Here is a 227,132-nt window from a genome sequence, read left to right on the forward strand (position 1 = left end):
GCCTCCTCGGCCGGCGGTTCCGGCACGGGCGCGACCGCCTGCTCCACCGGCGGGGGTGTCGGCGTCGCCGAAGGGGTGAGCGTGGGCGACGGTGTGCTGGTCTGCATGATCGGGGCGATCGTGGGCGCCTCCTCCGCGGGGCGCTGCACGGCGCTGGTGGCCGCGTACACGCCGCCGACGATCGCAGCGACAACGACGACCGAGCCCGCAACGGCGGCGACTCTCTTGATATTCATCTCTCTCCTCCAGGTCTGGCCGTGCGGTGTGCTACCACTGAAGTATGGATAGCTCTTTCGACATCGTCTCCAAGATCGACCGCCAGGAAGCGGACAACGCGCTCAACCAGGCCCGCAAGGAGGTCGAGCAGCGCTACGACTTCAAGGGGACGGACGCGTCGATCGACTGGAGCGGCGAGGCGATCCTCATCAAGGCCAACAGCGAAGAGCGGGCGAAGGCGGTGCTCGACGTGTTCCAGTCGAAGCTGATCAAGCGCGGCATCTCGCTGAAGTCGCTCGAGTCGGGTGAGCCGCAGCCCTCGGGCAAGGAGTACCGCATCACGTCGACGCTCAAAGAGGGGATCTCCTCCGAGAACGCGAAGAAGATCACCAAGCTCATCCGCGACGAAGGCCCCAAGTCGGTCAAGGCGCAGATCCAGGGGGACGAGCTGCGCGTGCAGTCGAAGTCGCGCGACGACCTGCAGGAGGTTCAGCGCATGCTCAAGGCCGCCGACCTCGACGTCGACCTCCAGTTCGTCAACTACCGGTAAGGCACGCGAGCGGGCGGCACTCACCGGATTCATCACCGCTTCGCATAGATTCCGGGGATGATCGCGCCCCATCGTCGGCCGCCCCTCGTCGCCGCTGCGACGGCCGCCGCCGCAGCCGCCTTGTTGTGCCTTGCGGGCTGCAGCACACCCGCAGCATCCGCGGCGCCCGCGGCATCCACCCCGACCGCGGCAGCCACCCCGACCGCGACGCCCTCGTCGACACCGACACCGACACCCACTCCGGCGCCGACGCCCACGCCAGCCGTGTGGACGTTCCATACGACGCCCTCACCGGATGCGAACTGCACGGGGCCCGGCCGCGAGGCAGCGCGTGACGGCGTGCTGCACGTGTACGTCAGCATCGCGGCGCAGCACCTCTGGGAGTGCTCGGGCGAGAATCTGCTGATGGACTCGGCGGTGACCACCGGCGCCTCCGGTTTCGACCCGGACTACGCGACGCCGACCGGAACGTTCGCGATCAGTCGCATGACCCGCGACACCGAGCTGGTCGGCCACGACCGCCACGGCTCGTGGGACGACCACGTCGCGTACTGGATGCCCTTCGACGACGGCGACGTCGGCTTCCACGACGCCTCGTGGCAGACCTTCCCCTTCGGCACCGACGGCTACCTGCAGAACGGCTCGCACGGCTGCGTCCACATGCCCACCGACGCGATCGCGCACCTCTACAAGGATGTCGAGGTCGGCACGCGCGTCACGGTGCGCTGACCCGCGGCGCCAGCCGCTCAGCCGCGACCGAGACCGGGCACCAGCACCGGGGTGCGCTTCTTGTACTCCTGGTACGCCGGCTCGTCACCCCAGCGCGCGTCGGCGCGCTTCTCCAGCATCGGGATGCCGCTCACCCGCGTCAGCAGAAGGATCACGAACAGCGGCGAGATCACGGTGACCCACTGCCAGCCCACGGCCGCCGGCAGCGCGACGATCGCGACGCCGACCCAGACGAGGATCTCGCCGAAGTAGTTCGGATGCCGCGACCACGCCCAGACGCCCGAATCGATGAAGCGCCCTTTGTTGGCGGCATCCTTGCGGAACGCCGCCTTCTGCCCGTCGGCGACGACCTCGATGACCAGGCCCACGAGCCACACCACGGCACCGATGACGATCCATACGTCGAGCCCACCCGCGGTGGTAGCGGTGATGCCGACCCACGCGGCCGACGACGTGACGGCGACCCACAGACCCTGGATGATCCAGACCCGCAGGAACGCCAATGGGTTGATCTTGATGTCATCGAAGCGGCCGTCCGCGCCCTGCGCGTGCACCCGCACGTACAGGAACACGGACAGCCGCACTCCCCACACGACGATCATGACGGCCAGCACCCACGCCCGCACCGAGGCCGGCGCGACGGCCGCGAGCAAGACGATCGCGACCAGTGCGAACGTCAGGCCTCCCGTGAGATCGAAGAACTTCTCGGTACGCAGCAGCGCCGCCGGAATGTAGGCGACGACCTGGATCGCGAATGCCACGACGACCGCGAGCGCGAACAGCGGGATGCTGCCCCACGATGCGCCGGCGCTTCCGCCGGCGACCGCGAGTGCTGCGCCGATGCCGAGCGCGACGAGGATGGTGACGAGGATGGCGCCCGGGCGCTGTGACATGGGAGTTCTCCGGTTGAGGGGCGTAGTAGGGCGGGTCAGAGGTAGAGGGCGTCGATGGTGCCCGACTCGCGATCGAGCAGCTGACGACGCCGGATCTTCAGCGTCGGCGTCACGACCTCGCGATCCTCGGCATCCGCGAAGACGAGCGCGAACCGTCGCACCTGCTCGCTGCGCGAGACCAGCGCGTTGGCTTCGTCGACGGCCCGCTGCACCTCTGCGCGGAGGTCGGGGTCATCCAGCGCCACGGCGCTGCCGCGTGCGGCGGTGACCGCATCCTGGTCGAGCACGATGAGTGCGGTCAGATACGGCCGCCCCTCCCCCACGGTCACCGCCGAGGAGATGACGGGGTGCTCTTCGATCGCCGCTTCCCACCGCGCGGGGGCGACGGTCTTGCCACCCGACGTCGTGACGACGTCCTTGACGCGCCCCTCCAGCACGAGACGGCCGCGCTCGTCGAGCCGGCCGAGGTCGCCCGTGCGGAAGAAGCCGTCGACGAAGGCGTCACGGTCGTCGTCCGCGTTGCGATAGCCGGCGAACACACCGACGCCCTTCGCGAGCACCTCGCCGTCGTCGGCGATGCGCACGGTCGAGCCGGGAAGCGGCACCCCGACGGTGCCCGAGCGGATGCGACCGGGAAGGTTGCCGGTCAGCGGCGCGGTCGTCTCGGTCAGCCCGTACCCCTCGATCACCGGAACACCCATGCCGCGGAACAGCAACGACAGCCGCGACGGCAGCGTCGCGCCGCCCGAGAGCACGTAGCCGATGCGCCCGCCCATGAGGCCGCGGATGCGACGGTAGAAGAGGGCGTCGAACACGCGGCGACGCACCCCCAGACTCCACGACGACGCGGGCCGCTCGCCGTCGTCGATCTGCTCCTCACGCCGCGCGAGCTCCGTGGCGGTGCGAACCGCGGCATCCCAGACCCGCCCGAGGTGCTTGTCGGCGGCCTTCGCCCCGGCCGCCGCGGCGATCTTCTCGAGGATGCGGGGCACGACCACGAGGAAGGTCGGGCGCAGCTCCGCGAGCGAGGCGACGACTTCCGACGGTTCTGAGAGGTGAGCGATGCGCATGCCGCTGGCGAGACAGATCAGCTGCAGCCCCCGGGCCAGCACGTGCGCCAGGGGAAGGAAGATCACCGTGCTGCCGTCCGCCCGCACGATGTCGGAGTACGCGGCGGCGATGTTGAGCACCTGCCCGAGGAAGTTCTCGTGGCTGAGGACGACGCCCTTGGGCGTGCCGCTCGTGCCCGAGGTGTAGACGATCGTCGCGGGCGAGGTGGGGCCGGCATCCGTGCGGGCACGCTCGAGCGCGGCGTCGTCGACGAGGCCGCCGCGAGCGGCGAGGTCGGCCAGGCCACGCGTCAGGGACAGGACGGTCGGTACCCCGGCCGCCGCCAACGCGGACCGGGAGCGCTCGTCACCGAAGAAAGCGACGCGCACTCCGGCGTCGGCGACGATCGCCGCGACCTGGCTCGGCGCGGAGGAGTCGTACACGGGCACGACGACGCCTCCCGCGAACCAGACGGCCAGGTCGGCGACGGCCCACTCGTAGCGCGTCGGGGCCATGATCGCCACGGCGTCGCCGGGTTGCAGGCCGTCGGCCAGCAGCCCCTTGGCGACCGCGCGCACCTCGGCGGCAAAGGCCGCTGTGGTCACCGGCCGCCACCGTTCTCCTTCGCGCACGTCGAAGGCGACATGGTCGGGAGCCTCGTCGACCCGACGCCTCAGCAGGTCGGTGACATTGCGGTACGCCGACAGGTCGGCAAGCGGCGCAGTCGAGACTTCTCTCACGGACGGAGCTCTCCTTCGGGATGGGCGTAGCTGCCTCTTGTTCGGAGCCGTGGCCCGATCGGATCGGGTGTCCGCTCCGAAATCCTGCCATGCTCGCGCCCGACGCCCGGATGGGTTGCCGAAGCGCCCGCCGACACGGTATGGAGGCTCTCGCCGCGTGCGCGACCGGATACGCTCGCAGAGTGAGCTCCTCCGCTGTCATGCCGCGGCTCCCGGCGTGCGCCGTCACCGCACGGGGAGGCCGATGACCATGCCGCACGACGACGGGCTCGACGACTTCGCCGACCTGATGGGCTCGGCCCCCAGCGGTGCGTCGCACGTGTCGTTGTCCGCCGAGGATGCCGAGCGCCTGCGCCGACGTCGGCGCCGCCGCCGCCGCGGCTGGCTGATCGCCGCAGGTGTCGTGCTCGCGATCGTCGCCGGCGCCGGCGGCTACACGGCGTGGGCTCTGTCGGCGCCGTTGCCGGCGCTCGAGACGACGACACGCGTTCCGACCGTGACGCCGGGCGCCCCAGCAGCGCTGGCGATGCCCTCCGGACGGGCCGCCGCGATCTCGGTGGTCGGCGCCGCGGGCGATCTGGGGGCGGCGGGACTGCACGCGGTGAGCGGTGACGACCAGCCCCGACCGATCGCGAGCATCAGCAAGCTGATCACCGCGCTCGTCGTGCTCGACGCTCATCCGCTGCAGAGCGCCGACGACCCCGGTCCGACGATCACGTTCGACAAGGCCGACCACGACCTGTACGACCAGTACTACGTGCTCGGCGCGACCGTGGCCGCCATGCCGACCGGCAGCTCCATGTCGCTGCGCGACGCCCTGACCACCATGCTGTTGCCGTCGGCGAGCAACTATGCCGACGCGGTGGCGATGTGGGCCTTCGGCTCCCGTTCGGGCTACGTCTCCGCGACGCGCACGTGGCTCCAGGCTCACCAGCTGAACGGAACGACGATCGTCGAGCCCACCGGCATCGATGAGCGCAACACGAGCACACCGAGTGATCTGCTCGCCATCGGACAGCTCGCCGCGGCCAACCCCGCTCTCGCCCGGATCACGTCGATGTCGTCGGCCACCGTCCCGACGGTCGGAGAGGTGGACAACACCAACGATCTGCTCGGCAGCGACGGTGTGACCGGCCTGAAGACGGGCAACCTCGGCGCCGGGACGTTCGCACTGCTCTACACCGCGACGAGCAACCCCGGACTGGGCGAACCGCTGAAGATCGTCGGCGTCTCGCTCGATGGGCAGTCGCGGGAGCAGGTGGATGCCGATGTCACCACCGCGCTGCGCAGCGTCGCCGCCGGCGTGCACCTGGTGCCGGTCGCGAAAGCGGGAACACCGGTCGGCACGGTGACGAGCCCCTGGGGCGGGGAGGCGCAGTTGGTGCTGTCGCGCGACGAGAGCCTGCTCACGTGGTCCGATACGCCGATCACCGCATCGATCACGCTGACGATTGCGCCGACCGGCCAGGACGGCCAGCAGATCGGCATCGCGACGTGGACCTCCGGCGGCCGCAGTGCCAGCGTCGCGGTGGCCGTGCGCGGAACGATCGCCCCTCCCGACGACTGGTGGAAGCTGACCCATCCCTCGCTGCTCGGCGGCCCGGCGCCGTCGCCGTCGCCGTCGCCGAGCCTGAGCGTGAGCCCGTCTCCGACTCCCACCGCCGGCGGCTGAGCGGCGCGGATCAGCCCAGCGCGCCCGAGACGAGCCAGCGGCGCAGTACGCCGTACGCGGCATCCCTCGGCTCCGGCGCCGACAGGAACACGTCGTGGATCGCGCCGTCGATGTGCGCGACCGTCACGAGAGAGCCGATCCGCGTCGCCGCACGGGCGATGTCGGCGACCACCAGCACGCTGTCGGTGGAGGTCATCTCCGGCGCCCACTGCAGCGGCGTCGTCGATGCGGCGGAGAGCAGGGTGAGCACCGGGGCGTCGATCGTCAGGCCGCCGGCGACCGTGGCGTGACCCCGCATCACGGCGGCGAGCCAGCCCGGATGGGTGGGAAAGCCCCGCTCGGGACGCCAGCCTTCGGGACTGTCGGGCAGGGTCCCCAGTTCGCGCTGCGCGCGCGTGTAGAAGCCGAGATCGACGACCGGGTGCGCGCCGAGAGGGTCGAAGCGTGCCCGCATCGCGATGATCGGGGCGATGGCCTGACGCCCGATCGCACCCGTCTGCAGCTCCAGCCACGGACTGTTGAGCACGACGGCGGAGGCCGCGCCGCGATGCCGTGCCGCCCAGAGGCTCAGGGTGAGTCCTCCCGTCGAGTGCCCCAGCAGCACGAGCCGCCGGCCGCGATCGTGCGTGCCCATCGCGGCGAGGGCGGCGGCGATGTCGGGATCGTAGTCGTCGAGCGTCGTGACGTATCCCGGGATCTGCCCCGGGCGCAGGCTCCGGCCGTATCCGTGCAGGTCCAGGGCGTAGAACCGGGCACCGAGGCCCGTCCAGAAGCGCGCCAGCTCCGTCTGGAAGAAGTAGTCCGACCACCCGTGCACGTACAGCACGTCCACACCGTTCAACGGTCGCAGCCACGGCATCCGCGGGAGGGAGCGCACGAGGGTGGCGGGATCGGCGTCCGCGCCGAGCTCGAGCGTGAGCTGTTCGAAGCCCGGCCCGAGGATGTCTGCGACCCACTCGCCCACCATCTCGCCAGCCTATCCGCGGCCCCTCTGTGCGGGGCGACGGGGATAGCGGAGGAGATTTCCGTTCGGGAGGACGGATGCCGCGGCAGCGACCTCCCGACGCGACATCTCCTCCCGGGCGGTTCAGCGCGCGAGGTGGAGTCCCTGGGCGACCGCACGCATGAGCACGTCCTGCACGTGCTCCCACTGATGGATCACCTGTCGATAGCCGACGCGGATCACGTGATACCCGAGCAGCATAAGGGCGGCATCGTGCGCGTTGTCGGCATCGCGCTGCGCTCCGACATGGTGGCCGCCGTCGATCTGCAGGACGAGCCGCTCGCCGATGAGCAGGTCGACGCGGTGGCCGGCGATCCAGATCTGGCGCCGCAGCGGCAGACGCATCCACCGCAACCGGGGCACGACGATCGTCTCCAATCCCGAGTCGGACCAGACCTCCGCCGCCGCGAGCACACGGCGCGCACAGGCCGGAAGGCGAAGCCGTGCCAGCGCCGGGGCGCTGACCTCTTCCTTCCGCAGAGCCGACTCCCACACCGCCAACGCGACCTCGAACGGTTGGCACGCGGCGACCGCAGCGAGCACGTTCTCGGGAGCATCGACCAGTGCATCCGGATGCCGCGGCACCACCGGCCGCGCCCAGTGCACGACCGCGGTGGCCGTCGGCGCCCTCCCGGCGTGAGCGTGAGCGGCGACGTGAACGCGCGCGTCGTCGTCGTGCACCCACCAGCCGCGCCGGCGCGCCTGCGTCACGCACGAGATCACCACGCCCGACCGTGCCGCCGCGATCAGGTGCGGGTCGGCATCCGGTACGGCCAGCCAGCCGCGAGCCACGCGCACCAGCTCCCGCCGCGCCACCGCGCGGTCGAGCGCACCGCGGCCGTATCCGGCTCGATCGATCCGATCGCTGCGGACCACGCCTCCGCATGCACGGGCCCACGTCGCGGCATCCATATGCGACATCGTGACCCGAGCCACAGCCGGCGACCCCGCGCGCCGCGGCATCCGTGCACAACCTGTCGCCTCTCCCCGCTGGGGAGGAGTCGAAGCAGGCCCACCCGTGCGCGCCAGCAGAGGAGATTTCCGTTCGGGAGGACGGATGCCGCGACAGCGACCTCCCGACGCGACATCTCCTCCCGAACCGACGGCTTACTCGCCGCGCGAGACCCGGACCATCTCGTCGCGGTCGACGACCTTGATGCGCGCACGCTCGTGCGGGGCGCCGAGAGCGACCTCGTGCTCGTCGAGACGATGCCACCCGTCGAGGTCCGTCCAGGCGACGCCGCGCTCGGCCAGCAGGGCGGGGATCGCCTCCGGCGACGGGTCGGCGGGCTGCCACCACGACGCCTGGTCGTTGATGAGGTGGCTGATCGTCTCCATCGCGTCCGACTTCGTGTGCCCGATGAGTCCGACCGGGCCGCGCTTGATCCAGCCGGTCGCGTAGACGCCGGGCACGCGCTCGTTGGAGTCCTTGTGCAGCACCTGACCCTCGTGATTGGGGATCACGCCGTGCTTCTTGTCGAACGGCACGCCCGGCAGCGGCGATCCGAAATAGCCGACGGCGCGGTACAGCTGCTGGATCGGCACCTCGCGCAGCTCGCCGGTGCCGATGACGCCGCCCTGACCGTCCGGACGGGTGCGCTCGTACACGAGAGCGGCGACGCGGCCGCTGTCGTCGGTCTTCACCTCGACGGGCTTGGCCCAGAAGTGCAGGTGCAGCCGGCGCGACGCCTCGCCTCCGGCGTTGTTGACGCCCGGCCGCTGACGCCACGACTGCAGCACCCGATCGATGACCATCACCTGCTTGTTGCTGGCGACCGCGGCGCGCGACGCCTCGTCGTAGTCGAAGTCCTCGTCGTAGACGACCATGTCGACGTCGCGCAGCTCGCCGAGCTCTCGCAGCTCCAGCGGCGTGAACTTGACCTGGGCGGGACCGCGGCGACCGAACACGTGCACGTCGGTCACCTGCGAAGCCTCCAGCCCGGCCTGCACATTCGCGGGGATCTCGGTGACGAGGAGGTCTTCGGCGTGCTTGGCGAGCACACGCGCGACGTCGAGCGCGACGTTGCCGTTTCCGATCACGGCGACGGATGCCGCATCCAGCGGCCACTCGCGCGGGAAGTCCGGGTGGCCGTCGTACCAGCTGACGAAGTCGGCCGCGCCGAACGAGCCGGCCGCATCGATGCCGGGGATGTCGAGGTCGGCATCCTTGATCGCACCGGTGGCGAAGATGACGGCGTTGTAGTGCTGCTTCAGGTCGTCGAGGGTGAGGTCCTGACCGAAGCGGACGTTGCCGAAGATGCGGATGTCACCGCGATCGAGCACGTCGCGAAGGGCGGTGATGATCCCCTTGATGCGGGGGTGGTCGGGGGCGACGCCGTAGCGCACGAGTCCGTAGGGGGCGGGAAGGTGATCGAACAGATCGATCGAGACGTCGAACTTGCGCTCGGCCTTCAACAGGATGTCCGCCGCGTAGATGCCGGCGGGGCCCGCGCCGACGATGGCCAGCCTCAGCTTGGTCATGGGTGTGTCCTTCGTGTTCATCCGGTCGTGGGGCGAGGGCCGGCAGGCCCGGGTCGAGACGCGATCAGCTCGAGCGGTCGACGATGACGTGGGCGAGTTTGACCAGCGCATCGCGCACGGGACCGGCCGGAAGCGGATCGATCGCCGCGATCGCGGCATCCGCCCACTCGTACGCCTTGGCGCGGGTCTCGGCGGTCACGGCGTGTGCACGCAGCTGCTGCATCGCCTCGTCGAGGATCGCAGGATCGGCTCCGTCGGCGATGCGCGCCACGCCGTCGTCGATCGTGGCCTTCAGCGCGCGCGAGGCCGGGTCGGCGGCCCGGGCGAGAAGCAGATAGGGCATGGTCGGCACGCCGGCGCGCAGGTCGGTGCCGGGGACCTTGCCGGTCTCGGTGGGGTCGTCGGAGAGGTCGATGACGTCATCGAGCAGCTGGAAGGCCACGCCGACCTTCTCGCCGTACTCCAGCGCGGGCTGACGGTACTCGGAGGGCGCGTCCGAGAAGAGGATGCCGGCCTGAGCGGATGCCGCGATCAGCGATCCGGTCTTGTCGGCCAGCACCTGCAGGTAGAAGTCGACGGGGTCCTCGCCGGCCTGAGCGCCCACCGTCTCGTGCATCTGCCCGAGGACGAGACGCTCGAACGTGTCGGCCTGCAGACGGATCGCGCGTTCGCCGATCTGGGCCATCAGCTGGCTGGCGCGCGAGAACATGAGGTCGCCGGTGAGGATGGCGACGTTGTTGCCCCACACGGCGTGGGCGCTGGGGACCCCGCGACGCACGTCCGCGCCGTCCATGACGTCGTCGTGATAGAGCGAACCCAGGTGCGTCATCTCCAGGGCCGTGGCACCGGTGATGACGTGCTCGGTGGTGCCTTCGCCCAGCTGCGCGGTCAGGAGCGTGAGCATGGGACGCACCCGCTTGCCGCCGGCCTCGTAGAGATAGCGCGTCGTGGCGTCGGCAAGCGCGTCACTGACCCGCAGCTCGCGGGCGAGGGTGTCCTCGACGCGGTCGAGGCCGTCCTCGACGACGGCGAGCAGCTTGCGCATCCGGGGACCAGCGAGCACACGCTCGGTCAGGCCGAGGTTGGCCGTCAATCGCGCACCGGCAGCGGAGGAGCTCGCAGTCACCCTCCCAGCCTACCCGCGGCCGTCGCACCCGCGGTCGCGGAGGCCGTTTCGACTCGGGCGCTGCGCGCCCTCGCTCAACGACCGGGAGTCGCTGTCTCGCCCGCTCGGTGAGCGAGGGCAGCGAGTCGAAACGGGGCTCAGACGAGCGGCTTGACCGCGCGGTGCAGCGCGACGATGCCGAAGGTGAGGTCGCGGTGGGCGACGCGGGTCCAGCCGGCGTCGCGGATCCACGACGAGAGCGTCACCTGGTCGGGCCAGTCCTTGATCGACTCGTTGAGGTAGTCGTACGCGTCGGCGTTCGAGCTCACGCTGCGCGCCACCGTCGGCAGGATCCGGTCGTTGTAGAACCGGTAGAGGCTCGCGAACGCGGGGTTCTGCGGGTGCGAGAACTCGCACACCAGCAGCATGCCGCCGGGCGCGGTGACCCGCAGCATCTCGGTGAGCGCCTTCTTCGGATCGTTGACGTTGCGCAGGCCGAACGAGATGGTGACCACGTCGAACTCGCCGTCGGCGAACGGCAGCGCCATCGCATCGGCCTCGACGAAGGTGACGTTGGGCACATGTCCGTGACGACGGCGGCCCTCGGCGATCATGCCCGGCGAGAAGTCGCCGGCCACCACCTCTGCGCCACTGCGCGCCAGGGCGACCGAGCTCGCGCCTGTTCCGGCGGCGAGGTCGAGGATGCGCTGACCGGGCCGCGGAGCGATGGCACGCGTCGTGGCGATGCGCCACAGCCGATCGTTGCCGAGGCTCAACACGGTGTTCGTGCGGTCGTAACCGGCGGCGACCTCGTCGAACATGCCGCTCACGCGGGACGGATCCTTGCCCAGGTCGGCGCGGTGTTCACTCACCCTTCGATCCTAGGCGCGCTCGCGGCGGCGCGGCAGCGCGGCAGCGCGGCGGCGCGGCAGCGCGGCGGCGCGGCAGCGCTCAGCGATGAGGCAGCGCCGCGAGCACGGCGAGCCAGTGCGCCGCCGTCGCCTGGTCGTAGGGCGCCCGCTCGGCACGGACCTCGGCTTCGAGCTCGACCGCCACGGTCTCGAGGCGCTCGACGATCTCCCTCGGGTAGCCGTACCGCACGCGATGCTCGTCCCACTCGTCGCGGTCGTCGATCCAGATGCCACGGCCGTCGCGGGCACGCACGACGTCGAGGTCCATGTCGATGCCCGTGGGGCTCGGGATGCCGGCGGGGTCCGCCGCGGCATCCCATCGCAGATCCCACGCCACATCGATGTAGATCGCGATGCGCGGGTGGGTCGCGTTGAGGGTGGCGGCGTATTCGCCGCTCGGCGGGATCAGGGTGACGTTGTCGCCGTCGCTGACCGTGTCGACGCCCGGTCGGGCACTGCGCCAGCCGTCGCGCTGACCGACCCAGTCGCCGTGGACGTCGCTGCCGAGATACACGCACTCGTGCTCCCAGTGCGGTCCGCCGTCCCACTTGCGCCAGCGGAAGACGAGCGGGGTGCCGGGCGCGGGTCGATCGGTCATGGCGGGAGCCTAACCCGCCCTGACCTCCGGCGCCCGGCTGCGGCGTGCGCCCGGCGGATTAGGCTGATCGGGTGAGTTCCGCGCCGCTCCTGCCACCCCGCCTGCGCATCGTGAGCCGGGAGATCGCCGCGATCGACGACCTGCTCGAATACGCCGATCCGGCCGACCCCCTGGTGTGGGCGCGACGGGGATCGTGGCTCGTGGGCGTCGGCTCGGCGCTGCGCATGGAGGTGCCGGCGGCGGATGCCGCGACCCTCGCCGACCGCTGGCGCGCGGTTGCGGCGGCGGCGACGGTGGACGACCACGTCGGCGTTTCCGGCAGCGGCCTGATCGCCTTCGGCGCGTTGCCGTTCGACGTGCAGTCGGCCGCGACCGCAGTGCTGACGGTGCCGCGGATGACGATCGGCACGCGCGAGGGCCGCACCTGGGTGAGCTGGGTGCTGCCCGACGACGGCGCCCCCGAGCCCGACGAGCCCCGCGCGATCGGCTACGGCCCGCACTGGTCGGCCGCGGTGGGACCTGGCGCGCTGACTCCGGAGGGCTATCAGGATGCGGTCCGTGCGGGACTTGCCGCGATCGCCGCCGGAGAGGTCAGCAAAGTCGTGCTCGCTCGGGAGCTGGCCGGCACGGTTCCGGCCGGCGCCGACCTCCGGCGACTCGCGCGCTCGCTCGCCTCGTCGTACCCCGACACGTGGGTCTACGCCGTGCACGGGCTCATCGGCGCGAGCCCCGAGACGCTCGTCACCGTCTCGGGGGGCCAGGTGACCGCGCGGGTGCTCGCCGGCACGGTCGCTCGGGGCGCCGGCCCGGACGCCGATCGCGAGGCGGCGCTGCGCCTGGCGACGAGCGCCAAGGACCTCGCCGAGCACCAGTACGCCGTGCGCAGTCTCGTCGACGCCCTCTCGCCGCACGCGAGCGCGCTGGCGGCCGCGGAGCAGCCGTTCACTCTCGCGCTGCCGAACGTGTGGCACCTCGCGACCGATGTGGAGGCCACGACCGCCCCCGAGACCTCCGCCCTCGACCTGCTGGGGGTGCTGCACCCGACGGCGGCCGTCGCGGGAACGCCGACGGCGGCCGCTCTGGCCGCGATCCGTCGCATCGAACCGTTCGACCGCGGCCGCTACGCCGGACCCGTCGGGTGGGTCGACGCGAACGGCGATGGCGAGTGGGCGATCGCGCTGCGCGGGGCTCAGTTCGATCTCGCGGCGGCGGATGCCGACGGCATCCCGTTCCGCGCGCACGCCGGCGCCGGGATCGTCGCCGGCAGCGACCCCGAGGCCGAGATGCTCGAGACCCGCGTGAAGTTCCGCCCGATCGTCGACGCCCTGGCGTAGGGCGCGCCCGGGGTCAGCTGTCGGCGAGGCGCTTCTTCTCGGCCGCGACGTCGAAGTCGGCGGCGGGCCAGTGCGGATCGATGTCTTCGAGCGCATCCAGCAGGAGCGCCTGGACGGCCAGACGTGCGTACCACTTGCGGTTGGCGGGCACGACGAACCACGGCGCCTCGGGAGTCGAGGTGCGCGCGAACACCGTCTGGTAGGCCGTCATGTAGTCGTCCCACAGGCGGCGCTCATCGATGTCGCCGGGGTTGTACTTCCAGTGCTTGTCGGGTCGGTCCAGCCGCTCCCCCAGCCGGCTCTTCTGCTCGTCGGCGGAGATGTGCAGCATCACTTTGACGATGCGGATGCCGCGATCGACGAGCCCCTTCTCGAAGGCGACGATGGCGTCGTAGCGGCGCTCGATCTCGTCGGCAGGCGCGAGCGCCCGCACCCGGCCGATGAGGACGTCCTCGTAGTGCGACCGGTCGAACACCCCGATGAAGCCGGGTGCGGGCACACGCTTCTCGATGCGCCACAGGAAGTCGTGCGCGAGCTCCTCGGGCGTCGGCTTCTTGAACGCGGCGAGCGCGACGCCCTGCGGATCGACCGATCCGACCACGTGGCGGACGATGCCGCCCTTGCCCGCGGAGTCCATCGCCTGCAGCACCAGCAGCACCGCCGGAGCGCCCTCTTCGACACGGCTCTGCGCGTAGAGGCGCTCCTGCAGCTCATCGAGCTCGTCCGCACCCGCCTCGAGGTCGCTCTGCCCCTGGTCTTTGTCGCCGTCGTAGCCCGGAGTGGATGCCGGATCGAGATCGGCGAGTCGGAACCCCGGGCCGACGCGCAGGAGGTCGGCGGGATCGGCGTTCCAGTTCTTCTGGCTTCTCGCGGTCATCTCCACATCATGGCGCGGGCAGCCGGATACGGCCAGGACGTTCAGCGCGCGAGGGCGACCTCGATGATCTGCCGCCCGAGGACGCGGGCGGTGAGCGCCTGGTCGAGCTCGGCGCGCGTGGCGACGCGGACGTACTCCCAGCCGTACGCGGCGGCCAGCGGGGCCAGATCCACGTCCTGCGGCGTGTAGAGCACCCGCTGCATGGCGTGGGGGCCGGCGATCTCGGCGACCTCGAGCCCGTCGAAGATCGTTCCCCCGCCGTCGTTGCCGACGACGACCTGCAGCCGCGGCGCCGTCTCACCGACCGGCAGCAGAAGCGCCCCCACGTCGTAGAGGAAGGCGAGATCGCCGGTCAGCACACGGGTCACGCCGACGTCGGCGCCGGTCTGGCTCGCGATCGCGATGCCCATGCCCGTCGCGATGGTGCCGTCGATGCCGGCGAGTCCGCGGTTGGCGTGGACCGGCACCTTCTTGCCGCCGAGCACGCCGTCCGCGACACGCACGAGGCGCGACGAGGCGAAGAACAGCCGGTCGTGGGGCCAGGTCGCCCGCCACACGGCATCGACGAGTCCCACCCGGTCGATCGGGGCGCGCGCGACGGCGAGCTCTGACGCGATGGCGCCGAGGCGTTCGGCGGGTACCGCAGACGACAGCGCGGCGGCATCCGGCGCCGGCGGCGCGAGATCGACGGATGCCGCGCGGGACGCCCGCATCCAGGCGCCGAACCACTCACGGTCCATCTCGCCCACGGCGGCCACGACGGCGTCGACGGACACCGAGGTGCCGTTGAGGTTGAGCGGCTCTCCCGGCCCGCGCACGGCGAGCACCTCGACGTCGTCACGCGACAGCAGCGCGGTGACCTCGCGGGTGAGCGTCGGATGACCGAAGACGACGGCGCGCTCGATGCGGCCGCCCAGCTCCGCATCGCGCAGCAGTCCGCGGTAGCCGTGGACGAGGTTGCGGCCGAAGCGGGCGCCGCTGACGATCTCGGCGATCAGCGGCCAGCCGCCCGCGTGCGCGAGCGCCTCGGCAGCGGGGCCGGCATCGGCCCCGGCGATCACCACGGTGCGGGGGCCACGCACCAGCACGTGCGGATCGACCTCCGGGTCGGCGGGATGGTTCGCCTCGCCGATGCCGCCGCCGCCCTGGTAGAGCGCTCCCGACGGCTCGGTCGCGCTCAGCTCGTCGCCGGCGACGTCGGGGCCGAGCGCGGGCGCGGGAAGGTCGAGCTCGGTCGTGCCCAGCCACGACGGCAGCACACCAGCCAGGGGCTCACGCAGCGGCAGGTTGAGGTGCACCGGTCCGGCCTGCCTCGTGCCCGTGCCGAGGGCGGCCGCGACCGCGTCCTCCGCGACCCGGCGGAGCATCATCGACTGCTCGCCGGTGCCGTCCGCATCGAGCGCGTCGGGCACGGGCAGGTCTTCTTCCAGACGCATGTTCGGCGCGAACATTCCGGGCTGGCGCGTCGTCTGGTTGGCGCCGACGCCGCGCAGCTCGGGAGGACGGTCGGCCGTGAGCAGCAGCAGGGGCACGCCGGCGTGATGCGCTTCGAGAGCCGCGGGCAGCAGATTCGCGACCGCGGTGCCGGAGGTGCACACGACGGCGGCGGGCATGCCGGACTCGCGGCCGATGCCGAGCGCGGTGAAACCGGCGACGCGTTCGTCGATGCGCACGTGCACGCGTACGTCGCCGCGACTCTCCAGCTCGGCGGCGACCAGGGCAAGCGCCTGAGAGCGCGAGCCGGGGCTGACGACGATGTGGGCGACCCCGAGTTCCGCCAGGCGTCCGAGCAGGGCGGCCGCGGCATCCGTCGCCGGTGCACGACCGGCGAGAGCGCTGTCATCCATGTCAGGCGACGCTGCCGCGACGGTGCTCGTCCGGATCGTCGTCGCCGCTCACCGGCGGATGCGACTGCGGGCCGCGGTCGGGATCGGGCCCCTCGGCATCGAGGGCGGCGAGCTCCTCTTCGAGGCGACGGATGCGCTCGTCCTGATCGGCGATCGAGACGCTGCGCAGGCCCCCGAGGAAGTCGGGGTTGTCGTCGGGTGCGCGGAAAGCGTTCTGAGGCCGCGTTCGGCCGCGACCGACCACGAACCACATCACACCGCCGATGACCGGAAGCAGCACGACGATGACGATCCACAGCGGCTTGCTGACACCGCGGTGACGAGTGGGCGGCTGCAGGGCGCAGTCGACGATGCTGTACACCCAGAAGGCGATCAGCAACAGCGCCAGAGGCAGCAGGATGCGCACCACCCCTCCATCCTAGGCGGCGCGCGCCGTGCGAGATCCGAGGACGGCGCACCGACGCCACGCGCGTAGGCTGGACACATGCATGTCCGTTCGGCCCTCGTCTACACCGTCCTTCGTCTGCTGGTGTTCGTGGTGCCGTTCGCGATCATGATGCTCTTCCAGATCATGCGCGAGTACTACTGGCTGTCGGCGATCTTCGCCGCGCTCATCGGGCTCAGCCTCTCGGTGCTCTTCCTGCGCCGCCCGCTCGACGATCTGACCGCCGGTCTCGCCGCGCGCCGGCGTGCCCGTCGCGACACCGACGAAGACGCCGAGGATGCCGCGGCCGACCAGGTCGCCTCGACGCCGTCGGAGTGAGCCCGTCGGCGGCTCCTCGAGCGGGCGCGCTCAGCCGGTGAAAGCCCAGTAGAGCAGCAGCGACAGGGCCAGCGAGGTCAGCGAGGTCAGCCCCAGCGCGACGACCAGCTCGCGCGGTGCGCGGTACGTCCAGACGACCAGCACGGCGCACGCCGCGGGGATGAGCGCGAGCATCGCCAGCCATGCCAGCGGGTAGAACACCGCGAGGAAGGCGACGAGGGCGAAGGCGATGACGACGAGCGCGGTGAACAGCACCTGCGTGGCGCGCCGACCGATGCGCACGGTGAGGGTGCGCTTGCCGGCGAGGCGGTCCTGATCGATGTCGCGGAGGTTGTTCGCCAACAGCACGGCGCAGGCCAGCAGGCCGGCGATGACGCCGCCGAACCAGCTCTCCTGCGGCACCGTGCCGATCTGCACGAACGTGGTGCCCACCGTGGCGACGAGACCGAAGAACACGAAGACGAACAGCTCGCCCAGTCCCGCGTAGCCGTAGGGACGCTTGCCGCCGGTGTAGAACCACGCCGCGACGAGGCAGGCGGCGCCGATGAGCGCCATCCACCAGTAGCCGGTGCGGACGATGATGGCCAAGCCCGCTGCCGCGGCGATCGCGAAGAAGACGAGGGCGACCGTGAGCACGGTGCGCGGCTTCGCCCGGCGCGAGGCGGTGAGGCGGGCGGGACCGACCCGATGGTCGTCCGTGCCGCGGATGCCGTCGCTGTAGTCGTTCGCGTAGTTGACGCCGATCTGAATCGCCACCGCCACGACCAGGCAGCACAGGGCCAGCACCCAGCGCAGCGACGTCCCGTCGAGACGAGCCGCCCCCGTGCCGATGACCACGGGCGCGACGGCGAGCGGGAGAGTCCGCAGGCGCGCGGCGCCGATCCAGTCGCGCGCGGTGGCCCGTGTCACGTACGCGGGATCGCCCGACACACGCGCGCGCTGCGGATTGCCGCGCGGCTTCTGCTTCGCGTGATGCGCCGCGCGCGACTTCTTCTTCCGGGTGCTGCCTGCCACGCCAGAATCCTATGCCCGGATGGGCATGGATCCGCTGTGACGGCGTCGCGGACCTCAGCGCTCGGGAGCGATCCGCTCGGCCCACGCGCGCGCGAGCGCCGCCAGGGCCGGCCGGTCGGGCTTGCCACTGGCGAGCATCGGCAGTCGCGGCACCCGCAGGACGGCACGGGGCCGAGCCGGCGCACCGAGCTCATCACCGACGAGCCCGCGGAGGGTCGGGAGGTCGGGATCGGCCTCTGCATCCGCGGCATCCGACGTCATCCCCGCAGCCACGACGATCGACGCCTCACCCCAGCGCTCGTCGGCGACCGGCACGACGACCGCATCGACGAATCCGGGGACGGTGCGGACGATGCGCTCGACGCGATCGAGCGAGATATTGATCCCGCCCGAGACGATGACGTTGTCACGGCGACCCGTGACGGTCAACCCACCGTCGAACCGCCCGGCGTCGCCGGTGCGGTACCAGCGCACACCCGCGTCGTCGCGCACGAACGCGGCGGCGGTGCGCTCCGGCTCGCCGAGGTAGCCGTCCGCGAGTGTCGGTCCCGACACGTGCACCTCCCCGTCGACGATGCGCACGCCCACGCCGTCGAGCGGGATGCCGTCGTACACGCAGCCGCCGGCCGTCTCACTCGATCCGTACGTGCGCACGACACGGATGCCGGCCTCGTCCGCGCGCGCGGCGAGCGCCGGCGGCAGCGCCTGGCCGCCCACGAGGACCGCGGCGAAGCCGGCGAGGGCGCGGCATCCGGCAGGGTCGTCGAGAAGCGTCTGCAACTGAGCAGGAACGAGGGACGTGTAGGTCGGCACCCGCTCGCCCCCGCGACTGGACGCCATCGACGATGCCGCGGCGACGAACGAGGCGGCGCGGAACGGACCCGCCAGGACGGCGGGCTCGTTGCCGGCGACCAGCGCGCGCACCAGCACCTGCACACCCGCGATGTAGCCCGGAGCCAGAGCGAGCAGCCATGAGCCGCTGCCGAGACGAGCGGCCGTCGCCATGGCCGATGACGTCAGGGCTGCCCGACTGAGTGCGACGGCCTTCGGGTAGCCGCTGGAGCCGGATGTCGTGACGACCACCGCTGTTCCGGCCGGCACGTCCCGGGGCAGCTCGTCTCCCCCGCCGAGCGCGATCGCCGGCCCCGCCCCGAGCACCGCCGAACGCAGACCCCGCAGCACCGCGCGGGCGTCCGATGCGTCGACCCTCTCCAGTCGCACGTTCGTCTCCGGGAAGGTCAGTAGTGGTACGGGTACGGAGACCAGTCCGGGTCGCGCTTCTGCAAGAACGCGTCGCGGCCTTCGACGGCTTCGTCGGTGCCGTACGCGAGACGGGTCGCCTCGCCCGCGAACACCTGCTGACCGACCATTCCGTCATCGATCGCGTTGAACGCGAACTTCAGCATGCGGATCGCCGTCGGCGACTTGCCGAGGATCGTCCGCGCCATCGCGATCGCTTCGCGCTCGAGCTCGGCGTGCGCCACGACGCGATTGACCGCGCCCATCTCATAGGCACGGGCGGCCGAGTACTCCTCGGCGAGGAAGAAGACCTCGCGGGCGATCTTCTGGCCGACCTGGCGAGCCATGTACGCCGAGCCGTAGCCCGCGTCGAAGGATCCCACATCGGCATCCGTCTGCTTGAAACGGCCGTGATCGGCGCTCGCGATCGACAGGTCGCACACGATGTGCAGCGAGTGCCCTCCGCCTGCCGCCCACCCGGGGATCACCGCGATGACGACCTTCGGCATGAAGCGGATGAGGCGCTGCACCTCGAGGATGTGCAGACGACCCGCACGGGCAGGATCGGGCGCCGTCGCGTCATCGGCGGCGTAGGTGTAGCCGTCGCGTCCGCGAATGCGCTGGTCACCGCCCGAGCAGAACGCCCAGCCGCCGTCCTTCGGGCTCGGCCCGTTGCCCGTGAGCAGCACGACGCCGATGCGCGGGTCCTGACGGGCGATGTCGAGAGCGCGGTAGAGCTCGTCGACCGTGTGCGGACGGAAAGCGTTTCGCACCTCGGGCCGGTCGAACGCGATGCGCGCGATGCGACCGTCGCGCGAGACGTGCGCGGTGACATCGGTGTAGGCATCCGCACCCGGGGCGGGCAGCCATTCCGCGGGATCGAACAGCTCGGAGACGAAGGACTCGGTCACCCGCCCAGCCTACGCGCGGGCGCCGCGATCCGGCCCGGCCGTACCTGCCGCTCCCCCTACGCTGGAGCGGTGACGTCGCCCCACCGCATCCTGACCCTGCTCGCCGCCGGCACCCTCGCGCTCGGCCTGTCCGCCTGTGCGTCGACCGGCGATGCGAGCGCATCGCCGACGCCGACCGACGACACCGTCGCGTCGCTGATCATGGCGGGCGACTGCGCGGCGGGAGCGGGCGTCACGCTCGCCGTCGACTCCTCCGCGCTGAAGGGCGGGTCCTCGCAGGCCTGGTGCTACGTCACCACCAAGAAGGTCGCCGTCGCCGACATCGCAGCCGCTGCGGGGCTGACCATCGACGGAACGAAGCAGTACGGCGATCAGGTCGTCTGCCGCGTCAACGGGCTGCCCTCGGCATCCGCTCCGGTCGGCTCGGCGCAGGACCCCGCGTACATCGAGAAGTGCGACGCCATGCCCGCGGCGTTCGCGTATTGGGCGCTGTGGATCAAGCCGTCCGACGGAGCCTGGGACTATGCGCAGGAGGGCCTGTCGACGCTGACGGCACAGCCGGGTGAGAGCGTCGAGTTGCTGTTCACCCTCGACGGCGCCCCCGCTGCACCGGCGGCGTGAGCACCACCGCCGCTGATCGCTGCCGACGCGCGTACTCTCGGCGCGTGAGCTTCCGCCCCGGACCCCTGCGAGCCGCCATCGCCCTGGCGGTCGGCTTCGTGGTGGTCCGGGTCGTGTACCGGGTGCTCTTCCACGGCGTGGACGGCACCGGCGCGGTGCTGCTGCCGCTGCCGGTGTGGCCCCTGGCACCGCCGCTCGCCCACGTTCGGATGTTCGGCCCGGTGACGGCCGACGGGCTGACGGCGGCCGTCGTCGGCGCACTCCCGATCGCGCTCACGATCGTCGCGTTCGGCCTGCTCAGCGCACTGCTGGACCTGCCTCGGCTGCTCGCGCGCGCGGCGCGACGCGGTCCGTTCCAGGGGCTCGCCCGGGCGCTGTCGATCGGGTGGGCCGCGCTCCCGTCGCTCGCCGACGCCGTGCGGGCCGCCCGCCGGGCGCAGCGTCTGCGCGGAGAGCGCGGGCTCGGCTCGGGGGTGCGCATCCTCGCGCCGGTGCTGGAGGCGACCATCGAGCGTGCCACCGCCGTCGGCGCGTCTCTGGAGCTCCGCGGCTACGCCGGTCGCGGGATCGAGGGCGACTGCCGCTCTCCGATCGCGCACGGACCTCTCGCGCTCGGGTTCGGTGACGACACCGTCGTCACGATCGACGGGTCGAGTGTCGGGGCGGATGCGGTGCGCGACGGCATCCGCACCGGCTCGCTGACGGTGCTCACCGGCGCCACCGGCTCGGGCAAGACCACCCTGCTGCGCGCCCTGAGCGGGCTGCACACCCATCTCGACGGCGGGTGGCTCGACGGCGGCCTGTCGATCGCGGGGCACGATCGCGCCGAGACGCCGCCGCGCGACCTGTCGCGGCTCGTCGGCGTGGTGCTGCAGAACCCCCGCGCCGGGTTCGTGACGACGAACGTGCGCGATGAGATCGGGCTGGCGCTGGAGCTGCGCGGGCTCGCCCGCGTGCTCGTCGACGAGCGTGTTCGCGACGTCGCCGACCGCCTCGGCATCGCGGCGCTGCTCGATCGGCGGCTGCGGGAGCTCTCCGCCGGCCAGGCGACCCTCGTCGCCATCGCCGCCGCCATCGTCGAGCAGCCGGTGCTGCTGCTCGTGGACGAGCCGCTCGCCGACCTGGACCGCTCCGCGCGTGCCCGGATCGTGACGCTGTTGGGCGCGCTGGCGCACGAGGCCGGCATGTGCGTCATCGTCGCCGAGCACCGCGGCGCCGAGCTCACCGGCGTCGCGGACGTGTGGCTGCATCTCACCGCGGCATCCGCAGCGACGCCCGCGACCGTCACCACCCGGCCCTCGCCGTTCACAACTCCGGAGTTTCCGCCTCCCCTCCCCACCGAAGGGCCGTCGCGGGCAGCGACCGCAGCGGATCTCCGGAGTTGCGAACCGGCGCTCTCGACGCGGGTGACCGTCCGCTACGGGCAGCGCCTGGCCGTCGACGATGTCGCCGTGACGCTGCACCCGGGCGAGGTGATGGCGTTGGTCGGGCCCAACGGAGCCGGCAAGTCGAGCCTTCTGCTCGCCCTCGCGACCGGCGAGCACGCCCGTGACGTGCGGCTGGTGCCCGACGACGCCGACGCGCTCTTCGTGCGCGACACGGTCGCCGCGGAATGTCGCCGCGCCGACCGGCGGGCGCACCTGCCGGTCGGGACCACCGTTGCCCGCGTCGCCGCGCTGCTCGGACGCGACGAGCAGGCCCGACTGCTGGGGCCTCGGCATCCGCGTGACCTGTCCGCGGGTCAGCGGCGGTGCCTGGCGCTCGCGATCCAGACGGCGACGCGCCCCCGGGTGCTGCTGGTCGACGAACCGACGCGCGGACTCGACCCCGACGCCCGGCGGATGGTCGATGCTGCCGTCACGCGCATCGCGGCGGCCGGGACCGCCGTGCTCGTCGCGACCCATGACGCCGCGGTGATCTCCCGCGCCGACGTGGCGCTCGGCATGGACGCCGGTCGCCTATCCGCCGCGGGCACCACCACCACCGCCGCGGCCCCCACCACCGCCGCCGCGGCCCCCGCCACCGCGCCGGGTGAAGACCGCGGCGCGACGCATCAGCCGCGCGCCGAACTCCTCCGCTCCGCGCGCACGCAGCCCACGGAGGCGGCGACAGCCGCCGAACCGGACGAGATCGGAGGAGTTCGGAACACACGAGCGCAGACCACCGCCCGGGGACGGCGGCCACGCCCCGCGCTGACCGTCGCGCTGGTCGCGGCGAACGTTCTCGCCGCCGCCGCGTTCCTGTGGCCGCTCGCCGCGACCGCCCTCCCCGCACAGGCGCAGGCTGCCGTCGGGCCGATCGCGCTGGCTCTCGCGCCCCTGGCCGCGCTCGCCACCCTCGCGGCGCTCGACACGACGGTCCGCTCCGCCCAGACGCTGGCACTGCTGGCAGTGCTCGCCGCCATCGGGGCAGCCGTGCGCATCGCGAGCACCGGTGTCGGCGGCGTGGAGGCGCTGTTCGTGCTTCTCATCCTCGCCGGACGCGCGTACGGCGCCCGTTTCGGGCTGCTGCTGGGTGCGGCATCCGTGGGGCTGTCGGCGTTGCTGTGGGGAGGCGTCGGACCATGGCTGCCGTTCCAGATGTTCGCGTGCGCGTGGGTTGCGGCCGGCGCGGGCCTCCTGCCGCGACGGGTGCGCGGCGGGGCGGAGATCGCGATGCTCGTGGGATACGGCGTCGCCGCCGCGTACGCGTTCGGACTCATCATGAACATGTGGTTCTGGCCGTTCGCCGTCGGTGGTGGAACATCGATCTCGTATGTTCCCGGGGCGCCGCTGCCGCAGAACATGGGCGCCTTCCTCGTCTACTCGCTCGTGACCTCGACTCTCAGTTGGGACACGGTGCGCGCGCTCACCACCATCATCGGCATCTGTCTCGTCGGTCGCGCCGTGCTGCGATCGCTGCGCCGAGCCAAGCCGGTGGCCGCCGCACCATCGCCGCCCCGCACGGGGGCGAGCCCTCGGAGTGCGCTCGCTAGAGTCGAATCATGACCGCAACGGTGCGCCCTTTGACGGCCGACGAGATCGCCGCCGACGCATTCCTCGCCCTGCTCTGGGAGGCCGCAGGAGTCGACACCGACGCCCTCATCCGCATTCGCGACGTCGAACTACCCACGATGACCGTGGTCGGGACGGTCGAGGACGGCCGGGTGCTCGGCTTCGCCGCGTTCGGCGCCGACGCGCACGGCGCAGATCGCGCGGAGCTGCACTACATCGCCGTCGCACACGAGGCACGCGGAACGGGGCTCGGCTCTCGTCTCGTGGATGCCGCGCGCCGCGCCGACCCGACGCGACCCCTCTATGCGAGCACCGATGACGACGCCGTCGACTTCTACCGTCGCCTCGGCTTCGTCGTCTCCGACGCGCCCGGCGACCCGCGCTGGCCGACGCGGCAGCGCTACGACTGCCTCCTGGAACCCCTGGGCGACCCGGCCGAGGCTTTGACGACCACGGCGCGCAACGGAGGCCGCGACTGATGCTCACCGTCGGGTCGGTGGTGATCCGCGTCGATGATCTGGCGCGAGAGATCGCCTTCTGGACGGCGGCACTCGACTACGCGGCGCGCGAGCCCGTCGGCGACGACTTCGCACTGCTGCATCCGCGCGACGGCGCCGGCGTCAACGTGTCGCTCGACGCCGTCGCGGCTCCGCGCGTGCTGCCGCCGCGCATTCATCTCGATCTCTACGCGGATGATCAGGATGCCGAGGTGCGCCGACTCGAAGCGCTCGGGGCCCGTCGGGTGCACTGGGACAAGCAACCGCCGGATGCTGACTACGTCATCATGGAGGACCCCGAAGGCAACCGCTTCTGCGTCGTCGCGGCCGGTTAGGCGGGGACGGGCATCCACGCGGCGTGGGAGAATGGGGCACGGCGTGATCCACCCGAGGATGCCGCCGGAAGGACGAATCGTGCAGATCAGGAACTCCTCGGACTGGCGCGATGCCCTCCCCTTCGAGCTGCCGGTTTCCGCAGCGGAGGCCGTGCCTGGCGATGCCACGCGATGCTCCGGCTGCGGTCCCACGAGCGAGCCGTGGCCGCGCGAGGCGCTGTGGGTGGTGAAGCACCGGCATCCGACCAACCCCGCCGGTTTCGTGCGCTTCTACTGCGCCGATCACAAGCCGGCCGCGAAAATGGCTCCGGCCGCCGCGGCGGCGCCCGAACGCGCTCGCCGCACGCGGGCTGCCGCCGGTTCTGCTGCGCCGCGCAAGGCACCCGCCCCGATCATCCCCGAGCGCGAGGCCGTCCTCTGCCCCGACTGCTTCGTACAGGTTCCCGCCACGGGAGTTTGTGGCATGTGCGGCGCTCGCGTCGGCTGACGCCTGGCCACCATCCCCGGCTTCGGCGCCGGCAACGCGTCGCCATCGATACGTGATCTCCGGCAGGATGACGCCATGGATGCGAATCGACGGAACAAACTGGCTCTCGCCACCGCTGGAACGGCGGTCGTGGCGGTCTACGCGGCCTGGGCGGCGATCCACATCCTGATCGTGAACCCGCTCGCCGCGATGCCCGGGCATACGGTCGGTGAGATACACGACACGATGACGGCGGCCAAGCAGTGGTCGGGGCCGCTCCGCGTCTACATCACCCTCGCTATCGGCCCCGTCCTCGCGATCGCCGCGCTCATCATCACCGTCCGCCGCAGCGATCTCTCCGTCGCCTCGATCGTGAGCGTCTACCTCGCGCTCATCGTGCTCGGCGCCCCTGGCTATTTCTGGGCATCGTTCGATATCGGCATGGGGATGGCCGACACATTCCAGATCAACGGCGGCGACTACTCGCCGTGGGCCGCACCACTGTACGCCCTGAGCTTCGCGACGCTCGTCGCACTGATCGCCGTCGGCGCGTCGGACCTGCTTCGCCGTCGGCGCCGGCAACGCGTCGCCGGCGCCAGCCGCTAGCATCGCGGCATGGTCGTCCTGCACCGCCTCACCCCGGCCATGGATGGGGCGCGGAGAGCGGTCCTGCTGCCCGGGCGCGGATACACGGCGCAGGCGCCCCTGCTCTCATGGAGCGGATTGCTGCTCGCCGAGGAGGGGTGGGACGTCTACGCCGTCGAGTGGACGGATGCCGCGGCCGAAGATCCGGCGGTGTTCCTCCACAGAGCCTGGGCAGAGGTGACGGCAATGCTCGACGGCGTCCCCGATCTCGTCGTCGCCAAGTCGCTCGGCACTTTCGCCGCGCCCCTGGCGATCGCCGCCGGCATCCCGGGCATCTGGCTGACACCGCTGGTGCGTCACGACGTCGTCGCGGATGCGCTGGGTGCGGCATCCGAGGATCATCTCGTCGTGGCGGGAACCGCGGATACCGCGTGGCGCCGAGACCTCATCGCCGGCACACGAGCTGCCGTCACCGAGGTCGCCGACGCCGACCACGGCCTGCTGATCGCGGGCGATTGGCGTGCCTCGTACGCCGCTCATCAGGCGGTTTTCGGCCGCGTTTCGGCCCACGTCGCCGCCCTACCGCCGATCTGAGCACCGACGGATGCCGCGGCCGCCTCAGACCGAGAAGTACTTCGCTTCGGGGTGGTGGAAGACGAACGCGTCGGTGGACTGCTCGGGGTGCAGCTGCAGCTCGTCGCTGAGTTCGACGCCCATGCGCTCCGGACGCAGCAGTTCCACGACCTTGCGGCGATCCTCCATGTCGGGGCACGCCGGGTAGCCGAGCGAGAACCGCGCGCCGCGGTAGTCGAGCGCGAAGAGGCCGGCGGTGTCGGTAGGGTCCTCCGCGGCGAAGCCGAGCTCGGCGCGGATGCGCGCGTGCCAGATCTCGGCGAGCGCCTCGGTCAGCTGCATGACCAAGCCGTTGAGCTCGTAGTAGTCGCGATAGCGGTCTTCGGCGAACAGCTTCGCGGTCACGGCGTCGATCGCCCCGCCGGCGGTCACGAGCTGCACGGGCAGGACGTCGACCTGGCCCGACTCGCGCGCGCGCACGAAGTCGGCGAGGTTCAGGTGGCGGTCGCGCCGCTGCCGCGGGAAGTGGAAGCGCAGGCGGTCGGCTCCGAGCGGGCCGCCCGAGCCGCCATCGGGTGCGAGCAGCCCCGCTCTCCCCAGCACACCCGACGGGTCGTCGCCGTGGTGGAGCACCACGATGTCATCACCCTCCGACACGACGGGGAAATACCCGTAGGCGACCGAGGCGTCGAGCATGCGCTCGGCGAGGATCCGGTCGAGCCAGTACCGCAGCCGCGGGCGCCCCTCGGTCTCGACGAGCTGCTCGTACGACAGTGCGCCCTCGCCGCGTCCGGGCCTGAGCCCCCACTGCCCCATGAAGGTCGCCCGCTCGTCGAGGAACGCGGCGTAGTCGGCGAGCGCGATACCGCGGACGATGCGCGTGCCCCAGAAGGGCGGTGCGGGCACCGGGTTGTCAGATGCCACGTCCGACCGCGCCGGCATCGCCTCGGGCTCGGTGAGGGTCAAGCGTGACCCCGCAGCGTGGATGCGCTTCTTCAGCGGCGGCAGGCCGACGGCATCCGGAGCCTCGCCGCGCGCGACGCGCACGAGCGGCTTCATGAGGGCGAGCCCCTCGAACGCATCCTTCGCGTAGCGCACTTCACCCTCGAACAGTTCGGCGAGGTCCTGCTCGACGTATGCGCGGGTGAGAGCCGCGCCGCCGAGGATCACCGGCCACCTCGTGCCGAGGCCTCGGGCCATGAGCTCCTCGAGGTTCTCCTTCATCACGACGGTGGACTTCACGAGCAGGCCGCTCATGCCGATGACGTCGGCATCGTGCTCCTCGGCGGCGGCGATGATGTCGGCGATCGGCTGCTTGATGCCGAGGTTGATGACGGTGTAGCCGTTGTTGGTGAGGATGATGTCGACGAGGTTCTTGCCGATGTCGTGCACGTCGCCGCGCACGGTCGCCAGCACGATCGTGCCCTTGCCGGCCTCGTCGGTCTTCTCCATGTGCGGCTCGAGCAGGGCGACCGCGGTCTTCATGACCTCGGCGGACTGCAGCACGAACGGCAGCTGCATCTGCCCCGACCCGAACCGTTCGCCGACGACCTTCATGCCCTCCAGCAGGTGGTCGTTGATGATCTGCAGCGGCGTGAGGGCGGGCGCCTCCGGACCGCCCGCGCGCGCCAGATCGAGGTCGGCCTCGAGCCCTTTCAACTCGCCGTCGATGATCCGACGCTCCAGCCGCTCGCCGACAGGAAGCGCGGCCAGCTCGGCGGCGCGCTGGTCGCGCAGGGCCGCGGTGTCGACCCCGGCGAACAGGTCGAGCATCGTCGCGAGCGGATCGTAGGTGAGGGTGCCGTCGGCATCCCATTCGCGCCGATCCCAGACGAGGTCCAGCGCGACCGTGCGCTGCTCGTCGGGGAGCGAGGCCAGCGGCACGATCTTCGCAGCGTCGATGATGCCGCTGGTCAGCCCCGCCTGCGTCGCTTCGTGCAGGAACACCGAGTTCAGCACAGAGCGGGCGGCGGGGTTGAGACCGAACGAGACGTTCGAGACGCCGAGCGTCGTGTTGATGCCCGGGTATTTCGCGACGAGGGCCCGGATCGCCTCGATCGTCTCGATGGCATCGCGGCGGGTCTCCTCCTGGCCCGTCGCGATCGGGAACGTGAGGCAGTCGACGATGATGTCCTCGACCCGCATGCCCCACACGCCGACGAGCTCGTCGACGAGGCGCGACGCGATGCGCAGCTTGTCTTCGGCCGTGCGCGCCTGACCCTGCTCGTCGATGGTCAGCGCGATCACGGCGGTGCCGTGCTCCTTGACGAGCGGCATGATGCGCCCGAAGCGGGATGCCGGGCCGTCGCCGTCCTCGTAGTTCACGGAATTGACGACGGGCCGGCCGCCGATCAGCTCGAGGCCCGCCTGGATGACGGCCGGCTCGGTCGAGTCGATCACGAGAGGAAGAGTGGATGCCGAGGCGAACCGCGACACGACCTCGCGGATGTCCGCAACGCCGTCGCGGCCGACGTAGTCGACGCACACGTCGAGCAGGTGCGCACCGACGCGGATCTGCCCGCGTGCGATCTCGACGCAGTCGTCCCACCGAGCCTCGAGCATCGCTTCGCGGAAAGCCTTCGACCCGTTCGCGTTGGTCCGCTCCCCGATCGCGAGGTAGCTGGCATCCTGCCGGAACGGCACGTGCTGATACAGCGACGCGACGCCGGGCTCCGTCTCGATCGCCGGTGTCAGCGAGACACCGTTCTCGCGCCGAGACACCGGTGCCCGGGCGGTGTCTCGGTGCCCGGGCGGTGTCTCGCGGTCAGGGGGAGGGGACGCGACGGCGAGATGGCCGACCCGCTCCACGACGGCGGCCAGGTGCTCCGGCGTCGTGCCGCAGCATCCACCGATGAGGCCGATGCCGAACTCGCGGACGAACTGCTCGTGCGCGCTCGCGAGTTCCGCGGGCGTCAGGGGATAGTGGGCGCCGTCGGCGGTGAGCACCGGGAGCCCCGCGTTGGGCATGCACGCGATCGTCACCGACGAGTGCTTCGACAGGTGGCGCAGGTGCTCGCTCATCTCGGCGGGGCCCGTCGCACAGTTCAGGCCGATCGCATCGACGCCGAGCGGCTCCAGTGCGGTGAGCGCCGCACCGATCTCCGAACCCATGAGCATGGTGCCGGTGGTCTCGACCGTCACCTCGACGAAGATCGGCAGACGGATGCCGCGGGCCACGATCGCCTGCTTGCAGCCGTTGATCGCCGCCTTCGTCTGCAGGAGGTCCTGGCTGGTCTCGACGAGGAAGGCATCGGCTCCCCCGTCGATGAGGCCCTCCGCCTGCAGCGCAAAGGTCTCCTTGAGGTGCGCGTAGGTCGTGTGACCGAGGCTCGGCAGCTTCGTGCCCGGGCCCATCGACCCGAGCACCCAGCGCATGCGACCGTCGGCGCTCTCGGCAGCCTCGGCGCGTTCCCGCGCGATCCGCGCGCCGGCGCCAGCGAGCTCCGCGATGCGGTCGTCGATGCCATAGTCGGACAGGTTCGACCAGTTCGCACCGAACGTGTTCGTCTCCACGGCGTCCACGCCGACGGCGAAGTAGGCGTCGTGGATCTCGCCGACCACGTCGGGCCGCGTGAGGTTGAGGATCTCGTTGCAGCCCTCGAGTCCCTGGAAGTCGGTGTCGACCTGCAACTCGTGGCGCTGCAGCATGGTTCCCATCGCACCGTCGGCGATGACCACCCGCTCCGACAGGGCGCCCAGCAGCGCCTGCGCGCGAGCGGTGCGGGGCACTCCGTCGATGTCGAGCGCGAAGCGGCCGGTGGGCGCGAGGGAAGCGGTCACCGCCCGATTGTCCCACGGCTGTCCGGCACCGGCGCGGCGCGGCAGGATAGGGGCATGAGTCTGCCCCGCGTCGCCGATCTCCTCGCCACGGCGCACGTCGTCTCGCTGCCCCTCGTCACGCGCTTCCGCGGCGTCGAGCACCGCGAGGCGGTGCTGTTCGAAGGTCCCGAAGGCTGGACGGAGTTCTCACCGTTCCTCGAGTACGACGACGCGGAGGCCGCCGTCTGGCTGGCGGCCGCGATCGACTACGGCTGGCATCGTCAGCCCGCGCCGGTGCGCGATCGCGTGCCGGTGAACGCGACCGTGCCTGCCGTGGCCGCCGATGACGTGCCGAGTGTTCTCGCCCGCTTCGACGGGTGCCGCACGGCGAAGGTCAAGGTCGCAGAGACCGGGCAGACGCTCGCAGACGACGTCGCGCGAGTCCGCGCGGTGCGCGCGACCATGGGGCCCGAGGGCCGGGTGAGGGTCGACGCCAACGGGGGCTGGAACGTCGATGAAGCCGAACACGCGGCCCATGCCCTGGCCGCGTTCGATCTGGAGTACCTCGAGCAGCCCTGCGCGTCGATCGACGAGCTCTCCGAGCTGCGCGAACGCCTCGCCGACTGGGACCTGCCCATCGCCGCCGACGAATCCGTACGCAAGGCCGTCGATCCGCTGGCCGTCGCGCGCGCCGGGGCAGCCGACCTCCTCGTCGTCAAGGCGCAGCCGCTCGGCGGCGTCGCCCGCGCCCTGTCGATCGTCGACGAGGCGGGGCTTGCCGCCGTGGTCTCCAGCGCCCTCGATACGAGCGTCGGACTCGCGATGGGGGCAGCCCTCGCCGCCGCCCTGCCGGATCTCCCCTACGACTGCGGCCTCGGCACCGCGTCGCTGCTCGCCGCCGACGTCACGCGCGCACCTCTCCGGCCCGTCGACGGCAGCCTGCCGGTCGGCCGGGTGACACCGGATGCCGCGCTCCTGGCCCGCCACGCGGCATCCGCCGACCGTCGCGCCTGGTGGCTCGAGCGGCTCGAGCGCTGCGCCGCACAGCTCTAGGAGGTCGAGGAGCCGCTAGGAGCGGAACGCGGCCGCGCCGCCGTCGGAGACGAGCGCCGGCACTAGGGCTTCGATCCGGCGACGCAGGTCGTCCGTGATGCTGTCGGAGGACTTGCCCTCCAGCGTCGCCGTCGTGCAGGTCTCGTTCGAGACATCGAGGAGCACGCGCGCCGCGTCGCGCACCGGCATCCGCAGGGTGAGACCGTAGGTCGCGACGATGTGCTGCAGAAAGCCCTCGATGCGTTCGAGCACGCGGCGCTGCAGGGTGAGGAAGGCCTCGGCCAGACGCTGGTCACGCAGAGCCTGCGCGCGGATCTCGGTCAGCAGGTGCGGATCCATTTCCTCGCCGAACGGGGCTCCGAGATGGCCGACGAGATCGGAGATGTCGATCTGGCCATCGGCGGAGAGGCGCTGCACGCGACTCTCCACCGCGTCCAGCTTGGCGTCCGACAGTCGCGTGACGAGCGCCAGGAACAGCTCGTCCTTCGTCTCGAAGTTGGAGTAGAACGCGCCGCGCGTGAAGCCGGCCCGCTCGCAGATCGCCTCCACCGAAGCGGCATCCATGCCCACCTCCGAGAAGACCTCGTGAGCGGCATCCAGCAGTCGAGCGCGGGTCTGCTCCCGGCGCTGGCTGGGCGGGCGGGCGGCATCCGTGTGGTCGGCGATGTCGGTCACGGTCCCTCCCTCCCTCGACAACGGCGCCGCCGCCGTTGTCGCGTCTCAGTTCACATCGAGTGCTCAGGATTGCGCGAATCCCTGCTCTTAGGATACATCTGTGTATCGGATACAGCGGTGTATCGAACATTCCCTGTCCGTCACTGTCCCGAACGTCTGAACCGGAGCACCCCGTGTCCACACTTCTGTTTTCGCTCGGCCGCTGGTCGTACCGCCACTCCTGGCGCGTCCTCGTGTCGTGGCTGCTGCTGCTCGGCGTGATCGGCGGTGCCGTCGGGGTGGGTGTCGCCACGGGCGCCGTGAAGGGGTTCGACAACTCCTTCTCCATTCCGGGGACGGAGGGCCAGGAAGGCCTGGAGCTCCTCAACCGCACCTTCCCCCAGGCAGCCGGCACCAGCGCGCAGTACGTGATCGTGGCGGCGCCCGGTCAACACGTCGACGACGAGCCCTACAGCGGCCAGATCGCGACCGCCGTCACGGATCTCGGAAAGCTCGACGGGGTGCTGGCGGTCACGGATCCGTTCAACAAGAACGTGACCGGCATGGTCAGCGACGACGGCCAGGCCGCGCTCATCCGCCTGCAGTTCGAGGGCACCGTCACCAACGTCCCCGCCGCCACGAAGACCGCCTTGCAGGACATGGCCACCAGTCTCGGCGCAGCCCTCCCCGCGGGGTCGACGGTCGTGGTCGGCGGCGACCTGTTCTCGACCTCGCTGCCCAGCCTGTCGGTGACGGAGATCATCGGCGTGCTCGTGGCGCTGTTCGTCCTCATCGTCACGTTCCGATCCCTCGCCGTCGCCTGGTTCCCCCTCGTCAGCGCGATCATCGGCGTGATCCTCTCCGTCGTACTGATCTTCGCCTCGACGGCCTTTGCGACGGTCTCCTCCACCACTCCGATGCTCGCGATCATGCTCGGATTGGCCGTCGGCATCGACTACGCCCTGTTCATCGTCGCGCGACATCAGGATCAGGTGCGCGCCGGCATCGACCCTGAAGAGTCGGCCGCACGCGCGACCGGCACCGCCGGCTCCGCCGTCATGTTCGCCGGCGTCACGGTGCTGATCGCGCTCGTCGGCCTGGGCTTCGCCGGCATCCCCTTCCTCACCACGATGGGCCTGGCCGCCGCGGGCGCCGTCGCCGTCGCCGTCGCGGTCGCGGTCACCCTCACTCCGGCCCTCCTCGGCTTCGCGAAGGGCCGTGTCGCCGGGTGGCCGCGGGGTCTCGGGCGCGGCATCCCGCTCGGGCGGCGTCGCCGCGCGGCGCGTACGCGCGAGGATGCCGAGAACAGCGCCGCACCGGTGGCGTCGGCAGCGCCGAAGAAGACGAACCCGTGGGTGGCGCTCGTCACCCGGCATCCGGTGGTCAGCGCCCTGTCGGTGATCGTGGTGCTCGGCGTCGCGGCGATTCCCGCATCGAGTCTGCAGCTCGCGCTGCCGAACGCCGGCATGCAGCCGGCGTCGAGCGAGGCGCGACAGGCCTACGACCTGACCGCCGAGCACTTCGGTCCGGGCGCCAACGGGCCGCTCATCCTCACCGGCACGATCGTCACCTCGACCGACCCGCTGACGCTCATGGCCGACTTGAAAGCCGACGTCGAGAAGATCCCGGGCGTGAAGACGGTCGCCCTCGCGACCCCGAACCAGACCGCCGACACCGGACTCGTCCAGATCGTGCCGACCACGGCACCGGATGCCCCGCAGACGGCCGACCTCGTGCGGGAGCTGCGTGCCCACCACGACGAATGGCTGCAGAAGTACGGCATCGACCTCAAGGTCACCGGCTTCACGGCGATCGCGATCGACATCTCCGACCGTCTGGGCGCCGCCCTGGTGCCGTTCGGCCTGTTCGTGGTCGGCCTGTCGTTCATCCTGCTGATGATCGTGTTCCGCTCGATCTGGGTGCCGCTGAAGGCGACCCTCGGCTACCTGCTGTCGATCCTCGCCGCCTTCGGCGCGGTCGCGGCGGTGTTCGAGTGGGGCTGGCTGGCCGACGCGCTGCACGTCACGCGGACCGGGCCGGTGATCAGCTTCATGCCGATCATCCTCATGGGCGTGCTGTTCGGGCTCGCCATGGACTACGAAGTGTTCCTCGTCTCGCGCATGCGTGAGGACTACGTGCACACCCGCCGCGCTCGCGGCGGACGAGCCGATCGGCAGACGGCCGTCGGCGCCGTGCGCAGCGGGTTCACGGCGTCGGCGCGCGTGGTGACGGCCGCCGCGGTCATCATGTTCGCGGTCTTCGCGGCCTTCATTCCCGAAGGCGATACGTCGATCAAACCGATCGCGCTCGGGCTCGCCGTCGGCATCGCCGTCGACGCCTTCCTGGTGCGCATGACGCTCGGGCCGGCCATCATGGCGCTGCTGGGCGAGAAGGCCTGGTGGATGCCGAGGTGGCTCGACCGCGCACTGCCGCACTTCGACATCGAGGGCGAAGCCGTCGAGCGCGAGCTCGCCCTGACCGCGTGGCCGGAGCCCGGCTACACCGGCGCGCTGGCAGCGGACGAGCTGTCCGTGCGCGTCGAGGGCGGCTCGGGCGTCGGTGACATCACGCTCTTCCATGCCGAGTCCATCCGGCTCGAGCAGGGCGGCACGCTCCTGGCGACCGCGGCCGACCCGCGCGCCGGTCGCGCCTTCGTCCTCACCGTCGCCGGTCGGGTCGATCCCAGCGAGGGGCGCCTGCGTGTCGCGGGCCACCTGCTGCCCGGACGCGGCGCCTGGGTGCGCGCGCACGTCGGCGTCGCGCTGCTCGACGGTGCCGCCGCGCCCCTCACGGAGCTGCGGCGAGCGCTCGCCGGCGGAACCACCACGGTCGCCATCGACGGTCTCGACACCCTGAACGGAGCCGATCGCGATCAGGCCGCCGCGCTGCTGCGCGATGCGCAGGAGCGCGCCGCAGCCCGCACCGCCCGCGGCGGCGCTCCGACCCATCCGCTCACCATCGTCGCCTCCGCCCGTCGCGAGGGCCCCGCCCTCGACGTGCTCGCCGACGCCCATCGCCAGAGCGTGACCGCACTGGCGCTCACCACCGGCACCGCCGACTCTCCCACGCAGGTGATCTCCGCATGACTCTCTCCCTCGAACGCGCCCGCTCCCGTCGCCCCGTCACCTGGCTCACCCTGCTCGGGGTACTCCTGCTGCCCGTGCTGATCGGCGGCATCCTGCTCGCGGCGCTCTACAACCCCACCGAGCGTCTCGACAACGTCCGTGCCGCGATCGTCAACAACGACAAGCCGGTCACGATCAACGGGCAGACCGCGCCGTTGGGGCGCCAGCTCACCGCCGGCCTGGTGGAGGGCTCCCCCGATGTGCCCAGCAACCTCGACTGGGTGATCTCCAACACCGACGATGCGGCCACGGGCCTCGCCGACGGCAGCTATGACGCCGTGATCACGATTCCGGAGAACTTCTCCGCCGCGGCGACCTCGACCGCACCGGGCAAGACGCCCGAGAAGGCCACCATCCAGGTGCAGACCGCGCCGGACGGCCGCGTCGTCGACGCAGCGATCACCGCGACGATCACGCAGACGGCGGCATCCGTGTTCGGCAGCGCCGTCTCCGAGCAGTACCTGACGAATGTGCTCATGGGGTTCACGAACCTGCACGACCAGCTCGGCCAGGCCGCCAGCGGCGCCGACCAGCTCGCGAGCGGCGCGCAGCAGGCGGCCACCGGCGCCGCACAGCTGCCCGGCGGTGCCACCGCGCTCGCCTCGGGCGCGGGGCAGCTCGGCACCGGGGCGAGCGAGCTGTCGTCGGGGCTCGACAAGCTGACGACCGGCGCCAACGATTCCGCGGCGGGAGCCGGCCAGCTCGCCGATGGGCTGACACAGCTGTCCGCGCAGTTCACCTCCACGGATCCGAAAACTTTCGGCGGCACGGTGTCGACCACGGCGCAGTACGCGTCGGCGGCAGCGTCCGCGACCCAGAAGCTCGCGGGCACGTACCAGGAGCTGCTCGTCGCGAACCACTGCATCCCACCGCAGACGCCGACGACGCCGGAACAGGGTGCCGTCTGCGTCGCGCTGAGCTCATTGGCCGACGGTGTCACGCAATCGGCAACCAACGCGGGCTACGCGGCGGGGTACGCGAACGGCCTGAAGAACGAAGCCGTCCCCGAGACGGTCAAGGGAGTGAACCAGCTCGCCGGCGGTGCGCAGTCCTTGCAGTCCGGCCTCGGCCAGCTCGCGGGCGGCATCGGCCAGGCGGCCACCGGCGCCACCGGACTGTCCACGGGCGCCTCGCAGCTCGCCGACGGCGCCACGCAGGTCGCCGACGGTGCGAGCCAGCTCAGCACCGGCGTGAACCAGCTCGCCACCGGGTCCAGCTCGCTGGCGCAGGGTCTGGACTCGGCGGTGTCGCAGATCCCGACGTACTCGCAGCAGCAGGCCGATGCGACCGCCAAGGTCGTGGCGAACCCGGTGAGCGCGGACGGCATCGGCACCAACCTCTTCGGTGCATCCGCGATCCCGCTCCTGGCGATGCTCGCGCTGTGGTTCGGAGGCCTCGGGTCGTTCATCGCGCTTCAGGCCGTGCCGCGGCACGCGCTGAGCTCGCGGCGGCCGTCGGTGCTCCTGGCGCTGCGCAGTCTCGCCCCGGCCGCCGGCATCGGAGCAGCCCAGGGTCTGCTCGTCGCGGGAGTCGCCCAGATCGCGGCGAACTACGACGCCGGCACCTGGTTCGCGTTCGCCGGCCTCGCCGTCGTCGCCGGTGTCTCGTTCGCGGCGGTCAACCAGGCGCTGGTCGCGGTCTTCGGGGGCGCCGGCCGCTGGATCTCGACGCTCGTCGGGGTGCTCGCGGTGGCGACCGGGATCGTCTCAACGATCCCCGGCGTGCTCGCCTCCATCGCGGGAGTCATGCCCACCGCCCCCGCCTACACCGCACTGCTGGCGGCGATCACTCCCGCCGGCGGCCTCGGTGCGGGACTCGCCGGCATGATCGCGTGGGCGGCACTGGCGTTCGTCGCCACGACGATCGCGGTGACCCGCCGCCGGACGGCGAACACCCGGGCGCTGCTCGCGGCATCCCCCGCCCTGGCCTGACCCCGCCCCCGCGCCACAAAACGGCTCGCGCTGCGACAACATCCGCAGCGCGAGCCGTTTTCTGCAGCTCACACCGGCCCGGCGACCGTGCGGACGTCTCCGTCCGGGCGCCCGCGGCGCGGGCTCAGTTCAGGCCGCTGTAGACGTGCAGGCCCTTGAAGAACAGGTTCACGATCGTGAAGTTGAACATCACCGCGGCGAAGCCGACGATGGACAGCCACGCCGAACGGGTGCCTCGCCAGCCGCGGGTCGCCCGCGCGTGGATGTAACCGGCGTAGAGCACCCAGATGACGAAGGTCCACACTTCCTTCGTGTCGAAGCCCCAGTAGCGTCCCCACGCGTCGTTGGCCCAGATCGATCCGGCGATGAGGGTGAAGGTCCAGAAGATGAAGCCGATGATCGTGAAGCGGTAGGCCAGCGCCTCCAGGACGTCGCCGGCCGGCAGCGTCCGCAGGAAGCGCAGGCCGCGGCGGCGCGGCGCGGCGGCGGCGGCCTCGTCCGATGCGGACAACGCCGCGATCGCCAGCCGCTCCCGGCGGGTCTGCATCAGCTGCAGCACCGACAGCGCGAAAGCGAGCGCGAACAGCGCCGTCGCGAGTGACGCCACGAACACGTGGATCACGAGCCACACGCTCTTCAGCGGATCCGAGAGGGGAACGACGGCGGTGTAGAACCAGATCACGGTGCCGCCGAGCAGCACGACGACGAGCCCGGTGATGAAGGTGCCGAGGAAGCGCAGGTCGTACTTGAACAGCACGACCAGGTAGACGGCGACGATCAGCATCGTGCCGGTGAGGGCGAACTCGTACATGTTCGACCACGGCACGCGGCCCGAGGCGACGCCGCGCAGCACGTCGCCGGCGACGTGGAAGAGGAAGCCGAGCACCGTCAGCGACGTGCCGATGCGCGCCCACAGGTATCGCGTGCGACGAGCCAGCGGCGCCTCCAGCTCCGCCTTGGCCGCCTGCTGCTCGGCCCGCATCTCATCGAGAGACCCGCCGAGCGCGGTCGACCCGGATGCCGAGATGCCCGCGACCGCGCCGACCAGCTCGCGCTGCTTCGCGGCATCCTTCTGCTGAATGGCGATGTCGGAGCGGCGTCCGAGGTCGATCGCGTAGGCGATGAACGCGAGCGCGTAGATCGCGACCGCGGTCCAGACGAGGAGCCGGGAGATTTCGTCGAGAGGGAGGCCGTCGGGCATGACGATCAGTCTACGTCGGCGTGCTGTGGCCCGGACCGGTCACGACCGGCCGGGGCCGCCGGCCCGACCCTCGGATGCCGCGACCGCTTCGCCCGCCGACCCGGCCGTGCCCGCGGCATCCATGGCGGTGCCGTGGTCGCGGACGAGGTCGGCGACGGCGACCGCGATCGCGGGGTCCTCGCCGCGGGCGAGACCTGCGTACTCGAGGTGCACCACACCGTCACCCGGCGTGGCCTTCACCCACATGCGCCGGCGCGGGATGAACAGCGCCGCGAGCAGTCCCGTCAGGGCGACGATCGCGAAGCCGAGCACCCACGGCGCGCCGACGTCGCGGTGGATCGACAGGGACACGTAGCGCTTGACCTGTTCGCGTGCTCCGCTGGCGGTCGCGTCGTCGAACGTGATCGTGCCGAGACCGTTCGGCAGATCGACGGTCTGCCCCGGCGCCAGCTCGAGCGAGGGGACGTCGATCTTGCGGCCCGTCAGCTGCGTCATGCCGCTGACATCCAGCGCGTAGACGTTGCGGGGCGTGCCGTCGTCGATGCCGAGGTCGCCCGTGTACACGTCGAGGGTGAGCACGGGGTTCGCCAGCGACGGGTAGTACGACGTCAGCGCACCGGTGTCCATCTTGACCGCCGTCGGATAGAAGAAGCCGACGAGCCCGACCTGCTGCGACAGCCCGTCGGGGACCTTGACGACCCCGAGCGAGGTCATCGTCGCGCCCTGCGGCAGGAACTCGACGTCTTCGTGCAGCACGACGTCGCCCGCGGGGTTTCGCACCGTGATGGTCGGCGCGTAGCCGTTGCCCATGAGGTAGACGCGGTCGCCGGCCATGTCGATGGGATGGTTGACCCGCACGGTCTGCTGCTGCGGGTCGTGTCCCGGCTCGCGGGTGGTGAGGTTCGCGGCGAAGTCCCCGGCCTGCCCCTGACCGGCCTGCCCGATGGGCACGTAATTCACGTCGAAGCTGTCGAGGGTGAGCGAATACGGCGGCAGCGCGTTCGTGTCGACGAAGCGACCGGGGTTGAACGAGGTGTAGCCGAGGCCGAGGGAGTTGACGAAGCTGTCGCCTTCGACGATGACGGTCTGGCCCGTATAGGTGAGCCCCCCGCCGACACCGACCGAGATGAGCACGCCGACGAGCGCGGCATGGAAGACGAGGTTGCCGGTCTCACGGGCGTAGCCGCGTTCGGCCGACACGGATGCCGTCGCGGGCCGCTTCGCCGTCGCGGCGGTGTCGTAGCGCTCGACGCGGTAGCCGGCTTTGCGCAGCTGGGCCTGGGCGAGCTCGACCGCGGCGACGGCGGCCGCCTCGGCATCCTGCCCCGGGGCGACGATGCGCTCCGCCTCGGCGTGATCGTCGAGTCGCGACAGGCGCGCAGGCGTGCGCGGCGGGCGGGCACGCAGCGCGTTGAAGTGGTGCTTGGTGCGCGGGATCACGCAGCCGATCAGCGAGATGAACAGCAGGATGTAGATCGCCGAGAACCACACCGACGAGTACACGTCGAACAGCTGCAGACCGTCGAGGATCGGGAACAGGCCCGGGTTGTCGGTCTTGTACTGCAGCACGCCGTTGGGGTCGGCGGTGCGCTGGGGCACGATCGAACCCGGAATCGCCGCGATCGCGAGCAGCAGCAGCAGCACGAGCGCCGTGCGCATGCTCGTCAGCTGCCGCCAGCCCCACCGCAGCCAGCCGATCACGCCCAGCTGCGGCTGGGCGATGGCGGCGGGCGTCGCGGCATCCGCGTGGTCGGCCGGACGCAGCGGATCGCTGGTGCCCGTGCCGTCAGAGCGGGAGTTCGACACCGCCGATCACCCCCGTGAGCTGCGACATCGCCGCGGTCCAGAGCCCGGTGACCATGAGCAGCCCGAGCACGATCAGAAGCACGCCGCCGATGATGTTGACGGCGCGGATGTGGCGACGCAGGAACGCCACCGAGCGGGTCGCCCAGCCGAAGCCCACCGCGAGCAGCAGGAACGGGATGCCGAGTCCCAGCGAATACGCGACGGCGAGCAGCACCGCGCGGGTCGGGTCGGCCTGGGTGAGGGAGATCGAGAGGATCGCCGCGTAGGTCGGGCCGATGCACGGCGCCCAGCCGATGCCCATCGCCACGCCCAGCAGCGGCGCGCCGACCAGTCCCAGACCGCTGCGCACCTGCGGCTTCATCGTGCGCTGCGCGAAGCCGAACAGCCCGAGGAAGACGAGGCCCATGATGATCACGACGACGCCCAGCACGCGCGTGAGCACCTCGCCGTACTGGAGGAAGAAGCGGCCGAGGGTTCCGGCGAGCACCCCCATCGCGACGAAGACGACCGTGAACCCGGCGATGAACAGCACCACCCCCAGCAGCAACCGGCCGCGGCCGGTGCGCGTCGGACGACCGCTGCGGCTGCCGGCTCCCCCGGAGGCGCCGCCGAGGAACCCGAGGTAGCCGGGCACGAGCGGCAGCACGCACGGCGACAGGAACGACACGAGACCCGCGAGCATCGCGATGGGGATCGCGAGCCAGAGCGCGCCGCTGAAGACGACGTCGCTCACGTGGTCTCCGCGACGACGTCGTTGATGATCGTCTTGAGGATCGACTCGCTCTCGACGCGGCCGATGAATCGCGCCGCGACGCGGCCCTGCCGATCGAGCACGAGGGTGATCGGCACGGACTGCAGCGGCGTCCACGACGCGAACGCGAGCTTGAGGTCGGCGTCGTCCTTGGCGAGCAGCGACGGGTAGGTGATGTTGTACTTCTCGTCGAACGCCTTCGCGCCCTCGGGCCCGTCGTAGATGTTCACGCCGAGGAACTCGGCACCGGCCGGCTGTACCGCCTGGTAGGCGCTCTCGAGCGTCGGCGCCTCCGCGCGGCAGGGGCCGCAGTTGGCGTACCAGAAGTTGAGGACCAGCACCTTGTCGGCGTAGTCGGCGTTCGTCACCGTGGCCCCGTCGACCGCGGTGCCGCTGAACGAGACCGCACCGCCGCGGTCGCCGGGGGCGATCTCCTGCACACTGCCGTCGCCGGAGATGTAGCCCTTGCCGTCGCCCTGCTTGTACTGGTTCGCGAGGTCGTCATTCGCGCTGCTGCATCCCGCCAAGCCCGCGCCGAGCGCCAGGGCGAGAAGGGATGCCGCCAGCCGCGCGGTCGTCCGATGCTTCATACCGCTCCCACATCCACCGCGTGAGCCGTCGTGGCCGGCTCGACGTAGTCGACTTCGCGCCAGCGGCCGCCGGCGCGTTCGAAACTCGTGATGCTCGACAGGGCGCAGCGGCGCTTGCGCGGATCGTGACGCAGCGGCTGAGCGGCCACCGAGAGATGCGTGACCCAGATCGGCAGCTGATGGGAGACGATGACGACGTCGCCACCGTCGGCGTCGTTCCAGGCTTCGCTCATCGCGGCATCCATGCGGGCGACGACCTGCGCATACGGCTCACCCCAGCTGGGGATCTCGGGACGCGCGAGATACCGCCAGTTGAGGGGGTTGAGCACCGCGCGCGTCATGCGCTTGCCCTCGAAGACGTTGGTCGGCTCGATGACGCGCTCGTCGATGATCGGGTCGAGCGCGAAGGCCTCGGCGAAAGGCTCGGCCGACTCCTGGGTGCGCTGCAGCGGCGAGGCGTAGAGGGCGCTCACCGGCCGGCCCGATCCCTGCACATAGGCGGCGGCGCTGCGAGCCATCTCACGCCCGGCGGCACTCAACCGGAAGTTCGGAAGTCGCCCATACAGCACCCGCCCGGGATTGTGGACCTCGCCGTGGCGCACGAGGTGGAGGCGGTCAGCGGGCACCCCGCCAGTCTACGCGGGGCACATCTGTGGCCGGGCTGAGAGCGGAACCGCCCCGGGGGCTCCGTGTCAGGCCGGGTCGCTGTCGGCCGACGCGCCGCGCAGCTGGCGCACGCGGTTCACGGTGAACCAGACGAGGGCCGTCGCCGCGACCGCGATCACCGCGTACTGCAGCACGCCCGCGTACTCCTCGACGATGTGCCACTGATCGCCCAGCAGGTAGCCGGACAGGACGAAGACGGCGTTCCAGATGAACGATCCCGCCAAGGTCAGCAGGCCGAAGCGCCACAGCGGCATGCGCGTGACGCCCGCAGGGATCGAGATGAGGCTCCGGAAGATCGGCAGCATGCGCCCGAAGAAGACGGCCTTGCCCCCGTGCCGCTGGAACCAGGCGACGGTGCGGTCGACGTCCTCGACCTTGAGCAGCGGCATCCGTCGCACAAGCGCGCGGAGGCGATCGATGCCGAGCCACGCGCCCAGAGCGTAGAGCGCGAAGGCGCCCGCGACCGAGCCGGCGGTGGTCCACGCCAGCGCCTCGAACAGCGAGAACGAGCCGCGGGCGGCGGCCAAGCCCGCCATCGGCAGGATGACCTCGCTGGGCAGCGGCGGGAACAGGTTCTCGAGCGCGATCGCCAGCCCTGCGCCCGGGGCGCCGATGAGGTTCATGAGGCCGACGACGGCATCGACGAGCGCGGTGAGCCAGGAGCCGTCGGATGCCATCGCCATAGCTCGACGGTAGCGAGCAGTGGTGACCGTTGCCTGGACGGATGCCGGGTGCGGGGCTCCGCGTAGACTGGTGCCTCGTGAGTGAACGCACCCTCGTCAGCCAGCTGCAGTCCCGCGAAGACGGCACCGTCACGGTGTCCGGATGGGTGGAGACCGTCCGCGATCAGAAGAAGGTGCAGTTCGTCATCCTGCGCGACGAGACCGGCGCGGTCCAGCTCGTCAACCCGGCGACGCGCCCCGACCCCGATGGCGCCGAACAGGATGCCGCGGCCCTCGCGCTCACGGCCCTCATCTCCGAGTTGTCGACCGGCACCTTCCTCACCGTCACGGGTGAGCTCAAGCACGACGAGCGCGTCAAACTCGGCGGCGTCGAGATCAAGATCGCCACCCTCGTCATCGCCGCCGCGGCCCTGCCCGAGACGCCGATCGCCGCCGACAGCGGCCTCGACAAGCGCATGGACTGGCGCTTCATCGACCTGCGCCAACGTCGCAACAACCTGGTCTTCCGCATCCAGACGACGCTCGAGCACGCGATGCGCTCGTACTGGATCGAGCGCGACTACGTCGAGATCCACTCCCCCAAGCTCATGTCCACCCCGGCCGAGGGCAACGCCGAGCTGTTCGCGCTCGAGTACTTCGGCGACCAGACGGCCTACCTCGCGCAGAGCCCGCAGCACTTCAAGCAGATGGCACAGGCGGCCGGCTTCGGCAAGGTGTTCGAGATCGGCGACGTCTTCCGCGCCGACCCCAGCTTCACCAGCCGCCACGCGACCGAGTTCACCTCGATCGACGCCGAGATCAGCTGGATCGACTCGTACGAGGACGTCGCGGCGATGCAGGAGGAGCTCCTTGCCGCTGCTTTCCAGGCCGTCAAGGACAAGCACGGCGACGAGATCGCCGAGCTGTTCGGCATCGACGTCGTCGTGCCGACGCTCCCCTTCCCGCGCATCCCGCTGGCCGAAGCCCGCGAGATCGTGAAGGCCCGCGGCTACGACATCCCCCGCACCGACGGCGACCTCGACCCCGAGGGCGAGCGCCAGATCTCGGCGCATGTGCGGGAGACCTTCGGGCACCAGTTCGTGTTCATCACCGACTACCACCCCGAGATCCGCCCGTTCTACCACATGCGCAACCCCGAGACCGGACTGACCAACAGCTACGACCTGCTGTTCCAGGGCACCGAGATCACGACCGGCGCGCAGCGCGAGCACCGCATCGACGTGCTGGAGGCGCAGGCGCTCGAGAAGGGCCTGTCGCTGGAAGGACTCGAGCACTACCTCGACTTCTTCCGCTACGGCATCCCGCCCCACGGCGGCTTCGGCATGGGTCTCGCGCGCGTGCTGATGCTCATGCTCGGCCAGGACTCCATCCGCGAGGTCACCTTCCTCTTCCGCGGGCCGACGCGCCTGGCTCCCTGACCGGGAGTTCGAGCCGGAGTTGCTTCGTACCCGGGGGCCGCGCCTAGCCTGGATGCTCCCCCGCCGAAGGAGACCTCCATGTGGGACAACTGGCTCGAACTCGCCATCGCGGTGGCCATCGCGGTGGTCGCGGCGTTGCTGTTCACCGTCGCGACCACGCTGATCGTTCGCCTCATGGCGCGGCGCGCCGACTGGCCGACGCGCCTCATCCGTCACGGGCGGCGACCGTTCCGTGTGCTCATCCTGGTGTTCGCACTGTGGATCGCGGTCGCAGTGGTCGTTCCGGGAGACGCCCCGTGGATGCCGCTGCTCAGCCAGCTGTTCACGATCGCCGCAATCCTCGCCAGCGCCTGGCTGCTCGCCGGACTGGTCGCCTTCGCCGGCGACCTGGCGCTGGGCCGCTACCGCATCGACGTCCCGAACAACCGGGTCGCCCGCCGGATCAGAACCCAGGTGCTCATCCTTCGCCGGCTGGCGATCGCGTTGATCGTCATCATCGCGATCGGTGCGATGCTCCTCACCTTCCCCGCCGTCCGCACCGTCGGGGCGAGCCTGCTCGCCTCGGCCGGCATCGCGTCCGTCGTCGCGGGCCTGGCCGCGCAGTCGGTGCTGGCCAACATCTTCGCCGGCGTGCAGCTCGTCTTCAGCGACGCCCTGCGCGTGGACGACGTCGTCGTGGTGGAGGGCGAGTGGGGTCGGATCGGGGAGATCACGCTCAGCTACGTCGTCGTCGACATCTGGGACGACCGCCGCCTCGTCCTGCCCTGCACGTACTTCACCACCAAGCCATTCCAGAACTGGACGCGCACCGGCAGCGAACTGCTCGGCTCGGTCGAGCTCGACCTCGACTGGCGCGTATCGCCGGGGCGCATGCGCGAGGAACTCGCGCGGGTTCTCGAGCAGACCCCGCTGTGGGACCGGCGCGCGTCTGTTCTGCAGGTCACCGACGCCACGAACGGATTCATTCGCGTGCGCGTTCTCGTCACGGCGGTTGACGCGCCGACGCTGTTCGACCTTCGCTGCTACGTGCGCGAGCACCTCGTCGACTGGGTGCACCGTGAGACGCCAGGGGCTCTCCCCGTGCAGCGCGTGCTGATCGAGGATGCCGAGACGCCGCCTGCCGCATCGGTACACGACGACGCCGCCGTCGACACGGGATCGACCGGACTGTTCACCGGCTCCCCCGAGGCGGAGGAGCGCGCCCGGGCGTTCACGCAGGCGATCCCCATCGTCTCCGGCACCGGCGACGATTCCGAGCACCCTGGGTGACGATCGTCGACAGCGCGCCGCGGGTGTCGCATGCCGCGCGACGGATGCGGCAGGGCGTAGCCTGACGGAGTGCCTCACGCGGATGACATGACGACTTCCCCCATCCGACCCGCCACCGACGCCACCGAGAAGGTGCGCGCCGCACGCGATCACCTGTTCGCGCATCGCGACGACTACGACGGCGCTGTATCGGGGTTCGCCTGGCCGGAGCTGTCCGCGTTCAACTTCGCGCTGGAGTGGTTCGACGTGGTCGCCGGCGAGCACCCCGACCGCGCCGCCGTCACGATCGTCGACGCCGACCTCGCGGCGCGGTCGTGGAGCTACGGCGAGCTCTCGCGCCGCTCCGATGCCGTCGCCGTCTGGCTGAGCCAGCAGGGACTGCAGCGCGGCGACCGCGTCATCGTGATGCTCGGCAACACGATCGAGCTCTGGGAGGTCATGCTCGGCCTCACCAAGCTCGGCGCCGTCGCCATCCCCACCACGACCCTCCTCTCGCCCGACGATCTCGCCTACCGCATCGCGCACAGCGGCGCCCGCGCGGTCATCGCCCCGGCCGAGACGGCGAGCGCGGTGGATGCCGCGACCACCGGCATCCTGCGCATCGCCGTCGGCGCCGACGCGCCGGAGGGCTGGCTCTCGTTCGACGAGTCGCACGAGGTCACGGCGACGTTCGTCCCGTCGGGACCCACACCGGCCGACGACCTCAATCTGCTGTACTTCACCTCGGGCACCACCTCGGCGACGCCGAAGCTCGTGCGCCACACCCACGTCTCCTACCCGGTGGGCCACCTGTCGACCCTCTGGTGGCTGGGGCTGCGCCCCGGAGACGTCCACATGAACATCTCCTCGCCGGGCTGGGGCAAGCACGCATGGAGCAATTTCTTCGCCCCCTTCCTCGCCCAGGCGACGGTGTTCGTCTACACGTACGACCGCTTCGACGCCGCGACCCTCATGCACGTGATGGACACCCACGACGTCACCACGTTCTGCGCCCCGCCGACGGTCTGGCGCATGCTGATCCAGGCCGACCTCAGCCTGCTCACGAAGCCGCCGCGCGAGCTGCTGGGGGCGGGAGAGCCACTGAACCCCGAGGTGATCTCGCGCGTGCGCGCGGCCTGGGGCCCGACGATCCGCGACGGATACGGCCAGACCGAGATGACCTGCGCGATCGGGAACTCTCCGGGCCAGGTGGTGAAGGACGGTTCGATGGGGCGCCCTCTGCCCGGCTACCCCGTCGTGCTCGTCGACCCGGAGACGGGCGAGCGCGGCGTGGAGGAGGGGGAGATCTGCCTCGACGTGTCCACGCCGATCCTGGGCCTGATGGACGGCTACCACGACGCACCGGAGCGCACCGCCCGGGCCCTGCACGACGGGCTCTACCACACGGGCGACATCGCGTCCCGCGACCAGGACGGCTATCTCTCGTACGTCGGGCGCAGCGACGACGTGTTCAAGGCCTCCGACTACAAGATCTCGCCGTTCGAGCTCGAGTCGGTGCTGCTCGAGCACCCGGCGGTGGCAGAGGCCGCCGTGGTCCCGAGTCCCGACCCGCTCCGCCTCGCGGTGCCGAAGGCCTTCGTGCGACTGAGTGCGGCGGCCGCCGCGGACCCGCGCGCGGCGGCGCGCGAGATCTTCGCGCACGCCCGCGCCCGCCTCTCCGCCTACCAGCGCGTGCGCCGTCTCGAGTTCGTGGAGGAGCTTCCGAAGACGATCTCGGGAAAGATCCGCCGCGTCGAGCTGCGTGCGGCGGAAGCCGCAACGCGCGAACGGCCTGCGGGCGAGTTCAGCGACCGCGACTTCCGCTGAGGCGACGGCTCAGATCTCGACCGCTCAGATCTCGATGTCGACCGCGACCCGATCGGCACGGATCGTGCCGATGTAAGCCGCGACCTCCTCGTGGGCGGGGTGCACCTGGTAGGCGTCCAGGCCCGCGACGTCCTCGAAGTCGGCGACGAGCACGAGGTCCCAGTTCTGATCGGGGAAGAGGACGTTCGCCCCGGCGCTCATCGCGCGTAGCGTCGGAACGACGCCGACGAGGGCGTTGAGCCGCCGAGCAGCTTCCGCGGCGTGCGCGGCGCGGTCGGCGGGATCGGCGGCGGCCATGCGGAAGGCGACCACGTGGCGAAGGGTCATCGGAGGGTGTCCTCTCGGTCAGGGGTCGACAGCGCAGCCCGAAGGCGCTCCGGCGACAGACGCCAATGGGCGTGCAGGCGATCGTCGATGAGCACGACGGGGATCTTCTCCCACCACTGCGCGTAGAGGGCGGGATCGTCCAGGATCGACAACTCCCGGACGTCGACGGCATCCTCCGGCAGGTCGGCGACCACGGTCTCGACGATCTCCCGTGCGACGTCGCACAGGTGGCAATCCGGTTTGGAGATGATCGTGAGGGTGGTCACGCAGTCCATTCTGCCGGAGAACACGAAGCGCCCGTCCCGGATCGGTGATCTCGGGGACAGGCGCTCGGTGTCGTTTGCAGCGTGCCGCGACGAATTACTTCTTGTTGCGGCGCTGGTGGCGAGTCTTGCGAAGCAGCTTGCGGTGCTTCTTCTTCGCCATGCGCTTGCGGCGCTTCTTGATGACAGAACCCACGGAAAACCTCACTATGTCAGGGGTCTGGACGCGGGTGGCCGCGTCCGGGAACGGGCATCTCGAAAAATGCCCTCGGATCAGTCTAGCCGACGTCGGCGATAGGACGTTGCACGGCCTCGGTGACGGCCGTCTCGGGCACGCGGTAGCTGCGACCGAACCGTACGGCGGGGAGCTCGCCGGCGTGCACCAGACGGTACACGGTCATCTTCGACACGCGCATGATCTCGGCCACTTCCGCGACCGTCAGAAAACGCACGTCAGAAAGGTCCGGCATCCCATTCCCCCACCGATACCCGATGCGGTGCCTCCGCATTGCTGTGAACCAACATTAGGGTCTCTGTGCGCCGCGTGTAAACCCGTGTGATCGGTGTGACTCGTGTGCTCAGCGACCGGGGAAGCGCTTGAACGCGGTGTCCCACGCGTGCTTCGCGGATGCCGCCGCGCGCCCGACCAGATCGGCGGCCGCCACCGCGGGCTCGGGAAGCGTCGACGCTCCTGCCGGAGCGGGAACGAGATCTTCGTCCAGGAAGGGGACGAGCCAGTCATCGACCGCGTCCAGCGGCGCCGGCGACAGGCTGTAGTAGCGGTGCTGACCCTCTTCGCGCACCGTCACCAGCTCTGCCTCGCGAAGCACCTTGAGGTGCTTGGAGACCGTGGGCTGGCTGACGCCTAGCTCGGTGACGATGTGGGACACGCTCGTGCCGTGCTCGCCCGCCGACGCGCGCTCGCGCAGAAGCTGCAGAATGTCCCGACGGGTACCGTCGGCGATCACGTCGAAGATGTCCGCCATGACGATAGGTTAGCCCGCGTCGCGGCCCGGAGTACCATGTCAACGGTTCTTCGTCAGAGAGGGGCGGACCATGACGGGCGACACCGCGGGTGCCCGTGCATGGCGCTCTCTGCGCAGCTCACTAGACGTGACCCGCGATCGCCTGCGCGACGCGACCACGGCCTCGCCGTCGCGGTTCGCGGTGGGCATCTTCCTCGCGCTGATCCTGCTGTTCACCGCACTGTTCTCGCTGCCCGCGGCATCCGCCGACGGCCGGGTCACGCCGTTCGCCGACGCCCTCTTCACCGCGGTGTCGACGATCTGTGTGACGGGGCTGTCGACCGTGAACATGGGGACGCACTGGAGTGCGTTCGGTCACCTGATCGTCTACATCGGCGTGAACGTGGGCGCGATGGGCGTGCTGACCCTGGCATCCATTCTCGGCCTGGTCATCTCCAAGCGCCTGGGGCTGCGCGCGAAGCTGATCGCCGCGGGCGACACGAATCCGCTGCGCGCCCACGGCGGACCGGTGAACGAAGGTCAGGCGGTGCGACTGGGCGAGGTCGGCCAGCTTCTGGCCACCGTGGCGCTGTCGACGCTCGTGATCGAGGCCGGGCTCGCCGTGCTGCTGTACCCGTCGCTGCTCGCGAGCGGTGTCGATCCGTGGAGCGCACTGTGGGAGGCGCCGTATTACGCGGCGATGTCGTTCACCAACACCGGGTTCGCCCCGAATGCCGAGGGCATCGCCCCGTTCGCGCACAACTACCTGTTCCTCACACTCCTGATGGCGGGAGTGTTCCTGGGCTCCATCGGCTTCCCCGTGATCTTCGCGCTGTGGCGCCACCATTTCCATGTCCGTCGCTGGTCGCTGCACGCCAAGCTCACCCTCATCACCACGGTCATCCTCTTCTTCGCCGGCGCCGCGGTCTTCCTGCTGCTCGAGTACGACAACCCGAAGACGTTCGGCGGGATGGATGCCTGGGACACGACCTTCCAGGCGTTCTTCCTGTCCGCGATGACGCGCTCGGGGGGCTTCTCCATCGTCGACATCGGGCAGCTGCACGGATCGTCTCTCGTCGTGGGCTCGATGCTCATGTTCATCGGCGGCGGCTCGGCATCCACCGCCGGCGGCATCAAGGTGACCACCCTCGCCGTCCTCGCCCTCGCCGTCTGGTCCGAGGCCAAGGGCCGGCCCAGCGTGCAGGCGTTCGGCCGCCGCATCCCCAGCGACGTGCAGCGCGTCGCCCTCTCGGTCGTGGCCTGGGGCTCGACCATCGTCGCGGTGTCGACCATCACGATCGCGCAGATCACCAGATACCCCGTGGAGTATGTGCTCTTCGACGTCGTCTCGGGCTTCGCGACCGTCGGACTGTCCACCGGGATCACGCAGGACCTGCCCGATCTCGCCGTCTACGTCATGGCGGCGACGATGTTCATGGGCCGTGTGGGTACCGTCACTCTCGCCGCGGCCGTCGCCGCGACGAGCCGATCGCAGCACTACTCGCTGCCCGTCGAAAGGCCGATCGTTGGTTGAGCAGATCCGGAGCGATGCTCCCGTCCTTGTGATCGGCCTCGGCCGTTTCGGAGCCGCGTGCGCCGGCGAACTCGACCGCCTCGACCGTGAAGTGCTCGCGATCGACGACAACCTCGAGCTCGTGCAGAAGTGGTCCGAGCGCGTCACCCACACGGTGCAGGCCGACGCGCGCAACATCGAAGCACTCAAGCAGATCGGCGCCCAGGACTTCCAGGTGGCCGTCGTCGCCGTCGGCTCGTCGATCGAGGCTTCGGTGCTCATCACGGCGAACCTCGTCGATCTGAAGGTGCCGCAGATCTGGGCCAAGGCCGTCTCGCAGAGCCACGGCAAGATCCTCGCCCGCGTCGGCGCGAATCACGTCATCTACCCCGAGCGCGAGGCGGGCGAGCGCGTCGCGCACCTGGTCAGCGGCCGGATGCTCGACTTCATCCGCTTCGACGACGACTTCGTGCTCGCCAAGATGTATCCGCCGAAGTTCATCCGCGGCATCGGTCTGAACGAATCGGGCGTTCGCACCAAATACAGCGTCACCGTGGTCGGTGTGAAGAGCCCGGGCAAGCCGTTCCGCTACGCGGAGGCCGACACCGTCGTCACCAACCATGACCTCATCATCGTGTCGGGCACCAACAGCGACATCGAGCGTTTCGCCTCGCTCGACCGCTGACCTCGGCATCCGCGCCCGCCCGCCGCGCCCGCCGCCCGCCGGCCGGCCCGCCGCGCCCGCGAGAAACCATCTGCGGTGCGAGAAACCCTGCCGCGCGTGGTTTCTCGACGCGCCGGTGGTTTCTCGCCGCCGCACGGGGGCTCCTCCCCAGGCGGTTCGCGGCGTGGCCGCCGCAGGGAGGGTGGGGATGCGGGCGCGCGGGCGCGGGCGCCGGGGCATGATCTGCGGATGCCGCACCTGCCGACGCACCGTGCCACCACCCGGTCACCGCTTCCGCTCGTCACCGCCGCCGAGGCCCGCGTGCTGCGGCTGGGGGTGAGCGGACCCGGCTTCGCGCGGGTGCGCCGCGGCGTGTACGTGGATGCCGCCGCGGCGGCGCGGCTGGCGCCGTGGCAGCGGTACGCGCTGCGGGTGCACGCGTTCGCGCTCGCCCACCCGGACGCCGTGCTGTGCCTGGAGTCTGCCGCGGTGCTGCTCGGCCTGCCGCTGTTCGGCGAGACGCGCGATATCCACGTGTTCGATCCCGACCGCACGGCGTCCCGACGGTTCGGCGACGTGTGTGTGCACACCAGCACGGACGCGCGGGAGATCGTGCGCGTCGACGGCATCCTGTGCACCTCGCCGGCGGATGCCGTCGTCGATCTTGCCCGCGTGCTTCCGCCCGCGCAGGCGCTCGCCGTCGTGGATGCCGCGATCTCGCCCCGACAGAGCGGCATGCTCGTCGTCGACGATCTCCGGGAGCGGGCCGCGTCGCAGGTCTCCCGTCGGGGCGTCGCTCGACTCGCGTGGGTCTGGGCACACGCGGATACGCGCGCCGAATCGCCCGGCGAAAGCGTCAGCCGCGCCGTCATCCGCTGGTGCGGCTTCGAAGACCCGGTGCTGCAGGCCGAGTTCCGCTACGAGGGGGTGACGGACCGCACGGATTTCCTGTTCCCGACCAGCCGCACGGTCGGCGAGAGCGACGGCTGGGGCAAGTACGGGATCGGCGACAACGACGCGCTCGAGGGAGCCGCGCTGCGCTTTCGTGACGAGAAGCGCCGCGAAGACCGTCTGCGCCGCGCGGGGCATCCGGTCGCGCGCTGGGAAATGGCGGATGCGGTGCGGGTCGAACCGTTGGCCACCGCCCTGCAGCGCGCGTACGTGCGGCTCGTCCGCCCGCGCGACCGCGCTGGACTGGCGACCCTGCGCCACACGCCCCGCGCGCTCCCCCACCGAGCGCGGTGAGAAACCACAAGGGAGACGACACACACCTGCGGTGGTGGTTTCTCGTGCCGAAGGTGGTTTCTCGCGGGCGTGACGCGGCGCGTGGGGCGGGGGCGGGGTCAGGCGCCGGCGGCCATCTCCTTGGCGCGCGCGAGCGCGGCGTCGGTGGCCTCGGCGAACACACCGTCCAGACGCGCGCCCTGCAGCACCGCGATCGCACGCTCGGTGGTGCCCTTCGGGCTGGTGACGCGTCGGCGCAGCTCGGCGGGGTCTTCGCCCGAGGCGTCGAGCAGCGCCGCCGCGCCGATGAACGTCTGCTCGGCCATCAGGCGCGCGTCGGCGTCGGAGAAGCCCTTGCCGCGCGCGGCTTCGGTGAGCTCCTCGACCAGCAGGAAGAAGTAGGCCGGACCCGATCCCGAGATCGTCGACAGGGCATCGATCTGCGATTCCGGAACCTCGATGACCGCGCCGCACGTCTCGAAGAGGCGACGCACGAGGGCGAGCTCGTCCGCGGATGCCGTGGGGCCCGCCGACAGGCCGGTCACGGCTTTGCCGACCACCGCCGGGGTGTTCGGCATCGACCGGATCACCGACACCTCCTCACCGACGATGGACGCGAACGTCGCGATCGTGACACCGGCGGCGAGGCTCACGACGATCGCCCCCGGTCGCAGCACGGGCGCGATCTCGCGCAGCAGGTCGGGGACCATGACGGGCTTCACGCCGATGAGCACGACGTCGGCGGATGCCGCGGCACTCGTGTTCGCGTCGCCATCGGTCTCGAGCGAGAGGCTCGTGACGCCGTCGAGTCCCGCCAGCGCATCCGCGCGCGCAGCCGTGCGGTTGGTCACCGTGATCGCGGGGGCCTCACCCGAGCGGACGAGGCCCTGCAGGATCGCGCCTCCCATCGAGCCGGCACCGAGGATCGCGATCGAAGGGAGGGGGGAAGCCATGCTGACATCCTCGCAGAGGAAACAGCAGCCTGCAGAGAAAGCACTGCCCGACGAGGCCGGAAGAACTCCGCCGCGGTCAGAACGCGGTCAGGTCGGTCGTCGGCAGAATGATCTCCATCGAGGGAGCGCGACCCTTCTCGATGTGGCTGAAGGCCAGACTCTCGGCGAGACGGGCGTTGCCGTCAGCGATGGCGGCCAGCAGCTCGTCGTGCTCGTGGGACTGCTCACGCGCGTCGCGGTCCACGCCCGTGAGGTAGAACAGCCACACGAGACGTCCGCTCACCACGCGCGTGAGCGAGGTGAGAAGGGTGCTGTCGGCCATCTCCACGATGCCCGCATGGAAGGCGGCGTGGGCCTCGGCGATCGTCAGGCGGTCTCCGCTGGTGACGGCATCGTGCGCCGCGTCGAGTGCGCGCTCGAGCGCCGCGACGGACGCGCCCCGACCTGCGTTCTGGGCGGCGAGGCGGGCGGCCAACGACTCGAGACTCAGCCGCACGTCGAACAGCTCGTCGATCGCGCGGCGATCCCACCCCACGACCCGGGCGCTGCGCCGCGGGGACGTCGCGAGGAAGCCGTCGACGCCCAGCTGCAGGATGGCGGCGCGGATGGGGATGCGCGACATCTCCAGCTCGTCGGCCAGGCGTCCCTCGGTGATCGCCGCGCCGTCGGCGTAGCGACCGAGGATGATCGCCGTCCGGATGCGCCGGTAGGCGGTTGCGGCCAGGGAATCGTCGGCCGACTCCTCCACGTCGGTCATACGGTCCCCTTCATGCTCGGATGGCGACCATTGTGCCAGCGCCCACCGCGCTCGCGCGCGCGCAGAGGACGTGCGCCGCGTAGAGGTCTTGGATGCCGATACCCACCGAGTTGAAGATCGTGAGCCCACCCGGGGCGGCGCCGGGCTCCGCGGCGACCACGTCGCCGAGGGGGATGAGCTGCTCCGGGACGAGGGCTCCCGCCGCGCACGCGTCGCGGACGTTGCCCGACTCGGCGAGCGCGACAGCCGAATCGTCGACGACGACGACGCGGGCGGCGGCGAAGACGTCGGCGTGCACTTCGCTGAACATGGGCCGCGGCGGGGAGCCGACGGCGTTCACGTGGACATCCGATCCGAGAAGCGCCCGCGAGAGGAACGGCTCCTGCGCCGGCGTCAGGGTGCAGACGACGTCGGCTCCCTCGAGAGCCGACTCCGTCGTCACGGCGACCAGAGCCGGGATCCCCTCGGCGCGCAGCTGCTGAACGCATGCCTCCGCGCGCGCCGCGCTGCGCGACCAGACCCGGATCTGCGCGAGATCCCGCACCCGCACGAGCGCCCGGGCGTGTTCGGCGGCGAGCGGTCCGGCGCCGATGAGCGTGGCCACCTGCGCGTCCGCGCGGGCGAGGACGTCGGTGGCCAGCGCCGTCACGGCCGCCGTGCGCAGGCGCGTCAGCGCACGCCCGTCGATCATGGCGACGCACTCCGCCGTGGCCGCGTCGAACACCGCCACGGTCGATCGCTGGGCGGGCAGCCCGACCGCGCGGTTGCGCGGGGCATCGGCGAGCACCTTGACCGCGTACAGGCCGAGCTCCTCCGACAGGGCGCTCATGGGCACGACGGTCGGAGCGTCGGGACCGGCCGCCCCGACGAACGGCAGCGGGTGAGGGCGGGGCTGCACGGCGCGATGAGCGTGCAGCGCTCTGTGAGCGGCCGCCATCGCACGCCGCATCTCGTCGGCATCCGCGAGAACTTCGACGTCAGCGGAGGTCAGGGTGAGTGTGGTCATCGGATCTCCTTTTGGTATCCCAAATCTAGATCTCCACGTCGCGGCCGCAACATCGCCGCATGCGGGTGCCGCGAGGCCCGTTCTGCATGACACCAACGAGTCCCGCATAATTCCGCGACAAAACGCGCCCATGCATCGGCCGATCGCGCTCAGAAAGTTCACTGCGCGGAAATCGCGCGACACATCGTCGTAACAGAGATGCCCGATTCTGTATCCCAGATTCGCAAACCGGAAGGAGACGAGCATGGCGCGACTGGTCGCACGACGACTGCTCCAGGCGCTGGCGACGATCTTCGCCGTCGTCACCATCGCCTTCGCGCTGGGGCGTCTGAGTGGCAGTCCCGCCGCCCTCCTGCTCGGCGACAACGCATCCCGCGCACAGATCGATGCACTCAACGCGAGCCTGGGTTTCGATCAGCCGCTGTGGAAGCAGTACCTCGACTACCTCGTGGGAATCGTGACCCGCGGGGACTTCGGCGACTCCTACCGTCAGCGCGGCGTGTCGTCGATGGAGCTGGTGCTCGAAAGGGTGCCCGCCTCGCTGCAACTGGGCGCCGTCGGTCTCGTCGCCGGTGTGCTGGTCGCCGTCGTCGCCGCCGTAGCTGTGCACCTCACGCGCAGTACCGGCCTGCGGACGGTGTTGCTCACGGTCGGCTCGGCCCGACAGGCCGTCCCCGACTTCTTCTTCGGGTTGCTCCTCGTCCTGGTGTTCTCCGTGGCGCTGGGGCTGCTGCCGTCGCTGGGCAATCGCGATCCCCTCGCGATCATCATGCCGGCGGCCACCATCGCGACGGCGCAGTTCGTCGTCTACCTGAGACTGCTCGACAACGCGCTGGCGGAGCAGTCCCGCCTGGACTACGCGCGCACCGCGTACGCCCGCGGCGAGAGCCGATTCCGGGTCGTCGTCGCCGAGCTGCTTCCCAACGCCGTCCTGCCCGTGATGACCATCGCCGGCATCAGTCTCGGCTCGTTCCTCGGCGGCCTGGTGATCGTCGAGAACGTCTTCGCCTGGCCGGGTCTCGGACAGCTCATGCTCAGCGCCGTCTACGCCCGCGACTTCCCGGTCGTCCAGTCGGGCCTCATCGTCGTCGCGGCCCTCTTCATCCTCTCCAATGCGCTCGTCGATGTGATGAGCGCACTCGTCGACCCGAGAGTGAGGCACCTCGCATGAGCACGCCCTCCCCCACGATCACGACGACGGACACGCTGCCGCCGGCTCCCGCAGCCGACACCGCCGCACGCATCGCGTGGCCGCGGCTGCGCGCCACGGAGTGGGTCGGCGTCGGCATCCTCGTCGTCGTCGCGGCGTTCATCCTGATCGTCCCGCTGCTGCCCGGCAGCGATCCGTACGGCCAAGACCTGTCCGCGTCGTTCATCCGCCCGTTCACCGACCCGGCCCACCTGCTCGGCACCGACATGCTGGGCCGCGACCTGGCGAGCAGGCTCGCCGTCGGCGGTCAGGTGTCCCTGGGCATCGTCCTGTTCGTGGTCGCGATCAACGCCTTCATCGGGATGGTGACCGGCATGATCGCCGGGTATGCGGGCGGACGCCTGGACAACCTCCTCATGGGGTGGGCCGACGTGCAGTTGGCGATGCCGATCATCCTCGTGCTGATCGCTCTGTCCGCGGCACTCGGACCCAACGTGTGGCTCATGATCCTCACGCTTGCGGCCACCTATTGGGTGGGTTATGCACGCGTCGCCCGCAGCACGGCGATGTCGCTGAAGGGACGGGACTTCGTCATCGCCCCGCGCATCCAGGGAGCGAGCCCGCAGTGGATCGTGTCCACGCACATCGCCCCGCACGTCGGCGTGCAGGTGCTCATCCTCGCCTCGGCCGACATCGGCGGCGTCCTGCTGCTGACATCCTCGTTCGACTACCTCGGACTGGGCGTCCAGGCGCCCACGCCGTCGTGGGGGCTGCTCATCAGCGAGGGGCAGAAGTACGTGCGCGAAGCGCCGTACCTCGCCCTCATCCCCGGTATCGCGATCTTCCTCGTCGTGATCGGAACCAACCTCCTCAGCCAGCGATTCACCGCCGAGCGCGAGCTGTCCGCGCTCCGTCGTCGGAAGAAGGCCCGCGCATGACCCCGGACACGCACCCCCCGACACCCGCCATCCTGCTGAAGGTCGAGGATCTCGTCGTCGGAACCCGCGACGATCAGGGCCGCGAGATCCGCCTGGTCGACGGCGTGTCTTTCGAGATCGCCGAGGGCGAGGTGCTGTGCATCGTGGGCGAGTCGGGCTCGGGCAAGAGCATCACCATGGCGGCCGTGCTGGGCCTGCTGCCTCCCGGCGTCGACGTGCTGTCCGGCCGGGTCGAGTACCGCGGCGAGGACCTCCTGGCCGCCAGCGAGAAGAGGCTGCGCGAACTGCGCGGCCGTCGCCTGGCGATGGTCTTCCAGGATCCGATGACCGCGCTCAACCCCGTCGCTCGCGTCGGCGCTCAGATCGCGCGCGCCGTGCGACTCCACGGCGACGGCGTCACCCGCGCCCAGGCCGATCGGCGCGCGGCCGAGCTCCTCGCCGCGGTCGGGGTGCCGGATGCCGCGGCGCGCGCCCGCGCGTATCCCCACCAGTGGTCGGGGGGTATGCGCCAGCGCGCCGTGATCGCCGCGGCCATCGCGCACGACCCGGACCTGCTCGTGGCGGATGAGCCGACCACCGCGCTCGATGTGACGATCCAGGCACAGATCATGGATCTGCTGGCGCAGGCGCGTCGTCGCACCGGCGCGGCGATGGCGCTGATCACGCACGATCTCGGACTCGTGGCGCAGACCGCCGATCGCATCGTCATCATGTACTCGGGCCGCGTCGTCGAATCGGGCACGGTCTGGGACCTCTTCGACGCGCCTCGCCATCCCTACACGGCCGGCCTGTTGGCGAGCCTGCTGACCGCCGAGAGCTCCTCGGGGCGCGCCTACGCGATTCCGGGTTCGCCTCCGCAGCCGGCCGCCCGACCGGCGGGGTGCCCGTTCGCCCCGCGATGCGAGCTGCCCGCGAAGTCGGCGCGATGCCGGACCGACCTGCCGCCGCTGCGCGTCGTGTCGCCGGCGCACGACAGCGCGTGCCATCACGCCGAATCCGTCTCCCGCTTCGCCCAGGAGGTCGCCGGATGAGCGCCGCAGAACCCGTCCTGCAGATCGACGACCTGCACGTGCGATTCACCCGACGCACCGGGTGGCGCCGCCGCCACGTCGTCGATGCCGTGGACGGCGTCTCCCTCACCCTGCATCGCGGCGAGACGCTGGGCCTGGTCGGCGAGTCCGGATGCGGCAAGTCGACGCTCGTGCGCACGGTGTTCGGGCTGAACACCCCGGCATCCGGCGAGATCCGCATCCTCGGCCAGCGCATCGACGACTTGCCGCCGCTGCAGCGGCGACGCCTGCGCAACCGCGTGCAGCTGGTGTTCCAAGACCCCTACTCGTCGCTGGATCCGCGCCTCAGCGTCCACGACATCGTCGCCGAGCCGCTCACGATCGTCGGGCGCTACTCCAAAGACCGTGTCGTCGAGTTGCTGGAGAGCGTCGGCATCGGGTCGGAGAGCCTGCGCCGCACCCCCGCACAGTTCTCGGGGGGCCAGCGGCAGCGCATCGGCATTGCCCGCGCGCTCGCTCTCGAGCCGGAGGTGCTCGTCCTCGACGAGCCCGTCTCGGCACTGGACGTGTCGGTCCAGGCGCAGGTGATCAACCTCCTGCAGGACCTGCAGCGCGAACGTCAGCTCTCCTACCTCTTCATCGCACACGACCTGTCCGTCGTCCGCCATCTCTCCGACCGCGTCGCCGTCATGCGCGCCGGTCGCATCGTCGAGATCGGCGCCCGCGACGAGATCTTCGAACGGCCCCAGCACGCGTACACGCGGACGCTCCTGGCCGCGATCCCGATCCCCGACCCGCACCTGCGGGCGGATGCACCACCCGCACCAGCACCTGCCCTCACCCGAACGAACAGAGGAACGCCATGACCCACCGCACATCCCGCGTCCGTCGCGCGCTCGCCGCCGCGGCCGCGCTCACCGGCGCCGCGCTCGTCCTGTCTGCCTGCGCCGGCGGCTCGGCGTCGACCGCCGAGACCCACAACCTGACGATCGGCGTCGTCGCGGAGCCGGAGAAGTCGCCCGACCCGATCATCGACGGGTCGCTGGCGGGCTACAACATCTACTACAACCTGTTCGACCAGCTGACGGTGCTCGATGCCGACGGCAAGATCCAGCCGTCGCTGGCCACGTCGTGGACGCCGAACGCGGACTTCACCCAGTGGACGTTCACGCTCCGCGACGACGTGAAGTTCCAGGACGGCGAGCCGTTGAAGGCGTCGGACGTGGTCTTCACGTACGAGACCGTGCTGCACACGCCCGACTCGGACAACCTCGGCTACATGGGCATGCTGCAGTCGGTGTCGGCGCCCGATGATCACACGGTCGTCTTCGACCTCAACTCGTCGTTCTCGCCCTGGCCGTCGATCACGACGGCGCAGTCGATCGTTCCCGAGAAGGTCTACACCGCGCTCGGCTCGGAGGGCTTCGCCGCCGCGCCCGTCGGCAGCGGCCCCTTCTCCTTCGTCAGCTGGAAGCGCGGCGTCGACTACGTGCTCAAGCGCAACGACGCCTACTGGGGCGGGGCGCCGAAGATCGACACGCTCACCTTCCAGACCGTCTCCGACGAGGAGGCACGCCTCAACGGCGTCATCTCCGGCAGCCTCGATGTCGCCCTGATCTCGCCGAACCAGGTCTCCTCGGCCGAGGGCAGCGGCGTGGACGTGCGCTCCCGCGCCGCCAACGGCACCACCTTCCTCGGCATCAACTCGACGTCCGGCCCGTTGGCCGATGAGCGCGTGCGCCAGGCCGTCTGGCACGCGATCGACCGCGACGCCCTGGTGAAGACCGTGCTGAGCGGTCGCGCGGTGGCCAACGATCAGATCGTGGCCGCCAACGTCACCGGCTACGCGGCCGATGCGAAGGGTCCGGCCTACGACCCCGCCGCCGCGAAGGCGCTGCTCGCCGCGGCCGGCTACAACGGCGAGGCGATCCCCCTGGAGTACGCGACCAGCGGCCGCATCCCGATGAGCGCCGAGATCGCGCAGGCGATCGCGGGCTACCTGGAGGCGGCCGGCTTCACGGTGACCCTCTCCGGAATGGACCAGGCCACGCTCTCCAACCGCATCTACAGCACCGTCGACATGAAGGGGCTCTACCTCAACACGTGGGCGCCCTCGACGATGGACGGCGACATGCCCGCGACGAACCTGTTCGCCGGAGGACAGAACGACTACGCGAAGAGCCCGCAGACGGCGGCTCTCGTCGCGAAGCAACGCACCGTCGCCGGCGATGACCGGATCGGCGTCTTCCGCGACCTGGCCGAGGCCAACTTCCAGGCCGCCTACATCGTGCCGCTGTTCACGCCCGAGGCCGACTACGCGGTATCGCCGAAGGTCACCTGGACGCCGCGCGTCGACGGCGAGTACGACCTCGCCGATGTGAGCTTCGCCGGCTGATCCCGCCCGACGGGGAGGAGCGACGCACCCGCGCGCTCCTCCCCGTTCCGACCTCTCTCGAAAGGCCCATTCCCGTGACCCTCACTCTGCTGCACGACGTCCGCCCCTGGGGAGGTGCGCCCGCCGACGTGCTGGTGGACGCCGACGGCATCCGCGAGATCGCCGCCCCCGGCACGATCGACCCCGCGATCACCACCGCGGATGCCGTGACGATCGACGGCGACGGCGGCATCCTGATCCCCTCGTTCAGCGACGTGCACGTGCACCTCGACTCGACGCGCATGGGTCTGCCGTTCCGACCGAACACCGCCGGAGAGACGCGTTGGTCGCACATCATGAACGACCGGGAGAACTGGCGCTTCGCCGAGCGCCCGGTCGCCGAACGGGCGACGTACACGCTCGGCCGCATGATCGCCCAGGGCGCCACTCGCGTGCGCAGTCACGCGCAGGTGGATGCCGATTCGGGATTGGAGAAGTTCGAGGGCGTGCTCGCCGCGCGCGAGGCGCATCGGCAGCGTGCGGCGGTCGAGATCGTCGCGTTCCCGCAGGTCGGCATCCATCTCGAAGACGGTGTTCCCGATCTGTTGGATGCGGCCCTGCGTTCGGGAGCCGACCTCATCGGCGGCATCGACCCGTGCGAGATCGATCGCGATCCGGTGCGCCACCTCGACACGGTCTTCGACCTGGCCGACCGCCACGGCGTCGGCGTGGACATCCACCTGCACGAGGGCGGATCGCTCGGGCTGTTCTCCCTCGACCTGGTCCTCGAGCGCACCCGTGCACTCGGCATGACGGGGCGCGTGAGCGTCTCGCACGCGTTCTCGCTGGCCGATCGCTCCCCCGGCGTCGATCGCGCCCTGGAGCAGATCGCGGAACTCGACGTCGCCCTCACGACGATCGCCCCCAAGGGCTCGCTGTCGGTCCCCCTCGACCTCCCCGTCGAGCGCCTGCTCCAGATGGGCATCCGTGTGGGGCTCGGGATGGACGGACAGCGCGACTACTGGTCGCCGTGGGGTGACGGCGACATGCTGGAGCGCACCTGGATGCTCGCGTTCACGCAGGGCTTCTCCCGCGACGATCTCATCGAGGACTGCCTGGCGATCGGCACCTGGGGCGGCGCTTCGGTCATCGACGCCGCGCTGCCCCGGCTCGCTCCCGGCGTCCGCCCCGGCGTGGCCGTCGGCGACCCGGCGGAGCTCGTCGTCGTCCGCGGCGACACGCCCACCGCCGCCGTGATGGACCGTGACCCGCGGCGCATCGTCATCCACCGCGGTCGCGTGGTCGCCCAGGACGACGAGCTGACATGACCACGAAGATCCTCGCGGTCAACTGCAACACCGATACGGCCATGACCGCGGCGATCGCGGCGATCGGCCAGGCGGCGGCCTCACCGGGAACGACGGTCGTCGGCGTGACCCCGGCGTGGGGTCCCGCGTCGGCCGAAGGGTATGTCGAGAGCCTGGTGACCGCGACGGCGGTGATGGATGCCGTCGCCCGCCGCACCGACGCCTTCGACGCCGTCGTGATGGCGGGCTTCGGCGAGCACGGTCGGGAGGGGATGCGCCAGCTCATCACCCAGCCCGTCGTCGACATCACCGAGGCGGCCGTGTTCACCGCATGCCTGCTGGGTCATCGCGTCGGCGTCGTCACGACGGTGGCCTCAGCGCTCGCCGGCATCCACGACAGCATCACGACGATGGGCATGGCCGGTCGCTGCTGCTCCGTGCGCGCGGCCGACGTGCACGTCTCGAGCATCGGCGATGATGTCGCCCGCACCGCCGACGCGCTCGAGGGCACGGGACGCGCCGTGCTCGCCGACGGCGCCGACGTGCTCGTGCTCGGCTGCGCCGGTTTCGCCGGACTGGATGCCGAGCTGGAACGCCGGCTGGGGGTGCCCGTGGTCGACGGCGTCGCCGCCGCCGTGCGCTGGGCCGAGAGCCTGGTCGCCCTCGGCAAGCGCACCAGTACGGCCGGTCCGTACGCGCCGCGCGACCGCGAGAAGGTGTGGTCAGGACCACCCCTGGGAGCTCTCCGTCTGTTGACCTGAAAGTTCATTCATGACGTCAGGTCGTCGGAGTAGGATGCGGTCATGACGCTCCTCGACGGCATCACCTCCCGGATCATCGACACCGATCGCCTGCGCGTCGGCATCCTCGAACGCCGCGGCGACAACCCGGCCGCGACCGCGGATCAGACGGTGATCCTGGTGCACGGCAACGTGTCGTCCAGCCTGTTCTGGCAGGAGCTCATGCAGGATCTGCCCAGCGATCTGCGGGTCGTCGCCATCGACCTCCGCGGCTTCGGCGAGACCGAGAGCGCACCCGTCGACGCGACGCGCGGCGTCCGTGACTTCAGCGACGACGTGTTCGCCACGCTGCAGGCGCTGGGCATCGAGACGGCCCACCTCGTCGGCTGGTCGATGGGCGGCGGCGTGGTCATGCAGTACGCGATCGACCACCCCGCACGCTCCCTCACGCTGCAGGCTCCGGTCTCGCCCTACGGCTTCGGCGGCACCCGCCGCGACGGATCGCGCGTGACCGCCGACGATGCGGGTTGCGGTGCGGGCGGCGCCAACCCCGACTTCGTCCAGCGCCTCACCGACCGCGACACGACCGACGAGGCCCCCACGTCGCCGCGCAGCGTCTTCCGCTCGGGTTACGTCGCGCCCGGCTACGCGAGCGCGCACGAGGACATCTGGGTCGAGTCGATGAACACCACCTCCACCGCGACGGGCAACTACCCCGGCGACAGCGTCGCCAGCGAGAACTGGCCGGGATTCGCCGCCGGACGGCTGGGCGTGCTGAACACCATGGCGCCGCAGTACTTCGACACGTCGGCGATCGTGGAGATCAGTCCCAAGCCGCCCGTCCTCTGGGTGCGCGGCTCCGCCGACGCGATCGTCTCGGACGCCTCGTTCTTCGACATCAACCACCTCGGCGCGCTCGGCGTGATCCCGGGGTGGCCGGGCGCTGAGCTCGCCCCCGCGCAGGAGATGGTGTCGCAGACCCGCGACGTGCTCGACGCCTACCGCGCGGCGGGAGGCACCGTCACCGAAGTGGTCTTCGAGGGCGTCGGCCACGCGCCGCACCTGGAGCGGCCCGCACAGTTCCGCCGCGCCCTGCTGGAGAACATCGGCTACATCGGCCGGCCGGCCGATCCCGCCCCGCCCACCGAGGCGATCATCCTCAGCTCCTCCGACTGAGCCGGGGCACCTCGTCAGCGACGGGCGTCGAAGAAGGTGCGCAGCAGAGCGCGCGCGTCGTCCTCGAGGATGCCGCCGACCACCTCGGCCCGCACCGGAAGCCGCCGGTCGCGCAGCACGTCGTACACCGATCCGGCAGCTCCCGCCTTCTCGTCCCACGCGCCGAACACGACGCGTGTGATGTGCGCCTGCAGAATGGCGCCCGCGCACATCAGGCAGGGCTCGAGGGTGACCGTGAGCGTGCACCCCTCCAGATTCCAGGTGCCGAGGGATGCCGCGGCCTCGCGCAGCGCCACGATCTCCGCGTGGGCGGTGGGATCGGCCGTGGCCTCGCGCCGATTGCGTCCGACGCCGATCACGGTGCCCGCGGCATCCCGCACGACGGCACCCACCGGGATCTCGCCCGCGGCACCGGCCTCGGCGGCGAGCGCGAGCGCGCGACGCAGCGCGCTCTCGTCGTCGGCACGCACGGGCAGGCTCATGCCTTCAGCGTAGGCTGAGATCATGCGCGTGCACGTTGCCGATCACCCCCTCATCACCCACAAGCTGACCGTGCTGCGCGACGAGCGCACACCGTCGCCGGTGTTCCGTCAGCTCACCGAGGAGCTGCTGACGCTTCTCGCCTACGAGGCGACCCGCAGCGTGCGCGTCGAAGAGGTCGAGATCCAGACGCCCGTCACGACGACGACCGGGGTGCGCATCTCCGAGCCGCGACCCCTCGTGGTGCCGATCCTGCGCGCCGGCCTCGGCATGCTCGACGGAATGGTGAAGCTGCTGCCCACCGCCGAGATCGGCTTCCTCGGCATGGCGCGCAACGAGCAGACCCTGGAGCCCTACACGTACGCCGAGCGCCTTCCCGACGACCTCAGCGACCGCCAGTGCTTCGTTCTCGACCCGATGCTCGCGACCGGTGGATCGCTCGGCGCGGCGATCGACTTCCTCTTCGCCCGCGGCGCGCAGGACGTGACCGCGATCTGCATCCTCGGCGCACCCGAGGGCGTCGCGAAGATCGAGGAGCTCGTGGGCGAGCGCGACGTGACCCTCGTGCTCGGTGCGCTCGACGAGCGCCTGAACGAGAAGGGCTACATCGTTCCCGGCCTCGGGGACGCCGGCGACCGCCTCTACGGCACCGTCTGAGCCCCCTCGAGGGTCACAACCACCGACGCCGCTTGAAGATCAGGTAGAGCACGGTGGGGAAAGCCACCATCACACCGAGGGCGACGGGATAGCCGTACTCCCAGTGCAGTTCGGGCATGACGTCGAAGTTCATGCCGTAGACCGTGCCGATCAGCGTCGGGGCGAAGATGATCGCCGCCCACGAGGAGATCTTCTTCACCTGTTCGTTCTGGGCCAGATTCACCTCGGTCTGGCGCCGCGAGACGAGCGCGGAATGCACGATGAGCGCCTTGTCGAGCACGGCACGGAAGCCGTCGATGCGCTCGGTGACGCGGAGGGCATGGTCGCGGACATCGCGCAGCCGCCGCTGCAACTCGATGTCGACGTGGTAGGCGTCGTGGCCGCGTTGCAGCCACTCGATGATCGGGACGAGCGGGTGCGTGGCCCGCGCGAAGCGGTTCAGCTCGCCCGACAGCTCGTAGATGCGGCGGGACAGCGCATCGTCGTCCGCGTCGCCGAACAGGTCGTCCTCGATCTCGTCGATGTCGTTCTCGATGCCGGCCACCAGAGGCTCGTACTCGTCGACGACACGGTCGAGCACGGCGTACAGCACCGCTTCCGATCCCAGCGCCAGCAGTTCCGGCTGCTGTTCGAGGCGCCGCCGCACGGCCCCGAGATCGGGCGATTCGGCGTGACGGATGGTGATGACGAAGTCGGGGCCGACGAACAGATGCAGCTCGCCGATGTCGAGCTCTTCGCGCTCGTCGTCGTAGCGCGCGGGACGCAGCACGACGAACAGCGTGTCGCCGTAGCGCTCGACCTTCGAACGCTGGTGACCCAGAGCCGCGTCCTCGATGGCGAGGGGATGCAGTTCGAACTCCGTCGCGACCGATGCCAACTCTTCGTCCGACGGACGGTACAGGCCGATCCACGCGAAACCCGCGTGCGCCTCCTGGAGGGCATAGGCCTCGTCGAGCGAGGCGGGGGTGGCGACGCGCACGCCGTCCTTGTAGACGGCGTTGTCGATCAGGGTCATGGGTCTCTCCTCGAGGACACGCGGTCGCCGGGCGCCGCGAACGGGCACGCGCGAAGGATCACGCGCACGTCCGTGCGTGCGGGGGCGGCACGCACGAGAGCGCCGCGGGTGCGCCGGCCTCAGAGCGAGAGGATGCCGGCGGCGAGCACCGCGGCGCGCCTACTATCGTCTGCCATGGTGTCTCACCGCCTCTGATCACGGCTCGTCGTGATCGGATGCACGGGGACGAGCCTCCGGGAGTATATCCCCCCAAGATTACGCGCACCGGGCACGACCGTGCGCGGCCGCGGAGACGGGCTGCGTCACCCTTCGGCGCGTCGTCCGGTCTCCTGTTCCCAGAACTCCAGCTGCTGGGTGAGCGCCTTCGCGAGTTCGAACACCTGCTGCGGCGGGATGCGCACCCGCTGCACCACCCGCCCGGGAACGACGGTGACGGGAGCGCCGTCGGCATCCACCCCGGCTTGCGGGGGCCGCACGAGGGAGACGAAATCCATCACGAAGACGTCGGGCGTGTGCCAGACGTTGGCGAAGTCGGCGAAGCTGCCGGCGATCGCCTCCGGCGGCAGATCGATCTCGAACTGCCGGGGCATCTCATCGCTCATGTCGCGCTCCTGTTCGCCGCGTCGCGGAGGCATCGTCCGGCGGGACACGACCGGTGAGCCTCGAGCGGTAAGCCGAGTCTACGGCGCGTCCGCGCCGACGAGACGGGCGAAGGCGCTGAGCCGGGCGACACCGTCGGGGGTGCGGGGCAGATCGTCGAGCAAGCCCGTGCCGTACACCACGAACGCGGTGTGCTCGGCTCGCGAGACGGCCACGTTCAGACGGTTCTGCAGCAGCGGGAACTCGAGTCCTCGGGGTGCATCACGACCGCTGGATGCCGCGAGCGACACGATCGCGACGGCCGCCTCCTGGCCCTGGAACTTGTCGACGGTTCCGACCGGGATCTCTCCGAGCCCGGCGTCCGCCAGAACGGACTCGACGAGCACCTGCTGCGCGTTGTACGGCGTGACGACGATCAGATCCGCTGCCGTGAGCGGTCGCGGCGGCACATGCGCGGACGGTGTCCACGCCCGACCGAGCAGATCGCGGGCGAGGGCGAGGACGGCGTCGGCCTCCTCCGGCGACTGCGTGGCGTTGCCCGCATGCGTCAGCGCCACCGGAACGACGCCGGCCGCGACCCCCTCGAGGCGACGAGCCGAGGTGGAGGGGTGGGCAGCGAGTCGCCCCTCGTAGGAGAGCTGGGAGACGGGACCGGCGACCTCGGGGCGCATGCGCCGGGTCTGCGCGAGGAAGAAACCCCGGTCGTCGGGGACGACGGCGGCGCCGTCCATCACCCATCCGAGCGCGGAGGTGTCGACCGGCTCGGGGTGGGTTCCCTGGCTCACCTGCGGCAACTGCTGCGGATCGCCGAGCAGCAGCAGACGCGGTGCCGCGACCGACACCGCAATGGTGGAGGCGAGCGAGAACTGTCCTGCTTCGTCGATGACGAGCAGGTCCAGGCTCGCGCGGGGCACGCGCCCGGCGTGACTCAGGTCCCACGCCGTGCCCCCGATGACGAAACCCTCCGGGTGGGCTGCGGCGAACGCCGCGTAGCCGTCCTTCGCGATGACGGTGAAGCTCTCGGCGCCGGATGCCGTGCCCTTCGTCGCCTTCGCGACGCGCTCACCCGGCACGCCCGCATCGACGATGCGCGCGAGCATGTTCTCCACGACCGCGTGCGACTGCGCCACGACACCGACGCGGTATCCCTTCTCGCGGACGAGCCGTGCAACCACGTGCGAGCCGACATAGGTCTTGCCGGTGCCCGGCGGACCCTGCACTGCCAGATAGCTGCGGTCGAGGTCGTCGACGGCACGGGCGATCTCGTCGACCGCATCGCCGAGGCCCTCACTGCGGGCGAGCGCGCCCGAGCGCGTGCGCGGAACCCTGCGCAGCAGCAGATCGGTCGCGGCGTCGGACGGGAACGCTGCGGAGTGCAGGGGCGCAGCCTGGATGATCGCGTCGGCCCACTGGTCGATGGCCGCCTGTTGCGACCCGGCCTGCGGCGGCGCGGGCGGTGTGGAGGCGATCGGCAGCTCCTGCCAGGTGAACCCCTGAACGGAGTTCTCCTCCACGACCATGCCGTCATCGAGGACGTCGACGACGCGGACCGAACGTGCAGCGTGGATCCATCGCGGGCTGGTGTCGACCGGGAACGGTGTCGGCAGCTCGTACAGCAGGAAGACCGCACCCCCCGCGGACAGCTTCGTGCCCGGCGCGAGATCGCCGCGCAGCTCGATCACGCGACGCTGGACGCGTCCGCCCTCCGGTACGTGCCAGTCGCTCAGGACTCGGCACCGATCGTGATCGAAGACGACGACGTCGCGGGTGTCCTCCCAGATCGAGACGGGCTCACGCAGCCGCAGGAAGTGCGTCGCCCAGAAGGTCTTCGCCTCGCGGGGGTAGTAGTCGATCGCCGCGGCGGCGAGCTTGAGCGCGGTGACCGCGGCCACATCGGGGGCATCGTCCCTCTCGGCAGCGCCCGCCATGCGCGTGAGCGCATCGGCACGCGGGGACGGTTCGTACGGACGCTCTGCGGCGTCGACGTCTGCCGAGGGCAGGAGCTTGGACTCCCGGGCCCGCTCGACCAGCCAGTTGCGCAAGCGCCGGGTCGAGACGCAGTCGTAGCGGTTGTAGTCGGCGAGATCGTCGAGAATCGCCGCTCCCGCGGCATCCGCCCCCGCGTCGATCAGCTCGCGCGCCTCGACATACTTGACGATCGAGTCGTCGCCGCGCTGCACGTCGCTGGTGCGCACCTCGGCGCCCATGTAGAGCGGTTCGAGCTTCTTGATCGAGTACGAGCGCGATCCCACGCGAAGGGCGCGCCGGACGATCGGGTAGAGGTCGACGAAGACGCCCTCACGCAACAGCGTGTCGACCTCGGCCTCGCGCACACCGTAGCGGGCGGCCATCGCCAGCAGATGCGTCGGTTCGTACGGCGCGTAGTGGTAGATGTGCATTCCGGGGTGGGCGCGCCGGCGCAGCGCCACCACATCCAGGAAATCCTCGAGCGCCCGCTTCTCATCGGCAAAGGAATGCGCCCACAGCGCCGCGTATTGCTCGTCGTCGTCGACCCAGCCGAACAGGTAGTCGATGCCCCACATCGCTCCCACCCCGTCGGCGGCTTCGGTGTAGAGCGGGTCTCCCTCGAAGTCGAAGAAGAGGTCGCCGCGGTCGGGCCGGGGCAGCGCTCCGATCGCCTTCGGAAAGACCACCTCGAAGGTCGGCACCGGCGGCGCGGCCGCGGTTGCCGTCTCCCCCACGCCGCCCGCCGGGCTGTCCAGCTGCAAGCGCGCCTGCGTACGCAGGCCGGCGAACGTGTCACCCGACATCCGCTCGGGAGGCGCGCTCGCGGCGGCCAGGTCGTCGATGGTATGGATGCCGGCGGCGCGCAGCCGGTCACGCTGCACGGGTCGCATCCCCGCGACGAGCAGCAGGTCGCGATGGGCGACGACCTCCGCATCGCAGGTCGCGCATCGGCCGCACGCCACGATCCTGAGCTCACCCCGGTCGTCTCCCCACGCGATCGGAGCGCCCGTAGCGCCCGCCGCGATGTCGCGGTCGGCGACGAGCGCCCGCAGTCGCTGCCTGCGCAACCGGAAGACGGGCAGGAGGTCGCTGACGGCGTGCGTCGAGGTCGTGCCGTCGCCGAGCAGCAACTCCACACGGCCGCTGCGCGGCACTCCCAGCCGGTCGAGCTGGTCGGCATATGCCGCAAGCTGCATCAACGCCGTCACGCGTGCGTGACGCGCGAGTTTGGTGTCCTGCACGACCCACGGGTTGGCGGCGGCATCCGCGGGGCGAGCGGGGTCGTCGCGCACGAGGAAGTCGGCGAATCCGACGAACTCCTCGGTGGCGAACACCGCCTGATAGATGACCGCGACGGCGGGGTCGGCCAGCGCCGCCGTCGTCGCGGCCACCGCAGCCGCGACGGCCGCGGCATCCGACGATCGCGTCTCGGGCAGTTCCACGACACGTCCGGGATACTGCGCGCGGTAAGCCTCCAGCTGGCGCAGCTCGTGCTGGGTGCCGAGCCGACCGGCGCGCTCGAGGGTGAGGTCTTCGGGTTCGACGACCGCCGGCACCCGTCCGAGCTTGGCGTCGATCGCACGCAGCCACGCGAACTCGCACTCGGCGGCTGCTTTCAGATCGCTCGCGCTCCAGACGATGCGCGCACCGTCGCCGGTGTCCTCGATGTATCGCATGTCACCCTTCCGCCTTCGACGCTAGTCGGCGCCGCCGACATCGCCCAGCGCCGGCGCACCTGCCAGACTGGAGGGGTGAGCGAGAACCTGCCGTTCGAGAGCGTCTATCGGCACGGGTTCGCCCGGGTCGCCGCCTGTACGATCCCCGTCGCGATCGCCGACCCGGCGCGAAACGCCGAGGCGGTCATCGACGCGGCCCGCGCGCTCAGCGACGATGCCGTCGCCGTCGCCGTCTTCCCGGAGCTCTGCCTGACCGGGTACGCCATCGACGACCTCGTGATGCAGGATGCCGTGCTCGACGCCGTCCACGCCGCCATCGCAAGCCTCGTCTCGGCCTCGCAGCAGCTGCGTCCGCTGCTGGTCGTCGGCGCACCGCTGCGGCTGGGGCCACGCCTCTACAACTGCGCGGTGATCATCCACGGCGGCCGCGTGCTCGGCGTCGCACCGAAGAGCTATCTGCCGACCTATCGCGAGTTCTACGAGGCCCGCTGGTACGCGGCCGGAACGGATGCCCCGGCATCCACCGTGCTGGTCGGCCAGGAGGTGCCCGTCGGCACCGACCTGCTGTTCGCCGCGGACGACGTGCCGGGCCTGGTGGTCCACGCGGAGGTGTGCGAGGACATGTGGGTGCCCGTGCCGCCGTCGTCCACCGCCGCTCTCGCCGGTGCGACCGTGCTCCTGAACCTCTCCGGCAGCCCGATCACCGTCGCGCGGGCCGATGATCGTCACCTTCTCGCGAAGTCTCAGTCGTTCCGCTGCATCGCCGCCTACGTGTACGCGGCCGCGGGCCTGGGCGAGTCGACCAACGACGTGTCGTGGGACGGACAGACGATGATCTACGAGTCGGGCGCCCTCCTGGCCGAGACCGAGCGCTTCCCGGACGGCCCGCGCAGCGCCATCGCCGACATCGACCTCGACCGCATCCGCCAGGACCGCCTTCGCCAGGGCACGTTCGACGACAACCGCCGCGCGGTCGCACCGGCGACGAGTCCGATGCGCACGGTGGCGTTCACGGTCGATCCGCCGGCATCCGACATCGGCCTGCGTCGCCCGCTCGACCGCTTCCCCTTCGTGCCCGACGACCCGGCACGACTCGACCAGGACTGCTACGAGGCGTTCAACATCCAGGTGTCCGCGCTCGAGCAGCGGATGCGCGCGATCGGGTCGCCGAAGCCCGTGATCGGCGTCTCCGGCGGCCTCGATTCGACGCACGCCCTCCTCGTCGTCGCGCGGGCGATGGACCGGATGGGGCGAGCGCGCAGCGACATCCTCGCCTACACGATGCCCGGCTTCGCCACGAGCGATCACACGAAGTCGAACGCCATCGCCCTCGCCGAGGCCATCGGCGCCTCCATCGAGACGATCGACATCCGGCCGATGGCCACCGAGCTGCTGACGGGCATCGGACACCCCTTCGCGAACGGCGAGCCCGTGTACGACGTGACGTTCGAGAACGTGCAGGCCGGGGCGCGCACCGACTTCCTGTTCCGCCTCGCGAATCAGAACGGCGGCCTCGTCGTGGGCACCTCCGACCTGTCGGAGCTCGCCCTGGGGTGGGCGACCTACGGCGTGGGCGACCAGATGAGCCACTACGCGGTGAACGCCGGGGTGCCCAAGACGCTCATCCAGCACCTCATCCGATGGGTCATCGCCCACGCCGGCGACGACGGCATGAGCCTGTCGCCGGCGGCGAAGGACGTGCTGCAGGCGGTGCTGGACACCGAGATCAGCCCCGAGCTGGTGCCCGCGGGCCAGGACGGCAAGGTCCAATCGACCGAGGACACCATCGGCCCCTATGCGCTGCACGATTTCGCGCTGTTCCACGTGCTGCGTTACGGCTTGCGCCCGTCGAAGATCGTCTTCCTCGCAGAGCACGCCTGGCGCGATGCGGATGCCGGTGCATGGCCGCCGGGCTTCCCGGCATCCGACCGCTACGGTTACGACCGCGAGACGATCGTGCGCTGGCTGCGGGTGTTCCTGACGCGCTACTTCGGCTTCGCGCAGTTCAAGCGCACCGCGATTCCCAACGGCCCGAAGGTGCTGGCGTCGGGTTCGCTCTCACCGCGCGGCGACTGGCGTGCTCCCAGCGACGGGAACGCCGCGGTGTGGCTGGCCGAGCTCGACCGCGCCTTCCCTGCCGCCTGAGTGCCCGCGGGAACTCACGCCGCGGGGAGCGTCCCGATCGCGATCGTGATCACCCAGCTGTCGCGTGAGGCGTCGACGAGCGTGTACTTCATGTTGCGGTCCGGGATCCAGCCCTTGAGCCGGCCCATGTCCAACCGCACGTTCTCGGGTGCGACGCGCACCCCGCGACCGTCAGCTTCGAGCACCGCCTGAACCCGGACCCAGTGCTGGAGCAGGTCGGGGATGTTGTTCGGATCGAACAGGTGCGAGTGCTTCTGCATGAGACGGATGTCGGCCGGCTCCGGGGTCATGTCGCGGATGTCGATGCCCAGCGGCAGACCCGGGTCGCAGATGGCGACGACCGTGGCGGCGCGGAAGCTCGCCGTGACGATAGCGATCGGCAGGTCCTCGCCGTCCCGCGAGGCGATCAACCGCGTGTGGTAGCCGAAGCCGCGCGGCGCCTCACGCTCGATACGGATGTCGTTCATGTCGCAGCCGAGGCGTGCGGCGATGAGCTCCTTGGCGAGAAGACGGCGACGATCGTGGACGGTCGTGGCCGGGTCCCAGCCGAGTCGCGCGGCAACCGAGGGCGGAGTGTCGAGCAGAACCGAAGTGAGTGTCATGGCGTCCCTTTCATCGCGCGTCCCGCCGCGTGGATGCACCGGCGGGATGCCGCGTGCTCCCATCCTGGCCCAGGATGACACGTCGCGGTCGCCGAATGCGACGTGAGAAAGGCCGCGGACAGCTGACCGTGAACAAAGTCACAGTGAGTCGATAGGGTCGACTTACCGCCGCCGCGCCCGCCGTCCCTCGGACGGGGCCGCGCGACGTCCCGAGACGACGAAGGAAGAGCAGATGTCGACACCCCCGCCCACGAATCCTCAGGATCCGGACGGCTCGGCCGCCGACGGGCCGGACGCGGTCACCCCCGACGCCGTCGACTCCGCTGCGACCGAGGTCTCGCTTCCCACGGCCCCGCCTGTCCCGCCCGCGCCCACCGGCGGATACGGAGACGCGTACGTCGCGCCGACGGCGCCTCCGCTGCCGCCGGAGCCCGGGCAGCCCACCGCGCCCAACGGTGCACCCACCGTCCCCTATGGCGCACCCACGGTCGCCTACGGCGCACCCACGCCTTCGTCTGTCGCCCCCTCGGGACCGCCGACGCCCGACACGCGGTCGAAGGCCATCGCGTGGACGGCACTCGGGCTCGCCGCCGGAGGCACGCTGCTCAGCATCATCGGCATCGTGCCGGTGCCCTGGGTGGGCCTGGTGGCCGTCCTGATCGGCGGCCTGCTGCTGCTGGCGGGCTTCGTCTTCTCCATCGTCGGGCTCGCCGGAAAGCGCTACGGCGGAAAGCCCCTCAGCATCACGGCTCTCGTGCTGTCGCTGGTGGGCGCGACGATCGGCTCGTTCGCGCTCATCTGGTCGATCATCCTCGTCGGTGTCTCGTCGGCGGGCTCGTCGATCAGCGAGATGATGAGCACCCCCTCGCCCGTGCCTTCCGTCGAGGTCGACTCCGGCGGCATCCTGCCCGGAGAGGGCGACGGTTCCGCGCCGGCCACGGAGTCGGCCGCGCAGCAGGAGTTCATCGCCGATGTCCGCCCGAAGGTCAACCAGATCCTCGGAGAGGTCGATCCGACGGCGACGCCGGAGATCATCGAGCAGGTCCTCCCCGACGAATCGCTGATCCTCATCGGCGAGACGCTGCTCACGACCGGTGAGGCGGGAATCGACGAGCTCGTGCAGCAGACGATCACCAGCGTCGGAGCCGACGAGAGCTCCGCCGACATGCTGCGAACCCTCTACGGTGAGATCCTGACCTCTGCCCGCACCTACCTGCAGTAGGTCACCGCGCGCGTTCGACGCCGAGGGCCCGAGCGGCATCCTGATGGATGACGCTCGGGCCCTCCGGCGTCGATGCGACCAGCAGCTGGGCCGGCAGCTGCTCCTTCATCGCCTCGACGTGGCTGATGACACCGACGGTACGCCCGCCCGCGCGCAGGTCGTCGAGAGTCCGCAGCGCGAGTTCGAGTGTCTCGGGGTCGAGCGATCCGAAGCCTTCGTCGACGAAGAGCGTGTCCAGACGGATGCCGCCGGCCCGGGCCGTGACGACCTCTCCAAGACCGAGCGCGAGGGCGAGCGAGGCGAGAAAGGTCTCGCCGCCGGACAGCGACTGCGGCGGACGCCGCCGGCCGGTGTGCGCGTCGAGCACGTCGAGGCCCAGGCCCGACGCGCGCCCGCGCGCGGCACGGGCGTCGGAGTGGTGCAGGGTGTAGCGTCCCGACGACATCTCCGCCAGACGCACGTTGGCAGCCGCGACGATCTCCTCCAGTTCGGCGGCCAGCACGAAGGTCTCGAGGTCCATCCGCATCGTGTTCGGCGCCCGCCCGGCCACACTGTCGGCCAGACGGATCACGGCGGCGGCCTCGTCGGCGCTCTCCTGCACCTCCGCCAGGGCACGGTCGACCTGCTGCAGCAGATCCTGGAGCGCCTCGGCCGTGCGGACGGCGCCGGCGTGGGCGGAGATCGCATCGGTGCGCGCGGCATCGGCGAGCTCGACGGCATCGCGAGAAACGTCGACGTCGTGGGCCGAGGGGTCATCGCCGCCGGCGTCGAGTTCGAGTTCGAGAAGTCGAGAGCGCGTCGCCGACAGCTGCGCCGCGTGGTCGGCGATCGCGATGTCGATCCCCTCGATCTCCTCGTCGGAGATGAGCGCCGCCCGGGCCGCGTCGAGATCGTCGAAACCGGAGGCCGCGAGCAGCGCGTCGAGTTCCTGTCGGGCGTCGAGGTGCGCACGAGCACGCTCATCACGTGCGGCATCAGCCACGACGACCGCGCGCGCCCGATCGCGCTCCTCGGCGACGGCGTCGATTCTCGCCGCCACCGTCGCGAACGACCCGCGCGCCGCGGTGACGACCGCGTCGAGGCGGGAGATGTCGGACTCGGCCGCGCGGGCACGCTCGCGCGCCGTCGCGAGGTGTTCGACGCACGCCGCGCGCCGCTCGTCGTCGGCCGCGGCGGCCTGCTCGGCACGCGCGCGGCGCTGTGAGAGGCCGGCGAGTTCCGCGGCCGCACGCTCGGCCTCGGCCTGCGCCGCGGACGTGGCGGCGAGCCTCTCCTCGGCCTCGGCTCCGTCGAGGCCGCCGGCGGCGATACGGGCCGCAGCGATAGCTTCCCGTGCGAGGCCGGCACGCTCGCGCGCGTCGGCCTCGGCGACGGACGCCTCGTCTCGCGCGCGCTCGGCCGCCACCAGCAGGTCATCGGTGACGGGCTCGTCGGCGGGCGGCGAGGGGTGGGGATGCTCGGTGGAGCCACAGACCGGGCACGGCTCCCCGGGAACGAGCGCGGCCGCAAGCTCCGCAGCGACGCCGGCGACACGTCGACGCAGCAGCGCACCGAGCGCAGCCGAGGCGGCCTCGGAGTCCGTCAGCGCGGTCGCGTACGCAGCCTCGGCCGCGGCGAGCGCGGCCGCGAGGTCGTCGGCACGATGGGCCGCAGCGACGACCTCGCGCAGACGCAGGTGCTCGGCACGCAGATCGTCGAGACGCGCCGCGGCGACCGACACGGCGGCGATCTCGGCGTCGATCTGGGCACGCTCGGCGGGACGGGCGGCGCGGCGGTCATCGATGTCCGCGAGGTCGTGCTCGCGCGCCGCGATCGCGGCGATCGCAGCCTCGTGCTCGACCCGACGCGCGACGAGGTCCCGCTCCTGAGCGGCTGCGATCTCCCACCGGGCGAGATCACCGGTGAGCTGCTCGACCGCGCGAGCGGCGTCGGCTGAAGCGTCCGTGCGGCCCGCACGCCACCGATCCCGAGCCGTGTCGGCGTCGTGCGCCGCCGCCGCCGCAGCGCGCTCGGCACGCTCGAGAGAGTCGAGAGGGGCGCGCAGCACCGCGGCGGCACGCCCGCCATCCAGCCGGCGGCGCGCACGTGCGATCTCGTCGGCGCGGGCCTCGAGTTCACCGAGGCGGTGGCGCAGCGTCTGTCGCTCCTGCGCGCGCGCCGCGGCGGCCACGACCGCGGCGTGCGCGGCGGCCGCGGCGGCGAAACGCTCTTCGGTCGCCGTGCGCGCGAACTCCGCCTGTTCGACGCGGTACCGCGCGCGGCGGTGCGCCCGCGCGAGATCCTCGCGACGGGTCGCCACGGGCGCCGGCGCGGGATCCGCGCGCCGCGGGTCGGGGTGCGCTGCAAGCTCTGATCCGCCCGCGTGCTCGTCGGCGAGGTCGTCGGCGCCGTCCTGCGCCTCGCGGGTGTCGAGATCGTGAGCTCGGGCCAGCCTCTCGCCCTCCTCGACGAGCGTGCGCACACGCGAGTCGACCGCGGCCAGAGCCGTCTCCGCCTCTCGGCGCCGGCTATCGAGCTCATCACGGTACTGCTCGAATCGACGCGTACCGAAGAGCGTGCGCAGCAGGCCCTGGCGCTCCTCACCGGAGGCGAGCAGAAACCGCGAGAACTTGTTCTGCGCCAGAAGGATCACCTGCTGGAACTGCTGCGCGTTCAGACCGAGGATCTCGCCGAGAGCCTCGCCGACCGTGCGCGGTTTCGCCGCGCGCCCGACCCATCTTCCCTCGACCAGCTCCTCCAGCTCCGCCCGCGGCGGCTCCGTCGTCAATCCGCCCCCGCGCTTGGCGGGGCGGTCGTATTCCGGCGCCCGCGTCACGCGCCAGCGTCGCGCGCCGACGGTGAACTCCAATCGCACCTCGGTCGGGTCGGAGAGATCCGCGTGGTCGCTGCGCAGACGCTTCTCCCCGCCGTCATAGCGAGGCACGCTGCCATACAGGGCGAAGCTGACCCCGTCGAGAATGCTCGATTTGCCGGTGCCGGTGCGCCCGGAGATCAGGAAGAGTCCGTCGGCATCGAACGCGTCGAAGTCGACGACCTGCGTGTCACGGAAGGGCCCGAAGCCGGTGAGCTCCAAACGGTGGAGCTTCATGCCAACGCCTCGACGACGACGCGCTCCTCGAGGACGTCACGCAGCACCTCGCGCTCTCGCTCCGTCAGCCCCTCGCCGTCACGCACATGTGACAGGAACGCATCGAACAGCTCGAGGTCGCTGCGTGCGGCCCGGACACGATCGGTGTAGCCCCGCCCATCGCTGTGGCGTGCGACGTCCGGCACGTGCACGACCTTTGCGCAGTGCGGAAAGCGCTGCTGCAGCCGACGCAGCGGATCGCGCACCGGAAGATCATCGGTGTACTCGACGCTGACCCATGCGTCGCGGGCGTCGTCGGAGCCGGGGTCGGCCAAGATCTCCTCGAAGGGTCCGCGCAGGGTGACGAGGCGTCGAGGCACCGGCAGCTCGAGCCAGACCGCCGCGGCGGCTCCCTCGGCATCCAGATCGAGGAGCCACGACCCGCGGGGCTTGTGCCCTTCACCGAAGCTGTAGTGCAGCGGCGCACCGGCGTAGCGCACATGCGCCGCGAGCTTCTGACGGCCGTGGATGTGCCCGAGGGCGACGTAGTCGACACCGTCGAAGGCCGACAGCGGGACGACGTCGAGTCCGCCCTGCTGGATGTCGCGCTCGAGGTGGGGAGTCGGCTCCACGCCGGCGGCGAAGCAGTGCGCGATCGCCACCGTCCGTCCCCCACGGGAGGCATGATCAGCGCGGACGAGGTCCATCGCGCGGCCGACCGCATCGGCCTGCGTACGCACCCCGGGCCACACTGCACGCACGAGGGCGGGTTCGAGGAAGGGGATGCCGTAGAAGTGCACCGGCCCGTGCTCGTCCGACACGGTGATCGGCTCGCCGATCGCCGTCGGGTCGGTGCGCACGTGGATGCCGTCGCGCAGCAGAGCCGCCTGGAAGCCGAGCCGCGCCGCGGAGTCGTGATTGCCGCTGGTCACGATCACCTGCGCACCGGTATCGGCGAGGGCCCGCAGCGTCTCGGACAGCAGCGTGTAGCAGGCGGCCGCGGGCGTCGCGGAATCGAAGACGTCGCCCGCCACGACGACCACGTCGACCGCGTGGGCGCGGACCTGATCGGTGAGCGTCTCGAGCACGCCACTGAGCGCCTCGAGCGTCGAATGACCGTGGAAGGTCCGCCCGATGTGCCAGTCGGAGGTATGCAGGATGCGCATGGCACCACGCTAAGCGCAGCCGCCGACATCGCGGGGAAGGCCCGCGGGCCGGCTCAGTCCTGGGCGGCTCTGCGCCGTGCGCCGAGGTCGATGACTCCAATCAGCAGTGCGATGCCCAGGAAGACGCCGACGGCCACCATTCCGTACGCGTATGCGTCGTGGAAGACCGCGAGGGAGTCTGTCGCGCCGTCCTTCTCGCGGTAGACCGTCGAGTAGAAGAGCGAAAGCCCGATCGCGGTGCCCACCGCCGTCCCGACGCGCTGGCCCAGCTGGCCGACCGAGCCGGCGAGCCCTCCCTCGCGCGTGGGGATCTCGGCGAGCGTGAGCGTCTGGTTCGGTGCGACCACGAGGCCGGCGCCGGCGCCGGCGAGGACCATGACCCCCGCCATCGCGTACTCCACGACACCGGCCGGCACCGTGTACGCGACGACGGCGAGCGCGACGACGCTGACGAGCACCACGATCAGTCCGCCCACCACGAGCGGGCGGCCGAGTTTGCCGACGAGCGAGCCGCCGAACCACGCGGTGATGGCGCTGGCCACGGCGAAGCCGATGGAGACCATCCCGGCGAAGACGGGTTCGGTGCCGATGCCGATCTGCAGGAAAAGCGTGGTCAGCAGGAACATCGCCGGGATCGCGGTGAAGTAGGTGGTGACGACGAGGGTGCCGTTGCGGAACGACGAGATCGAGAAGAGGGAGAACGGCACGAGAGGTGAACGACCGGATGCCGCGTACCGCCGCTCCCACCACGTGAACGCGGTCACGAAGACGACGAAGAGCACGAGGCTCCACCACCGGCGGGGATCGTCGGTGGGCGCGCCCGTCGTGAAGAGGAAGGGCCACATGAGGGTCACGATCGTGAACGCGAGCAGCACGAGACCCACCGGGTCCAGCTGCAGACGCCCGGGGGTCGCGCGGCGCGTTCGCGGCAGCAGGCCGAGCACTCCGGCGATCACGAGCGCACACAGCGGCACGTTGATCCAGAAGATCCATCGCCAGCCGTCCTGCACCCCGCCGACGGCGATCATGAGGCCCCCGAATGTCGGGCCGATGGCGGTGGCGACGCCGATCGTGGCTCCGAACAGTCCGAACGCGCGTCCGCGCTCCTTGCCGACGAAGATCTGCTGAATGGTCCCCAGCACCTGTGGCATCTGGATTCCGGCGGCGAGGCCCTGCACGAGCCGGGCGGCGATCAGCACCTCGATCGTGGGTGCGAGGGCGCACACGACGCTGGTGATGAGGAACAGGCTCAGACCGACGAGGAAGAGGGCCTTGCGCGATCGCTGGTCGCCGAGGCGCCCGAAGGGCACGAGGGCGAGGCCGAACATCAGCACGTAGCCGGAGACGACGATCTGCAGCTGTGTCGACCCGGCACCCAGCGCCTTCTCGATCGAGGGCAGCGCGACGTTCACCTTGCTCAGATCGAGGATCGTCAGCGCCGCGACGGACACGCAGACCCAGAACGCGCGCCAGCGCTGCCCGCCGTTGAGGGAGATGCTCGCGGTACCCGGACTGGTCATCCGTCCACGCTATCGCTCCCCGGCGCGTGGCCGTCCTCGACAGCTGACGCAGAGGACGGGCGGCTCGGAGACGATCTCCGAGCCGCCCGTTCTGGGGGGGAGTGCGGACTCAGCCGTTGCGGGTGCGACGACGGCGCGCGATCAGCAGAACCGCTCCGGCCGCCAGCAGCAGCGCTGCGAGCATGCCTGCTGCCGTGACCAGTGCCGGGCTCTGTCCGGTCGTGGCCAGCGAAGCCGCGCCCGGGTCGCTCTGACCCGCACCGCTCTGACCCGTGCCGCTCTGACCCGTCCCATCGGTGGGAACCGGCGACGGCTCCGGGTCCGGCGTCACGACGACGTCGGCCAGCGTCACCGCGTCAGAGCTCGACACCTGCACGAGCTGATCGCGGTAACCGTCGTACTGTGCCGTGACGGTGCGGATTCCGGCCGGGACGACCACGCTCGCCACACCACCCGACACGGGCACCTGCGCCGACCACGCGCTGGCGCGCGCCAGCGAGGAGGTGCCGGTCTCGCCGGTGAACGTGACCGTTCCGGCGACGTCTCCGCCATCGGCGGCGACGACGCGCGCGGTGACCGTGCGCTCCTGCGCGCTCAGCGACGTGGTCGATGCGACCGCGCTCACGCCGGTCCAGTCGTGCATGGCGGTCAGCACCGTCTGCGGAACGCTCACGAAGGCGCCGTGACGAGGGCTTTCCGGCAGACCTCCCGGAGCGCGGACGTTCCAGTCGGAACGCTGCGACAGGCGGTCGCTCTGCGTGCTGGAGGCGATCGCGTCTCCGGTGGTCACGAACGCGCGGTAGCCGCCGGCGCCGTAGTTGTCCACGAGGAAGACGTAGCCGTCGCCGGCGTTGTTCGGGTCGCCCGCGTTGAGCTTGACGATCTCAGGGCCTTCACCGGCCTGACCCGTCTCGAGCGAGGTCATGTGCGTGTCCAGCAGCTGCCAGGTGGTCGACGGGTCGGCCGTCCAGCTGGATACCGTGGTCGGAGCCGTCAGCACCTTCGAGCGCTCGAGGAAGATGTCCTTCCCTGCTTCGAGCGGGCCGGCGGCGCCTCCCTCCTCGTTCTTCGTGAAGCGGTAGTAGTAGTCCCCGATCTTGGTGACGGTCGAGTCGATACGGGCGTATCCCGTGTCCTGCCAGCTCGCCGGCGGTGCCGTGAAGGTGCGGAAGTCACGCGTGAGCACAGCGAACATCCGCGCATACAGCTTGTCGTTGTTCGTGTGGCTCGCGTCGGAGTACAGCCGCGACGCGAAGAACACGACGTACGACTGGAGCGCGTCGTCCCAGTACGCCTCCGGCGCCCAGGTCATTCCCGCCGCGGGCTGGTTGACCGTGATGCCGCTGTCCTCGCCGTTGGTGCGCTTCCAGTTCACGAGGTCCGTCGACTCCCACACCTCGATCTTGAGGCTGCCGGCGGATTGGGCGGGGCCCCAGCCGGTGCCGCACCCGATGCACAGATCGGTCGCGACCATGTAGTACTTGTCGCCGTCCTTCGAGCGCAGGATGTACGGGTCGCGCAGGCCCTTCGTGTCGGTCGTCGAGGTGATGACCGGGTTGCCGCCGTTGACCGGCGAGAACGTGAAGAAATCGTTGCCGCTGGTCGCCGCCTGGTAGATCTTCTCGTCGCTGTCGGACTTGAAGTAGGCCGCGGCGTAGCCCGCGTCGGGCGCGGTGCGACCGTGCTCGGCCACCGTGACGGTGAAGGTGCGCTCATCGTGCATGCCGTTGAGGACGGCGTGCGCCGTGAGGGTCACCTCACGGTCACCGGCGCCGTACGCCGGTCGGGTGACGATGCCACCACCGCGGTACGGGTCGGCGAGCCCGACGGCGGGCGCAGTGTACCCCGCGTCGGTCGCCGTCACCAGAGACGGGTCGGAGGAGGTCCAGGTGATGGCCGCGCCGTTGACGGAACCCGTGGTCGCCAGCGGCAGGTTCTCGGTGGTGCGGTTCGCGAGGACGATCGCGTCGAGGTCGGCCGAGACGGTCGGTGCGATGACGGTCACGTCGAACGTGATGGTCGAGCCGAGCGTGCTGACCGCGGTCAGCGTCACGGGCGTGTCGGACGAGATCGCCCGCGAGACCACGCCCGAGGTCGAGACGACCGAGGGCGCAGACGACGACCACGTCAGGCCGACGCCGTTGACCGTCGCCGGCAGGGTCAGATTCGACGTGACGTTCGTCAGCGCGGAGTTCGCGCCGAGCATCTGTGCCAACACGTCTCCGCGCAGCAGGGCCGCGGTGGTCGCCTTCTTCTGCTCGGCGGTCGGCATGCTCGCCGACACCTCGCCGGACGTCAGCGCGACGTCCCAGAACTTGACGTCCGACACGTCCGCGCGCAGCAGCGGGTCGCCCTGGTACAGCGAGCGGCCCAGGTAACCCATCACCGCATCCGTCGGGATGATCGAGCTCAGCGAGAGCGAGTGGGTGAGGGTCGAGATCTGCTGCCCGTCGCGGTACAGCGTCAGCGTGTTGCCGGAACCGACCATCGTGAGGGTCGTGAAGCCCGGGTTCAGGCCGCCGCCGGCCGGCATGCGCGTCTCGCCGTTGCTGTTGCCGTTCTTGACGCGGATCGCCGCCAGCACCTGGTCGGTGTAGCCGCCCTGCGCCGAGCGCGGGCTGAGGAAGATGTGGTTGCCGAGCTGCGTGGTGTTCCACGGGCCGACGCCGTCGCCGATGACCCATCCGAAGTGGTTGGCGGAGGTCTGGGTGGACACCGTGTACTCGACGGTGAAGTTGTTGTCCGATCCGGTGATCAGGCCGGACGGCAACGACGCGTAGCCGTCGGCGCGGAAGCGCAGCACGGCGTCGCCCGCGGCATCCGCGAAGGAGGCGTCGGTCAGTCCGGTGAGCGTGGCATTGCGACCGTTGCCCGACACGTCGAGCAGCGTCGATCCGCTGTGCGACATGTCGTAGTGGGCGCTCGGGGCCGGCACGTCGGCGGCGGATGCCGCGTTCGGCGCGGCCAGGCCGACGCCGGTGAGCGCGAGAACGCCGGCAACGGTCGCGGCGAGTGCTCGACGCGGTGTGCGCCCGGGCGCGGAGGCGCGCGGGATCCGTGTTGATCTCATCATCGAGAGAGTTCCTCTTGTTTCGGGTGGGGGTGGTGAGGTCGGGGTCAGAGGCCCTGGGCCAGGCGGTAGTACGCCTGGTTCCAGCGCAACTCCTTCTGGAATCCGTGGACGGTCGTGTCCTCGTCGATGACGAGAAGCTCGGTGCCGGCGATGTCCGCGAAGTCGCGGAACACCTCGATGCCGACGGCGGTGGTCATCACGGTGTGGTGGGCGGCGCCGGCGGTGAGCCAGCAGGCGGCACTGGTGGCGAAATCGGGGGCCGGCTTCCAGATCGCCCGCCCGACGGGAAGCTTCGGCAGGTCGGGGGCCTCGACGTTCTCGACGACGTTGGCCACGAGACGGAACCGATCGCGCATGTCACTCATCGCGACCACGACGGCCGGGCCCGGGTCGGCCGTGAAGACGAGGCGGACGGGGTCGTCCTTGCCGCCGATGCCGAGCGGGTGGATCTCCAGCCGCGGCTTCTGCGTCGTCAGCGAGGGCGAGACCTCGAGCATGTGCGCGCCGAGGATCTTCTCATCCCCCGCGACCAGGTCGTAGGTGTAGTCCTCCATGAGGCTCGCTCCGCCGGGCAGCCCCGCGCCCATGACGTTGGCCACGCGGACGAGGATCGCGGTCTTCCAGTCGCCCTCCGCGCCGAAGCCGTATCCCTCGGCCATCAGGCGCTGCACGGCCAGCCCGGGCAGCTGCGTCAGAGCGCCGAGGTCCTCGAACGAGGTCGTGAATGCACCGAAGCCACCGGCTTCCAGGAACGTCCGCAGACCGACCTCGATCGCGGCGCCGTCGCGCAGCGACTGGTGGCGCTCGGCACCGGGCAGCAGCTCCTCGGCGACGTCGTACTCGTCGAGGTACACCTGCACGAGCGCGTCGATGTCGGCCTCGGATGCCGCCGCGACGGCGTCCGCGAGCTCGTTCACGCCCCACGTGTTCACCTGCACGCCGAAACGGAGCTCGGCCTCGGTCTTGTCGCCCTCGGTGACGGCGACGTAGCGCATGTTGTCACCGAAGCGGGCGAGCTTCAGCGTGCGCGCGGCCTGCCACCCGGCGGCGGCGCGCTGCCACTGCTCGATCTGACCGAGAACGGCGGGGTTGGAGACGTGCCCGACGACCGTCTTGCGCGCCACGCCCAGGCGCGTCTGGATGTAGCCGAACTCCCGGTCGCCGTGGGCGGCCTGGTTCAGGTTCATGAAGTCGAAGTCGATGTCCTCCCAGGGCAGCTCGACGTTCGCCTGCGTGTGCAGGTGCAGCAGGGGCTTCTGCAGGGCGTCGAGACCTGCGATCCACATCTTCGCCGGGCTGAACGTGTGCATCCAGGCGACGACGCCGATCACCGAGTCGTCGCTGTTGGCGTCGAGCGCCAGGCGCCGAATGGAGTCCGAATCGGTGAGCACGGGCTTCCACTCGACGCGCACCGGCAGGGCGCTCAGGCCCGCCGCCACCTGCTGGGACTGCGCGGCGACCTGGCGCAGGGTCTCCTCTCCGTACAGCCCCTGGCTGCCGGTGACGAACCAAACGGTGTAGTTCTCGAGAGAAGTGGAGAGGGTCATGATGTCTTTCCGGTCGGTGAGTGTGAGAAGCCTCGAAGATCGAGGCGTCCTCAGAGTGAGTGGACGGCCGCCGCCTCGACGGCGAGGCCGGCTCGGTAGCGGTCGAGGTAGGTGGCGAATCCCGCGACATCCGCGGGAACGGGCTCGACGACGGATGCCGCGGCATCCGCGAACACGGTCTCGTCGAGGTAGGTGCCCAGCGTGAGGTCGCACCCCTGGGCCACGGCGCGGCGGAACGCCGCCAGGACGGCGATGCCCCACGCCCCGCCCTCCGAGGCGGTCTCTCCCACGGCGACCGGCGCATCCAGCGCCGCGGCGAGGAAGCGCTGCGCGACCCCGGCCGTGCGGAAGACCCCACCGTGCGCGTACATGCGATCCAGCGCCACGCCCTCTGCGGCGAGCACCTGCATGCCGAGGGCGAGCGTGCCGAACACGCCATAGACCTGTGCGCGCATGACGTTCGCGAGACTGAGTGTCGATTCCGGGGTGCGCACGAAGAGCGGGCGCCCCGCCGTGAGGCCGGCGATCGGCTCACCGGCCAGGTGGTTGTACGCCAGCAGGCCTCCCGCGTCCGCGTCGCCGTCCAGAGCTTCGCGCAGCAGCACGCCGAAGACCTCGTCGTCGTCCATCGGTGTGCCGGATGCCGCCGCGAACCGACGAAACAGCCCCGCCCAGGCCGCCAGCTCGCTGGCGCCGTTGTTGCAGTGGACCATCGCGACGGGGTCGCCGGCGGGTGTCGTCACGAGATCGAGCTCGTGGTGCTGGGCGGCGAGCGGGCCCTCCAGCACGACCATCGCGAAGATGGAGGTGCCGGCGCTGACATTGCCGGTGCGCGGCGCGACGGCCCCGGTCGCGACCATCCCCGTGCCCGCATCGCCCTCCGGCGGACACAGCGGAATGCCGGGTCGCAGCCGACCGCTCGGATCGAGCAGCGCCGCACCGTCCGCCGTGAGGGTGCCGGCGTCCGCACCGGCGGGCAGCGCCTGCGGCAGCAGCGCACGAAGCGGGGGGATCTCTCCCGGTGCGAGCGCGTCGAAGCGGGCGATGAGCCGCTCGTCGTAGTCGGCGGTGCCGGCGGTGATCGGGAACATGCCCGATGCGTCACCGACGCCGAGCACGCGACGACCGGTCAAGCGTTCGTGGACGTATCCGGCGAGCGTGTTGACGGCGGCCACTCGCGACACGTGTGACTCTCGGTCGATGACCGCCTGGCGCAGGTGCGCGATCGACCAGCGCAGCGGGATGTTGACCCCGAACAGCTCGGACAACTCCGCCGCCGCTGCGGCGGTGTTCGTGTTGCGCCAGGTCCGGAAGGGAACGAGCAGCTCCCTCGCCTCGTCGAAGGCGAGGTAGCCGTGCATCATCGCCGACACACCGATCGATCCAACGGTCTCCGGGGTCACGCCGTGGGTGCGCTCGAGATCGGCGACGAGGTCGGCGTACGCGGCCTGCAGCCCCTCCCAGATCGCTTCCAGCGGGTAGGTCCACAGGCCGTCTTCGAGTCTGTTCTCCCACGCGTGCGAGCCGACGCCGAGCACGCTCGCGGGCGCTTCGGCATCCACGAGACAGGCTTTGATGCGCGTCGAGCCGAACTCGATGCCGAGACTCGTGCGACCCGTGCGGATCGCGTCCGCCGCCTCCCCGCTCATCGACGCTCGTCCGTTCCCTGCCCGTAGACGTTCTGGTAGCGGTTGTAGAGCGCGTCGATCTTGTCCTGCGGGATCGGGATCAGCTCGCCGGCCTGGCGCGCGATGTGCACCGTCCGGGCGACGTCCTCGCACATGACGGCGGCCTTCACGGCATCCTTGGCGTTGACGCCGATCGTGAAGGGGCCGTGGTTCTGCATGAGCACTGCGCGACTGCGGTGCCCGCGCAGCGTGTCCACGATGCCGCGGCCGATGGAGTCGTCGCCGATGATGGCGAACGGCCCGACCGGGATCGGCCCACCGAACTCATCGGCCATGGCCGTGATGACGCAGGGAATCTCCTCGCCGCGCGCCGCCCACGCCACCGCATAGTCGGAGTGGGTGTGCACGACACCGCCGACCTCGGGCATGTGCCGGTACACGTACGCGTGGGCCGCGGTGTCGCTGGACGGGCTGCGGTCGCTGCCCGGCGTTCCCGCGATGACGGCGCCGTCGAGGTCGCAGAGGATCATGTTCTCGGGGGCGAGGTCGTCGTAGGAGACGCCCGAGGGCTTGATCACGAAGAGGTCGCTGTCCGGCACGCGCCCAGAGACGTTGCCGCCCGTCCAGACCACCAGGCCGTACCGCACGAGCTCCGCGTGCAGCGCGGCCACATCGGCGCGGACGGCGTCGATGCGCTCCTGCAGGTGCTGGTCGATCACACGGCCCCCTGCCGGCGCGCTCACTCGCTCCTCCGCTTCGTGAGCACCCGCTGCAGCAGCACGAAGGCGAGGAGGATGCCGCCAGTGATGATCGTGAGGTACTCGGGCTTGATCGAGCCGTCCTTCGTGATGATCATCCACAGGGCGGCGAGCACGAGTGTGCCCACCACGGAACCCAGCACGTAGCCGACGCCGCCGGTGAGCAGCGTGCCGCCGATGACGACCGCAGCGATCGCGTCGAGCTCCCAGCCGATGCCGGTGACGTTCTGCGCTTTGCCGCCCACCTCTGCGGTGTAGACCACTCCGGCAAGGCCGGCGAGAGCGCCGCTGAGGATGTAGATCCAAACCCGCGTGCGGGCCACGGGCAGGCCCATCAGCTGGGCCGACGACTCGGCACCGCCGATCGCGTAGATCGTGCGTCCCGTGCGGGTGCGGTGCAGGAAGAAGACCGCGGCGATCACGACGACGACGGCGATGAAGAAGCCGGGCGTGAGGACGAGATCGTTGGTCTTGGGGCCGTCGATGAGCTTGAAGTCCGTGGCCAGCAGCAGGATCGGAGAGCCCTCCGGCGCGTGCACGGGCACCGTCGACAGGATCGAGGCGAGGCCGCGCGCGAGGAACATCATCGCGAGCGTCGCGATGAAGGGCTGCACGTTGAAGAACTGGATCAGCACGCCCGAGACCAGACCGAACAGCGCGCCGAGCACGATCATGATGACGATCGCGAGCCACGCGTTCACCCCCGCGCCCATGAGCATCACGCCGGCGACCGAGGTGAACGCCACGACGGCGCCGACGGACAGGTCGATGCCGCCGGAGAGGATCACGATCGTCATGGCCACGGCCAGGATGATCGTCGGGGCGAAGCTCACGAGCAGACTCGACATCGTGCCGAGGTGGAAGACCCGGCCGTAGGCGATCTCCGCGTACACGAGCATGCTGATGAACAGCACGACCGCCGCGAGCGTGGGAATCAGCGACTGGCTGCGGCCCCAGACACGCGACCACGCGGTTGCGCGGGGGGTGGCGATCGCCGCGGCCTGCCCGGCCGACGGGGGCGTGGAGCGTTCGCGAGTGGTGGATGCGTCGCTCATGCGACGACCTCCTTCGGCTGCGTGGACTCGGAGAGGGGGGCCGCGGGTGTGCGGGTGCGGTTGCCGCGGCGGAGCACCAGGGAACGGATGCGCTCGGACTGCAGCAGCACCAGCGCGACGATGACGATCGCCTTGAAGGCCGGCGTCGCGGCGGCCGAGACTCCGAGGAAGAGGACCGTCTTGTTGAGGGTCGCGATCAGCAGGGCGCCGATCGTCGAGCCCACGATCGAGAACTTCCCGCCGGCGAGCGAGGTGCCCCCGATGACGACGGCGAGGATCGCGTCGAGCTCCATCTGGTACCCGGTGCCCGAGACGTCGACGGTCATGACCTCCGACACGGTGAACAGTCCGCCGACAGCGGCGAGCGCCGCCGACAGCACGTACACCGCGATGAGGATGGGGCGGGGGCGGATGCCGGCGAGCCGGCTGGCCTGCGGGTTGATGCCGATCGACTCGATCATGAGGCCGAGGGCGGTGCGGCGCATCACGAGCGCGACGACGATGACGATCGCGATCGCGAGCACGAAGCTCAGCGGAAGGCCGAGGAACTGACCGTTCGCGAGAGCCCGGAAGGGCGCGTTCTCCGCGTTCGTGTTCTGGCCGCCGGTGATGACGCGCGCGATACCGCGCCCGGCGAGCATCATCACGAGCGTGCTGATGAACGGCTGCAATCCGATGACGGCGACGAGCAGGCCGTTGATCGCGCCGAGCACGATACCCAGCAGCACGGCGAGCCCGATCGCGGTGAACATCGCACCGACCGAGGTGGGCTGGCCCAGACCGCTGAGGGTGACCATCGCGACCGCGCCGCCGACGGCCATGACGGAGCCGACCGACAGGTCGATGCCGCTGGTGGCGATGACGAACGTCATGCCCAGCGCGATCATCACGATCGGCGCCGACACCCGCAGGATGTCCAGAAGGTTGCCCGACAGCTGACCCGTCGTCGGGTTGACCCCGAGGGCGAGGTAGGTGGGGTCCTTCAGCGTGTTCAGCGCCAGCAGCAGGACGATGCCCACAATGCCCCAGAACCAGGGGGTGCGTACGAGCGCCCTCAGACGGGTCATGCCTGTTCTCCTTCGACCTCGTCGGCGAGCGCTTCCGCGTTCGCTTCGGCGGCGGCCTCGGAGTCGGCGGCGATGATCGAAACGATCCGCTCCGCCGTGACGTCCGGGCCGTTGACGACCTCGCCGACCTTCTGGTGGTCCTTCATGATGACGATGCGCTCGGAGAGGCGGACGACCTCCTCCAGCTCCGAGGAGATGAAGACGACGCTCATGCCGCCCTCGGCGAGCTCGGCGACCGTCTCCTGGATGTCGGCCTTCGCGCCGACGTCGATGCCGCGCGTGGGCTCATCCAGCAGCAGCAGGTCGGGATCGGTCGCGAGCCAGCGCCCGAGGAGGACCTTCTGCTGGTTTCCGCCGGACAGCAGGCGGATGGGCCGATCGGGGTCGTTGGGGCGCACGCTGAAGCGCTCCATGTACATGGTGACGAGCCGGTCGACCTCCTTGGCGGGAACGCGTCGCAGCCATCCGCGCTGCGCCTGGACGGCGAGCATGATGTTCTCGCGGATGCTGAGGTCGCCGACGATGCCGTCGTCGCGACGGTTCTCCGTCGAGTAGGCGATGTGGTTCGCCAGGCCCGAGACGGGCGAGGTGATGCTGGCCTTCTTGCCCTTCAGGCGCACCGTGCCGGCATCCGGCTTGTCGGCACCGACGATGAGGCGCGCCAGTTCGGTGCGGCCCGAGCCGAGCAGGCCGGCGAAGCCGACGACCTCACCCTTGTGGATCTCGATGTCCGTGGGGGCCAAGGCACCCTTGCGGGCGATGCCGTCCGCGGCGTAGACGGGCGTCTGGCTGCGGTCTCGCTCGTCGACCTGGCGGTTGGATCCGAGGGCCCGCAGGGCGCCGAGGTCCTTGCCGATCATCTTGGAGATGAGCTCAGTGCGATCGAGGTCGTTCTTGAGGTACTCGCCGACGAACGCCCCGTTGCGCAGCACCGTGATGCGGTCGCTGATCGCGTAGACCTGGTCGAGGAAGTGGGAGACGAAGAGGATGGCGACGCCCTGATCGCGCAGCTGGCGCATGACGCCGAAGAGCGTCTCGACCTCGGCGGCATCCAGGCTGGAGGTCGGCTCGTCGAGGATCAGGACCTTCGACTTGGTGACCATGGCCCGGCTGATCGCGACGAGCTGCTGCAACGCGATCGAGATGGACTGCAGGGGGGCGCGCGGGTCGAGGTCGCCGAGACCCATCTCGGTGAGCACCTCGTGGGCGCGGGCGTGGGTCTTGCGCCAGTCGATGCCGAAGAGGGAACGGCTCTCGTGGCCGAGCATGACGTTCTCACCGATGGTGAGGTTGGTGCAGAGGTTGACCTCCTGGTACACCGTGGAGATCCCGGCGGCCTGCGCCGACGCCGTGCCGGAGAAACGCCGTTCCTCGCCGAAGACGAGGATCGATCCGGAGTCGATCTGGTAGACACCGGTCAACGCCTTGATGAGCGTCGACTTTCCGGCGCCGTTCTCGCCCATGAGGGTGTGGACCTCACCGGGCAGGAGGCGGAAGTTCACGTCGTCGAGCGCCTTGACGCCCGGGAACGTGATCGACGCGCCGCGGACTTCGACGATCGGGAGGGGTTCGGTGACCACTGCAGACTTCCTCGTTGAATCGGGTGGGGTCGCCCGTGCAGGGCGGATGGCGGGACGGGGACCGCCGAAGGTGGCGATCCCCGTCCCCGTTCTGTCCGAGCGGACTCGGGGCGGCTCGTGGTGCTTAGAAGCCGAGACCCTGGTCGAGCGCCTTCTGGGCCGCCTCGGGCGAGTCGAACGTGGCGCTCTTGACGATGATGGTCGAGTCGACCTTCTCGCCCGCGAGGGCCTTCTTCACAGCGTCGACCGCGTCGGTGCCGAAGAAGGGGTTGTACTGGGCGACGAAGCTCAGGTCGCCCTTCGCCAGCGCCTCCAGCGCGCCCTTGGTGCCGTCGATCGTCGCGATCTTGACGTCGGTGCCGGGCTTGAGGCCCGCCGCGCTCACGGCCTGCGCCGCGCCGATGCCCATCTCGTCGTTCTGGGCGAAGATGAACTGGATGTTGTTGTTGTTGGCCTTGAGGACCGTCTCGATGACGGACTTGCCCTCGTCGGTCTTCCAGTTGGCCGTCTGTGCGCCGACCTTGTTCCAGCCCGACTTGCCGGCGATCGCGGCGTCGAAGCCCTCGTTGCGCTCGTTGACGACCGACAGGCCGGGAACGCCCTCGAGCACGAAGTAGTTCGCACCGCTGGGGAACGTGGTGGCGGCCCACTCGCCGACCGAGTTGGCGACCTGCTTGTTGTCGGGCGCGATGCGCGTGACGTACAGGTCGGAGGAGGCATCGACACCGCGGTCCAGCAGGATCACGGGGATGTTGGCCTCCTTGGCCTTCTTCAGCTCGTCCTCCCAGCCCGATGCCTCGGTCGCCGTGAGGAGGATGACGTCGACCTCGTCGTTGACGAAGGTCGAGAACGCGTCGAGCTGCGACTTCTGGTCGCTGGGGCTGGCCGCCGGAGCGTACTTGAGGTCGAAGCCCGCGTCCTTGGTGAACGCGTCCTTGATGGCCTGCTCGTTGGCGTTGCGCCAGCCGCCCTCGGGGCCGACCGCGACGAAACCGACCGTGATGGGCTTGTCACCACCGGCTGCGGCGCTGCCGCTGCCGGCGGGCTCTGCGCCACCCGAGCACGCGCTCAGCCCGACGACCATGGCGCCGGCCGCTGCGACCGTGAGCAGTCCACGGAATCCGCGCTTGCTGATGTCCATTCTTTCTCCTCCTTGAGAGTCCGCCGCGACGATTGCGGTGGATGTGTGTGGTGCCCCGGGGGGCGCATGGGATGCTGCACTCCGATTGTGCGCGCTAACAATTCCGGAACACAAGTGGCATTCGCCATCCCCGTGCTTTCGTTACTTTTTTGTTACCGCGAACAGTGCCGTGCCCGCGACGGGGGCCATCAGCCTCGGGGCACGGCCGCGGCGGTCGACGCGCGCAGCACCAGCTCCGGAGCGATCAGCGCATGCATCGCGGTGTCGTCGCCGTCGATGGCGGCGATGATCAGCCGGAGCGCGAGGGCACCGAGAGAGGCGAAGTCCTGCCGCACGGTCGTCAGCGGCGGCAGGAAGTGACGAGCGTCGGGCAGGTCGTCGAATCCGACGACACTGATGTCTTCGGGAACGCGAAGGCCGCGTTCCACGAGGCCGTGCACGGTTCCCAGAGCCATCTGATCATTGGCGGCGAAGACCGCCGTCGCGGCGGCGAGCTGCCGGGACCGCCCGATCTCATAGCCGCGATCGGAGGTCCAGTCGCCCTGCACCATCGGCCCCTCCCCCAGGCCTGCCGCCTCCAGCTCATCGCGCCATCCCTGCCAGCGGGCTCGCGCGTCGTACCAGTCCAGGGGTCCGGCGACGTGGGCGATCGTGCGATGACCGAGTCCGATGAGGTGCGCCACGGCCATGCGCGCGCCGGTGTACTGGTCGACGGCGACGGTGTGCAGATGCGGGTCGGGCTCGGCCTTGATCACGAGCGTCGGCATGTTCGAGCTGTGCTCGCGGAACAGCTCCAGGGCCGATGACCGCGGAGCGATGACGCACAGGGCGTCGATGCCCTGAGCCACGAGGTCGGTGATGCCGGTGGAGATGGTCGCGGCATCCTCGTCCGACGTCGAGAACACACTCACCGAGTACGCACTGGCGCGGGCGGCCTCCTCGATCGCGCGCAGGGTGCTGTTCGGCCCCCACTGCACCGGACTGTCGACGAGAACACCGATGCGCATGGACTTGCTCGTCGCGAGGGCGCGAGCGATGGAACTGCGCGTGTACTGCATCTCGTCGATCGCCTGCAGCACGCGCACGCGCGTGGACTCGCGGATGTTGGGGTGACCGTTGAGCACGCGCGAGACGGTCATGTGCGAGACGCCGGCGTGATTGGCGACGTCGTAGATGCTGGGTTTGGCCCACCCTCGGCCGGACTGATCAGCCATCTGCGCCTTTCCCCTGGGAAGCTCCGCGCCGACGGTGCGCCGACGTGACCGTTCCGACGGAGTCCTCATGCGCTCAGGAGCGGATGCCTCATCGTTTCACACTCCGTCCGCGAGGAGCCGGCAGCACGCGCCGCGCATCATTACTCTCGATCCATGGACTCCGCCGACCGCACTCCCGACTCGCCTGCGGATGCCGCCGCGGAGGCGGTCTCGCAGATGGCGGATGCCGTCGATCGGGCGATCGACGAGATCACGGGCGCGCCGACCGACGACGGACGGATCGAGGTGTTCGCACACGGCGGCGCGAGTATCGTGGCCGAGCGCCGCGGCCAGGTCTCGTCCGCACGCACCATCGTGCTCGCGCACGGGATCGGCATGGGCCGCAAGGTGTTCGGAGACCTGGTGCAGCATCTGGAAGGCAAGGCGCTCGTCGTCGCGCTGGACCTGCCGGGCTACGGCGACGCCCCGGAGCCGACGCGCACGCCCACGATCGAGCGGATGGCCGATCTCGTCGCGGCGTATCTGCGCCATCTGGGACGTGGCCCGGTCGTGCTGCTCGGACACTCGATGGGGACGCAGGTCGTCACCGAGACCGCCGTGCGACACCCCGACACCGTCGACCGGCTCGTCCTGGTCGCCCCCACGGTCGACCGCCATCACCGGCGCGCGCTGCGTCAGCTGTGGCGCTTGGCGCGTGACCTGTGGGGCGAGAGCCCGAAGGTGCTGCTGCTGGGCGCCCGCGAGTATGTGCGGGCGGGACCGAACCTCCGGCGCAAGATGCGCGCGATGCTCACCCACCGCCCCGAGGCCGCCTACGCGCGAGTGTCGGCGCCCACCCTGGTGGTGCGGGGCGAATACGACGTCGTCGTTCCCCGTGAGTGGTTCGACGAGGTCGTCGCCGCCATCCCGGACTCGCGCGCCTTCGTCGTCGACGGCCACCGTCACGAGACGCTCATTCGCACGGCAGAGCCGACTGCCCGTGAACTGGATCGGTGGCTGTCCGCCCCGTGAGCGCCACGATCGCCCCGGGCAGGCTCACGGGCGCAGACGCGCGGCGCGGCGGCGCGCCCGCTGGACCAGGACGAATCCGGCCGCGACGACGACGGTGGCGACGACGGCGAGCCCCACGGGCACGGTGCCACCGGTCAGGGCCAGCGGGGAAGGGTCCGCGGACCCCGGCAGCGGCGCGATCGTGACCGCGACCTGCACGGACGAACCGGGCGATGACATGGCGTCGGGAACGAAGGGGGAATCGTCAGGCACTGGTGCTCTCCTCTGTGAGTGCGGCTGCCGCCGGGGGTCGGTCGTGCTCGTGCGCGTCTGCGACGAGTCGATCGGTGCGGCGGTGGGAACGCTGCCGACCCCACAGCGCCGCGAAGATCAGAAGGGCCGCTCCCGTCAGCACGATCAGCTGCGAGATCGGCATCGCCCACAGCGACGTCTGCAGAGACGACGCAGCGGCGATGGGGGTCTGCCCATCGATCGTGATCCCCCGCGGGCGGAGAGTCACATCCACGGGAACGAGGATCGACGGCCAGAGGTCGTCGACGACGACGCGCACGGTGCGGCGATCGCCGGGCAAGAGGTCGATGACCGGCTCACCGGCGGCGGGGAAGGGGGTGTCCTGGCCGGCAGCGGAGACCGTGCCGCTCGCCAGGAGCCTCGTGTTGCCATCGTTGACGACGTCGAAGCTGACGATCGCCGATCCCGGCCGCAGCGGGTTCCAGGCGACCGCGTACGATCCCCCGCCGCCGTGCAGCGAGGCGGCAGGGCTGAGCTGCCCCGCGACACGGGCGAGCACGCGCACGCCGACGCGCGTGTCCACGCCCACGCTCGCACCGCCATCGGCGCGAGCGGTCGACAGCACGGAGGCGGTGATGCCCGCCGAATGGTCTCCCGGCGCCGCGCCGGAGGGCGCAGCGATCGAGAAGGGGACGACCACGGTGGCGCCGGCGGGAACCGTCACGCGCGCCGGCAGGGAGATCCACGAGCCCGCATCGACGGAAGACTCTCCCTCTGCACGCACATCGAATCTGCCCGATGCCGAAGTGAAGCCGTCGGCTGCCGCCAGCCGGAACGTCACCGCCGCGTCGCTCGCGTTGCGCACGGCGATGTGATCCTCGACCGTCTGGCCGGGTCGCACGCCCACCTCGACGGCGGACCGACCGTCGGGACCTCGTCCGTCCGACGGCACGACCGACCACCGCACGCCCGCCGATGCGGGTGCGGCCTCGCGCGCGGCGGCCAGCGGGCCGACAGCCGGGGCGATCGACAGGGCGGCCGCGAGCAGCACCCCGACCGCGACGGCGACGGGAAGTCGCCATGCCGCTCGGGGACGCCGACGCGCAACGAGGGGAATCACTGCGGCTGAGCCTCTTCCCACAGCGTCAGAGTGATCGTGCCCGAATAGGCACCCGGCTCGACCGTTCGGGGCACCCTGAGGAACAGGTCCGCACCCGCCGTCCAGCTTCCGACCGCGGCAGACGCGCGGGAGTCGACCGACAGCGCCAGCAAGTGCGCGCTCGCGAGGCCGTCGTTGAGCGGAGTGTCGGCGGTGGCGGCATCGAGCACCGTGTTGACGACGTCGCCGGAGGCGACCTCCCCGTGACCGCTCGTCGTGATCACCTTCGGCGCCCAGCCGAGGTGACCCGCATCGATGCTGCGGCTGCCGGAGGTCAGGGAACTGGCTTGACCCGTCACGTACCAGACGGCACCGGACGGGATGATCGCCCGATCGTCGGTGACGGTCACCTCGGGCAGCGACCCTGTGAATTGACGGACGTTCGCATCAGAGGAGGGGACCTCGGTGAGGGTGGTCGCCGTCGAGGCGACGCTCAGGGTGAGAGCACCGACCGGCGCGGCCTGACTTTCTGCATCTCGCTGCTGCGTGCGATTCTCGTCGGCGAGAGCGGCTCCCGCTCCGCCGACGACGAGCGCGCACCCGAGGAGTCCGGCTGCAACGCGCGCAAGGGCGACGTTCATCGTCATGGTGTCTCTCCCGTCTCAGCCCGGCATCTGTGCCGGCCCGATGCTGTCGACCCGTCGATGGGCTCACGACTTCCGAAATGTTAGCGATAACGAACCGATCGAGATGTAACGAAAGAGTAACGACCCCGTTCGCGGGGTCTGGGGATGCCGACACGAGCATGTACCCGTCGACTGCGCACTTGACACGCCGCCGGAGCGCCACCTAGCGTGAGCCGCGAGGGCATGTTTCCGGTAACACCCTTGAACGCGATCAGCGATTCGAACCCCCACGCGATGACGCAGGGCTCAGCACCGAGACGGAGAGGTCTCTGGCGCAAGCAGCGATGTCGCCCAGCCGAGATGAGCGAGGAGAGCGCGCATGACCACGCCTCAGAGAGCCCGAAACCGTTGGCGCCAGCCGCAGCATCTGCAGCCACTGTCACGGGCACGCATCGGCGCCCTCGCCGTCGCCGTCGGTCTGACACTCGCGAGCACCGCCGTTCCCGTCGCCGCGCGCGCCGATGGCCAACCCTCCCCCGTCATCCACTACTCGTTCGATACGGCATCCGGCACGACCATCTCCGACGTGAGCGGCAACGGCAACGACGCCACCCTCCGCCAGAGCGGCGGAGAGGTCGCCGACGGAATGCTCTCGCTGCCCGGGGGGTCACGCGACACCGGGGCCTACCTTGACATTCCGACGACGGCATTGGTCGGCAAGAAGGACCTCACCATCTCGACGTGGCTGTCCCCGAAGACCGGCGCCGCCAATACGGCGGCCGCCTTCATCGGCACCCCGCTCACCGGTGGAGCGTCGTTCTCCTCCGGCTACTGGCTGCTCAACCCGACGAACCCCGCAGGCTACGTCAAGTCGGTCGTCACGAACGCCACCGATGCCGGCGCCCCCTGGACCACCGAGGTGGGCGCTGGGGCGACCGCGACGGCGACGACGGGTCTGCGCACCCCGGCCGGCCTCAGCCTGTACACGACGGTGATCGACGGCACGAACGGGCAGCTGCGAGTGTATGTGAACGGCACCCGCATCACCCAGAACGCGATCTCCCGCTCGGTCGCCTCGTTCGGCGACGCGCTGACCGCGACGCTGGGCCGCTCGACATACAACGACGCCAACTGGAGCGGGCTCATCGACGACTTCGCCGTCTACGGCCAGGCGATGAGCGACGCCGACGTGCAGTCGCTGTACAACGGGCAGGCCCTCGACCGCGCTGTCGCCGGCGTCGCCGTTCCCGCCACCGCGACCGCCGACTTCGCCCTGCCGACGACGAGCGCGGGTGTTGCGGTGAGCTGGCGATCCGATGCCGCCGCCATCGTCGTCTCCGGAGGTACCGCCGCCGTGAGCCGCCCCGCGGGAGGTAGCGGCGACGCACACGTCACCCTGACCGCGACCTTCACCGCCGGCACGGCCACCCGGGAAAAGGCCTACTCGGTCACGGTCCCTCAGCAGCTGACCGACCAGCAGCGGGTGTCCCAGGACATCGCGGCCGTGAGTCTGTCGAATCTCGACGACGTCCGCACGAACTTCTCCGTTCCCGCCACCGGCGCACAGGGCTCGACGATCACCTGGACGGTGACCGCGGGCACCAACATGGCCACCGTGCGCGACGGTGTCCGCCCCGATTCGCGCACCGTCGCCGTCTCCCGTCCGGCGGCCGGCGCCGCAGCCGCCACCGTCGAACTGACCGCTGTCGCTCGCAGCGGCGACGCCTCGGCGACCCGCACCTTCACGGCACGCGTGCAGCCGATGCCGGGCGGCTCAGCCATGACCGAGGCCTACTTCTGGACTTTCTTCACCGGCGAGGGCCAGGGCGCCGAACGCGTCAGCATCGCGGCATCCAAGGGCAATGACGCGCTCAGCTGGAACACTCTCAACAACGGACAGCCGCTCTTCTCCTCGACGGTGGGCACGCAGGGCCTGCGTGATCCGTTCATCCTGCGCTCACCCGACGGTGACAAGTTCTACATGATCGCCACCGACCTCAAGGTCGACGGGCTGGCCGGGGGCTTCACCACCGCACAGATCTCCGGCTCGCGCTACATCGAGGTGTGGGAGTCCACGGACCTCGTGACCTGGTCGGACCAGCGCCACGTGAAGGTGTCGAGCGACTACGCCGGCAACACCTGGGCGCCGGAGGCGTTCTGGGACGACGAGCTCGACACATTCGTCGTCTACTGGGCTTCCAACCTCTACCCCACGACCGACCCGGCCGACCGCACCGCCGTCACCTACAACCGCATGATGTACGCGACGACCGACGATTTCGTCACGTTCTCCGAGGCGAAGCCGTGGATCGACGTGCGCCGCGGCGCAGGACTCGGAGCGATCGATTCGACCGTGGCGAAGGTCGGCGACGTCTACTACCGCTTCACGAAGGACGAAGCGAGCATGACCATCCGCGAGGAGAAGTCCACGAACCTCCTGTCGACGGTCAGCGGGTCGCTGCCGGGTACGACCGGGTCCGCCGACCAGTGGACGCTGGTCCAGGATCGAGTGGCCAGCGGCCTGCCCAACGGCGAGCCCGGCGGGATCTACTCCAGCGGCGAAGGACCGAACATCTTCCCCGCCAACGAGGGCGATGTGAACGGACAGCGCTGGTTCCTGTTCATCGATCAGCCGAACTACCACGGCGGACCCAATCACTACGTGCCCTTCGGGACGACCGGTCTCGAGGGCGCTGCGTGGCAGCCGCTCGGTGAGAAGCTTCGCCAAGGCCTGCCGCAGAACGCGGACGGCGGCAAGCCGCGCCATGGCACGGTGCTGCCCATCACGCGCGCCGAGTACCAGCGGGTGCTGACCGCCTATGCGCCCGATATCGCGGTGGCCTCCGTCGCCGCGATGGACCTCTCGACCAGGGTGGGCACCGCGCCCACCCTGCCGCAGGCGACGCTCACGACGGTGAGCGGTCAGCAGCGCACGGTCGACGTCGCGTGGGACACCGTCGCCCCCGCGTCCTACGCGCAGCCGGGGACTTTCACGGTGCGCGGCGTCGCCCAGGACGATTCCCGGATGCCGGTGGAGGCCACCGTCACGGTGACCAGCGTCGTCCAGGTCACTGTCTCCACCACGTCTCGCTGCGTCGCAGGCGCCGTCGTTCTGGTCGTCACCGCCGCGAACGAGGACGGCGCCCCGGCCACCGTCTCCGTGACGACGCCGTATGGCGCGAGGAGGATCGCCCTGGCGCCGGGAACGACGGCATCGTCGGCATTCTCGACGCGCCTCGGGAGCATGCCGGCGGGGAACGTCTCCGCGGCCGTGACGCGCGAGGGGAACAACTCGACACTCGAGGTGGGCTACGCCGCGCAACGCTGCCGCTGAGAAGGCACGTCGTTCAGTCGGTCGCCTGGTCCGCTGCGAGCTCAGCGATCAGCGCGAGGATGACCTCCTCCTCGGCGGGAACCCCCGTCTCGGCGAGGCGACCGCGAACGGCCTTGTCCACGGTGGCCGCGTTCTGACCGGCGACGTCGGCGCGCAGCTGGGCGATCAGCCCGTCCAGGCGCTCCTGATCCGATGTCTGGTGAAGGTCGAGCCGGGGCTCGTCCTGCGTCTCCGCAGGCGTCGTGTCGTCCGTGTCGCTCATCGCTGGGTCTCCTCGTCGTCGCGAACCTGCTCGTCGGTGCGCAGGTCGGGATCGAGTCCGGCCTGGATCTCCGCGCTCTCCACGAACCCGTCGGGCACACCGTCCACGGGCTCTTCGGCCCGCGCCGAGGCCTCGCGCGTCTCGTCGTCGGCGACGGCCCCGCTCTCCCAGCCTCCGGCCGGTTCGGCATTGATCACGCCGTCCGGAAGTTCATCTCGATCGGTGCTCATGGCTTCTCCTCACATCGGTCTTCCCCACTGTGCGGGGCCGCGCGGCGACCGGCGAGACCCTTGACGGGGCCGGCGGCGGGAAGCTAGGAGACGATCGGTCACGCCCCTCGCGGAGGCGCCAACAGCGATCGGTGCTCGGGATGGGCCGCGAACCAGTCGGCGACGTACCAGCAGACCGGGCTGATGACGCGGTCGCCTCGGCCGGCGACCTCCTCGACGGCGCGCGCGACGATGTCGGCCGCGTACCCGTGACCGCGGAACGTGGGCACGGTGTAGGCCCGCGTCATCGCGACGGTGTGGCCGTCGTCGCGGTAGTCCAGCGCACTCACGATCTGCTCGCCCCGGCGCAGCGTATACCGCGACGCTTCCGGCTCGTTGCGAAACGACAGCTCGTCGGCGGTTCCGGTCATATCCCTACGCTACGCCGCCACGCAGAGGGTGGGGCGACGCTACGCGGAAGACAGCGAGCGCACCCACTCGTCGACCTCGCGCTGCCCACGCAGTCGCACGACGGGATCGCCCGCGGCGATGCGCGCCTCCATCCGGCGCTGCATCGTCGGATAGCTCGTCCAGGCCCAGCGGAGGATGTTGTCCTCCGGCTTCCACTTCAGCCACGAGCGCACGCGCTCGCGGTTGCCGTGCCAGAGCTCTTCGCGCAGGATGCCGCGACGAAGGGTTCGCCGGAGCACCCGCCACATCACGACGCGACGCGGGTGGTCGACCCACACCACGACGTCGGCCCCGCCGGGGGTACCGGGCTCCATGAGACCGCCCAGCCGTGAGTTCCAGTTGCCGTCCGCGACCCACCCCTCGGGGTGCGCCGCGAGGAACGCACGCACGCGCGCCTGCGCCTCGGCGAGGTCGCGATACGTCCACCCCGCGTCCCAGAAGACCTCGTCCAGCTCGAGCCGGGCACGGCGTGTGCGCGCCGCGACCTCCTCGGCCAGCCGCGACTTTCCCGATCCCGACGTCCCCACGATGCGGATGCGCGCGGGCGGGTGTGTCGGGGTGCTCACGACCATGCACTCTGTCACATTCCGTCATCTTGTGACGGCGGCATCCGTGCGGTTTGACACATCGCGACGCGGTTCGTCATAATCAGGCCCATGACTGACAACGCACGCACTCTGTCCGCCCTGGAGGCGAACGGACATGCCGGCATCATGATGATGCCGCGCGTTGCCATGTGTTGCCGAATGTGCCACTGACGGTGAACCCCGCCGGGTGCGCCCGCCGACGCTGACCCACCTCCGTCAGCCGGCCGCCACCCCCGAGCACCGCGCCGCGCACAACGCGAACGTCGGCTGTCTCGCACAGGCCCTCGCATCCCATCCGATGCGCATCTCGCACCGGGCCTCCCGCAACACACCCCTGAACCCGCTGCCGGGCCGTATGCCCCGGGTTCCGCCTCGAAGGACATTCCCGTGTCGAACACCGCTCTTCTTGCCTCGCCCGCTCCCGTCCGTCATCTGCGCGCCGTCCCCGACGTGCCGCCGCGTCGCGCCGTGGCCGCACCGACCGCGAGCGCAACCCCTCCCGCCGCGGGCACCGTCCCGGTCGGCACCGCGCCGCGCGGATTCGCCCTCTACGTCGGCATCGACGAGGCGAAGGCAGCCGCGGACGGCGTCTCGCTCTCCACGCTCGTCGAGGCCCTGCGTCGCACGCTCGGCGAACTCGCCCCGCACGCCGAGACCTATGCCACCGTCGCCCTGGCGCCCGCGTCCGCCGGTGGCCGGGACGTCGACGTCGTGCGCCTGGCGCTCCACGAGCCGAGCGCCGTCGCCCGCACCAAGCAGGACGAGCCCGAGGACGACCACGTGCCCGGAGGGGTGACGATCGACATCTCCCGCCGACGCGTGCACATCGAGGGCGAGGCCGCGCAGCTGACCTTCAAGGAGTTCGAACTGCTGCAGTACCTCGTGCTCCGCGAGGGCCGCACCATCGAACGCACCGAACTCGTCTCGTCGCTGTGGAGCCACGCCGACGCCGACGAGGCACCCGGCGAGCGCACGATCGACGTGCACGTGCGCCGCCTGCGCTCCAAGCTCGGCCGTTACGAGGACATCGTCCGCACCGTTCGGGGCATCGGCTACCGCTTCGACCGCCACGCCGACGTCGTCATCCGCTACGGCCACGGCACGCCGTCGCCGGACCGCTTCTGATCCGCATCCACGCCAGCGCGTCGTGATGTCGGAGGCCCTGACATAGGGTGACGGCATGACCACGCGGGAGAGGATGCCGCCGCGCGCTGCGCGGCCGGCGACGCGCGACCCGCGACGGCCCTCACCGCGACCCCTCGAGAGCGAGTACCGGCCGCGTGTGTCCACCGACGTCGGGCGCGCCGTGCGCCCGCAGCAGCGCGGCGCCCACGATCCGTCGCAGCTCGAGCACCAGGGCGTGATCTGGCGGGCGACGCGCACGCCCGAGGGCGTCGCGACGCTGGCGTTGCGCATCGAGCGCGGGCTCGTCCGCGCAGCGGCCTGGGGTGCCGGTGCCGCCTGGGCACTGCAGCAGCTGCCGCGACTGTGCGGCGCCGACGACGATCCGACCGGCTTCGAACCCCACCGGCATCCGCTCATCTCCGACACCCACCACCGGCACGGCGACCTCCGACTGGGCCGCACCGACCTCGTCTTCGACGCGCTGATCAGCGCCGTGTTCGAGCAGAAGGTGACCGGATTGCAGGCCTTCGGCGCCTGGCGGATGATCCTCACCTGGTGCGGCGAGCGCGCGCCCGGCCCCACCCCCCGACCGATGTTCGCGCCCCCGGCCGACTGGCACCTGATCCCCAGCTGGACGTGGCACCGCGCCGGACTCGAGCCGCCGCAGTCGCGGACGATCGTGGAGGCGGCGACCCGGCGCACATCGATCGAGCGGGCCGCCCGCGATCCGGCATCCGCCGACCGCGCGGTGACGAGCCTTCGCGGCATCGGGGCATGGACGAGTGCGGAGACGCGCATTCGCGCCTTCGGAGACCCCGACGCCGTGAGCGTCGGCGACTACCACCTCTCGCATCAGGTGGGCTATGCGCTCACCGGCCGCCGCGTCGACGACGACGGGATGCTGGAGCTGCTGGAGCCGTGGCGCGGTCATCGCCAGCGCGTGATCAGACTGATCGGGCTGAGCGGCCGGATCGAACCGCGCCGGGGTCCCCGCCTCGCACCGGAGGACCACCGCGGGCGGTGATCGGGCGGCGATCCCGGGCCGACCTTCTACGCTGGTGCCATGACCCACAGAGGATGGCCACGCGGCCGGATCGGCTGGTCGATCGGCACCGTGGTGCTGCTGGGCGCGGGCGTGCTGTTCGGGCTGATCATGCAGAACGTGCTGCTCGGTGTGCTGTTGGCCGTGATCGTCTCGATCGGCTGGCTCATCGCGTACGAATCCTGGCGCGGGCGCACACCCGAGCTCGACGATCCATGGGACGACGGCGCGCAGCTGTGAGCGTGAGCCCTAACATGAGCGAATGATCGCGCGCTCCCGCATCCTCGCTTTCGGCTACCGCGCGGTGGCGTCGCTCGTCATCGTGATCGGCATCGCTCGGGTGTCGGGGCTGTGGACGGCGACTCCCACGTGGTCGGCCTTCCTCTACTACACGGTGCTCAGCAACGTGCTGTGCCTGGCGTGGATGGTGCTGTCGGCGATCACCACCCTCCGCGACGCACAGCGTGACGGGTGGATCGGCGCATCCACGCCGTCGCCGCGGTGGGCGGCGGCGGTGATGCACGCGATCACCGTCACGATGTTGATCTACCTCTTCGTGCTCGCACCCGCGCTGTTCACCCAGCCGGGCGCCTACCAGCCGTTCACGCTCACCGACAACCTCGTCCACATCGTCACGCCGATCCTCGTGATCGTGGACTGGGCACTGTTCGTCCCCAAGGGTCGCCTGGGCCGGTACGACCCGCTGCTGTGGGCGCTCATCCCCTTCGCCTACCTCGTGTTCGCGTACACCTACAGTGCGCTCGGGGGCCGCTTCGCGGGCGGCACGACCGTGCCGTACCCGTTCATGGACGTGGCGAGACACGGTGTCGGCGGGGTCGCCGCCTGGATCGTCGGCCTGACGCTGGCGCTGGTCGCGGTCGGCTACGTCTTCGTCGGATTCGACCGGCTGCTGGCGCGCGCCGTCACATCTCCTCGTGCGTCTCGGGATCCCCACCCCACAGACGACCCCGCTCCAGGGCGCTGAGCGCCGCGACCTCGTCATCGGTCAGGGTGAAGCCGAAGATGTCCGCATTCTCACGCTGACGCGCCGGCGTCGCCGACTTCGGGATGGGCGTCGAGCCGAGCTGGGTGTGCCAGCGCAGCACGGCCTGGGTGGGCGTGACCCCGTGCGCGGCGGCGACATCGGCGACCACCTGCTCGGCGAGCAGTTCGCTGCGCCGCGCCAGCGGGCTCCAGCTCTCGGTGCGGATGCCGTGAGCGGCGTGAAAGGCGCGCAGCGCTGCCTGAGGGAAGTACGGATGCATCTCGACCTGGTTGACGGCCGGGGTCACGCCCGTCTCCTCGATCAGTCGGGTGAGCATCTGCTCCGTGAAGTTCGAGACACCGACCGAGCCGACCGCACCATCGCTCTGCAGATCGACCATGGCGCGGAAGGTCTCGACGTAGCGGTCCACGCTGGGGTTCGGCCAGTGGATCAGGTAGAGGTCGATGCGCTGCAGGCCCAGACGCTCGAGCGACGCGTGCGCGCTGCGGATCGTCTCCTCGTAGCCGTGGTCGCGGCCCGGAACCTTCGTCGTCACGATGAGCTCGTCGCGGATGCCGCTTCGGCGCACCGCTTCTGCGACCTCGGCTTCGTTCTCGTAGTTGACGGCCGAGTCCAGCAGGCGGTAACCCGCATCGATGGCCGCTTCGATCGCCGCGACGCCGTCGTCGCCCTGCAGCTTGTAGGTGCCGAACCCGAGCTCGGGGAAAGGCGTGCCGTCGTTCAGGGTGACCGTGGGGATCTTGACCATGCCTCCACGCTACGCCCGGCGGATGATCACCGTGCGATCAACTCCTCGATGACGCTCAGCACCCCGGCATCCGCATTCGAGGGCGCACGGAATCGTGCGGCGGCCACGACGTCGGGGTGGGCATCGGCCATGGCGTACGACCAGTGCGCGGCCCCGAGCAGCTCGAGGTCGTTGAGGTAGTCGCCGAACGCGGCGGTCTGCTCAGCGGTCACACCGAGCGCCACCTGCAGGGCGCGCAGCGCGACGCCCTTGTTGACGGTCGCGTTCATGATGTCGACCCAGTGGTGACCCGAGACGACGACCTGGTGGGTCTCGGCGAGATCGGCGAACGCGGGCGCGGAGTGCCGTTCGCCGCCGTCGAGGTCGTAGATCGCGAGTTTGAGGATCTGATCGTCCACAGCGAGCAGATCCTCCACGATCTGCCGACGCGCGTAGTACTTCTCGACCTCCGCGAGGAACCGAGGGTCGGTGTCCTCGACGTACGCCGACCGCTTGCCACACACCACCAGACCGGCGCGCAGGCTGCCCGCCGCGACGGCGGCGCGCAGGCGCGCGACGACGGATGCCGCGACCGCCGGATCCACGGCGTCCGAGCTGACCTCGACGTCGCCGCGGACCACGTACGCGCCGTTCTCGGCGATGTAGTCGAGCTCGCCGTCGACGGCGGCGAACGTCTGCTGCAGCGTCGCCAGCTGGCGACCGCTGGCCGGGGCGAAGGCGATGCCCCGCTCGCGCAGCCGCCCCAGCAGCGACCACAGCCCGTCGGGCACCGACCCATCGGGCAGCAGCAGCGTGCCGTCCATGTCGACGGCGATCAGGCGGATGTCGCGGACGGTCATGCCTCCATCCTTCCGCACGCCCTCCCTCGGCGCGGAGCCGGCCGGGGGGGATAACCCCACCCCGATTCGGGGGACCGCTCCCTGCGTCCGCGCCGTGGCGCGCCCTAGCGTGGAGTCATGTCAGAGACCGCCGCCCTGCCCCCGGCATCCGTGCCACACGCCGCACCCCCGCCGCCTGCGTCAACGGTGCCGGCCCGCCGTATCGGACTTCTCGCCCATCTCGGGGCCATCGCGCAGCTGGCGGCGATGGGGCTGGCGGGCACCGCGATCTTCAGCCTGCTCCTGCTGCTGCTGAGCCTCGGTGTCGGCCTTCTGCCCGCTCTCGGGGTCGGGGCGCTGTTCCTGGTGGCGTTCGTCTACGCGACGTGGGCCACCGCATGGCTCGAATACGCGCGGGTCGACGGCCTCTACGGGTACGGCCTGCCCGCGCTGGCGGCACGCCCCAGCGCCCACCCCGGGTTCACCGGGTGGCTGCGCACCCTCTGGCAGCAGTTCACCGACGGCCCGATGTGGCGCGGCGTCGCCTCGGCGGGCATCTCGACGATCCTCGGGCTCGTCGTGCTGCCGATCGTCGGCGCCCTGTCCTCCAGCGTGGTGCTGCTGTTCGCTCCACTGATCGGCGAGGATGCCGCTCGCATCCCGGCCACGGACGTGCAGATCGGCATCGAGGCGGCCGTCCCGGTCGGCATCGTGGGCATCATCGTCAGCCTCGCGCTGTTGATCGGCGCCGCGCTCCTGCATGCGGTGCTCACCCGGGCGGTCCTCGTGCCGAGCCGTGAAGCGGTGCTCGTGGAGCAGGCCCGCACCGCCGGCACGCAGCGCGAGAGCGCGGTGCGCTCCGGCGAACTGGAGCGCACGCGCATCGAACGCGACCTCCACGACGGCGTCCAGCCGCGACTCGTCTCGGTGGGGATGACGCTGGGGCTGGCCCAGCAGAAGATCGACAGCGATCCTGCCGCGGCCAAGGCGCTGATCGATGAAGCCCACACCTCGACCAAGGCGGCGATCACCGAGCTGCGCCAGCTGGCCCGCGGCATCCACGCCTCCGTCCTCGACGACCGGGGCCTGGATGCCGCCCTCAGCGCCCTGGCCGCGCGATCGCACGTCCCCGTGACCCTCGACGTGCGTCTGCCCGATGCCTCCGCGGACCCGTCGAATCGGTGCAGCCGCACGGCCGAGGCCGCGGTCTACTTCGCCATCGCCGAGTCGCTGACCAACGCCGCCAAGCACTCGCGGGGCAGCGAGGTGCGCGTGACGGTGCGCCGACGCGATGGCGCCGATCAGGGCGCGCCGGTGCTCTGGGCACGCGTCGAGGACAACGGCGTCGGCGGGGCCCGCGTGCTGCCCGGCGGCGGCCTCGACGGCATCGCGCATCGGATCGCGGCAGCCGGCGGGGTGAGCCGCCTCGACAGCCCCCACGGCGGTCCGACCGCTCTGGAGGTGAGTGTGCCGTGCGCATCCTGATCTGCGAGGATTCCACCCTGCTGCGCGAGGGTCTCGTGCGCCTCCTCGACGACGCCGGTCACGAGGTGGTCGCCGCGCTCCCCGACGCCGGGTCGCTGATGGATGCCGTGGCCACCTCCACCCCGGATCTGTGCATCCTCGACGTGCGCCTGCCGCCCACGTTCACCGATGAAGGCATCCGCGCCGCGGTGCACCTGCGCGCCGCACATCCGGAGGTGGCCGTGCTGGTGCTCAGCCAATACGTCGAGGAGCGGTACGCGGGCGAGCTGATCAGCACGCAGTCCGCGGCGCTGGGCTACCTGCTGAAGGATCGCGTGGCCGATGTCGGCGATTTCCTCGATGCGGTCGAACGCATCGGCGCGGGCGCCACCGTCCTCGACCCCGAAGTGGTCGCGCAGCTGCTCACCCGCCGCGGACGCGACGCACGCATGGAGCGGCTGACCGAACGCGAGCGCAGCGTGCTGGCGCTGATCGCCGAAGGCAAGAGCAATCAGGCGATCGCACAGACGCTGTTCGTCACCGAGGCGAGCGTCGAGAAGCACATCACCTCGCTGTTCCAAAAGCTCGACCTCGAGCAGGACGAACACGGCAACCGACGGGTGCTGGCCGCCCTCATCCACTGGGAGAACGGAACGAACCGATGACCACCACCCTCACACCGCCTCCGCCGACCGCCGGCGCGGGCGGGCCATCCGCCGGCCGTCCCGACGGACCGCCGCGTCCGACCGGCCCACGCCCGGCGGCCCGCGTCGTGGCGATCCTGACGATCGCGCTCGGCGCCGCCCTGATCTTCGGCGCGTTCGCCACCTCGGCGCTCGGCGCGATCGCCGGCGCCGCGCGCGGCAGCGGCACGCTGACGGCGGATGCCGCGGACGTACGCGCCCTCACCGTCGACGTGGCCGCTGCGGATCTGAGCATCGTCTACGGCGGTGACCGCGCGTCTCTGGAGGTCGACGGTGCCGTCGCAGACTGGCGCCTGCGTCGCGACGGCGATCGGCTCGTGGTCACGACGCAGCGCACGTGGTGGAGCGCGATCCGCCCCTTCGGGCGCAGCGACACCGCGGTGCTGACCCTCCCCCGTTCGCTGGAGCGGGTCGCCCTCGACGGCGATCTCACGCTCAGCGCGGGCGCGCTGCGCGTGCAGGGCACGTACGGGACGGTGGACGCCACCGTGAGCGCCGGATCGATGGAGCTGTCGGGGCGAGCGGCAGCGCTCACCGCGGACGTCTCCGCCGGGCGACTCGTCGTGGATCTCGCCGGACTCGATCGCGCGGGCTTCAAGCTGAGCGCCGGGTCCGTCGAGGGCAGCCTCACCGGGTCCGCGCCCCGGACTCTGACGGCGGACCTCAGCGCGGGCCGGCTCGCTCTCGTCCTACCCGACGCGACCTACGCCGTGTCCACCGACGCCGCCGCCGGAGACGTGGAGAACCGTCTGCGCGTGGATCCGGATTCGCCGCGGCGGATCAGCGTGACGGTCTCGGCAGGGTTCGCTTCGCTGCGATCGTGAGGACGGGACCGTTTCCTGGCAGGACGGTATGCGAACGATATGCAGTCGGCGGACGAGCCCGCCACCGTGATCTCGCCGTTATAACGTGAGTCATCGCCGAATCCGGACACCGACTCCATGAGCCGGAGGAGGCGACGCAGGACTCTCCCCCTGCGAATGTGGTGCAACGGATTGCAGGGCCGGTCGTCCTCTCGGACGGCCGGCCCACCGTCGTTTCCGGGGCTCGCGCGTCGATCTCGTCCGGCCATGTCTTTCTCACAGGACTCACGTCTGCACACCCGGCTCGCGGGCGCTAGCGTAAAGGCGTGAGCACTCCCATCGACGCCACCCGCACTCCCGCCTGGGCCGATCTGTCCGCACGCGCCGCGGATTTCGCCCCCGACCTCCGCGCCTGGTTCTCCGACGACCCGACGCGGGTCGAGCGGCTGACCTTCGACGCCGCCGATCTGCACGTCGACCTCTCCAAGAACCTCGTGGACGACGGCATCCTGACCTCGCTCCTGTCTCTGGCCGACGACGTTCACCTGGCCGACCGCCTCGCGGCCATGTTCCGCGGCGAGCACATCAACACGACAGAAGACCGCGCCGTGCTGCACACCGCCCTGCGCCGCCCCGCGGGCACGACGCCCGAGCTGGTCGTGGACGGTCAGCACGTGGATGCCGACGTGCAGGCCGTGCTGGACGCGATGAGCGCGTTCGCCGATCGCGTGCGCTCGGGCGCGTGGAAGGGTGTCACCGGCAAGACGGTCACCCACGTCGTCAACATCGGCATCGGCGGCTCCGACCTCGGTCCCGCGATGATCTCGACCGCGCTGGAGCCGTATGCGACCGCGGGGATCAGCGCGCGTTTCGTCTCGAACATCGACCCGTTCGACCTCGCCCACAAGACGAAGGACCTCGACCCCGAGACGACGCTGTTCATCGTCGCCTCGAAGACGTTCACGACCCTGGAGACCCTCACCAACGCACGTCTCGCGCGCGACTGGCTGTGGACGGGCCTGGCCGCCGCCGGGGCGATCGACGGCTCCGACGCGCAGAAGCAGAATGCCGTCGCGCACCACTTCGTCGCGGTCTCGACGGCCCTCGACAAGGTGGCCGACTTCGGCATCGACCCGGCCAACGCCTTCGGATTCTGGGACTGGGTGGGCGGCCGCTACTCGGTCGACTCCGCCATCGGCCTGTCGCTGATGGTCGAGCTCGGACCGGAGGCGTTCCGCGAGCTCCTCGCGGGCTTCCACGCGATCGACGAGCACGTGCGGACGAGCCCGTTCGAGCGGAACGTCCCCGTCCTCATGGGCCTACTCAACGTCTGGTACACGAATTTCCTCGGCGCGCAGTCGCACGCCGTGCTCCCCTACGCCCAGCAGCTCAGCCGCTTCGCCGCGTACCTGCAGCAGCTGACCATGGAGTCCAACGGCAAGCGCGTGCGTTGGGACGGCTCGCCGGTCACGAGCGACACGGGCGAGATCTTCTGGGGCGAGCCGGGCACCAACGGTCAGCACGCCTTCTACCAGCTGATCCATCAGGGCACCCGCCTGATCCCGGCGGACTTCATCGCCTTCGTGAACCCCGCGTACGACCTGAACGACGGCGGCCGCGACGTGCACGGCCTGTTCCTGGCGAACTTCCTCGCGCAGACCAAGGCTCTCGCCTTCGGCAAGACGGCGGAGGAGGTCGAAGCCGAGGGCACCACCGGCGCACTCGTGGCGGCGCGCACGTTCCCCGGCAACCGTCCGACGACGTCGATCTTCGCCCCCGCGCTGACGCCGCGCGTGCTCGGCGAGCTGGTCGCTCTGTACGAGCACATCACCTTCACGCAGGGTGTGGTCTGGGGCATCAACTCGTTCGACCAGTGGGGTGTCGAGCTCGGCAAGCAGCTCGCTCTGCAGATCGCTCCGGCCATCGAGGGCGACGAGACGGCGACGGCCGCGCAGGATGCCTCGACCCAGGCACTCCTGTCGTACTACCGCGCACACCGCGCCTGACGCGTCCCACCTCCGCGAGAAACCATCGCCGCGTCGAGAAACACGCGCCGGCGTGGTTTCTCGCGGCGGTCGTGGTTTCTCGCCGTCAGGCGAGGCGCGTGTGGAAGCGTTCGCCCGAGGCACTGAAGATGCTCAGCACCTCGGCGGGGCCGTCGGCGGTCGCGCTGATCGAGTGCGGCAGGCGGGTGTCGAACTCGGCGGCCTCGCCGGTGCCGAGCGCGTGCTCGCTGCCGTCGAGCGCCAACCGCACGCGTCCGCTCAGCACGTAGAGCCACTCGTATCCCTCGTGGATGCGGGCGGCGGGCGCGGCATCCGCCGGTGGATAGACGATCTTCAGCGCTTGCATCGGCGAGTCCTCGAGCGTCAGCGGCGCGATGACCATCCCGTCGCGACGCTCGATCGGGCGGTGCACGCGCGGGTCACGTGTCTCGGCGGGAAGGAGATCGTCGATGCGGATGCCGAGTCGACGCGTCAACGGCAGCAACAGCTCGAGCGAGGCTTGTCGCTTGCCCGACTCCAGACGCGACAGCGTACTCACCGAGACGCCCGCCGGCGTCGCGAGCTCCTCGAGCGTCCAGCCGCGTGCCTGCCGGGCCGCACGAAGGCGAGCGCCGACCTGATCGAGAGCGTGGGACATCTCCTCAGTTTGCCAATAGTGCAATTACGTTTGCAATCATCACCTGCACCTTCCACAGTGGACCTATGCAGAGCAGAGAGTGGGACGCGGTCGTCATCGGCGGCGGCGCGGCCGGCCTGAGCGCCGCGCAGATGCTGGGTCGAGCGTGCCGACGGACGCTGGTGATCGACTCGGGCAGCCCGCGCAATCGCTTCGCCGCGCACATGCACGGCGTCCTGGGGCACGACGGCATCGATCCCCAGGCGCTGCTCGCGCGCGGACGCGACGAGCTGGGCCGCTACGGCGTGTGCGTCGAAGAGGGCGAGGTCGACGGCATCCGCGATGACGGCGCCGTGTTGCGCCTCACGCGCACCGACGGCACGGTCGACACCGCTCGCGCCGTCATCATCGCCAGCGGAGTGCGCGACCAGCTGCCGCCCGTCGCGGGGCTCGCCGAATACTGGGGACGCCATGTGCTGCACTGCCCGTACTGCCACGGCTTCGAGGTGGCGGGCAGCCGTCTCGGCGTGCTGGCGACCTCGCCGCAGAGCGTGCACCAGATCGAGCTGGTTCGGCAGTGGAGCGAGGAGCTCACCGCCTTCACGGGCGCGATCGAGCCCCTCGACGACGAGCTGCGGGTGCGCTGGCGGGCTCGCGGCATCCGCATCGTGCCGACCCCGATCGTCGCCCTCGACGGGGCGAACGGTGCGCTGCACGCGGCGCGGGATGCCGACGGCGAGATGCACGCGATCGATGCCCTGTTCGTCGCGCCGACGCCAGCGATCGACCTGGCGTTCGCCGACGCCCTTCGCCTCGCGCGCACCGACGCGCCCGGAGCGCCGCTGGCGGTCGACCTCCTGGGCACGACCTCGCATCCGCGCGTGTGGGCGGCCGGCAATGTCGTCGCGCCCTACGGCAATGTTCCGGTCGCGATGGCAGCGGGATCGATGGCCGGAGCCGGGGCAAATGCGGCGCTGGCCGTGGAGGACGGCGACCTGGCACTGGCGCAGCGCGCCCGCGAACGAGCCTCGGCGTGGGAGCAGCGCTACGCCGCCCGCGACAGCATCTGGTCGGGGCGCGTCAATGCGACCTTCGCCGAGATCGCCGCGGCGCTTCCGGTCGGCAGAGCCCTGGAGGTCGGCTGCGGCGAGGGAGCGGATGCCGTCTGGCTCGCCGAACACGGCTGGCAGGTCACGGCGGTCGACGTCTCGGAGACCGCGATCCGCCGCGGTGCGACCGCAGCGCATGAACGGGGACTCGCCGAACGGGTCACCTTCTTCGTGGGAAGCGGTACGCAGGCCGTGCCGCCCGGGACGTTCGATCTGGTCAGCGCGAGCTTCTTGCACTCGTGGGAACCGGATTTCCCGCGCATCCCCCTGCTGCGCGGCGCGGCCGAGCGCGTCGCCGTCGGCGGCCATCTGCTGATCGTGTCGCACGTCTCCGCGCCACCGTGGTCCCGTCACGAAGAGGACGGACAACGTCCACGGCTGCTATCCCCGGAGGAGGAGCTGCGACTGCTCGACCTCGATCCGGAGGCGTGGGAGCCCGTGCGCGTGGAGACCCGCACTCGCGCCGCGACGGGCCCCGATGGGGAGCCGGGGACGCTCGAGGACGGCGTGCTGCTGCTGCGCCGGCACTGACGGTCGACGATGCGGCCGTGCGTCGCCGTTACGACTCTCCGTGCGCCGCGGCCGCCGCAGCGGCGCGCGCGAGCCACGCGGGCGGGGTGCCGTAGCGCTGCGACGCGATGAGCCGCCCGGCCGCGCACTCCTCGACGAGCTGCGCGAGGCGGGCGCTCCGCGTCTCGGCACGGCGCGCGCCGTGCACCCAGTGGGCGCAGATGCGACGGTAGCCCGGGGTCGCGGCATCCCAGAACGACTGAGCGGCGGGAACGGCCGCGATCACGGCCAGCTCGTCCGCGTCGAGCTCGTCGCTGGTCTCATACGAGTAGATCGCGGTGCGTTCCGGCCGGCGCCGCTCGAACGCTGCGAGGCCGGCCGGGTGCATGCGCCCCTGCGCGGTGAGCTTCTCGACCAGCGCGACGTTCACGGCGCTCCACGTCGAGAGGGCTTTGCGCGGCGTCCAGCGCTGGATACGCGCGTCATCGTCGAGTCGTCGACTCGTCGAATCGATCCAGCCGAAGCACAGCGCTTCGGCGACGGCGTCCTCCCAGAGCAGCCCCGGCTCGGGATGGGCCTTTCGGCGGCGCACCATCCAGAGCTCCGTCGCCGTGTCGTGGTTCTGTTCGAGCCACGCGCGAAAGGCCGCGGCATCCGCGAAGAACACCGGCTCGCCGTCGTCGACTCCCATGCCGCGACGCTAGCAGCGAGTCCCGACCCCCGAGACAGATCGCCCGAAAGGTGGATGCCGATACATCCCCGGACCGACGACGCCGCGCCGGCTGCGGCGAAGACTGGAGGACATGCACGCACCCGTCCTCTCCGCATCCGGCCTCGTCAAGCGTTACGGAGACCTCGTCGCCCTCGCCGGCGTCGATGTCTCCATCGACCCCGGCGAATCCGTCGCCGTCATGGGAGCCTCCGGCTCCGGCAAGACGACGCTGCTGCACTGTCTGGCGGCGATCATCGCCCCGGACGCCGGCTCGGTCGTCCTGTCGTCGCCGAACGGCGCCGCGGTGGAACTGGTGGGCATGACAGAGAATCAGCGCTCCGCCGTCCGCCGCAGCCAGCTCGGCTTCGTCTTCCAGGAGCACCTGCTGCTGCCCGAGCTGACCGCCGTGGAGAACGCAGCCCTGCCGCTTCTGCTGCTGGGCACGCCTCGCGCCCAGGCCGAAGCCCACGCGGCGGGGTGGCTCGCGGCTCTGGGACTGGGCGGCATGGAGCAACGGCGCATCGGACAGCTGTCGGGCGGGCAGGCGCAGAGGGTCGCGATCGCCCGCGCCCAGGTGACGGGGGCTCCGATCGTGTTCGCCGACGAGCCCACCGGCGCCCTCGACTCACGCACCTCGGCAGAGGTGCTCACCGCGTTGCTCGAGGCGACGACGGGGCAGGACCGCAGCCTCGTCGTCGTGACGCACGACCCCGGCGTCGCTGCGCGCTGCTCGCGGACGCTGCACATGACGGACGGTCGCATCCAGGGGCCCGCGACGGTCGCGAGGGGTGGTGTCGCATGAGCCTGGCCACGACCGTCCGCCTCACCGTGATGCTCGCACGTCCGTCGCGGCAGGGTCGCGCGGCACTGGTGCTGCCGATCGTCGCGTTCGGCGTCACGACCGCGCTGCTGCTGGTCGTCGTCGGCGGGGTGCGCATGTTCTTCACCGATCCTCGCGCGGCCGCAGAGACGGAAATCGTCTATCGGGTGCTGAGCGCCCTGGCGCTCGTGCTGCTCACGGTGCCGATCGCGACGCTGGGCGCGGCCGCCGCACGCCTATCGGCGCGCCGACGCAACGACCGCCTCGCCACTCTGCGCCTTCTCGGGGCCGGGGCGGGCGAGGTCAGCGCGATGACGGTCGTCGAAGCAGGCGCGACCGCGCTGGTCGGCGGCATCCTGGGCGTCGGACTGTACGCGGCGCTGCTGCCGCTGGTGGGACTGCTGCCGTTCTTCGGCGGCCCCGTCGGCGCCGAGGCTCTCTGGACCGGCGCGGGCACGGCGGCCGGGGCGGTCGTGGGTGTCGTCGTGGTCGCCACGGCGAGCGCGGCGCTGAGCCTGCGGCGGGTACAGCTCACGCCGCTCGGCGTGGCGCGTCGCACCGACCCGCCACGGCGGCGCACGACGGCGCTCGTCTTCGGCGTGCTCGCGATCGTCGCCGTCGTGACCGCCGTGTCGAACATCAGCGCCATCGCACAGGTCTGGGGCGCCGCGGTCGGACTGGTCGTCCTGATGGGCCTGTTCGGGGTCGCGCTGCTGATCGTGAACGTCGTCGGCACACCGCTGGTCGCCGCTCGCGGACGCAGCCTCGCACGCACCACGTCGTCTCCGGCGCGACTCATCGCCGGGCGTGAGCTGTCGGCGCACGCGGCCTCGGCCTGGCGCCGGGTCTCGGGAATCGCGATGATCGCCTTCATCGCAGTGGTGGGCGGCTCGGGAGCGAGCCTCTTGGCCCTCGCCGGCGACGACGGGCAGACGGGGTCTCAGGCCGTGCTGTTCGCCGACATGCGCACGGGCGTGCTCGTGACGCTCGGCGTCGGCTTCGCGCTGCTCGCGTGCTCGGTGGGGGTGACACAGGCCGCGTCCACGCTCGAGGACCGCGAGCTCATCGTGGGCCTGGATCGTCTGGGGATGCCGGGGCGCGAACTGCGCCGCGCCCGCGCGCACACCGTCATGGTGCCGCTGCGTTGGGCGGCGGTGGGGGGCGCGCTCGTCGGGGCCGCACTGGCGCTGCCGGTCGTCGGCATGACCGTGCTCGTCGCGCCCGTCTCCCTCGCCGTGATCGTGGGCACGTTCGTCGCCGGGATCCTGCTGGTGCGCCTGTCATTGCTCGCGTCCCGGCCGCTGGTGACGGCGATCCGCCGGGCAGCCTGAGGCGAGGACTGCGCAGAGCTCAGGCGAGCCGGGGTCGGTTCCACTGCCCCGGCTCGTCGAACTCCGCGTAGCGCACGTCGACGCCGTCGGGTCCGAGCGAGGCGGCGACGACCAGCAGCGACAGGGTCGGGTACCCGAAGGGACGGTTGTCGCGCACGATGGCGCGATCGTCGGTGGGTCCCAGTCCGCTCGTCAGCTCGAGAGTGTCGAGCCAGGGCTCCCACCAGTGCCCGTCGATGGCAGCCGGCGCGCTGAAGGCCTCGCGCCACGCCGCGATGCGCGCCGTCGCCTCGTCGTCGACGTCGTCATGCGCGACCATGTGGATGCCGGGAGCAAGCTCCACGTGCCGCAGCGCGCCGCCGTCCCACATGGTGACGCGGGCACCGGCCGGCGTCGCCTCGACGAGGTTGAATCCCTGCGCGTGCGGCGGGTCGTCCGCGGCACGACCCGCGACGGCGTCCAGGACGATCCGACCGCGGGAGACGGGCGGCTCGCCGTCGGGGTCGGCAGCCAGCACGTCGGCGCGGTTGAGGATCACCGCGACGCGGCCGTGCTCGGCATCCGCGGCCAACCACGCACCACCGGCACGACGGTCGCGCACGCCTCGCACAGCGGGAAGCTCGGGCCACCACGGGCCCAGCGGATCCCACGAGCGCGCGGGATCCTCGTCGCGGACGGCGAGCAGCCGCACGGGTGCGCCGTCGTCGTGCGGAACGTGGACGATGACGGTGCACACGGTTGCTCGAGACCTCTCCGTCCGCTCCTCGTGGCCCCGCCGTCGGGCGTGGCAGGATCGGACCATGTTCGTTGTCGTGGGCGTGACGGGCGGCATCGCCGCGTACAAGACGGTGCACCTCGTGCGCGCCCTCGTGACCAACGGGCACGAGGTGCACGTTGTTCCCACCGAGGACTCGCTGCGCTTCGTCGGGACGACCACGTGGGAGGCCGTCAGCAGGAATCCTGTCACGACCAGTGTCCACGATGACGTGGCCCGCGTGCGCCACGTCGCCCTCGGCACGTCGGCCGAGCTCATCATCATCGCCCCTGCGACCGCCAACACGCTCGCGAAGATGACCGCAGGCATCGCGGACGACCTGCTCGGTGTCACGCTGCTGGCCACGAGAGCCCCCGTCGTCGTCGCCCCCGCCATGCATACGGCGATGTGGGAGCACCCCGCGACACAGGCCAACGTCGCAACGCTGCGCGCACGCGGTGTGCACGTGGTGGGGCCGGCCGACGGTCCGCTGACCGGCGGCGACAGCGGGCCGGGGCGCATGGTCGAGCCGGAGGAGATCCTCGCGTCCGCCCTCGCCGTCGCGGCGCCCTCTACGGCGCCCTCCTCCTCGTCGACCGACCTCACGGGCGTGCGGGTCGCGGTGTCGACCGGTGGGACGCGTGAGCCCATCGATCCGGTGCGCTTCCTCGGCAATCGCTCCAGCGGCCGCCAGGGTGCCGAGCTCGCCCTCGCCGCCGCCGACCGCGGCGCCGACGTCGTGCTCGTGGCGGCGCACGTCGACGAAGGGGTGCTCGCCGCGGCATCCCGTCACGCGCGCATCACGATGGTGCGCGTCGGCACGGCCGCCGAACTCGAGGCGGCGATGACGGATGCCGCGGCCGGCGCCGATGTCGTCGCGATGGTCGCCGCGGTCGCCGACTACCGCGTGGCGGAGATCTCGCGCGAGAAGCTGCGCAAGGAGGACGGCGTGCCGCGGCTGGAGCTGGTGACCACCCCCGATGTGCTCGCGGGGCTCGTCGCGGCGCGGCGGCCCGGGCAGACGATCATCGGTTTCGCTGCCGAGACGGCCGCCGACGACGAGGAACTGCTCGCCTGGGGGCGGCGCAAGCGGGCGCGCAAGGGCGTCGACCTCTTGGCCGCGAACCGGGTCGACGAGGATCACGGTTTCGAAGTGGCCGACAACCGGGTGCTCCTGCTCGATGCGTCCGACCAGGTCGTGACGGATGCCGCGGGCACCAAGCGCGAGGTCGCCGACGCGATCTGGGACGCGGTAGCCGAGATTCGCTGACGGCGAGGGCTACCGCGTTTCGACTCGCCGCTGCGCTCCTCGCTCAACGACCGAGGTCATCCGCCCCGGTCGTTGAGCGAGCGCAGCGAGTCGAAACGCAGAGCGCAGCGAGTCGAAACGCCGCCGTGTCAGGCCTTCTTCTGCACGTCCAGCAGCGGGGCGCCGTGGGTGACGGGGCCAAGCTTCACCGGGTCGACGGTGTCGAACGTGTCTCCGTTGAGGACGATCACCGGCGTGATCAGCGGGTAGCCTGCCTTCTCGATCACGGCACGGTCGAAGGTCACCAGCGGCGTGCCGGTCTCGACGCGGTCGCCGTTCTTCACCTTCACATCGAACCCCTCACCCTTCAGGTTGACGGTGTCGATGCCGACGTGGATCAGCACCTCGGCGCCGTTGTCCAGCTGCAGGCCGAAGGCGTGACCGGTCGGCTGCGCGGCGACAACGACACCGGCGCCCGGTGCGTAGACGGTGGTTCCGGTCGGCTCGATCGCCACGCCGGGCCCCATCACTCCGCCCGCGAACACGGGGTCGGGCACGGTGTCGAGCGGCACCACCGTGCCGTCCAACGGTGCCGCGACCTGGATCAGCGCGCCCACTGCGGCGGTACGCTCGGCGACCGCGGTGGCCGTCTGCGCTCCTTCACCGGCCACACCGGCCAGTTCCGCGCCTCCGGCGACCGCCGGGATGATGTCGCGCGCCGCACCGGGGGCGACGGATGCCGCACCCGCCGTGGCCGCGGCAACGGCCGCACCCGCCGGCTCCGGGTTCTTGTACCCGGAGATCATGACGAGCACCATCGCGACGACGAAGGCGCCGGCGACGGCGACCAAGTAGAGCCCGATCGGGTTGAACGCGGGGATCGTCAGCAGCGACGTGAAGACGAACGCCTGCGTCGTGATGCCGTGCGGCAGGCCCAGCAGGAGCGATCCGACGCCGATGATCAGACCACCCGTGAGGCAGCCGACGAGCATGCGCGGATAGATCCTCTTGTACCGCAGGTGGATGCCGTACAGCGACGGCTCGGAGATGCCGCCGAGAAGGCCCGCGGCGAGCGCGCCGGTCGCCGTCTGGCGCATCTGCTTGTCCTTCTCGCGCCAGGCGAGCACGAGCACACCGGCCGTGGCGCCGAAGCACGCGAAGTTCCACGCACCCATGGGGCCCTGGATGAAGTCGTACCCGAGGGTCTGGATGTTCAGCAGCATGATGGCGTTGATCGGCCAGTGCAGGCCCAGCGGCACCATGAAGGGGTAGGCCAGCGGGATGACGATCGCGAAGATGAACGGTGAGAACGTGTTGATGGAGCTCAGCAGGTTCGCCAGGGCCGCGCCCGCGTAGACGCCGATCGGGCCGATGAGGAACGCCGTCAGCGGAATCATGACGAGCATCGAGATGAACGGCACGAAGATGAGCTGGATGTTCTCGGGAATGACCTTCTTCAGCCCCTTGTAGACCAGGCCCAGCACGGCCGCCATCAGCAGCGGCGGGAACACCTGCGAGCTGTAGTCGAAGATCGTCAGCGGCAGGCCGAACACCTGCACGGTCGTGATCTGCGAGCCGAGGAAGGTCGTCTGCACGGCATCCGCCGTCTTGCCGAGCCCCGCGAATCCGGGAAGCATCGTCACGGCCATGATCGCGAAGCCCACCCACGGGTCGGCACCGATCTTCTGCGACGCGTTGTAGGCCACCATCAGCGGCAGGAAGATGAACACGCACTGCCACATGAGGTTGACGAAGGCCCACGACGGCGGCAGCACGACACCGGGCGCGTTCCACGCCGGAATCCAGCCGAGCGTCGCGGCCAGTGCCATGAACGTGATGAACAGCGAGGCGCCGAGGAGGGCGCCGAGGATGGGGCGGAAGGAGTCCGAGAGGAACTCGAACAGCGTGTCGAGCCACGCGTTCGTGCCGCGGGGGCCCTTCGCGCGCTCGCGCGCCTTGATGTCGGCGTCGCTCTCCCCCGCGCCGGCGGCGGATGCACCGCCGGCCATGACGGGCAGCGCCATGATCTCGTTGTAGACGGTCTGCACGCCGCCGCCGATCACGACCTGGAAGCGGTCGCCGGCCTGCGGGACCGCGCCGAGCACTCCCGGAATGGCTTCGACGGCGGTCTTGTCGACCTTGTCTCCGTCGTTGAGCTGGAAGCGCAATCGTGTGGCGCAGTGGGTGAGACTCGCGATGTTTCCGGGTCCGCCGACGGCGTCGACGATCTCGGATGCCGAATTGGATGCCATTTTTTCGCCTCTTTTTCGTTATGCGACGTCCTGTCGATGACGATCTGTCGCAGGCGACTCTATATCGCCGCCAGGACAGCGGACAGGGCCCGGACCGTGGCAAACGGCCCGGAGGAAATGCGGCCCGACGGGCGGTTCGCATTCAGGTTTCACTCAGGTTCTGCGCCGGGGATGTCCAGAAAACGTTGTGAAGCTGTGACCTTCGTGTCCACCCGAGGACGCACACCGCTCGCGCTCCGGCGCCGGGGCGGTGCTGATTCACCGGAAGTACTCTCTTTATGCCCCGTCTGCCTTACCGCCCCGTGACATCCGCCCTCCTCGGCCTCGGCCTCGTGATCGGCGCCGCCACGACCACTGCGGGGGCCCTGCCGGCCTTCGCTGCGAGCGATGCTCCCGCCGCCTCCACCGGCTCGGTCACCGTCGAGACCACCTCCGCACCGCTCAGCGCGATCACCGCCGGCGGCGTCACCGCGATGAGCGCCGCGCAGAGTGCCGTCGCCGCCGCCGCGAAGGTGTCGATCGACATCTCGGCCTCCGGTCTCGATGTCGGCACCACCGACACCTCGGTCGACACCGCCAAGCTCGGCGCGCTCATCACGAAGCTGCGCGCACTCGACGTGACGCCCGCGATGATGATCCCCACGCTCACCTCCGACGCGAAGGCCGAGACCGAGGTCGTCGCCGCCAAGACGGCGAAGCTGCGGGCCGCCCTCGATGCCGCCGTGCAGCGCAAGGCCGCAGAGGAGGCTGCCGCCAAGGCCGCCGCCGAGGCGGCGGCGAAGGCTGCTGCCGAGGCCGCCGCGGCCGCAGAAGCCGCCGCGAAGGCGAAGGCCGAGGAGGCCGCTGCGGCGAAGACCGCGTCGGTCTCGTCGCGTCCGGCCGTCGACGTCAACGTCGACCCGGCATCCGCTCAGGGCATCGCTCGTTCCATGGCGGCGGCCAACTACGGCTGGGGCGACGACCAGTTCGCCTGCCTCGTGTCGCTGTGGAACAAGGAGTCGGGCTGGCGCGTCAACGCCGCCAACAGCAGCGGCGCCTACGGTATCCCGCAGGCTCTCCCCGGCAGCAAGATGGCATCGGCCGGTGCCGACTGGGAGACCAACCCGGCGACCCAGATCGCGTGGGGCATGGGCTACATCGCGGGCCGTTACGGCACGCCGTGCGGCGCGTGGGACCACTCGGAGTCGGTGGGCTGGTACTGAGCAGCGCACACGTACGCCTTCGAACGGCCCGGACCTCTGCGTCCGGGCCGTTCGCCCGTTCTAGGGTGGGCGCATGACGTGGCAGACGCGCGCATCGCGCACCGTGTACGAGAACCGCTGGATCCGCGTCGAGGAGAACGACGTCGTCGGCCCGCACGGCGAGGGCATCTACGGGGTGGTGGAGATGCAGCATCCCGCCGTGTTCGTCGTGGCCGTCGACGATGACGACCGCGTCTGTCTCGTCTCGCTCGAGCGCTACACGACGGGGCCTTCATGGGAGGTGCCGGCGGGCGGCTCCGACGGCGAAGACCCACTGGCCGCGGCGAAGCGCGAGCTGGCCGAGGAAGCCGGCATCACGGCGGAGCGCTGGACCGCACTCGGCCGGATGAACGCCCTCAACGGCATCGCCCGCGCGCCCGAGTTCGTCTTCCTCGCGCAGGGCGTCTCCCGGGGTGCGGATGCCGAGGCATCCCAGCATGAGGAGGGAATCGACGCGGTGCGGTGGGTACCGTTCGGCCAGGTCCTGCGCATGATCGCCGCCGGCGAGATCACCGACGGCGAGAGTGTCGCCGCGGTCGCGTATGCGGGCATCCACCTCGGACGCTTCGCCTGAGACTCGCGCTCAGACGCTGAGGGGGCGCGCCCTCCATACGACATCCCGATCGCGCGCCGCGGAGTCGACCACGTCGATGCGGTCGATGACGAACCCCTCCCGTTGATAGAACGCGCCGGCGCGGCGATTCGCGGCGACGTGCTCGATGAGCACGCGGGGCGTCCCCTCCGGCAACGTTGCGATCATGGCATCGAGCAGGCGGACGCCGAACCCCCGGCCGCGCCGCCCCGGAGCGACGTACAGCCGATAGACGACGGGTTCGCCGCCGGCGGTGCCGAGCTCGCCGACACCGACGAGGGCTCCGTCCGCGTCCACGGCGACCCACACCGCCCCGGCCGCCACCCCTCGGGAGGTGACCTCCGGATTCCACCAGTCGGCCACGAGCTCGGCAGCGGCCGCCGCTCCGATGAGCGGACCGTAGTGCGCCGGGAGCACGTCCGTTCCGAAGGCGCAGATCGTCGGGACCTCCTGCGGGCGCGCGAGACGGATCTCGACGTCGGCGCTCGAGGAGGCGTCGATGGTCACCCCTGCCGGCCCTTGAACCGAGGGTTCTGCTTGTTGATGACGTAGACGCGACCGCGCCGGCGAACGACCTGAGCACCGGGCTGCTCCTTCAGCGACTTGAGCGACGCACGAACTTTCACGAGACCTCCTTGTTGATAATTCTTCTCAATAAGAAGCTAGAGTGAAGGCGTCCGTCCGTCAAACCTGAAAGCAGGCCCCGTCGTGCTGCCCTCTCCCCTCCTCGTCGCCGGCGTGTGCACTCCGGAACGTCGGCGCTATGCCGCCGGGCTGGCCGTCGCCACGCAGCGCGGACTGCTGCGCATCTCGACGAGAGACGATGCCGCAGCGCCGACGCCGGACCACCCCGTCACTATCGCTCTCACCCGCGACCGCCGAGACGTCGAACGGTTCGTGATCGATGCCGGCATCGACGTGGACGTGCTCCACCTGGACATCGTGACCCGGACGCCGTCCGCGCCGATCGTGTGCGTCGTGGACGCACGCCACATGCTCGACGATCTGCGCGACCCCAGTCCGCTCGACGAACGGGGAGGGCCCGGCGACGGCGACAGCGGTGCGCGTGCACGCCGAGCCGTCACACTGCTGGAAGCCGCCACACTCGTCAGCATCGTCCGGTGGGAGCACGTGACGACAGCCGAGCTTTCGATGCTCATGGCGCTGGCCTCGCATCTGGCGCCGCGCGCTCGGGTGCGCCTGTCGCGGGGCCCCAGCGAAGACATCCGGGCGCTCATCGACTCCGCGCCGTCCGCCGTCGACGATGGGCCCGTGCTCGAGCGTGCCGGGTGGGTGCGCGCCCTCAACGACGAGCACGACCCCTACATGACCGACCCGCGGGTGAGCACCGTGCGTTACGAACGACTGCGACCGTTCCACCCCTCGCGGCTCGCCGCTGCTCTCGACGCGATCGACACCGGGCGCTTCGGTCTTCTGCTGCGATCGGCGGGCTTCTGCCGGATCGCGACCCGACCCGGCATCCTCGCCCGATGGAATCAGGTCGGCTCGGCGATGTGGATCGATCCCCAGGATGCCGGGGCCGAGGCGGCGCTCACCGCGCAGGACATCGCGCTGACCGGGCTGGATCTGATCACCGGTGCGGTGATGGCGACGCTCGACGAGGCACTGTTGACCGACGCGGAGCTGGAGGCCGGAGCCGCGGCCTGGGCGGCCTTTCCCGATCCCCTCCCCGACTGGCCGGCGCTCGCGGAAGGCCCCCTCCCGCGCGACCCGTCGGCGTGATCAGGATCCGGATGCCGCGGCATCCGCGCCTAGTACGGTGGCCGCGCCGCGTCAACCCACTGCCCTCCGGCGCGCGGACTTCGTAGCGTCGAGGCAGGAGTTGGCAGAAGGGAAGACATCATGGGTCTCGACGACAAGATCAAGAACGCGGCCGAGGACATCGGCGGCAAGGTCAAGGAGGGCGTCGGCAAGCTGACGCACAACGAGAAGCTAGAAGCGGAGGGTGAGGCCGACCAGGCCAAGGCCCACGTGAAGAAGGCCGGCGAAGACGTCAAGGACGCGTTCAAGTAAGCCCCCGACCGACGCCCCCACTCCTCGGCGAGTGGGGGCGTCGTCTGCGCGCGGACGACGCCTGCTCGCCGCGCCCGCGAGCCGCCTCGTAGAGTGAGCGGCGAGAGGATGTCGGTCCTCCGAGGGGAGCGCACATCATGGCGGAGAGCATCGAGCCGTTGTTCACGGCGATCGCGCTCGGGTTCGAGGCGATCGGCGCGCTCGCCATGGTCGCCGGATTCGTCATCGCCCTCGTTCTGGCGGTGCGCGCGCTTCGGCGCACCGGGAGCGGCCACGACGCCTACCTGGTGCTGCGCAACACGCTCGGCGCCGCGATCCTGCTCGGGCTGGAGGTTCTCGTGGCCGCCGACCTCATCCGCACGATCACCTCCAAGCCGTCGATCGAAGACGCGGTGATTCTGGGGCTCATCGTGATCATCCGGACCGTTTTGTCCATCTCGATCCAGATCGAGATCGAGGGCACCCTCCCCTGGCGACGGGCGCTGCTGACCAGCGGCGGCCAAGTGCTCGCCCGTTCGATCGCGCGTGAACGCAAGGCCACACGCACGGACGAGGGCCGCGCCGTTACCGACTGAGCCTGGGGGCCTTTCAGCTCGCGGGCTCAGCGAGGTCGTCGGAGCCCGCGGTCGACAGCATCCGCCGCGCCGCGAGAGTCCGCTCGCGCATCGCGAGAAACAGCGGAAAGACGAAGGCGAACGCGGTCACGAGCGACACGAGCACGTACAGCCACGGGCGGCGCATGCCCAGCCGTCGTCCTTCGACGATGATCAGGATGCTGCCCGCAATCGCCGCGACCATGATGTCGACACCGATCGACCCGACGGCCGGTCCCGACTGCACGAGATCGAGCAGGTAGTTGCGCATCAGCACGACCGACCAGACGTTCAGCGCGAACGTGCCGACAAGGCCTCCGACCGCCAGCACGAGGTAGGTGATCGCGAGAGGTGTCCAACGAGGTGTCATGGGCACATTCTCACGCGTCAGCATCGCCACCGTGTGCGATCGCTCACGACGAGACCGTGACGAGCACCCGGTGCCACCCCGTCGAACCGTTCGGCGCGATCGGGGCACGCTGCTGCTCCTGCAGCTCGCCCTTCTTGTTCCAGGCGCGCACCGCGATGTAGTGAGTGCCGGGCGCGGCATCCCAGTCGTACATCCACTGCACCCAGCTCTCGTCGTTGACCGGCGTGGAGATCGTCGCGGGAACCCAGCCGGTGTCGTCGATGTTCACCTCGACGCGGGCGACGCCGGTCGGCTGCGCCCACGCCATGCCGGCGACGGGCACACGTCCGGGGGCGACGGGGCTGCCGACCTTGGGGACGTCGACACGCGAGGAGAGTTTGATGGGCGCCTGGGCGCTGTAGCCTCGCGGCGTCCAGTAGGCCTCATCAGCGGCGAAGGTCGTCACCTTCAGCTCGGTCAGCCACTTCGTCGCCGAGACGTACCCATAGAGCCCTGGGACGATCATCCGCACCGGAAAGCCGTGCTCGGCAGGGAGCGGCTCGCCGTTCATCGCGACCGCCAGAATCGCGTCGAGTCCGTTATCCGTGAGCGCCGACAGCGGAGTGCTCGCGGTGTAGCCGTCGACGCTGCGTGAGAGCACCATGTCGGCGCCGCCCTGCGGGCCCGCCATCCGCAGAATGTCGCGTACGGGCACGCCGAGCCATCGCGCATTGCCCACCAGCCCGCCGCCGACCTCGTTCGACACGCACGTCAAGGTGATGCCGTACTCGTCCAGCCCCATGCCCACGAGGTCGTCGAAGCTCAGCTCGATGCGACGGTCGACCATGCCGTCCACGACGAGGCGCCACGTCGTCGGATCGATGGTCGGGACGGTGAGCGCCGTGTCGACGCGGTAGAAGTCGGCGTTCGGCGTGAACAGCGGCGAGAGACCGGGAACGTCGAGCTCGGCGCCCGCGGGTACGGTCAGCGTTCGGCGAGGGGCCGGCAGCTTCAGCGCATCGCGGATCGCTTCGACCGATGAGGTCGCGGCCGTCACGACGCGTGCCGTGACACCGACGATCACGGCGGAGACCCCGGCCACGCCCGCGAGGCGGAAGAAGCCGCGCCGACCGAGCGCTTGCGCCTCGTCCGGCGCGGAGTCGGTTTCGGCGGAGTCCGGCCCGGGCCGCCGCCAGCGCCGCAGGCGGCGACCGAGCATCACGAGAACGACGGATGCCGCGGCCGCCCCGAGCACGGGAGGAACGAACGACAACGGCGTGACTCCGGTGCGCGAGACGACGGCGGCGGTCGACAGCACGCCGGCGATCGCGACGACCGCAACGCCGAGAGGGCTGCGCACGTACTCGAGCACTCCCCCGATCGCCGAGGCGATCACGACGGCGAGGCCGAGACCGGCGAGGAGGGCGATCTTGTCGTTGGCGCCGAACGTGGCGATCGCGAACTCTTTGAAGGGCTGGGGGACGATGTCGATCACGAAGCCACCGACCGCCAGGATCGGGCTGGCGTTGCGCGCGACGAGCAGCGCCAGCAGCTCGGCGACGCCGAGGAACACCGCACCGCTGACAAGGCCCGCGAGGGCGGCGAGGGCGAGCGACACGCGCCGGCCGGTGTGCGTGGTCACGATGGTCTCCTGCCGCCGGGGTCGGGGTACCTGTGTTGTTCGTCGCTACCGGGCAATCGGATGGGTGGCGGCTTTCTAGGCTGACTGCATGATCCATCTCGTCGCACGGCGCATCGACCCCGATCACCTCGACCGCGTTGTGGAGTGGCTCCGCACCGTGAACGGTCCGCGTCGCCAAGAGGCACTCGCCTCACTCGCCGCGGAACGCGTCCGTCATGAGACGGCGATGATCCTTGACGGCGCGGATGGCCCCGTCCTTGTGTACGCCATGGAGACCGACGACATCGCCCACTCCCGAGCCGTCGCCGACATGTCGCCCCGCGCGATCGACGCAGAGCACCGCGCCGTCATGCGCGCGGCCGATGCTGGCGGGGTGGACGGCGACATCGTGCTGGATCTGCGGGCGGTATGACCGACGGCCTGGCAATCGAGGTGGCGGACGACGCCGTCGAGGGAGAACGAAATGACCGCCGTCACAGCTCGCCGCTTCCATCGGCCGCGGCACCGTCCGGCGGAGCCGTGAAGGAAACCGGCGTGCCGGTCACCCGCGCGTAGGCGATCTCCGCCGCCGTCGATGCGCCGATATAGCCGCCCGGGTTGACGACGAGCACGCGATCGGCGAGGTCGATCTTGTGGCGGTGCAGCGCATCGAGGTGCGCCTTCTGGTCTGCGCTGACATCGCCGTCCATCTCGGCGGGCGCGAGAACGACGACGCCGCGAAGTGTGAGATCACGGCTCGCGTCGCGCATCTCGTCGGCGAAGCGCGCGGATCCGCAGATGCACACGATGTCGGGGCGAACGGGCATAGCCCAGTCTCCCATTCCAGCCCGGCAGAGCCCCTCGCGGGGCGTCGGGTCGCCGCCGTGCCCCACAGCCCGCACAGCCCAAGGCTTTCCGGGACCCGCGTCGCGACTCGCAGCAGCATCAACGCCATGCAAGTTGCCAGTAGCCGAACACCCCCGTCGTGCCAGATGTGAGTTCTGTCGGAAGTCAGATCACCTTCTTCAGGTAGACAGGATTGACCAGGCGATCAGCCTTCGCGGCAAGCCGACTACACGCCCGTCTCTGCCGCGAGCAGATCGTTGAGTGGCGCTGCACTCCTTTTCCGCCCGGCTGGCGGGCGGCGCCGGTCAAGTTGCGTGTGTCGCGATACCCTCCGAGGGTGATCGTCATCTACCCCGACACCAATGCTCTGCACTCCGATCTCCTCATGCAGCGCAAGCTCAGTAGCGAGCTTCTTGCACTGCTCGACGAGGGCGTCGTCGAGGTGCGTCTCTCCCCGGCTGTCGTAGCGGAAGCGGATCGTCAGGTTCGCGAGAGCGTTGAGGCGACACGCAAGGACGTCACCACATCGGTCACGAAGGCGACGCGCAGTTTGGGTCTCCCCGAGGCATCAATGAAGGCACTTCTCAGCACGCTCGCGGGGGAGATCACCGCGGTAAGCGATAAGGCTCTCGCGCCGCTCCTAGCGCACGATGCCTGCGAGGTCATCGAGTGGTCGGGGGTGAGCGCGCAAGACCTCGTCGAGCGCGAGTTGGAGCGACGCAAGCCTGTGCTCGAGAAGAGCGGTCAGTCGATCGGTCTCCGCGACACGATCATCTGGCACGGGTTATTGGAACTGCTCGAAACTCTTGACAGCGACGATGACTTCGTCATCTTCGTGAGCGCGGACGGCGGGTTCGTCAACGACGGTGGGCTACACGACGAACTCGAAGAAGAAATTGACGGCGCCTGGTGGGACGGAAACCGCCTGCGCGTTGCGTCTTCTCTGGCATCCGCCGTGCTCGAAGCGGGGAGGCTCGCGAGCCTGATCGGTGAACGCGACGGCACACTGAGCGCCGCGCTCATCGACTACGTGGAGCGCTTCGATGGGATCGAGTGGGGCTCATCCCCCCGAGACATGTACGTGACCCACCACAGCGCGAACGTCCCGTACGGCATGGAGGACGCGCTGCTGATTTCTGTCGATGGCGTGGAGGTCGACCATGTTGGTGACGGCAACCCGGCGGAGTGCATCGGGTACGCCGACTTCACGTTCAGCGGGCGGATGTCGCCGATGGACTACATGGACGCTGACCACTCGAACCTCGAAATGACCGGCGGGGACATCAACGGTTACGAGGTCTCCGTTGAATTCACCGCGCGCGCAGAGATCATCGCTGAAATCGAGTTCGATCTGGAGCCGCTGTACGCCGAGGTCATCGGCGCTTCCGTGTCATGGTGACCGTTGCTGAAAGCTGACGGGCCGACACTAACTGAATCGGCCTGACTTTCCTGCGTCGTCTCACAGCTTCTCGTCCGTGGCACCCGCGTCGACGTCTTGTGGTTCCGCATCTGGCTCTCCGTCCGACAGCCACGGGACCAGTAGCTGAGAGATAGGGCGTTTCCCAGCCTGGAGATCGCGTTCCATCTGATCGAAATCGGCTCGAGTTGGGACCCTCGACAGCGTCAGCGAAGCTGCGAAATCGAGCCGAGCGCCCGCGCGACTGATGGATTCGTTTAGCGCGTCTATGGCAACGTCGCGCAGTCGAGCAGCGAATCGGCCGAAGGAGATTGCTCGCCAAGCCTTCTCCGGATCAAGCAGGCCTTCGGTCAAGAGCCCTCTACCGGCCCACCCGATGGTGCGGGTGCCCTTCAGCACGATGTCGTTCGACATTCTGCGGTGCGCCGCGAAATCGAATCCCGAGTTGTTGCCATGGTTCCCCATGACGAAGCTCGAAGCGATGTTGATGTCACGGTCGCTCAAACGGATGAGACTGAGCGCTCGTTCGAGATCACGCCGAAGGGTTCTCGGGAGCGAAGCGTTCACTAAGCAGCGCGGATCCAGCTCTTCAGCGCGCCACGTGCGTGGACCTTCGAATCGATCGCTGTCGGCGACGATGTAGCAGTAGCGGCCACGATGCCGCATGATCCGTTCAGCGTCCAAGATCTTGATTCCGAAAGCGACGGGCTCACCGTCCGGATTGTCCAACGCGTGGTAATACTGCACTTCGAGGTGAAGGTCGCCGTCGATGAGGCGCCACAGCGCGCTATCAACGAAATCGCGTATCGAGTCCGCAATTCGCCAGTGGCGGTAGGAAGTCGACGGCAGGGCGTCGTGGATGAGTTGAGTCAGTTCGGACTCAGCCGGTTCGATGATGACATCAAACCCGTCGTTTGATCCCCTTCCGTACGGCAGGGAGTAGGTCCGAAGGTCCTGGAGAAGCATGTGTTCGCTGGGACCTGGATAGGGACGATCCTCGGCAGACTGGACAAAAGTCGCAACCCTACGTCGCGTGGCACGGCGCCTCGGCGCCCGAATTAGGTTCTCGAAGGGATCGTCAAGCATCGGACTCACCTTGAGCGTCGTCGCTTGCGCCCGACTCGCCTCGATATCGCGCTATCTGGTCGGCGAGCATGTCGGCCTTGTGTCCCAGCTTCGCATCGTCCGGAAGGTGATCGACGAGGTACTCGGCGATGAAGAGTTCGTACAGGTCATCTTGGATCCCGTATCCGCGCGGCGCGAGCGCAGAGACGATTGCGCTCTCGTGCGGACGCCACCTCGAGCCGTCCCACGTCCGCTCATCCCCACCGACCTGACGAGCTTCGAATACGCGTCCCATCTCGATTGAACGCCGGCTTCGCTCCAGACCGCCAACAGTCATCGCGAACGTCCCGTCAACGAATGACGCGGCCGTCAGGAGGAATTCAGCGACTTCGCGTTTGTCCGTCAGGAGGGTGTCCCACATAGATTTGATCTCCGGCCAGATCCCCTTGCCGTCGAGTTCGAACATGAGCAGCGCGTAGCCTGCCAAATCCATCGCAGTGATCAGCGGCTCAACGGCGAACACCACGCGAGTATTCGTCTCGTGGCGCTCAAGGTCAGCAAGTATCCGCATCCGCGCTGGCTCCATCTCCAGAAGCGCCGATTGATACAAAATGAGCGCCCGATCGCGGTCGCCACTAAGGATTGCACGGAACGCACCGTCCACGACGAACTGATAGAGCTGCCCATACAGGTCAGGCTCACGCGGCTCGAACTTCTTGATTCGGAGTTCCGGGAGCAGGGCAGCGAGCTTAACGAGCATTGCTGTGTGAGCATCTTGGGGGTCTACTACCGCCGTTCCGCGTTCCGGCCATTGAGGAACACTTGCATTCTCGTTTCGGAAGCCATCCAACTTCGCCTGCGCGCGCCGAATCGTCGGCGCGTGCGTCTCGATCTTGCTCAGTAGCTCGAGTGACGCCATCCCGGTAACGACCGCCAGATCGTGCCGCCCCTGCTCCGCGAACTGCGCGACCTGCGCCGTCGTCCGGCGGCCAACTTCCTGAAGTACTCCCGACTCCGTGGCCAGCAAAGCTTCCGCCATGCTTCGCGCGGCGAAGTGGTCGATCCACCAGCGTGGGGTGACACGACGCCCCTCCGCCTCGGTCTCGCGGCGGATGGCGGTTGAGAACTCCTCAAGCATCTGTCGGGTGAGCGTGGGAAGGTGGCCGCGATAGAGCGCATTCGGATCGGAAACTGCGGCCTCGAACTCACCCGACAGATCACGACCGATGATAGAGCGCGCCGCGTACTCGAGACCGAGCACCATCTTTGTGAGCGGCAGAACAAGGCTCTCTGCGGCTGCCATCTGGTTGATGCGAATCTGATAGTCGGGCGCGTCACCCTCAGCCACCTGGGCCGTCGTCGCTACGTCGAGGATGACGTCTTCCCACGCGGCCTCAATGGCAAGCGCTTCGTCGATCTGGAGCCGTGCGGCGAGGTTCGCGACAAGGCCCGCAATGGACTCCGTGATGGCCAGCGCGTTCGCGCCAGCCTGGGACTGAAACCCAACTTGCAGGCTCTTCCGCAGGAGTCGCGCGACTGTGTTCTCCAACCACAAGTAGTCCGGCTGCAGATCTGGCGGGTAGCTCACAGATGCGTTGAGCGCTAGCTCCAAACGGCTGTGGTCGATTGTCAGCCAATTCGAATGACTCGGCATCCGATCCCACCAGTTGCTGTCAGTCGGAATGGCGTACTTCCAGGACGAGTAGCTGCCAACGATATCCAGCAGTTGCCGGGTGAGGGACATCGGCGCGGTAGCGTTTCGCAGCTCCTCGTGCCCGAGGAGGTCCACAAGGTGCCTGAACGATGCCAAAGCACTGTAGACCCTGTAGTGCGCCTCCGATTGGCGGTGCGGCAGTGCGCGAGTGCGCGAACCCGTCGCTTCGCGAATACCGTCCGCAATCTGACTCAGCAACAGCGACGACAACTTGGAAGGATCGAAGTAGTCGAAAAGACGGCGCGCCAGGACTATGAGTCCCGCGCAGGCGAGCGCAGCCAAGAACCCAACAACAACGAGAGTCATCCCGGTCACTGCATAGCCCAGCACGCCGGCCGCGAGAACCACAACGCTCGTCCCGATCGTAAGGATCACGATCTTCAGGTACGCCTCGCTGTTTCGCTCAGCAATGAACAGTTCTCGCACGTCGCCCGGAACTGACTTGTAGATTGTCGATGCGATTACGCCGATCGTCGCGTAATACAGACCGAGAAGGGTCGCGCCGACGCCAATGGCCGCGGCGACCAGAGCAGACGACGTTCCTTGGAGTGAAGGATCGGGTGGTTCGAACCAACCGATCCTCGCCCCCCACTCGGTCCCGACGAGGACAAGCGAAAAAGCCTCAAGCGCTACGACCAGCGCAACGGCAAGCGCCAATGTCGCCAGGCTCTGACCAACGATCCGTCCGGCCGCAGTAGCGCCCATCCGTCGGCGAACGAAGAACCTTCGAACATTGGCGACTACTCTCGCCCAACTCGCGGCTCGACGGGCATATAGCTGGCGCCGGCGCCAGAATCGGGGCGAACCGATCTCCTGTAGTCGGTTGAGGTCGCGATGAATCATGTGTGGCTCGCCGATTGACTCTGCACACCAATCACAACCTGGCGCCCGTGCGACCGTTCCACGGCCTGGTAGTCGCCGGGGGTCATGAGTTCGCCGCAGTGCTCGCGAACAGCTCCGCCTGCTCAAGTACCAGCTCCACTGCCTTCGCCTCGGCGTCTGGCGGATAGTCGTAGCGGGCGAGGAGGCGTCTCACCTTGGAGCGCATCGCTGCACGGACGCTCTCCTTCTGGTCCCAATCGATAACGACGCTCGACCGCACCGCCCAGACGAGATCGACCGCGATCTGCTTGAGCGTGTCATCGCCCATCTGCAGAACCGCAGCGTCGTTCTGAGCGATCGCGTCGTAGAGGGCAACTTCGGCCGCGGACAGACCCAAGCGCTCATTGCGCTTCGCGTCGTCCCGCATCTGCTTGGCGAGCTTCACCAGTTCGGCGATGATCTCCGCTGTCGTGAGGGACCTGTTCGTATAGCGATTGATCGCCTCGTCGAGCAGCTCGGAGAACTTCCGCGCCTGCACGAGATTGGTGCGCTGCACGGTGCGGATCTGGTCGTTGAGCAGACGCCGCAACAGCCCCATCTGGAGGTTCGGCTTCTCCTTCTGGGCCAGCGAGTCGAGGAACTCGTCGCTGAGGATGGACAGCTCCGGCGTCTCGACACCGGCTAGCTTGTAGACATCGATGACCTGGTCGGCGGCAACGGCCTCGTTGAGCAGCTGGCCGAGGGCGGTATCGATCTCGACGGCACCGGAGCCACCACGGCCGGAGTCAGGGTTCTGGATCTTGAGGATGGCAGCACGGACGTCGGTGAAGAGACGGACGTGGTTGCGGATGGCAGCCGCCTCATCACGGGCACCGGCCAGAGCGAACGCCTTGGCTAGGGCCAGCACCTGGTCGTTGAAGCGACTGGTGCGGTCAGGGTCGGCCATGACGAAGTCGAGTACCTTGGCGTACTCGGCCAGACGCTGTGAGGCCGACAGCGACGGCGAGGCGTCGTAGGTCACGCCATGGAGCAGACCACGCACGATGTCGTGCTTTTCCAGCATGACGGCGACCATCTCGTCGATGGGCACACCGGCCTGGTCGCGGTCGCTCGGGCTGTACTCGGCAAGGGCGGCCTGCAGGTTGGCGAAGACGCCGATGTAGTCGACGATCAGGCCACCGGGCTTGTCGCGGAAGGTACGGTTGACGCGGGCGATGGCCTGCATCAGTCCGGCACCCTGCATCGTCTTGTCGACGTACATGGTGTGCATCGACGGGGCGTCGAAGCCGGTCAGCCACATGTCGCGGACGATGACCAACTCCAGCTCGTCGTCGGGATTCTTGGCCCGCAGCTTGAGGTCCTTGCGGACGTCCTTGGAGTGGATGTGTGGCTGGAACTCGACCGGGTCGGCCGCCGAGCCGGTCATGACGACCTTGATCTTGCCCTTGGCGGGGTCGTCGGAGTGCCAGTCGGGACGCAGGGCGACGATCTTCTCGTAGAGCTTGACCGCGATGCGGCGGCTCATGACCACGATCATGCCCTTGCCGAACAGAGCTTCCCGGCGCTTCTCCCAGTGGTCGACGATGTCGCGAGCGATCAGCTCGAGGCGTTCGTCAGCACCGACGATGGCCTCCAGGCGGGCCCAGCGGGACTTGGCCGCGGTGGCGGCGTCTTCCTCCACCGTCTCGGTGATCTCGTCGGCCAAGTCATCAAGGGCAGCCAGGTCGTCGACAGAGAGGTCGACCTTCGCCAGACGCGACTCGTAGAAGATCTTGACCGTGGCACCGTCCTCGACGGCACGGGTCAGGTCGTAGACGTCGATGTAGTCGCCGAAGACTGAGCGGGTGCTCTTGTCGCCCGACTCGATAGGCGTACCCGTGAAGCCCAGGTAGGTCGCACCCGGCAGGGCGTCACGCATGTGCTTGGCCAGGCCGGCCTTGATACGACCATATGAGTCGATGGTCTCGCCGAAGCCGTACTGGCTGCGGTGGGCCTCGTCGGCCACCACGACCACGTTGCGGCGGTCGGTCAGGACGGGGTTGGCATCGCCATCCTCGCCCGGGGCGAACTTCTGCAGCGTCGTGAAGATGATGCCACCCGAGGCTCGCTTCAGCTTGGTACGCAGGTCGCTGCGAGTCTCCGCCTGGACGGGCGTCTCCGGCAGGATGCGGGCCGGGGCGAAAGTCTCGCCGAACAGCTGGTCGTCGAGGTCGTTGCGGTCGGTGATGAACACTAGCGTCGGGTTGGCCATGCGGGCATCCCGCATGATCTTGGCGGCATAGAAGACCATCTCGAAGCTCTTGCCCGAGCCCTGGGTATGCCAGACGACCCCACCACGACGGTTTCCGCTCGGGCTGGACGCCTCAACCGTGCTTTCCACAGCCGCGTTGACCGCCCAGTACTGGTGGTACTTGGCGACCCGCTTCACCAGCACGCGGATGGGCTGGCCGGACTTCTTGTCGGTGGCGGTCTCGTCCGAGAAGACGATGAAGTTCTGGAGCAGGTCGAGGAAGCGACGCTGTTCGAAGACACCCTTGATGAGCACCTCAAGTGCCGGGTGGTCGGTGACGACGTCCCTACCCTCGATGGTCTTCCACGGGGCGTAATGCTCGAAGCCGCCGGTGTAGCTGCTCATCGCTGCCGACGTGCCATCCGAGATGACCGTCACAGCGTTGGGCACGAACACCGACGAGATGTCGGAGCGGTAGGTCTGCACCTGGTTCCAGGCCGACTTGAGCGTGGCATGCTCGGCGGTGGGGTTCTTCAGCTCAAGCAGCCCCAGCGGGATACCGTTCAGGAAGACCAGCACGTCCGGGCGACGGTTCTTGCCGTTCTCGATGATCGTGAACTGGTTGACGGCCAGCCAGTCGTTGTTCGCCGGCCGCTCGAAGTCCACCAGCCAGACACGAGTCGTCCGCACCTGACCATCGGCACCACGATGCTCGACGGGCACGCCCTCGGTGATCAGCTTGTGCAAACGGTAGTTCTCGTCGATGGCACTCTGCGACTCAGCCCGCTGTACCCGCTTGATGGCCTCGTCACGAACAGTCCGGTCGGCCCCAGGGTTGATGAGGCCAATGGCATCGCGGAGCCGGTCCCAGAGGAAGACGTCCTCGTAGGAGGCACGCTCGGCCAGCTGCTCGCCGGGGGCGATCGTCGGGCCGTGAAGCGTGTGGTAGCCAAGCTCGGCGAAGTACTCGAGGGCCGCCAGCTCGACGGTGTTCTCGTTGAAGGAGGTCACTTCGCAACCTCCATTTCCGACTCGTCCACCCAGCGTGCCAGAACACTGAGAGCGGCGAGGTATTCGAGCCCGACCTGCTCGTCGATGTCGTGCGGGTCTTCGTGGTTGAACGGGTTCCGGATACCGGCATAGATGCCCTCGGCAAGAGCCATCGCACCACGCTGCATCGAGCGGTACGTGTCGCTGCCGTCGTCCTTCATGCGACGCAGACGAGGCCTGCCCGCCGCAGGAGGCTCGGCATTGAACGACTCCTGGAAGAGCTTGGTCTCGCTGACGTTGCGTCGACCGACCTTGTTCTGGGTCTCGGCGTTCAGCTTCTTGGCGGCGTCCTCAACAGCCGAGCGGTAGTGACCGGACTGCCACAGGGATGCAGCCCCACTCCAAACCCAGGGGTGAAGCTTGGATGCGGAGATCTCCGGGGCGTAATCGCCGAGGTTCTTTCGAACCTCGTCCTGGCGAAGCAGCTCTTCTTTGGCACGTATGGCGGCCTCACGGTGGCGAGTCCATCGGTTGGTATTGCGAAGCTCAATCTCAGTCCGCCAGCCGGGAACAACTCGGTCGAGAATCTTCTCGACGACCTGGGCTTGCTTAGTAACCTCAGCGTCGGGTGACTTGGTACTCGACTTGTGCGTGATGTACGTCATGCCGTCACCGCTACGGCTGTTGTTGGTCATCACGGTCTGATCGATGAGCTTGTCGAGTTCAGCGATAGCCCACTCAGAATTGAGACCGGTCATGCGGCGGACTCCTCGACCGGGACACGAATACGTCCGGAGAGAAGCTCGGGCAGGAGGGCGTCGCGAATACTGCCGAGTCTTCGTGACTCGGTCCCAAGCCGAAGCACTCGCTCTAGCAATTGGTCGAGAGTCGCACCAATCTCCTGCACCGCCTTATTCGCCATGTTCGGAATCGGCATTTCGCGGAAGTTCGTGCTATTGATTCCGGGGATTGCGGCACCGGTGCCTCGCCGACGCATCTCGTCGTCCATCCAGGAAGAACTCAATAGCCAGTAGAGCGTCCCCTGTGACACACGTCCATCAGCACGAACACGGTAGACGTGCTCGTTGATGACCGCCTGCTCGACCGGAAACCCAAAACCAAACGCGCTGACATGCGGAATGAACTTTCCGGGTGTTCCACCGTCCTTGTAGACGAGAACGTCAGCGTTGGCCAAATGGCCTCTCTTCATGCTCGCTGCATAGTCGCTCGGAACGGACTTAAAGGTCTTCGTATTAATCACGCCGGCTGACTGGATGCTCTCGGCGCCAAGACTGATAACCCCGCTTCCATCAGTCAACGCGCCACCGCGGGGTCGACTTCCCGACTCAATGACAGTCAGAATGGAGTCAAGCTGCTCGGTAAGGGTTGGTACTTCAGAGGTCTCGCGTCCCAGTGCGTTTGCCAGGAGCGACGCCCCGAGTTCTTCGATGAGTGCGATGCTCCGTCTGTTCGACTCGATCTTGTCGTCGATCACACCCAAAATCCGTGCAATGGCCGCTTGCTCTGCCAGCGGGGGTAGGCGGTCAACCTGGAAGTCTCCGATCTGCCCACCGCTGATATGGGGTACCGCAGATCCAGTCTGAGTGCCGACGATGTAGTCCATGAACTCCTTGCTGCCAATGACTGCAGCTAGGTAACCCTGGTCGAGCGCGGGCTTTGCTCTCAGCCGAGCAACACGCTGAACCAGCAGTGACGGCACATCACCGGAGCGCACAACCGAGTACTTCAGGCCAGCCTCGATCCAGGGGCGGTCCATCGCTAGGACAACGTCGCCGATAGCGAGCTGGTACTTGGTGACTTCGCCTACGCGTTCTTGCGGAAACCGCTTAGCACCGTCCCATCGCAAGCGACCCTGACCAATGTTGTCGCCACGCAGAAGACGCACCGCTTCCCGAGAATCCGTGAACTCGGCGCTCTTGAAGGCGAATCCGAACGTCATGTCTACAAGATCACCGAGCCGAGTCATTTTGCGATGCTCCCGAGACGTGTTCTGATCTCCTGTTCCAGCTCCCGCCCGCGGTCGAACTCAGCGAACAGCTCGGCAGTCAGCCGCTCGATCTTCTCGCCGATGGGTTCATCGTCAGCTTCGGCTTCTTCGGTGCCGACGTAGCGTCCGGGAGTCAGGACGAAGTCGTGGCCGGCGATCTCCTCACGCGAGGCCGCCTTGGCGAAGCCCGGGACGTCTTCGTAGCCACCGTCGTGGTTCCGCCAGGCGTGGTAGGTGCCAGCAATCTTCTGGATGTCGTCGTCGGAGAGCACCCGCAGACGGCGGGTCTCCATGTCGCCGAGCTTACGGGCGTCGATGAACAGCACCTCGTCGTCACGCTCGCGGTGGCCGTTGCCGTGGCGGTCCTTGGAGACGAACCAGAGCGACACCGGGATGCCGGTGTTGAAGAAGAGCTTGTCGGGCATGGCGACGATGCAGTCCACCAGTCCCGCCTCGACCAGCTTGCGGCGGATGTCGCCCTCGCCGCCGCTCTTGGAAGAGAGCGAGCCGTTGGCTAGGACGAAGCCCGCAGTGCCCTTGGGGCTCAGGTGATAGACGAAGTGCTGCACCCAGGCGAAGTTGGCGTTGCCCTGCGGAGGTGTGCCGTACTTCCACCGAGGGTCGTCGGCGAGCTTGGCGTCCCACCAGTCCGAGACATTGAACGGCGGGTTGGCGATCACGAAGTCAGCCCGCAGATCCGGGTGCAGGTCTTCGGTAAACGAGTCGGCGGAGTGTGTACCGAGGTCAGCCTCGATGCCTCGCAGGGCGAGGTTCATCTTGGCCAGCTTCCAGGTGGTGTCGGTGAACTCCTGGCCGTAGACGGAGATGTCGGTTCGCTTGCCGCCGTGGGCCTTCACGAACTCGGCGGACTGGACAAACATGCCGCCCGAACCGGCAGCCGGGTCGTAGACGCGACCCTTGTACGGCTCGAGCATCTCGACCAGCGTCTTGACCACCGAGCGAGGCGTGTAGAAGGCTCCGGCGTCCTTGCCGGTCTCCTTGCCCGCGAACTGGCCGAGGAAGTACTCGTATACCCGACCCAGCACGTCGTCGGCACCGTGGTCATCGGTCGAGGTGAAACCGATGGAGCCGATCAGGTCGACCAGTTCACCGAGGCGACGCTTGTCGAGGCCGTCACGGCCGTAGTTGCGAGGCAGCACGCCACGGATGGAGGCGTTCTCCTTCTCGACCAGATCCATCGCCCGGTCGATGTCCTCGCCAACGCTGGAGAGCTTGGCTCGGCCTTGGATGTACTCCCAGCGGGCGTCGGCAGGCACCCAGAAGACGTTGTGGCTGGAGTACTCGTCGCGGTCCTCGAGGAAGCCGGCCAGACGCTCCGGCTTGATGCCATCCGCGACCAGCTCGGATTCGAGGGCCTGACGACGCTCCTCGAAGCGGTCCGAGATGTATTTCAGGAAGACCAGGCCGAGGACGACGTGCTTGTACTCGCTCGGCTCCTGGTTGCCACGCAGCTTGTCGGCCGCCTCCCAAAGGGTCTGCTCCAGAGACTTCTGGTGCTTCGGCTTCGCTACTCGGGCCATCTCATACTCTCTCGACGGAGCACCGTAGCTCCTGAACCTCACGACACGGGATGAATGTCACGTTATCGCGAGGGGCCGACGTGGTCCGGGATGGACGTCGCGCGTGGCGAAGTGGCAAACGGGCAAACGGTGAGGGTCATCATCTCCTTGCTGACAGACATCCGCTCACGCGTCCGGAGTTAGGTGCCGCTCGTCGCCGAGTTCGACCCCGAAGCGATCAGCGACGTCCGCGAGCGGCGCCTCGCGCATGTCGGCGCGTTCACGCTCAATGCTCTCGCCCTCGCGGTCGTCGATCGACTCGATCAAGTCCTCGACTACGCGATCCAGATCACGTTCGCCCAACGCGGCGAGCCTTGCGATTTCCGCTGCGGCGTCGGCGAGCGAGTAGAGACGCACCCAGGGATGCTCCCCGTGCCGCGCGATCACGACTGACTCTCGCGTATAGGAGTGGCCGTCGCCTGCCACGAGCCAACGCTCCTCGCCCTCCGCGGTGACGAAGAAGTCGACCACGCACTCACCGCACGGCATCTTGTAGACGCCGGGCTCGGATGGCGCCGTCTCCCTGGCGCGCTCGATCATCCCAATGAACATAGGTTCCCAATCCTCTGACTGGCCTTCGATCCGCATTGCGACCTCCGATTTCGAACTGATTAGTTTCGCATCTGATGATCGGAGCGATGCGCGAAACATCGAGTTCACTTACCTGATCGGGCCCGATGTCGCACACCCGGCCGCCGTACTTCACCTCGACAGTTGCAGCTGCGAGTTCGGCGGCGGTGTGCTCGGATGGCGTGAAGGTTGTCAGGATCACCGTGCGAGGTCTCTCGTGGTCGAGGATCGTGAGCCTGACAATGCGTACTTCGGGTACGTGCTCGGCGCCGAGCTACGGCGGCGAGCGCCCGATACGTTGTGGGACGCGCCGAGCGACTGACAGATTGGATGGCACGGCACAGGCGTCTGACTCCACTGACAGATCACGTGGCGCGGCTGACAAGCTGCGAGGCATCGAGCCCCAAGATTCGACTTTCGTATGAAGTCACGAAAAGGTAACGGAAACCCCTTGTGGCCGTTATCTGGTCGTTATAGAGTGCTCGCACGGTAGTTGTTTTGCTGTGGCAGCTACCGGCATGTGATTGCAGGACACTCTTGGTGCAAGGGACAAGGGCCGGTCGGAAGCCTCTCCGACCGGCCCTTACTCTTGCGCCGATTCCTCCCCAGACGGGGCCATCCGACGGTTATCCACAATGCACGGTTGACCAGGACTTATCCCGCTCCAGTGTCGGAGGTCCGCGACAGAATGAGGTCATGGCCACCACCGAGTCCCCCACGACGCGCGCTGAGCGTACGGCCGTCGGTGAGATCGTGGAGGCCCTCGTCGACAGACGCCGTCGCATCGCGGCACTGCAGGCGGAAGAGGCGACCCTGCTGCACGCCGCCCAGCAGCATGCACTCGCGCAGCGCAACGCCGCGTACGTCGATCGAGAGGCTCCCGACGACATCACGATCCGGTCGATCGCCGCCGAGATCGGCGCGGCGACACAGCAGTCCGATCGCACGATCCAATCGCGTATGGATGAGGCATCGATGCTCGTGACACGCTTTCCGGCGACGCTCAATGCACTGACGGCCGGCCGGATCAGCCGCGCTCACGCGGCGGTGATCACGGATGCCGGGGGACGCCTGATCGACGACGACGCCCGCGCCGCCTACGAAGCGGCGGTCCTGCCGGTGGCCGAACGCGAGACCGTCGGCCGACTGCGGCCCGTCGCCCGCCGCCTCGCCGACGCCATTCACCCGACGCCGATCGATGAGCGCCACCGCTACGCCCGCCGCCAGCGCCGCGTTTGGGTCTGCGATCGCGAAGACGGTATCGCGGAGCTCGGACTCACCGGCCCTGCCCACCTCGTGCACGGCGTCTACGACCGCCTGACCCAGCTCGCACGCGCCGTCCTCGACGCGCCCCGCCCCTCAGCCCCGGACGACGAGAAGATCCCGGCGACCGTGGATGCCGCGTCTGCCACCGCTCCCGACATGCGACGACTGGATGAGGTTCGCGTCGACGTCGCACTCGACCTCCTGCTCTGCGGACATGCGACCGCTGAAGCGAGCACCACGAGCATCGCCGCGGCCGATGCGATCCGTGCGCGCATCCAGGTCACGATTCCCGTGATGAGCCTCCTCGGCGGCGCGGACGAGGCGGCCGACCTGACCGGATACGGCCCGATCGACCCCGACCTCGCACGGCAGCTCGCGGGCACCGCCGCCGGGTGGGATCGGTTGCTCACCAGCCCGACGACCGGAGCCGTCCTCGCCGTCGACCGCTACCGCCCCTCCCGTGACCAGTTGCGCCTGCTCCGCGCGCGCGACGAGCACTGCCGTTTTCCCGGATGCCGCCAGCCGATGCCCCGCTGCGACGTCGACCACACCGTCGCCCGAGAACACGACGGACCGACGTCGGTCACGAACCTGGCGCATCTGTGCCGACGGCATCACACCCTCAAACACCATTCCGCCTGGCGCGTCCGCCAGCGGGCGGACGGCACTCTCGAATGGACGAGCCCGACGGGGCGGCGATACGACGACCTTCCCGCGCGCACTCTCGTCTTCGAGCCACCGCCGTTCTGAAACCGATGCGGCAACCGCGATCTCCGACCGACAACCCCTGACACCGACGCGGCGCCGGAATGGGCCCTCCCCCCGTGATGGAATGTCAGCATGCCCGATGACGCCATCTCGCTCACCCTCGACGGCACGCCCGACCTTCCCAGCGCGATACTCCAGACGCTCTACCGCCTCACCGGACGATCCACGGTCGAGATGCGACTCGGCATCCAGCGCCACGAGCCGATCTTCACCGCCGCGCTTTTCGGGCCCGACCACATCGACGTCGTCCCCCGCCTCGAGAAGACCATCTCCTACCTCGACGAGCTGGGCCTGCCGTTCGTCCTGCACGCTCAGTTCGACGGCGAGCGCGACGAGATCGACCGGACGACGCTCCGCGACATCCTGGAGGGCGACGGCGGCACGCTCTGACGTCGTCGCGACCAGTCGACGAGCCGGTCAGACGCCGCCGCCTCCGCCACCCCCGCCCCCGCCCCCGGCGGAACCGCCCCCTCCCGATCCACCCGACGTCGATGACGACGACATCGCGGCGCTCGAGAGCGAACCGATCCCCGCCGAGAACGACGACGCATCGAAGACTCCGGTGCCGTAGTACCAGTACGGACCGGCCGCGCCGACCGCCGTGTACAGCACCGCCAGCTCCGCCGACCACTGCTTCTCCTGGCCGAACACGACCGCGTACGGGAGCAGCTTCTCGTACAGATCCAGCTTCTGGCGCGGGTCGTTCACATCGACCGCCACCCGCTCCGCACCCGCCGGCGACTGCAGCATCCGAATGCGGTCGGCCTCGGCCCACCGGATGAACTCCTCCAACCCGCGCAGGTGATCGCGGGTCTCGGCGCCGAGCGCCGTCAGCGGCTTACGGGAGCACAGCCCGATCACCACCACGGCGATCGCCACACTGATGCCGATCACCGTCCACGGAACGGCGGGGTGCACGTACGCACCGATCGCGACGAACCCCAGGCCCAGAGCCAGTCCCGCACCGACCACGGCGAGCAGGATCGGCAGCCAGCGGGCACGAAGCGGCACCGGCCGCCGCAGTCCGCGGGCCATCAGCTCCGTCTCCGCCGCCGCGAGGATCTTCTGCGCGACTCTGGAGAACCGCGTGTCCTGCTTTCCGAACCGGTACTGCGCGCCCGGAGCCCCGCCCGGGAACAGTCCGTCCAGCAGCATCATCCCGTCGCCGTCCGCGTTGGAGCGGTCCACGAGCTCTGCGATCAGCGCGGGCTTGCCCCAGCCGCGCCCGTCGGACTCCAGGATGCGGATCGACCCGCGCACCGCCTGCTCCAGCACCTCCGCCGGGATCGCCTTCGACGACTGTCCGAGCAGCACGGCGCTCTCGAGCGCATCCACGATCTTCGGGGGGTCGTACTCGGCGATGATCGTTGCGCGACCGGGCTCATCCGCCAGCTCTCGTCGCCGCGCACGCAGCCCCAGAACGCCCGCTCCGACGGCGAGCAGACCCGCACCCAGCTGACCCCAGCCGAAGGGAGAGGCCAGGTATCCGGAATCGAAGGTCGCGAAGGTCCCCTCCGCGAACCCGACGGCCATCGTGAGGGTCTGGTGCGGCTGAACGCCGTCGGCGACGGCCGTGACGACGACGCCCCCGGCACCGCCCGCGGCATCCGGAGCCGACGAGATCGACGCGCACGACGTGTGGGCGTCCTGCACTCCCTGGTAGCACGACATGCTCCCCGTCAGGGATGCCGCCAGCGCCGCATCCAGATGCAGTCGAGCGGTCACGCGTTCGAACGGCTGGCCCCAGTCGACCCCGTTGACGTCCCAATAGAACTCCAGGCCGGAGTCGGGGAAGACCCACGTCACGTTCTCGAGCGTGTAGGTGAGGATGAAGGTCTGCGCACCGCGCAGGTACTCGTCCGACCGCGAGACGACCGAGAATACGCCGTCTTGATCTTCCACCTCGCTCGGTCGTGGTGATCCGTCGTCGTCCGTCACCGAGACGAGTGAGGGGCGCAGCGGCTGACCGTTGTAGGAGTCGGGGATCTGGCGGCGGATGCCGTGGTTCTGATCCGCGTCAGGGAACTGTGCGACGAGCGTCTCGACGACCCGCAGCCGACTGGTGCCGTCGGCGGCCCGCGTCAGGGTGTAGTCGGCCGTCATCGACGAGAAGGAGAAGTCGTCGACCGCTGTCGCCGCTCCGGCCCACGCAGGACTCGCCGCTCCGGCCCACGCAGGACTCGCCGTTCCGGCCGCCACCGCGACCGCGATACCGACGATCGCGAGCGCGACGCCGACGATCCGTGCACGTACGCGCCCCATGGGCTTCAGCCTATGGGCGACGTCCGGGTGGCGCACTACAGTTGACGCCATGACCGACCGCCGCCTCGCCATCTCCGCGTGGGAGAGCCTCTTTCGCGCGCAGCACGAGATTTTGCGCGAGATCAGCGAAGACTTCGGCGAGGACGAGCTGACACAGGCCGAGTACGACGTGCTGCTCACCGTCGTCCGGGGTGATGACAACAGTGCGCGCCTGCGCGACGTGACCGCCAACATGCTCATCAGCCAGCCGAGCGTCTCGCGACTGGTCGACCGCATGGTCGCCCGCGACCTCATCAGCAAGTGCGTCGATCCGCTCGACGGGCGCGGCGCGGTCGTCCGCGCGACCGAACGGGGGGTGGCCGCCTTCCGGCGCCTCGCGACCGTGCACGGTCGATCGATCGCCGAGCGGATGTCGGTGCTCAGCGACGACGAGCTGGCACAGTTGCAGCGACTGACGACGAAGCTGCGGGGCGCCTGAGCCGTCAGGACCCGCGCGACGGGTTCGTCGCCTTCCCCTCGAGCCACAGCGTGTCGCTCTCGTCGCTGTGCGCCGTGCCGCTGCCCACGTGGGTCGACGCGATCTTGGGCCCCTTTGTGATCACGTGCACGAGCGCCATCGCGTGCCCGCGCCCGAGCCCGTAGTCCTCGGCGAGCCATGCGACGATCTCACCCGCCTTCGTCCCCGGTCCGAAGCCCTTCGCGCTGGCTTCGTCTACGAGCTCCTGCGGCGTCCGCCCGGTCTTGTCCTCGATGTTGTCGAGATATGCCTGAAACGACATCCTTGCCCCTCCCTCTGGCCTCTCCCCGGCTACCACCGGTTGCGGACATCCTCTGCGAAACCTTCGATGCCGTCGAACGCGATCACGCCGCCGTCCCCGGCGAACGTCCCCGACCAGGTGCCGAAGCACTGATCCGTTCGCGAGGAGACCACGCCGAGGTTCGTCGCCGACTTCTTGTCGTAGAACGGGGTGAACACGGCATCCAGGCCTCCCCCGCGCACCCGCCACGGACGCAACGGCGCCGCGCGCTCGTACTCCCAGACCACCGACGCAGAGATCTTGTGCAGAACGCCGTCGAGCAGGACGGCGTTCTCCGTCGAGCCCGTCCCGTCGGTCCACCGTCCCCCGACCTGGATGCCGAGGCTGCGCCCGTCTGCGAGGGTGCCCGATCCCGCACCCCAGTTCCACGACACGTCGTAGGGCCAGCGCCCCCGCCCGTGGTCGAGCACCGCCCACGATCCCTGCCCGACGTCGTAGTCGATGCCGTCGAGCGTCAGCACCCCGGATGCCGGGAGCGCGACATCCTTCACGGTGTACTGGAAGCGCCGAGACGACCATGGCACCACGACCGCCAGCAGCTCGTGTCCGGGCGGGCGGCGCACCGTGATGTCGAAAGACGCGTCCGCGATCTCCGCGTGCAGGCGCCAGAGCGTTCCCCGCTCGGCGGGAGTGATCGTCGCGGCGAGATCCGCGTGTCGCGCGATGGCGATGCCCGTGCCGAGCGACGCGGGAAGGGACACCTCGCGCGACGGCAGCACCGTCACACTGCGACCCCACGACCGGGTCGTGGCGCGATCATGGATCCACACTTCGTGCACGGCCGCATAGTCCAGCGACGACACCGTGAGCGAGACGATGTGCGTGGGAGTCATGACGTTCCAGTACTCCCAGCGCTTGTTGCGTCCCCACGAGCGGACGAAACGTCCGCGCCCGATGCCACGGGTGTCGATGAGCGGCGCGCGGGCGAAGCCGATCGCCGCCGGGTTGAGTCGACCATCGGGACCGGTGAGGGCGACGGGTTCGGTGATCTCGCGCTCGCGCGCGACGGGGGGTGCGGTCATCGGCATCCTTGCTGACGTTCCGAGTGCTGGTACTTCCGGCGGGTGCTTCGACACTAGCGTGCGCACGCGAACCGCCCCGGTCCTCGCGGACACGGGGCGGCTGCGCGCGGTGCGGGACTACTGCTCGACCGGCTGCGGCTCCTGCGCGGATTCGTGCGCCTGGATCGTCGGCGCCGCGCCATCGGCGACGACCTGGACCTTGCGCGGCTTCGCCTTCTCGCTCACGGGGATCGTGACCGTCAGCACGCCGTTGCTGTAGGTGGCGGCGATGCCATCGGTGTCGATTCCCTGACCGAGGTTCAGCTGGCGGAGGAAGCTCGCGGTCTCACGCTCGCGCGTGATCCACTTCACGCCGTCGCCCTCGCTGAGGGTGCGCTCGGCACGAATGGTCAGCAGCTGGCCGTCCACATCGATGTCGACCGAGCCCGGGTCGATTCCCGGAAGGTCGGCGCTGAGCACGTAGTGGTCGCCGTCGCGGTAAAGGTCCATCGGCATCCGGCGGGGTCCGCGGCGCGTGTCGAAGAGGCCCGACGCGATGCGGTCGAGGTCACGGAACGGGTCATACGTGGCCATTGTTCTCTCCTTGTCGTGTGTCACTGTGATGGTCTGTCAAAGTTGAGCCTCATTGACTCAACTGCCATCAGATTAGCACTCGACCCATGAGAGTGCCAATGGTTCACGCATGGCGAACACGAGCGGTTGCGGGCGCGGTTCAGCACTCCACGACGTTGACGGCGAGTCCGCCCTCGCTGGTCTCCTTGTACTTGGTCGACATGTCGATGCCGGTCTGACGCATCGTCTCGACCACGGCATCCAGCGGTACGTAGTGCGTGCCGTCGCCACGCAGCGCGAGGCGCGCGGCGGTGACCGCGGTGGATGCCGCGATCGCGTTGCGCTCGATGCAGGGGATCTGCACGAGTCCGCCCACGGGGTCGCACGTCAGACCCAGATGGTGCTCCATCGCGATCTCGGCGGCGTTCTCGATCTGGCGGTTCGTGCCGCCCATCACCGCGGTCAAGCCGCCGGCAGCCATCGCGCACGCCGAGCCGACCTCGGCTTGACACCCGCCCTCGGCTCCCGAGATCGAGGCGTTGGCCTTGAAGAGCGAACCGAGAGCCGTGGCCGTCAAGAGGAATCGACGGATGCCGCGACGACGGTTCGCCTCGGCGAGCTCCTGCGCGGTGGCGACGACGCCCTCGGCTCGGTGGGCCGCATCGCCGGATTCGCCGCCCTCCGGACCGTGCAGCCCGAGAAGCGCCGAGCCGACGAGTTCGCCGTAGGGCGTCACCGCATTCTCGGCGCCGATCCCGGCATCCGCGAGGAAGCGCCACCAGTACATCGCGACGGCGGGCAGGATGCCGGCGGCACCGTTCGTCGGCGCCGTCACGACCCGTCCACCGGCGGCGTTCTCCTCGTTGACGGCCAGCGCGAACGCGCCGAGCCACTCACCGGGAAGCTCGCGCCCCGTCGCCTCGACGCTCTCCAGCTGCGCGCGGATCGCGCCCGCACGCCGCTTCACCTTCAGCACTCCCGGCAGCACCCCGTCGGCGTGCAGGCCCGCATCGACGCACGCCGCCATGGCGTCCCAGATCGCGTCGAGGCCGGCCGCGACGTCTGCTTCCGGTCGCAGCGCCTCCTCGTTGCGCCGGGCGACCTCCGCGATCGTGAGCCCGTAGGTATCGCAGACGTCCAGCAGCTGCGCCGCCGTCGCGTACGGCAGCGGGAAGGATGCCGCGGCCACCGCATCCGACGCGCCCTCGCGCCGGATGAACCCTCCACCGATCGAGTAGTAGGTGTCTTCGCGCAGCGCGATTCCGTCGGCATCACGCGCGACGAGGGTCATCGCGTTGGGGTGTCCGGGAAGACGCGTCCGCGGTGCGAGCGAGATGTCTGAGCGCGAGAAAGGGATCGGGATGCGACCGTCCAGGAGGAGGTGCGCTCCGTCGACCCAATCGGTCCAGGCACCCCGCACGCGCGCCGGATCGACGGTCTCGGCCGCGAACCCCTGCAGGCCCGCGACGACCGCGTCGGGCGTGCCGTGTCCGATGCCGGTGGCGCCGAGCGAACCGTAAAGGGCGCACTCCACCCGGAAGAGCCCCGGCAGATCCCCGACGCGGCGCGCGAAATCTCGGGCCGCGCGCAGCGGGCCCACCGTATGGGAGCTCGATGGTCCTACCCCGATGGAGAACAGGTCGAACGCCGAGACGTACGCACTCACGTGTGTGAGCCTACGCCGCCCGCCGCGCCGGGCCCTGCCCGATACGCTGAGACCGGAGGGGGAACCATGACCGCACTGACCACGTCCGACGCCGATCGCGTCGCGGCGCTCGAGGCCTGCGAGGCGGCAGGGCGCCTCGACGACGCGTTCCTCACCCGGTTCGATGAGCAGTTCCCGCGGTTGCACGGCCTCTTCACCCGCCTCTACGGCGAGCGCACCGACGGCCGCGAGCAGCTGGCGGCCACGGTGGCGGCGGCATCCGCCTCGTGGAATGCGCGCCCTCTCGACCTGAAGGTGCACGACGCGCAACGCGCCGCCGACCCCGAGTGGTTCCAGTCCGAGCGCATGCTGGGCGGCGTCTGCTACGTCGACCGCTTCGCCGGCAACCTCGCCGGCGTGCGCGAGCTGATCCCCTCGTTCCGCGAACTCGGGCTGACCTACCTGCACCTCATGCCGCTGTTCGACGCCCCCGCCGGCGACAACGACGGCGGCTATGCCGTCTCGAGCTACCGGCGCGTCAACCCGAGCCTGGGCACGATGGCGCAACTGGCCGAGCTGGCGGCAGAGCTGCGGTTGGCGGGCATCTCGCTCGTACTCGACTTCATCTTCAACCACACCAGCAACGAGCACGAGTGGGCTCAGAAGGCCGTGGCGGGCGACCCCGACTACGCCGACTTCTATCTGATCTTCCCCGACCGACAGATGCCCGACGCCTACGAGCGCACGACGCGCGAGATCTTTCCCGACGACCACCGTGGATCGTTCGTGCAGCTCGAGGACGGCCGCTGGATCTGGTCGACCTTCTACCACTATCAGTGGGACCTCAACTACGCGAACCCCGCCGTCTTCCGCGCGATGGCGGGCGAGATGCTGTTCCTGGCGAACCAGGGCGTCGAGGTGCTCCGGATGGATGCCGTGGCCTTCATCTGGAAGCGCCTGGGAACGTCCTGCGAGTCGCTGCCCGAAGCCCACCTGCTGCTGCAGGCGTTCAACGCGGTGCTCGCAATGGCCGCGCCCGGCATGATCTTCAAGTCCGAGGCGATCGTCCACCCCGACGAGGTCGTCAGCTACATCTCACCCGAAGAATGCGAGCTGTCATACAACCCGCTGCAGATGGCGCTGACGTGGGAGGCGCTCGCCACGCGCGACGGCCGGCTCCTGCAACAGGCGCTGGATCGACGCCACGCGCTGCCGGCCGGCACGGCATGGGTGAACTACGTCCGCAGCCACGACGATATCGGGTGGACGTTCGCCGACGAAGACGCGGCCGAGCTCGGCATCGACGGCTACACCCACCGACAGTTCCTCAACCGCTTCTACACGGGCCGCCACGAGGGAACGTTCGCGCGCGGCGTCGCCTTCCAGGAGAACCCCGTCACCGGCGATGCCCGCGTCACCGGAACGACGGCGTCTCTGGCCGGGATCGAAGCGGGAGATCCCGGCGGGGAGGATCGCGTGATCCTCGCGCACGCCCTGGCCCTGTCGACCGGCGGCATCCCCCTGCTGTACCTCGGGGACGATGTCGCACAGCTCAACGACTACTCCTACGCCGACGATCCGGTTCGCCGTGGCGACACCCGCTGGGTGCACCGCGGCCATCGTCCGCGCGATGCCTACGCGCAGCGCGACGACGACACCACGCCGGCCGGGCGGGTGTTCCGCCGACTCACCAAGCTGATCTCGGTGCGCCAGCAGTCTCCGGAGCTCGCGGGCAACGCGCTCATCCCTTTCCATACCCCGCACCCCGCCGTCATCGGCTACCAGCGCCCCGGTGAGACCAGCACGCTGCTGGTGCTGGCGAACGTCGGCGACGCCGAGGTCACGATCGATCCGCTCACGCTGTCGGGCTTCGAGCGCACCGCCTTCGACCCCGTACACGACGCGAGCGTCGACCTCGACGAGGGTCTTGCACTGCGCCCGCACGGGTTCGTGTGGCTGCGCGTCACGCCCGTCTGACGGGCGCGCTCGTCCCTCAGGCGCCCAGCAGGCCGCCCCGCGGGCGGAACACGCCGGCACGGGCGAGCGCGAGGTAGAGCAGGCAGCCGAGGCACACGCCGAAGGCGGCGTTGAGGAACGCGGCGATGAATGCGAGGGCCGCGGCGATCGGCAGGGCCCACGCGACGCCCGCGACGTGCAGCACGAGGCCGACCGTCACGACGACGAATCCGATGACCTGCGCGAAGCGCGGGGGACGCGGGTCTTCGAGGTCGACCGGCGGCTGCAGGCGCGGACGGACGGCGACCCGGTACAGCGCACCCCAGGGCGCCGTCCGCGGAGCGGCGAAACCCCACACGAAGAGGAGGTCGACGACGAGCAGCAGCAGGAACGCCGGATCGGCGAGCCTCTCGGCGAAAGTCGCGGCCTCGCGCACAGACGTTCCCAGCAGGGCGAGGAACGTGCCGGCCAGCAGGAGCACGGCGGTGATGGATGCCGCGAAGCGCGGACCCCGGGGGTCGATGCCGGCGGGGCGGACGGAGGCGGGAGCGGAAGTGGCCACGCAGATACGTTAGGTCGCCGCGCAGGCGTCGGGGCCGGGATCGTCACACTTCTTCACGCACGCGCGATCGCCGATGCCGCCGGAGAACGAGAAAGGCCCGCGGCATGCCGCGGGCCTTTCTCGTTACTGTCTCAACACAGTGTGCGCCCGAAGGGACTCGAACCCCTAACCTTCTGATCCGTAGTCAGATGCTCTATCCATTGAGCTACGGGCGCAGTTTCCGGCACCTCTTGGAGGGCCGAGGACCAGCTTAGCCTACGCGCCGGGATGTGACGAATCGGGGTCCTGCTGCTTCTGCTGAGCCGCGACGCTGCGCCGATGGGCGCGAAGTTTCGGAAGGTCCACGAGCCGCAGTGCCTGCATCCGCGCCGTGCGCATATGCTCGTAGTCCGGGTCGAGATCGGGGCGCGCGGCCTCGATCCGCAGCGTCCGATCGATGTTGCCGGCCACCTCTGCCCACGCGGCATCCCGCGCGTCCAGGACGAGCTTGCGCAGCTCTTCGGTGTCGTCGGCGCGACGCCGCAGCTCATGGGCGACGTGCAGCGACTGCTTCTGGCGGCGGCGCAGGTTGCGCACATCGCGACTGCGATAGTCGTGCGTGCCGTCCGAGTCGGTGTGGCGGCCGCGGGCAGCGCGACGCTGCCGTTCGGTGCGCGCCGCATCGTCCTCCGCTTCCGCGGCGAGGGTCTCCAGGGCTTCCTTGGCCTCGGGGAGATACCGATCGAGGTCGAAGTCCTCTCCCTCGGCGAGGATGTGGACGAGGATCGTGTTCTTCAGGCTCAGCCGCGTCGCCGCGGACGCGATGTACAGCCCCTCCGCGACCACGTCACGGGTGCGTACGCGCTTCTCGTTGACCACGGCATCCCCTCCCCTCGATCCTAGGGAAGACCGACGCCGGGACGGAATGCGCGACGGGCGCTCAGGCCGGCGACGTGTACCGATCGGAGCTGAAGCCGATGATGAAGAACCCGATGGGGGCGAACAGCAGCAGCAGCACGATCGAGAAGAAGGCGCCGTGCCCGAACCCGCGGCCGATGCGGATCGCCACGATGATGAAGAAGATGACGTTGACGATCGGAACGATCGCCAACAACCCCCACCACGCCGAGAATCCTGCGATCTTCACCTGGATGAACCAGTTCACGATGGGGATGAGGGCGAGGATGCCGGGGTATCCGGCCTTGCTGAACACCTTCCACATCGCCACGGCGAGCAGCACGTAATAGACGACGAACAGGACGAGACCGGTGCCGCCGCCGAAAGCCGCCTGCCACTGGTCCAGAGTGCCGGTGTTGTTCACGGCGCCATCCTAGGGGTCGTGCGCGCCCGCCCACCAGCGCGGGCTGCGGCGACCGCACGGGCTGCGGTTAGCACGGGCACGGCACCGGCGGCAAGCCCTTTCGTGTGGCGGAGAGGGTTCGTACCGTGGAAGTCCGACCTGATGAAAGGAGTCGCCATGGGATTCATCGACGACGCGAAGGACGCGGCCGAGACGGCCGGCCGGAAGATCAAGGAAGGCTTCGAGGACACGGTCGACCGTGTCTCCGACAAGATCGACGAGGCGAAGGCCGACGCCGAGGTCAAGAAGGCCGAAGCCGAGCGCGACTCCGTCCACAAGCGCAACGAGATCAAGGAAGAGATCCGCGGCGACCACTGAGTCGTCTCCTCACGCCGAAGGGCCCCGACACGTCCGTGTCGGGGCCCTTTCGCGTGAGAGGGCGACTGCCGCAGTCAGATACCGACGGCGGCGATGCGCCAGGATGCCGAGACCGATCCGCCGGCCGGGATGACGATCAGGCCCGCGTCGTAGTCGTAGCGATCGGCGTTGAAGGCGTCCGGAGCGCAGGTCATCGGCTCGACGGCGAGGCCGGCGCGGTGACCGGGATCGGGCCTGCCGTCGGCCAGCGGCGGGCGGTCGGCCGTGTGGATCTGCACCCAGGGGCACGCCTGATCCCAGACCATCTCCACGCCGGTACCGGACGGGTCGACCAACCGCACGGTCGCCACACCGTCCGCGCGGGACAGCCCGGTGAACGCGTGGTCGATCTCCACATCGCCGAGCACCCGCGGCGCGCGCCAGTCGAAACGATCCGAGCCGGCGACCTCGGCGAGCGCGATGGGAGCGAGCTGGTGGTCGGTGACCTCGAGCACCCGGTCGGCGGGCAGCGTCAACGTCCACCCGTCCAGCGGCGCAGAACCGGCCACCAGATACGGATGCGGACCGGTGCCGAACGGCGCGGCATCCGCGCTCTCATTCGTCGCCGCCACGGTCTGGGTGAGACCGTCGGCACCCAACCGGTAGGTCGTCTCCACACGCACGCGCCACGGGTAGCCGGACTGCGGCACGATCACCGCCGCCAGCGTGACCGCGTCGGCGGTGTGATCGACGACGGCGAAGTCGAGCCAGACGGCGAGGCCGTGCAACGCATTCGGGCGGCCGATGTCACTGAGCGCGAGTTCGTAGCTGTGCCCGCCGAAGGAATACGCGCCGTCGACGACGCGATTCGGCCAGGGGGCGAGAGTGGCACCGCGGAAGGCGGGGCGCACCTCGTCGGCAGCGAAGGGCACGACGAGGTCGCGCCCGTCGAACGTGAGCGCACGCAGCGACGCGCCGACGCTGGCGATGTGCGCTTCGTAGGCTCCGTGACGGAGGGTCACGTTGGTCCCCGAGGCGGGAACGGACGCGGTGGTCGGGGCAGGTGTCTGTGGCATCGTCAACATCGTAGTGTCAGGGGCGGTCGCCGGTGGCGACCGGCCGGTCGGGAGTATTCGACCACTGGCTCCAGGAGCCCGGGTACAGAGCCGCGTCGTGGCCCGCGACCGCGAGCGCCAGAACGGCGTGGGCAGCGGTGATGCCCGAGCCGCAGTAGACACCGACGGACTGTCCCTCCAGATCGGCGTAGCGGGCACGCAGCACGTCGGGGGCGAGGAGCCGGCCCTCGGCATCCAGGTTCTCGGTGGTCGGCGCGTTGCGGGCGCCCGGGATGTGTCCGGCGGCGGGGTCGAGCGGTTCGACGTCGCCGCGGTAGCGCTCCGGTGCGCGGGCGTCCAGCAGCACGCCGCTGTGTGCGAGGGATGCCGCGGCGTCGATGTCGAGCCTGCGGCGCTGTCCCGCATGCAGCGTCACGGCGCCCGGCGTGGGGGTCACCTCGCCGGTCTCGAGGGCCCCTCCGGCGGCGCGCCACGCGCGCAGCCCGCCGTCGAGCACCCGGGCGGGAACGCCGGCGTCCGTGAGCATCCACCAGGCGCGGGCCGCGGCGAACGAGTTCCAATCGTCGTAGACGACGACGGTGTCGCCGTCATCGATCCCCCAGCTGCGCACGGAACGCTCGAAGTCAGCCGGAGACGGAAGGGGATGACGCCCCTCGCTCGCAGCCCCGTGCACGGCGAGCTCGCCGTCCATGCGGACGTAGACGGCACCGGGCACGTGGCCGTCGCGGTACGCCTCCGCACCGTCGGGGGCGTCGAGACGGTAACGCACATCGAGGACGACCGGCGGCGTGAGAGAGCCCAGCTGGGCCTTCAGCTCGGAGGGGGTGATGAGGGGAGACATGCTCATGGGAGAGAGGTTACGCGCGAGCGCGTACGGGCGGACGCCGACTTCTCGGCATCCGCCCGCACGCTCAGGGGATCAGTCCGAGACGCGGCTCAGGTGGCGGCGGCGCCAGATCACGGCCCCACCCGCCAACAGGAGCAGCACCCCGGCGAACGCACCTGCAACCAGGCCGTCGGACCGACCGCCGGTCGCGGCGAGGTTCGAGCCGCCCGCCGCGGGTGCCGGCGTCGACGCACCTGTGCCCGTGCCCGGATCGCCGCCCGCGTCGCCGGCGGCGAGCACGGTGATCGCCGCGGACGCGACGACCTCACCATCGACCCGCACCTGGATGGTGTGGCTGCCCGGTTCGAGGTCGGACGGGATGACGACCGGCGCGGAGAACGCGCCATCGACGACATCCGCCTCCGCGAGCGCCCGGTAGGTGCTGGCCACACCGACCTCGACGCGCGGCACGGTGAAGTCGCTGCCCGTCACGGTGAGCGCGCCGCCGGCACGAACCTCGGTCGCGCTCAGGGCGATCGACGGGTCGTTCTCGACGGGCGCCTGCGCGGCCGTGAACGTCCAGTTGTCGACCTCGAACAGCGGCCCCGTGGCCTCGACCGCCGCGGACTCGGGCTGGGCGAACACGAAGAACACGTCGTGCGTGCCCGTCGCGCCGGTGACATCGGCGGTGACCGTGGTCCACTCGCCGGCCGTGCCCTCCACCGGGAGCGTCGCGACGACCGGGCCGTCGACGTTGTCCAGGCGGACCTGCACCGAGGCACCTTCGACCAGCGGCTTCACGCGCGCCGACACCGTCGCCGCACCCTCGCCGAACGCGACCTGCGACAGCGCGGCGAAGTCACCGTCGTCGATGCTGGACAGCGCCATGTTGCCGTTGCCGTTGTGCTCCGGGAACTCGACCGAGGGCTGGGTCGTCGCCGTCGTCTTCACGCCGAGCTGCCAGGCCAGTGTCTCGGCCTCGAACGTACGGTACGGGTCGAAGTCTTCGACCTGCGCAACGCCGGCGCGCGTGCCGACGATGGGCTTGATCGTGCCGTCCACATTGAACTCGAGCTTGTCGATGTGCACCGAGCGGTACCCCTGCGTCTGTCCCGCCGTGCCGAGGGCCTGCGCCCACGCGGCCCCGCGCGTCTGCGCGTGGTACGTGAAGTAGGTCTCGCCCTTGTAGGTGAACATGTCGGAGTGGTTGTTGCCGCCGTTGCCCGGTCCGAAGAACGTGCTCGGGTTCTGGAAGGCCACACCGGCGTACGTCGATGCCGGCAGCTTCATCGGGTCATCGGTCATCATGTAGGCGATACCGCCGCGCGACGGATACTGCCCCGGGACCTCGTTCACCTGGAAGTTCGACGAGTACGAGTAGTAGTACTTGCCGTCCCGCTTGAAGATGGACGATGCCTCGAACATGCCGGGGCCGTCGATCTCGACGGGGTCACCGTCGAGGGTGACCATGTCGTCCTTCAGCTTCACGACGCGCGTCGACTTCGGGTTCTGCGGTCCCTGGACGTTGGCGCCCGAGCCGATCTGCGAGTTGCCGCCGAAGTACAGGTACGCCTGACCGTCGTCGTCGATGAACACCTCGGGGTCGAACAGCCACATGCCGGCGGGGAAGCCCCCGTTGTTGACGTAGTCGCGCGAGACGGTGTCGGGGATGATCTTCTTGCCGAGCGGATCGGTCCACGGTCCGAGCGGCGAACCGCCCACGACCACGGCCGTGCCGGTGCCGCTGTCGCAGAAGTACAGGTAGACCTTGCCGTCCTTCTCGATCGCCGCGGGCGCCCACGAGTTGCGCGCCCACGGAGCCGCGCCGCCCTCGCGAGCGATCGGCACGGAGCCGTGATCGACCCAGTTGACCATGTCGGTCGTCGACATGACGTTCAGCGTCGTGATCGCCCCGTACCCGTTCGACGCCGTCGGAAGCCCGTTGGCGTCCTTCGAGTTGGCCTCGTACTGCTGCGTGTCGTTGGTCGAGTAGATGTAGAGGCGACCGTTGTAGATGAGGTGGTGCGGGTCGGCGCCGAACTTGTGGCCCACCAGCGGGTTGTGGTCACCGATCGGCTTGGTCTGCACCTTCTCCAGCGAGGTGAAGCCGGGGCCGGCCGGAGCGTCCGAGATCTTGACGAGCGAGATCTCGTCGACCTGGAAGTCCTGGAGCGCGTTGGAGTTCCACGGGGTCTCGACGAACAGCCAGTCCATGCCGGGGTGGCGCTGGTCGGCGACGAAGTCCTTCGAGAACGATCCCCACTCGCCCTTGGTGAAGCTCTGACCACGATCGTCGCAGCCGTTGAAGTTGGCCGGGCAGAAGGTGAAGTTGAACTGCTGGGTGTCGGGGCCCTCGGTGTACTTGAGTTTCGCGCTCAGGCGGTAGCCCGCCCCGGCCTCGAGCTTGCCGGTGACACTGGCGAACGGACCGGATTGCGTGTTCGTGCGGCCTGTGACCTTCAGCGCGTTCAGGCCGCTCGCGGCATCCGTCGTCAGCGCCAGCGTGCCGCCGCGTGGAGCCTGCCACCCGGTGAAGCCGTCGACGAAGCGACCGTCGGGCAGCAGGTTGCCGGGGACGACCGGCACTTCCGGCACCGTGGGGGTCGTCGGCGTCGTGCTCTGAACCGTCAGTGATGCATCGTCGACGACGAAGGAGGCGACGGTCGTGTCCCACGGCGTCTCGACGAAGAGGTAGTCGTACGTGTCGACGGCCGGGGTGAAGGTCTTCGTGAGCGTGAGCCATTCACCCGACGTCGCCGTGCCACCGACCACCGGCGCGCACGCGCTGCGCGAGGCCGTGCAAAGGGTCACGTTGACGTTATGCGTCGCCGGCGTGCCGGTGTATTTGATCGACAGCGACAGATCGTAGGAGCGATCGGTCTTCAGCTGCCCGGTCACGGTCGCGGCCGGCCCGGACTGGAACCCCGTCCGACCGGAGATCTGGATGGCCCCGGTGCCCGTCCGGGCATCGCTGCTGGCCGCAAGCGTGCCGCCGAACGGTGCGCTCCAGCCGGCGATGCCGCCTTCGAACGTGCCGTTGCTCAACAGCTCGGTCGTCGCCGCCGTCGCCGGCGAGGTCGCGAGCGCCGACAGGACCAGCGCGCCGACGCCGGCGAGTGCGCCGAGACGGCGCAGCGCCGGCCGCGGAGAGGGTGTGGGTGGTTTTTTGTGATGACTCACGTCGATGACTCCTTTTGATTGGGTACCTCGGTGCGCCCATCGGCAGGAGCCTCGACGTTCAGTGTGAGCACGCCTCGCGGGGTGTACACTTTCGCCGTTCCAGACCGAGGCGGCTTCGCCGCCCGTGCACAGTCGGGAACACTCCGACGACTCCTCGGACGGTGGGCGCACGCGAAGTGCAGTGCGAGAACGTGCCGGCATGCACGCTCTCCCGATCCCTGTCCGGGGAGTCGTCCGGTCTGTGCGAAGACGGCGGCGCTCGGGTGAGCGACACTGCCCCCGACATCCCGTTCGGATGGAACGTTCGCGATGTTACCGGTACCACAAAGGAGCGGCAAGCCCGCTCCCGCGGTTTCGATGCCCGTTTCGATGGGTTATCGATAACAGTCCCCACCCCGCCTCATGGACATCAACCGGGTCTCGGGTGCATACTTTCAGTATGACTGAAGGTATCGTCGACGCAGCGCCGTCCCGGCGCGAATGGATGGGACTCGCGGTCCTCGCCGCCGGACTCGGCATGATCGTGCTGGATGGGACGATCGTCGGTGTCGCCATGCCCGACATCATCCGCGACCTCACACTCGACCTGACCGACGCGCAGTGGGTCTCGAGCCTGTACGCGGTGCTGCTCGCGGCGCTCCTGCTGTCCACCGGCAAGCTCGCGGACCGCTTCGGCCGCAAGCTCCTCTTCCTGCTCGGCATCCTGGTCTTCGTCGGCGGCAGTGTGTGGGCGGCGGCATCCACGACGGGCGGGGCGCTCATCTCGGCGCGCGCCGTGCAGGCCGTCGGCGCCGCGTTCATCATGCCGTCGACGCTCTCGACGGTGAACGCCGTCTTCCAGGGCCGCTACCGCGCCGCCGCCTTCGGGGTGTGGGGCGCGGTCATCTCGGGCGCCGCAGCGATCGGACCGCTGGTAGGAGGCGCGCTCACCCAGTACGCCTCGTGGCAGTGGGTGTTCCTGGTGAACCTGCCCTTGGGCGCGGTTGTCTTCGCGCTGGCACTGTGGGCCGTGCCCGAAACGCGAGGTGCCGGCTTCCGCCGCGGCGCCGACGTCGATGGCGCGTTGCTGTCGGCCATCGGTTTCGGCTCGCTCGTCTTCGCCGTCATCGAAGGACCCGATCTGGGCTGGTGGACGCCCAAGACCGACCTCGTGATCGCCGGCTGGGTCTGGCCCGCGTCGGCCCCGGTCTCGATCGTGCCCGTCTGCCTGGCCGTCGGTGCCGTCGCACTGACGCTGTTCGTCTTCTGGGAGCGGCACCGCGAACGCGTGCAACGCGACGCCCTGCTCGATCTGCACCTCTTCTCTCTGCGCACCTTCTCGTGGGGCAATGTGACCGCCGCCATGGTCGCCGTCGGCGAGTTCGCGATCATCTTCGTCCTCCCGCTCTACCTCACGGCGGCGCTCGGGCTGTCGATCATGCAGACGGGTCTGGTCCTGGCCGCCATGGCGTTCGGGGCGTTCGCGTCGGGAGCGGCAGCACGACATCTCGCCGCGCGGTTCGGCTCCCCCGGCACCGTGCTGATCGGCCTGGCCCTGGAAGTCATCGGCATCGTGATCCTCGCCGGGATCGTCGCCGCCACGACGCCGGGGTGGGTCATCGCCCTGCCGCTCGTCCTCTACGGCCTCGGCCTCGGCCTCGCCTCTGCCCAGCTCACGGGCACGGTGCTGCGCGATGTGCCGGTGGAGATCAGCGGCCAGGGCTCGGCGACGCAGTCGACCGTCCGCCAGATCGGCACGGCGCTCGGCACCGCGTTCGCCGGGGCGGCACTGTCGGTCTCGCTCGCGCTGACCCTTCCCGGAGCATTGACGGATGCCGGGATCACCGGCCCCGCGGCGTCACAGCTCGCCGACGCGACGCGGACGTCGGCGGGCACCCTGATCTCACAGCTGCGCGCGGAGGGCTCCGCCAGCATGCTCGGAGCACAGACCGATGCCGCCGTGCACGCCCTCTCGGCAGGGTTCGCCGACGCGACCCGCTGGTCACTGCTGCTCGCGTCGCTGTTCCTCCTGCTGGGTCTCGTCGGCGCCGCGCAGCTGCGGCGGTTCGCCCGGCGTTAGGCTCGGGCAGCGGCGTTAGGCTCGGCACCATGCGCGCGGAGGCAGTCGATGCCGACATCATCACAGCGCAGGACGTGCGCCCTCGGTTCCGCCTCTACACCTTCGAGGGCCCGGCCCCGACGGTCACGGCGACGGATCTCTGGGATTGTTCGGTCGATGCCGCCCTCGGGGAGGCAGGCCGCTGGGACGAGACGCGACTGTGGTCTCTCGCTCTCGTGAGCGCCCGCGGTCCAGCGGCCGGGTTGAGCTGGCTCTCCGGCTACGACTACCGCGAACCGCCGAACGATCGGCACCGGTGGGCGGCGCGCCGCGTCATGCAGGACCGCTATCTGTCGGCTCAGTCGCGCGCCGGACGACCGGTCGTCCTGCCCGACGGACTGCGCGTGGTGCGCATGTTCCTGGGCTGGGCAGAGAGCCCCCTATGGGAGAGCTTCACCGACAGCTACCCGGCCGACCCGGCAGCCCTCGGTCTGAGTCCGGCACTGGCGGCAGACCTGCGCGCCTGGAACGCCCGATGGAACGCCCACGACCCGGAGCAGGCGATGCCCGACGAGGACGCGTTCCTCCACGAGGGGCGGCGGCTTCATCGTCGAGTGCAGAGCGAGCTCGCGGGGATCGCCGAGGTTCGTCCCGAGTTCGACCGCGGCTAGGCTCGGACCCATGCGCATCGCCGTGACCGGAGCATCCGGAAAGCTGGGAACCGTCGTCGTCCGCGAACTGCGAGAGGCGGGCCACGACGTCGTCGGGATGGACGTCGTCGGCACCCGCGGCGCGGGCTTCGTCCAGGTCGACTTCACCGACTACGGGCAGACCGTCGACGCCCTGCAGGCTGTCAACGACCAGCACGACGGGCTCGACGCGGTCGTGCACCTCGCGGCCATCCCGGCTCCCGGCATCCGCTCCGACGTCGCCACCTTCCACAACAACATCGCGGTCACCTTCAACGTGATGTGGGCGGCGATCCGGCTGGGCATCACCCGCATCGTCACCGCGTCGAGCGAGACCGTGCAGGGCCTGCCGTTCGACGTGCCGCCGCCGTACCTGCCGGTCGACGAGGAGTACGCCGCCCGCCCAGAGACGGTCTACTCGCTCGTGAAGCACCTCGAGGAGACCATGGAGAAGGAGCTCGTGCGGTGGCACCCCGAGGTGTCGATCACCGCGCTGCGCTTCTCCAACGTCATGGTCCCGGCCGACTACGCCGAGTTCCCCTCGTTCGACGCCGACGCGACCCTGCGCAAGTGGAACCTGTGGAGCTACATCGACGCCCGAGACGCCGCCGCCGTCATCGGCCGGGCACTGGAGGTCGCGCCGGCCGGGTTCGACCACTTCCTCATCGCGAACACCGACACGGTCATGAGCCGCCCGAACGCGGAACTGGTCGCCGATGTGTTCCCCGACGTCGAGGTCCGCGGCGACCTCGGCGTCAACGATTCGCTCTTCTCGACCGCGAAGGCGCAGCGACTGCTGGGCTGGACCCCCCAGCACTCCTGGCGCGACGAGGTCTGAGCCGCGCGCGGGGCGAGCGCCGACGGAAGCAGGGCGCGGCCGCTACAGCCACCCCTTGTCCTGCGCGATCCGCACAGCCTGAGCCCGGTTCGACGCGCCGAGCTTGCCGATCGCGGCGGAGAGGTTGTTGCGAACCGTGCCGGCCGACAAGTACACCTCTGCGGCGATGGCGGGGGCATCGCGACCGTCGGCGGCAAGGCGGAGGATCTGCCGCTCCCGTTCGCTGAGCGGGTTGGCGCCGTCGAACAGGCTCGCCTCGGCGAGCTGCGGGTCGACGACCCGCAGCCCGGCATGCACTCGCCTCACCGCGTCGGCGAGGTGCTCGACCGATGCGTCTTTCACGACGAATCCGGCGGCCCCGGCATCCAAGGCGGCGCGAAGATAGCCCGGTCGGGCGAACGTCGTGACGATGAGCACCCGCGTGTGCGGGCTGGCCGCACGGATCGCCAGGGTCGCCTCGATCCCGTCCCGACCGGGCATCTGGATGTCCATGAGACAGACATCGGGCCGCTCGGCCTCGACGATGCGAAGGGCCTCGTCGCCGTCGCCGGCGACACCGACCACCCTCATGTCCGGCTCGAGATCGAGCAGCGCAGCCAGAGCCCCGCGGAGCATCGCCTGGTCGTCGGCGAGGACGATCCGAATGCCCCCGGCCCGATCTTCGACGCTCACCACGTCACCTCCACGCTCGTGCCGCCCGCACCTGCGGCCGTGATCGACAACCGCGCCCCCGACATGGCGGCGCGCTCCCGCATCCCCCGCACACCGTTGCCCTCGGGTCCGCGTATGCCGCGCCCGTCGTCGGCCACGACGAGGCCGCCCGGACGGATACGGACCGACACGGCGGAGGCGGAGGCGTGGCGAAGCACGTTCGTCGTCGCCTCCCGGAGGATCCAGCTCGCCGTGAGGGCCTGTGCGGGCGAGAGCGCCTCGGCATCCCCGTGCACGACGAACCCGACGCCCGCGGCGCGCAGCACGTCGCGACTGGTCGCCAGCTCGTCGGCGAGCGTCGCACTGCGGATGCCGGCGACGGTCTCACGCACCCCCGACAGCGCCTCCGCGGTGAGAGCCTCGATGTCGGCGAGCTCGGCGTCGGCGCGCTCGGGATCGGTGGCGATGAGCCGTCGCGCGAGCTGCGCTTTGACGCGCACGACGGTCAGTGAATGGCCGATCAAGTCATGCACGTCGCGCGCGACGGCCTCCCGTCCCTCGCTCGTCGCGAGCTCGACTTCGAGCTGCTGCGCCTGCACGGAGCGGACGATGAGCGCCGTCGTGACGGTGTTGACGGTCGCCAGAAGCACGATGATCGCGAGCACCGCCACGTAATCGACGCCATCCGGCAGCAGAATCACCGTCGCCGCCGCGACGCCGATTCCGCCCGCGACCGTCGCCCAGTGGGCCGGACGGGTGAGGCCGTAGGACGCGAACGACATGACGAACGGAACGAAACTCAGCGCGTTGCCCGACACCGCGGGGATGGTGAGCGCGGCGCACACGATCAGCGCGCCGAACGCCACCCACTGGATCGGCCTCGGCGGCGTGAGCAGCCCCCCGCCGTCGCCGCTCATGCCGTTGAGGAAGGCTGCGATGTAGATGAGCACGAAGGCGACGAGCGCGACCCAGCCTGTCACGATCCAGCCGGCATCGGCGGCCGATCGCAGCAGGCCGAGAATCGGGTAGATGAGGAAGACGAGCCACACGACGGCCATGACCCAGCCGTAGCGTTCCCAGACCGAGTCGGGGCCCCGCTCCCGCACGCGCCCTGCCTCGCGACTCATGCTCTCGACCCTACCGACGGGCGCGAGAGCGCTTCACACCGACGCCGACCAGCGCGGCGAACACGACCAGCCACACGACGATGTTGAGGGCGATGGCCCACGGCTGATCGGTCTGACCGGTGGTGAGGACACCGTCGGTGAGCGGCCAGCGCGCGAGCGCCACCACACCGTACATCGGTGTGAACCGGGCGATGTCGAGCATCGTGCCGTCCAACGGCATGAAGACGTTTCCGAAGAATCCGAAGAAGGTCAGCGAGATCGAGGCGAGCGTCGCCGCGCCGTCCGAGCGGAACACGAGCCCCATCCCCAGCCCGTAGAGCCCGAACAGCAGCGCACCGCCGAGAACGAGAACCGCAGAGGCGGCCCAGCGCCATCCGTCCGACGCCTCCGCTCCCGTGGCGGCGCCGACCACGAAGACGAGCGCCACCGCGAGCGTCGCCGCCGCCAGCGCGGTGATCAGCTTTGTCGCCGCGTACCCGGCGGTGCGCAGCGGCGTCATGGCCAGCTGGCGTCCCCATCCCTGCGCCGCCTCGACAGCCGCCGTCGACGTCGCCGAGGTCATCGCCACCGCCGCACCGTAGGCCGCCATCGACACCATGACGTAGAAGCGGACGTTGCCGTGTCCGGCCGACATCCCGCCATAGGCGGCGCCCGCACCGAACAGCAGGTACATCCCCACCGGCATCGCGAGAGTGAAGGCGAGCGTGTAGGGGTTTCGCAGCTGACGCAGCGCCTCCACGCGCAGCATCGTGGGCGAGATCGTGAGCGCATGAGCCATGGGTCAGTCCTCCGTCAGTGCCGTGAAGGCGGTTTCGAGCGTGGGAGCCGTCACTTCGAGGTCGTGGGCGCCGGCGCGCAGCAGGGCGAACGCCGCAGCATCGGCGTCGACGGCGCGCAGGTGAACGCGCCCGCCGTCCTCGCGCAGGTCGGTGACACCGTTCGTCACGGCGAGAACGCCGACCAGCGCCGCGGCGCCGTCGGCGGGAAGGGTCGCGGCCACCGTGCGGGCGCCGAGGCTCGCCCGCAGCTGCGCCGTCGGAGCGTCCGCGACGATCCGCCCGCGGTGCATCACGACGGTGCGTTGCGCGAAGTGCTCCGCCTCTTCGAGGTAGTGGGTGGCGAAGACGATCGTGCGCCCGGCATCCGCCTGCGCTCGCATCACGTCCCAGAACCGCTGGCGCGCCGTCACGTCCATGCCCGCGGTCGGCTCATCGAGCACGAGGATCTCGGGATCGGCCACGAGCGCCAGCGCGAAGCGCACCCGCTGCTGCTCACCGCCGGAGCACTTCGACACCCGACGCCTGGCGAGCGGCTCCAACGCCGTCTGCCGCATCACTTCCGGCACTCGTTGCAGGGCCGCACGCCCGTGCAGCGAGGCGATCACCTCGACGCTCTCACGCACCGTGATGTCGCCGAGCAGCCCTCCGGTCTGCAGGACGGCGGCGATGCGACCGGATGCCGCGGCATCCGCCGCCCGCTGCCCGAGCACCCGCACCGTGCCCGCGGTGGGCTCGACCAGCCCGAGCAGCATGTCGAGGGTCGTGGTCTTGCCGGCGCCGTTGGGTCCCAGCAGGGCCACGATCTCGCCCTGGCGGACGGTGAGGTCGATGCCGTCGACCGCGCGCACGGTGCGCTCGCCGAGACCGAAGGAGCGCTCCAGAGCATCGAGGCGAAGGACGACGGATGTGAGGGTGGCGGCGCGTGCGGTGGTCACACATCCACTCTGATCGCGCACGCCCGGAACGTCAGGAGGGCGCTGTCACGAGCGGAACATGACACGTGTCAGGTCTCGGTGCGCCTCTCACGGAGTCGCGGCGGCGCTCCGCGCCGGCCGTCCCCGCTTGGGCCGCTCGGACGAAAGCCCCTGCGCAAGCGAGGCGATCGACGGGCTGGACAGCCGCTCTTCGACGTGTGCGAGCCAGCGCACCTCCGACTCGGCGGTGAACAGCGACGCCGACAGCGGCAGCGCTCCGACCACGGATGCCGGATCGTCGACATCCACGCCGGCGTAGCGCGCCGTCAGTTCGTCGAGCCGCCCCTGAGATGCCGCACGCTGCGCGCGCACCAGGTACAGCACATCGACTCCGGGCAAGGTCGCTGCGAGAGCGACCTTCACCGCCAGTTCGTCGCGGGTTGCTTCCCCCCGCTCGACAGGAGTATCGAACCATTCCCGCACGGCGGCCGATCCGTCGTCCGTGATGCGCCAGTACACGTGGCCCTGGGCGTCGACGTCGTCTTTGGAGACGAGCCCGTCGCGCTCCAGGCGCTCCAGGGTGTTGTAGATCTGGCCGACGTTCAGCGAGCTCGCCCCGGTGCGTCGCGTGAACTCGGCGCGCAGCTGATACCCGTAGCACGGCGCTTGATCGAGGATCGCCAGCAGGCTGTGACGCACCGACATCTGTGCTCCCCCGACCTTCCAGTATGTAATTTCTCAGTATATGCATACGCGGAAAATCGGCCCGCGCAGGGCGTGCGGCCGGCGGCCGCCAGCCGTCAGTCCCCTGCGCGAAGCCGCACCGCGAGTGCCGCCGCCGTTCCCACGGCAGCGCCGACGAGCGTGTCGAGGATGCGCTCCAGAGCGAGCGGCAGCGTCTCGGCCGTACCCGTCGCCGCGCCGATCAGCAGCAGCACGAGCGGCGTGATGAACACCAGTGCGAGCGCGTAGTGGCGCACCACGACCATCTCGATCGCGAACTGCAGTACGCCCAGCAGCAGCCCGAGTGCCCAGACGGGCAGCGGCACGAATGCCAGCCCGAGATACAGCGCGCCGCCGACCACGGTGCCCACGGTGCGGTGGACGCCGCGCGTCGCCGCATCCCGCCGCCCCACCGGCAGCCCGACCACGGCCAGACCCGCGCAGACGATCCAGTACGAGCGTGCCGGGTCGACGACCACCGCCGCGGCCACGCCCGCGACGCCCACGATCGCCGCACGCAGCGTGAGGGTCTGCGCGAGCGCCGACCACTGCAGCGGAAAGAGCTCCGCACGCGGTCGAGGCCGCTCGCGGCGGTACCGCGGCAACAGCAGCGGTACCGCGACCAGCAGGCAGGCGAACGCGCCCGACGCGGCGACGACGGCGAGGTAGACCGCCGGGTCCACGGCGCGCGCACCGCCGTGCCGCGAGGTGATCTGCGCAGACAGACCGAAGACCAGCACGAAGAACACCGGTCCGGGTGGCCCGAGCGAGACGGCACCGGCCAGCGCCGACACGACGATCGTGGTGACCAGCACCCCGCCGAGCACGAACGCAACGCCGCCCTGCGCCGCCAGCGTGCCGCCGGCGGCGCACACCCACAGCACCAGCGCCAACAGCGGCGCGACGCGGGCGCGCTCGCGAGGGCGCAGCCAGCCGCCGTAGATCACGGCGAAAGCCCCGGTCGCCGACAGGAGCGCGAGGTCGGCGTGGCCGGATGCCGCGAGCGCAACGATCGGCACTGCCATGGCGAGTCCCGCCTGCAACGCGAGTGGCCAGCGCCGGCCGCGCGCGGGACCGAACGTCGCAAGGCTCCGCGCGACGTGGGCCGCCTCCGCGCGCACGCGGGCGCCGAAGCGGGGCGACGGGGTGCACGACGACATCCCCTCATTCTCCCTCGCCGCTCGGGCCGACTCCCCCGGTTCGCACAGCCGGCGCCGAGGAGGGCTGGCTACGGTCGAGACCATGGAAGCGATTTCGCAGCCCCTGTCCATCTCGACCGACGAGGGGGTGGCGACCTTCTCCCCCGAGCAGCTGCGGATGATGCGCGACGAGTTCCAGCGTTTCCTGCTCGAGTACCAGTTCGGCCTGCGGGAGGTCGAGACCAAGCTCGGCATCCTCCGCGACGAATTCCTGCTGATGCACGACTACAACCCGATCGAGCACGTCTCCAGTCGGGTGAAGTCGGCCGACAGCCTCGTCGACAAGATCACGCGCAAGGGTGTCGATCCCAGCTTCGACGCGATCCGCGCGGCCATCACCGACATCGCCGGCATCCGGGTGACGACGAGCTTCACGAAGGACGCCTACCGCCTGTTCGACCTGCTCACCCAGCAGGACGACATCACCGTGCGCGAGGTGAAGGACTACATCGCCCACCCGAAGGCCAACGGCTACAAGAGTCTGCACGTGATCGTCGAGGTCCCCGTGTTCCTCTCGTCGGGGCGCGTCGACGTCGCCGTCGAGGTGCAGTTCCGCACGATCGCGATGGATTTCTGGGCGAGCCTGGAGCACAAGATCTACTACAAGTACGCCGGCGCGGTTCCCGACGGACTGCTCGCCGAACTCAAAGAGGCAGCCGACTCGGCATCCCTGCTGGATGCCCGCATGGAACGCCTGCACGGACAGCTGCACGGTCCGGCCTCTGCGGCGATCCGAGCCGTCTGAGCGCGCCGGCGCCTAACCTGGACGCATGAGCGAGGATCCGCGCCTGGAGGCGGCGCGCTACCGGATCGCGCAGGAGGCGCGCGCGTCCGGCGAGGGTGCCCCGGCGGTGGGCGCCACCGATGTGCCTGCGCCCGCGCACGGCACGCCCACCGCCCACGACCGCGCGATGTACGTCGAGACGGCCATCCAGCAGGCGATCCGCCGCGGAGACTTCGACGATCTGCCCGGCGCCGGTAAACCGGTGGAAGGCCTCGGCGACCACCACGACCCCGACTGGTGGATCCGCCGCAAGATCCAGAACGAGCGCCTCACCGGCCTCGGACCCGCCGCGCTGATGCTGCGCACCGAGGATGCCGAGTTCGCGCAGACCCTCGACGCCCTCACGCGCGAAGCCGACGTGCGCGCCCACGTCGACGACTTCAACCGGCGCGTGGTCGAGGCCCGCCGCCAGCTGCAGGGCGGTCCGCCGGTGGTGACGGCGACCCGCGACGTCGATGGCGAGGTCGCGGCGTGGCACGAGCGTCGTCGGCAGCGCCTCGCGGCGGCATCCACCCCGCCGTCGCCGCCCGAGCCTCGACGCCGGCGCGGTCTGTTCCGCCGACGCTGAACCGGCAGCGGATGCGCAGGCGAGCAACGGATGCGGATGCCGAGCGCCTCGGCATCCGCATCCGTTGATGGTTTCCGATTCTGTGAACTCCGCAGCGGCGGGCTCCGCAGCACGAGCCGGGTCAGCCGAGCGCGGCCCGCCAGTCCTCGAGCAGGCGTGCGGTCGTGCGGGTCTGCGCCCACGGCATTTCGGGCGCCTCGGTCCGGCCGTCGCGCAGCGCCAGGATCGTGGCATCCGCCTCGGCGGCCATCGGGCTGATCGTCGCCGTGCGGATCCGCTCGACGGTGCCGTCGGCGCGACGCAGCACGGCGTCTGCCGTCGAGACCACGCGGCTGCCCCACACGTTCTCGATCTCGAGCTCGCCCTCCGTTCCGCGCACCACCGCACGACGGGGCAGATCGGCGGTGATCGCCGTCGCGATCCGCGCCTCGAAGCCGCCGAACGCGACCGTGGCCCGGGCCTGCTCGTCAACGGCGCCCACGACACCGTCGGCGTCCACGATCACGGGCGGGTGGGCGATGCCCGCCCACGCGGCCAGCCCCACGACGAGGGATGCCGGGTAGCACCCGACATCGAGGATCGCACCGCCGGCGGTCGCCGGGTCGAACAGACGCCCCTCATGAGCGTCGGCGGCGAACCCGAGCGTGGAGTCCACCGACCGCAGCTCGCCGATCACGCCGGAGGAGACGAGCCGGCGCAGCTGCTCTGCGAACGGACCGAAGCGGTACTTGAACGCCTCGACGAGCGGCAGCCCGGCCCGCGCCGCACGGTCGAGCACGGCCTCGGTCTCGGCCGTCGAGATCCCGAGGGGCTTTTCGCAGAGCACCGCTTTACCCGCATCGAGGGCGGCGTGCGCGAGCTCGGCGTGCGTCGTGTGGACGGTGCCGATGTACACGGCGTCCACGTCCTCGCGCGCCAGCACCTCGTCGTAGGTACCGGCCACCGACGCGCCGTGGCGGTCGGCGAATTCACGCGCCCGGATGCCGTCGCGCGCTCCCACCGCATGCAGAACCCCGTGTTCCGCGTGCGGCAGCGCCGCGAGGAAGTCGCCCGTGATGACACCGGCACCCAGTACCGCCCAGCGTGCTTTCTCGCTCATGGCTCCACGCTAGCGGCGCCGCTGGAGGCCCACGCGCATGGGATGCCGCGAAGTGTTACGACCGATCCGTCACAATCACCCACATCGCCCTAATCTGTGCTGGTGAGCACGCAGCCCGACAGCGACGACTACGGCTTCGACACCCGCCAGGTGCACGCCGGCGAGGTCGACGACCGCAACCACGGCGCACGCATCACCCCCATCTACCTCACGGCCGCCTACCGCTTCGACTCGTTCGCGCAGGCCGAGGACCGCTTCACGGGAGCGGAGACGGGTCAGCTGTACTCCCGCAACCTCAATCCGACGCACGAAGTCGCCGAGCGCCGCATCGCCTCGCTCGAAGGCGGGACGGGAGCGATCGTCGTGGGCTCCGGTCAAGCGGCGATCACGGCGCTGCTGCTGGGGCTCGCCGGCGCCGGCGAGCGTCTCGTGTCGACCGCGAGCATCTACAGCGGCACGCGCATCCTCTTCGATCGCACCTTCGCCCGCCTGGGCGTGTCGACCGACTACGTCCGCGATCCTGCGGACGTAGACGAGTGGGAGCGTCTGATCACCCCGCAGACGAAGGCGATCTTCGTCGAGACGATCCCCAATCCGAAGAACGACCTCGTCGATGTCGCCGCGGTCGCCCGCATCGCACGGCGGCACACGATCCCCCTGATCGTGGACAACACCGTCGCGACCCCGTACCTCATCCGCCCGCTCGAGCACGGCGCCGATGTCGTCGTGCACTCCTCGACGAAGTTCCTCACCGGTCACGGCGCCGCCCTGTCGGGCGTCATCGTCGACGGCGGCCGCTTCGACTGGGCCGGCTCGTCGCGCGACTACCCGGGGCTGACCGCACCGGCCGCCCCCGGCCGTCCCGCGCTCGTGGACAGCCACGGCGCCCGTGCGCTGGAGGCGTACCTGCGCTTCGGCATCGTCAACGATCTCGGGGCCGCCCTGTCGCCGGTCAACTCGTTCCTGCTGCAGCAGGGCATCGAGACGCTGTCGCTGCGCATGGCGAAGCACCTCGAGAACGCCGAGATCGTCGCCGCGTGGCTCGCGAGGCATCCCGCCGTGGAGAGCGTCGACTTCGCGGCTCTGCCCTCGAGCCCCTACCACCGCATCGCACAGGAGCGCTTCGGCGGCCACGCCGGATCGGTGTTCGCGTTCACCGTCCGCGGCGGGCGGCCCGCCGCCGAGCGCTTCTTCGACGGCCTGCGCCTCATCAGCCGCATGACGAACATCGGCGATGTCCGCTCGATGGCACTGCATCCCGCGACGACGACGCACGTGTCGTTCCCGCCCGAGGAGCGGGAGCGGCTCGGAATCGGCGACGGACTCATCCGACTCTCGATCGGCATCGAGACGGCATCCGACCTCATCGCCGACCTCGACCGGGCGCTAGCGGCGTCCTCCTGAGCGGAGCGCGGACCCGGACATGTCGCCGTGTTGCGCCTGACGGAGCCCGCCTTCCTCAGTGCGTTTACCGTGGAGGTATGACTTCGTCGCCCACCGCACCCATCGCCGTGCCGGTCGATGCCCCCGCGCACCACGCCACCGATCTCACCTCACCGGGTTTCTCCTCGTCGCTGTCGGCCGGCGAGTTCAAGGCGCTCTTCCGCGGCCACCCGGGCGGCGTGGCGGTCATCACCGCCGATGCCGGCGACGGACCGGTCGCGCTCACGGCGACGAGCGTCGCCAGCGTCAGCGCCGAGCCGCCGCTGCTGATCTTCTCGGTGTCCGCCCTGTCGTCGTCGGCCGCCGTGCTCGCCAAGGCCGAGACCGTCGTCGTGCATCTGCTCGATGCGCACGACCTCGACCTCGCCCGCCTCGGCGCCACCAGCGGCGTCGATCGCTTCGACGGGTCGCAGCCGTGGTCGCGGCTGGTCACCGGCGAGCCGGTCTACCACGACGTGCGCGCCTGGGTGCGGTGCGCCGTCATCGAACGCATGGATGCCGGGGGCTCCACCGTGTTCGCGGCACACGCACTGCAGTCGCAGCTCGAGCGCGACGTCGCCCCGGGAGAGCCCGGCGACGCGCTGGTCTACCACAACCGCACCTGGCACCGTCTCGGCGAGCACTCCCGCATCTCCTGAGGTCGCCGACCGCCGGGGCACCGAACGCGACGGGCTACGGCGCCGGCGGTCGCGCGACCAGGAGCTCACCGCGGCCGCTGACGACCACATCGCCCTCCGCCGCAGCGACCAGCCAGGTCGTCCCCGCCCGAGCGGGGGCGCCACCGATCATCACGTCGCCGTCCGTCACCACGACGACGGCGAAGCCCGCGGAGACCACGGCCGCACCCTCGACGACGCGACGCTCGAGACGGAAGTACGCGTCCGCCGCCGCGGGAAACACCGACCCTTCATGCCCGACCGGCGCCGGGTGGACGAGCTCGTCGATCTCGGCGGCGCTGCGCGCCCGACGGGTGACGGCGGTGAGGGCACGGTCGAACCCGATCCCCACGTGGCCATCGGCCGCGCCGTCCAATGCGAAGCCGCGCCACTCGAGAAGGATAGAGAGGTCCTCGGGTTGCTGCAGCTCCAGCAGGAGCACGCCCTCACCGATCGCGTGCAGCTCTCCGGGAGGCACCCACACCACGTCGCCCGGGTGCACCTCCACGCGGTGCAGCAGCGCCAGCAGCTCCTCGGTGCGCTGGCGGGCCACCATCTGCGCCAACCGGTCGAGGTCGACGTCCTCACGCAGCCCCAGGTGCACCGTTCCGCCGGAGAGGATGTACCAGGCCTCGGCCTTTCCGTGCGCGCGCCCGAGGTGGGCGGCCGCAAAGGCGTCGTCGGGATGGGCGTGTACGGGCAGGCGCTGACCGGCGTCGAGGAGCTTCACGAGCAGACGCGTATCGGCACCCCACCGCTGCGCGTGCGCACCGCCCAGCCAGTGCACGGGGTCGGCGGCGACGGCATCGCGCAGCAGGATGCCGCGCCCTCCGCCGCCGTCGGGAAGCGCCGTCAGCCCCGTGAGCGCCGCACCGGACACCGTGGTCGTGGAGGCGATCCAGTCCTCCGGTTCGCGTCCGGCCGGTGGCGCTTCGCCCCGGAACGCGCACAGGCGCGCGCCGCCGCGGTAGAAGCGATCCGCGGGACGGTTCGAGGGCAGCCGGATGGGCATGACGAGGCCCGTCAGGGCGCAGACACCGCGTCGGCGACGCGCGTGACCGACAGGAATCCGCCGACGAAGCTGTCGCCGAGGCCGATGGTGGTCGGAGTCGGGGTGTCGACCACGACAGCGGCCACCCCGACGGCATCCGGTCGCGACCCCTCGACGGCCGCGACGACGCGGGCGCCGTCCGGATGCCGCGGCAGCCGTCCGGTGTCGTCGAGGTCGGACGCGTCGAACACGTCGCCGAGACGGTAGCGCGTCGCCGAGACCCGCACCGCGGCTTCGAGGGCGGAACGGTGGCGCTGCGCGCCGTCACCGACCGCGATCGACCAGAAGCGCGTATGCACGACGAGCGCCGGCACCGGGATGAGCCGGTGCGCCTCGGCCAGGGCGGCGGCGACGTCTGCGGGATCGCGCAGATCGATCGTCCGGCCGACGTACTCCTGCAGCTCGTCTTCGTTCATGCCGTACACATCGATGCGCGAGATGAGGCGATCGCGGACGATCGCGGCGAATTCCCGGCGATAGAACCCGGCATCCTCGTAGTAGACCAGCGCCCCCGCCGGAAGCCGACTCATCGCGACCCCCAGCTCGTCGAGGCGCAGGTCCAGAAGCTCGGCATCCTGCATCGTGTTGAATCCCGACACGAGGAAGGCGTCGGCGTCGCGCAGGCGCTCGCCCAGTTGCGCAGCGATCGCCATCTCGCGGTTGGGTCGATCGTTGGCGATGATCACCCGATTCGCCGCGGGCGCTGCGACCTCGCCGTCGGCGAGCGCGACGACCGCCCCCGCCGGGTACTGCACGATCAGGTGCGGGTCGAGGGTGTCCGCGGAGGCCGAGCACACCCAGTCGACGATCGGGGGCATGAGACGTCGCACGTTGTCGTCGATGCTCACGAGGTGCTGCGTGCTGGGGATGCCGAGATTGGCCAGCGCGATTCCCGCGCGCACCCCCGTGCCGCCGAGCGTCACCGCCGTCTCGAAACGTGCAGCGAAGGTCTCGAGCAGGTCGGAGGAGGCGGCGAACCGCTCCCCTCCGACGCCGCGTTCGAGCAGGGCGAGGATCGCGACGATGAGCGCGCGCTCGTCGTCGATGGGGCCCGGGGCCGCCAGCTCCGCCCGGCGCACGCCGTGGTGGCGGGCCAGATCGCTGATGACCGCGGCATCCCACCGGATCTCGTAGTCGACGGTGCCGCCGAGTCCGAGGACGAGTCGCGCGCTCATGGTGTCGATGATCTCCTGCCGACGTGCGTCAGTACAGGTCGGCCTTGCCGGCGGCGCCGAACAGGTCGATCTTCTGGGCGGCCGTCGCCTTGAGGGCGGCGATCGGCTCGGGCTGGATGGCGTTCGGTTCGCGCAGGCGCTCGTCGGTGCCGAGGATCTCGCGCATCCGGTTGTGGTAACTGACCTTGATGTCGCTGGAGATGTTGATCTTGTTGATGCCGAGCGAGACGGCGCGGGCGAGCTCTGCGTCGGGGTTGCCCGAGCCGCCGTGGAGGACGAGAGGGATCTTCACCGCGGCCTTGATCTGCTCGAGCAGGTCGTGGCGCAGCTCCGGGTTCTTGTCGGACGGGTACAGCCCGTGCGAGGTGCCGATGGCGATGGCGAGGCTGTCGACTCCGGTCTCGGCGACGAAGCGCACCGCGTCGTCGACGTTCGTGTAGATGATCTCCGCGGCCCCGGATTCGCCGTAGCTGTCGTTCGCGCCGATCGTGCCGAGCTCGCCCTCCACCTGGATGCCGACGGCGTGCGCGGCCTCGACGACCTTGCGGGTGAGTGCGACGTTCTCCTCGAACGGCAACAGCGATGCGTCGATCATGACCGACGTGAAGCCGGCCTGGATGGCCACGATCATCTGCTCGTACGTGCCGCCGTGATCCCAGTGGATCGCGACCGGTACCGGCGAGCGGTGCGCGCGTTCGCGGATCGCGACGATGAGATCGGTCGTCACGTGCGAGACCTCGTCGGGGTGGATCGCGATGATGACGGGCGCGTTCTTCTCCTCGCTGATGTCCATGACGCCGAGGAACATCGCCCAATCGCTGATGTTGAAGGCCGGGATGGCAAAGTTGTTCTGGTTGGCGATGTCGAGGATGGACTTGCCGGTGTACAGCACCACGGTGGATTCTCCTGTCGGTGGGGGTGGTGAGAGGCGTCCGTGCGGACGGGTCTGATCAGCTCTTCACCGAGCCGGCCGTCAGGCCGCTGATGAAGAAGCGCTGGAAGAAGAGGAAGAGGATGAGCACGGGGATCGAGCCGAGCACGCTCATGGCCATGATCTGGTTCCACTCGTAGGAGTGCTGGCCCATCAGCAGCTGGATGCCGATGGGGACCGTGCGCATGTCGATCGTGCGGGTCAGTGTCAGGGCGAACAGGTACTCGTTCCACGCGATCATGAACGTGTAGATTCCCACCGACACGATGCCGGGCACCGAGATCGGTACGAGCACCCGCCACAGGGCGGTCATCGAACCGGCGCCGTCGACGCGGACGGCTTCGTCCAGTTCGCGCGGCAGGGTGTTGAAGTAGCCGGTCATCATGATGATCGCGTAGGGCAGCGTGAACACCATGTACGTGAGGATCAGGCCGGGATAGGTGTTGTACAGGCCGAGGCCCACCATCAGGCCGAAGTAGGGGATGAGCAGCGTGATGGGTGGCACCGCCTGCACGCTCACGATGATGACGTTGAGCACGCGCTTGCCGCGGAAATCGAACCTGCTGAACGCGTACGCCGCCTGGATGGCGACCAGCAGCGTCAGCACCGTCACGGCACCGGCGACGATGTAGCTGTTGAGGAAGAACCGCATCGTCTCGGGGTTCGTGAAGATGGCGACGTAGGCGTTCAGGGAGAACGTGTCGGTGATCAGTCGTGGCGGCAGCTCGAAGATCTCGGTGTTCGATTTGAACGAGTTCGAGAGCATCCACACCACGGGACCGGCGGCGAACACCGCCCCGAGGACGAGGCCGATCACGATGCCGATGCGCGCGGTGCGCCGACGTGTCTGTACGGACATGGCCATGTCAATCCCTCGCCTTCTGGTGCCGCACGTAGAACACGGCGAGGACCATCGACATGAGCAGGACGAGCACGGCGGCGGTCGCCGCGAGCGAGAAGTCGTACTTCGCGAAGGCCAGCTTGTAGGTGTAGGTGCTGAGCACCTCGGTCACATCGATCGGGCCTCCGCCGGTCGTCATCCAGATGAGGGCGAACTGCTGAGAAGTCCAGATGAGATCGAGCAGCAGCAGGCTGACGATGATGGGCCGAAGCTGCGGCAGGGTGACGTTCCAGAACCGCTGCACGCTGCTGGCACCGTCGACCGTGGCGGCCTCGTAGAGGTCGCTGGGGATGCCCTGCAGGCCCGCCAGAAGGCTCACCATGAAAAACGGGTAGCCGGCCCAGATGTTGATGAACGTCACGGTGCCGAGAGCGAGCTGCGGGGAGGCGAGCCATTCCACGTTGGCATTCAGGAGGAAGTTGATCACTCCGTTGGGAGCCAGCAGCATCCGCCAGAGGACGGCGATGACGGCGACGGCGAACAGCCACGGCAGAACGTAGAGCCCCCGGAAGATCGCGCGCGGCACGGCCCCGATCAGCGTGCTGTTGAGCATGAGGGCAAAGCCGAGGCCGAGCACGAGGTGGGCGGCGACGCTGACGACGGTGAAGACGACCGTGTTGGAGGTCGCCTTCCAGAACGCGCCGTCGCCGAGCACCGTCAGGTAGTTCTGGATGCCGACGAACTGGCCGTTCTTGCTGAGGATGACGTTGCTCTGCAGCGAGTAGCCGATGACCATGACGATCGGGACGATCATCAGCACGAGCAGGAGGATCAGCGTCGGCGCGAGGAAGGCGTACGACTCGGTCGTGCGGCGCAGCTGGCGCCGGCGACGCGAGTGCGCGACGCCGGTGACGAGCACCTCGGTGTCGAGCGAGACGGGGGTTTTCAGGGTCATGAGACCGCACGGCTCCTTGCGGGGTTCCGGCCGGCGCCGGACGGGTGGGTGGGCGGGTGCCGCACCGCTGTCGCGCAGCGATGCGGCACCCGGGTGGGGGCGAGGCGGCTCAGAACGCTGCGGCCCAGGACGTCTGCGCGTTCTTGAGCGCATCGTCCATGGACTGCTGACCGTCCAGCGCCGTCTGCAGCTGCTGGCCGAGCTGGCGCATGAGGTCCTCCGCGGTCGGCAGCCCGGTGAACTCGTTCGCGGGGTAGCCCGCCTTGTAGATGTCGAACGCCTTCTTGAACAGTTCGTCGCTGCCCGAGAAGTCCGGGGTGGACTGCGTGTTGCCGGGGAACGCCTTGGCCAGCGTCGACAGCTTCGAGTTGGTGTCCTTGCTCATCAGGAACGACACCAGCTTGAACGCGGCATCCTTGTGCGCGGAGTTCTCGGCGACGCCGATGCCCCACGACGCGTAGGGGATGCCGCGCTGTCCGGTGTAGCCGTCGGCGGCGGGGATCGCCGAGATCGAGAACTTGAGGTTGGGGTTCGACTGACGGATCAGGTTGATGTGCGCCAGCGAGTCGATCATCATGCCGACGCGACCGTTGGTGAACTCCTCGACCTTGTCCTGCTCCTTCATCGTGAAGGATCCGGAGGCGATGACACCGTCCTTCCACAGCCCGTCGATGTAGTTCATCGCGGAGGTCACGTCTTTGTTGGTGAGATCGGGCTTGCCGTCCTTCAGCATCGATCCGCCCGACGCCCACACCCAGGACATCACGTCGTTCTGCACGCCGTTGGGGGCTTCGAGCGACAGCGGCAGGACCCAGCCGGAGACGTCGCCGCCGAGGGCCTTGATCTTCTTCGCGGCATCGGCGAACTCGGTGCGCGTGGACGGGGGTGCGGTGACGCCGGCCTTGGCGAGCAGGTCGTCGTTCGAGAACATCGGGTAGACGAAGTTGACGACCGGGATCATGTAGGTGCTGCCGTCGACCTTGATCTGGCTCGCCAGCTGACTCTCGTCGTAGTTGTTCTGCGTCATCAGGTCGGTGAGGTTCGCGATCACGCCCTTGGAGGCGAAGTCGTTGACCCACGCGCCGTCGAGGCCGACGACGTCGGGCATGGTGCCGGACGCGGCCCCCGCGAACAGCTGCTCCTTCGTCGACGCGTACGGGCCGCTGACGAGCTTGACCTTGATGCCCGGGTTCTCGGACTCGAACTGGTCCATCAGCGCGCGGAACTGTCCGTCGGGCAGCTCCGGCTCCCACCACTGCGCGAACTCGATCGTGACATCTCCGCCGGCGTCGCCGCTGCCGGACGGCGACGCGCTGCTGGAGCAGCCCGCCATCGCAACCAGCGTCGCCGCCGCCGCGACCGCGCCGAGAACCGTGCGGGCCGTGCTGTGACCCCGCCCCACTCTGGACATCGTTTCTCCTCTTTGAGTTTGTGCGCCCTCCGCACCACTGCGGATAAATGCGTCTTTCAGCACCATTATGCCGTCTTTTGCCGCTCGGTCAAGAGGTCTGCTCCACAAATTGCCATCTTCTGCACTCTTATGCCGGTTATGGGCGCGAAAACAGCATCCACTGTGCTAGGGATGAAGACATGGACAAAGCAGCCCCCCGTGGCCGCCGGCTTCCCGCCGGCCGCAAAGCCGACCTGGCGGCCTACGTCGCCGAACAGGGGCAGGTCACGGTGGCCGAGCTGTCGGAGCACTTCGACGTGTCGATCGACACCGTGCGCCGCGACCTCGACCAGCTCCATCGCGAGGGCGCGCTCATCCGCACCCACGGCGGCGCCGTGAGCGCCACCGACGGGGCGCTGCGCGATCGGGGTCTCGACGTGCGCCTGCGCGTGCAGGTGGAGGAGAAGGAGAAGATCGCCCGGCTCGCCGCCGAGATGGTCGACGACGGCGCGGTCGTCATGCTCAACGCCGGCACGACGACGCTCGCCGTCGCCCGCGCGCTCCGAGGACACCGCGACCTGACGATCGCGACCAACAATCTGAGGATCCCGGCGGAGATCGCTCCGTCGGCGTTTCGCGACCTCTACGTCTTCGGCGGCGCCGTCCGGACGATCACACAGGCCACCACCGGCCCCGTCACCTTCGCGATGGCGGCCGGTGGCCGTGAACTCGACATCCGCTGCGACCTCGCGCTCGTCGCCGTCGGCGCCGTCGACGAGTCCGGCTACTCGACGAGCAACCTCGGCGACGCGACGATGATGGCGGAGATGATCGACCGCGCTGACCGCACGGCGGTGCTCGCCGACTCCTCCAAGCTCGGCCGCCGACTCTTCGCCCAGGTCGCTCCCCTCGAGGGCGTCGACTACCTCATCACCGATGCGGCGCCGCCGCCTCCCCTGACGAGCGCGCTCCTGCAGGCCGGCGTGAGCCTGATCACTCCCTGATCGCTGTCCCGCGGCCTACAATCGCATCGTGGGCACGATCTATTACGGGGGCTCGGCGACTCCGATCCATATCGAGGACAGAGTGCTCGCCCACCTGAAGGTGGTCGTCGCCACGAAGCTCCGTCGCGGCGAGAGCTTCACCGTGTCGTGGCAGCACCCCGACGGCGAGACCCGCGGCCGCAGCACCATCTGGCTGCATCCGTCGATTCCGCTGCGCTTCGTCTTCGACGATCCGGAGCCCACGGAGCTGAACCGCGCGTGGATCGAAGAGCTGGCGCAATCGGCCAGTTCGTCCGGCGGCATCCAGCTCACCGAGGAGCAGATCGAATCGGTCGACGGCGACGCGGACAACGCGCCGCAGACGGTCGCGGTCGCCGACGACTGATCGCGTCAGAAGCCGCGTGCCGGCGGGAAGTGGGCGATCGGGACCGGTCGGCTCGCGGTGGAACGTTCCTGCTCGCAGAGGATCCGTTCGCCCCTCTCGACACACTCCTCCAGCGAGGACAGACGCGCACGCCGCGCACCGCCTCGCATCCAGACCGTCTCGAACCCGCCGTCCGTGCGCTCGATGTAGGCCACGACGAATTCGGCGTCGCGTGCGCTCACGCGACGATCACACAACCGCCAGGCGTCCTCATCGATGGGGAGCAGTTCGAGGTGGCCGCCGACATGCGCTGTCTGCGTCATCGTCGTCACCGCCTTCTCCCCCACTCTCCGGGACGCTCGGCGGCGAGGCGAGGGGATTGACAGGTCCCCGCGCCCGTGCGACGCGCGAGGCCGTCAGCCGGTCAAGACCTCACCGGAGTAGGGGCCCTCGGGCTCGGGGACGATCTGCAACCCCGCCGTCGAGTTCGCGGCGTGCGTCAGCGCCTCCAGCCACGCCCGGTTCAGGGCGGGCTGACGGCTGCCGTGGTACGAGTAGACGATCGATGCGTGCGGGTGCAGCCAGATGGCCGTGCGCCCGTCACCGAGGCTCGTGTCGTTGCGCCACGTGAAGGTGAATGTCTCGCCGCGGCGGAGCTTCTGACTGATGACGACCTGCAGGTGCGCGAGCACGCGATCGTCGAACTCCGCTTTGACGCTGCCGTCGTAACTGAACCGTCCCACCGCTCCAGCCTACGTGGCCGCACGGACACGCCGGCGCCGATCAGCCGAGCAGCAGTGTGCGTCGCCGGATCTCGGCGCAGGCGAGATCGGCGCCCTGGATGTCGGATGCCAGCGCCGTGGTGGCGTCCAGCGTCGCCAATGGCATCCCGTTGCCGAGCAGCATTCGGCAGCGACTCGGCGCTCCGGCATCGATGCTCGGAAACTCCACGATGTCGGTCGTGGCGCACTCCATCAGTCGCTTCGCATACATCAGCACCGCGTCGGCGACATCGTCCGTCGTGAGGATGCGGTGTCCTTCGATGAGGATGTCTTTCATGGCTCGGCCTCGCCAGAGTCGTCAACGGAAGATCGGTACGCCTCAGTAAAACGCGGGGCGGGCGTCGACGGTCAGGGGGTTGACAGCCTCGGGCGGCGCTGTCAAGCCCCTGCGCGCGCGAGAAGACCACGCACACAATGAGGACATGGCACTCGCACTCATCCTCCTCGTCGTCGGCATCGTCCTGATCCTCCTCGGCGTCTTCGTCGAAGCGGCGAAGTTCCTGCTGTGGATCGGACTCGTCATTCTGCTCATCGCGATCATCGCGTGGCTCATGCGCGTCGTGAAGCGCAACGCCTGAGCCGGCTCGCACCGCTCAGACTCAGGCGCGGCGGTACTCGGCGGCCATCGGGCAGTCGAACGGGTCGCGCGCGCCCAGGCCCACGCGGTTGAGGTAGTCGATCACGATCGCGTATGAACGCCAGACGCTCGTCTCCGTGTACGGGATGTCGGCACTGCGGCAGTAGTCGCGGACGACCGATCGGGCGCGCGCGAGGTATGGGCGCGCCATGCTCGGGAACAGGTGGTGCTCGACCTGGTGGTTGAGACCGCCGAAGAGGGCCGTCGCCCACCATCCACCGCGGATGTTGCGCGACGTGCGCACCTGCTTGCTGAAGAAGTCGAGACGCGCCGCGGCGTCGACGACCGGCATGCCCTTGTGGTTCGGCGCGAACGAGGCTCCCATGTAGACGCCGAAGACGGCGAACTGAACCCCGAGGAACGCGAAGGCCATCCCGAGCGGCAGGAGCAGGAAGACCGGGACGATGACAGCCGCGAGTCGCGCCGTGATGAGAGCCAGCTCCAGGCCACGCTTGTTCACCGGCTGCCGCGACAGCAGGTGGCGGATGCCGTGCACGTGCAGGTTGAGGCCCTCCAGCGTCAGCAACGGGAAGAAGAACCATCCCTGATGGCGCGTGATGAGGCGGCGCAGTCCGCGCGCCTGGGCGGCATCCTCGACGAGGAACGAGATCGTGTCGACCTCGATGTCGGGGTCTTTGCCGACACGGTTGGGGTTCGCGTGGTGGCGGGAGTGCTTGGCGTCCCACCACGAATAGCTGATGCCGACGACGCCGGCGGCGAGGATGCGCGCCAGGCGATCGTTGGCCGGCCCCGAGCTGAGGATCTGCCGGTGCGCGGCCTCGTGCGCGAGGAAGGCCACCTGCGTGAACACGATGCCGAGGGCCGCCGCGATCAGCAGCTGAAACCAGCTGTCGCCGAGCAGGATGAACCCGGTGACGCAACCGGCCAAGGCCACGAGCAGCGCGGTGCCGACGAGCGCGTAGAACGCGGGGGCACGCCGCAGCAGCCCCAGCTCCTTCACGACCCGCGAGACCTGCGTGTAGGCCCGCGCGACGGGCGGGAAGCTCTCCGCCGTCGCGTACGTCTGACGGACGGGGCCGAGCCGTGAGACGGTCTCGATGACGGGCGCGGATACAGCCACGAGGGCTCCGTTCGATCGGCAACCGCCGCGGAGAAGCGAAGCCGCGGTGGTGGTCAGGGGCGAAGCCAAAGGCGGGTGCCGATCGCTGATGCCGACACTACGCTTGCGTCTATACGGCTACGGGCATACGGCCCCTTCTCTCCTCAAGGATGCGGCATGACACTGGCACTGGCGATCGATCTCGGCGGCACGAAGATCGAGGCGGCCCTCGTCGACGAGGAGGGGCGCCTCGTGGACGGCTCGCGTCACCGCACGCCCACCGGAGCCGGCGCGGCCGCGGACGTCACGGTGCTCGACCGCGGTCTCGCGGAGGTGATCGACGGATGTCGCGCGCACCCGAGATGGGACGAGGTCGTCGCGGCGGGCATCGGCGCAGCCGGACCGGTCGACGTCGCCGCCGGCACCATCGCGCCGATCAACCTTCCCGCCGCGCACGGGTTTCGCATCGTCGAGGCGGTGCGAGCCGCGAGCGGCCTGGACACGGCCACGCTGCGTCTGGACGGCACGTGCATCGCCCTCGCCGAAGCCTGGCGAGGCGCGGCGCGAGGGGTTCGCAACGCCATCGTCTTCGTCGTCTCGACGGGCGTCGGCGGCGGTATCGTCTCGGACGGCCGTCTGGTGGCGGGCGGATCGGGAAACGCCGGCCACTTGGGTCAGATGATCGTCGCCGACGTCCAGGGCGAGCCGGCGGCCTCCACTCTCGAGCAGCGCGCCTCGGGTCCGCACACGGTCGCCTGGGCCCGCGCCCAGGGGTGGGCCGGCACGACCGGTGAAGAGCTCGCCGACGCCTACCGCGCGGGCGACGAGGTCGCCGTCGCGGCCATCGCACGATCGGCGCACGCCGTCGGTATCGGTCTCACGAACGCCGCCACCCTGCTCGACCTCGAGCTCGCCGTCGTCGGCGGCGGGTTCTCGTTCGTGGCGGACGACTATCCGGACCGCATCGAAAGCGTCGTTCGCGAGAGCGCCGTCAACGCGTACGCCGGTCGCCTGAAGGTCGTGCGTGCCGGGCTGGGCGGAGACGCCCCGCTCATCGGTGCCGGCGCGCTCGTGCACCGCGCCGACCTCCTCTGAGGTCCGCTCCAACACCCTTGACCGATGTCGGAGGGCAGTGCTTGCATCGGGCCATGCATCACGTGATCTCCGCCGACGGAACGCGCCTCGCCGTCCACGACACCGGATCGGGGCCCGCCGTCGTGATCGTCAACGGCGCCCTGTCGACCGCGAAGGATGCCGCGGCGCTCGCCACGACGCTGGCCGAGTCGGGCATGAGGGCGATCACCTACGACCGGCGCGCTCGGGGCGACAGCGGCGACACGACCCCGTTCTCACCGCGTCGTGAGGCGGAGGATCTGGCCGCCGTCATCGCCGACGCCGGCGGAGAGGTCGCGGTGCTGGGGCACTCCTCGGGTGCGGTGATCGCGCTGTACGCGGCATCCCTCGCTGTCGAGACGGGGGTGCCGGTGCGCGCGCTGTTCCTGTCCGAACCCCCGTTCCACTTCGGCATCGACGAGCCGGCGCCCGATCTGCCGTCGCGCATCCAGGCGTTCGTCGACGCGGGAGACCGCGAAGAGGCCGTCGTCCTCTTCCAGCGCGAGGCCGTCGGGCTTCCCGACGCGATGATCGCGCAGTTCCGCGCCACCGACGCCTTCGCCGGCATCGTGCCGCTGGCCCAGTCGACCGTGTACGACGCGACGCTGGCCCGCGAGCTGTCCACGCCGACGGATGCCATGCTCACCGTCGACGTGCCGGTGACGATCCTCTGCGGCCAGCAGACCTTCCCGATCCTCACCGCGGCGGCCGAACGCCTGGCGGCGGCGATGCCGCACGCCGAGCTCATCGTCTCTCCCGAATCGGTCGGCCACCGCCTCGACCCCGCCGCCGCGACGCGGATCGTGACCGCGCGGCTGAGCTGAGGCACGACCCGCCCGCAATCCGTTCGGGGCGGCGCAGCGAACAACCTCCGTCACGACACCGGTCGCGACCCGAACAGGAGGTCAGTCATGAGCTCGTCACCGAACCGTCTCGTCGCCATCGTCTTCGGCGCCGTCTACCTCGTCGTCGGCGCCCTGGGTTTCGCCGTCACCGGAGGCGTCGGATTCCTCGCCACCGATGGTGGACTGCTGCTGGGGATCTTCGCCGTCAACCCGCTGCACAACATCGCGCACCTTCTCATCGGCGCGGCACTCGTGATCGCGGGCCTGAGCGGCGTGCGCGCCGCCAAGACGGTCAACGCCACCATCGGCGCCGCCTATCTGCTGCTGGGCGTGGTCGGCTTCTTCCTCGTCGGCACCTCGGCGAACATCCTCGCGCTGAACGTGCCCGACCACTTCCTGCACCTCGCCAGCGCGATCGTGCTGCTCGGCGTCGCGCTCGGCGCCGAGCGCGGCGCACGGTCGGTCACGGCATGAACGCGCCCTCCCGCGCGGCGGCCGCTCCGGGCGCCGCCGTGCGCGCCTGGACCGTGCCGCTCGCGTGGGGGGCGGGTCTGGTCTCGATCGGCATGGGCGCTGCCGCCATCACGGGCGACGTGTCTTCGGGCGCGGCCCGCGGGGCGGGCGTCGTCCTCGCCGTGGCGGGACTGCTGTGGCTGGCCTGGGGCGCGGCGGCGCTGACCACCGGCCGCCTGCTCCTCTCCCGGACCGCGGCGGCGTCGACGCTCGTCACTGTCATCGGCGTCGCCGCGCTCGTCGTTCTGACCGGAGGCCGCGCGAGCATTCTCGCCGCGGCGGTCGCGGTCGTCCTCCTGCTGACGACCGCCGTCATGATCATCGCCGACGGTCGCCGCCCCGTGGCGCCGGCCAGCGCGATCCGCTTGGTTCCTCTGCTTCTGGCCGCGGGTCTCGTGGCGGTCGTGACCACACCGGCGCTCGGCGCCGTGCAGGATGCGGCGCTCGTGCGACCCGACGGCACCGTGATGATCGTCGATCCGCACGCCGGTCACTGACCGCGAGGCCGGTCGCCGATCAGGCGACGAAGAGGGGTGGATGCCGGTGCTCCCGGCATCCACCCCTCTTCGCGTGCGCCCGGCGGCGACTCAGGCGAGCGTGCTCTCGAAGGGATCGAACCCCTCGGGCAGAAGCGGCACGTCGGCGACGGTGCTGTCGATCGTCAGGGTCTCGCCGGTACCGGCGGATTCCTGCGCCGACAGCATGACGTCGAGGACGTGATACCCGAGCTCACCGGTGGCGACATGCGGCCGCCCGTCCGCGATGGCGCGTGCCATGTCGAGCACGCCGAGGCCGCGACCGACGACGGTGCCCTGCGCGGGGATCTCGACCCACTCCTGCTCGAACCGCATGCCGTCACGGATCACACCGAGCGGCTTCACGTACGCGATGCGTCCGGTGAAGGCGTTCGGGTCGGGCAGCACGATCGTGCCCTCGGAGCCGTGGATCTCGATGACGCCGTGTCGCTCCAGCGCCGAGTCGAAGCTGAGCAGGTGGGTCCCGTGCTGGCCGCCGGCGAACGAGGTCAGCACCTGGACGGTCGAGGGTACCTCGACGGGGAAGGTCTCGCCCGCCCGCGCACCGGTGTGGATCTGACGGGTCGTCTGCCAGCGCGACCCGCGCGCCGTGACGCCCGCGACCGGACCGAGCAAGCTCACCAGCGCCGAGAAGTAATACGGCCCCATGTCCAGCAGCGGCCCCGCACCCTGTGCGAACAGGAACGCCGGCTCGGGATGCCACAGGTCGGGCCCCTGCGTCTGGAACGACGTCTGCACGAACAGCGGCGTTCCGATGACGCCCTCGCGGATGGCGCGCTTGGCGGTCTGGAAGCCCGGGCCGAGGATCGTGTCGGGGGCCGACCCGATGCGCACACCGGCCGCCTCGGCTTGCGCGAGCAGTTCACGCGTGCTCTCACGATCCAGGCCCAGCGGCTTCTCGGTCCACACGTGCTTGCCGGCGGCGACGGCGGCCTTCGACACCTCGACGTGCACCGCCGGGATCGTGAGGTTGACGACGAGGTCGACGTCGGGATTCGACAGCACGTCCTCCCCCGTGCCCCAGCTGGGCACGCCGTGCTCCTCGGCCTTGGCCTGTGCGCGTTCGGGCAGGAGATCGCCCACGGCCACGACCTCGACGTCGGGGAACGAGGTCAGGTTCTCCAGGTAGGTCTGGCTGATGACTCCGGTGCCGATGACACCGACGCGCAGGGCGCTCACTGGACGTACCCCCCGTCGCGGAGGAAGGCGTAGCTGGCGGCGATGTCCTCGAACACGTCTCCGGGGGCCTTGTCGTACTCGATCACGGCGTAGCGGATCGCCGTACCGGCCTTCAGCGCCTCCGCGAGAGGGACGTCGGCAGTGCCGGCGTGGCGCTGGTCGAGGCTGTCCGACCCGAAGGAACCGGCGCCGGGAGCCCAGGGGTTGGATGCCGGGACGACGCCGTCCTTGACGTGCACCGCGACGAGGCGGTCGCCGAGCGCGGACACGAGCGCGGGCACGTCCTGGCCGCCGGTGAGCGCCCAGAAGAGGTCGAGCTCGAGCTGGACGCGCTCGTCGGTCAGCGCGACGAAGCGCTCGTAGGCGGTGGCGCCGTCGAAGGAGGCGACGAACTCCTGGGCGTGGTTGTGGTAGCCGACGCTGAGGCCGAACTCCGCCGCCTTCTCGGCGGCGCGGTTGAGCCGGTCGGCGATGTCGGCGACACCGTCGGCCGTCAGCCAGCGCTCGGGAGCGACGAACGGGTCGATGACCGTGGTCATGCCGATCTCCGCCGCGGCGGCGAACACGACCTCGGGTGCCGGGGTCGGAATCTCGCCGTCCGGAGTCCAGAGGGTGTCGGACAGCAGCGGTGCATGTCCGGTGGGCGAGGCGAGTCCGCTGGCGTCCAGCGCGGCGCGGACCTGCGTGGGGCGGGAGACGAAATCGAACGCCTCCACGTTGCGCAGGCCGATCGCGGCGAGCTTGTCGAGCGAGCCTCCCATGTCGGCGGTGAACTCCTTGGCCAGCGTGTAGAGCTGGACGGAAGCGACGGGCAGTGTCATGACGTGCGTCCTTCGAACCTCGTTGTCTCGTGTGTGCGGCGTCGGCGGCGCATCGTCCGCGTGGCGCTGAGGCGACGGTATCACAAAACCTCCACATGGAGGTTTCTTCTTCGAGGATCGGCTAGGTTGGATGCCGTGAGCACGACGGACGGCACGGGCGACGAGGCGGTGATCGGGCGCCGCGGCCTGCAGCCGAAGGGGGTGGCGCGGCGCCAGGAGATCCTGGACCGCGCGATCGAGGTGTTCCGCGAGCGCGGGGCCGACGGCACGTCGCTGCGTCGCATCGCCGAGGCGATCGGCGTCTCGCATGCCGCTCTGCTGCACTACTTCGACTCCCGGGAGCAGCTGCTGGTCGCCGTCTACGCGCATGCCGAGATCCGGCGCAACGCCGCTGCGGACCCGATCGTCACCCCCGGCGTCGACACGATGATCGCTGCGGCGATCGCGAACGTCGACGTGCCGGGACTGGTCCAGCTGTATACGACGCTGCTGGCGGCCTCGCTGGAGGCGGGCAACGACGTCGGCCGAGAGTTCTTCTCGGCCCGCTTCGAGCGCGTGCGCGACGAGCTCACGACGTCATTTCACCGACAGCAGGTCGATGGCGACATCCGCGACGACGTCCCCGCCGAAGACCTCGCGGCGCTCTTGATCGCCGCCTCCGACGGCCTGCAGATCCAGTGGCTGCTCGAGCCGTCGATCGGACTCAGCGAGACCCTGCGCACGTTCGGGCGCCTCCTGCAGCCACCGCGCTGAGCGCAACGGTCAGCCGGTACCGAGCGTGTCGGCGATGACGGAGAGCAGATGGCGGCCCCGACCGACTTCGCGCGCCCGTAGCCTGAGAGGATGGCCGCACCCGAGATCCTCCGCTACACCGCATTCAGCTCTGACCCCGCCGGCGGCAACCCGGCGGGCGTGGTGCTCGATGCCGGCGGGCTGGACGATGCCGACATGCAGCGGATCGCCGCCGAGGTCGACTTCGCCGAGACCGCCTTCGTGACCGGGATGCGCGAGGACGGGGCGCGCACGGTGCGCTACTTCTCCCCCATCGCCGAAGTGCCGTTCTGCGGGCACGCCACGATCGCCACGGCCGTTGCCCTGGCCGAGCGCAGCGACGCCGATGCCATCGTCTTCGACACCCCCGTCGGCGACATCCGCATCGAGATCGAACGCGGCGCCGGCGGCATCCGCGCGGCCTTCACCAGCGCTCCGACCTCCGTGCGCGCCCTCGATCCCGACGACCGGGACGCGATCCTCCTGCTGCTCGGGCTCAGCAGCGACGAGCTCGACCCGACGCTGCCGCCGCGCATCGCCGACGCGGGCAACCCGCATCCGGTCATCGTGCTGTCCGACCGCACCCGCTTCGATGCGTTCACCTTCGACCCGGACCGCGTGCGCGCCCTCATGGATGCGCGCGGTTGGCCCGCGACGATCACCGTCGTGCACCGCTCGGCGGAGGATCGTTTCACCGTGCGCAACCTGTTCCCCGTCGGGCGGATCACCGAAGACCCCGCCACCGGCTCGGCGGCCGCCGCGCTGGGCGCCTACCTGCGCGAGCTCGGTGCGGTGCCGGTGCCGGCACGCATCGCGATCGAGCAGGGCCTGCATGTCGGTCGCCCCGGCCTGCTCGTCGTCGACATTCCGGCGACGGGGCGCGTCCGCGTCTCCGGCGTCGCCGTGCCGATGACGGACGCCACCCGCCCGCGCGTTACCGCCGACTCATGATAGCTGCGAGCGCGTCCTCGAGCACGAGAGCCTGGTGCACCTCGGTCGCCTGCGCATAGGACGCCCCCGCGAGCGCCACGAAGACGGCACCGACCACGTCGACGTACCCGACGACAAGGCCGTCGGCGATGACGCGGTAGCGGTCGATATCGTCGATGACCAGCCGATACGCCTCGTCGGCGCCGGCGGCGGGAGCGTCCGCACCGGGACCGGGTCGATGGCCCTCCTCCGGTCGCTCAGCGCGACGGGACGGCGTGGTGTCGATGGTCATGGTGCGCCTCCGCCCCCAGCCTCGCGCACATCACCGGATCACGCCGGGGGCTTGACGGATGCCGCCGCGGCACCTACCGGGGGCGGTGCGGCATCCGCTGCGCGTGCTCCCCACAGGCGCCGAACGAGCAGAGGCCCGCCGATCCCGTGGATCGCGACGCTTCCCAGCACGACCATGCAGGTCGCCGCCAGCACGAGAAACCCCTGCTCGCCGGGCAGGGCGTTCGCGGCGATGAGCCCGAACACGATGGATGCCGCGCCGCGCGGCCCCACCACCGCGACGAAGATCCGCTCCTGGCGAGTTGCCTCGCTTCCGAGCAGGGCGATGCCGACGGGGATGATCCGCCCGATGGTGAGCGCGACGAGCGCCAGGGCGATCGCCGGCCACCAGTCATACGTCTCGCTCAGCAGCACGACGGCGGCGAAGCCGAAGGCCAGCCACAGCAGCAGATTGGTCAGCCACGACACATCCTCCAACAGAGTGAGCTCAGCGCGGTCGAGCCCCTTCTCCCCGCGCGTCAGCCGGATGGCGATACCGGCGACGAACACGGCGACGAAGCCGTTGCCGTGCAGCATGACGGCAGCCGCGAAGACGATGAGCGGTGCGGCGACGAAGGCGATGCGCATGCTCTGCGGCTCGGTCCACCCGCGCTCATCGGCGAAGCGGGTCGCGCCGCCGATGGCCGCGCCCACCGCCGCGCCGACGAGAACGGCGATGAGCCCGGCGGGGGCCGCGACGGCGAACGCGCGCCCGGCGTCGCCCGTGGTTCCCGCCGAGGCGAACGCGAGCGCCGCGAGCAGGAGCGGAGAGACGAGGCCGTCGTTGTAGCCGCTCTCGACGCTGAGCCAGCGCCGCACGCGCGCGGGAATCCGCTCGTCGCGGACGAGGGAGGTTTCGGGCGAGAAGTCGGCGGGAACCGCGATGCAGGCGATGGCGAGCACGACGGCGACCGACAGACCGAGCGGGAGCATCAGCCCGACCGCGAGGACGAGCACGAGCGAGAGCGGCAGGCCGATACCGAGCAGGCGGACCGGCACCCCTGTGAACTGCGAACGCACCGAGCCGCGCACATCCAGCGCGTCGACGAACAGCAGGAACGCGAGGACGATCTCGGCGAGGAAGAGCGTCGCTTTCGACTCCATGAAGAGAATGCCCTGAGTGGGCAGCACGGCCCCGGCGATCAGACCGAGCCCGGTCATCACGATCGGCCCGTTCACCGTTGCACGCCGAAACGTCCGGCTCCACAGCGACCAGATCAACAGGGCGACACCGGTGACGAGCAGGAATGTCGTCAGCACGGTGACCTCACGCCATCGCCTTCAGTGTCGCGAAGATGGCGCGCAGCCGCAGGCCGGGAACATAGGCGCGGACCAGAGCCGATCCGACGCGCCCGAGCTGGAGGCCCTCGGGGTAACACATCCAGAGGGGGCGGTGCTCGGCGCCGAACTTCGCCTTGAACCTCTCCAGGGAGGCGAACCCGTAGGCCGGCTCGAGGGCCCGCACCACCCGACGCGAGAGCCGTCCGGGTACGGCACCCTCGTGCGGAGCGAGCGGTGTGCCGGACAGGCTGATCGTCGGGATGCCGTCGACCTCCGCCCGCCGGATGGTGGACACGATCGCGAACTCCATCGCTCCCGGCATGGCCGCTTCGGCGCGGCGCATGACATCCAGAGTCCATCCCACGACGACGCCCGCCCGTCGACGGGGAAGCCAGCTCGTGACGGCGTGGACGTCGCCGTCGGCGCCGACGACGAGCATCAGGCGCACCTCCTCGTCCTTCAGTTCGGCAAGGCCGCCGAGGGTGAAGCCCATTTCCGGAAGCGCCTTGTCCTGCGCCCAACGCCCACAGATGCGGTCGACCTGCTCTCGCGCGGCCGCGTCGAGATCGACGTAGCGAGTCCATACGGCCTCGACCGATTCGCGAGCGGCACGGTTGACGGCGGTCCGCAGGTCCTGGCGCCGCTTGCCGGAGAGGCTGAAGCCGGCGGTCGCGAGCACCGCTTCGGTGCCGACCGGCATCGTGGACCAGCCTGCGCCGGCCAGATCGGCGGCCGTCTCGGCATGGACGCTGTACAGGACCGGCATCCATCCCCGCTGATCGCAGAAGTCGGAGAATGCGCGGATGGTGGCCGCGCGGTCGGAGCAGATCGGATCGCCCACCGTGATCGCCACGCCGCCGCGCACGCGATACGCGACCACCGCGCCGTCCGGGCCGACCCACACCGAGTTGCCCGCCCAGGTCGCCATGTGGGCGAAGGTGCCCGTTCCGAGAGCGCGCGCGGCGTCCCGGGCGGCGGCGCGGTCTTCCGCCGTCGCCGCCGGCGCCGTGCGCCGGACGATCGCGCGAGCGCCGATCACCACGCTCAGCGCGGCCAGCGCCGGAAGGACACCGGCGAGTGCGATGACGATCTGCCATTCCATCTCACCAGCGCTGATCCCGGACCACCAGAGGTCCCCCTCGACCAGAGGTGTGAGCAGCACCTCGACGAACACGACGGCGGCGACCGTGACGAGCACAGCCCCGGCGAGCACGACGCCCACGATCCGACCGAGATCGATCAGCAACGCGCTGACCAGAAGAAGCGCGGCGGCCAGGGGCGCGAGGGATGCGTCGACCGCGGCGCCCGTCCACGCCAGGATTCCGCTGGCGTCGGGGGTCACCGCCGCCAGCGCGAGGGCGCTGGCCAGGACGATGAGCACGGATGAGACGAGGCGTCGCCACGTGCTACGAGCTCCGGCCGGCCACGGGCGCACCGCGGCGGACGGCGCCCACCACGCCGCTGCGGCGAGGCCGGGCAGCACCGCGGCCGCACGGGCCAGATCGGAGGCATGGCCGTTGACCAGGAGCATCGCAACGATGATCGTGACGGCGGCCCAGCGGACGCGTCGCCGCGTCGCGGGACGCAGCGAGCCCGACGCGACCGTCACCAGAAGCGCCGTCGTGACCGAGGGCACCCACGGTTGGTACTGCAGGGCCGTTACCGACAGCTGCTCCCCGAGAGCGGCAAGAGTGGACAAGACACCCCAGGCGAGCAGGACGGCCGTCGCCGTGCCCGCAGCGGTCACGAGCACCGCCCGCACGCTTCCCATCATGCGCTCGACGATCGCGAGCATCACGACCAGGCCGAGCCACGACAGCACGCTGAAGGCCGCCCCGTCCAGCGCGACCTCTCCCGCCGCGGTGACATGGGCGACCCCCATCCCCAGGGCCCCCGCGGCGACGGCGAGCGACACGGGGTGGCGCAGCACAGCACGGACGACGGCGGAGAAGGCAGGTTTCACATCATCGAGCCAACCTCGATCCGCGCGTCGACGCATCGGTCGGCAGGTGTCATCCGCCCCCGCCGATCGGCGGGCCTCCCTCCCGGCGGATGGCGGAACGTCCGACGACGTGGACGCGACCGCGAACACCATGATCTAGGTTCTGAGGGAGGGAGGTGGCGTCGATGATCCGTGTCGTCATCGTGGACGATGAAGCGCTGGTGCGCAGCGGCTTCACACTCATCCTGAATGCGACACCCGACATCCGGGTGGTCGCCAGCGCAAGCGGTGTCGACGCACTCGAGGTGATCAAGGCGGAGAAGCCCGACGTGCTGCTCCTCGACATCCGCATGCCCCAGGTGGACGGGCTCACGCTGTTGAACGTGCTCACCGCGATGCCCGATCGGCCGGCGATCGCGATGCTGACGACGTTCGACGCGGACGAGTACGTGCTCACTGCGCTCAACGCCGGCGCCTCCGGGTTTCTGCTGAAGGACACCGAGCCCGATCAGCTCGCGCAGTACGTGCGGGCTCTCGCCGCGGGCGGCGTCGTGCTCGCCCCGCGCGCGTCGCGTCGGCTTCTGGACACGCAGCCGGGCCGCCCGGCCATGGATGCCGAGTCCGAGCGCGTCGCGACGCTCACCGGTCGCGAGCAGCAGGTGCTCGCGCTCGTCGCTCAGGGGCTCTCCAATGCGGAGATCGGCGGACGGCTCTACCTGGGCGCCGGCACCGTCAAGGACCACGTCAGCGCGATCCTCGCGAAGCTGGGAGTCGCCGGTCGCGTGCAGGCGGCGCTCGCAGCGCAGCGCGCGGGCCTGCTCGACGCGCACGACGGCGCCGAACGGGACGACACGGTGTGAACGCCATCCGAGCATGGTGGCGGCGGATCCCGCCGCTCGTCGTCGATCTTCTCGCCGTCGCCGTGGCCGCCGCCGACGCGTACCTCTCGGCCAACACCGACGACCCCCTGACGCTCGCGGTCTGCATCCTCGGGTGCGCCGCACTGCTGCTGCGGCGTCGCTGGCCGGCGCTGGCCTTCGCACTCACCCTGCCTGCCGCACTCATCGCGAATGTGCTCGCCGCACCCGTCATCGCGCTGTTCAGCCTGTCGGCGCGCACGCGGGCGCGCGGGCTGCTGATTCTCGCGGGAGCGGCGTTCGCCGCGGCCGAGGCCATCGGGTGGCCGATCGTCGATCAGCTCGTCGTCGACCAGAGTTGGACCGCGGTCACCTTCGTGTACCAAGCGGCCACCGCGGCGGCGCCCATCCTGCTCGGCCAACTCCTGCAGACGACGGAGGAGCTGCACGCGCGCCTCGAGGAGATCGAGGCGACCAAGCGCCACGAACAGGAGTTGTACGCGCAGTCCGTCCTCGCCCAAGAGCGCAACCAGCTGGCGCGCGAGATGCACGACGTCGTGTCGCATCAGGTCAGTCTGATCGCGGTGCAGGCGGCCGCTCTGCAGGTGACGGCGGCGGATGCCGCGGCGCGGGAGGGCGCGGCATCCATCCGGTCCTTGAGTTCGACGACTCTGGAGGAGCTGCGCTCGATGGTCATGCTGCTGCGCGCCGCCGGCACCCGCAGTCCCGGTCTCGCGCCGCAGCCGACGATCGCGGAGCTTCCCGCACTGCTCGCATCGACCGGCATGGCCTTGGCGGTCACCGGAGCCCCACCCGAAGATCTGGGGCCCGCGGCGCAACGCGCCGTCTACCGCACCGTGCAGGAGGCGCTGACCAACGTCCGCAAGCACGCGCCCGGCTCGCCCGTCGCCGTCGCGTTCTGGCGGGACGACCGTGCGTGCGGTGTCACGATCACCAACGGCGCGATGACGGAGCCGGCTCTCGATCTGCCCGGCGCGGGTCTGGGGCTGAGAGGCCTCCGTGAGCGTGCCGAGATCCTGGGGGGAACCCTCGACGCCCACCCTCTCGATGACGGCTTCCTCGTGCGCCTGACCCTGCCGCGCCGCACGGACTGATCCCGCCCCGCCGTCAGGCGAGGGGTGTCCGCCGGTCGGCGAGCGTTCCCGGCCGCCCGGCGGATGGGCCCGCAGTCCCCGGCGACCGAGCATGGAAGAGCGCGGCCACGGCACCCGACGCCGATCCGCGCCGAACGAAAGGACATGCCATGCAGACTTCGGATGTGCGACTGATCGTCGACCTCGCCGACGCGGTGCGCGGTGCGGGACCGATCCAGAAGGATGCCGAGGCGGCCCGCCTGATCGATCAGCTGATCGGCACGCAGCCGGACGCCCTGTACTTCCTCGTGCAGACCGTGCTGCTGCAGAAGGAGGCTCTCGCCGCAGCAGGCGCGCCCGCCGCCACGCCTCCGGCAGCGCCCACGACCGCCGCGCCCGCCGCCGCGGAGGAGAGCGCGCGCCCACGCTGGGGAGGCCTGTTCGGGTCCCGGCGCGACGGCGGAGCCGATCAGGCGGCACCCGCCGGTGGTGGCGGTGGTGGTGGCAGCTTCCTGCGCACCGCGGCCGCCGGGGCAGCAGGCGTCGCGGGCGGTGTGCTGCTCGCGCAGGGCATCTCCAGCATGTTCACGCCTCCCCCCGCAGCCCCTGCGCCGTCCGCCGACGGTGGCGACGACGACGGTGACGACGGGTGGGACATGGGCGACGTGTTCTGACGGGGACCGTACGCCTGCGCAGCGGAGGACGTCAGCCCCCGGTGGCGTCCGCCGCTGCGATCTCCTTCTGCAGGAACACCTGCGCGGTGCCGTCCCCCTGATCGATGCGTGCGCTCTCCCGATACCCGAGGCTCTCGTACAACGCGATGTTCTGCGCACTCAGCGATCCGGTGAACAGCTCCGCCCGCCGGCATCCGCTCCCGACGCCTCGCTGTTCGACGGCCTCCAGCAATCTCGATCCGATGCCCTCACCCTGCTGATCGGGAGCGATCGCGATCCGGCCGACGAGGAGCATCTCCCCATCGGCGACGGCGCGCGCAACCCCCACCAGTCGCGTCCCCGCGATCGCGACGCAGCCGAGGTTCTCGCGCAGTTCGAACTCGACTTCCTCCAGCGTCTGAGTGAGCGGGGCCATATCGGGGTCGCCATAGATGAGCGCCTCGGCGACGAAGGCCGCCCGCTGCACGGTCAGCACCTCGCCCGCGTCGGACGGGTGGATGGGGCGGATGGTGATCTGGGGCATGGGGGGTCTCCTGACGACCTCACGAGACTGACGCGGGTTCCGCATGAACGTCAATCCCCTTGCCGGTTCTCTCGGCAGGAGAACTCGGCACGCGCACTCGAGAACCGCCGGCGACCTACGCTGACAGCATGAGCGCAGCCGACGAGACAGGTCCCTTCTTCCACGGCACGGTCGCCGACCTGCTCCCGGGCGACCTCCTGAGCCCGGGGTTTCGATCGAACTATCGACCCGAGGTCGTGATGAACCACATCTACTTCACCGCGCTGCTGCCCGGCGCCGGCCTCGCGGCCGAGCTCGCCGCCGACCTCGCCGCCGACGGCCGCGCTCCTCGCGTGTACCTCGTCGAGCCGACAGGTGCCTTCGAGGACGATCCGAACGTCACCGACAAGAAGTTCCCCGGAAACCCGACCCGCTCCTACCGCAGCGCGCAGGCGTTGCGTGTGGTCGAGGAGGTCGCGGACTGGCCGCGGTTGACACCGGAAGAGCGGCAGCTGTGGCGCGAGCGCATCACGTCCCGACCGCCCGAGGAGCGCGGCGAGATCATCAACTGACGGGGAGCGAACCGCTGAAGCGAAAGGGGAAGTGGCGGAGACGGAGGGATTTGAACCCTCGGTCCCCGTAAGGGGACTCCACCTTAGCAGGGTGGACCTGCGACTTTCGGCCTCCGCGGCCACGATCGTGCCCGCGTCGCGGAGTCACGCGGATTTGTCCGCTCATCACCGACTTTTTCCGCGGTGACGGCACACACTCCAGTGAACCGGTCGGTGCACGACGCTGGAGGAGCTCGATCCCCAATCGGGCGGTGCTCCCTGGTGGCGCCCTCGCCTGCGGACGGGCGTGTCGAGAAGACGTGACCCGTCAGTTCGGGGATGCTTGAGGGTTACCGGGTCCCCGGCGCCGCGAACGCGGCTGGCCGAAAGCACAGGACCATGATGACTTCTCTTCGGATTGCTGACTGGGGCGCTATCGGCTTCGCACTCGCGTTCCTTATGACGTTTTCCATCAATGACTCCCTTGCCTGCGCGAGTCAGATCCGACTGCCAAGCGCGCGGGAAATCGAGCCAGGATCCGTTCATCTCCCACAGCCGGTACGCTCTGCGCATGGCGTCACCGACCGTTCCGCGCGACGACAACAGCGCCCTTGCGCGGGTGGGTGATTCCCCCGTCATTGCGGCTGCAAGCGAAACTGGGCTAGGACGCCTGGATGCTGTCGATCGTGCGGTGAGTATTGCTGATCCCTCCGTCCCGCCTCCCGCACGAGCGGCGACCTTCCCCTCGCCGTCTACCATCGCGCGGGGGTACCTCGACCTCATGGTTGTCGCCGCCTCGCCGAGAGAGTTGGTCAACCGTGATCAAGAGCTTCGCGCCATTGCGGAGTTCGTCAAGGGAGACTATGCCGTCATGGGGTGGGAAGGCCGAGAGAAATCCGGCAAGACCGAGCTATTGCGCGCAGTGGTCGCACGCGGTCTCCCAGATACGAGGGTCATCCCGTTTTTCATTGACTCTGCGCGAGCAGGAATGGACGACGTGCGTGCATTCGCCTCAATCGCGGGCGCGTTCGTCGACGACATCATTGGGAGAGACAGTTCGCCGCGATCCGCCGAACTAGCCCATATCCCGCAGCTCTTCATGTCTGCGCTGACGGAAGCCGCTCGGCTCACCGAGAAGGCTGGGCAGCGCCTCTTGCTAGTGATCGACGGCTTAGACGAAGACGCTGCCATGGACCCGGGCTTGGCGCAGCGCCCGTCTATTGCGTCGTTGCTACCTGCAGACTACGGAAGCATCCCCGCGAACGTACGTATTCTCGTTAGCCGTCGACCAGCACCTCCGTTGCCCCCGGATGTCGCGCATGGACATTGGCTACGTGACGGGAGCAACTGGAGGACGCTCAGTCCGCTCGCGATCGCCGACTCGTCGATCGATCCCCGCGAGGTTGATCACCTGATGAGCACCTCGCTCGGCACCACGATCGCGGCGCTCATTCTTGCGGCAGAGGGCCCACTTACCGTGTCCGATCTCGCGATCCTAGCGCCCGCGCCCGTGACTCAGGTCGAGCAGCTACTTGCTCAGCGAACCACAAGGAATCTGATTCCTGTACAGTTCGCCGGTCGAGTTGGTTTCCAGCTAGGACACGCGACGACGGCAGAGCGTATTGTCCAGAATCTTAGTCCGGCCCTGCGAGACCTGAATGGGCTGAGGGATCTCGAACGGTGGCACAACCTTCGAGATGAAGTCCTATCGCCATATCGGAAACGGATCAGCGCAGTCGTTGACGAATGCATCACGATGCAATGGAACCTGCGAACGACCCCGTATTACCTGGCGACTGACGCGTTCGTCCTGAGTGAGCTCGAACGAAGCGAGAATCGGGAGCGCCTGATTGCCATTCTCACCGACCCCGCTCGGCGCGCGTGGGTAAGGGAAGTGTCAGGGTCCGATGCGATCGAGTCTGAACAGTACTGGCAGGTGCTTCAGCGTCTGAGCCCACGGTCACCCCTCGATGTCTCAACGTTTGATGCGCTTACAGCGGCTCTTGACCAGGATGACATCAGCCCGTCGGGACTTCGAGAAATTGGCTCCGCCGTTCGCGCAGCCCGGACTCGCCGCGACCCCTCGCGCGAGTCAACAAAGCTCGTCACAGAATCCCAACGGATCGGGCTCCATGTCGACTTGTACAGAGAGCTCCTTCGGCGAGGTGGTATCGCTGCGATCGCCGAACTCTCGAAGTTTTATGACGCGACTGCGTGGTCGCCATCCGAGCTGGAAGCGCTGGCGAATGCAATCGCAATCGAAGACGTGAAACCGCGTCGCCCCGAGCTAGCCGATCAGAGCCCCGAAGTGATCGAGTGGTGGGATCGAATTGAGACGCTTGCAGACATTGCTGCCTCAAAACGCCACAGGCCGGCGGGCTCGTCGCGGCGGTCTAAGACGCGTCGTGACAATTCGATAGCAGGCGTCGCTAGTAAGTCCGAATCTTCAACGCATCGAGGTGTCTCAAATCCGGGCTCCCTGATGCAGGAGTTGATCCAGTTGGCCGCAGGCGGCCATCCCGAAGAAGCGCTGGTCCGCCTCGACAACGAACTCCCCGCGGGGCGTCATCATCATGAGGCACTCGCTCAGGTACTGCCCCGCTTTTTTACGGGCCGGAACAGCGGCGACGTCTTGCGACTGATAGACGATCGTCTAGTCACCGACGGACGAGACCGAGCCATCGAGGAACTCTCACGTCGAGTAGCATTGCAGGCCGACTTCAAGACGGCACTTGCGCTGATATCCGACAGCATCACCAACCCAGTCGTAAGGTCGAGAGCTAACGATGCCGTGAGTGCCATCCTCAAGAAGCGGGACCGAAAATCGAAGGTTCGAATGCGACTCGGCGGTGAAGGATCGATCGTGGTCAACAGCCCGGCAGGGAAACGCGTGCGGCTTCCAAGAGACGCAACGCCAGTAGATTATGCGTTCGCGATACACACCGAGCTCGGTGAGCGGATCGTCACAGCATCGGTAAACGGGGCTGCAGTCTCACTGGATTGGAAACTCCAGGACGGCGACAAGGTTGAAGTTGTAGCGGATGCTCGACACGGGGCCCCGTCCCTCACTTGGCTGGCGTCCGTGAAGACGTCCCGCGCTCGCAACAGGATTCGTCGATGGCACTCCACCCGCTGATCGCTCGTTGCTGCGGACCGCGACATCCACGCGATGCGCGGTCCCATGCAGCGCACTTCAATCACACTCAGCACCTGATCCTCCCGTCCAGGGCCCCACGGTCAATCGCCCGCGAGCGGCCACTCGCTGCCGCACCCGGCGCTGAGTATCTGACCGTCAGCGGGCGAACGCTTGAACTCAGGGCGGCGGCCTAAGGGAGCTCAGTCGCGCGGCAGATACCCCTCCGGGTCAAGCCGAAAGCAGTTCGCACGTGCGAGCGCGCGGCCGACCGATGTGAGTTGGAAGGATGCGTCCTTCAGAGAGTCCCACCAATCGGCGAACGGTCCGAGGTGCGGCGTCTCAGCAATTCTGGTGCGCAGTGCCGCGCGGGCGCTATTGTCCTGCTGACCAAGCCCGAAAACGCTCGCGGCCTGCCTGATCACCTCTTCGTTGAAGCCCTCGCGGTTCTGGCGTGTCATCTGTTGCTTGTCGAAATTCGCCTTGCTAACCGTGTTCAGCCGCCGATAGCCGGGCTTTAGTTCGTGGTCCACGACGGCTGAGCCCCACGGGGAGTCGGGAAAGGCCCCACCTACAAGATCCGGGCCGGGGGCTTCAACCCCTGGTGCAACGTAGCCATTCAGTCTTTCGCCGTAGTACAGCTCGATCGTTTTCGTCCCACCGAACCCGCTGGTCCCAACGCGCACGGCGTCAAGGATGTCGAGATGGTCCAGCCACTCAGTACCTGACGGCAGGCCACCGTCGATCACACGCTCAAAGATGCCATCGAGGGTCTCAAGTCCGGCCGCGATGGACCCGGCGGCGGGCGTCCAGGTGGTCAAAGCATAGGTGGCCGTGAGCCCGCGGAGAGCCTTCTCGTCGACCCTATCCATGATCTCGATTGCACGGTCGATCCCGGCCACCACCGGACGCTCTCGCGGGTTCTCCACTCTCTTCGCAATCAGCGCGGCGAGCATGTCATAGTCGAGCTCCCGCTCGCTGGCCGCGGCGCCCTCTTGCGCCTTTCGATAGGCGCGGATCACAGCAGGATCCGCAAATGCGCCGAGCTCACCTGCATCGGCAAGCCGAGGAAGAAGTCGATCGTCGAGATGCCCGATTCGCGACTCGATCGCGGCGTGTGCCTCAGTTGAGTACGCTTCGACAAGTCGTCGGGTTTCTTCCTGCATGATGGCACGGACGCGCTCCTCAGTTACGCCCTGGTGAATGACAATATTCCCCGCAGCCTGGTACTGCCTGGATCCTTGGCCGCCGCGCTGGCTCTGCCCGGTGGGCCTCACTGGCGGGCGTCCTTAATGTCGCCACCTGCCTGCATCAGCTTCGAATTCCTCCCTGCGCGCTGCGTCTGCGACTGCCGCCTGGTCATCACTCGCCATGTAACGGCGCTTCCACCTGCAGCGCCAACGATCAGTCCGATGATCATTGTGCCGAGTCCATCGAAGAACCAGTCCATGATCTGCTCCCTACTCTGCCGAGGCGTCCGCACGCCATAGTCACGACGATATCGACCCGCGGCGACCCCGGAGTGCATCGCTGGCCGGCGCGGCAGACCGTTCATTTCGGGACGGAGACGAGCGGGGCGGCCGCCGGTCGACCGCGTGCGACAGGTTGCGGCGCCACCGTCAGGACCGCTGCGAAGAGGCCACGGCTCGAGGAGGTTTGACGACGAGGGTCGGAACCTTAATCGCGGACGTTCCTTCTGTCCTCGGTGGTCGATACTGTCAGTCTCGGCGGAGAAGGCGGATATCGCCCGACACGGATCACCCTTGATAGCGGCTCGGCTTCGCCGCGTCACATGGCTGTTCCCGATAGAACGTCCCGCAACCGAACCGCGTGTCTCGGTAGTCGGTGGCTGACTGCCACACCGTACCGGCTGGCTAGCGACTGGAGCGCTGACCCACAGCATTCATGTACACATACACGAGCTGTCGGCCCCGAACTCGGTGAAGCAACGGTCGCAGGGGCGCGCTTCCTGTTGGGCTCGCCGGCGCACTGCGGAGATTGCCGCGGGGCTCTCGCCCGCCAAGGGGCGTTCGTATGAGCGATGGTACCGCTCAGCGTTTCTGACTGGTCGCGCTGATAATCGGCGAGCAGCTTCGCCTCCTTGGCGTTGAGGCGAAGCGGCTTCTCGCTCGCCGTGCGGAACTCGTCCAAGTTCGAGTCCATGGCGTCGATCTTCCAGTTCACGCCGTTCAGCGTGCGTCCGAGCGCTTCGGCGCGAGCTCCCTGAATCGCTGGGTCGCGGCGCTTCCCGACGAGCAGAACTTGCAGCGCAGCTTCCTCGCCCTCAAACGTCCAGACCTCGTCGAGGTTGGTGGCTCCAGTCTGGAACTTCCCCTCATCGTCTGTGGGCACGCCGCCCATTCTGTCGATTCCAGTCCACTACCTGGCGGCATTACCAGACTTCGCCATCTGCGGCGGGCCGCCCGAGAGCGGGTCCTCACCCGTTCGGCGACAAGGCACCATCGTCTTACCCGCTGACGCAGTCGCCATCGTTCGTATGACAGGCTCGCGCGCAGGCGCGCTGATCGGGGCCGATCCGCGCGGCCTCAGGGCGCCACAGGCCGGGAGGTGCACCACCCTACTGGGGTTGACAGGCATCTTCGCTAGGAAGGACGGCGCGGGGAGCGCCTCATGAGCGGCGCCAGCACAACGCTAGGAGTGCACCACCTTGCAGGATTGGGGGCAACCTCAGGGGCGACTTGTCACAAACGGAATGCGAAATCGCCAAATTCTGCACAGAACGCTTTGAAAATGACGGGCTGAACAGGGATTTTCGGCGGAGACGGAGGGATTTGAACCCTCGGTCCCCGTAAGGGGACTCCACCTTAGCAGGGTGGTGCACTAGGCCTGACTATGCGACGTCTCCAGGCGCTGCCGGTCGAAACCGCGCGAACGCACCCCGCAAGCATAACGGTTTCGGAGCGTGCTGCCGAACCGGATGCCGCCGCATCCGGTCGATGGCACGATCAGCGCTGGGCGACGGTGCAGGTCACCTGGGCCGCGGTCTGCCCGGTGATCGACGACGGCAGCTGCACGGCCTCCTGCGTGGGCGTGGGTGCCGCAGCCGTCGCGCCGGCGTCGCCGGTGGCCGTCGGGCTGGGCGTGGCGCCCGGGTCGGCGGGCGACGGCGTCGCCTCACCGACGACCTCGGTGCCGTAGCCGTCGCTGGTCGACCCGGTCAGCTGGATCGGCTGGTTGTTGGCGAGCGCGTCGAAGAGCACCTTGGCCGCCGAGGTGACGGGGTCGACACGGGAACCGCCGGTCGCATACACCGTGGGGTACTGCACGAAGACGATGTCCTGGTACGGCACGCTGCGCACCGCCATCGCGATCTGCACCATCCGCTGCGGGTTCGCGAGGGTCGAGCTCAGCACGACCTGTGGCGGGTCGGCGGTCACCTGCGAGATCGCGGTGTTGGCGAGGTTGAAGAGGGTCGCCGGGTTGCCCAGCACACCCTCGGACTGCAGCTTGCGCACCAGAGAGCTCAGGAACTGCTGCTGGTTCGAGATGCGGCCGAGGTCCGAACCGTCGCCGATGCCGTGACGGATGCGGAGGAACTGCAGGGCTTCGACGCCCATCAGCGTGTGCTCGCCCTTGGTCAAGTTGAGCCCGGTGTGGCTGTCGCTGATGTCGTCGGCGACACAGACGTCGACGCCCCCGATGGCGTCGGACATGGCGATGACACCCGTCCATCGCGTCGCGGCGGCGAACTGGATGTCGATGCCGGTCAGCTTCTCGATGGTCGCCACGGTGCACGACAGGCCGCCGTACATGTACGACGCGTTGAGCATCTGACCGCTCATGGCCGAGTACTGCGTGCCGTCCGGACCCGTGCACGAAGGGATCGGCACGATCATGTCGCGCGGGAAGGAAACGACCGTGACGCGACGCGGCTGATCGGAGATGTGCACGAGCATCGTGACGTCGTTGCGCTCGCCGTCGGTGTCGCCGGCCTGGCAAGCACCGGAGAGGGCGGCGTTGGGCCCCTCGCAGGAGTCGGTGCCGACGACGAGGATGTTGGCGCCGCCCTCGATCTCGCCGAGCGTGGGCGGAAGCGCTTCGTCATCGCCGCCGATCGAGACACCGGCGGCCTGAACGGCACGCGCGGCATCCCACACATAGAACGCGCCCACGGCCGTCGTGCTCACCACGGCGACCGCGACGATCGCCGCGAGGATCGCGAGCACCTGCGAAAGCGGGTGCGGAGACTTCAGGATGCCGTGGCGGGCGACGGGCTGCCGACGAGGGCGCTCGGGGCGTGGACTCACGGGGGACCTTTCGACAGCGGGCACGACCGCTTCTGCGGAGGGTGTGGGATTCGAACCCACGGGACATCTCTGCCCACCGGTTTTCAAGACCGGGTCCATCGGCCGCTCGGACAACCCTCCCGATGGATGCCGCAGCATCCCTCAGACAGGCGACGAGTCTAGTCGACGCACGATGCCCATCATCGCGCGTCGTCCTGGGCGGCGGCTGAAAAGACGTCAGAGTTCGCGCAGGATGTCGGCGACGCCGCCGGCGTGCACCGAAGCCGTGACCTCTCCCGCTTCACGGCGCACCTCGTCGGGCCCCTGTCCCATCGCGATGGCACGGCCGCCGTGATCGAGGGCCCAGCGGAACATGCCGAGGTCGTTGCGACCGTCGCCCATCACGAGCACGCGCTCGCTCTCCACGCCGAGCCAGGTGCGCACGCGCTCCAGGGCGGTCGACTTGTCGACGCCCTGCGGCGCGATGTCGAGCCACGCCGACCAGCCCACGGCGTACGAGACCTTGGTGAGGCCGATGCGTTCGACGAGGGCCAGGAAGTCCTCGTCGGTCTCGTCGGGTGCGACCACGACGACGCGGCAGACGGGCTGCGCGACGAGCTCGGCGAAGTCGACTCGGCGCGCGTGCGCCAGGTTCCAGTCGTCGAGCCGCTCGGTGTAGAGCCGCTCGCCGTCGGCGAGTTCCACCATGTACTTCGCGTGCGGCAGGTGCGCGCGCAAGAGGTCGACGACCTCCGAGGGGTCGAACGTCTCGACGTGGAAGCGCTCGTAGCGGCCTTCTTCCGCGAAGTCGCCCCCGACGCGCTTCATGATGACGGCGCCGTTGGAGCAGACCGCGTACTCCGGGGCGAGCTCGAGCACGTGCTGGATGCCGCGGGTGCCCTCCCAGCTGCGGCCCGTGGCGAGCATCACCTCGTGTCCGGCGCGATGGGCGTGCGCGACGGCCTCCACGACACCCGGGCTGAGGGTCTCGTCCTCCAGCAGCACCGTGCCGTCGACGTCGAGCGCGATGAGCAGGCGCTCCGTCGCGACGGCGGGGTTCTCGGCATCCGTCGCCAGATCGTCGACGAGGTGCGCGGCCTTCGGCGCGTCGACGACCTCGATCGCACCCGTGGGCGGCAGACGGTCTTCGGCGCGCGGGCCGCTCATGCGATCGGCTCCGCCACCTCGAGGCCGCCGAGGTAGGGCCGCAGCACCTCGGGGATCACCACCGACCCGTCGGCGCGCTGGTGCGTCTCCAGCAGCGCCACGATCCATCGGGTGGTCGCGAGGGTGCCGTTCAGCGTCGCGACCGGAGCGGTCTTGCTCGCCACGCCGTCGACGCTCGGCCGGTAGCGCACGTCGAGGCGGCGCGCCTGGTAAGTGGTGCAGTTGCTCGTCGAGGTGAGCTCGCGGTACGAGCCCTGCGTGGGCACCCAGGCTTCGACGTCGTATTTGCGCGCGGCGCTGGAGCCGAGGTCTCCCGCGGCCACGTCGATCACGCGATAGCTCAGGCCGAGGTCCTGCAGCATCTGCTCCTGGAGCCCGACGAGGCGCAGGTGCTCCGCCTCGGCATCCTCCGGGGTCGTGTAGACGAACATTTCGAGCTTGTTGAACTGGTGCACCCGGATGATGCCGCGGGTGTCCTTGCCGTACGAACCGGCTTCGCGCCGGTAGCAGGTGGACCAGCCGGCGTAGCGCTTCGGGCCGGCGGTCAGGTCGAGGATCTCGCCCATGTGGTAGCCCGCAAGGGGGACCTCGCTCGTGCCGACGAGGTAGAGGTCGTCGGCCTCGAGCTTGTAGACCTCGTCGGCGTGCTGACCGAGGAAGCCGGTACCGCGCATGACCTCGGGACGCACGAGCGTCGGCGGAATCATCGGGATGAACCCGGCATCCAACGCCCGCTGGAGCGCGAGGGACATGAGGGCGTACTCGAGGCGGGCGCCGATGCCGGTGAGGAAGTAGAAGCGGCTGCCGGAGACCTTGGTGCCGCGCTCCATGTCGATCGCGCCGAGCTTCTCACCGAGGGCGAGGTGGTCGAGGGGCTCGAAGTCGAAAGATGCCGGTTCGCCGTGCGTACGGACGGTGACGAAGTTCTCCTCGCCGCCGGCGGGGACCCCGTCGATGACGATGTTCTCGATGCGGGCGAGGGCCGCGTCGGCGGCCTCCTCGGCCGCTGTGACCGCCTGCTGGGCGGCCTTGACGCGATCGCTCAGCTCCTTGGCCTGCGCGACGAGCGCGGGCTTGTCCTCCTTCGGCGCCGAGGCCACGGTCTTGCCGTGGGCGTTCTGCGCGGCGCGCAGCTCTTCGAACGCGGTGATCGCCGCGCGCCGGGCGCGGTCGGCTTCGATCGCGGCGTCGACGGTGTCGGCCGACTCGCCGCGCGCCTCCTGCGAGCGCTTGACGAGGTCCGGATTGTCGCGGAGAAGGGCGAGATCGATCACCCGACAGAGTCTACTGAGCGCGATCGGGTGCCACGGCGGCATCCGCCGAGAGACGGGTATGTTGGGCGGCATGGCCCCTGCTGACGCTGCCGCCCCCGCCGACGACGGTTCGCCTCGCCGCGCGGCGCTGGTCTACAACCCGATCAAGGTCGAGGTCGATCAGCTGCGCGATGCGGTGACCCGTCACTCCGCCGACGCAGGGTGGGCCGAGCCGCTCTTCTACGAGACGACCGTCGACGAACTCGGCGACGGTCTGGCGCGCGAGGCTATCGCGGCCGGAGCCGATGCGGTGCTCGTCGCGGGCGGCGACGGCACGGTCCGCGCGGTCAGCGAGGCCATGGCGGGCGTGGAGGTGCCGCTGACGATCGTGCCGAGCGGCACCGGCAATCTGCTCGCCCGCAACCTCCAGCTTCCCCTTTCCGATCCCGACGCCATGATCGCGGCGACCTTCGCGGGCGATGTCCACGCGATCGATGTGGGGTTCGCGGAGCTGGTGCGCCCCGACGGACAGCGGGAGGAGCGTGCGTTCGTCGTGATGGGCGGCATGGGTCTGGATGCCGCCATGATCGCCAACACCAGCGGCGATCTGAAGAAGAAGGTCGGGTGGGTCGCCTACGTCGACGGCGCCGCCCGCTCGCTCGTGAAGGCCAAACCCTTCGGCATCATGTACCAGGTCGCCGGCCACCGGATGCACCGCGCACACGTGCAGAGCGTGCTCTTCGCCAACTGCGGCTCGCTGCCGGCCGGTCTGGAGCTGATCCCCGAGGCGTCGGTCGCCGACGGGCAGCTCGACATCGCGATCTTCCAACCCAAGACGGCCTTCGGCTGGCTCGCGGTGTGGCGCCGCGTCGCGTGGGACAACAGTGTGCTGCGCCGGTTCCGCGCCGGCCGGCGGATTCTGCGACTGCGCACGCGCGACAACTCCATCCGGTACGCGCGCGGCACCGGCATCCAGATCGCCGCCGGCGTCGCCACGCCGGTGCAGCTCGACGGGGACGAGTTCGGCGAGGCCACGGCCGTCGACGTCCGCATCCACGCCGGCGCGCTCCAGCTCGCCGTGCCCGCCGGGCACACCTCCCCCGCGCTCTAGCGGGGACGGCGGGCAATGTCGTCGAGGTGCGCGACGACCAGGCGGCGCGCCGCCTCCGCGTCATCCTCCCCGCCCCACACCGCGTGCAGGGCGGCGCCATCCAGCAGGGCGTGCAGCCGCTGGGCCTCCAGGTTCGGGTCGCGCCCGACGCCGAGGTCGTCCGCCTCTCGCAGAAGCTCGATGCACGCGCGACACGCCGCGGCGACCCCGCCGTTGAGGCGCAGGACCGAGTCGCGCAGCCGCGCATCGGTGAGAGCGAGCACGCCGAGCTGGATCTGGGCGAGCAGCTCCACCCGCCGGTCATGATCGAGAGGCAACAGCTGTTCCAGGATCTCCTCAGCGAGCCGACGTCCCGCGGAGTGCCCGAGAAGCCCGGCGATGCGCGCGGACACCCGCCGATCGATGAGCAGCAGACAGTGCTCGCGCAGCGCATGCTGCGTGGGAAAGGTGCGCCGCAGCGACGCGACGGCGATGCCCGCCTCGTCTGCCACGCCGCGCACCGACAGTCCCGCGAGGCCGTCGCGCTCGAGCACGCGCAGCGAGGCCGCGGCGATGTCTTGCGTGCGAGCGTCTTGGTCGATGAGCCGGGGCATGAGAGCTAGTGTGCCCCGACGGGCGGCGCTGACGACGCGCGTCGGGGCCAGATGGTGTAGCTCACAGCCCAGATCACGTCGGCGGCGAGGATGATCCCGAGGATCCGAACGTTGACCAGCAGTTCGTCAGCCCCGTTGCCGTCGCGGGCGAGCGCGATCAGCCCCCACGTGACACCGCCCGCGATCACCACCATGACGATGGTGCGCAACACGTCCTTCCAACACGCGATCGTGTATGCGGTACCCGAGAGCCTGACGGGCGGAGGCCCGGAGGCGAAACGGTGCGCGAAGCGCACGTCGGCCCACGAGATGACCTGATGGCCGAAGGCGACCGAGAAGCCGATGTAGATCGCGGCCAGCCCGTGCTGCCACGAGGCAGCCCCTCCACGGAGCAAGTCGACGGCCACGAGGATCAACAGCACAACGTCGATCGCCGGAGCCGCGATCAGCAGCGCTGCCCCCAGCCGCGGTCGCCGCAGCGGGTAGCGCGCGAGGAGGCCGGCGAGCACGGCTACCCAGAACCCGACCTCGCACGCCACGATCAGTATGACGATCATGCGACCCGCCTCTCCATGTTTGTGAGCACAACTGTACTCACAAAGATTCCCGCCACGTACCGCCATCGCCACCGCATACGCAAGGGCTCGCCGCAGCCCGACGCACCCGGCACGATGGAGCCATGCCGGCATCCCCGAGTCTCGTCTGGTTCCGCGACGACCTCCGCCTCGCGGACAACCCCGCGCTGCGTGCGGGCGTCGACCGCGGCGAGCCCGTGATCGCGGTGTATGTGCTCGACGAGGAGTCGCCGGGTATGCGCCCCCTCGGCGGCGCCGCCCGGTGGTGGCTGCATCACTCCCTCACCGCGCTCGGCGATCGCCTGCGCGAGAAGGGCACCCGCCTCGTCCTGCGCCGCGGCGCCGCATCCGAGGTCATCCCTTCACTCGCCCGCGAGGTCGGCGCCGGCGCGGTGTTCTGGAACCGGCGGTACAGCGCGCCCGAACGCGAGGTGGACGCGGGCCTCAAGACGTCACTGCGAGCCGACGGCCTCGAGGTCAGCTCGTTCGCGGCATCGTTGCTGTTCGAACCGTGGACCGTCCGCACCGGCGCGGGGACGCCCTACGGGGTGTTCACGCCGTTCTGGAAAGCGTGTCAGCAGCTTCCCGCTCCGCGCGAGCCGCTCGCGGAGCCGCGCGAGCTGCGCGGGGCGTCGACGTACCCGGCATCCGACGACCTCGACGACTGGGGGCTGCTGCCGACGAGACCGGACTGGGCGGGCGGGCTGCGCGAGCGCTGGACTCCCGGCGAACTCGCCGCACGCCACCGCCTGCGGGAGTTCCTCGCCGAGGATGTCGCCGACTACGACCGCGCCCGCGACGAGCCCGCCGGGGGCNCGACCTCGATGCTGTCGCCACGGCTGCGGTGGGGAGAGCTGAGCCCATTCCAGGTGTGGCACGCGGCCGTCGAATCGGGCGCCCGCGTAGCCGGCTTCCTCTCCGAGGTCGGCTGGCGCGAGTTCGCCTGGCACACCCTCTTCCACGCGCCGGATCTGGCGACCACGAACCTCAAGCCCGCGTACGACGCGTTCCCCTGGCCCCGACTGAGGCCATCGATGCTGCGCGCGTGGCAGCGCGGCGAGACCGGGGTTCCCCTGGTGGATGCCGGCATGCGCGAGCTCTGGGCGTCGGGCTTCATGCACAACCGAGTGCGGATGGTGACGGCATCCTTCCTCATCAAGAACCTCCTCATCGACTGGCGACGCGGCGAGGAGTGGTTCTGGGACACCCTCGTCGATGCGGATGCCGCCAGCAACCCGTTCAACTGGCAGTGGGTCGCCGGCTCCGGCGCCGACGCGGCCCCCTACTTCCGCATCTTCAACCCGGAGCTGCAGGCGAAGAAATTCGATGGCGACGGGCGGTACGTCCGCGAGTGGGCGCCGGATGCCGAGGACAGGGACCCCATCGTCGACCTGAAGGCATCGCGCGACGCGGCCCTGGCGGCCTACGAGGTCGTGAAGAACGCCGGCTGAGATTCGGCGGCGGAATGCGAGAGGCGCGCGCGGGGTTGTCGCTGTCGATGTCTCCCGCACTCTCCGTTCTCGACCTCGTTCCCGTCCGTTCCGGCCAGACCAGCAGCCAGGCCGTCGCCGCCTCGCTCGCGCTGGCGCAGCGCGCCGACGACCTGGGCTATCGCCGTTACTGGTTCGCAGAGCACCACAACATGCCGGCCGTCGCGTCGACGACGCCGCCGGTACTGATCGCTGCCACCGCCGCACGCACTTCGCGCATCCGCGTCGGCTCCGGCGGCGTGATGCTGCCGAACCACGCGCCGCTCGTCGTCGCGGAGCAGTTCGCCGCGCTCGAGGCCATCGCGCCCGGCCGCGTCGACCTGGGCCTCGGGCGAGCACCGGGAAGCGACCCGGTCATCACCCAGCTGCTGCGCATGAGCGGCACCTCCAGCGACGTCGACCGCTTCCCCGAGCACGTCCGCGACATCAGCGCGCTGATGTCGCCCGACGGCGCGACGGTGCGCCTCACGGGCCGCGCCGGCGACGACGACCGCTACGGCATCCACGCGACGCCCGCGGCGACGGGCGCGCCCGAGGTGTGGCTGCTCGGATCGAGTGACTACTCGGCGCAGCTCGCGGCCGCATTCGGGCTGCCCTACGTGTTCGCCAACCACTTCTCGGGCGAGGGCCTCGAGCGAGCGCTGGACCTCTATCGCGGCCAGTTCCAGCCCTCGGCGCACCTCGACGCGCCCCGCACCTTCCTCACCGCCAACGCGGTCGTCGCCCCCACCACCGCCGAGGCCGAGGAGCGCATGCTGCCGCAGGCGCGGATGATGGCACGTCTGCGCGGTGGGCGCCCGCTCACGGCGCTGGAAACCGTCGAGCAGGCCGCCGCGTCCGAGGCGGAGGACCGTCTCGCCAGCCCTCTTCTCGACGCGCTGCGGCGGCGCTGGTTCGTCGGCACCGGCGACGACGCGCGCGGGGCGATTGCGGCCTTCGCGGATCGCTACGGCGTCGACGAGGTCATGATCTCACCCGTGTCGGGAGCCTACGACGGGGAGGCTATGGATGCCGCGGCCGGCCGCATCCAGACGCTGGAACTCCTCGCGGCCTGAGGCCGGAGCGCCGCGCGTCAGAGCTCGGGGGCGCCGGAGATGAGACCGCGAAGCCAATCGCGGGCCTCGACGAACACCTCGTCCGAGTAGCGCTCGGGGTAGTGGACGATCGCACGGTCGGCGCGCGGATAGGAGCCGAGGTAGATCATCTTCGGGCTGAACCGCCGCAGACCCAGCAGCGCGTCGGCCATGCGCTCGTCCTGGATATGCCCGTCCGCATCGATGACGAATCGGTAGCGCCCCAGGGCGTCGCCGATGGGTCGCGAGGCGAGCAGCGACAGGTTGATCCCGCGCGTGGCGAACTGCTCGAGCATCTCCATCAACGCGCCCGGGTACTCCTCGGGCAGCTCGACGATCAGCGAGGTCTTGTCGGCGCCGGTCGGCGCAGGCGGCGCGACGGTGCGCCCCACCAGCACGAAGCGGGTGACGGCATTGGCGTTGTCGCCGATCTCCTCGGCGAGCAGTTGAAGGTCGTGGTGTTCGAGGATCGCGGGCGGCGCCACCGCGGCATCCGCGTCGCTGATCCCCTCCAACATGTCGACCGCGGAGGCCACGTTGCTCGACGCCGGCAGGTGCGCGTGGTCGGGCACATGGGCCGACAGCCACCGCAGGCACTGCGCGTAGGCGACCGGGTGCGCAGCCACGAGGGTGACGTCCTCGAGGCGGGTTCCCGGGCGGCCGACGAGCACGAAGTTCACGCGGACCAGATACTCACCGATGATTCTCAGCCCCGGCATCGTGGCCAGCGCATCCTGTGCGGTGGACACACCGCCGTCGACCGAGTTCTCGATCGCGATCATCGCGGCATCCGACCGGCCTTCGACCACGTCGGCGAGCGCTTCGGCGACATTGCGCACCGGACGCCAGATCTGGTCGCGCGCCTCGGGCACCTGCGCCAGCGCCGCTTCGGTGAACGTTCCGGCCGGTCCGAGATAGCTGTAGGTACGGCGCGCGGGCACGGATGCCGCAGACGCCTCGGTCGACGAAGGCGCGGAAGTCACGGGTGACAGCCTACGCTGAAGGGGTGATCCGCCGATTCTCCTCCCTCGCCGTCGTCACCGCCGCCATGCTCGCACTCGGCTTGAGCGCGTGCGCGCCCGTCGATGAGAAGCCGGTGACCCAGCCCACGCCGACCGGTTCTGCGAGCGCAACCCCGACGCCGACGCCCACTCCGACAGCGACGCCCTCGCCGTCGCCCACGGCCGATCTCGCCTGCCTCGTCGGCGAGTGGCACATGGGCCAGGACCAGGTCACGGCCTTCTACAACGACGTGAACTCGCTCATGGCGGGATCGGGTGCCAAGTTCACTCCGGTGGGCACCGCGGATCTCATCCTCCGCAAGGACGGGACCTACAAGTGGACCCCGGCCGAGCAGGTCACCGCGAACGTGTCGGGAACGACCATCCTCATCAACTTCAAGGGCTCGATCACGGGCACCTACACGGTCACCGGCAACGGGATCGGCAGCCAGACCCAGGACACGTCGGGCTTGGAGATCGTCGCGACGATCGACGGCAAGGGCACGGACGCCGGGGCCATCAGCCAGCAGATCTCGGTCGCGCCGATCAGCGACGCGAAGTACGGGTGCAAGCCCGAGACGCTGACGCTCATCAACAAGCTGTCCGACAGCACCGCGACCTCGGTCCTGCACCGGGAGTGAGCGGGGGCGCCGCGGCAGTGACAGACTGTGGACATGAGCCGCGCAGGACAGCCAGCCGAAGCCTCCGACCTCGTCGACATCGATGAGCTCATCGCCGCCTACTACGACCTCAAGCCCGATCCCACCGTCGCCGAACAGCGTGTCGCCTTCGGTACGAGCGGCCACCGCGGCTCGTCGCTGAGCACGAGCTTCAACGAGGACCACATCCTCGCGACCACCCAGGCGATCGTCGACTACCGCACGGCGCAGGGCATCAGCGGTCCGCTCTTCCTCGGTCGCGACACGCACGGCCTGTCGCTTCCGGCAGAGCGGACGGCGGTGGAGGTCCTGGTCGCCAACGGTGTGGACGTCCGTACCGACTCCCGCGATTCGTGGGTGCCGACACCGGCCCTCAGCCACGCCATCCTCACCTACAACCGCGACCTCGCCGACGACGACCCCGCTCGCGCCGACGGCATCGTGGTCACCCCCTCGCACAACCCGCCGCGAGACGGGGGCTTCAAGTACAACCCGCCCCACGGCGGCCCGGCCGACACCGATGCCACCGGCTGGATCGCCGACCGCGCCAATGCCCTCATCGCCGCCGGCCTCGAGGGCGTGCGGCGCACGCCCTTCAAGGACATCGACGCCGACACCCTCGGTTCGTACGACTTCCGTGAAGGCTATGTCGCCGACCTCGGCAGCATCATCGACGTCGCCGCCATCGCGAAGGCGGGCGTGCGCATCGGCGCGGACCCCCTGGGCGGCGCCTCGGTCGAGTACTGGCAGCTGATCGGCGAGCGCTACGGGCTCGATCTCACCGTCGTGAACCCCGAGGTCGACCCGACGTGGCGCTTCATGACACTGGACTGGGACGAGAAGATCCGCATGGACCCGTCGTCGCCGTCCGCGATGGCCGCACTCGTGGCGCGACGCCATGAGTACGACATCCTCACGGGCAACGACGCCGACGCCGACCGCCACGGCATCGTGACGCCGGATGCCGGGCTGATGAACCCGAACCACTACCTGGCGGTGGCGATCGACTACCTGTACGCGCACCGCCCACAGTGGGCGGCCGACGCCGCCGTCGGCAAGACCCTCGTCTCGTCGATGATCATCGACCGTGTCGCTGAGGCGCTCGGCCGGCGCCTGCTCGAAGTGCCGGTCGGGTTCAAGTGGTTCGTTCCCGGACTCCTCGACGGGTCGGTCGCGTTCGGCGGCGAAGAGTCGGCGGGAGCCTCCTTCCTGCGTTTCGATGGCTCGGTGTGGACGACCGACAAGGACGGCATCCTCCTGTGCCTTCTCGCCGCGGAGATCCTCGCGGTGACCGGCAAGACGCCGTCGCAGCGCTATGCCGAGCTGGAGGCCCAGTTCGGCGCCTCCGCCTATCAGCGCGTGGACGCCCCGGCGACGCCGGCGCAGAAGTCCGCCCTGTCCAAGCTCGCCCCGGAGGCGGTCACCGCGACCGAGCTCGCCGGCGAGCCGATCACCGCGAAACTGTCGCACGCGCCCGGCAACGGCGCCGCAATCGGTGGCCTCAAGGTGCAGACCGCAGACGCCTGGTTCGCCGCACGCCCCTCCGGCACGGAGGACGTCTACAAGCTGTACGCCGAGTCGCTGCGCGGCGAGGATCACCTGCGCGAAGTGCAGGCCGAAGCCCGCGCCGTCGTCGCTGCCGCGCTGGGCGACGCGTGACACGCACCGATCGCTGACCGCACGAACGGAAGCGGCCCCGGCCCCCGACGAGGGGGACGGGGCCGCTTCCGTCTCTCAGGCCCGCACGGGGCGGCGACGCATGACCAGCGCCGCGCCGGCGAGGACCAGGAGCATCGCGATGACCAGAGCCACGCCGAACGGAGCCGTGGCACCGGTCGTCGCGAGCGCCGTCGGCGCTGCCGTCACCGTGACCGCGTACCACCCGATCACCGCTCCGGAGGCGTCGGTGACCGCAAGCCGGTGTGCGCCTGCGGGGACGTCGAGCGGAACGGTCACCGCGATGGTTCCCGCTGCCGAGACGGTCGCCGTGCCGAGGGCTCGCGGCGTCGAGAACAGCCACGCACCCACCGAGCTGCCGGCGCGATCGGTGCCGACCTGGATCGACACGGTGGAGCCGGCGGCGATGGTCGCCGGACCCGAGATCGCACCCTGCAGCGCCGCCGTGAGGTCGCCCTCACCAGGCGCTCCCGTTCCGGCGGATGCCGACGGCGACGGCGAAGCGGGGCTGCTCGGGGACGGGGAGGTGGAGCCACTCGGCGACGGCGAGGGATCCGGCGTCGGCGTGGTCGTCGCCTCCTGACCCGTGACGGTGTCGGAGACCGTGGTGGCAGCCGTGAACCCGTCGGCGGCTGCCGTGAGAGCGACCGTCAGCGCGTGTCCGACATCGGCGGTGGTCACGGTGTACTGCGTCGACACCGCTCCATCGATCGGCACCCCGTCCCGACGCCAGGCGTAGGTGAGCTGCGCCGTCGACGGGTCGACGGTGCCGGCGACAGCCGTCAACGTCGCACCGACCGTGGGCGTGCCGGTGATCGTCACGCCCGAGACGACGGCATCGCGGGTGACGGCGACCGTGTACACCTTCTCGGCGCCGGAGACAGCCGTGACACGGACAGTGGCCGTGCCCCCGCCGTCGGCGGGCTGGACGATCGCGACCGTCGCATCCTCGTCGACCGCTGTCGCGGCCACCGTCGGCCACGTCGATCCGGGCACCGACACCGCATAGGCCGTGCGGTCGGCGGTGAAGTCCTGCACGGACGTGGAGCCGACGCTCAGCCGTGCGAGGTCCGCGACCGACGACGCCGAGGGAGCCGGCGCGTAGATCTCGACCTCCGACACGATGATGTGCGTGTTGGGGTAGGCGTTCATCACGACACGGATCTGATCGGCCGATGCCGCGCCGACGGGGACGTCGACGGAGGGATCGCCGGTCGCCGGGGTTCCGACGGTGATCGTGTCTCCGGTGACCCAGGAACCCGAGCCGAGTCGGTAGTCGATGTGCATCGTCTGGGCCCACGAGGTGCCCCCGTCGCGCTTGAAGTACACCTTCACGTGCGGGACGGGAACCGCAGCGGACAGGGCGTAGGTCAGCGTGTCGGCGGCGTTGAGCGTGCCGCTGCGCCAGTTCGACCATCCCTTGTCCGTCGTGATGCCGTTGATCGTGTTCGAGGCGGGGTAGCCGCTCTCGGTGTAGGTCGCGGACGCCGTGCTCGTGCGTGCGACGTTGTTCTCCGTCGGCTCCGTGACGATGACGCTGAGCGTGGCCGGGAGCGTGCCCCCGCCTGCGACGCTCGCACTGCCGCTGATCGAGACGATGCCGGGCTGCGCGAACGCGGCATCCGTCACGCCCGACCACGACCAGGTCACCGGCGCCGAGGCCGTCGCTCCGCCGGCGCGCACCTCCAGAGGCACGGTCGTCGGCGACGCGGCGGCGACCGTGCCCGCGGAGGCTCCCGTGTACGTGGTGAGCGAGACGGGCAGTGCCGCCGTATAGGCGCCGACGTCGACCACCGCCCGCACGGTGAACGGCGTACCGAACAGATCGGTGCCGCTGCCTGCGACGATGGTGGTGCCCGGGGCCCAGTCGTGGCCGTCGAGGCTCCACGTCACGGCGGCCGTGCGCGTGCCACCGCCCACGTAACGGATCGGCACCGTCGTGGGAAGCACCGGCGCGACGCCCACGGCGGTCGTGGTCGTCACGTCGGGCACGCTCTGCACCGCGGTCGGGGCGAGCGTCCAGGCCTGGTTCGCGCCGTTGTTCGAGGTCCACAGCCCCACACTGGTGCCGTCGGCCGTACCGGCGCCGTTGACGTCGAGCACGCGGGTGGACGCGACGTTCAGCAGCGAGAATCCGCGTCCGTCGAGCGTGGTGGGCATCCACTGCGCCGCCGGGTTGGTCGCGGCCTGCTCCGGTGTCGCACTGATCACCGTCAGGTTCGTCCCGGATGAGGCCAGGTAGCGCCCGTCGGCCGCCCGCAGCAGCACACGCTGGCGGTCGGAGCCGGCGCCGGTGAGCGAGGTCGCCGTCCAGGTCTGCGCCGTCGCGGCATCCGCCGTCGTCGCCGCACTGCGGATGGTGAGCGCCGACCCCTGCACGGTGAGAGCCTTGCCGCTCTGCACGCCCAAGAGCTGGTAGGCCGCGCCGTCCTTCACCTGCGGCGCGGACGCCGCAACGCCCGACACGCCCGACACGACGAAGGTCGTGACGGACTTGGCCGGCACCGTGAGGGTCGCCGTGCGCGTGATCGGGTCGACGGCCACGGCGGAACCGGTGACGAGCGCGTTCTTCTCGACATCGTCGGCCGGAGACTGCGTCGTGACGACCGGGGTCACGGTCGCGCCCGGCGCGATCGATGCGAAGTTCGACAGGTCCAGACGCACGGTGCGGGCGGTGGTCTCCGTGTTGACGTGGACGAGGTTCACCCCGGTACCGGATGCCGAGACGGCGGCGGTGGTCTGCGTGTCGTTGGTGGGGACGATGTGGTCGCCCGGGCGGATGAAGTGGGTGAAGTTGCGCACCGTGTTGTACTTCGCGTTGGTGACGACCTTGCACGAGGGGTCGGCGTCGCCGTCCGTGAGGCGCCGCTTCGAGTTCCCGTCGGCGTTGCAGTCGAAGTCGACGAGGACGCTGCCCCAGTTGAGCTTTTCCACCTTCTGCATGTTGTAGAGGTCTTCGACCGGCTGCCAGAACACCCAGGCCCGCGGTTCGAGCTCGCGGAGGTCATCGATCATGTGGCCCGCCATGCCCAGACCGTTGTCGATGTTGGTCTGGTTGAAGCCGGACTTCGAGGTGTCCCAGTCGCCTTCGACCTCGCTCATCCACAGCGGCTTGTCAGCGGTCTTGGCGATGTCGCGCACCATCGTGCGGTTGGAGGTTCCGTACGTGTGCACGTTGAGTTGGGCGACGGCGTCCTTCGATGACTGCGACCACCCGTTCCAGTCCGTGACGAAGGTGGACGGGTTCGTCTCGTCCATGGCCGAGATCGGAACCTTGGTCGTGGTCGACGGGGCCGCGAGACGCGCCGCGAGCGCCTGGATCATCTGATCCTGGCGCTGCGGGCCGATGTGCGCCCCCTCCTGGCGACTGGCCGAGGTCGGCCAGGTCGCGCCCTGCGGGATGGTCGTGCCCCAGTAGTTCGTGTTCGGCTCGTTGAACGGGTCGAGGGAGTCGAAGGTGATGCCGTAGGTCTGCTCGAGGTGCTCGACGACCTTCACGAGGTACCCGGCGAACTTGTCCATGTCGGCGGGCGCCAGCTGCTCGGCGCTGGCGTTGTTGATGCCACCCGAGACGTACCCGCTCTGCGTCAGGAAGTAGGGCGGGGAGTTGCTGAACGCCTCCCACTTGGTGATCTTGTCCTTGAGCGCTTCGATCCACCAGCGCTGGGTCGCATCGGCGTTCCAGTTGAACGCGGACGGGTCGTCGGGGTTCCAGGCGGCGGCGTAGCGTGCGCGGTCGGCGTAGGTGGAGGTGATCGGCCCGGAGCCGTCGCTCTTGCCGAGATCCGGGTTCCACCACCCCTGCACGGCACCGCCCGGACGCAGATACGACGGGACGTCGGTCGCGTTGCCGCCGCCGATGTTGTAGCGGGCGATGTTGAGGTTCAGCCCGTCTTCGCCGAACACCTTGTCGAGGAGGTCCTGTCGAACCGCCTCCGGGTAGCCACCGGTGGCGTTCGCGAACCAGACTAGGCTCGTCCCCCACCCTTCGAAGGGCTCGGAGGCGTAGGCGGGGTTGGGGGTGATCGTCACCGTGGGGGGCGCGGATGCCGCCGCCGCAGGCTCGGCAGCCGCGAGCGGCGCCACGAGTCCGGTGATGCCGAGGGCGGTGACGGCGGCGAGCGCGATCAGGCCGGGGGACTTCATCGTGGGGGATTCCTCTCTGTGTCGCGTCGTCGCGAACCGGGAGCTCGTCATGTTGACGTTAACATGGCTCGCGTACAAGCCTAGAGGAGTCGCAATGTTGACGTCAACACGCGATGTTCGCGTCGCGGCGGCGCCCCCTCGTCAGGCCACGCGTGCGACACCTGCTGCGAGCTGCGCCCCGGCGGCGCGCAGCCACCGCGCGGGATCGGCGAGCGCAGCCTCCGTCGACCCGGCGAGGTCGGTGAGCGCGATCGCCGCGGAGAACGCGGTCGCATCCGCTGTGGGGGCGACCCGTCCGGCGACGAGGACCGTCGGCACCCCGGCCGCGCCGGCCGCCGCGGCGACCACGGAGGGCGCCTTTCCCGCCGCGGACTGATCGTCGTAGGCCCCCTCACCCGTGACGACGACATCGGCCGTCGCGACGGCATCCGCGAGTCCGACGAGGCGGGCGATCTCCTCGGCGCCGGAGACGAGTCGTGCTCCCCACGTCAGCAGGGCGAAGCCGGTGCCTCCCGCCGCGCCCGCGCCCGACACCATCGGATCGAGCGGGAACAGCGACGCGGCATGCGCGAGGCCCGCCTCCGCGTGCGCGATGTCGTCGATGCCCTTCTGCGGACCGAAGACCGCGGCCGCACCCGAGGGGCCGAGCAGGGGATTGGTCACGTCGGAGAGCACGACGATGCCGCCGGCAGGAGGCGGTCGCAGCGCGGCGGTGTCGACGTGGGCGATCGCCGCCAGCCCTCCGGCGCCGTCGGACACCGCGGCGCCGTCGCCGTCGACGAACCCGGCGCCGAGCGCCGAGAGCATGCCGACGCCGAGATCGGTGGACGCGCTCGATCCGATGCCGAGGACGAGGCGCTCCACGCCATGGTCGAGCGCGGCGGCGATCGCCTCGCCGAACCCGCGCGTCGACGCATCCCAAGGACGCAACCGACCGCCGAGCAGTTCGATCCCGCTGGCCGCCGCGAGCTCGACGACCGCGGTGCTGTCCGGCAGCAGCAGCCATGCGGTCTCGGCGGGCGTTCCCGCGGGCCCGGTGACCGTGAGCGGCATCCGCGTCGCACCCGGGACGGCGGCGGCGAACGCGTCCAGCGTGCCCTCTCCCCCGTCGGCCATCGGCCGCAACAGCACGTCGTCGGCGGGCCGCGCCGCGAGCCATCCGTCGCGCAGCGCAGCGGCGGCCGCGGCGGCGGGGATCGAGCCCTTGAAGCTGTCGGGGGCGAGGACGACGCGGGTCATGGGCGCGATGCTACGCGTTCACCTGCCCGCGGCATCGGGTACCCGCTCGCATCGGGCAGGATGGACACATGACGTGGCTTGTGACCGGCGGAGCGGGATACATCGGTGCGCACGTGGTGCGCGCTCTACAGGCGTCGGGCATCGCCCCGGTCGTCGTGGACGACCTCTCGAGCGGCCACGCGTCGTTCGTGCCGGACGGCGTACCGTTCGTGGAGGGCACGATCCTGCATCGCGCACTGCTGGCCGACACGATGCGCGAACACGGCGTCACGGGCGTGATCCACGTCGCCGGATTCAAGTACGCGGGCGTCTCCGTACAGCGCCCGCTGCACACCTACGAGCAGAACGTCGAGGGCACCCGCGTGGCGCTGGCGGCCATGGCGGATGCCGGTGTGCACAACATCGTCTTCTCTTCCTCGGCCGCGGTCTACGGCACCCCTGACGTGCCGCTGGTGACCGAGGACCTTCCCAAGCGCCCCGCGTCGCCGTACGGCGAGTCGAAGCTCATCGGAGAATGGCTGCTGCGCGACCAGGCGGTCGCCACGGCATCCGACGAGAACCCGCTGCGGCACACCGCGCTGCGCTACTTCAACGTCGTCGGCTCGGCCGACCCCTCGGTGTACGACACCAGCCCCCACAACCTCTTCCCGATCGTGTTCGAGAAGCTGCTCGCGGGCGAGACGCCGCAGATCAACGGCGACGACTACGACACGCCCGACGGCACCAACGTCCGCGACTATGTGCACGTCGGCGACATCGCCGCGGCGCATGTCGTGGCGGCGCAGCGTCTGGAGGCGGGTGAGCCCGTAGAGGCCGCCTACAACCTCGGCTCGCAGAACGGACTGAGCGTGCGCGAGATCATGGATGCCATGGCCCGCGTGACCGGCATCGACTTCACCCCGAAGATCGGGCCCCGCCGCCCCGGCGACCCCGACCGCATCGTCGCCACGGGCGAGCTCGCCGCGCGCGACCTCGACTGGGCCAACCGCTACACGGTCGACGAGATGGTGCGCACGGGCTGGGAGGCGCGCCGCGCCGCGCGCTGACGCACGGCGGCGTGCGACTCGCATGGGGAGTCCTGCCCATGTCGCATGGCCGCCACCAGCGCCTAGGCTCGCATCGACACCAGGAGGCGGACCAGGCCGGGATCAAGGGCGGGCCGAGGGGAGTCCGTCATGCTCGTCGGGTTCAGTCAGGGCGGCATCCTCGCGGGCCACCTCGCCGCCTACCGCTCGGACGACGACAACTTCGGTGCCGTCGTCGTCTGCGGCGCACCGATCGACAACATGCCGATCCCGGACCGCGCGCGCGTGATCTCCGTGCAGCACGAGGGCGACCCCGTCCCGAAGCTCGACTTCTTCACGCTTCCTCCCACTCGCCCGAACTGGCAGACGATCACGTCGGCCGCGCCTGGCAACCCGACCGACGTGACGAAGATCCACGACGCCGGGCAGTACGCACGAGGCGAACAGCTACACCGAAACGGAGTACTACTCATGGCAGGAATGAGACGCGGATGGACGGTCGCGGCCGATTCTCGCGTCGCGAGCGCAACGGTCGCGCAGGGGCAGAGTGGTTTCTCCTCGGGCGGGATCGTGGAAGTCGTCACGTCCGGTGAAGACCCCGTCACCTCCGATGAGCTCTCTGCACTCCTGCTGGCCGCGCGCCATGCGGGCAGCCGCGAGCCCGGTCACATCGATCTCTTCACGAAGAGTCAGTCGAGCGCCTCGCTCGACCTCACCGCCGCAGCCGACCAGCTGGGCATTCTCTACAGCAAGATCGGTGATGGGATCGACGTCAGCAGCGGCGGGATCAACGACGCTCTCGGAACAGGTCGATGACGGACACCGACACGGCGACGACGCCGACGCTCCGCTTTAGACTCGCCGGCGCGTGGCATCCGGTGCTGTGGAACGAGCTCAGCTCTGCGGAGCTCATCGCCGACTGAAGCGCAGCGCGGGCGCGCGCCGCGCCGCGAGAAACCACATTCAGCGCAAGAAACACCCGCCGCGTTGGTTTCTCGTGGCGGATGTGGTTTCTCGCGCGGGAGAACGCGCGGAGCGGAGGCTAGCCGAGTCGCACGACCGCCCACGAGACGGCCGGCAGTGACACGCGCAGCTCGTCGCCCTGGCGGATGACCTCCAGCGACTGCGGCCGCACCCGGTCCGGGTCGGCGAGCGTGTTGGCGACCCGGTAATCGGCATCGGTGATCATCCACGACTCGACGACGGCGAGGGATGCCGCGTCGAGCTCGCGCAGATCGATCACGAGCTCCGCGGCATCCGACACCGAGCGGTTCACGAGGAACACGCTCGTGCCGGCGTCGTCGGTCGTGGCGACCGCGTTGACGGCGGAGACGTCGCCGAAGCGCGCGCTCTGCACGCGCGGCGCGCCGTCGATCTCGACCCGCCGCGCGGTGCCGCGGCCGAGGCGGGACGTGAGCGAGAAGGGGTAGAAGGTCGTCTGGCGCCACGCGGGACCGCCGGGCTCGGTCATGATCGGTGCGATGACGTTCACGAGCTGTGCGAGCGAGGCGGAGCGCACGCGATCGGCGTGCTGGAGCAGCGTGATGAGCAGATCGCCCACGACGACGGCATCCATCACGTTGTACTGGTCCTCCAGCAGCCTCGGCGCCACCGGCCAACCGTCGGGAACGAGGTCTCCCGCCTTCGTGCCGTCGTCGGCGAACTGGTACCAGACGTTCCACTCGTCGAACGAGAGCATGATGCGCTTGTCCGATCCGCGCTCGTGCGCGATCTCGTCGGCGGCGGCCACCACCTCGCGGACGAACAGGTCGGTGTCGACGGCCGAGACGAGGAACTCCTGCGCCTGGCCGTTGCGCTCCTGGTAGTACGCGTGGCAGGAGATGAAGTCGACGTCGTCGAACGTGTGCCGCAGGACGTCGCGCTCCCACGCCCCGAACGTGGGCATGTCACGGGCCGACGAGCCGCAGGCGACGAGCTCGATGGTGGGATCGAGCATGCGCATCGCCTTGGCCGCACGTGAGGCGAGCGTGCCGTAGTCCTCGGCGTTGCGGTGACCGAGCTGCCACGGACCGTCCATCTCGTTGCCCAGGCACCACATCCGCACGTCGAAGGGGGTCTCGCGTCCGTTCGCGGCGCGCACGCGAGTCCAGGCGGTGTCGGCGGCGACGTTCGCGTACTCGAGCAGGTCGAGGGCCTCGGCGACATCGCGCGTACCGAGGTTCACGGCGAGCATGAGGTCGCTGCCGACCTTCTCCAGCCACGAGGAGAACTCGTGCAGGCCCACCTGGTTGGTCTCGGTCGATCGCCACGCGAGGTCCAGGCGCCGCGGCCGATCCTCGCGCGGGCCGATGCCGTCTTCCCAGCGATAGCCGGAGACGAAGTTGCCGCCCGGGTAGCGGATGGTCGTGACGCCGAGCTCCTGCACGAGCGCGATCACGTCGGTGCGGAAGCCCTCGGCATCGGCAGTGGGGTGTCCGGGCTCGTGGATGCCGTCGTAGATGTGCCGTCCGAGATGCTCGACGAACCCGCCGAAAACTCGGGCGTCGACGTCGCCGACGATCTCGGCAGCACGCACACGTGCGGTCATGGGTTCTCTCCTCACCATTCGACGGGCCTCACCATTCGACCGGCCCGAGCAGCAGCCGATCGCTGAACGCGAGTTCGGCGGCGCCGGTCGGCTCCAGGTCGAGCACCGTGAACACGTTACGACCCGCCCGCGTCAGCGGGGCGGGGACGAACAGCGAGTGCTGCGGACCCGTCTGCCAGAAGCGACCCAGGCAGAACTCTCCAATCCACACCAGCCCTGTTCCGAGCGCCGTGAGATCGACGACGAGGTCACGCGGCGCGTCGAGGTCGACGACAGCGCGAAGCACCGCGGCACCGGCGACGGGCCCGGCATCCGCACCGGATGCTTCGGCGGCGCGCGCCGGCAGCTGCTCCCAGGGCACGACCACGACGTCCCACGCGGCGGGAACCAGCCCGCCCACGGTGACCGGACCGATCAGGCCTTTGTCCTCGCCGATGCGCGGTCCGTAGTTCACGCGTCCCTGGTCTTCGACGAGGATGCCGAGAACGCCGGTGCCGCGCGGCAGCACGAGCGTGCGTTCACGGCGGTCGCGCGAGAGGACGCCGACGGGCACGCCGTCCAGGCTCACCCAGGCACGGTCGCGCACCTCGCCGATCGCGAGCACCACCGGCGCCTCACCCTGCGCCAGACGGGTCTCGTAGCGCAGGAAGCCGCGCGAGACGCCGAGCTCGTCCATCGTCGGCGCGTGATCGTGGTGCTGTGCGGGCTCGGCGCGCAGAAGGTCGGCGAGCGTGACGACGCCTTCGAGCGGGACCGGCGCCGGGGCCGCCGCGAGGGGCGGCAGCAGATCGGCCGCGGTCGCCTCGGGAACGGGCGCGTAGCGGGCGATGACCTCTCGGAACGCCCAGAACTTCTCCGTGGGACGGCCGGCCTCGTCGAGCGGGGCGTCGTAGTCGTAGCTCGTGATGGTCGGCTCGAAGACGCCCTTGTCGTTGGCACCGTTCGTCAGGCCGAAGTTCGTGCCGCCGTGGAACATGTAGATGTTGACCGAGGCGCCCGACTGCAGCAGAGCCTCCAGTGACGCGACGGATGCCTCCGTCGAGGACGTGCGATGGAACGATCCCCAGTAGTCGAACCATCCGCACCAGAACTCCGAGCACATGAGCGGGCCGGTGGGCTGGTGCGTGCGCAGGACGCGCAGGCGATCGGCGACGTTGCCGCCGAAGGAGCCGGTGCGGTGCAGCTCGGGCAGACTGCCGCGCGAGAGCATCTCGTCGGTCGGCTGGTCGACGCTCGTGAGCGGGACCGTCACGCCCGCATCGAGATACGTGTCGCGGAGGGCGCGCAGGTAGCTCTCGCGCTCCTGCGTCGTGAAATCGCCGTAGGCGCCGTACTCGTTCTCGACCTGCATCAGGATGACCGGGCCGCCGCGATCGATCTGGCGCGGCACCACGATCTCGAGCACTCTGCGAAGGAAAGCCGTCACGGGGGCGAGGAAACGAGGGTCGGCCGAACGGACGCCCATGTCGCCGTCGAAGAACAGCCAGGCGGGAAGACCCCCGCCGTCCCACTCCGCGCAGATGTAGGGCCCGGGGCGAACGATCGCGTGCATTCCTTCGGCCGCGACCAGATCGAGGAAGCGGGCGAGATCGAGCGCACCGTCGGCGCGGAAGACTCCGGGTTCGGGCTCGTGCTCGTTCCAGGGAACGTAGGTCTCGATCGTGTTCAGCCCCATGAGGCGGGCGGCGCGGATGCGATCGGCCCACTGGTCGGGGTGCACACGGAAATAGTGGAGGGCGCCGCTCAGCACCCGGTACGGCTGGTCGTCGAGCAGAAAGTCGCTCTCGCCGATGCGGAAGGATCCGGTAGCCATGCGGGCCTCTCAATCACTGTCTTCTCACAGCCGCGGCGGTGGGGTGATCGGGACCACCCCACCGCCGCAGATCCTGCGAAGGGCTTACTTGTTGACGCTGAAGCCCTGGTCCGTGCCGTACGACACGTTCTTGTCCTGCCAGGCCTTCAGTCCGTCCGCGATGGACGTCTTGTTCAGGTAGGCCTTGCCGACGGTGTCGGCGTAGATGCTGTTGGCGTACGACTGCCACGGCAGGTACTGCCATCCGGTGCCCACCGACTTGGTCGCGTCGACGAGAACCTGGTTAATGGCCTGGCCACCGAAGTAGTCCGAGGTCTTGTTCAGGAAGTCAGACGACTCGAGGTCCTTCGTCGTCGCGGGGAAGCCGCCCGACTTCAGGAAGACGTCGATCGAATCCTGCGAGTTGTTCAGCCACTTGAGGAAGCCGGCCGCGAGAGCCTGGTTCTTCGAGCCCTTCATGACGACCTCGGACGATCCGCCGTTCTCGGCCGTGGCCGGGGTGCCGTCGTAGGTCGGCATGGGCGCGACAGCCCACTTGCCCTTGCCGCCGGGGACGTTGGCCTCGAGAACACCCGGCATCCAGGCGCCGATCGGCAGCGAGGCGATCGTGCCGTCACCGAGAGCCTGGAACCACTGGTCGCTCCAGCCGGGGATGTTGCCGAGCGAGCCGCTGGCGAGCAGCTTGTCCCAGACAGCGGTCCACTTCTTCGCGCCCGCGTCGTTCAGGTCGATCGTGACATTCTCGCCATCGGTCTTGAACGGGCGGCCGCCGGCCTGCCAGATCATCGAGGTGCCGAAGCCGGCGTCGGTGCCCTGGTCGTTCGTGATGAACTTCGTCGGGTCTGCCGCGTGCAGCTTCTCACCCGCCGCGACGAACTCGTCCCACGTCTTCGGCACGGTCAGACCGAACTTGTCGAAGACCTCCTTGTTGTAGAACAGGGCCATGGGGCCCGAGTCCTGCGGAAGGCCCCAGATGCCACCGTTCTGCGACACCGCACCCCACGTGGATGCCGTGTAGTCGTCCTTGAGGTCGCCGAAGCCGTACGCGCTGAGGTCCAGGAGCGAACCGGCCAGCTGGAACTGCGGGAGCGACTGGTACTCGATCTGGACGACGTCGGGGATGCCCGAGCCGGCCGAGATCGCGTTCTGCAGCTTGGTGTTGTTGTCGTTCGCGCCACCGGTGTTGACGAGGTTGACCTTGACGTTCGGGTAGGCCTTCTCGAACGCGGCGACCTGATCCTTGGCGGAAGGGGTCCACGTCCAGTAGGTGATCTCGCCGCCGGCCTTCAGGGCCTCGTCGATCGACGACGCGCTGCCGCCCGAGCTCGAGCCGCCGTTGCCGCCGGCGCACGCCGCGAGGCCGCCGCCGATCAGGAGCGCGGTGGCTCCGATCGCGACCACACGCGCGATCTTCTTGGTGCTTGTCATGCTGTGTCCTTCCGCTTCTTTGTCGGATATGGGTGGGTGGGTGGGTATGGGACGCCGCGCAGTGACACCCCTGTCACTGCTTGACGCTTCCCGCGCTCAGGCCGGACTGCCAGTAGCGCTGGAGGAGGAGGAAGGCGATGACGATCGGAACGATCGTGAGGAGCGACCCGGTGATGACCAGGTTGAAGATCGGCTGCGAGCTGACGCCGACGGCTTGGAGGTTCCACTGCTGCAGACCGATGGTCAGCGGGAACAGGTTGGGGTCGTTGAGCATGATGAGGGGCAGGAAGTAGTTGTTCCAGGTCGCCACGATCGCGAAGAGGGCCACGGTGACGACGCCGGGCGCCAACAGACGCAGTGAGATCGTGAAGAACGTCCGGAACTCACCCGATCCGTCCACGCGGGCTGCTTCGAGCAGTTCGGTGGGCACGGAGTCGACCGCGTAGACCCAGATCAGGTACAGACCGAAGGGCGAGATCAGGGACGGGATGATGATCGCCCACATCGTGTTCGTGAGGCCGAGCTGGCTGAACATGAGGAACGTGGGCACGGCGAGGGCCGTTCCCGGCACCGCGATGGCACCGAGGATCACGGCGAAGACGGCGCGCTTGCCGGGGAAGTTGTACTTCGCGAGGCCGTAGCCGGCCAGCGTCGCCAGCAGCGTCGCACCCCCGGCTCCGATCACGACGTAGATCAGCGTATTCAGGAACCACCGCAGGAAGATGCCGTCGTTGTAGGTGAGGACCTGGCCGATGTTGTCGAACAGGGCGAAGGGCCCCGAGAACCACAGGCCGAACGATCCGATGAGCGACTGCTGCGTCTTGGTCGAGCTGATCACGAGCCACAGCAGCGGCAGGAAGGAGTAGATCAGGAACAGCGACATGATGATCGTCAGCAGGGGCGACTTGCGCGGCCCCTTCTCGCCGATCTCGGAGCGCCGACGGCGACGGGGACGACCGGTCATGGTGCCGGTGTGGTCGAGGGGCAGGCCGGCCATCAGCGGTTCTCCTTACGGGTGCCGCGCAGCTGGACGACGTAGGCGATGACGGCGGTGATGACGCCCATGATGATCGCGATGGTGGCGGCGTAGTTGACCTGCTGGCCGATGAAGCTCAGGTTGTAGGCGTACATGTTCGGGGTGAAGTACGTCGTGAGCAGGTTCGGGACCAGCGTCTTGAGGATGTTGGGTTCGTTGAACAGCTGGAAGCTGCCGATGATCGAGAAGATCGTCGCGATCACCAGCGCACCGCGCAGGGCAGGCAGCTTGATCGCGCGGATGATGCGGAACTGACCGGCGCCGTCCAGCGCCGCCGCCTCGTAGAGGTCCTCGGGGATGGTGCGCAGTGCCGAGTAGAAGATCAGCATGTTGTAGCCGATGAACTCCCACGTGATGATGTTGCCGATCGCCAGCAGGATCCACTGCTGGGTGAACGGGGTCACGAGGTCGAAGCCGACGAGCTGGTTGATGTTGCCCGCCAGCCCCAGACGGTCGGAGTACATGAAGCCCCACATGAGCACCGCGACGACGCCGGGCACCGCGTAGGGCAGGAAGATGCCGATGCGGAAGAAGGAGCTGCCGGCCAGGCGGCGCGAGTCCAGGGCGAGGGCGGCGATGAGCGCCAGCAGCAGCATGATCGGCACCTGGATGACGAGCACGAGGAAGACGTTTGCGAACCCCGCCCAGAACTGGGGGTCGGAGAACGCCTGCAGGTAGTTGTCGGCACCGACGAAGGACGTGCCGCCGATCAGCTTCGTGCGAAAGACGCTGAGATAGATCGAGTAGGCCAGCGGCGCGAGGAACGTCACGGCGAACACGATCAGGAAGGGCAGGACGAACCAGAACCCCGCCCATTGGCGGTCGGTCCGACGCACGCGGCGTCGAGCCGGTGCGGGTGCGGTGAGTGCGGACATCTTCGTCAGAGCCTTCTGTGGGACGGGGCCATGTTTACGTCAACATGGCGAGGTCGAGAGTAGCATGTTGACGTCAACATGTGTCAAGAGTTCCGGATCGACGCTCAAGGGAGAACGCGGATGAACGGCTCAGCGGAACGCGCGCGCAGCGCCTCGCTGCAAGATGTCGCGCGGCGCGCGGGGGTCTCCGGACAGACCGTGTCACGAGTCGCTAACAATTCCGAACGAGTCGCGGATGCGACCCGCCACCGTGTGCTCGCCGCGATGAACGAGCTGGGCTATCGCCCCAACGTCGCGGCACGCGCCCTGCGCCGCGGCGCCTTCGGCTCCATCGGGGTCGTGGTCTTCAGCCTCGACTCGCTCGGCAACATCGGCACGATCGGCGGCATCCTCACCGCCGCAGCCGCCCGCGGCTACGCCATCGAGCTCATCCAGGCCCAGCCGGCCCTCGCCGCCGGCGACGCCGTGGCCTCGGCGGTGTCACGCCTGGACCAGGACGCCGTCGACGGCATCATCGTCGTGATCGAGTCGCATCTGATGTCCTCGGCATCGGTCGGCTTTCCCGCGGGCATGCCGAGCGTGCTCATCCAGTCCGGCGCCGGCGACGAGCACCCCTCCGTGACCGCCGACCAGGACCAGGGCAGCCGCCTCGCCGTCGAGCACCTGCTCTCGCTGGGCCACGAGACGGTCTGGCACATCGCCGGACCCCCCGCTTCGCGTGCCGCCGAGCTGCGTCGACGGGCGTGGCAGTCGACGCTGGAGGCGGCGGGCAGGGCGGTGCCGCACGTCCACGTGGGCGACTGGACCGCCGAGTCGGGCTACCGCATCGGTCGCCTCCTGGCGGCGCAGCCCGAGCTGACGGCCCTGTTCGCCGCGAACGACCAGATGGCGCTCGGCGCAATGCGCGCCTTCCACGAGCGCGGTCGCGCCGTGCCCGCCGAGGTCAGCGTCGTCGGCTTCGACGACATGGCCGAAGCGGCCTACTTCTGGCCGCCGCTGACCA

Annotated in this window: 209 protein-coding genes, 4 tRNA genes and 2 pseudogenes (1 of these 215 running past the window's edge); 87 read left to right on the forward strand and 128 right to left on the reverse strand. The window is 69.7% G+C overall.

The genetic code is table 11. The features are described from left to right. A pseudogene (locus CEP17_RS06970) lies at positions 1-236 on the reverse strand (hypothetical protein); the annotation flags it as partial. Positions 237-280: 44 nt separating this feature from the next. Here CEP17_RS06970 and CEP17_RS06975 point away from each other — a divergent pair. Continuing rightward, on the forward strand, positions 281-766 hold the full coding sequence (locus tag CEP17_RS06975; protein WP_112931725.1) for a YajQ family cyclic di-GMP-binding protein: 486 nt from the start codon (positions 281-283) through the stop codon (positions 764-766). A gap of 32 nt (positions 767-798) precedes the next feature. Here CEP17_RS06975 and CEP17_RS15100 read toward each other — a convergent pair whose 3' ends face one another. Beyond that, entirely contained in the window at positions 799-1,074 is a 276-nt protein-coding gene (locus tag CEP17_RS15100) for a hypothetical protein (protein ID WP_162722370.1), read from the reverse strand. 31 nt (positions 1,075-1,105) lie between these two features. Here CEP17_RS15100 and CEP17_RS06980 point away from each other — a divergent pair, with 31 nt between their 5' ends. Then, positions 1,106-1,495: a L,D-transpeptidase gene (locus CEP17_RS06980; RefSeq protein WP_204359871.1), complete on the forward strand. Its 390-nt coding sequence runs from the start codon at positions 1,106-1,108 to the stop codon at positions 1,493-1,495. Between the two features lie 17 nt (positions 1,496-1,512). Here the strand turns inward: CEP17_RS06980 and CEP17_RS06985 are convergent, their stop codons facing one another. After that, positions 1,513-2,388 carry a DUF1295 domain-containing protein gene (locus CEP17_RS06985; protein ID WP_112931727.1) on the reverse strand — a complete coding sequence of 292 codons (876 nt, stop codon included), beginning with the start codon at positions 2,386-2,388 and terminating at the stop codon, positions 1,513-1,515. A gap of 35 nt (positions 2,389-2,423) precedes the next feature. Then, entirely contained in the window at positions 2,424-4,178 is a 1,755-nt protein-coding gene (locus CEP17_RS06990; RefSeq protein ID WP_112931728.1) for an AMP-dependent synthetase/ligase, read from the reverse strand. A gap of 244 nt (positions 4,179-4,422) precedes the next feature. Here CEP17_RS06990 and CEP17_RS06995 point away from each other — a divergent pair, with 244 nt between their 5' ends. Continuing rightward, the gene (locus CEP17_RS06995) at positions 4,423-5,850 is read left to right on the forward strand and encodes a D-alanyl-D-alanine carboxypeptidase (RefSeq protein ID WP_239498604.1); all 1,428 of its coding nucleotides are present in this window, start codon (positions 4,423-4,425) and stop codon (positions 5,848-5,850) included. 10 nt (positions 5,851-5,860) lie between these two features. On the opposite strand, the gene CEP17_RS07000 is transcribed toward CEP17_RS06995, so the two are convergent. The 6 genes from CEP17_RS07000 to CEP17_RS07025 form a co-directional block, all read right to left on the reverse strand. Then, on the reverse strand, positions 5,861-6,817 hold the full coding sequence (locus tag CEP17_RS07000) for an alpha/beta hydrolase (protein WP_112931729.1): 957 nt from the start codon (positions 6,815-6,817) through the stop codon (positions 5,861-5,863). Positions 6,818-6,937: 120 nt separating this feature from the next. Beyond that, positions 6,938-7,765 carry a DUF559 domain-containing protein gene (locus CEP17_RS07005; RefSeq protein WP_112931730.1) on the reverse strand — a complete coding sequence of 276 codons (828 nt, stop codon included), beginning with the start codon at positions 7,763-7,765 and terminating at the stop codon, positions 6,938-6,940. A 195-nt stretch (positions 7,766-7,960) separates the two neighbouring features. After that, the gene (locus CEP17_RS07010; protein ID WP_036317482.1) at positions 7,961-9,334 is read right to left on the reverse strand and encodes an FAD-dependent oxidoreductase; all 1,374 of its coding nucleotides are present in this window, start codon (positions 9,332-9,334) and stop codon (positions 7,961-7,963) included. A gap of 64 nt (positions 9,335-9,398) precedes the next feature. Next, complete coding sequence (locus CEP17_RS07015; protein ID WP_112931731.1) at positions 9,399-10,460, reverse strand: polyprenyl synthetase family protein; 1,062 nt, start codon at positions 10,458-10,460, stop codon at positions 9,399-9,401. Positions 10,461-10,597: 137 nt separating this feature from the next. Next, a complete protein-coding gene (locus CEP17_RS07020) occupies positions 10,598-11,311 on the reverse strand; it encodes a demethylmenaquinone methyltransferase (protein WP_112931732.1) in 714 nt (237 codons plus the stop codon). Positions 11,312-11,390: 79 nt separating this feature from the next. Beyond that, the gene (locus CEP17_RS07025; RefSeq protein ID WP_112931733.1) at positions 11,391-11,948 is read right to left on the reverse strand and encodes a hypothetical protein; all 558 of its coding nucleotides are present in this window, start codon (positions 11,946-11,948) and stop codon (positions 11,391-11,393) included. A gap of 71 nt (positions 11,949-12,019) precedes the next feature. Here CEP17_RS07025 and CEP17_RS07030 point away from each other — a divergent pair, with 71 nt between their 5' ends. Beyond that, the gene (locus CEP17_RS07030) at positions 12,020-13,282 is read left to right on the forward strand and encodes a chorismate-binding protein (protein WP_112931734.1); all 1,263 of its coding nucleotides are present in this window, start codon (positions 12,020-12,022) and stop codon (positions 13,280-13,282) included. 13 nt (positions 13,283-13,295) lie between these two features. Here the strand turns inward: CEP17_RS07030 and CEP17_RS07035 are convergent, their stop codons facing one another. Genes CEP17_RS07035 through CEP17_RS07045 form a run of 3 tightly spaced genes read right to left on the reverse strand, consistent with a single transcriptional unit; the run spans position 13,296 to position 16,415 of the window. Then, the gene (locus CEP17_RS07035; protein ID WP_112931735.1) at positions 13,296-14,159 is read right to left on the reverse strand and encodes a polyphosphate kinase 2 family protein; all 864 of its coding nucleotides are present in this window, start codon (positions 14,157-14,159) and stop codon (positions 13,296-13,298) included. A gap of 41 nt (positions 14,160-14,200) precedes the next feature. After that, positions 14,201-16,006 (reverse strand): 2-succinyl-5-enolpyruvyl-6-hydroxy-3-cyclohexene-1-carboxylic-acid synthase, encoded by a 1,806-nt coding sequence (gene menD / locus CEP17_RS07040; RefSeq protein ID WP_112931736.1) that lies wholly within the window; start codon positions 16,004-16,006, stop codon positions 14,201-14,203. A gap of 1 nt (position 16,007) precedes the next feature. Beyond that, positions 16,008-16,415: a PLD nuclease N-terminal domain-containing protein gene (locus CEP17_RS07045; RefSeq protein ID WP_112931737.1), complete on the reverse strand. Its 408-nt coding sequence runs from the start codon at positions 16,413-16,415 to the stop codon at positions 16,008-16,010. A gap of 75 nt (positions 16,416-16,490) precedes the next feature. Between CEP17_RS07045 and CEP17_RS07050 the strand changes: the two genes are divergently transcribed. Then, positions 16,491-16,769, forward strand: coding sequence for a DUF4229 domain-containing protein (locus CEP17_RS07050; protein WP_112931738.1), 279 nt, complete (start codon positions 16,491-16,493; stop codon positions 16,767-16,769). A gap of 30 nt (positions 16,770-16,799) precedes the next feature. Here the strand turns inward: CEP17_RS07050 and CEP17_RS07055 are convergent, their stop codons facing one another. Genes CEP17_RS07055 through CEP17_RS07065 form a run of 3 tightly spaced genes read right to left on the reverse strand, consistent with a single transcriptional unit; the run spans position 16,800 to position 19,933 of the window. Then, complete coding sequence (locus tag CEP17_RS07055; protein WP_112931739.1) at positions 16,800-17,783, reverse strand: 1,4-dihydroxy-2-naphthoate polyprenyltransferase; 984 nt, start codon at positions 17,781-17,783, stop codon at positions 16,800-16,802. Between the two features lie 54 nt (positions 17,784-17,837). Then, positions 17,838-19,004 (reverse strand): AMP-binding protein, encoded by a 1,167-nt coding sequence (locus CEP17_RS07060; RefSeq protein ID WP_112931740.1) that lies wholly within the window; start codon positions 19,002-19,004, stop codon positions 17,838-17,840. 17 nt (positions 19,005-19,021) lie between these two features. Further along, on the reverse strand, positions 19,022-19,933 hold the full coding sequence (locus tag CEP17_RS07065; RefSeq protein ID WP_112931741.1) for a 1,4-dihydroxy-2-naphthoyl-CoA synthase: 912 nt from the start codon (positions 19,931-19,933) through the stop codon (positions 19,022-19,024). Positions 19,934-20,002: 69 nt separating this feature from the next. Here CEP17_RS07065 and CEP17_RS07070 point away from each other — a divergent pair, with 69 nt between their 5' ends. From CEP17_RS07070 to CEP17_RS07100, 7 genes are all read left to right on the forward strand, one after another. Next, entirely contained in the window at positions 20,003-20,554 is a 552-nt protein-coding gene (locus tag CEP17_RS07070; RefSeq protein WP_204359872.1) for a hypothetical protein, read from the forward strand. 44 nt (positions 20,555-20,598) lie between these two features. Next, the gene (locus CEP17_RS15320; RefSeq protein WP_112931742.1) at positions 20,599-23,541 is read left to right on the forward strand and encodes an ABC transporter ATP-binding protein; all 2,943 of its coding nucleotides are present in this window, start codon (positions 20,599-20,601) and stop codon (positions 23,539-23,541) included. Beyond that, the gene (locus CEP17_RS07080) at positions 23,538-24,026 is read left to right on the forward strand and encodes a GNAT family N-acetyltransferase (RefSeq protein WP_112931743.1); all 489 of its coding nucleotides are present in this window, start codon (positions 23,538-23,540) and stop codon (positions 24,024-24,026) included. Before CEP17_RS15320 ends, CEP17_RS07080 begins: the two co-directional genes overlap by 4 nt. Then, on the forward strand, positions 24,026-24,379 hold the full coding sequence (locus CEP17_RS07085) for a VOC family protein (RefSeq protein WP_112931744.1): 354 nt from the start codon (positions 24,026-24,028) through the stop codon (positions 24,377-24,379). The genes CEP17_RS07080 and CEP17_RS07085 overlap by 1 nt, the downstream gene beginning before the upstream one ends. A 79-nt stretch (positions 24,380-24,458) precedes the next feature. After that, a complete protein-coding gene (locus tag CEP17_RS07090; RefSeq protein WP_112932895.1) occupies positions 24,459-24,866 on the forward strand; it encodes a glucose-6-phosphate dehydrogenase in 408 nt (135 codons plus the stop codon). Positions 24,867-24,941: 75 nt separating this feature from the next. Further along, positions 24,942-25,451, forward strand: a complete 510-nt coding sequence (locus CEP17_RS07095; protein ID WP_112931745.1) for a hypothetical protein — start codon at positions 24,942-24,944, stop codon at positions 25,449-25,451. A gap of 9 nt (positions 25,452-25,460) precedes the next feature. Then, positions 25,461-26,024, forward strand: coding sequence for a hypothetical protein (locus tag CEP17_RS07100; protein ID WP_112931746.1), 564 nt, complete (start codon positions 25,461-25,463; stop codon positions 26,022-26,024). A gap of 24 nt (positions 26,025-26,048) precedes the next feature. Here the strand turns inward: CEP17_RS07100 and metH are convergent, their stop codons facing one another. After that, the gene (metH, locus tag CEP17_RS07105) at positions 26,049-29,783 is read right to left on the reverse strand and encodes a methionine synthase (RefSeq protein WP_112931747.1); all 3,735 of its coding nucleotides are present in this window, start codon (positions 29,781-29,783) and stop codon (positions 26,049-26,051) included. Positions 29,784-29,837: 54 nt separating this feature from the next. Here metH and CEP17_RS07110 point away from each other — a divergent pair, with 54 nt between their 5' ends. Then, the gene (locus CEP17_RS07110) at positions 29,838-30,815 is read left to right on the forward strand and encodes an o-succinylbenzoate synthase (protein WP_112931748.1); all 978 of its coding nucleotides are present in this window, start codon (positions 29,838-29,840) and stop codon (positions 30,813-30,815) included. A gap of 15 nt (positions 30,816-30,830) precedes the next feature. Here CEP17_RS07110 and CEP17_RS07115 read toward each other — a convergent pair whose 3' ends face one another. Further along, positions 30,831-31,490 carry a TetR/AcrR family transcriptional regulator gene (locus CEP17_RS07115; protein ID WP_112931749.1) on the reverse strand — a complete coding sequence of 220 codons (660 nt, stop codon included), beginning with the start codon at positions 31,488-31,490 and terminating at the stop codon, positions 30,831-30,833. Between the two features lie 173 nt (positions 31,491-31,663). Here CEP17_RS07115 and CEP17_RS07120 point away from each other — a divergent pair, with 173 nt between their 5' ends. After that, positions 31,664-34,555: an MMPL family transporter gene (locus tag CEP17_RS07120; RefSeq protein WP_112931750.1), complete on the forward strand. Its 2,892-nt coding sequence runs from the start codon at positions 31,664-31,666 to the stop codon at positions 34,553-34,555. Continuing rightward, a complete protein-coding gene (locus tag CEP17_RS07125) occupies positions 34,552-36,525 on the forward strand; it encodes a YhgE/Pip family protein (RefSeq protein ID WP_112931751.1) in 1,974 nt (657 codons plus the stop codon). The genes CEP17_RS07120 and CEP17_RS07125 overlap by 4 nt, the downstream gene beginning before the upstream one ends. A gap of 124 nt (positions 36,526-36,649) precedes the next feature. On the opposite strand, the gene ccsB is transcribed toward CEP17_RS07125, so the two are convergent. From ccsB to CEP17_RS07155, 6 genes are all read right to left on the reverse strand, one after another. Next, the gene (ccsB, locus tag CEP17_RS07130) at positions 36,650-37,726 is read right to left on the reverse strand and encodes a c-type cytochrome biogenesis protein CcsB (RefSeq protein WP_112931752.1); all 1,077 of its coding nucleotides are present in this window, start codon (positions 37,724-37,726) and stop codon (positions 36,650-36,652) included. Between the two features lie 39 nt (positions 37,727-37,765). Then, on the reverse strand, positions 37,766-39,532 hold the full coding sequence (locus tag CEP17_RS07135; protein ID WP_112931753.1) for a cytochrome c biogenesis protein ResB: 1,767 nt from the start codon (positions 39,530-39,532) through the stop codon (positions 37,766-37,768). Next, positions 39,513-40,265 carry a cytochrome c biogenesis protein CcdA gene (locus CEP17_RS07140; RefSeq protein ID WP_112931754.1) on the reverse strand — a complete coding sequence of 251 codons (753 nt, stop codon included), beginning with the start codon at positions 40,263-40,265 and terminating at the stop codon, positions 39,513-39,515. Before CEP17_RS07140 ends, CEP17_RS07135 begins: the two co-directional genes overlap by 20 nt. Then, a complete protein-coding gene (locus CEP17_RS07145; protein ID WP_112931755.1) occupies positions 40,262-40,873 on the reverse strand; it encodes a TlpA disulfide reductase family protein in 612 nt (203 codons plus the stop codon). Before CEP17_RS07145 ends, CEP17_RS07140 begins: the two co-directional genes overlap by 4 nt. Beyond that, on the reverse strand, positions 40,870-41,499 hold the full coding sequence (locus CEP17_RS07150) for a histidine phosphatase family protein (protein WP_112931756.1): 630 nt from the start codon (positions 41,497-41,499) through the stop codon (positions 40,870-40,872). The genes CEP17_RS07145 and CEP17_RS07150 overlap by 4 nt, the downstream gene beginning before the upstream one ends. A 66-nt stretch (positions 41,500-41,565) precedes the next feature. Next, positions 41,566-42,222, reverse strand: coding sequence for a DedA family protein (locus tag CEP17_RS07155; RefSeq protein WP_039416486.1), 657 nt, complete (start codon positions 42,220-42,222; stop codon positions 41,566-41,568). Between the two features lie 77 nt (positions 42,223-42,299). On the opposite strand from CEP17_RS07155, the gene aspS reads away from it, so the two are divergent. From aspS to CEP17_RS07170, 3 genes are all read left to right on the forward strand, one after another. Further along, positions 42,300-43,640 (forward strand): aspartate--tRNA(Asn) ligase, encoded by a 1,341-nt coding sequence (gene aspS, locus CEP17_RS07160; RefSeq protein ID WP_112931757.1) that lies wholly within the window; start codon positions 42,300-42,302, stop codon positions 43,638-43,640. Between the two features lie 78 nt (positions 43,641-43,718). After that, positions 43,719-44,909: a mechanosensitive ion channel domain-containing protein gene (locus CEP17_RS07165; RefSeq protein WP_112931758.1), complete on the forward strand. Its 1,191-nt coding sequence runs from the start codon at positions 43,719-43,721 to the stop codon at positions 44,907-44,909. Positions 44,910-44,996: 87 nt separating this feature from the next. Beyond that, positions 44,997-46,715, forward strand: coding sequence for an AMP-binding protein (locus tag CEP17_RS07170; protein WP_112931759.1), 1,719 nt, complete (start codon positions 44,997-44,999; stop codon positions 46,713-46,715). A 24-nt stretch (positions 46,716-46,739) separates the two neighbouring features. Here the strand turns inward: CEP17_RS07170 and CEP17_RS07175 are convergent, their stop codons facing one another. The 5 genes from CEP17_RS07175 to CEP17_RS07195 all read right to left on the reverse strand — a co-directional run bounded on the left by CEP17_RS07175 (position 46,740) and on the right by CEP17_RS07195 (position 48,291). Continuing rightward, entirely contained in the window at positions 46,740-47,042 is a 303-nt protein-coding gene (locus CEP17_RS07175) for a Dabb family protein (RefSeq protein WP_036321684.1), read from the reverse strand. After that, the gene (locus CEP17_RS07180; protein WP_187289969.1) at positions 47,039-47,308 is read right to left on the reverse strand and encodes a glutaredoxin family protein; all 270 of its coding nucleotides are present in this window, start codon (positions 47,306-47,308) and stop codon (positions 47,039-47,041) included. The genes CEP17_RS07175 and CEP17_RS07180 overlap by 4 nt, the downstream gene beginning before the upstream one ends. Positions 47,309-47,402: 94 nt before the next feature. Further along, on the reverse strand, positions 47,403-47,501 hold the full coding sequence (locus CEP17_RS07185; RefSeq protein WP_003792170.1) for an AURKAIP1/COX24 domain-containing protein: 99 nt from the start codon (positions 47,499-47,501) through the stop codon (positions 47,403-47,405). An 82-nt stretch (positions 47,502-47,583) separates the two neighbouring features. After that, positions 47,584-47,775, reverse strand: coding sequence for a helix-turn-helix domain-containing protein (locus CEP17_RS07190; RefSeq protein ID WP_005049784.1), 192 nt, complete (start codon positions 47,773-47,775; stop codon positions 47,584-47,586). 108 nt (positions 47,776-47,883) lie between these two features. Continuing rightward, a complete protein-coding gene (locus CEP17_RS07195) occupies positions 47,884-48,291 on the reverse strand; it encodes a metalloregulator ArsR/SmtB family transcription factor (protein WP_112931760.1) in 408 nt (135 codons plus the stop codon). A 70-nt stretch (positions 48,292-48,361) separates the two neighbouring features. Here CEP17_RS07195 and CEP17_RS07200 point away from each other — a divergent pair, with 70 nt between their 5' ends. The 3 genes from CEP17_RS07200 to CEP17_RS07210 all read left to right on the forward strand — a co-directional run bounded on the left by CEP17_RS07200 (position 48,362) and on the right by CEP17_RS07210 (position 51,692). Beyond that, positions 48,362-49,804, forward strand: a complete 1,443-nt coding sequence (locus CEP17_RS07200) for a potassium transporter TrkG (protein WP_036321970.1) — start codon at positions 48,362-48,364, stop codon at positions 49,802-49,804. After that, positions 49,797-50,468 (forward strand): TrkA family potassium uptake protein, encoded by a 672-nt coding sequence (locus tag CEP17_RS07205; RefSeq protein ID WP_036321973.1) that lies wholly within the window; start codon positions 49,797-49,799, stop codon positions 50,466-50,468. The genes CEP17_RS07200 and CEP17_RS07205 overlap by 8 nt, the downstream gene beginning before the upstream one ends. A gap of 228 nt (positions 50,469-50,696) precedes the next feature. Further along, the gene (locus CEP17_RS07210) at positions 50,697-51,692 is read left to right on the forward strand and encodes a hypothetical protein (RefSeq protein WP_112931761.1); all 996 of its coding nucleotides are present in this window, start codon (positions 50,697-50,699) and stop codon (positions 51,690-51,692) included. A gap of 98 nt (positions 51,693-51,790) precedes the next feature. Here CEP17_RS07210 and proC read toward each other — a convergent pair whose 3' ends face one another. The 3 genes from proC to CEP17_RS07225 all read right to left on the reverse strand — a co-directional run bounded on the left by proC (position 51,791) and on the right by CEP17_RS07225 (position 54,387). Beyond that, positions 51,791-52,624, reverse strand: coding sequence for a pyrroline-5-carboxylate reductase (gene proC / locus CEP17_RS07215; protein WP_036321976.1), 834 nt, complete (start codon positions 52,622-52,624; stop codon positions 51,791-51,793). A gap of 76 nt (positions 52,625-52,700) precedes the next feature. Further along, positions 52,701-53,381 carry a GntR family transcriptional regulator gene (locus CEP17_RS07220; RefSeq protein ID WP_112931762.1) on the reverse strand — a complete coding sequence of 227 codons (681 nt, stop codon included), beginning with the start codon at positions 53,379-53,381 and terminating at the stop codon, positions 52,701-52,703. Between the two features lie 10 nt (positions 53,382-53,391). Further along, positions 53,392-54,387, reverse strand: coding sequence for an ornithine cyclodeaminase family protein (locus CEP17_RS07225; RefSeq protein WP_036321982.1), 996 nt, complete (start codon positions 54,385-54,387; stop codon positions 53,392-53,394). A gap of 244 nt (positions 54,388-54,631) precedes the next feature. Here CEP17_RS07225 and CEP17_RS07230 point away from each other — a divergent pair, with 244 nt between their 5' ends. The 8 genes from CEP17_RS07230 (at position 54,632) to CEP17_RS07265 (ending at position 63,082) form a co-directional block, all read left to right on the forward strand. After that, complete coding sequence (locus tag CEP17_RS07230) at positions 54,632-55,558, forward strand: ABC transporter permease (protein WP_112931763.1); 927 nt, start codon at positions 54,632-54,634, stop codon at positions 55,556-55,558. Next, the gene (locus tag CEP17_RS07235) at positions 55,555-56,475 is read left to right on the forward strand and encodes an ABC transporter permease (protein ID WP_112931764.1); all 921 of its coding nucleotides are present in this window, start codon (positions 55,555-55,557) and stop codon (positions 56,473-56,475) included. The genes CEP17_RS07230 and CEP17_RS07235 overlap by 4 nt, the downstream gene beginning before the upstream one ends. Next, entirely contained in the window at positions 56,472-57,506 is a 1,035-nt protein-coding gene (locus CEP17_RS07240) for an ABC transporter ATP-binding protein (protein ID WP_112931765.1), read from the forward strand. Before CEP17_RS07235 ends, CEP17_RS07240 begins: the two co-directional genes overlap by 4 nt. After that, positions 57,503-58,351, forward strand: coding sequence for an ATP-binding cassette domain-containing protein (locus CEP17_RS07245; protein WP_051039691.1), 849 nt, complete (start codon positions 57,503-57,505; stop codon positions 58,349-58,351). Before CEP17_RS07240 ends, CEP17_RS07245 begins: the two co-directional genes overlap by 4 nt. Then, positions 58,348-59,880: an ABC transporter substrate-binding protein gene (locus tag CEP17_RS07250; protein WP_112931766.1), complete on the forward strand. Its 1,533-nt coding sequence runs from the start codon at positions 58,348-58,350 to the stop codon at positions 59,878-59,880. Before CEP17_RS07245 ends, CEP17_RS07250 begins: the two co-directional genes overlap by 4 nt. 74 nt (positions 59,881-59,954) lie before the next feature. After that, positions 59,955-61,187, forward strand: a complete 1,233-nt coding sequence (locus CEP17_RS07255) for an amidohydrolase family protein (RefSeq protein ID WP_112931767.1) — start codon at positions 59,955-59,957, stop codon at positions 61,185-61,187. Beyond that, positions 61,184-61,927, forward strand: a complete 744-nt coding sequence (locus CEP17_RS07260; protein WP_112931768.1) for an aspartate/glutamate racemase family protein — start codon at positions 61,184-61,186, stop codon at positions 61,925-61,927. The genes CEP17_RS07255 and CEP17_RS07260 overlap by 4 nt, the downstream gene beginning before the upstream one ends. 42 nt (positions 61,928-61,969) lie before the next feature. Beyond that, complete coding sequence (locus CEP17_RS07265; protein WP_036321998.1) at positions 61,970-63,082, forward strand: alpha/beta hydrolase; 1,113 nt, start codon at positions 61,970-61,972, stop codon at positions 63,080-63,082. A gap of 14 nt (positions 63,083-63,096) precedes the next feature. On the opposite strand, the gene CEP17_RS07270 is transcribed toward CEP17_RS07265, so the two are convergent. Continuing rightward, entirely contained in the window at positions 63,097-63,564 is a 468-nt protein-coding gene (locus tag CEP17_RS07270) for a nucleoside deaminase (RefSeq protein ID WP_112931769.1), read from the reverse strand. 22 nt (positions 63,565-63,586) lie between these two features. Between CEP17_RS07270 and upp the strand changes: the two genes are divergently transcribed. After that, entirely contained in the window at positions 63,587-64,219 is a 633-nt protein-coding gene (gene upp, locus CEP17_RS07275) for a uracil phosphoribosyltransferase (RefSeq protein ID WP_112931770.1), read from the forward strand. 13 nt (positions 64,220-64,232) lie between these two features. On the opposite strand, the gene CEP17_RS07280 is transcribed toward upp, so the two are convergent. The 3 genes from CEP17_RS07280 to CEP17_RS07290 form a co-directional block, all read right to left on the reverse strand. Next, entirely contained in the window at positions 64,233-65,234 is a 1,002-nt protein-coding gene (locus CEP17_RS07280) for a magnesium and cobalt transport protein CorA (protein WP_036287510.1), read from the reverse strand. Between the two features lie 302 nt (positions 65,235-65,536). After that, a complete protein-coding gene (locus CEP17_RS07285) occupies positions 65,537-65,836 on the reverse strand; it encodes a DUF3467 domain-containing protein (protein WP_036322021.1) in 300 nt (99 codons plus the stop codon). A 78-nt stretch (positions 65,837-65,914) separates the two neighbouring features. Beyond that, complete coding sequence (locus tag CEP17_RS07290; protein ID WP_112931771.1) at positions 65,915-69,478, reverse strand: bifunctional RecB family nuclease/DEAD/DEAH box helicase; 3,564 nt, start codon at positions 69,476-69,478, stop codon at positions 65,915-65,917. Between the two features lie 75 nt (positions 69,479-69,553). Here CEP17_RS07290 and CEP17_RS07295 point away from each other — a divergent pair, with 75 nt between their 5' ends. Beyond that, entirely contained in the window at positions 69,554-71,623 is a 2,070-nt protein-coding gene (locus CEP17_RS07295) for an NAD(+) synthase (RefSeq protein WP_112931772.1), read from the forward strand. Between the two features lie 14 nt (positions 71,624-71,637). Here CEP17_RS07295 and CEP17_RS07300 read toward each other — a convergent pair whose 3' ends face one another. Next, entirely contained in the window at positions 71,638-72,225 is a 588-nt protein-coding gene (locus tag CEP17_RS07300) for a hypothetical protein (RefSeq protein ID WP_036318500.1), read from the reverse strand. 232 nt (positions 72,226-72,457) lie between these two features. On the opposite strand from CEP17_RS07300, the gene CEP17_RS07305 reads away from it, so the two are divergent. Beyond that, positions 72,458-73,447: a hypothetical protein gene (locus tag CEP17_RS07305; protein ID WP_112931773.1), complete on the forward strand. Its 990-nt coding sequence runs from the start codon at positions 72,458-72,460 to the stop codon at positions 73,445-73,447. Position 73,448: 1 nt separating this feature from the next. On the opposite strand, the gene CEP17_RS07310 is transcribed toward CEP17_RS07305, so the two are convergent. The 12 genes and pseudogenes from CEP17_RS07310 to CEP17_RS07365 form a co-directional block, all read right to left on the reverse strand. Next, positions 73,449-76,535 (reverse strand): SMC family ATPase, encoded by a 3,087-nt coding sequence (locus tag CEP17_RS07310; protein ID WP_112931774.1) that lies wholly within the window; start codon positions 76,533-76,535, stop codon positions 73,449-73,451. Next, the gene (locus CEP17_RS07315) at positions 76,532-77,680 is read right to left on the reverse strand and encodes an exonuclease SbcCD subunit D C-terminal domain-containing protein (RefSeq protein ID WP_112931775.1); all 1,149 of its coding nucleotides are present in this window, start codon (positions 77,678-77,680) and stop codon (positions 76,532-76,534) included. Before CEP17_RS07315 ends, CEP17_RS07310 begins: the two co-directional genes overlap by 4 nt. A gap of 53 nt (positions 77,681-77,733) precedes the next feature. Beyond that, positions 77,734-79,200 carry an MFS transporter gene (locus tag CEP17_RS07320; protein WP_083867979.1) on the reverse strand — a complete coding sequence of 489 codons (1,467 nt, stop codon included), beginning with the start codon at positions 79,198-79,200 and terminating at the stop codon, positions 77,734-77,736. A gap of 109 nt (positions 79,201-79,309) precedes the next feature. After that, a complete protein-coding gene (locus CEP17_RS07325) occupies positions 79,310-82,270 on the reverse strand; it encodes an immunoglobulin-like domain-containing protein (RefSeq protein ID WP_239498605.1) in 2,961 nt (986 codons plus the stop codon). Positions 82,271-82,317: 47 nt separating this feature from the next. Then, entirely contained in the window at positions 82,318-83,823 is a 1,506-nt protein-coding gene (araA, locus tag CEP17_RS07330) for an L-arabinose isomerase (RefSeq protein ID WP_204359884.1), read from the reverse strand. A 47-nt stretch (positions 83,824-83,870) separates the two neighbouring features. Further along, positions 83,871-85,469: an FGGY-family carbohydrate kinase gene (locus CEP17_RS07335; RefSeq protein ID WP_112931778.1), complete on the reverse strand. Its 1,599-nt coding sequence runs from the start codon at positions 85,467-85,469 to the stop codon at positions 83,871-83,873. Further along, entirely contained in the window at positions 85,466-86,191 is a 726-nt protein-coding gene (locus tag CEP17_RS07340; RefSeq protein WP_051039629.1) for an L-ribulose-5-phosphate 4-epimerase, read from the reverse strand. The genes CEP17_RS07335 and CEP17_RS07340 overlap by 4 nt, the downstream gene beginning before the upstream one ends. Then, complete coding sequence (locus CEP17_RS07345) at positions 86,188-87,261, reverse strand: sugar ABC transporter permease (RefSeq protein ID WP_036320609.1); 1,074 nt, start codon at positions 87,259-87,261, stop codon at positions 86,188-86,190. The genes CEP17_RS07340 and CEP17_RS07345 overlap by 4 nt, the downstream gene beginning before the upstream one ends. Further along, positions 87,258-88,328 carry an ABC transporter permease gene (locus CEP17_RS07350; RefSeq protein ID WP_112931779.1) on the reverse strand — a complete coding sequence of 357 codons (1,071 nt, stop codon included), beginning with the start codon at positions 88,326-88,328 and terminating at the stop codon, positions 87,258-87,260. The genes CEP17_RS07345 and CEP17_RS07350 overlap by 4 nt, the downstream gene beginning before the upstream one ends. Then, positions 88,325-89,928 (reverse strand): annotated as a pseudogene (locus CEP17_RS07355) (sugar ABC transporter ATP-binding protein). The gene CEP17_RS07350 and the pseudogene CEP17_RS07355 overlap by 4 nt, the downstream one beginning before the upstream one ends. A gap of 104 nt (positions 89,929-90,032) precedes the next feature. Then, positions 90,033-91,049 carry an ABC transporter substrate-binding protein gene (locus CEP17_RS07360; RefSeq protein WP_112931781.1) on the reverse strand — a complete coding sequence of 339 codons (1,017 nt, stop codon included), beginning with the start codon at positions 91,047-91,049 and terminating at the stop codon, positions 90,033-90,035. 188 nt (positions 91,050-91,237) lie between these two features. Continuing rightward, positions 91,238-92,263 (reverse strand): LacI family DNA-binding transcriptional regulator, encoded by a 1,026-nt coding sequence (locus CEP17_RS07365; RefSeq protein WP_051039631.1) that lies wholly within the window; start codon positions 92,261-92,263, stop codon positions 91,238-91,240. Positions 92,264-92,416: 153 nt separating this feature from the next. Between CEP17_RS07365 and CEP17_RS07370 the strand changes: the two genes are divergently transcribed. Beyond that, positions 92,417-93,274: an alpha/beta fold hydrolase gene (locus tag CEP17_RS07370; protein WP_112931782.1), complete on the forward strand. Its 858-nt coding sequence runs from the start codon at positions 92,417-92,419 to the stop codon at positions 93,272-93,274. A 24-nt stretch (positions 93,275-93,298) separates the two neighbouring features. Here the strand turns inward: CEP17_RS07370 and CEP17_RS07375 are convergent, their stop codons facing one another. The 3 genes from CEP17_RS07375 to CEP17_RS07385 are packed head-to-tail and all read right to left on the reverse strand — an operon-like array spanning position 93,299 to position 95,251. Beyond that, the gene (locus CEP17_RS07375) at positions 93,299-93,526 is read right to left on the reverse strand and encodes a hypothetical protein (protein ID WP_112931783.1); all 228 of its coding nucleotides are present in this window, start codon (positions 93,524-93,526) and stop codon (positions 93,299-93,301) included. Next, complete coding sequence (locus CEP17_RS07380; RefSeq protein ID WP_162722414.1) at positions 93,519-94,625, reverse strand: DUF916 domain-containing protein; 1,107 nt, start codon at positions 94,623-94,625, stop codon at positions 93,519-93,521. The genes CEP17_RS07375 and CEP17_RS07380 overlap by 8 nt, the downstream gene beginning before the upstream one ends. Beyond that, positions 94,622-95,251, reverse strand: coding sequence for a hypothetical protein (locus tag CEP17_RS07385; protein ID WP_112931785.1), 630 nt, complete (start codon positions 95,249-95,251; stop codon positions 94,622-94,624). Before CEP17_RS07385 ends, CEP17_RS07380 begins: the two co-directional genes overlap by 4 nt. Positions 95,252-95,609: 358 nt before the next feature. Between CEP17_RS07385 and CEP17_RS07390 the strand changes: the two genes are divergently transcribed. Further along, a complete protein-coding gene (locus CEP17_RS07390) occupies positions 95,610-98,564 on the forward strand; it encodes an immunoglobulin-like domain-containing protein (protein ID WP_112931786.1) in 2,955 nt (984 codons plus the stop codon). A gap of 13 nt (positions 98,565-98,577) precedes the next feature. On the opposite strand, the gene CEP17_RS07395 is transcribed toward CEP17_RS07390, so the two are convergent. The 4 genes from CEP17_RS07395 to CEP17_RS07410 all read right to left on the reverse strand — a co-directional run bounded on the left by CEP17_RS07395 (position 98,578) and on the right by CEP17_RS07410 (position 100,078). Then, positions 98,578-98,826 (reverse strand): hypothetical protein, encoded by a 249-nt coding sequence (locus CEP17_RS07395; RefSeq protein WP_036320633.1) that lies wholly within the window; start codon positions 98,824-98,826, stop codon positions 98,578-98,580. Further along, positions 98,823-99,056: a hypothetical protein gene (locus CEP17_RS07400; protein WP_036320635.1), complete on the reverse strand. Its 234-nt coding sequence runs from the start codon at positions 99,054-99,056 to the stop codon at positions 98,823-98,825. The genes CEP17_RS07395 and CEP17_RS07400 overlap by 4 nt, the downstream gene beginning before the upstream one ends. A 98-nt stretch (positions 99,057-99,154) precedes the next feature. Beyond that, positions 99,155-99,466, reverse strand: a complete 312-nt coding sequence (locus CEP17_RS07405) for a GNAT family N-acetyltransferase (protein WP_039413629.1) — start codon at positions 99,464-99,466, stop codon at positions 99,155-99,157. 39 nt (positions 99,467-99,505) lie between these two features. Further along, on the reverse strand, positions 99,506-100,078 hold the full coding sequence (locus tag CEP17_RS07410; RefSeq protein ID WP_112931787.1) for a toxin: 573 nt from the start codon (positions 100,076-100,078) through the stop codon (positions 99,506-99,508). 402 nt (positions 100,079-100,480) lie between these two features. Between CEP17_RS07410 and CEP17_RS07415 the strand changes: the two genes are divergently transcribed. The 4 genes from CEP17_RS07415 to CEP17_RS07430 are packed head-to-tail and all read left to right on the forward strand — an operon-like array spanning position 100,481 to position 103,245. Beyond that, entirely contained in the window at positions 100,481-101,218 is a 738-nt protein-coding gene (locus tag CEP17_RS07415) for a winged helix-turn-helix domain-containing protein (RefSeq protein ID WP_036320657.1), read from the forward strand. A 55-nt stretch (positions 101,219-101,273) separates the two neighbouring features. Further along, positions 101,274-102,242 (forward strand): DNA-3-methyladenine glycosylase 2 family protein, encoded by a 969-nt coding sequence (locus tag CEP17_RS07420; protein ID WP_112931788.1) that lies wholly within the window; start codon positions 101,274-101,276, stop codon positions 102,240-102,242. A 39-nt stretch (positions 102,243-102,281) separates the two neighbouring features. Further along, positions 102,282-102,500 carry a hypothetical protein gene (locus CEP17_RS07425; RefSeq protein WP_039413617.1) on the forward strand — a complete coding sequence of 73 codons (219 nt, stop codon included), beginning with the start codon at positions 102,282-102,284 and terminating at the stop codon, positions 102,498-102,500. Between the two features lie 22 nt (positions 102,501-102,522). Continuing rightward, the gene (locus CEP17_RS07430; RefSeq protein ID WP_112931789.1) at positions 102,523-103,245 is read left to right on the forward strand and encodes a Pr6Pr family membrane protein; all 723 of its coding nucleotides are present in this window, start codon (positions 102,523-102,525) and stop codon (positions 103,243-103,245) included. Here the strand turns inward: CEP17_RS07430 and CEP17_RS07435 are convergent. Continuing rightward, complete coding sequence (locus CEP17_RS07435; protein WP_112931790.1) at positions 103,184-104,014, reverse strand: aldo/keto reductase; 831 nt, start codon at positions 104,012-104,014, stop codon at positions 103,184-103,186. The genes CEP17_RS07430 and CEP17_RS07435 overlap by 62 nt on opposite strands. A 26-nt stretch (positions 104,015-104,040) precedes the next feature. Further along, entirely contained in the window at positions 104,041-104,853 is an 813-nt protein-coding gene (locus CEP17_RS07440) for a Cof-type HAD-IIB family hydrolase (protein WP_112931791.1), read from the reverse strand. A 117-nt stretch (positions 104,854-104,970) separates the two neighbouring features. On the opposite strand from CEP17_RS07440, the gene CEP17_RS07445 reads away from it, so the two are divergent. From CEP17_RS07445 to pgi, 4 genes are all read left to right on the forward strand, one after another. After that, complete coding sequence (locus CEP17_RS07445; protein ID WP_112931792.1) at positions 104,971-106,317, forward strand: histidine kinase; 1,347 nt, start codon at positions 104,971-104,973, stop codon at positions 106,315-106,317. Beyond that, the gene (locus CEP17_RS07450; RefSeq protein WP_112931793.1) at positions 106,305-106,961 is read left to right on the forward strand and encodes a response regulator transcription factor; all 657 of its coding nucleotides are present in this window, start codon (positions 106,305-106,307) and stop codon (positions 106,959-106,961) included. Before CEP17_RS07445 ends, CEP17_RS07450 begins: the two co-directional genes overlap by 13 nt. Further along, the gene (locus CEP17_RS07455) at positions 106,958-107,824 is read left to right on the forward strand and encodes a hypothetical protein (RefSeq protein ID WP_112931794.1); all 867 of its coding nucleotides are present in this window, start codon (positions 106,958-106,960) and stop codon (positions 107,822-107,824) included. The genes CEP17_RS07450 and CEP17_RS07455 overlap by 4 nt, the downstream gene beginning before the upstream one ends. 305 nt (positions 107,825-108,129) lie before the next feature. After that, positions 108,130-109,809 carry a glucose-6-phosphate isomerase gene (gene pgi / locus CEP17_RS07460; protein ID WP_112931795.1) on the forward strand — a complete coding sequence of 560 codons (1,680 nt, stop codon included), beginning with the start codon at positions 108,130-108,132 and terminating at the stop codon, positions 109,807-109,809. Positions 109,810-109,894: 85 nt separating this feature from the next. On the opposite strand, the gene CEP17_RS07465 is transcribed toward pgi, so the two are convergent. After that, positions 109,895-110,446, reverse strand: a complete 552-nt coding sequence (locus CEP17_RS07465) for an XRE family transcriptional regulator (RefSeq protein ID WP_112931796.1) — start codon at positions 110,444-110,446, stop codon at positions 109,895-109,897. A gap of 65 nt (positions 110,447-110,511) precedes the next feature. Between CEP17_RS07465 and CEP17_RS07470 the strand changes: the two genes are divergently transcribed. Next, positions 110,512-112,065, forward strand: a complete 1,554-nt coding sequence (locus tag CEP17_RS07470; RefSeq protein WP_112931797.1) for a bifunctional NAD(P)/FAD-dependent oxidoreductase/class I SAM-dependent methyltransferase — start codon at positions 110,512-110,514, stop codon at positions 112,063-112,065. A 28-nt stretch (positions 112,066-112,093) separates the two neighbouring features. Here CEP17_RS07470 and CEP17_RS07475 read toward each other — a convergent pair whose 3' ends face one another. Further along, positions 112,094-112,735 carry a YdeI/OmpD-associated family protein gene (locus CEP17_RS07475; protein WP_036320692.1) on the reverse strand — a complete coding sequence of 214 codons (642 nt, stop codon included), beginning with the start codon at positions 112,733-112,735 and terminating at the stop codon, positions 112,094-112,096. A 112-nt stretch (positions 112,736-112,847) separates the two neighbouring features. Between CEP17_RS07475 and CEP17_RS07480 the strand changes: the two genes are divergently transcribed. Both CEP17_RS07480 and CEP17_RS07485 read left to right on the forward strand, forming a co-directional pair. Then, the gene (locus tag CEP17_RS07480; RefSeq protein WP_112931798.1) at positions 112,848-113,558 is read left to right on the forward strand and encodes an ABC transporter ATP-binding protein; all 711 of its coding nucleotides are present in this window, start codon (positions 112,848-112,850) and stop codon (positions 113,556-113,558) included. Further along, positions 113,555-114,907: an FtsX-like permease family protein gene (locus tag CEP17_RS07485; RefSeq protein WP_112931799.1), complete on the forward strand. Its 1,353-nt coding sequence runs from the start codon at positions 113,555-113,557 to the stop codon at positions 114,905-114,907. Before CEP17_RS07480 ends, CEP17_RS07485 begins: the two co-directional genes overlap by 4 nt. 19 nt (positions 114,908-114,926) lie before the next feature. Here CEP17_RS07485 and CEP17_RS07490 read toward each other — a convergent pair whose 3' ends face one another. Further along, complete coding sequence (locus tag CEP17_RS07490; RefSeq protein ID WP_112931800.1) at positions 114,927-115,643, reverse strand: NRDE family protein; 717 nt, start codon at positions 115,641-115,643, stop codon at positions 114,927-114,929. Positions 115,644-115,707: 64 nt separating this feature from the next. Between CEP17_RS07490 and coaBC the strand changes: the two genes are divergently transcribed. Next, positions 115,708-116,931: a bifunctional phosphopantothenoylcysteine decarboxylase/phosphopantothenate--cysteine ligase CoaBC gene (gene coaBC / locus CEP17_RS07495; RefSeq protein WP_112931801.1), complete on the forward strand. Its 1,224-nt coding sequence runs from the start codon at positions 115,708-115,710 to the stop codon at positions 116,929-116,931. Between the two features lie 128 nt (positions 116,932-117,059). On the opposite strand, the gene CEP17_RS07500 is transcribed toward coaBC, so the two are convergent. Continuing rightward, positions 117,060-119,162, reverse strand: coding sequence for a glucose PTS transporter subunit IIA (locus CEP17_RS07500; protein WP_112931802.1), 2,103 nt, complete (start codon positions 119,160-119,162; stop codon positions 117,060-117,062). A gap of 278 nt (positions 119,163-119,440) precedes the next feature. On the opposite strand from CEP17_RS07500, the gene CEP17_RS07505 reads away from it, so the two are divergent. Further along, entirely contained in the window at positions 119,441-120,364 is a 924-nt protein-coding gene (locus CEP17_RS07505; RefSeq protein WP_112931803.1) for a lytic transglycosylase domain-containing protein, read from the forward strand. Positions 120,365-120,437: 73 nt separating this feature from the next. Beyond that, a complete protein-coding gene (locus CEP17_RS07510) occupies positions 120,438-120,977 on the forward strand; it encodes an NUDIX hydrolase (protein WP_112931804.1) in 540 nt (179 codons plus the stop codon). Positions 120,978-120,986: 9 nt separating this feature from the next. Here the strand turns inward: CEP17_RS07510 and CEP17_RS07515 are convergent, their stop codons facing one another. After that, positions 120,987-121,502 (reverse strand): GNAT family N-acetyltransferase, encoded by a 516-nt coding sequence (locus CEP17_RS07515; RefSeq protein WP_204359873.1) that lies wholly within the window; start codon positions 121,500-121,502, stop codon positions 120,987-120,989. Next, positions 121,499-121,621, reverse strand: a complete 123-nt coding sequence (gene ykgO / locus CEP17_RS07520) for a type B 50S ribosomal protein L36 (protein ID WP_005049715.1) — start codon at positions 121,619-121,621, stop codon at positions 121,499-121,501. The genes CEP17_RS07515 and ykgO overlap by 4 nt, the downstream gene beginning before the upstream one ends. A gap of 82 nt (positions 121,622-121,703) precedes the next feature. Here ykgO and CEP17_RS07525 point away from each other — a divergent pair, with 82 nt between their 5' ends. From CEP17_RS07525 to CEP17_RS07535, 3 genes are all read left to right on the forward strand, one after another. After that, complete coding sequence (locus tag CEP17_RS07525; RefSeq protein WP_112931805.1) at positions 121,704-122,738, forward strand: GTP-binding protein; 1,035 nt, start codon at positions 121,704-121,706, stop codon at positions 122,736-122,738. A 120-nt stretch (positions 122,739-122,858) separates the two neighbouring features. Next, positions 122,859-123,029 (forward strand): CsbD family protein, encoded by a 171-nt coding sequence (locus CEP17_RS07530; protein WP_036320714.1) that lies wholly within the window; start codon positions 122,859-122,861, stop codon positions 123,027-123,029. 137 nt (positions 123,030-123,166) lie between these two features. Next, positions 123,167-123,604, forward strand: a complete 438-nt coding sequence (locus CEP17_RS07535; protein ID WP_036320717.1) for a DUF1622 domain-containing protein — start codon at positions 123,167-123,169, stop codon at positions 123,602-123,604. A gap of 13 nt (positions 123,605-123,617) precedes the next feature. Here the strand turns inward: CEP17_RS07535 and CEP17_RS07540 are convergent, their stop codons facing one another. Continuing rightward, positions 123,618-123,992 (reverse strand): DUF2834 domain-containing protein, encoded by a 375-nt coding sequence (locus tag CEP17_RS07540; protein WP_112931806.1) that lies wholly within the window; start codon positions 123,990-123,992, stop codon positions 123,618-123,620. A 43-nt stretch (positions 123,993-124,035) separates the two neighbouring features. Continuing rightward, positions 124,036-125,613 (reverse strand): molybdopterin-dependent oxidoreductase, encoded by a 1,578-nt coding sequence (locus CEP17_RS07545; RefSeq protein WP_112931807.1) that lies wholly within the window; start codon positions 125,611-125,613, stop codon positions 124,036-124,038. Between the two features lie 88 nt (positions 125,614-125,701). On the opposite strand from CEP17_RS07545, the gene CEP17_RS07550 reads away from it, so the two are divergent. After that, complete coding sequence (locus CEP17_RS07550) at positions 125,702-126,025, forward strand: DUF6176 family protein (protein WP_112931808.1); 324 nt, start codon at positions 125,702-125,704, stop codon at positions 126,023-126,025. Positions 126,026-126,086: 61 nt separating this feature from the next. Here CEP17_RS07550 and CEP17_RS07555 read toward each other — a convergent pair whose 3' ends face one another. Next, positions 126,087-126,419 (reverse strand): hypothetical protein, encoded by a 333-nt coding sequence (locus CEP17_RS07555; RefSeq protein ID WP_112931809.1) that lies wholly within the window; start codon positions 126,417-126,419, stop codon positions 126,087-126,089. Positions 126,420-126,775: 356 nt separating this feature from the next. On the opposite strand from CEP17_RS07555, the gene CEP17_RS07560 reads away from it, so the two are divergent. Beyond that, on the forward strand, positions 126,776-127,837 hold the full coding sequence (locus CEP17_RS07560; RefSeq protein ID WP_112931810.1) for a PIN domain-containing protein: 1,062 nt from the start codon (positions 126,776-126,778) through the stop codon (positions 127,835-127,837). A gap of 60 nt (positions 127,838-127,897) precedes the next feature. On the opposite strand, the gene CEP17_RS07565 is transcribed toward CEP17_RS07560, so the two are convergent. The 7 genes from CEP17_RS07565 to CEP17_RS07595 all read right to left on the reverse strand — a co-directional run bounded on the left by CEP17_RS07565 (position 127,898) and on the right by CEP17_RS07595 (position 138,804). Continuing rightward, a complete protein-coding gene (locus tag CEP17_RS07565) occupies positions 127,898-128,941 on the reverse strand; it encodes a hypothetical protein (RefSeq protein WP_162722415.1) in 1,044 nt (347 codons plus the stop codon). Next, positions 128,934-131,477 (reverse strand): hypothetical protein, encoded by a 2,544-nt coding sequence (locus CEP17_RS07570; protein WP_162722416.1) that lies wholly within the window; start codon positions 131,475-131,477, stop codon positions 128,934-128,936. Before CEP17_RS07570 ends, CEP17_RS07565 begins: the two co-directional genes overlap by 8 nt. A gap of 82 nt (positions 131,478-131,559) precedes the next feature. After that, a complete protein-coding gene (locus tag CEP17_RS07575; RefSeq protein ID WP_112931813.1) occupies positions 131,560-134,697 on the reverse strand; it encodes a type I restriction endonuclease subunit R in 3,138 nt (1,045 codons plus the stop codon). Beyond that, complete coding sequence (locus CEP17_RS07580; RefSeq protein WP_112931814.1) at positions 134,694-135,434, reverse strand: TIGR02391 family protein; 741 nt, start codon at positions 135,432-135,434, stop codon at positions 134,694-134,696. The genes CEP17_RS07575 and CEP17_RS07580 overlap by 4 nt, the downstream gene beginning before the upstream one ends. After that, positions 135,431-136,636 (reverse strand): restriction endonuclease subunit S, encoded by a 1,206-nt coding sequence (locus CEP17_RS07585; RefSeq protein WP_162722417.1) that lies wholly within the window; start codon positions 136,634-136,636, stop codon positions 135,431-135,433. The genes CEP17_RS07580 and CEP17_RS07585 overlap by 4 nt, the downstream gene beginning before the upstream one ends. Before the next feature lie 23 nt (positions 136,637-136,659). Then, a complete protein-coding gene (locus tag CEP17_RS07590) occupies positions 136,660-138,225 on the reverse strand; it encodes a class I SAM-dependent DNA methyltransferase (protein ID WP_112931816.1) in 1,566 nt (521 codons plus the stop codon). Positions 138,226-138,390: 165 nt separating this feature from the next. Next, entirely contained in the window at positions 138,391-138,804 is a 414-nt protein-coding gene (locus tag CEP17_RS07595) for a zinc ABC transporter ATPase (protein ID WP_239498606.1), read from the reverse strand. Positions 138,805-139,530: 726 nt separating this feature from the next. On the opposite strand from CEP17_RS07595, the gene CEP17_RS07600 reads away from it, so the two are divergent. Beyond that, entirely contained in the window at positions 139,531-140,850 is a 1,320-nt protein-coding gene (locus CEP17_RS07600; protein WP_112931818.1) for an HNH endonuclease signature motif containing protein, read from the forward strand. Positions 140,851-140,940: 90 nt separating this feature from the next. Then, positions 140,941-141,258, forward strand: coding sequence for a hypothetical protein (locus CEP17_RS07605; RefSeq protein WP_112931819.1), 318 nt, complete (start codon positions 140,941-140,943; stop codon positions 141,256-141,258). 27 nt (positions 141,259-141,285) lie between these two features. Here the strand turns inward: CEP17_RS07605 and CEP17_RS07610 are convergent, their stop codons facing one another. Continuing rightward, positions 141,286-143,130, reverse strand: a complete 1,845-nt coding sequence (locus tag CEP17_RS07610) for a DUF2207 domain-containing protein (protein ID WP_112931820.1) — start codon at positions 143,128-143,130, stop codon at positions 141,286-141,288. Between the two features lie 49 nt (positions 143,131-143,179). On the opposite strand from CEP17_RS07610, the gene CEP17_RS07615 reads away from it, so the two are divergent. Continuing rightward, the gene (locus tag CEP17_RS07615; RefSeq protein ID WP_039413534.1) at positions 143,180-143,608 is read left to right on the forward strand and encodes a MarR family winged helix-turn-helix transcriptional regulator; all 429 of its coding nucleotides are present in this window, start codon (positions 143,180-143,182) and stop codon (positions 143,606-143,608) included. Positions 143,609-143,612: 4 nt separating this feature from the next. Here CEP17_RS07615 and CEP17_RS07620 read toward each other — a convergent pair whose 3' ends face one another. The 4 genes from CEP17_RS07620 to CEP17_RS07635 all read right to left on the reverse strand — a co-directional run bounded on the left by CEP17_RS07620 (position 143,613) and on the right by CEP17_RS07635 (position 147,188). Beyond that, positions 143,613-143,909, reverse strand: coding sequence for a DUF4287 domain-containing protein (locus CEP17_RS07620; RefSeq protein WP_112931821.1), 297 nt, complete (start codon positions 143,907-143,909; stop codon positions 143,613-143,615). Between the two features lie 29 nt (positions 143,910-143,938). After that, positions 143,939-144,970: a DUF2804 domain-containing protein gene (locus tag CEP17_RS07625; RefSeq protein WP_112931822.1), complete on the reverse strand. Its 1,032-nt coding sequence runs from the start codon at positions 144,968-144,970 to the stop codon at positions 143,939-143,941. A 117-nt stretch (positions 144,971-145,087) separates the two neighbouring features. Beyond that, positions 145,088-145,543: an Hsp20/alpha crystallin family protein gene (locus tag CEP17_RS07630; protein WP_016464249.1), complete on the reverse strand. Its 456-nt coding sequence runs from the start codon at positions 145,541-145,543 to the stop codon at positions 145,088-145,090. Positions 145,544-145,682: 139 nt separating this feature from the next. Further along, complete coding sequence (locus CEP17_RS07635) at positions 145,683-147,188, reverse strand: L-serine ammonia-lyase, iron-sulfur-dependent, subunit alpha (protein ID WP_112931823.1); 1,506 nt, start codon at positions 147,186-147,188, stop codon at positions 145,683-145,685. A gap of 66 nt (positions 147,189-147,254) precedes the next feature. Here CEP17_RS07635 and CEP17_RS07640 point away from each other — a divergent pair, with 66 nt between their 5' ends. Beyond that, a complete protein-coding gene (locus CEP17_RS07640; protein WP_112931824.1) occupies positions 147,255-149,144 on the forward strand; it encodes an amylosucrase in 1,890 nt (629 codons plus the stop codon). Between the two features lie 16 nt (positions 149,145-149,160). Here the strand turns inward: CEP17_RS07640 and CEP17_RS07645 are convergent, their stop codons facing one another. The 4 genes from CEP17_RS07645 to CEP17_RS07660 all read right to left on the reverse strand — a co-directional run bounded on the left by CEP17_RS07645 (position 149,161) and on the right by CEP17_RS07660 (position 150,985). Then, positions 149,161-149,685: a DUF4395 domain-containing protein gene (locus tag CEP17_RS07645; RefSeq protein ID WP_112931825.1), complete on the reverse strand. Its 525-nt coding sequence runs from the start codon at positions 149,683-149,685 to the stop codon at positions 149,161-149,163. 142 nt (positions 149,686-149,827) lie between these two features. Then, positions 149,828-149,900, reverse strand: a tRNA-Arg gene (locus CEP17_RS07650). 40 nt (positions 149,901-149,940) lie between these two features. Next, positions 149,941-150,543: an asparagine synthase gene (locus tag CEP17_RS07655; RefSeq protein ID WP_112931826.1), complete on the reverse strand. Its 603-nt coding sequence runs from the start codon at positions 150,541-150,543 to the stop codon at positions 149,941-149,943. 61 nt (positions 150,544-150,604) lie between these two features. After that, the gene (locus tag CEP17_RS07660; protein WP_036316238.1) at positions 150,605-150,985 is read right to left on the reverse strand and encodes a DUF5684 domain-containing protein; all 381 of its coding nucleotides are present in this window, start codon (positions 150,983-150,985) and stop codon (positions 150,605-150,607) included. 156 nt (positions 150,986-151,141) lie between these two features. Here CEP17_RS07660 and CEP17_RS07665 point away from each other — a divergent pair, with 156 nt between their 5' ends. Then, positions 151,142-151,342 (forward strand): hypothetical protein, encoded by a 201-nt coding sequence (locus CEP17_RS07665; protein ID WP_005049688.1) that lies wholly within the window; start codon positions 151,142-151,144, stop codon positions 151,340-151,342. A gap of 74 nt (positions 151,343-151,416) precedes the next feature. On the opposite strand, the gene CEP17_RS07670 is transcribed toward CEP17_RS07665, so the two are convergent. The 3 genes from CEP17_RS07670 to CEP17_RS07680 all read right to left on the reverse strand — a co-directional run bounded on the left by CEP17_RS07670 (position 151,417) and on the right by CEP17_RS07680 (position 156,403). After that, on the reverse strand, positions 151,417-152,397 hold the full coding sequence (locus CEP17_RS07670; RefSeq protein ID WP_112931827.1) for an aldose 1-epimerase family protein: 981 nt from the start codon (positions 152,395-152,397) through the stop codon (positions 151,417-151,419). A gap of 16 nt (positions 152,398-152,413) precedes the next feature. Further along, positions 152,414-153,244, reverse strand: coding sequence for a sulfurtransferase (locus CEP17_RS07675; protein ID WP_112931828.1), 831 nt, complete (start codon positions 153,242-153,244; stop codon positions 152,414-152,416). A 72-nt stretch (positions 153,245-153,316) separates the two neighbouring features. Beyond that, a complete protein-coding gene (locus tag CEP17_RS07680) occupies positions 153,317-156,403 on the reverse strand; it encodes a carbohydrate binding domain-containing protein (RefSeq protein ID WP_239498607.1) in 3,087 nt (1,028 codons plus the stop codon). 439 nt (positions 156,404-156,842) lie between these two features. Between CEP17_RS07680 and CEP17_RS07685 the strand changes: the two genes are divergently transcribed. Genes CEP17_RS07685 through CEP17_RS07695 form a run of 3 tightly spaced genes read left to right on the forward strand, consistent with a single transcriptional unit; the run spans position 156,843 to position 159,968 of the window. After that, entirely contained in the window at positions 156,843-158,462 is a 1,620-nt protein-coding gene (locus CEP17_RS07685; protein ID WP_239498608.1) for an MFS transporter, read from the forward strand. A gap of 29 nt (positions 158,463-158,491) precedes the next feature. Then, complete coding sequence (locus CEP17_RS07690) at positions 158,492-159,112, forward strand: hypothetical protein (RefSeq protein WP_112931830.1); 621 nt, start codon at positions 158,492-158,494, stop codon at positions 159,110-159,112. A gap of 10 nt (positions 159,113-159,122) precedes the next feature. Continuing rightward, positions 159,123-159,968, forward strand: coding sequence for an NAD(P)-dependent oxidoreductase (locus CEP17_RS07695; protein WP_036316432.1), 846 nt, complete (start codon positions 159,123-159,125; stop codon positions 159,966-159,968). A gap of 42 nt (positions 159,969-160,010) precedes the next feature. Here the strand turns inward: CEP17_RS07695 and CEP17_RS07700 are convergent, their stop codons facing one another. The 6 genes from CEP17_RS07700 to CEP17_RS07725 form a co-directional block, all read right to left on the reverse strand. Then, positions 160,011-160,643 carry a response regulator transcription factor gene (locus tag CEP17_RS07700; protein WP_112931831.1) on the reverse strand — a complete coding sequence of 211 codons (633 nt, stop codon included), beginning with the start codon at positions 160,641-160,643 and terminating at the stop codon, positions 160,011-160,013. Continuing rightward, the gene (locus CEP17_RS07705) at positions 160,637-161,746 is read right to left on the reverse strand and encodes a sensor histidine kinase (protein ID WP_112931832.1); all 1,110 of its coding nucleotides are present in this window, start codon (positions 161,744-161,746) and stop codon (positions 160,637-160,639) included. The genes CEP17_RS07700 and CEP17_RS07705 overlap by 7 nt, the downstream gene beginning before the upstream one ends. 10 nt (positions 161,747-161,756) lie before the next feature. Continuing rightward, on the reverse strand, positions 161,757-162,524 hold the full coding sequence (locus tag CEP17_RS07710) for an ABC transporter permease (protein WP_112931833.1): 768 nt from the start codon (positions 162,522-162,524) through the stop codon (positions 161,757-161,759). Positions 162,525-162,527: 3 nt separating this feature from the next. Continuing rightward, complete coding sequence (locus tag CEP17_RS07715) at positions 162,528-163,460, reverse strand: ABC transporter ATP-binding protein (protein WP_112931834.1); 933 nt, start codon at positions 163,458-163,460, stop codon at positions 162,528-162,530. Between the two features lie 87 nt (positions 163,461-163,547). Further along, positions 163,548-164,144, reverse strand: coding sequence for a helix-turn-helix transcriptional regulator (locus tag CEP17_RS07720; RefSeq protein ID WP_112931835.1), 597 nt, complete (start codon positions 164,142-164,144; stop codon positions 163,548-163,550). Between the two features lie 95 nt (positions 164,145-164,239). After that, on the reverse strand, positions 164,240-165,322 hold the full coding sequence (locus CEP17_RS07725; protein WP_112931836.1) for an FUSC family protein: 1,083 nt from the start codon (positions 165,320-165,322) through the stop codon (positions 164,240-164,242). 82 nt (positions 165,323-165,404) lie between these two features. On the opposite strand from CEP17_RS07725, the gene CEP17_RS07730 reads away from it, so the two are divergent. Together CEP17_RS07730 and CEP17_RS07735 are read left to right on the forward strand one after the other, a co-directional pair. Next, positions 165,405-166,106, forward strand: coding sequence for a GTP pyrophosphokinase family protein (locus tag CEP17_RS07730; RefSeq protein ID WP_112931837.1), 702 nt, complete (start codon positions 165,405-165,407; stop codon positions 166,104-166,106). 25 nt (positions 166,107-166,131) lie between these two features. After that, positions 166,132-166,713: a DUF1992 domain-containing protein gene (locus CEP17_RS07735; RefSeq protein WP_112931838.1), complete on the forward strand. Its 582-nt coding sequence runs from the start codon at positions 166,132-166,134 to the stop codon at positions 166,711-166,713. 121 nt (positions 166,714-166,834) lie between these two features. Here CEP17_RS07735 and CEP17_RS07740 read toward each other — a convergent pair whose 3' ends face one another. Beyond that, the gene (locus CEP17_RS07740; RefSeq protein WP_112931839.1) at positions 166,835-167,812 is read right to left on the reverse strand and encodes a Gfo/Idh/MocA family oxidoreductase; all 978 of its coding nucleotides are present in this window, start codon (positions 167,810-167,812) and stop codon (positions 166,835-166,837) included. Positions 167,813-167,908: 96 nt separating this feature from the next. Here CEP17_RS07740 and CEP17_RS07745 point away from each other — a divergent pair, with 96 nt between their 5' ends. Beyond that, positions 167,909-169,216, forward strand: a complete 1,308-nt coding sequence (locus tag CEP17_RS07745; RefSeq protein ID WP_112931840.1) for a PLP-dependent transferase — start codon at positions 167,909-167,911, stop codon at positions 169,214-169,216. A gap of 77 nt (positions 169,217-169,293) precedes the next feature. Further along, positions 169,294-169,893: a flavin reductase family protein gene (locus CEP17_RS07750; RefSeq protein WP_112931841.1), complete on the forward strand. Its 600-nt coding sequence runs from the start codon at positions 169,294-169,296 to the stop codon at positions 169,891-169,893. 34 nt (positions 169,894-169,927) lie between these two features. Here CEP17_RS07750 and CEP17_RS07755 read toward each other — a convergent pair whose 3' ends face one another. The 6 genes from CEP17_RS07755 to CEP17_RS07780 form a co-directional block, all read right to left on the reverse strand. Next, on the reverse strand, positions 169,928-170,923 hold the full coding sequence (locus tag CEP17_RS07755) for a carbohydrate kinase (protein WP_112931842.1): 996 nt from the start codon (positions 170,921-170,923) through the stop codon (positions 169,928-169,930). Positions 170,924-170,934: 11 nt separating this feature from the next. Beyond that, entirely contained in the window at positions 170,935-172,137 is a 1,203-nt protein-coding gene (locus tag CEP17_RS07760) for an ADP-dependent glucokinase/phosphofructokinase (protein ID WP_112931843.1), read from the reverse strand. Between the two features lie 28 nt (positions 172,138-172,165). Beyond that, positions 172,166-173,032 carry a ketose-bisphosphate aldolase gene (locus CEP17_RS07765; RefSeq protein ID WP_036316405.1) on the reverse strand — a complete coding sequence of 289 codons (867 nt, stop codon included), beginning with the start codon at positions 173,030-173,032 and terminating at the stop codon, positions 172,166-172,168. Positions 173,033-173,087: 55 nt separating this feature from the next. Beyond that, positions 173,088-173,933 carry a carbohydrate ABC transporter permease gene (locus CEP17_RS07770; protein ID WP_112931844.1) on the reverse strand — a complete coding sequence of 282 codons (846 nt, stop codon included), beginning with the start codon at positions 173,931-173,933 and terminating at the stop codon, positions 173,088-173,090. A 1-nt stretch (position 173,934) separates the two neighbouring features. Beyond that, positions 173,935-174,864, reverse strand: a complete 930-nt coding sequence (locus tag CEP17_RS07775) for a sugar ABC transporter permease (RefSeq protein WP_112931845.1) — start codon at positions 174,862-174,864, stop codon at positions 173,935-173,937. Positions 174,865-174,973: 109 nt separating this feature from the next. After that, positions 174,974-176,275 (reverse strand): sugar ABC transporter substrate-binding protein, encoded by a 1,302-nt coding sequence (locus CEP17_RS07780; RefSeq protein WP_112931846.1) that lies wholly within the window; start codon positions 176,273-176,275, stop codon positions 174,974-174,976. 179 nt (positions 176,276-176,454) lie between these two features. Between CEP17_RS07780 and CEP17_RS07785 the strand changes: the two genes are divergently transcribed. Together CEP17_RS07785 and CEP17_RS07790 are read left to right on the forward strand one after the other, a co-directional pair. Continuing rightward, positions 176,455-177,258, forward strand: coding sequence for a DeoR/GlpR family DNA-binding transcription regulator (locus tag CEP17_RS07785; protein WP_112931847.1), 804 nt, complete (start codon positions 176,455-176,457; stop codon positions 177,256-177,258). A 28-nt stretch (positions 177,259-177,286) separates the two neighbouring features. Further along, complete coding sequence (locus CEP17_RS07790; RefSeq protein ID WP_036316385.1) at positions 177,287-177,643, forward strand: hypothetical protein; 357 nt, start codon at positions 177,287-177,289, stop codon at positions 177,641-177,643. A gap of 5 nt (positions 177,644-177,648) precedes the next feature. Here CEP17_RS07790 and CEP17_RS07795 read toward each other — a convergent pair whose 3' ends face one another. The 3 genes from CEP17_RS07795 to CEP17_RS07805 form a co-directional block, all read right to left on the reverse strand. Beyond that, on the reverse strand, positions 177,649-177,945 hold the full coding sequence (locus CEP17_RS07795; RefSeq protein WP_239498469.1) for a hypothetical protein: 297 nt from the start codon (positions 177,943-177,945) through the stop codon (positions 177,649-177,651). 93 nt (positions 177,946-178,038) lie between these two features. After that, complete coding sequence (locus tag CEP17_RS07800) at positions 178,039-178,365, reverse strand: hypothetical protein (protein ID WP_005049636.1); 327 nt, start codon at positions 178,363-178,365, stop codon at positions 178,039-178,041. 40 nt (positions 178,366-178,405) lie between these two features. Continuing rightward, positions 178,406-178,681, reverse strand: a complete 276-nt coding sequence (locus CEP17_RS07805) for a hypothetical protein (protein WP_112931849.1) — start codon at positions 178,679-178,681, stop codon at positions 178,406-178,408. Positions 178,682-178,826: 145 nt separating this feature from the next. Here CEP17_RS07805 and CEP17_RS15105 point away from each other — a divergent pair, with 145 nt between their 5' ends. Beyond that, positions 178,827-178,982 (forward strand): DUF4175 domain-containing protein, encoded by a 156-nt coding sequence (locus CEP17_RS15105; protein ID WP_135948984.1) that lies wholly within the window; start codon positions 178,827-178,829, stop codon positions 178,980-178,982. A gap of 21 nt (positions 178,983-179,003) precedes the next feature. Here CEP17_RS15105 and CEP17_RS07810 read toward each other — a convergent pair whose 3' ends face one another. After that, positions 179,004-180,122 carry an acyl-CoA desaturase gene (locus tag CEP17_RS07810; protein ID WP_204359814.1) on the reverse strand — a complete coding sequence of 373 codons (1,119 nt, stop codon included), beginning with the start codon at positions 180,120-180,122 and terminating at the stop codon, positions 179,004-179,006. Positions 180,123-180,278: 156 nt separating this feature from the next. Here CEP17_RS07810 and CEP17_RS07815 point away from each other — a divergent pair, with 156 nt between their 5' ends. From CEP17_RS07815 to CEP17_RS07830, 4 genes are all read left to right on the forward strand, one after another. Next, complete coding sequence (locus tag CEP17_RS07815; protein WP_112931850.1) at positions 180,279-181,196, forward strand: ROK family protein; 918 nt, start codon at positions 180,279-180,281, stop codon at positions 181,194-181,196. A gap of 53 nt (positions 181,197-181,249) precedes the next feature. Beyond that, a complete protein-coding gene (locus CEP17_RS07820) occupies positions 181,250-182,038 on the forward strand; it encodes an alpha/beta hydrolase (protein ID WP_112931851.1) in 789 nt (262 codons plus the stop codon). A gap of 87 nt (positions 182,039-182,125) precedes the next feature. Further along, on the forward strand, positions 182,126-182,533 hold the full coding sequence (locus tag CEP17_RS07825) for a DUF4383 domain-containing protein (protein WP_112931852.1): 408 nt from the start codon (positions 182,126-182,128) through the stop codon (positions 182,531-182,533). Then, positions 182,530-183,069: a hypothetical protein gene (locus tag CEP17_RS07830; RefSeq protein ID WP_112931853.1), complete on the forward strand. Its 540-nt coding sequence runs from the start codon at positions 182,530-182,532 to the stop codon at positions 183,067-183,069. Before CEP17_RS07825 ends, CEP17_RS07830 begins: the two co-directional genes overlap by 4 nt. Before the next feature lie 90 nt (positions 183,070-183,159). Here the strand turns inward: CEP17_RS07830 and CEP17_RS07835 are convergent, their stop codons facing one another. Next, positions 183,160-184,287 carry a Gfo/Idh/MocA family oxidoreductase gene (locus CEP17_RS07835; protein ID WP_036316375.1) on the reverse strand — a complete coding sequence of 376 codons (1,128 nt, stop codon included), beginning with the start codon at positions 184,285-184,287 and terminating at the stop codon, positions 183,160-183,162. Continuing rightward, positions 184,284-185,108 carry a sugar phosphate isomerase/epimerase gene (locus CEP17_RS07840; RefSeq protein ID WP_112931854.1) on the reverse strand — a complete coding sequence of 275 codons (825 nt, stop codon included), beginning with the start codon at positions 185,106-185,108 and terminating at the stop codon, positions 184,284-184,286. Before CEP17_RS07840 ends, CEP17_RS07835 begins: the two co-directional genes overlap by 4 nt. A 135-nt stretch (positions 185,109-185,243) precedes the next feature. Here CEP17_RS07840 and CEP17_RS07845 point away from each other — a divergent pair, with 135 nt between their 5' ends. Continuing rightward, the gene (locus CEP17_RS07845; RefSeq protein ID WP_112932900.1) at positions 185,244-185,861 is read left to right on the forward strand and encodes a TetR/AcrR family transcriptional regulator; all 618 of its coding nucleotides are present in this window, start codon (positions 185,244-185,246) and stop codon (positions 185,859-185,861) included. A 90-nt stretch (positions 185,862-185,951) separates the two neighbouring features. Next, positions 185,952-186,830: a PhzF family phenazine biosynthesis protein gene (locus CEP17_RS07850; RefSeq protein WP_112931855.1), complete on the forward strand. Its 879-nt coding sequence runs from the start codon at positions 185,952-185,954 to the stop codon at positions 186,828-186,830. Here the strand turns inward: CEP17_RS07850 and CEP17_RS07855 are convergent. From CEP17_RS07855 to CEP17_RS07865, 3 genes are read right to left on the reverse strand one after another with little or no spacing between them, the layout of a single operon-like run. Next, the gene (locus tag CEP17_RS07855; RefSeq protein WP_112931856.1) at positions 186,814-187,101 is read right to left on the reverse strand and encodes a hypothetical protein; all 288 of its coding nucleotides are present in this window, start codon (positions 187,099-187,101) and stop codon (positions 186,814-186,816) included. The genes CEP17_RS07850 and CEP17_RS07855 overlap by 17 nt on opposite strands. Before the next feature lie 38 nt (positions 187,102-187,139). Further along, a complete protein-coding gene (locus CEP17_RS07860; RefSeq protein WP_112931857.1) occupies positions 187,140-188,399 on the reverse strand; it encodes a cation:proton antiporter in 1,260 nt (419 codons plus the stop codon). Between the two features lie 7 nt (positions 188,400-188,406). Beyond that, positions 188,407-190,383, reverse strand: a complete 1,977-nt coding sequence (locus CEP17_RS07865) for a DUF2156 domain-containing protein (RefSeq protein WP_239498470.1) — start codon at positions 190,381-190,383, stop codon at positions 188,407-188,409. Between the two features lie 164 nt (positions 190,384-190,547). On the opposite strand from CEP17_RS07865, the gene CEP17_RS07870 reads away from it, so the two are divergent. From CEP17_RS07870 to CEP17_RS07880, 3 genes are all read left to right on the forward strand, one after another. After that, positions 190,548-191,222 carry a response regulator transcription factor gene (locus tag CEP17_RS07870; protein ID WP_112932901.1) on the forward strand — a complete coding sequence of 225 codons (675 nt, stop codon included), beginning with the start codon at positions 190,548-190,550 and terminating at the stop codon, positions 191,220-191,222. Continuing rightward, positions 191,219-192,334, forward strand: coding sequence for a histidine kinase (locus tag CEP17_RS07875; RefSeq protein WP_112931859.1), 1,116 nt, complete (start codon positions 191,219-191,221; stop codon positions 192,332-192,334). The genes CEP17_RS07870 and CEP17_RS07875 overlap by 4 nt, the downstream gene beginning before the upstream one ends. 149 nt (positions 192,335-192,483) lie before the next feature. Next, positions 192,484-192,987, forward strand: a complete 504-nt coding sequence (locus tag CEP17_RS07880; protein WP_112931860.1) for a DUF2076 family protein — start codon at positions 192,484-192,486, stop codon at positions 192,985-192,987. 31 nt (positions 192,988-193,018) lie between these two features. On the opposite strand, the gene CEP17_RS07885 is transcribed toward CEP17_RS07880, so the two are convergent. Further along, positions 193,019-193,510 (reverse strand): GNAT family N-acetyltransferase, encoded by a 492-nt coding sequence (locus tag CEP17_RS07885; RefSeq protein WP_112931861.1) that lies wholly within the window; start codon positions 193,508-193,510, stop codon positions 193,019-193,021. 128 nt (positions 193,511-193,638) lie between these two features. Here CEP17_RS07885 and arr point away from each other — a divergent pair, with 128 nt between their 5' ends. Further along, positions 193,639-194,061, forward strand: a complete 423-nt coding sequence (gene arr, locus CEP17_RS07890; RefSeq protein WP_112931862.1) for an NAD(+)--rifampin ADP-ribosyltransferase — start codon at positions 193,639-193,641, stop codon at positions 194,059-194,061. A gap of 32 nt (positions 194,062-194,093) precedes the next feature. On the opposite strand, the gene CEP17_RS15110 is transcribed toward arr, so the two are convergent. Continuing rightward, a tRNA-Ser gene (locus tag CEP17_RS15110) sits at positions 194,094-194,176 on the reverse strand. 435 nt (positions 194,177-194,611) lie between these two features. On the opposite strand from CEP17_RS15110, the gene CEP17_RS07895 reads away from it, so the two are divergent. Continuing rightward, complete coding sequence (locus tag CEP17_RS07895; protein ID WP_162722418.1) at positions 194,612-197,176, forward strand: TGS domain-containing protein; 2,565 nt, start codon at positions 194,612-194,614, stop codon at positions 197,174-197,176. Between the two features lie 200 nt (positions 197,177-197,376). On the opposite strand, the gene CEP17_RS07900 is transcribed toward CEP17_RS07895, so the two are convergent. The 8 genes from CEP17_RS07900 to serS all read right to left on the reverse strand — a co-directional run bounded on the left by CEP17_RS07900 (position 197,377) and on the right by serS (position 203,861). Further along, positions 197,377-198,450, reverse strand: a complete 1,074-nt coding sequence (locus CEP17_RS07900) for an LPO_1073/Vpar_1526 family protein (RefSeq protein ID WP_343234068.1) — start codon at positions 198,448-198,450, stop codon at positions 197,377-197,379. After that, the gene (locus CEP17_RS07905) at positions 198,447-198,623 is read right to left on the reverse strand and encodes a hypothetical protein (protein WP_162722420.1); all 177 of its coding nucleotides are present in this window, start codon (positions 198,621-198,623) and stop codon (positions 198,447-198,449) included. The genes CEP17_RS07900 and CEP17_RS07905 overlap by 4 nt, the downstream gene beginning before the upstream one ends. Positions 198,624-198,961: 338 nt before the next feature. Beyond that, a complete protein-coding gene (locus CEP17_RS15115; protein WP_162722421.1) occupies positions 198,962-199,525 on the reverse strand; it encodes a hypothetical protein in 564 nt (187 codons plus the stop codon). Between the two features lie 425 nt (positions 199,526-199,950). Next, a tRNA-Ser gene (locus CEP17_RS07910) sits at positions 199,951-200,039 on the reverse strand. Between the two features lie 100 nt (positions 200,040-200,139). Beyond that, positions 200,140-201,441, reverse strand: coding sequence for an LCP family protein (locus CEP17_RS07915; RefSeq protein ID WP_112931866.1), 1,302 nt, complete (start codon positions 201,439-201,441; stop codon positions 200,140-200,142). A gap of 35 nt (positions 201,442-201,476) precedes the next feature. Continuing rightward, positions 201,477-201,561: transfer RNA gene (locus CEP17_RS07920), tRNA-Ser, on the reverse strand. Positions 201,562-201,657: 96 nt separating this feature from the next. Beyond that, the gene (locus CEP17_RS07925; RefSeq protein WP_036288963.1) at positions 201,658-202,587 is read right to left on the reverse strand and encodes an HAD-IIB family hydrolase; all 930 of its coding nucleotides are present in this window, start codon (positions 202,585-202,587) and stop codon (positions 201,658-201,660) included. Next, positions 202,584-203,861, reverse strand: coding sequence for a serine--tRNA ligase (gene serS, locus CEP17_RS07930; RefSeq protein WP_112931867.1), 1,278 nt, complete (start codon positions 203,859-203,861; stop codon positions 202,584-202,586). Before serS ends, CEP17_RS07925 begins: the two co-directional genes overlap by 4 nt. A 70-nt stretch (positions 203,862-203,931) precedes the next feature. On the opposite strand from serS, the gene CEP17_RS07935 reads away from it, so the two are divergent. Then, positions 203,932-204,951 carry a diacylglycerol kinase family protein gene (locus CEP17_RS07935; protein WP_112932902.1) on the forward strand — a complete coding sequence of 340 codons (1,020 nt, stop codon included), beginning with the start codon at positions 203,932-203,934 and terminating at the stop codon, positions 204,949-204,951. Here CEP17_RS07935 and CEP17_RS07940 read toward each other — a convergent pair. Both CEP17_RS07940 and CEP17_RS07945 read right to left on the reverse strand, forming a co-directional pair. Next, the gene (locus CEP17_RS07940) at positions 204,948-205,544 is read right to left on the reverse strand and encodes a TetR family transcriptional regulator C-terminal domain-containing protein (RefSeq protein WP_036317665.1); all 597 of its coding nucleotides are present in this window, start codon (positions 205,542-205,544) and stop codon (positions 204,948-204,950) included. The two genes, CEP17_RS07935 and CEP17_RS07940, sit on opposite strands and share 4 nt — an antisense overlap. A 5-nt stretch (positions 205,545-205,549) precedes the next feature. Next, positions 205,550-206,101, reverse strand: a complete 552-nt coding sequence (locus tag CEP17_RS07945; protein ID WP_112931868.1) for a hypothetical protein — start codon at positions 206,099-206,101, stop codon at positions 205,550-205,552. A 122-nt stretch (positions 206,102-206,223) separates the two neighbouring features. Between CEP17_RS07945 and CEP17_RS07950 the strand changes: the two genes are divergently transcribed. Beyond that, on the forward strand, positions 206,224-207,570 hold the full coding sequence (locus tag CEP17_RS07950; protein ID WP_112931869.1) for a deoxyribodipyrimidine photo-lyase: 1,347 nt from the start codon (positions 206,224-206,226) through the stop codon (positions 207,568-207,570). A 14-nt stretch (positions 207,571-207,584) separates the two neighbouring features. Next, a complete protein-coding gene (locus CEP17_RS07955) occupies positions 207,585-208,664 on the forward strand; it encodes an LLM class flavin-dependent oxidoreductase (RefSeq protein WP_112931870.1) in 1,080 nt (359 codons plus the stop codon). A 17-nt stretch (positions 208,665-208,681) separates the two neighbouring features. Here the strand turns inward: CEP17_RS07955 and pheA are convergent, their stop codons facing one another. After that, positions 208,682-209,665, reverse strand: coding sequence for a prephenate dehydratase (pheA, locus tag CEP17_RS07960; RefSeq protein WP_112931871.1), 984 nt, complete (start codon positions 209,663-209,665; stop codon positions 208,682-208,684). A 23-nt stretch (positions 209,666-209,688) separates the two neighbouring features. Here pheA and CEP17_RS07965 point away from each other — a divergent pair, with 23 nt between their 5' ends. Together CEP17_RS07965 and pgm are read left to right on the forward strand one after the other, a co-directional pair. Continuing rightward, the gene (locus tag CEP17_RS07965) at positions 209,689-210,324 is read left to right on the forward strand and encodes a hypothetical protein (RefSeq protein WP_239498640.1); all 636 of its coding nucleotides are present in this window, start codon (positions 209,689-209,691) and stop codon (positions 210,322-210,324) included. A gap of 33 nt (positions 210,325-210,357) precedes the next feature. Further along, on the forward strand, positions 210,358-212,001 hold the full coding sequence (gene pgm, locus CEP17_RS07970) for a phosphoglucomutase (alpha-D-glucose-1,6-bisphosphate-dependent) (protein ID WP_112931872.1): 1,644 nt from the start codon (positions 210,358-210,360) through the stop codon (positions 211,999-212,001). 75 nt (positions 212,002-212,076) lie between these two features. On the opposite strand, the gene CEP17_RS07975 is transcribed toward pgm, so the two are convergent. Together CEP17_RS07975 and CEP17_RS07980 are read right to left on the reverse strand one after the other, a co-directional pair. Then, positions 212,077-216,165 carry an RICIN domain-containing protein gene (locus tag CEP17_RS07975; RefSeq protein WP_112931873.1) on the reverse strand — a complete coding sequence of 1,363 codons (4,089 nt, stop codon included), beginning with the start codon at positions 216,163-216,165 and terminating at the stop codon, positions 212,077-212,079. Between the two features lie 141 nt (positions 216,166-216,306). Next, positions 216,307-217,404 (reverse strand): glycerate kinase, encoded by a 1,098-nt coding sequence (locus CEP17_RS07980; protein ID WP_112931874.1) that lies wholly within the window; start codon positions 217,402-217,404, stop codon positions 216,307-216,309. A 68-nt stretch (positions 217,405-217,472) separates the two neighbouring features. Here CEP17_RS07980 and galE point away from each other — a divergent pair, with 68 nt between their 5' ends. After that, a complete protein-coding gene (galE, locus tag CEP17_RS07985) occupies positions 217,473-218,450 on the forward strand; it encodes a UDP-glucose 4-epimerase GalE (RefSeq protein WP_112931875.1) in 978 nt (325 codons plus the stop codon). 129 nt (positions 218,451-218,579) lie between these two features. Further along, positions 218,580-219,245: a hypothetical protein gene (locus tag CEP17_RS15260; RefSeq protein ID WP_239498471.1), complete on the forward strand. Its 666-nt coding sequence runs from the start codon at positions 218,580-218,582 to the stop codon at positions 219,243-219,245. Positions 219,246-219,471: 226 nt separating this feature from the next. Here the strand turns inward: CEP17_RS15260 and CEP17_RS07995 are convergent, their stop codons facing one another. From CEP17_RS07995 to CEP17_RS08015, 5 genes are all read right to left on the reverse strand, one after another. After that, complete coding sequence (locus tag CEP17_RS07995; RefSeq protein WP_112931876.1) at positions 219,472-220,977, reverse strand: alpha-N-arabinofuranosidase; 1,506 nt, start codon at positions 220,975-220,977, stop codon at positions 219,472-219,474. 28 nt (positions 220,978-221,005) lie between these two features. Further along, positions 221,006-222,790 carry a beta-galactosidase family protein gene (locus tag CEP17_RS08000; protein WP_112931877.1) on the reverse strand — a complete coding sequence of 595 codons (1,785 nt, stop codon included), beginning with the start codon at positions 222,788-222,790 and terminating at the stop codon, positions 221,006-221,008. Between the two features lie 84 nt (positions 222,791-222,874). Continuing rightward, complete coding sequence (locus tag CEP17_RS08005; RefSeq protein ID WP_112931878.1) at positions 222,875-224,218, reverse strand: sugar ABC transporter substrate-binding protein; 1,344 nt, start codon at positions 224,216-224,218, stop codon at positions 222,875-222,877. Positions 224,219-224,291: 73 nt separating this feature from the next. Beyond that, complete coding sequence (locus CEP17_RS08010) at positions 224,292-225,182, reverse strand: carbohydrate ABC transporter permease (protein ID WP_239498625.1); 891 nt, start codon at positions 225,180-225,182, stop codon at positions 224,292-224,294. A 32-nt stretch (positions 225,183-225,214) separates the two neighbouring features. Next, positions 225,215-226,129 carry a sugar ABC transporter permease gene (locus CEP17_RS08015; RefSeq protein ID WP_036316119.1) on the reverse strand — a complete coding sequence of 305 codons (915 nt, stop codon included), beginning with the start codon at positions 226,127-226,129 and terminating at the stop codon, positions 225,215-225,217. A 120-nt stretch (positions 226,130-226,249) separates the two neighbouring features. Here CEP17_RS08015 and CEP17_RS08020 point away from each other — a divergent pair, with 120 nt between their 5' ends. Then, positions 226,250-227,132, forward strand: the 5' portion of a protein-coding gene (locus CEP17_RS08020) for a LacI family DNA-binding transcriptional regulator (protein WP_036316116.1). 170 nt of this gene lie beyond the right edge of the window; 883 of the gene's 1,053 nt are visible here — the first part of the coding sequence; the start codon lies at positions 226,250-226,252; its stop codon lies beyond the right edge, outside the window.

Source organism: Microbacterium sp. PM5 (assembly GCF_003293595.1).
GTDB lineage: Bacteria > Actinomycetota > Actinomycetes > Actinomycetales > Microbacteriaceae > Microbacterium.

Excerpts from the sequence above, each read along its gene's own strand:
- CEP17_RS06975 (WP_112931725.1), top strand. The coding sequence starts at position 281 with ATGGATAGCTCTTTCGACATCGTCTCCAAGATCGACCGCCAGGAAGCG.
- CEP17_RS06985 (WP_112931727.1), bottom strand. The coding sequence starts at position 2,388 with ATGTCACAGCGCCCGGGCGCCATCCTCGTCACCATCCTCGTCGCGCTC.
- CEP17_RS06995 (WP_239498604.1), top strand. The coding sequence starts at position 4,423 with ATGACCATGCCGCACGACGACGGGCTCGACGACTTCGCCGACCTGATG.
- CEP17_RS07000 (WP_112931729.1), bottom strand. The coding sequence starts at position 6,817 with ATGGTGGGCGAGTGGGTCGCAGACATCCTCGGGCCGGGCTTCGAACAG.
- CEP17_RS07005 (WP_112931730.1), bottom strand. The coding sequence starts at position 7,765 with ATGGATGCCGCGACGTGGGCCCGTGCATGCGGAGGCGTGGTCCGCAGC.
- CEP17_RS07010 (WP_036317482.1), bottom strand. The coding sequence starts at position 9,334 with ATGACCAAGCTGAGGCTGGCCATCGTCGGCGCGGGCCCCGCCGGCATC.
- CEP17_RS07025 (WP_112931733.1), bottom strand. The coding sequence starts at position 11,948 with ATGACCGATCGACCCGCGCCCGGCACCCCGCTCGTCTTCCGCTGGCGC.
- CEP17_RS07035 (WP_112931735.1), bottom strand. The coding sequence starts at position 14,159 with ATGACCGCGAGAAGCCAGAAGAACTGGAACGCCGATCCCGCCGACCTC.
- menD (WP_112931736.1), bottom strand. The coding sequence starts at position 16,006 with ATGGATGACAGCGCTCTCGCCGGTCGTGCACCGGCGACGGATGCCGCG.
- CEP17_RS07050 (WP_112931738.1), top strand. The coding sequence starts at position 16,491 with ATGCATGTCCGTTCGGCCCTCGTCTACACCGTCCTTCGTCTGCTGGTG.
- CEP17_RS07080 (WP_112931743.1), top strand. The coding sequence starts at position 23,538 with ATGACCGCAACGGTGCGCCCTTTGACGGCCGACGAGATCGCCGCCGAC.
- CEP17_RS07085 (WP_112931744.1), top strand. The coding sequence starts at position 24,026 with ATGCTCACCGTCGGGTCGGTGGTGATCCGCGTCGATGATCTGGCGCGA.
- CEP17_RS07095 (WP_112931745.1), top strand. The coding sequence starts at position 24,942 with ATGGATGCGAATCGACGGAACAAACTGGCTCTCGCCACCGCTGGAACG.
- CEP17_RS07100 (WP_112931746.1), top strand. The coding sequence starts at position 25,461 with ATGGTCGTCCTGCACCGCCTCACCCCGGCCATGGATGGGGCGCGGAGA.
- CEP17_RS07110 (WP_112931748.1), top strand. The coding sequence starts at position 29,838 with ATGAGTCTGCCCCGCGTCGCCGATCTCCTCGCCACGGCGCACGTCGTC.
- CEP17_RS07125 (WP_112931751.1), top strand. The coding sequence starts at position 34,552 with ATGACTCTCTCCCTCGAACGCGCCCGCTCCCGTCGCCCCGTCACCTGG.
- ccsB (WP_112931752.1), bottom strand. The coding sequence starts at position 37,726 with ATGCCCGACGGCCTCCCTCTCGACGAAATCTCCCGGCTCCTCGTCTGG.
- CEP17_RS07145 (WP_112931755.1), bottom strand. The coding sequence starts at position 40,873 with ATGAAGCATCGGACGACCGCGCGGCTGGCGGCATCCCTTCTCGCCCTG.
- CEP17_RS07155 (WP_039416486.1), bottom strand. The coding sequence starts at position 42,222 with ATGGCGATGGCATCCGACGGCTCCTGGCTCACCGCGCTCGTCGATGCC.
- CEP17_RS07165 (WP_112931758.1), top strand. The coding sequence starts at position 43,719 with ATGTGGGACAACTGGCTCGAACTCGCCATCGCGGTGGCCATCGCGGTG.
- CEP17_RS07170 (WP_112931759.1), top strand. The coding sequence starts at position 44,997 with ATGACGACTTCCCCCATCCGACCCGCCACCGACGCCACCGAGAAGGTG.
- CEP17_RS07175 (WP_036321684.1), bottom strand. The coding sequence starts at position 47,042 with ATGACCCTTCGCCACGTGGTCGCCTTCCGCATGGCCGCCGCCGATCCC.
- CEP17_RS07190 (WP_005049784.1), bottom strand. The coding sequence starts at position 47,775 with ATGCCGGACCTTTCTGACGTGCGTTTTCTGACGGTCGCGGAAGTGGCC.
- CEP17_RS07195 (WP_112931760.1), bottom strand. The coding sequence starts at position 48,291 with ATGGCGGACATCTTCGACGTGATCGCCGACGGTACCCGTCGGGACATT.
- CEP17_RS07200 (WP_036321970.1), top strand. The coding sequence starts at position 48,362 with ATGACGGGCGACACCGCGGGTGCCCGTGCATGGCGCTCTCTGCGCAGC.
- CEP17_RS07210 (WP_112931761.1), top strand. The coding sequence starts at position 50,697 with ATGCCGCACCTGCCGACGCACCGTGCCACCACCCGGTCACCGCTTCCG.
- proC (WP_036321976.1), bottom strand. The coding sequence starts at position 52,624 with ATGGCTTCCCCCCTCCCTTCGATCGCGATCCTCGGTGCCGGCTCGATG.
- CEP17_RS07220 (WP_112931762.1), bottom strand. The coding sequence starts at position 53,381 with ATGACCGACGTGGAGGAGTCGGCCGACGATTCCCTGGCCGCAACCGCC.
- CEP17_RS07225 (WP_036321982.1), bottom strand. The coding sequence starts at position 54,387 with ATGACCACACTCACCCTGACCTCCGCTGACGTCGAAGTTCTCGCGGAT.
- CEP17_RS07230 (WP_112931763.1), top strand. The coding sequence starts at position 54,632 with ATGGCGCGACTGGTCGCACGACGACTGCTCCAGGCGCTGGCGACGATC.
- CEP17_RS07235 (WP_112931764.1), top strand. The coding sequence starts at position 55,555 with ATGAGCACGCCCTCCCCCACGATCACGACGACGGACACGCTGCCGCCG.
- CEP17_RS07240 (WP_112931765.1), top strand. The coding sequence starts at position 56,472 with ATGACCCCGGACACGCACCCCCCGACACCCGCCATCCTGCTGAAGGTC.
- CEP17_RS07245 (WP_051039691.1), top strand. The coding sequence starts at position 57,503 with ATGAGCGCCGCAGAACCCGTCCTGCAGATCGACGACCTGCACGTGCGA.
- CEP17_RS07250 (WP_112931766.1), top strand. The coding sequence starts at position 58,348 with ATGACCCACCGCACATCCCGCGTCCGTCGCGCGCTCGCCGCCGCGGCC.
- CEP17_RS07260 (WP_112931768.1), top strand. The coding sequence starts at position 61,184 with ATGACCACGAAGATCCTCGCGGTCAACTGCAACACCGATACGGCCATG.
- CEP17_RS07265 (WP_036321998.1), top strand. The coding sequence starts at position 61,970 with ATGACGCTCCTCGACGGCATCACCTCCCGGATCATCGACACCGATCGC.
- CEP17_RS07270 (WP_112931769.1), bottom strand. The coding sequence starts at position 63,564 with ATGAGCCTGCCCGTGCGTGCCGACGACGAGAGCGCGCTGCGTCGCGCG.
- upp (WP_112931770.1), top strand. The coding sequence starts at position 63,587 with ATGCGCGTGCACGTTGCCGATCACCCCCTCATCACCCACAAGCTGACC.
- CEP17_RS07280 (WP_036287510.1), bottom strand. The coding sequence starts at position 65,234 with ATGACCCTGATCGACAACGCCGTCTACAAGGACGGCGTGCGCGTCGCC.
- CEP17_RS07285 (WP_036322021.1), bottom strand. The coding sequence starts at position 65,836 with ATGAGCGATGAGATGCCCCGGCAGTTCGAGATCGATCTGCCGCCGGAG.
- CEP17_RS07290 (WP_112931771.1), bottom strand. The coding sequence starts at position 69,478 with ATGCGATACATCGAGGACACCGGCGACGGTGCGCGCATCGTCTGGAGC.
- CEP17_RS07300 (WP_036318500.1), bottom strand. The coding sequence starts at position 72,225 with ATGACACTCACTTCGGTTCTGCTCGACACTCCGCCCTCGGTTGCCGCG.
- CEP17_RS07305 (WP_112931773.1), top strand. The coding sequence starts at position 72,458 with ATGTCGACACCCCCGCCCACGAATCCTCAGGATCCGGACGGCTCGGCC.
- CEP17_RS07310 (WP_112931774.1), bottom strand. The coding sequence starts at position 76,535 with ATGAAGCTCCACCGTTTGGAGCTCACCGGCTTCGGGCCCTTCCGTGAC.
- CEP17_RS07315 (WP_112931775.1), bottom strand. The coding sequence starts at position 77,680 with ATGCGCATCCTGCATACCTCCGACTGGCACATCGGGCGGACCTTCCAC.
- CEP17_RS07320 (WP_083867979.1), bottom strand. The coding sequence starts at position 79,200 with ATGACCAGTCCGGGTACCGCGAGCATCTCCCTCAACGGCGGGCAGCGC.
- CEP17_RS07325 (WP_239498605.1), bottom strand. The coding sequence starts at position 82,270 with ATGAGATCAACACGGATCCCGCGCGCCTCCGCGCCCGGGCGCACACCG.
- CEP17_RS07335 (WP_112931778.1), bottom strand. The coding sequence starts at position 85,469 with ATGAGCGGGGAGGCGGCGGACGCGATCCGCACGGGTCGCACGAGTCTC.
- CEP17_RS07345 (WP_036320609.1), bottom strand. The coding sequence starts at position 87,261 with ATGAGCGACGCATCCACCACTCGCGAACGCTCCACGCCCCCGTCGGCC.
- CEP17_RS07350 (WP_112931779.1), bottom strand. The coding sequence starts at position 88,328 with ATGACCCGTCTGAGGGCGCTCGTACGCACCCCCTGGTTCTGGGGCATT.
- CEP17_RS07360 (WP_112931781.1), bottom strand. The coding sequence starts at position 91,049 with ATGGACATCAGCAAGCGCGGATTCCGTGGACTGCTCACGGTCGCAGCG.
- CEP17_RS07365 (WP_051039631.1), bottom strand. The coding sequence starts at position 92,263 with ATGGCTGATCAGTCCGGCCGAGGGTGGGCCAAACCCAGCATCTACGAC.
- CEP17_RS07370 (WP_112931782.1), top strand. The coding sequence starts at position 92,417 with ATGGACTCCGCCGACCGCACTCCCGACTCGCCTGCGGATGCCGCCGCG.
- CEP17_RS07385 (WP_112931785.1), bottom strand. The coding sequence starts at position 95,251 with ATGACGATGAACGTCGCCCTTGCGCGCGTTGCAGCCGGACTCCTCGGG.
- CEP17_RS07390 (WP_112931786.1), top strand. The coding sequence starts at position 95,610 with ATGACCACGCCTCAGAGAGCCCGAAACCGTTGGCGCCAGCCGCAGCAT.
- CEP17_RS07395 (WP_036320633.1), bottom strand. The coding sequence starts at position 98,826 with ATGAGCGACACGGACGACACGACGCCTGCGGAGACGCAGGACGAGCCC.
- CEP17_RS07400 (WP_036320635.1), bottom strand. The coding sequence starts at position 99,056 with ATGAGCACCGATCGAGATGAACTTCCGGACGGCGTGATCAATGCCGAA.
- CEP17_RS07405 (WP_039413629.1), bottom strand. The coding sequence starts at position 99,466 with ATGACCGGAACCGCCGACGAGCTGTCGTTTCGCAACGAGCCGGAAGCG.
- CEP17_RS07410 (WP_112931787.1), bottom strand. The coding sequence starts at position 100,078 with ATGGTCGTGAGCACCCCGACACACCCGCCCGCGCGCATCCGCATCGTG.
- CEP17_RS07420 (WP_112931788.1), top strand. The coding sequence starts at position 101,274 with ATGACCACGCGGGAGAGGATGCCGCCGCGCGCTGCGCGGCCGGCGACG.
- CEP17_RS07425 (WP_039413617.1), top strand. The coding sequence starts at position 102,282 with ATGACCCACAGAGGATGGCCACGCGGCCGGATCGGCTGGTCGATCGGC.
- CEP17_RS07430 (WP_112931789.1), top strand. The coding sequence starts at position 102,523 with ATGATCGCGCGCTCCCGCATCCTCGCTTTCGGCTACCGCGCGGTGGCG.
- CEP17_RS07435 (WP_112931790.1), bottom strand. The coding sequence starts at position 104,014 with ATGGTCAAGATCCCCACGGTCACCCTGAACGACGGCACGCCTTTCCCC.
- CEP17_RS07440 (WP_112931791.1), bottom strand. The coding sequence starts at position 104,853 with ATGACCGTCCGCGACATCCGCCTGATCGCCGTCGACATGGACGGCACG.
- CEP17_RS07445 (WP_112931792.1), top strand. The coding sequence starts at position 104,971 with ATGTCAGAGACCGCCGCCCTGCCCCCGGCATCCGTGCCACACGCCGCA.
- CEP17_RS07455 (WP_112931794.1), top strand. The coding sequence starts at position 106,958 with ATGACCACCACCCTCACACCGCCTCCGCCGACCGCCGGCGCGGGCGGG.
- CEP17_RS07465 (WP_112931796.1), bottom strand. The coding sequence starts at position 110,446 with ATGTCCCACGCTCTCGATCAGGTCGGCGCTCGCCTTCGTGCGGCCCGG.
- CEP17_RS07470 (WP_112931797.1), top strand. The coding sequence starts at position 110,512 with ATGCAGAGCAGAGAGTGGGACGCGGTCGTCATCGGCGGCGGCGCGGCC.
- CEP17_RS07475 (WP_036320692.1), bottom strand. The coding sequence starts at position 112,735 with ATGGGAGTCGACGACGGCGAGCCGGTGTTCTTCGCGGATGCCGCGGCC.
- CEP17_RS07480 (WP_112931798.1), top strand. The coding sequence starts at position 112,848 with ATGCACGCACCCGTCCTCTCCGCATCCGGCCTCGTCAAGCGTTACGGA.
- CEP17_RS07485 (WP_112931799.1), top strand. The coding sequence starts at position 113,555 with ATGAGCCTGGCCACGACCGTCCGCCTCACCGTGATGCTCGCACGTCCG.
- coaBC (WP_112931801.1), top strand. The coding sequence starts at position 115,708 with ATGTTCGTTGTCGTGGGCGTGACGGGCGGCATCGCCGCGTACAAGACG.
- CEP17_RS07500 (WP_112931802.1), bottom strand. The coding sequence starts at position 119,162 with ATGGCATCCAATTCGGCATCCGAGATCGTCGACGCCGTCGGCGGACCC.
- CEP17_RS07505 (WP_112931803.1), top strand. The coding sequence starts at position 119,441 with ATGCCCCGTCTGCCTTACCGCCCCGTGACATCCGCCCTCCTCGGCCTC.
- CEP17_RS07510 (WP_112931804.1), top strand. The coding sequence starts at position 120,438 with ATGACGTGGCAGACGCGCGCATCGCGCACCGTGTACGAGAACCGCTGG.
- CEP17_RS07530 (WP_036320714.1), top strand. The coding sequence starts at position 122,859 with ATGGGTCTCGACGACAAGATCAAGAACGCGGCCGAGGACATCGGCGGC.
- CEP17_RS07535 (WP_036320717.1), top strand. The coding sequence starts at position 123,167 with ATGGCGGAGAGCATCGAGCCGTTGTTCACGGCGATCGCGCTCGGGTTC.
- CEP17_RS07540 (WP_112931806.1), bottom strand. The coding sequence starts at position 123,992 with ATGACACCTCGTTGGACACCTCTCGCGATCACCTACCTCGTGCTGGCG.
- CEP17_RS07550 (WP_112931808.1), top strand. The coding sequence starts at position 125,702 with ATGATCCATCTCGTCGCACGGCGCATCGACCCCGATCACCTCGACCGC.
- CEP17_RS07555 (WP_112931809.1), bottom strand. The coding sequence starts at position 126,419 with ATGCCCGTTCGCCCCGACATCGTGTGCATCTGCGGATCCGCGCGCTTC.
- CEP17_RS07565 (WP_162722415.1), bottom strand. The coding sequence starts at position 128,941 with ATGCTTGACGATCCCTTCGAGAACCTAATTCGGGCGCCGAGGCGCCGT.
- CEP17_RS07570 (WP_162722416.1), bottom strand. The coding sequence starts at position 131,477 with ATGATTCATCGCGACCTCAACCGACTACAGGAGATCGGTTCGCCCCGA.
- CEP17_RS07580 (WP_112931814.1), bottom strand. The coding sequence starts at position 135,434 with ATGACCGGTCTCAATTCTGAGTGGGCTATCGCTGAACTCGACAAGCTC.
- CEP17_RS07585 (WP_162722417.1), bottom strand. The coding sequence starts at position 136,636 with ATGACGTTCGGATTCGCCTTCAAGAGCGCCGAGTTCACGGATTCTCGG.
- CEP17_RS07590 (WP_112931816.1), bottom strand. The coding sequence starts at position 138,225 with ATGGCCCGAGTAGCGAAGCCGAAGCACCAGAAGTCTCTGGAGCAGACC.
- CEP17_RS07595 (WP_239498606.1), bottom strand. The coding sequence starts at position 138,804 with ATGATCGAGCGCGCCAGGGAGACGGCGCCATCCGAGCCCGGCGTCTAC.
- CEP17_RS07600 (WP_112931818.1), top strand. The coding sequence starts at position 139,531 with ATGGCCACCACCGAGTCCCCCACGACGCGCGCTGAGCGTACGGCCGTC.
- CEP17_RS07605 (WP_112931819.1), top strand. The coding sequence starts at position 140,941 with ATGCCCGATGACGCCATCTCGCTCACCCTCGACGGCACGCCCGACCTT.
- CEP17_RS07610 (WP_112931820.1), bottom strand. The coding sequence starts at position 143,130 with ATGGGGCGCGTACGTGCACGGATCGTCGGCGTCGCGCTCGCGATCGTC.
- CEP17_RS07615 (WP_039413534.1), top strand. The coding sequence starts at position 143,180 with ATGACCGACCGCCGCCTCGCCATCTCCGCGTGGGAGAGCCTCTTTCGC.
- CEP17_RS07620 (WP_112931821.1), bottom strand. The coding sequence starts at position 143,909 with ATGTCGTTTCAGGCATATCTCGACAACATCGAGGACAAGACCGGGCGG.
- CEP17_RS07625 (WP_112931822.1), bottom strand. The coding sequence starts at position 144,970 with ATGACCGCACCCCCCGTCGCGCGCGAGCGCGAGATCACCGAACCCGTC.
- CEP17_RS07630 (WP_016464249.1), bottom strand. The coding sequence starts at position 145,543 with ATGGCCACGTATGACCCGTTCCGTGACCTCGACCGCATCGCGTCGGGC.
- CEP17_RS07640 (WP_112931824.1), top strand. The coding sequence starts at position 147,255 with ATGACCGCACTGACCACGTCCGACGCCGATCGCGTCGCGGCGCTCGAG.
- CEP17_RS07665 (WP_005049688.1), top strand. The coding sequence starts at position 151,142 with ATGGGATTCATCGACGACGCGAAGGACGCGGCCGAGACGGCCGGCCGG.
- CEP17_RS07670 (WP_112931827.1), bottom strand. The coding sequence starts at position 152,397 with ATGCCACAGACACCTGCCCCGACCACCGCGTCCGTTCCCGCCTCGGGG.
- CEP17_RS07675 (WP_112931828.1), bottom strand. The coding sequence starts at position 153,244 with ATGAGCATGTCTCCCCTCATCACCCCCTCCGAGCTGAAGGCCCAGCTG.
- CEP17_RS07685 (WP_239498608.1), top strand. The coding sequence starts at position 156,843 with ATGACTGAAGGTATCGTCGACGCAGCGCCGTCCCGGCGCGAATGGATG.
- CEP17_RS07690 (WP_112931830.1), top strand. The coding sequence starts at position 158,492 with ATGCGCGCGGAGGCAGTCGATGCCGACATCATCACAGCGCAGGACGTG.
- CEP17_RS07695 (WP_036316432.1), top strand. The coding sequence starts at position 159,123 with ATGCGCATCGCCGTGACCGGAGCATCCGGAAAGCTGGGAACCGTCGTC.
- CEP17_RS07705 (WP_112931832.1), bottom strand. The coding sequence starts at position 161,746 with ATGAGTCGCGAGGCAGGGCGCGTGCGGGAGCGGGGCCCCGACTCGGTC.
- CEP17_RS07710 (WP_112931833.1), bottom strand. The coding sequence starts at position 162,524 with ATGGCTCATGCGCTCACGATCTCGCCCACGATGCTGCGCGTGGAGGCG.
- CEP17_RS07720 (WP_112931835.1), bottom strand. The coding sequence starts at position 164,144 with ATGTCGGTGCGTCACAGCCTGCTGGCGATCCTCGATCAAGCGCCGTGC.
- CEP17_RS07725 (WP_112931836.1), bottom strand. The coding sequence starts at position 165,322 with ATGTCGTCGTGCACCCCGTCGCCCCGCTTCGGCGCCCGCGTGCGCGCG.
- CEP17_RS07730 (WP_112931837.1), top strand. The coding sequence starts at position 165,405 with ATGGAAGCGATTTCGCAGCCCCTGTCCATCTCGACCGACGAGGGGGTG.
- CEP17_RS07735 (WP_112931838.1), top strand. The coding sequence starts at position 166,132 with ATGAGCGAGGATCCGCGCCTGGAGGCGGCGCGCTACCGGATCGCGCAG.
- CEP17_RS07740 (WP_112931839.1), bottom strand. The coding sequence starts at position 167,812 with ATGAGCGAGAAAGCACGCTGGGCGGTACTGGGTGCCGGTGTCATCACG.
- CEP17_RS07750 (WP_112931841.1), top strand. The coding sequence starts at position 169,294 with ATGACTTCGTCGCCCACCGCACCCATCGCCGTGCCGGTCGATGCCCCC.
- CEP17_RS07755 (WP_112931842.1), bottom strand. The coding sequence starts at position 170,923 with ATGCCCATCCGGCTGCCCTCGAACCGTCCCGCGGATCGCTTCTACCGC.
- CEP17_RS07760 (WP_112931843.1), bottom strand. The coding sequence starts at position 172,137 with ATGAGCGCGCGACTCGTCCTCGGACTCGGCGGCACCGTCGACTACGAG.
- CEP17_RS07770 (WP_112931844.1), bottom strand. The coding sequence starts at position 173,933 with ATGGCCATGTCCGTACAGACACGTCGGCGCACCGCGCGCATCGGCATC.
- CEP17_RS07775 (WP_112931845.1), bottom strand. The coding sequence starts at position 174,864 with ATGACCCTGAAAACCCCCGTCTCGCTCGACACCGAGGTGCTCGTCACC.
- CEP17_RS07780 (WP_112931846.1), bottom strand. The coding sequence starts at position 176,275 with ATGTCCAGAGTGGGGCGGGGTCACAGCACGGCCCGCACGGTTCTCGGC.
- CEP17_RS07785 (WP_112931847.1), top strand. The coding sequence starts at position 176,455 with ATGGACAAAGCAGCCCCCCGTGGCCGCCGGCTTCCCGCCGGCCGCAAA.
- CEP17_RS07795 (WP_239498469.1), bottom strand. The coding sequence starts at position 177,945 with ATGACGCAGACAGCGCATGTCGGCGGCCACCTCGAACTGCTCCCCATC.
- CEP17_RS07805 (WP_112931849.1), bottom strand. The coding sequence starts at position 178,681 with ATGAAAGACATCCTCATCGAAGGACACCGCATCCTCACGACGGACGAT.
- CEP17_RS15105 (WP_135948984.1), top strand. The coding sequence starts at position 178,827 with ATGGCACTCGCACTCATCCTCCTCGTCGTCGGCATCGTCCTGATCCTC.
- CEP17_RS07815 (WP_112931850.1), top strand. The coding sequence starts at position 180,279 with ATGACACTGGCACTGGCGATCGATCTCGGCGGCACGAAGATCGAGGCG.
- CEP17_RS07820 (WP_112931851.1), top strand. The coding sequence starts at position 181,250 with ATGCATCACGTGATCTCCGCCGACGGAACGCGCCTCGCCGTCCACGAC.
- CEP17_RS07825 (WP_112931852.1), top strand. The coding sequence starts at position 182,126 with ATGAGCTCGTCACCGAACCGTCTCGTCGCCATCGTCTTCGGCGCCGTC.
- CEP17_RS07830 (WP_112931853.1), top strand. The coding sequence starts at position 182,530 with ATGAACGCGCCCTCCCGCGCGGCGGCCGCTCCGGGCGCCGCCGTGCGC.
- CEP17_RS07840 (WP_112931854.1), bottom strand. The coding sequence starts at position 185,108 with ATGACACTGCCCGTCGCTTCCGTCCAGCTCTACACGCTGGCCAAGGAG.
- CEP17_RS07850 (WP_112931855.1), top strand. The coding sequence starts at position 185,952 with ATGGCCGCACCCGAGATCCTCCGCTACACCGCATTCAGCTCTGACCCC.
- CEP17_RS07855 (WP_112931856.1), bottom strand. The coding sequence starts at position 187,101 with ATGACCATCGACACCACGCCGTCCCGTCGCGCTGAGCGACCGGAGGAG.
- CEP17_RS07870 (WP_112932901.1), top strand. The coding sequence starts at position 190,548 with ATGATCCGTGTCGTCATCGTGGACGATGAAGCGCTGGTGCGCAGCGGC.
- CEP17_RS07880 (WP_112931860.1), top strand. The coding sequence starts at position 192,484 with ATGCAGACTTCGGATGTGCGACTGATCGTCGACCTCGCCGACGCGGTG.
- CEP17_RS07885 (WP_112931861.1), bottom strand. The coding sequence starts at position 193,510 with ATGCCCCAGATCACCATCCGCCCCATCCACCCGTCCGACGCGGGCGAG.
- arr (WP_112931862.1), top strand. The coding sequence starts at position 193,639 with ATGAGCGCAGCCGACGAGACAGGTCCCTTCTTCCACGGCACGGTCGCC.
- CEP17_RS07895 (WP_162722418.1), top strand. The coding sequence starts at position 194,612 with ATGGCGTCACCGACCGTTCCGCGCGACGACAACAGCGCCCTTGCGCGG.
- CEP17_RS07905 (WP_162722420.1), bottom strand. The coding sequence starts at position 198,623 with ATGGACTGGTTCTTCGATGGACTCGGCACAATGATCATCGGACTGATC.
- CEP17_RS07925 (WP_036288963.1), bottom strand. The coding sequence starts at position 202,587 with ATGAGCGGCCCGCGCGCCGAAGACCGTCTGCCGCCCACGGGTGCGATC.
- CEP17_RS07935 (WP_112932902.1), top strand. The coding sequence starts at position 203,932 with ATGGCCCCTGCTGACGCTGCCGCCCCCGCCGACGACGGTTCGCCTCGC.
- CEP17_RS07940 (WP_036317665.1), bottom strand. The coding sequence starts at position 205,544 with ATGCCCCGGCTCATCGACCAAGACGCTCGCACGCAAGACATCGCCGCG.
- CEP17_RS07945 (WP_112931868.1), bottom strand. The coding sequence starts at position 206,101 with ATGATCGTCATACTGATCGTGGCGTGCGAGGTCGGGTTCTGGGTAGCC.
- CEP17_RS07955 (WP_112931870.1), top strand. The coding sequence starts at position 207,585 with ATGCGAGAGGCGCGCGCGGGGTTGTCGCTGTCGATGTCTCCCGCACTC.
- pgm (WP_112931872.1), top strand. The coding sequence starts at position 210,358 with ATGAGCCGCGCAGGACAGCCAGCCGAAGCCTCCGACCTCGTCGACATC.
- CEP17_RS07975 (WP_112931873.1), bottom strand. The coding sequence starts at position 216,165 with ATGAAGTCCCCCGGCCTGATCGCGCTCGCCGCCGTCACCGCCCTCGGC.
- CEP17_RS07980 (WP_112931874.1), bottom strand. The coding sequence starts at position 217,404 with ATGACCCGCGTCGTCCTCGCCCCCGACAGCTTCAAGGGCTCGATCCCC.
- galE (WP_112931875.1), top strand. The coding sequence starts at position 217,473 with ATGACGTGGCTTGTGACCGGCGGAGCGGGATACATCGGTGCGCACGTG.
- CEP17_RS15260 (WP_239498471.1), top strand. The coding sequence starts at position 218,580 with ATGCTCGTCGGGTTCAGTCAGGGCGGCATCCTCGCGGGCCACCTCGCC.
- CEP17_RS07995 (WP_112931876.1), bottom strand. The coding sequence starts at position 220,977 with ATGACCGCACGTGTGCGTGCTGCCGAGATCGTCGGCGACGTCGACGCC.
- CEP17_RS08000 (WP_112931877.1), bottom strand. The coding sequence starts at position 222,790 with ATGGCTACCGGATCCTTCCGCATCGGCGAGAGCGACTTTCTGCTCGAC.
- CEP17_RS08005 (WP_112931878.1), bottom strand. The coding sequence starts at position 224,218 with ATGACAAGCACCAAGAAGATCGCGCGTGTGGTCGCGATCGGAGCCACC.
- CEP17_RS08010 (WP_239498625.1), bottom strand. The coding sequence starts at position 225,182 with ATGACCGGTCGTCCCCGTCGCCGTCGGCGCTCCGAGATCGGCGAGAAG.
- CEP17_RS08015 (WP_036316119.1), bottom strand. The coding sequence starts at position 226,129 with ATGTCCGCACTCACCGCACCCGCACCGGCTCGACGCCGCGTGCGTCGG.